The 227,802-nt window shown below is 71.1% G+C and carries 206 protein-coding genes, 3 pseudogenes and 1 riboswitch (1 of these 210 only partly in view); of the genes and pseudogenes, 102 read left to right on the top strand and 107 right to left on the bottom strand.

Features of this window, described 5'->3' with window-relative positions; all coding sequences use genetic code 11:
- Positions 1–147 precede the first annotated feature (147 nt).
- The 9 genes from mug to ACFWM2_RS10940 all read right to left on the bottom strand — a co-directional run bounded on the left by mug (position 148) and on the right by ACFWM2_RS10940 (position 10,243).
- On the bottom strand, positions 148–651 hold the full coding sequence (gene mug, locus ACFWM2_RS10980; RefSeq protein ID WP_383276521.1) for a G/U mismatch-specific DNA glycosylase: 504 nt from the start codon (positions 649–651) through the stop codon (positions 148–150).
- 44 nt (positions 652–695) lie between these two features.
- On the bottom strand, positions 696–2,138 hold the full coding sequence (purB, locus tag ACFWM2_RS10975; protein WP_383276130.1) for an adenylosuccinate lyase: 1,443 nt from the start codon (positions 2,136–2,138) through the stop codon (positions 696–698).
- Between the two features lie 59 nt (positions 2,139–2,197).
- Positions 2,198–2,548 (bottom strand): DUF4326 domain-containing protein, encoded by a 351-nt coding sequence (locus ACFWM2_RS10970; RefSeq protein WP_383276127.1) that lies wholly within the window; start codon positions 2,546–2,548, stop codon positions 2,198–2,200.
- A 153-nt stretch (positions 2,549–2,701) separates the two neighbouring features.
- The gene (locus ACFWM2_RS10965; protein ID WP_383276124.1) at positions 2,702–3,484 is read right to left on the bottom strand and encodes an SGNH/GDSL hydrolase family protein; all 783 of its coding nucleotides are present in this window, start codon (positions 3,482–3,484) and stop codon (positions 2,702–2,704) included.
- Positions 3,485–3,714: 230 nt separating this feature from the next.
- A complete protein-coding gene (locus ACFWM2_RS10960) occupies positions 3,715–4,728 on the bottom strand; it encodes a hemolysin family protein (RefSeq protein WP_383276121.1) in 1,014 nt (337 codons plus the stop codon).
- Positions 4,725–6,059, bottom strand: a complete 1,335-nt coding sequence (locus ACFWM2_RS10955; RefSeq protein WP_383276118.1) for a hemolysin family protein — start codon at positions 6,057–6,059, stop codon at positions 4,725–4,727. Before ACFWM2_RS10955 ends, ACFWM2_RS10960 begins: the two co-directional genes overlap by 4 nt.
- Positions 6,060–6,231: 172 nt before the next feature.
- Entirely contained in the window at positions 6,232–6,657 is a 426-nt protein-coding gene (locus ACFWM2_RS10950; RefSeq protein WP_383276115.1) for a GNAT family N-acetyltransferase, read from the bottom strand.
- A gap of 73 nt (positions 6,658–6,730) precedes the next feature.
- Positions 6,731–9,298, bottom strand: coding sequence for an ABC transporter permease (locus ACFWM2_RS10945; RefSeq protein WP_383276112.1), 2,568 nt, complete (start codon positions 9,296–9,298; stop codon positions 6,731–6,733).
- A 6-nt stretch (positions 9,299–9,304) separates the two neighbouring features.
- Positions 9,305–10,243 carry an ABC transporter ATP-binding protein gene (locus tag ACFWM2_RS10940; protein ID WP_383276109.1) on the bottom strand — a complete coding sequence of 313 codons (939 nt, stop codon included), beginning with the start codon at positions 10,241–10,243 and terminating at the stop codon, positions 9,305–9,307.
- 200 nt (positions 10,244–10,443) lie between these two features.
- Here ACFWM2_RS10940 and ACFWM2_RS10935 point away from each other — a divergent pair, with 200 nt between their 5' ends.
- Complete coding sequence (locus ACFWM2_RS10935) at positions 10,444–10,683, top strand: toxin-antitoxin system HicB family antitoxin (RefSeq protein WP_383276106.1); 240 nt, start codon at positions 10,444–10,446, stop codon at positions 10,681–10,683.
- 4 nt (positions 10,684–10,687) lie between these two features.
- Positions 10,688–11,062 (top strand): fic family toxin-antitoxin system, toxin component, encoded by a 375-nt coding sequence (locus tag ACFWM2_RS10930; RefSeq protein ID WP_383276103.1) that lies wholly within the window; start codon positions 10,688–10,690, stop codon positions 11,060–11,062.
- Here ACFWM2_RS10930 and ACFWM2_RS10925 read toward each other — a convergent pair.
- The 4 genes from ACFWM2_RS10925 to bioB form a co-directional block, all read right to left on the bottom strand.
- On the bottom strand, positions 11,057–11,755 hold the full coding sequence (locus ACFWM2_RS10925) for a class I SAM-dependent methyltransferase (protein WP_383276518.1): 699 nt from the start codon (positions 11,753–11,755) through the stop codon (positions 11,057–11,059). The genes ACFWM2_RS10930 and ACFWM2_RS10925 overlap by 6 nt on opposite strands.
- 246 nt (positions 11,756–12,001) lie before the next feature.
- Entirely contained in the window at positions 12,002–12,739 is a 738-nt protein-coding gene (gene bioD / locus ACFWM2_RS10920; protein WP_383276100.1) for a dethiobiotin synthase, read from the bottom strand.
- 33 nt (positions 12,740–12,772) lie between these two features.
- Entirely contained in the window at positions 12,773–14,053 is a 1,281-nt protein-coding gene (locus ACFWM2_RS10915) for an adenosylmethionine--8-amino-7-oxononanoate transaminase (RefSeq protein WP_383276097.1), read from the bottom strand.
- Entirely contained in the window at positions 14,046–15,260 is a 1,215-nt protein-coding gene (gene bioB, locus ACFWM2_RS10910; protein WP_383276094.1) for a biotin synthase BioB, read from the bottom strand. The genes ACFWM2_RS10915 and bioB overlap by 8 nt, the downstream gene beginning before the upstream one ends.
- Before the next feature lie 159 nt (positions 15,261–15,419).
- Between bioB and ACFWM2_RS10905 the strand changes: the two genes are divergently transcribed.
- Positions 15,420–16,553: an 8-amino-7-oxononanoate synthase gene (locus tag ACFWM2_RS10905; protein ID WP_383276091.1), complete on the top strand. Its 1,134-nt coding sequence runs from the start codon at positions 15,420–15,422 to the stop codon at positions 16,551–16,553.
- Between the two features lie 21 nt (positions 16,554–16,574).
- On the opposite strand, the gene ACFWM2_RS10900 is transcribed toward ACFWM2_RS10905, so the two are convergent.
- Together ACFWM2_RS10900 and ACFWM2_RS10895 are read right to left on the bottom strand one after the other, a co-directional pair.
- Positions 16,575–16,799 carry a DUF397 domain-containing protein gene (locus ACFWM2_RS10900; RefSeq protein WP_383276088.1) on the bottom strand — a complete coding sequence of 75 codons (225 nt, stop codon included), beginning with the start codon at positions 16,797–16,799 and terminating at the stop codon, positions 16,575–16,577.
- 9 nt (positions 16,800–16,808) lie between these two features.
- The gene (locus ACFWM2_RS10895; RefSeq protein WP_383276085.1) at positions 16,809–17,666 is read right to left on the bottom strand and encodes a helix-turn-helix domain-containing protein; all 858 of its coding nucleotides are present in this window, start codon (positions 17,664–17,666) and stop codon (positions 16,809–16,811) included.
- A 253-nt stretch (positions 17,667–17,919) separates the two neighbouring features.
- Between ACFWM2_RS10895 and ACFWM2_RS10890 the strand changes: the two genes are divergently transcribed.
- On the top strand, positions 17,920–18,375 hold the full coding sequence (locus tag ACFWM2_RS10890) for an ATP-binding protein (RefSeq protein ID WP_383276082.1): 456 nt from the start codon (positions 17,920–17,922) through the stop codon (positions 18,373–18,375).
- Between the two features lie 304 nt (positions 18,376–18,679).
- Here ACFWM2_RS10890 and ACFWM2_RS10885 read toward each other — a convergent pair whose 3' ends face one another.
- The 3 genes from ACFWM2_RS10885 to ACFWM2_RS10875 form a co-directional block, all read right to left on the bottom strand.
- Complete coding sequence (locus ACFWM2_RS10885; protein WP_383276079.1) at positions 18,680–19,153, bottom strand: C40 family peptidase; 474 nt, start codon at positions 19,151–19,153, stop codon at positions 18,680–18,682.
- 3 nt (positions 19,154–19,156) lie between these two features.
- Positions 19,157–19,357, bottom strand: a riboswitch (cyclic di-AMP (ydaO/yuaA leader).
- 338 nt (positions 19,358–19,695) lie between these two features.
- Entirely contained in the window at positions 19,696–20,004 is a 309-nt protein-coding gene (locus ACFWM2_RS10880; RefSeq protein ID WP_383276076.1) for a hypothetical protein, read from the bottom strand.
- Between the two features lie 7 nt (positions 20,005–20,011).
- Complete coding sequence (locus ACFWM2_RS10875; RefSeq protein WP_383276074.1) at positions 20,012–20,647, bottom strand: ATP-dependent Clp protease proteolytic subunit; 636 nt, start codon at positions 20,645–20,647, stop codon at positions 20,012–20,014.
- A gap of 206 nt (positions 20,648–20,853) precedes the next feature.
- Here ACFWM2_RS10875 and ACFWM2_RS10870 point away from each other — a divergent pair, with 206 nt between their 5' ends.
- Complete coding sequence (locus ACFWM2_RS10870) at positions 20,854–21,129, top strand: type II toxin-antitoxin system Phd/YefM family antitoxin (RefSeq protein ID WP_383276071.1); 276 nt, start codon at positions 20,854–20,856, stop codon at positions 21,127–21,129.
- Positions 21,130–21,250: 121 nt separating this feature from the next.
- Here the strand turns inward: ACFWM2_RS10870 and ACFWM2_RS10865 are convergent, their stop codons facing one another.
- Entirely contained in the window at positions 21,251–22,078 is an 828-nt protein-coding gene (locus ACFWM2_RS10865) for a helix-turn-helix transcriptional regulator (RefSeq protein ID WP_383276068.1), read from the bottom strand.
- Between the two features lie 312 nt (positions 22,079–22,390).
- Between ACFWM2_RS10865 and ACFWM2_RS10860 the strand changes: the two genes are divergently transcribed.
- The 3 genes from ACFWM2_RS10860 (at position 22,391) to ACFWM2_RS10850 (ending at position 24,766) form a co-directional block, all read left to right on the top strand.
- Positions 22,391–23,839 (top strand): aldehyde dehydrogenase family protein, encoded by a 1,449-nt coding sequence (locus tag ACFWM2_RS10860; RefSeq protein WP_383276065.1) that lies wholly within the window; start codon positions 22,391–22,393, stop codon positions 23,837–23,839.
- A gap of 84 nt (positions 23,840–23,923) precedes the next feature.
- On the top strand, positions 23,924–24,280 hold the full coding sequence (locus ACFWM2_RS10855; protein WP_383276062.1) for a nuclear transport factor 2 family protein: 357 nt from the start codon (positions 23,924–23,926) through the stop codon (positions 24,278–24,280).
- Positions 24,281–24,310: 30 nt separating this feature from the next.
- Entirely contained in the window at positions 24,311–24,766 is a 456-nt protein-coding gene (locus ACFWM2_RS10850) for a nuclear transport factor 2 family protein (protein WP_383276059.1), read from the top strand.
- Positions 24,767–24,809: 43 nt separating this feature from the next.
- Here the strand turns inward: ACFWM2_RS10850 and ACFWM2_RS10845 are convergent, their stop codons facing one another.
- From ACFWM2_RS10845 to ACFWM2_RS10835, 3 genes are read right to left on the bottom strand one after another with little or no spacing between them, the layout of a single operon-like run.
- Complete coding sequence (locus tag ACFWM2_RS10845; RefSeq protein WP_383276056.1) at positions 24,810–25,637, bottom strand: SDR family NAD(P)-dependent oxidoreductase; 828 nt, start codon at positions 25,635–25,637, stop codon at positions 24,810–24,812.
- A gap of 39 nt (positions 25,638–25,676) precedes the next feature.
- Positions 25,677–26,150, bottom strand: coding sequence for a hypothetical protein (locus ACFWM2_RS10840; RefSeq protein WP_383276053.1), 474 nt, complete (start codon positions 26,148–26,150; stop codon positions 25,677–25,679).
- A complete protein-coding gene (locus ACFWM2_RS10835) occupies positions 26,147–27,100 on the bottom strand; it encodes an ABC transporter permease (protein ID WP_383276050.1) in 954 nt (317 codons plus the stop codon). The genes ACFWM2_RS10840 and ACFWM2_RS10835 overlap by 4 nt, the downstream gene beginning before the upstream one ends.
- Positions 27,101–27,284: 184 nt before the next feature.
- Between ACFWM2_RS10835 and ACFWM2_RS10830 the strand changes: the two are divergent.
- From ACFWM2_RS10830 to ACFWM2_RS10795, 8 genes and pseudogenes are all read left to right on the top strand, one after another.
- A pseudogene (locus ACFWM2_RS10830) lies at positions 27,285–27,913 on the top strand (TetR/AcrR family transcriptional regulator).
- Positions 27,914–28,102: 189 nt separating this feature from the next.
- A complete protein-coding gene (locus tag ACFWM2_RS10825; protein WP_383276047.1) occupies positions 28,103–28,405 on the top strand; it encodes an urease subunit gamma in 303 nt (100 codons plus the stop codon).
- 15 nt (positions 28,406–28,420) lie between these two features.
- Positions 28,421–28,732, top strand: a complete 312-nt coding sequence (locus ACFWM2_RS10820; RefSeq protein WP_383276044.1) for an urease subunit beta — start codon at positions 28,421–28,423, stop codon at positions 28,730–28,732.
- Positions 28,725–30,446 (top strand): urease subunit alpha, encoded by a 1,722-nt coding sequence (locus tag ACFWM2_RS10815; RefSeq protein WP_383276041.1) that lies wholly within the window; start codon positions 28,725–28,727, stop codon positions 30,444–30,446. The genes ACFWM2_RS10820 and ACFWM2_RS10815 overlap by 8 nt, the downstream gene beginning before the upstream one ends.
- The gene (locus tag ACFWM2_RS10810; protein WP_383276038.1) at positions 30,446–31,120 is read left to right on the top strand and encodes an urease accessory protein UreF; all 675 of its coding nucleotides are present in this window, start codon (positions 30,446–30,448) and stop codon (positions 31,118–31,120) included. The genes ACFWM2_RS10815 and ACFWM2_RS10810 overlap by 1 nt, the downstream gene beginning before the upstream one ends.
- Before the next feature lie 129 nt (positions 31,121–31,249).
- Positions 31,250–31,927, top strand: a complete 678-nt coding sequence (gene ureG, locus ACFWM2_RS10805; RefSeq protein ID WP_383276035.1) for an urease accessory protein UreG — start codon at positions 31,250–31,252, stop codon at positions 31,925–31,927.
- The gene (locus ACFWM2_RS10800; RefSeq protein WP_383276515.1) at positions 31,924–32,679 is read left to right on the top strand and encodes an urease accessory protein UreD; all 756 of its coding nucleotides are present in this window, start codon (positions 31,924–31,926) and stop codon (positions 32,677–32,679) included. Before ureG ends, ACFWM2_RS10800 begins: the two co-directional genes overlap by 4 nt.
- Before the next feature lie 143 nt (positions 32,680–32,822).
- On the top strand, positions 32,823–34,409 hold the full coding sequence (locus tag ACFWM2_RS10795) for an alpha/beta hydrolase (protein ID WP_383276032.1): 1,587 nt from the start codon (positions 32,823–32,825) through the stop codon (positions 34,407–34,409).
- 54 nt (positions 34,410–34,463) lie between these two features.
- Here the strand turns inward: ACFWM2_RS10795 and ACFWM2_RS10790 are convergent, their stop codons facing one another.
- From ACFWM2_RS10790 to ACFWM2_RS10775, 4 genes are all read right to left on the bottom strand, one after another.
- The gene (locus ACFWM2_RS10790) at positions 34,464–35,189 is read right to left on the bottom strand and encodes a lysophospholipid acyltransferase family protein (RefSeq protein WP_383276029.1); all 726 of its coding nucleotides are present in this window, start codon (positions 35,187–35,189) and stop codon (positions 34,464–34,466) included.
- A 100-nt stretch (positions 35,190–35,289) separates the two neighbouring features.
- Positions 35,290–36,516, bottom strand: coding sequence for an ornithine--oxo-acid transaminase (gene rocD, locus ACFWM2_RS10785; RefSeq protein ID WP_383276026.1), 1,227 nt, complete (start codon positions 36,514–36,516; stop codon positions 35,290–35,292).
- Positions 36,513–37,343 carry a dimethylargininase gene (gene ddaH, locus ACFWM2_RS10780; RefSeq protein ID WP_383276023.1) on the bottom strand — a complete coding sequence of 277 codons (831 nt, stop codon included), beginning with the start codon at positions 37,341–37,343 and terminating at the stop codon, positions 36,513–36,515. Before ddaH ends, rocD begins: the two co-directional genes overlap by 4 nt.
- A 124-nt stretch (positions 37,344–37,467) precedes the next feature.
- Complete coding sequence (locus tag ACFWM2_RS10775) at positions 37,468–37,971, bottom strand: Lrp/AsnC family transcriptional regulator (protein ID WP_383276021.1); 504 nt, start codon at positions 37,969–37,971, stop codon at positions 37,468–37,470.
- Between the two features lie 124 nt (positions 37,972–38,095).
- Between ACFWM2_RS10775 and ACFWM2_RS10770 the strand changes: the two genes are divergently transcribed.
- The 4 genes from ACFWM2_RS10770 (at position 38,096) to ACFWM2_RS10755 (ending at position 42,298) form a co-directional block, all read left to right on the top strand.
- The gene (locus ACFWM2_RS10770; RefSeq protein ID WP_383276512.1) at positions 38,096–38,851 is read left to right on the top strand and encodes a LytR/AlgR family response regulator transcription factor; all 756 of its coding nucleotides are present in this window, start codon (positions 38,096–38,098) and stop codon (positions 38,849–38,851) included.
- A 10-nt stretch (positions 38,852–38,861) separates the two neighbouring features.
- Positions 38,862–39,221 (top strand): hypothetical protein, encoded by a 360-nt coding sequence (locus ACFWM2_RS10765; protein ID WP_383276018.1) that lies wholly within the window; start codon positions 38,862–38,864, stop codon positions 39,219–39,221.
- Between the two features lie 34 nt (positions 39,222–39,255).
- Entirely contained in the window at positions 39,256–41,004 is a 1,749-nt protein-coding gene (locus ACFWM2_RS10760; protein ID WP_383276015.1) for a cation acetate symporter, read from the top strand.
- Positions 41,005–41,092: 88 nt separating this feature from the next.
- Positions 41,093–42,298, top strand: a complete 1,206-nt coding sequence (locus ACFWM2_RS10755) for a histidine kinase (RefSeq protein WP_383276012.1) — start codon at positions 41,093–41,095, stop codon at positions 42,296–42,298.
- A gap of 24 nt (positions 42,299–42,322) precedes the next feature.
- Here ACFWM2_RS10755 and ACFWM2_RS10750 read toward each other — a convergent pair whose 3' ends face one another.
- The 5 genes from ACFWM2_RS10750 to ACFWM2_RS10730 form a co-directional block, all read right to left on the bottom strand.
- A complete protein-coding gene (locus ACFWM2_RS10750; RefSeq protein WP_383276009.1) occupies positions 42,323–42,481 on the bottom strand; it encodes a hypothetical protein in 159 nt (52 codons plus the stop codon).
- Positions 42,482–42,631: 150 nt separating this feature from the next.
- Positions 42,632–43,585: a cytochrome c oxidase assembly protein gene (locus ACFWM2_RS10745; protein WP_383276006.1), complete on the bottom strand. Its 954-nt coding sequence runs from the start codon at positions 43,583–43,585 to the stop codon at positions 42,632–42,634.
- A gap of 181 nt (positions 43,586–43,766) precedes the next feature.
- Entirely contained in the window at positions 43,767–44,792 is a 1,026-nt protein-coding gene (locus tag ACFWM2_RS10740) for a 6-phosphofructokinase (protein WP_383276003.1), read from the bottom strand.
- Between the two features lie 203 nt (positions 44,793–44,995).
- Positions 44,996–45,724 carry a type 1 glutamine amidotransferase gene (locus tag ACFWM2_RS10735; RefSeq protein WP_383276000.1) on the bottom strand — a complete coding sequence of 243 codons (729 nt, stop codon included), beginning with the start codon at positions 45,722–45,724 and terminating at the stop codon, positions 44,996–44,998.
- A 28-nt stretch (positions 45,725–45,752) separates the two neighbouring features.
- On the bottom strand, positions 45,753–46,991 hold the full coding sequence (locus ACFWM2_RS10730) for a MurT ligase domain-containing protein (protein WP_383275997.1): 1,239 nt from the start codon (positions 46,989–46,991) through the stop codon (positions 45,753–45,755).
- A 153-nt stretch (positions 46,992–47,144) separates the two neighbouring features.
- On the opposite strand from ACFWM2_RS10730, the gene def reads away from it, so the two are divergent.
- Entirely contained in the window at positions 47,145–47,684 is a 540-nt protein-coding gene (def, locus tag ACFWM2_RS10725) for a peptide deformylase (protein ID WP_383275994.1), read from the top strand.
- A 56-nt stretch (positions 47,685–47,740) separates the two neighbouring features.
- Here def and ACFWM2_RS10720 read toward each other — a convergent pair whose 3' ends face one another.
- On the bottom strand, positions 47,741–48,385 hold the full coding sequence (locus ACFWM2_RS10720; protein WP_383275991.1) for a TetR family transcriptional regulator: 645 nt from the start codon (positions 48,383–48,385) through the stop codon (positions 47,741–47,743).
- A 169-nt stretch (positions 48,386–48,554) separates the two neighbouring features.
- Here ACFWM2_RS10720 and ACFWM2_RS10715 point away from each other — a divergent pair, with 169 nt between their 5' ends.
- On the top strand, positions 48,555–49,781 hold the full coding sequence (locus ACFWM2_RS10715; protein WP_383275988.1) for an acyl-CoA dehydrogenase family protein: 1,227 nt from the start codon (positions 48,555–48,557) through the stop codon (positions 49,779–49,781).
- Between the two features lie 67 nt (positions 49,782–49,848).
- On the opposite strand, the gene ACFWM2_RS10710 is transcribed toward ACFWM2_RS10715, so the two are convergent.
- The 3 genes from ACFWM2_RS10710 to ACFWM2_RS10700 are packed head-to-tail and all read right to left on the bottom strand — an operon-like array spanning position 49,849 to position 52,662.
- Positions 49,849–50,370, bottom strand: a complete 522-nt coding sequence (locus tag ACFWM2_RS10710) for a cupin domain-containing protein (protein ID WP_383275985.1) — start codon at positions 50,368–50,370, stop codon at positions 49,849–49,851.
- 7 nt (positions 50,371–50,377) lie between these two features.
- Positions 50,378–51,592 (bottom strand): cytochrome P450, encoded by a 1,215-nt coding sequence (locus tag ACFWM2_RS10705; RefSeq protein WP_383276509.1) that lies wholly within the window; start codon positions 51,590–51,592, stop codon positions 50,378–50,380.
- Positions 51,593–51,597: 5 nt separating this feature from the next.
- On the bottom strand, positions 51,598–52,662 hold the full coding sequence (locus ACFWM2_RS10700; RefSeq protein ID WP_383275982.1) for a type III polyketide synthase: 1,065 nt from the start codon (positions 52,660–52,662) through the stop codon (positions 51,598–51,600).
- Between the two features lie 197 nt (positions 52,663–52,859).
- On the opposite strand from ACFWM2_RS10700, the gene ACFWM2_RS10695 reads away from it, so the two are divergent.
- Positions 52,860–53,534, top strand: coding sequence for a transcriptional regulator (locus tag ACFWM2_RS10695; RefSeq protein ID WP_383275979.1), 675 nt, complete (start codon positions 52,860–52,862; stop codon positions 53,532–53,534).
- A 142-nt stretch (positions 53,535–53,676) separates the two neighbouring features.
- Here the strand turns inward: ACFWM2_RS10695 and ACFWM2_RS10690 are convergent, their stop codons facing one another.
- From ACFWM2_RS10690 to ACFWM2_RS10670, 5 genes are all read right to left on the bottom strand, one after another.
- Positions 53,677–53,916, bottom strand: a complete 240-nt coding sequence (locus tag ACFWM2_RS10690) for a DUF6213 family protein (protein ID WP_383275976.1) — start codon at positions 53,914–53,916, stop codon at positions 53,677–53,679.
- Positions 53,917–53,941: 25 nt separating this feature from the next.
- Positions 53,942–55,327 (bottom strand): NADP-dependent succinic semialdehyde dehydrogenase, encoded by a 1,386-nt coding sequence (locus tag ACFWM2_RS10685; protein WP_383275973.1) that lies wholly within the window; start codon positions 55,325–55,327, stop codon positions 53,942–53,944.
- A gap of 182 nt (positions 55,328–55,509) precedes the next feature.
- The gene (locus tag ACFWM2_RS10680) at positions 55,510–55,992 is read right to left on the bottom strand and encodes an NUDIX domain-containing protein (protein WP_383275970.1); all 483 of its coding nucleotides are present in this window, start codon (positions 55,990–55,992) and stop codon (positions 55,510–55,512) included.
- Entirely contained in the window at positions 55,989–57,527 is a 1,539-nt protein-coding gene (locus ACFWM2_RS10675) for an ATP-dependent DNA ligase (protein ID WP_383275967.1), read from the bottom strand. Before ACFWM2_RS10675 ends, ACFWM2_RS10680 begins: the two co-directional genes overlap by 4 nt.
- Positions 57,528–57,556: 29 nt before the next feature.
- Positions 57,557–58,492 carry an NAD(P)/FAD-dependent oxidoreductase gene (locus ACFWM2_RS10670; protein ID WP_383275964.1) on the bottom strand — a complete coding sequence of 312 codons (936 nt, stop codon included), beginning with the start codon at positions 58,490–58,492 and terminating at the stop codon, positions 57,557–57,559.
- 77 nt (positions 58,493–58,569) lie between these two features.
- Here ACFWM2_RS10670 and ACFWM2_RS10665 point away from each other — a divergent pair, with 77 nt between their 5' ends.
- The 6 genes from ACFWM2_RS10665 to ACFWM2_RS10640 all read left to right on the top strand — a co-directional run bounded on the left by ACFWM2_RS10665 (position 58,570) and on the right by ACFWM2_RS10640 (position 64,070).
- The gene (locus ACFWM2_RS10665) at positions 58,570–59,163 is read left to right on the top strand and encodes a helix-turn-helix domain-containing protein (protein WP_383275961.1); all 594 of its coding nucleotides are present in this window, start codon (positions 58,570–58,572) and stop codon (positions 59,161–59,163) included.
- Between the two features lie 201 nt (positions 59,164–59,364).
- Positions 59,365–60,342, top strand: a complete 978-nt coding sequence (locus tag ACFWM2_RS10660; RefSeq protein WP_383275958.1) for an NADPH:quinone oxidoreductase family protein — start codon at positions 59,365–59,367, stop codon at positions 60,340–60,342.
- Positions 60,339–61,523 (top strand): acyl-CoA dehydrogenase family protein, encoded by a 1,185-nt coding sequence (locus tag ACFWM2_RS10655; RefSeq protein WP_383275955.1) that lies wholly within the window; start codon positions 60,339–60,341, stop codon positions 61,521–61,523. The genes ACFWM2_RS10660 and ACFWM2_RS10655 overlap by 4 nt, the downstream gene beginning before the upstream one ends.
- A complete protein-coding gene (locus tag ACFWM2_RS10650) occupies positions 61,520–62,608 on the top strand; it encodes an acyl-CoA dehydrogenase family protein (RefSeq protein ID WP_383275952.1) in 1,089 nt (362 codons plus the stop codon). The genes ACFWM2_RS10655 and ACFWM2_RS10650 overlap by 4 nt, the downstream gene beginning before the upstream one ends.
- Positions 62,609–62,902: 294 nt before the next feature.
- Entirely contained in the window at positions 62,903–63,772 is an 870-nt protein-coding gene (locus tag ACFWM2_RS10645; protein ID WP_383275949.1) for a phosphatidylinositol-specific phospholipase C/glycerophosphodiester phosphodiesterase family protein, read from the top strand.
- A gap of 103 nt (positions 63,773–63,875) precedes the next feature.
- The gene (locus tag ACFWM2_RS10640) at positions 63,876–64,070 is read left to right on the top strand and encodes a hypothetical protein (protein WP_383275946.1); all 195 of its coding nucleotides are present in this window, start codon (positions 63,876–63,878) and stop codon (positions 64,068–64,070) included.
- A 33-nt stretch (positions 64,071–64,103) separates the two neighbouring features.
- On the opposite strand, the gene ACFWM2_RS10635 is transcribed toward ACFWM2_RS10640, so the two are convergent.
- From ACFWM2_RS10635 to ACFWM2_RS10605, 7 genes are all read right to left on the bottom strand, one after another.
- Entirely contained in the window at positions 64,104–65,336 is a 1,233-nt protein-coding gene (locus tag ACFWM2_RS10635; RefSeq protein WP_383275943.1) for a phosphodiester glycosidase family protein, read from the bottom strand.
- Positions 65,337–65,598: 262 nt separating this feature from the next.
- Positions 65,599–65,955, bottom strand: coding sequence for a DUF779 domain-containing protein (locus ACFWM2_RS10630; RefSeq protein ID WP_383275940.1), 357 nt, complete (start codon positions 65,953–65,955; stop codon positions 65,599–65,601).
- 91 nt (positions 65,956–66,046) lie between these two features.
- Positions 66,047–66,961, bottom strand: a complete 915-nt coding sequence (locus ACFWM2_RS10625) for an ROK family protein (RefSeq protein WP_383276506.1) — start codon at positions 66,959–66,961, stop codon at positions 66,047–66,049.
- A 47-nt stretch (positions 66,962–67,008) separates the two neighbouring features.
- The gene (locus ACFWM2_RS10620; protein WP_383275937.1) at positions 67,009–68,964 is read right to left on the bottom strand and encodes a dipeptide ABC transporter ATP-binding protein; all 1,956 of its coding nucleotides are present in this window, start codon (positions 68,962–68,964) and stop codon (positions 67,009–67,011) included.
- The gene (locus ACFWM2_RS10615) at positions 68,961–69,860 is read right to left on the bottom strand and encodes an ABC transporter permease (protein WP_383275934.1); all 900 of its coding nucleotides are present in this window, start codon (positions 69,858–69,860) and stop codon (positions 68,961–68,963) included. The genes ACFWM2_RS10620 and ACFWM2_RS10615 overlap by 4 nt, the downstream gene beginning before the upstream one ends.
- Positions 69,857–70,816: an ABC transporter permease gene (locus ACFWM2_RS10610; RefSeq protein WP_383275931.1), complete on the bottom strand. Its 960-nt coding sequence runs from the start codon at positions 70,814–70,816 to the stop codon at positions 69,857–69,859. Before ACFWM2_RS10610 ends, ACFWM2_RS10615 begins: the two co-directional genes overlap by 4 nt.
- A gap of 5 nt (positions 70,817–70,821) precedes the next feature.
- Positions 70,822–72,645: a peptide ABC transporter substrate-binding protein gene (locus tag ACFWM2_RS10605; protein ID WP_383275928.1), complete on the bottom strand. Its 1,824-nt coding sequence runs from the start codon at positions 72,643–72,645 to the stop codon at positions 70,822–70,824.
- 307 nt (positions 72,646–72,952) lie between these two features.
- Between ACFWM2_RS10605 and ACFWM2_RS10600 the strand changes: the two genes are divergently transcribed.
- From ACFWM2_RS10600 to ACFWM2_RS10490, 23 genes are all read left to right on the top strand, one after another.
- Complete coding sequence (locus tag ACFWM2_RS10600) at positions 72,953–74,188, top strand: ROK family protein (RefSeq protein WP_383275925.1); 1,236 nt, start codon at positions 72,953–72,955, stop codon at positions 74,186–74,188.
- A 23-nt stretch (positions 74,189–74,211) separates the two neighbouring features.
- Positions 74,212–75,735 (top strand): M81 family metallopeptidase, encoded by a 1,524-nt coding sequence (locus tag ACFWM2_RS10595; RefSeq protein WP_383275922.1) that lies wholly within the window; start codon positions 74,212–74,214, stop codon positions 75,733–75,735.
- Positions 75,736–76,558: 823 nt separating this feature from the next.
- Positions 76,559–78,037 (top strand): sugar transferase, encoded by a 1,479-nt coding sequence (locus ACFWM2_RS10590; RefSeq protein ID WP_383275919.1) that lies wholly within the window; start codon positions 76,559–76,561, stop codon positions 78,035–78,037.
- Positions 78,038–78,110: 73 nt separating this feature from the next.
- Entirely contained in the window at positions 78,111–79,427 is a 1,317-nt protein-coding gene (locus ACFWM2_RS10585) for a nucleotide sugar dehydrogenase (protein WP_383275916.1), read from the top strand.
- A complete protein-coding gene (locus tag ACFWM2_RS10580) occupies positions 79,417–80,682 on the top strand; it encodes a glycosyltransferase family 4 protein (RefSeq protein WP_383275913.1) in 1,266 nt (421 codons plus the stop codon). The genes ACFWM2_RS10585 and ACFWM2_RS10580 overlap by 11 nt, the downstream gene beginning before the upstream one ends.
- Positions 80,679–82,046 carry a Wzz/FepE/Etk N-terminal domain-containing protein gene (locus ACFWM2_RS10575; RefSeq protein ID WP_383275910.1) on the top strand — a complete coding sequence of 456 codons (1,368 nt, stop codon included), beginning with the start codon at positions 80,679–80,681 and terminating at the stop codon, positions 82,044–82,046. Before ACFWM2_RS10580 ends, ACFWM2_RS10575 begins: the two co-directional genes overlap by 4 nt.
- Complete coding sequence (locus ACFWM2_RS10570) at positions 82,043–83,563, top strand: Wzz/FepE/Etk N-terminal domain-containing protein (protein ID WP_383275908.1); 1,521 nt, start codon at positions 82,043–82,045, stop codon at positions 83,561–83,563. Before ACFWM2_RS10575 ends, ACFWM2_RS10570 begins: the two co-directional genes overlap by 4 nt.
- A 3-nt stretch (positions 83,564–83,566) precedes the next feature.
- Entirely contained in the window at positions 83,567–85,495 is a 1,929-nt protein-coding gene (gene asnB, locus ACFWM2_RS10565) for an asparagine synthase (glutamine-hydrolyzing) (RefSeq protein ID WP_383275905.1), read from the top strand.
- 25 nt (positions 85,496–85,520) lie between these two features.
- Complete coding sequence (locus ACFWM2_RS10560; protein ID WP_383275902.1) at positions 85,521–87,713, top strand: bi-domain-containing oxidoreductase; 2,193 nt, start codon at positions 85,521–85,523, stop codon at positions 87,711–87,713.
- Complete coding sequence (locus ACFWM2_RS10555) at positions 87,710–89,713, top strand: alginate lyase family protein (protein WP_383275900.1); 2,004 nt, start codon at positions 87,710–87,712, stop codon at positions 89,711–89,713. Before ACFWM2_RS10560 ends, ACFWM2_RS10555 begins: the two co-directional genes overlap by 4 nt.
- Entirely contained in the window at positions 89,704–91,245 is a 1,542-nt protein-coding gene (locus ACFWM2_RS10550; RefSeq protein ID WP_383275898.1) for a right-handed parallel beta-helix repeat-containing protein, read from the top strand. Before ACFWM2_RS10555 ends, ACFWM2_RS10550 begins: the two co-directional genes overlap by 10 nt.
- Before the next feature lies 1 nt (position 91,246).
- Complete coding sequence (locus ACFWM2_RS10545) at positions 91,247–92,551, top strand: O-antigen ligase domain-containing protein (RefSeq protein ID WP_383275897.1); 1,305 nt, start codon at positions 91,247–91,249, stop codon at positions 92,549–92,551.
- Between the two features lie 2 nt (positions 92,552–92,553).
- Positions 92,554–93,795 carry a glycosyltransferase gene (locus ACFWM2_RS10540; RefSeq protein ID WP_383275894.1) on the top strand — a complete coding sequence of 414 codons (1,242 nt, stop codon included), beginning with the start codon at positions 92,554–92,556 and terminating at the stop codon, positions 93,793–93,795.
- Complete coding sequence (locus ACFWM2_RS10535) at positions 93,792–95,027, top strand: class I SAM-dependent methyltransferase (RefSeq protein WP_383275891.1); 1,236 nt, start codon at positions 93,792–93,794, stop codon at positions 95,025–95,027. Before ACFWM2_RS10540 ends, ACFWM2_RS10535 begins: the two co-directional genes overlap by 4 nt.
- Positions 95,024–95,851, top strand: coding sequence for a glucose-1-phosphate cytidylyltransferase (locus ACFWM2_RS10530; protein WP_383275888.1), 828 nt, complete (start codon positions 95,024–95,026; stop codon positions 95,849–95,851). Before ACFWM2_RS10535 ends, ACFWM2_RS10530 begins: the two co-directional genes overlap by 4 nt.
- Positions 95,848–96,495: a PIG-L deacetylase family protein gene (locus ACFWM2_RS10525; RefSeq protein WP_383275885.1), complete on the top strand. Its 648-nt coding sequence runs from the start codon at positions 95,848–95,850 to the stop codon at positions 96,493–96,495. Before ACFWM2_RS10530 ends, ACFWM2_RS10525 begins: the two co-directional genes overlap by 4 nt.
- Before the next feature lie 3 nt (positions 96,496–96,498).
- On the top strand, positions 96,499–97,524 hold the full coding sequence (locus tag ACFWM2_RS10520; protein WP_383275882.1) for an NAD-dependent epimerase/dehydratase family protein: 1,026 nt from the start codon (positions 96,499–96,501) through the stop codon (positions 97,522–97,524).
- Positions 97,521–98,795, top strand: coding sequence for a DUF4910 domain-containing protein (locus tag ACFWM2_RS10515; protein WP_383275879.1), 1,275 nt, complete (start codon positions 97,521–97,523; stop codon positions 98,793–98,795). The genes ACFWM2_RS10520 and ACFWM2_RS10515 overlap by 4 nt, the downstream gene beginning before the upstream one ends.
- On the top strand, positions 98,792–100,099 hold the full coding sequence (locus ACFWM2_RS10510) for a hypothetical protein (RefSeq protein WP_383275877.1): 1,308 nt from the start codon (positions 98,792–98,794) through the stop codon (positions 100,097–100,099). The genes ACFWM2_RS10515 and ACFWM2_RS10510 overlap by 4 nt, the downstream gene beginning before the upstream one ends.
- Positions 100,096–101,043 carry a glycosyltransferase family 2 protein gene (locus tag ACFWM2_RS10505; protein ID WP_383275874.1) on the top strand — a complete coding sequence of 316 codons (948 nt, stop codon included), beginning with the start codon at positions 100,096–100,098 and terminating at the stop codon, positions 101,041–101,043. The genes ACFWM2_RS10510 and ACFWM2_RS10505 overlap by 4 nt, the downstream gene beginning before the upstream one ends.
- On the top strand, positions 101,040–102,278 hold the full coding sequence (locus tag ACFWM2_RS10500) for a polysaccharide pyruvyl transferase family protein (protein WP_383275871.1): 1,239 nt from the start codon (positions 101,040–101,042) through the stop codon (positions 102,276–102,278). Before ACFWM2_RS10505 ends, ACFWM2_RS10500 begins: the two co-directional genes overlap by 4 nt.
- Entirely contained in the window at positions 102,275–102,826 is a 552-nt protein-coding gene (rfbC, locus tag ACFWM2_RS10495; protein WP_383275868.1) for a dTDP-4-dehydrorhamnose 3,5-epimerase, read from the top strand. The genes ACFWM2_RS10500 and rfbC overlap by 4 nt, the downstream gene beginning before the upstream one ends.
- An 8-nt stretch (positions 102,827–102,834) precedes the next feature.
- Positions 102,835–104,178, top strand: coding sequence for a glutamate-1-semialdehyde 2,1-aminomutase (locus tag ACFWM2_RS10490; protein ID WP_383275866.1), 1,344 nt, complete (start codon positions 102,835–102,837; stop codon positions 104,176–104,178).
- A gap of 7 nt (positions 104,179–104,185) precedes the next feature.
- On the opposite strand, the gene ACFWM2_RS10485 is transcribed toward ACFWM2_RS10490, so the two are convergent.
- The 8 genes from ACFWM2_RS10485 to xylB all read right to left on the bottom strand — a co-directional run bounded on the left by ACFWM2_RS10485 (position 104,186) and on the right by xylB (position 114,063).
- Positions 104,186–104,860 (bottom strand): phosphatase PAP2 family protein, encoded by a 675-nt coding sequence (locus ACFWM2_RS10485; RefSeq protein ID WP_383275863.1) that lies wholly within the window; start codon positions 104,858–104,860, stop codon positions 104,186–104,188.
- Between the two features lie 646 nt (positions 104,861–105,506).
- Positions 105,507–107,030: an aldehyde dehydrogenase family protein gene (locus ACFWM2_RS10480; RefSeq protein ID WP_383275860.1), complete on the bottom strand. Its 1,524-nt coding sequence runs from the start codon at positions 107,028–107,030 to the stop codon at positions 105,507–105,509.
- A 56-nt stretch (positions 107,031–107,086) separates the two neighbouring features.
- A complete protein-coding gene (locus ACFWM2_RS10475; protein WP_383275857.1) occupies positions 107,087–108,385 on the bottom strand; it encodes a GAF domain-containing protein in 1,299 nt (432 codons plus the stop codon).
- A gap of 241 nt (positions 108,386–108,626) precedes the next feature.
- The gene (locus ACFWM2_RS10470; protein WP_383275854.1) at positions 108,627–109,226 is read right to left on the bottom strand and encodes an N-acetylmuramoyl-L-alanine amidase; all 600 of its coding nucleotides are present in this window, start codon (positions 109,224–109,226) and stop codon (positions 108,627–108,629) included.
- A 306-nt stretch (positions 109,227–109,532) separates the two neighbouring features.
- Entirely contained in the window at positions 109,533–110,546 is a 1,014-nt protein-coding gene (locus ACFWM2_RS10465; RefSeq protein WP_383275851.1) for an acetamidase/formamidase family protein, read from the bottom strand.
- The gene (locus ACFWM2_RS10460; RefSeq protein WP_383275848.1) at positions 110,543–110,923 is read right to left on the bottom strand and encodes a hypothetical protein; all 381 of its coding nucleotides are present in this window, start codon (positions 110,921–110,923) and stop codon (positions 110,543–110,545) included. The genes ACFWM2_RS10465 and ACFWM2_RS10460 overlap by 4 nt, the downstream gene beginning before the upstream one ends.
- A gap of 425 nt (positions 110,924–111,348) precedes the next feature.
- Positions 111,349–112,557: an ROK family protein gene (locus ACFWM2_RS10455; protein WP_383275845.1), complete on the bottom strand. Its 1,209-nt coding sequence runs from the start codon at positions 112,555–112,557 to the stop codon at positions 111,349–111,351.
- A 45-nt stretch (positions 112,558–112,602) separates the two neighbouring features.
- Positions 112,603–114,063 (bottom strand): xylulokinase, encoded by a 1,461-nt coding sequence (gene xylB / locus ACFWM2_RS10450; protein ID WP_383275842.1) that lies wholly within the window; start codon positions 114,061–114,063, stop codon positions 112,603–112,605.
- 166 nt (positions 114,064–114,229) lie between these two features.
- Here xylB and xylA point away from each other — a divergent pair, with 166 nt between their 5' ends.
- Together xylA and ACFWM2_RS10440 are read left to right on the top strand one after the other, a co-directional pair.
- Positions 114,230–115,396: a xylose isomerase gene (gene xylA, locus ACFWM2_RS10445; RefSeq protein ID WP_383275839.1), complete on the top strand. Its 1,167-nt coding sequence runs from the start codon at positions 114,230–114,232 to the stop codon at positions 115,394–115,396.
- A gap of 610 nt (positions 115,397–116,006) precedes the next feature.
- Positions 116,007–116,630 (top strand): hypothetical protein, encoded by a 624-nt coding sequence (locus ACFWM2_RS10440; protein WP_383275836.1) that lies wholly within the window; start codon positions 116,007–116,009, stop codon positions 116,628–116,630.
- A 58-nt stretch (positions 116,631–116,688) separates the two neighbouring features.
- Here the strand turns inward: ACFWM2_RS10440 and ACFWM2_RS10435 are convergent, their stop codons facing one another.
- The 3 genes from ACFWM2_RS10435 to ACFWM2_RS10425 form a co-directional block, all read right to left on the bottom strand.
- On the bottom strand, positions 116,689–118,032 hold the full coding sequence (locus ACFWM2_RS10435) for an esterase-like activity of phytase family protein (RefSeq protein WP_383275834.1): 1,344 nt from the start codon (positions 118,030–118,032) through the stop codon (positions 116,689–116,691).
- A 357-nt stretch (positions 118,033–118,389) separates the two neighbouring features.
- Entirely contained in the window at positions 118,390–119,646 is a 1,257-nt protein-coding gene (locus tag ACFWM2_RS10430) for an SWF or SNF family helicase (RefSeq protein ID WP_383275831.1), read from the bottom strand.
- Positions 119,643–122,495, bottom strand: coding sequence for a DEAD/DEAH box helicase (locus ACFWM2_RS10425; RefSeq protein ID WP_383275828.1), 2,853 nt, complete (start codon positions 122,493–122,495; stop codon positions 119,643–119,645). Before ACFWM2_RS10425 ends, ACFWM2_RS10430 begins: the two co-directional genes overlap by 4 nt.
- A gap of 246 nt (positions 122,496–122,741) precedes the next feature.
- On the opposite strand from ACFWM2_RS10425, the gene ACFWM2_RS10420 reads away from it, so the two are divergent.
- On the top strand, positions 122,742–123,797 hold the full coding sequence (locus ACFWM2_RS10420) for a fatty acid desaturase family protein (protein ID WP_383275825.1): 1,056 nt from the start codon (positions 122,742–122,744) through the stop codon (positions 123,795–123,797).
- Between the two features lie 131 nt (positions 123,798–123,928).
- Positions 123,929–124,126 (top strand): hypothetical protein, encoded by a 198-nt coding sequence (locus ACFWM2_RS10415; protein ID WP_383275822.1) that lies wholly within the window; start codon positions 123,929–123,931, stop codon positions 124,124–124,126.
- Positions 124,127–124,321: 195 nt separating this feature from the next.
- Here ACFWM2_RS10415 and ACFWM2_RS10410 read toward each other — a convergent pair whose 3' ends face one another.
- The 3 genes from ACFWM2_RS10410 to ACFWM2_RS10400 all read right to left on the bottom strand — a co-directional run bounded on the left by ACFWM2_RS10410 (position 124,322) and on the right by ACFWM2_RS10400 (position 126,376).
- The gene (locus tag ACFWM2_RS10410) at positions 124,322–125,209 is read right to left on the bottom strand and encodes a hypothetical protein (RefSeq protein WP_383275819.1); all 888 of its coding nucleotides are present in this window, start codon (positions 125,207–125,209) and stop codon (positions 124,322–124,324) included.
- A 202-nt stretch (positions 125,210–125,411) separates the two neighbouring features.
- Positions 125,412–125,717, bottom strand: coding sequence for a hypothetical protein (locus tag ACFWM2_RS10405; RefSeq protein ID WP_383275816.1), 306 nt, complete (start codon positions 125,715–125,717; stop codon positions 125,412–125,414).
- A gap of 131 nt (positions 125,718–125,848) precedes the next feature.
- On the bottom strand, positions 125,849–126,376 hold the full coding sequence (locus tag ACFWM2_RS10400) for a PadR family transcriptional regulator (RefSeq protein ID WP_383275813.1): 528 nt from the start codon (positions 126,374–126,376) through the stop codon (positions 125,849–125,851).
- A 108-nt stretch (positions 126,377–126,484) separates the two neighbouring features.
- Here ACFWM2_RS10400 and ACFWM2_RS10395 point away from each other — a divergent pair, with 108 nt between their 5' ends.
- On the top strand, positions 126,485–127,246 hold the full coding sequence (locus tag ACFWM2_RS10395; RefSeq protein ID WP_383275810.1) for an alpha/beta fold hydrolase: 762 nt from the start codon (positions 126,485–126,487) through the stop codon (positions 127,244–127,246).
- Positions 127,247–127,250: 4 nt separating this feature from the next.
- On the opposite strand, the gene ACFWM2_RS10390 is transcribed toward ACFWM2_RS10395, so the two are convergent.
- The gene (locus tag ACFWM2_RS10390) at positions 127,251–127,850 is read right to left on the bottom strand and encodes a class I SAM-dependent methyltransferase (RefSeq protein ID WP_383275807.1); all 600 of its coding nucleotides are present in this window, start codon (positions 127,848–127,850) and stop codon (positions 127,251–127,253) included.
- Between the two features lie 152 nt (positions 127,851–128,002).
- On the opposite strand from ACFWM2_RS10390, the gene ACFWM2_RS10385 reads away from it, so the two are divergent.
- The 5 genes from ACFWM2_RS10385 to ACFWM2_RS10365 all read left to right on the top strand — a co-directional run bounded on the left by ACFWM2_RS10385 (position 128,003) and on the right by ACFWM2_RS10365 (position 133,028).
- On the top strand, positions 128,003–128,776 hold the full coding sequence (locus tag ACFWM2_RS10385; protein WP_383275804.1) for an MHYT domain-containing protein: 774 nt from the start codon (positions 128,003–128,005) through the stop codon (positions 128,774–128,776).
- 62 nt (positions 128,777–128,838) lie between these two features.
- Entirely contained in the window at positions 128,839–131,364 is a 2,526-nt protein-coding gene (locus ACFWM2_RS10380; RefSeq protein WP_383275801.1) for a nitrate- and nitrite sensing domain-containing protein, read from the top strand.
- Positions 131,361–131,798: a roadblock/LC7 domain-containing protein gene (locus ACFWM2_RS10375; protein WP_383275798.1), complete on the top strand. Its 438-nt coding sequence runs from the start codon at positions 131,361–131,363 to the stop codon at positions 131,796–131,798. Before ACFWM2_RS10380 ends, ACFWM2_RS10375 begins: the two co-directional genes overlap by 4 nt.
- Before the next feature lie 19 nt (positions 131,799–131,817).
- Positions 131,818–132,228: a DUF742 domain-containing protein gene (locus ACFWM2_RS10370; protein WP_383275795.1), complete on the top strand. Its 411-nt coding sequence runs from the start codon at positions 131,818–131,820 to the stop codon at positions 132,226–132,228.
- Between the two features lie 194 nt (positions 132,229–132,422).
- Positions 132,423–133,028: an ATP/GTP-binding protein gene (locus tag ACFWM2_RS10365; RefSeq protein ID WP_383275792.1), complete on the top strand. Its 606-nt coding sequence runs from the start codon at positions 132,423–132,425 to the stop codon at positions 133,026–133,028.
- 105 nt (positions 133,029–133,133) lie between these two features.
- Here the strand turns inward: ACFWM2_RS10365 and ACFWM2_RS10360 are convergent, their stop codons facing one another.
- Positions 133,134–133,562, bottom strand: a complete 429-nt coding sequence (locus tag ACFWM2_RS10360) for a PPOX class F420-dependent oxidoreductase (RefSeq protein WP_383275789.1) — start codon at positions 133,560–133,562, stop codon at positions 133,134–133,136.
- Positions 133,563–133,659: 97 nt separating this feature from the next.
- Between ACFWM2_RS10360 and ACFWM2_RS10355 the strand changes: the two genes are divergently transcribed.
- Positions 133,660–134,073, top strand: a complete 414-nt coding sequence (locus tag ACFWM2_RS10355) for a roadblock/LC7 domain-containing protein (RefSeq protein WP_383275786.1) — start codon at positions 133,660–133,662, stop codon at positions 134,071–134,073.
- 122 nt (positions 134,074–134,195) lie between these two features.
- Positions 134,196–135,155 (top strand): DUF6397 family protein, encoded by a 960-nt coding sequence (locus tag ACFWM2_RS10350; RefSeq protein ID WP_383275783.1) that lies wholly within the window; start codon positions 134,196–134,198, stop codon positions 135,153–135,155.
- Between the two features lie 77 nt (positions 135,156–135,232).
- On the opposite strand, the gene ACFWM2_RS10345 is transcribed toward ACFWM2_RS10350, so the two are convergent.
- Together ACFWM2_RS10345 and ACFWM2_RS10340 are read right to left on the bottom strand one after the other, a co-directional pair.
- Positions 135,233–136,105: an acyl-CoA thioesterase gene (locus ACFWM2_RS10345; protein ID WP_383275780.1), complete on the bottom strand. Its 873-nt coding sequence runs from the start codon at positions 136,103–136,105 to the stop codon at positions 135,233–135,235.
- A 19-nt stretch (positions 136,106–136,124) separates the two neighbouring features.
- Positions 136,125–138,638: a DEAD/DEAH box helicase gene (locus ACFWM2_RS10340; protein WP_383275777.1), complete on the bottom strand. Its 2,514-nt coding sequence runs from the start codon at positions 138,636–138,638 to the stop codon at positions 136,125–136,127.
- 145 nt (positions 138,639–138,783) lie between these two features.
- Here ACFWM2_RS10340 and ACFWM2_RS10335 point away from each other — a divergent pair, with 145 nt between their 5' ends.
- Positions 138,784–139,578: a metal-dependent hydrolase gene (locus tag ACFWM2_RS10335; RefSeq protein ID WP_383275774.1), complete on the top strand. Its 795-nt coding sequence runs from the start codon at positions 138,784–138,786 to the stop codon at positions 139,576–139,578.
- On the opposite strand, the gene ACFWM2_RS10330 is transcribed toward ACFWM2_RS10335, so the two are convergent.
- From ACFWM2_RS10330 to ACFWM2_RS10310, 5 genes are all read right to left on the bottom strand, one after another.
- Positions 139,571–139,903: a hypothetical protein gene (locus ACFWM2_RS10330; RefSeq protein WP_383275771.1), complete on the bottom strand. Its 333-nt coding sequence runs from the start codon at positions 139,901–139,903 to the stop codon at positions 139,571–139,573. The genes ACFWM2_RS10335 and ACFWM2_RS10330 overlap by 8 nt on opposite strands.
- Before the next feature lie 16 nt (positions 139,904–139,919).
- On the bottom strand, positions 139,920–140,189 hold the full coding sequence (locus ACFWM2_RS10325; RefSeq protein ID WP_383275768.1) for a type B 50S ribosomal protein L31: 270 nt from the start codon (positions 140,187–140,189) through the stop codon (positions 139,920–139,922).
- Between the two features lie 43 nt (positions 140,190–140,232).
- Positions 140,233–140,703: a DUF5709 domain-containing protein gene (locus ACFWM2_RS10320; protein ID WP_383275765.1), complete on the bottom strand. Its 471-nt coding sequence runs from the start codon at positions 140,701–140,703 to the stop codon at positions 140,233–140,235.
- 429 nt (positions 140,704–141,132) lie between these two features.
- A complete protein-coding gene (locus ACFWM2_RS10315; RefSeq protein WP_383275762.1) occupies positions 141,133–142,914 on the bottom strand; it encodes an ABC transporter ATP-binding protein in 1,782 nt (593 codons plus the stop codon).
- The gene (locus ACFWM2_RS10310; RefSeq protein WP_383275759.1) at positions 142,911–144,776 is read right to left on the bottom strand and encodes an ABC transporter transmembrane domain-containing protein; all 1,866 of its coding nucleotides are present in this window, start codon (positions 144,774–144,776) and stop codon (positions 142,911–142,913) included. The genes ACFWM2_RS10315 and ACFWM2_RS10310 overlap by 4 nt, the downstream gene beginning before the upstream one ends.
- A gap of 284 nt (positions 144,777–145,060) precedes the next feature.
- On the opposite strand from ACFWM2_RS10310, the gene ACFWM2_RS10305 reads away from it, so the two are divergent.
- The 3 genes from ACFWM2_RS10305 to ACFWM2_RS10295 all read left to right on the top strand — a co-directional run bounded on the left by ACFWM2_RS10305 (position 145,061) and on the right by ACFWM2_RS10295 (position 149,165).
- Positions 145,061–145,813: a hypothetical protein gene (locus tag ACFWM2_RS10305; protein ID WP_383275756.1), complete on the top strand. Its 753-nt coding sequence runs from the start codon at positions 145,061–145,063 to the stop codon at positions 145,811–145,813.
- Positions 145,814–145,949: 136 nt separating this feature from the next.
- Complete coding sequence (locus ACFWM2_RS10300) at positions 145,950–147,623, top strand: peptide-N4-asparagine amidase (protein ID WP_383275753.1); 1,674 nt, start codon at positions 145,950–145,952, stop codon at positions 147,621–147,623.
- Positions 147,624–147,767: 144 nt separating this feature from the next.
- The gene (locus ACFWM2_RS10295; RefSeq protein WP_383275750.1) at positions 147,768–149,165 is read left to right on the top strand and encodes a cation:dicarboxylate symporter family transporter; all 1,398 of its coding nucleotides are present in this window, start codon (positions 147,768–147,770) and stop codon (positions 149,163–149,165) included.
- Between the two features lie 22 nt (positions 149,166–149,187).
- Here the strand turns inward: ACFWM2_RS10295 and ACFWM2_RS10290 are convergent, their stop codons facing one another.
- Together ACFWM2_RS10290 and ACFWM2_RS10285 are read right to left on the bottom strand one after the other, a co-directional pair.
- The gene (locus ACFWM2_RS10290) at positions 149,188–152,124 is read right to left on the bottom strand and encodes an FAD-binding and (Fe-S)-binding domain-containing protein (RefSeq protein WP_383275747.1); all 2,937 of its coding nucleotides are present in this window, start codon (positions 152,122–152,124) and stop codon (positions 149,188–149,190) included.
- Between the two features lie 124 nt (positions 152,125–152,248).
- Positions 152,249–152,704: a MarR family winged helix-turn-helix transcriptional regulator gene (locus ACFWM2_RS10285; RefSeq protein ID WP_383275744.1), complete on the bottom strand. Its 456-nt coding sequence runs from the start codon at positions 152,702–152,704 to the stop codon at positions 152,249–152,251.
- A 149-nt stretch (positions 152,705–152,853) separates the two neighbouring features.
- Between ACFWM2_RS10285 and ACFWM2_RS10280 the strand changes: the two genes are divergently transcribed.
- Both ACFWM2_RS10280 and mltG read left to right on the top strand, forming a co-directional pair.
- On the top strand, positions 152,854–154,659 hold the full coding sequence (locus tag ACFWM2_RS10280; protein ID WP_383275741.1) for an ABC transporter ATP-binding protein: 1,806 nt from the start codon (positions 152,854–152,856) through the stop codon (positions 154,657–154,659).
- A 43-nt stretch (positions 154,660–154,702) separates the two neighbouring features.
- Positions 154,703–155,539: an endolytic transglycosylase MltG gene (gene mltG / locus ACFWM2_RS10275; protein ID WP_383275738.1), complete on the top strand. Its 837-nt coding sequence runs from the start codon at positions 154,703–154,705 to the stop codon at positions 155,537–155,539.
- A gap of 81 nt (positions 155,540–155,620) precedes the next feature.
- Here the strand turns inward: mltG and ACFWM2_RS10270 are convergent, their stop codons facing one another.
- From ACFWM2_RS10270 to ACFWM2_RS10245, 6 genes and pseudogenes are all read right to left on the bottom strand, one after another.
- A complete protein-coding gene (locus ACFWM2_RS10270; protein WP_383275735.1) occupies positions 155,621–156,709 on the bottom strand; it encodes an NAD(P)-binding domain-containing protein in 1,089 nt (362 codons plus the stop codon).
- Positions 156,710–156,756: 47 nt separating this feature from the next.
- A complete protein-coding gene (locus ACFWM2_RS10265; RefSeq protein WP_383275733.1) occupies positions 156,757–157,911 on the bottom strand; it encodes an LLM class flavin-dependent oxidoreductase in 1,155 nt (384 codons plus the stop codon).
- Between the two features lie 2 nt (positions 157,912–157,913).
- Complete coding sequence (locus ACFWM2_RS10260) at positions 157,914–158,942, bottom strand: ABC transporter substrate-binding protein (RefSeq protein ID WP_383275730.1); 1,029 nt, start codon at positions 158,940–158,942, stop codon at positions 157,914–157,916.
- Between the two features lie 82 nt (positions 158,943–159,024).
- Entirely contained in the window at positions 159,025–159,786 is a 762-nt protein-coding gene (locus ACFWM2_RS10255) for an ABC transporter ATP-binding protein (protein WP_383275727.1), read from the bottom strand.
- Positions 159,759–160,650, bottom strand: a pseudogene (locus tag ACFWM2_RS10250) (ABC transporter permease). The gene ACFWM2_RS10255 and the pseudogene ACFWM2_RS10250 overlap by 28 nt, the downstream one beginning before the upstream one ends.
- Before the next feature lie 141 nt (positions 160,651–160,791).
- Positions 160,792–160,860: a putative leader peptide gene (locus ACFWM2_RS10245; RefSeq protein WP_351286961.1), complete on the bottom strand. Its 69-nt coding sequence runs from the start codon at positions 160,858–160,860 to the stop codon at positions 160,792–160,794.
- A 137-nt stretch (positions 160,861–160,997) separates the two neighbouring features.
- Between ACFWM2_RS10245 and ACFWM2_RS10240 the strand changes: the two genes are divergently transcribed.
- Positions 160,998–161,420 (top strand): YjbQ family protein, encoded by a 423-nt coding sequence (locus tag ACFWM2_RS10240; protein WP_383275724.1) that lies wholly within the window; start codon positions 160,998–161,000, stop codon positions 161,418–161,420.
- 44 nt (positions 161,421–161,464) lie between these two features.
- On the opposite strand, the gene ACFWM2_RS10235 is transcribed toward ACFWM2_RS10240, so the two are convergent.
- Genes ACFWM2_RS10235 through ACFWM2_RS10210 form a run of 6 tightly spaced genes read right to left on the bottom strand, consistent with a single transcriptional unit; the run spans position 161,465 to position 168,527 of the window.
- Positions 161,465–162,883: a dihydrolipoamide acetyltransferase family protein gene (locus ACFWM2_RS10235; RefSeq protein WP_383275721.1), complete on the bottom strand. Its 1,419-nt coding sequence runs from the start codon at positions 162,881–162,883 to the stop codon at positions 161,465–161,467.
- A 25-nt stretch (positions 162,884–162,908) separates the two neighbouring features.
- Positions 162,909–164,387, bottom strand: a complete 1,479-nt coding sequence (locus tag ACFWM2_RS10230) for an NAD-dependent succinate-semialdehyde dehydrogenase (protein ID WP_383275718.1) — start codon at positions 164,385–164,387, stop codon at positions 162,909–162,911.
- A complete protein-coding gene (locus ACFWM2_RS10225; protein ID WP_383275714.1) occupies positions 164,384–165,361 on the bottom strand; it encodes an alpha-ketoacid dehydrogenase subunit beta in 978 nt (325 codons plus the stop codon). Before ACFWM2_RS10225 ends, ACFWM2_RS10230 begins: the two co-directional genes overlap by 4 nt.
- Positions 165,349–166,326, bottom strand: coding sequence for a thiamine pyrophosphate-dependent dehydrogenase E1 component subunit alpha (locus tag ACFWM2_RS10220; protein ID WP_383275711.1), 978 nt, complete (start codon positions 166,324–166,326; stop codon positions 165,349–165,351). Before ACFWM2_RS10220 ends, ACFWM2_RS10225 begins: the two co-directional genes overlap by 13 nt.
- Positions 166,327–166,338: 12 nt before the next feature.
- A complete protein-coding gene (locus ACFWM2_RS10215) occupies positions 166,339–167,583 on the bottom strand; it encodes a M24 family metallopeptidase (protein ID WP_383275708.1) in 1,245 nt (414 codons plus the stop codon).
- Complete coding sequence (locus ACFWM2_RS10210) at positions 167,580–168,527, bottom strand: NAD(P)-dependent oxidoreductase (RefSeq protein ID WP_383275705.1); 948 nt, start codon at positions 168,525–168,527, stop codon at positions 167,580–167,582. The genes ACFWM2_RS10215 and ACFWM2_RS10210 overlap by 4 nt, the downstream gene beginning before the upstream one ends.
- Positions 168,528–168,758: 231 nt before the next feature.
- On the opposite strand from ACFWM2_RS10210, the gene ACFWM2_RS10205 reads away from it, so the two are divergent.
- Complete coding sequence (locus ACFWM2_RS10205) at positions 168,759–169,814, top strand: LacI family DNA-binding transcriptional regulator (RefSeq protein WP_383275702.1); 1,056 nt, start codon at positions 168,759–168,761, stop codon at positions 169,812–169,814.
- Positions 169,815–169,952: 138 nt separating this feature from the next.
- Here the strand turns inward: ACFWM2_RS10205 and ACFWM2_RS10200 are convergent, their stop codons facing one another.
- The 5 genes from ACFWM2_RS10200 to ACFWM2_RS10180 all read right to left on the bottom strand — a co-directional run bounded on the left by ACFWM2_RS10200 (position 169,953) and on the right by ACFWM2_RS10180 (position 173,812).
- A complete protein-coding gene (locus tag ACFWM2_RS10200; protein WP_383275699.1) occupies positions 169,953–170,951 on the bottom strand; it encodes a LacI family DNA-binding transcriptional regulator in 999 nt (332 codons plus the stop codon).
- Between the two features lie 125 nt (positions 170,952–171,076).
- Complete coding sequence (locus ACFWM2_RS10195; RefSeq protein WP_383275696.1) at positions 171,077–172,204, bottom strand: alkene reductase; 1,128 nt, start codon at positions 172,202–172,204, stop codon at positions 171,077–171,079.
- Position 172,205: 1 nt separating this feature from the next.
- Positions 172,206–172,676 carry an ester cyclase gene (locus tag ACFWM2_RS10190; protein ID WP_383275693.1) on the bottom strand — a complete coding sequence of 157 codons (471 nt, stop codon included), beginning with the start codon at positions 172,674–172,676 and terminating at the stop codon, positions 172,206–172,208.
- A 16-nt stretch (positions 172,677–172,692) separates the two neighbouring features.
- On the bottom strand, positions 172,693–173,481 hold the full coding sequence (locus ACFWM2_RS10185) for a cupin domain-containing protein (protein WP_383275690.1): 789 nt from the start codon (positions 173,479–173,481) through the stop codon (positions 172,693–172,695).
- Between the two features lies 1 nt (position 173,482).
- Positions 173,483–173,812 (bottom strand): antibiotic biosynthesis monooxygenase family protein, encoded by a 330-nt coding sequence (locus ACFWM2_RS10180; protein ID WP_383275687.1) that lies wholly within the window; start codon positions 173,810–173,812, stop codon positions 173,483–173,485.
- 249 nt (positions 173,813–174,061) lie between these two features.
- On the opposite strand from ACFWM2_RS10180, the gene ACFWM2_RS10175 reads away from it, so the two are divergent.
- From ACFWM2_RS10175 to ACFWM2_RS10160, 4 genes are all read left to right on the top strand, one after another.
- Entirely contained in the window at positions 174,062–175,144 is a 1,083-nt protein-coding gene (locus ACFWM2_RS10175; protein ID WP_383275684.1) for an LLM class flavin-dependent oxidoreductase, read from the top strand.
- Positions 175,144–175,674: a DoxX family protein gene (locus ACFWM2_RS10170; RefSeq protein WP_383275681.1), complete on the top strand. Its 531-nt coding sequence runs from the start codon at positions 175,144–175,146 to the stop codon at positions 175,672–175,674. The genes ACFWM2_RS10175 and ACFWM2_RS10170 overlap by 1 nt, the downstream gene beginning before the upstream one ends.
- Before the next feature lie 90 nt (positions 175,675–175,764).
- Positions 175,765–177,156 carry an FAD-binding oxidoreductase gene (locus tag ACFWM2_RS10165; protein ID WP_383275679.1) on the top strand — a complete coding sequence of 464 codons (1,392 nt, stop codon included), beginning with the start codon at positions 175,765–175,767 and terminating at the stop codon, positions 177,154–177,156.
- 63 nt (positions 177,157–177,219) lie between these two features.
- On the top strand, positions 177,220–178,806 hold the full coding sequence (locus tag ACFWM2_RS10160) for an MFS transporter (protein WP_383275676.1): 1,587 nt from the start codon (positions 177,220–177,222) through the stop codon (positions 178,804–178,806).
- 33 nt (positions 178,807–178,839) lie between these two features.
- On the opposite strand, the gene ACFWM2_RS10155 is transcribed toward ACFWM2_RS10160, so the two are convergent.
- Complete coding sequence (locus tag ACFWM2_RS10155) at positions 178,840–179,463, bottom strand: flavodoxin family protein (protein ID WP_383275673.1); 624 nt, start codon at positions 179,461–179,463, stop codon at positions 178,840–178,842.
- A gap of 150 nt (positions 179,464–179,613) precedes the next feature.
- On the opposite strand from ACFWM2_RS10155, the gene ACFWM2_RS10150 reads away from it, so the two are divergent.
- The 10 genes from ACFWM2_RS10150 (at position 179,614) to ACFWM2_RS10105 (ending at position 190,107) form a co-directional block, all read left to right on the top strand.
- Positions 179,614–179,775, top strand: coding sequence for a hydrophobic protein (locus tag ACFWM2_RS10150; RefSeq protein ID WP_383275670.1), 162 nt, complete (start codon positions 179,614–179,616; stop codon positions 179,773–179,775).
- Between the two features lie 352 nt (positions 179,776–180,127).
- A complete protein-coding gene (locus tag ACFWM2_RS10145) occupies positions 180,128–180,496 on the top strand; it encodes a PRC-barrel domain containing protein (protein ID WP_383275667.1) in 369 nt (122 codons plus the stop codon).
- Between the two features lie 750 nt (positions 180,497–181,246).
- Positions 181,247–182,320: a fatty acid desaturase family protein gene (locus ACFWM2_RS10140; RefSeq protein WP_383275664.1), complete on the top strand. Its 1,074-nt coding sequence runs from the start codon at positions 181,247–181,249 to the stop codon at positions 182,318–182,320.
- 250 nt (positions 182,321–182,570) lie between these two features.
- A complete protein-coding gene (locus ACFWM2_RS10135; protein ID WP_383275661.1) occupies positions 182,571–183,641 on the top strand; it encodes a sugar ABC transporter substrate-binding protein in 1,071 nt (356 codons plus the stop codon).
- An 80-nt stretch (positions 183,642–183,721) separates the two neighbouring features.
- Positions 183,722–184,810, top strand: a complete 1,089-nt coding sequence (locus ACFWM2_RS10130) for a mandelate racemase/muconate lactonizing enzyme family protein (RefSeq protein WP_383275658.1) — start codon at positions 183,722–183,724, stop codon at positions 184,808–184,810.
- On the top strand, positions 184,807–185,880 hold the full coding sequence (locus ACFWM2_RS10125) for an ABC transporter permease (protein WP_383275655.1): 1,074 nt from the start codon (positions 184,807–184,809) through the stop codon (positions 185,878–185,880). Before ACFWM2_RS10130 ends, ACFWM2_RS10125 begins: the two co-directional genes overlap by 4 nt.
- Positions 185,877–186,962, top strand: coding sequence for an ABC transporter permease (locus ACFWM2_RS10120; RefSeq protein WP_383275652.1), 1,086 nt, complete (start codon positions 185,877–185,879; stop codon positions 186,960–186,962). Before ACFWM2_RS10125 ends, ACFWM2_RS10120 begins: the two co-directional genes overlap by 4 nt.
- Positions 186,959–188,524 carry a sugar ABC transporter ATP-binding protein gene (locus ACFWM2_RS10115; RefSeq protein WP_383275649.1) on the top strand — a complete coding sequence of 522 codons (1,566 nt, stop codon included), beginning with the start codon at positions 186,959–186,961 and terminating at the stop codon, positions 188,522–188,524. Before ACFWM2_RS10120 ends, ACFWM2_RS10115 begins: the two co-directional genes overlap by 4 nt.
- An 83-nt stretch (positions 188,525–188,607) precedes the next feature.
- Entirely contained in the window at positions 188,608–189,336 is a 729-nt protein-coding gene (locus ACFWM2_RS10110) for a GntR family transcriptional regulator (protein ID WP_383275646.1), read from the top strand.
- 141 nt (positions 189,337–189,477) lie between these two features.
- Positions 189,478–190,107 carry a dihydrofolate reductase family protein gene (locus ACFWM2_RS10105; protein ID WP_383275643.1) on the top strand — a complete coding sequence of 210 codons (630 nt, stop codon included), beginning with the start codon at positions 189,478–189,480 and terminating at the stop codon, positions 190,105–190,107.
- A 147-nt stretch (positions 190,108–190,254) separates the two neighbouring features.
- On the opposite strand, the gene ACFWM2_RS10100 is transcribed toward ACFWM2_RS10105, so the two are convergent.
- The gene (locus tag ACFWM2_RS10100) at positions 190,255–190,833 is read right to left on the bottom strand and encodes a TetR/AcrR family transcriptional regulator (protein WP_383275640.1); all 579 of its coding nucleotides are present in this window, start codon (positions 190,831–190,833) and stop codon (positions 190,255–190,257) included.
- 313 nt (positions 190,834–191,146) lie between these two features.
- Here ACFWM2_RS10100 and ACFWM2_RS10095 point away from each other — a divergent pair, with 313 nt between their 5' ends.
- Genes ACFWM2_RS10095 through ACFWM2_RS10080 form a run of 4 tightly spaced genes read left to right on the top strand, consistent with a single transcriptional unit; the run spans position 191,147 to position 195,993 of the window.
- On the top strand, positions 191,147–191,722 hold the full coding sequence (locus tag ACFWM2_RS10095) for a 2Fe-2S iron-sulfur cluster-binding protein (protein ID WP_383275636.1): 576 nt from the start codon (positions 191,147–191,149) through the stop codon (positions 191,720–191,722).
- Positions 191,719–192,711 carry an FAD binding domain-containing protein gene (locus ACFWM2_RS10090; protein ID WP_383275633.1) on the top strand — a complete coding sequence of 331 codons (993 nt, stop codon included), beginning with the start codon at positions 191,719–191,721 and terminating at the stop codon, positions 192,709–192,711. Before ACFWM2_RS10095 ends, ACFWM2_RS10090 begins: the two co-directional genes overlap by 4 nt.
- Positions 192,708–194,840 carry a xanthine dehydrogenase family protein molybdopterin-binding subunit gene (locus ACFWM2_RS10085; protein ID WP_383275630.1) on the top strand — a complete coding sequence of 711 codons (2,133 nt, stop codon included), beginning with the start codon at positions 192,708–192,710 and terminating at the stop codon, positions 194,838–194,840. The genes ACFWM2_RS10090 and ACFWM2_RS10085 overlap by 4 nt, the downstream gene beginning before the upstream one ends.
- Positions 194,833–195,993 carry an XdhC family protein gene (locus ACFWM2_RS10080; protein WP_383275627.1) on the top strand — a complete coding sequence of 387 codons (1,161 nt, stop codon included), beginning with the start codon at positions 194,833–194,835 and terminating at the stop codon, positions 195,991–195,993. Before ACFWM2_RS10085 ends, ACFWM2_RS10080 begins: the two co-directional genes overlap by 8 nt.
- A gap of 164 nt (positions 195,994–196,157) precedes the next feature.
- Here the strand turns inward: ACFWM2_RS10080 and ACFWM2_RS10075 are convergent, their stop codons facing one another.
- On the bottom strand, positions 196,158–196,553 hold the full coding sequence (locus ACFWM2_RS10075; protein WP_383275621.1) for a DUF5997 family protein: 396 nt from the start codon (positions 196,551–196,553) through the stop codon (positions 196,158–196,160).
- Between the two features lie 58 nt (positions 196,554–196,611).
- Here ACFWM2_RS10075 and ACFWM2_RS10070 point away from each other — a divergent pair, with 58 nt between their 5' ends.
- Entirely contained in the window at positions 196,612–197,379 is a 768-nt protein-coding gene (locus tag ACFWM2_RS10070) for a LysR substrate-binding domain-containing protein (RefSeq protein ID WP_383275618.1), read from the top strand.
- A 32-nt stretch (positions 197,380–197,411) separates the two neighbouring features.
- Here the strand turns inward: ACFWM2_RS10070 and ACFWM2_RS10065 are convergent, their stop codons facing one another.
- Together ACFWM2_RS10065 and ACFWM2_RS10060 are read right to left on the bottom strand one after the other, a co-directional pair.
- Positions 197,412–198,122 (bottom strand): HAD family hydrolase, encoded by a 711-nt coding sequence (locus ACFWM2_RS10065; protein WP_383275615.1) that lies wholly within the window; start codon positions 198,120–198,122, stop codon positions 197,412–197,414.
- Between the two features lie 20 nt (positions 198,123–198,142).
- A complete protein-coding gene (locus tag ACFWM2_RS10060) occupies positions 198,143–198,619 on the bottom strand; it encodes an Lrp/AsnC family transcriptional regulator (RefSeq protein ID WP_383275612.1) in 477 nt (158 codons plus the stop codon).
- Between the two features lie 228 nt (positions 198,620–198,847).
- Between ACFWM2_RS10060 and ACFWM2_RS10055 the strand changes: the two genes are divergently transcribed.
- The 3 genes from ACFWM2_RS10055 (at position 198,848) to ACFWM2_RS10045 (ending at position 202,999) form a co-directional block, all read left to right on the top strand.
- Positions 198,848–200,335, top strand: coding sequence for an FUSC family protein (locus ACFWM2_RS10055; RefSeq protein WP_383275609.1), 1,488 nt, complete (start codon positions 198,848–198,850; stop codon positions 200,333–200,335).
- Positions 200,336–200,743: 408 nt separating this feature from the next.
- Positions 200,744–201,898: a nitric oxide synthase oxygenase gene (locus tag ACFWM2_RS10050; protein WP_383276503.1), complete on the top strand. Its 1,155-nt coding sequence runs from the start codon at positions 200,744–200,746 to the stop codon at positions 201,896–201,898.
- 60 nt (positions 201,899–201,958) lie between these two features.
- The gene (locus ACFWM2_RS10045; RefSeq protein ID WP_383275606.1) at positions 201,959–202,999 is read left to right on the top strand and encodes a lactonase family protein; all 1,041 of its coding nucleotides are present in this window, start codon (positions 201,959–201,961) and stop codon (positions 202,997–202,999) included.
- A 91-nt stretch (positions 203,000–203,090) separates the two neighbouring features.
- Here ACFWM2_RS10045 and ACFWM2_RS10040 read toward each other — a convergent pair whose 3' ends face one another.
- The 3 genes and pseudogenes from ACFWM2_RS10040 to ACFWM2_RS10030 all read right to left on the bottom strand — a co-directional run.
- Entirely contained in the window at positions 203,091–204,014 is a 924-nt protein-coding gene (locus ACFWM2_RS10040) for a sirohydrochlorin chelatase (protein WP_383275603.1), read from the bottom strand.
- Between the two features lie 235 nt (positions 204,015–204,249).
- Positions 204,250–205,236: an N-acetylglucosamine kinase gene (locus ACFWM2_RS10035; RefSeq protein ID WP_383275600.1), complete on the bottom strand. Its 987-nt coding sequence runs from the start codon at positions 205,234–205,236 to the stop codon at positions 204,250–204,252.
- Positions 205,233–205,313 (bottom strand): annotated as a pseudogene (locus tag ACFWM2_RS10030) (uracil-DNA glycosylase); the annotation flags it as partial. The pseudogene ACFWM2_RS10030 and the gene ACFWM2_RS10035, both read right to left, overlap by 4 nt.
- Positions 205,314–205,560: 247 nt before the next feature.
- On the opposite strand from ACFWM2_RS10030, the gene ACFWM2_RS10025 reads away from it, so the two are divergent.
- Positions 205,561–206,238, top strand: coding sequence for a uracil-DNA glycosylase (locus ACFWM2_RS10025; RefSeq protein WP_383275597.1), 678 nt, complete (start codon positions 205,561–205,563; stop codon positions 206,236–206,238).
- A 294-nt stretch (positions 206,239–206,532) separates the two neighbouring features.
- Here the strand turns inward: ACFWM2_RS10025 and ACFWM2_RS10020 are convergent, their stop codons facing one another.
- Both ACFWM2_RS10020 and ACFWM2_RS10015 read right to left on the bottom strand, forming a co-directional pair.
- A complete protein-coding gene (locus ACFWM2_RS10020) occupies positions 206,533–207,444 on the bottom strand; it encodes a universal stress protein (RefSeq protein ID WP_383275594.1) in 912 nt (303 codons plus the stop codon).
- A 165-nt stretch (positions 207,445–207,609) separates the two neighbouring features.
- A complete protein-coding gene (locus tag ACFWM2_RS10015) occupies positions 207,610–208,227 on the bottom strand; it encodes a hypothetical protein (RefSeq protein ID WP_383275591.1) in 618 nt (205 codons plus the stop codon).
- A 420-nt stretch (positions 208,228–208,647) separates the two neighbouring features.
- Here ACFWM2_RS10015 and ACFWM2_RS10010 point away from each other — a divergent pair, with 420 nt between their 5' ends.
- The 4 genes from ACFWM2_RS10010 to pflA all read left to right on the top strand — a co-directional run bounded on the left by ACFWM2_RS10010 (position 208,648) and on the right by pflA (position 213,951).
- Complete coding sequence (locus ACFWM2_RS10010) at positions 208,648–209,505, top strand: slipin family protein (RefSeq protein ID WP_383275588.1); 858 nt, start codon at positions 208,648–208,650, stop codon at positions 209,503–209,505.
- A 381-nt stretch (positions 209,506–209,886) separates the two neighbouring features.
- Positions 209,887–210,810, top strand: coding sequence for a carbamate kinase (locus ACFWM2_RS10005; protein WP_383275585.1), 924 nt, complete (start codon positions 209,887–209,889; stop codon positions 210,808–210,810).
- Positions 210,811–210,958: 148 nt separating this feature from the next.
- Positions 210,959–213,217 (top strand): formate C-acetyltransferase, encoded by a 2,259-nt coding sequence (pflB, locus tag ACFWM2_RS10000; protein WP_383275582.1) that lies wholly within the window; start codon positions 210,959–210,961, stop codon positions 213,215–213,217.
- Complete coding sequence (gene pflA, locus ACFWM2_RS09995; RefSeq protein ID WP_383276500.1) at positions 213,208–213,951, top strand: pyruvate formate-lyase-activating protein; 744 nt, start codon at positions 213,208–213,210, stop codon at positions 213,949–213,951. Before pflB ends, pflA begins: the two co-directional genes overlap by 10 nt.
- Before the next feature lie 285 nt (positions 213,952–214,236).
- On the opposite strand, the gene ppdK is transcribed toward pflA, so the two are convergent.
- Together ppdK and ACFWM2_RS09985 are read right to left on the bottom strand one after the other, a co-directional pair.
- Entirely contained in the window at positions 214,237–216,867 is a 2,631-nt protein-coding gene (gene ppdK, locus ACFWM2_RS09990) for a pyruvate, phosphate dikinase (protein ID WP_383275579.1), read from the bottom strand.
- 22 nt (positions 216,868–216,889) lie between these two features.
- Positions 216,890–217,798 carry a universal stress protein gene (locus tag ACFWM2_RS09985; RefSeq protein ID WP_383275576.1) on the bottom strand — a complete coding sequence of 303 codons (909 nt, stop codon included), beginning with the start codon at positions 217,796–217,798 and terminating at the stop codon, positions 216,890–216,892.
- A gap of 276 nt (positions 217,799–218,074) precedes the next feature.
- Here ACFWM2_RS09985 and ACFWM2_RS09980 point away from each other — a divergent pair, with 276 nt between their 5' ends.
- From ACFWM2_RS09980 to ACFWM2_RS09970, 3 genes are all read left to right on the top strand, one after another.
- The gene (locus ACFWM2_RS09980) at positions 218,075–218,536 is read left to right on the top strand and encodes a cyclic nucleotide-binding domain-containing protein (protein WP_383275573.1); all 462 of its coding nucleotides are present in this window, start codon (positions 218,075–218,077) and stop codon (positions 218,534–218,536) included.
- Between the two features lie 42 nt (positions 218,537–218,578).
- Positions 218,579–218,707 carry a hypothetical protein gene (locus ACFWM2_RS09975; RefSeq protein ID WP_383275570.1) on the top strand — a complete coding sequence of 43 codons (129 nt, stop codon included), beginning with the start codon at positions 218,579–218,581 and terminating at the stop codon, positions 218,705–218,707.
- A 134-nt stretch (positions 218,708–218,841) separates the two neighbouring features.
- Complete coding sequence (locus ACFWM2_RS09970; protein WP_383275567.1) at positions 218,842–219,543, top strand: response regulator; 702 nt, start codon at positions 218,842–218,844, stop codon at positions 219,541–219,543.
- A 160-nt stretch (positions 219,544–219,703) separates the two neighbouring features.
- On the opposite strand, the gene ACFWM2_RS09965 is transcribed toward ACFWM2_RS09970, so the two are convergent.
- The 6 genes from ACFWM2_RS09965 to ACFWM2_RS09940 form a co-directional block, all read right to left on the bottom strand.
- Positions 219,704–221,449 carry a GAF domain-containing protein gene (locus ACFWM2_RS09965; RefSeq protein WP_383275564.1) on the bottom strand — a complete coding sequence of 582 codons (1,746 nt, stop codon included), beginning with the start codon at positions 221,447–221,449 and terminating at the stop codon, positions 219,704–219,706.
- Between the two features lie 221 nt (positions 221,450–221,670).
- Positions 221,671–222,216: a flavodoxin domain-containing protein gene (locus ACFWM2_RS09960; RefSeq protein ID WP_383275561.1), complete on the bottom strand. Its 546-nt coding sequence runs from the start codon at positions 222,214–222,216 to the stop codon at positions 221,671–221,673.
- Entirely contained in the window at positions 222,198–222,929 is a 732-nt protein-coding gene (locus tag ACFWM2_RS09955) for a CBS domain-containing protein (protein ID WP_383275558.1), read from the bottom strand. Before ACFWM2_RS09955 ends, ACFWM2_RS09960 begins: the two co-directional genes overlap by 19 nt.
- A 12-nt stretch (positions 222,930–222,941) precedes the next feature.
- Positions 222,942–225,671, bottom strand: a complete 2,730-nt coding sequence (locus tag ACFWM2_RS09950; RefSeq protein WP_383275555.1) for a GNAT family N-acetyltransferase — start codon at positions 225,669–225,671, stop codon at positions 222,942–222,944.
- Positions 225,672–225,878: 207 nt separating this feature from the next.
- Complete coding sequence (gap, locus tag ACFWM2_RS09945) at positions 225,879–226,892, bottom strand: type I glyceraldehyde-3-phosphate dehydrogenase (RefSeq protein ID WP_383275552.1); 1,014 nt, start codon at positions 226,890–226,892, stop codon at positions 225,879–225,881.
- Between the two features lie 31 nt (positions 226,893–226,923).
- Positions 226,924–227,802: the 3' portion of a phosphoketolase gene (locus ACFWM2_RS09940; RefSeq protein WP_383275549.1), read on the bottom strand. 1,503 nt of this gene lie beyond the right edge of the window; only the last 879 of its 2,382 coding nucleotides appear in the window; its start codon lies off the right edge, out of view; it ends in the stop codon at positions 226,924–226,926.

The following is a 227,802-nucleotide window of genomic DNA, read 5'->3' as shown; positions in this document are numbered from 1 at the left end:
ACGACGGGAGTTCGACGACGGAGACTGACGACAGAGACCAGGGATTGTCCGGCGGACCATGCCGTAGCTCGCGGGGTGCGATGCGCGCCGCTCAGCCCTGTTTCCGGCCACCGTGGGGACGGAACCGCACGATCCGCCGGCCAGGCCCTAGCGGTCGTCCTCGGCGGCCACCCGCAGCCGCGCGAACTCCTCCGCCATCGTCGCTGCCGTCCAATGCGCGTTGAGCCCGCTGGGGTTGGGCAGTACCCACACCCGGCTGTCCCCGATCGACCGTTCCTGCGGGCCGACTTGGGCCTTGCGGTCACCGAAGGCCGCTCGGTAGGCGGTCACGCCCACCACGGCCAGCCGGCGCGGACGCAGCCGCTGCACCTTGGCGGCGAGCAGCTCACCGCCTTGCCGGTACTCCTCCGCGGTCAGCTCGTCGGCCCGCGCGGTCGCCCGTGCCACCACGTTCGTGATGCCGAGCCCGTACGAGAGCAACTCGCCCTGCTCCGAGGGCTTCAGCAGACGTGGCGTGAACCCGGACAGGTGCAGTACGGGCCAGAAGCGATTGCCGGGCCGGGCGAAGTGGTGTCCGGTGGCCGCGGTCATCAGGCCGGGGTTGATACCGCAGAACAGGACGTGGAGGCCGTCCGCGACGACATCCGGCACGAGCCGGTCGCGAGCGGCCTCCAGGTCCGCGGCGGTCAACCGCGTCAGAGGATCGCCCCCGGCGTGTAGGTCGCGGCGACCGGGTGCTGCTTCATGATCTCCTCGATACGGCCGACGACCGTGGCGACCTGGTCGGCGGCGGCGCCCGTGAACGACAGCTTGTCGGCCATCAGCGCGTCGAGCTGCGCACGGTCGAGCGGGATGCGCTCGTCCGCGGCGAGCTTGTCGAGGAGCTCGTTGCGCTCGGCACCCTGCTCGCGCATGGCGAGGGCCGAGGCGACGGCGTTCTCCTTGATCGCCTCGTGCGCGACCTCGCGGCCCACACCGGCCCGCACCGCGCCCATCAGGACCTTCGTGGTCGCGAGGAAGGGCAGGTAGCGGTCCAGCTCGCGCGCGACGACGGCCGGGAAGGCGCCGAACTCGTCCAGGACGGTCAGGAACGTCTCCAGCAGACCGTCGAGCGCGAAGAACGCGTCCGGCAGTGCGACCCGGCGCACCACCGAGCACGACACGTCGCCCTCGTTCCACTGGTCGCCCGCCAGCTCGCCCGTCATCGAGGCATAGCCCCGCAGGATCACCATCAGGCCGTTCACGCGCTCGCAGGAGCGGGTGTTCATCTTGTGCGGCATCGCCGAGGAACCGACCTGCCCCGGCTTGAAGCCCTCCGTCACCAGCTCGTGCCCGGCCATCAGCCGGATCGTCTTGGCCAGCGAGGACGGAGCGGCGGCCAGCTGCACCAGCGCGGTCACGACCTCGTAGTCCAGCGAGCGGGGGTAGACCTGGCCGACGGAGGTGAAGGCCTGTGAGAACCCGAGGTGCTGGGCGATCCGCCGCTCCAGGTCCGCGAGCTTCGCCGTGTCCCCGCCGAGCAGGTCGAGCATGTCCTGCGCCGTACCGACCGGGCCCTTGATGCCGCGCAGCGGGTAGCGGGCGAGCAGCTCCTCGACCCGGCCGTACGCCACGAGCAGTTCGTCGGCGGCGGTCGCGAAGCGCTTGCCGAGCGTGGTGGCCTGCGCGGCGACGTTGTGCGAGCGACCGGCCATGACCAGCTCGCCGTACTCGCCCGCGAGCTTGCCCAGACGGGCGAGCACGGCCACCGTACGGTCGCGCACGAGCTCCAGCGAGAGCCGGATCTGCAGCTGCTCGACGTTTTCCGTGAGGTCCCGGGAGGTCATGCCCTTGTGGACGTGCTCGTGCCCGGCGAGGTCGTTGAACTCCTCGATCCGCGCCTTGACGTCGTGGCGCGTGACCTTCTCGCGCTCCGCGATCGAGGCCAGGTCGACCTGGTCGAGCACCCGCTCGTAGTCGGCGATCGCCGCGTCCGGCACCTCGATCCCGAGGTCCTTCTGGGCCCGCAGCACGGCGAGCCAGAGCTGACGCTCCAGCTTCACCTTCTGCTCGGGAGACCAGAGCATGGCAAGCTCGGTCGAGGCGTAGCGTCCGGCGAGGACGTTCGGGATACGGGGCTTTGCAGGCGCGGCAGTCACGTGTACGGATTCTACTGGCGATTCCTGCAGGCCAGCGCCGCGGGCTCGTTTGTCGGAAGCTACGAGTCCGACGCGGACGCGTCCGCGATCCCGGCCAGGATGTCGGCGTGGCACAGTTCGGGGGCGCACCAGCAGGCCAGCGTCCTGCCGCGCAGGCCGGGCACCTGCGCGAGCAGATCGGGCCGCTGGAGGAGATACGCCCGGTACTTGGCCATCACCTCGGCGCGGGTGCCGTCCCGCTTCCTGGTCGCGGTGTCGTACGCGAAGGGGTTGTACAGCGCGTGCTGCGGGAGGTCCCAGTGGCCCATGGTCCAGCGGCGGCCGACGTACACGAGCTCGGCCGGGGCGTGCTCCAGCCGCGGCCCGAAGTCATGGATACGGCCCTTGAGGTTGATCACTGAGGTACGCACACGGTCTCCCTGCGATGCCGGCGACGAACGACGCACCTGGTCGGCACGCGATGCCGGTGACGGACAAGGCACCCAGTCGGCACGCGAGGCCGGTGACCGACAACGCACCCAGCCGGCACGCGACGCCGGGCACCCCTCGATCCTGCCGCGTTCCTACTCCACCGGCCCGTCGTAGGGCAGCAGGTCCGGCCGCTTGGCCGGGAGACCGTCCCCCGAGGAGCGGCCCGTCAGACGGCGTCCGATCCACGGCAGCAGGTGCTGCCGGGCGAAACGGGCGTCCGCCGTGCGGCGGGCCACCCAGCCGGGCGGAGGCGCGGCCGGCATGGGCGTGTGCCAGTCGGCGTCCTCGGGGTCGTAGCCGAGCGTCTGCCACACCGCCTCCGCGACCCGGCGGTGCCCCTCGGACGACAGATGCAGCCGGTCCACGTCCCAGATGCGGGGGTCGGCGAGCGAAGGCGCCCCGTACAGGTCGACGACGAGCGCGCCGTGCCGGGCCGCGAGGTCGTCGACGCACACGAACAGCTCCTCCATGCGCGGCCGGAACCGTTCGAGCACCGGACCGTTGCGGCCCGGGCTGCGCATGAGCACGAGCTGCTTGCAGGAGGGAGCGAGTCCCTCCACGGCCTCCTCCAGGAGGCCGCGCACCCGGCCCATGTCGCACTTGGGCCGCAGCGTGTCGTTGAGCCCGCCGACCAGCGTGATCACATCGGGCTTCATCGCGGCGGCCAGAGGCACCTGCTCGTCGACGATCTGCTGGATCAGCTTGCCGCGCACGGCCAGATTGGCGTACCGGAAACCGGGCGTCAGGGCGGCCATCCGAGCCGCGAGGAGGTCGGCCCAGCCGCGGTAGGAACCGTCGGGCAGGAGGTCCGACATGCCCTCGGTGAAGGAGTCGCCGACCGCGACAAGACTGGTGTAAGTGGCATTCGTCTGCATGGCGAAAGCGATGGTAACGCGATCCCATACCCGTCGGTCGGTGGGGCCACCCCGCCCGGGGCGGCGCCCTCCGGCATCACGCCGCCCCACCAGACGCTGCACCCGGCGCCGCCCGCCGAACTCCCGGCAGCACGCCGCCCTCAGCGTGAGGCCCCCCCCAGGGCGTCACGCCGCCTCACCCGAGGCGCCCCACGGCATCACGCCGCCTCACCGAAGGCGCCCCCAACGCGTCACACCGGCTGCCCGAACAGCTCCCGCAGTACGTCCTCCATGGTCACCACGCCCGAGAGCCGGCCGTCCTCTCCCAGGACGGCCGCCAGATGCGTACGGCTCCTGCGCATGGCCGTCAGCACGTCGTCCAGCGGGGTGTCCTCCCGGACCCGCGCGATGGACCGCATGTCCTTGACCTGGAACGGCAGGTTGCGCGGCATCGCGTCCAGCGCGTCCTTGACGTGCAGATAGCCGACGATCCGCAGTGCGTCGTCCACCACGGGGAAGCGGGAGAACCCGGACTCGGCGGACAGCTGCTCCAGCTGCTCGGGGGTGACCCCCACGCGCGCGTAGACCACGCGTTCCAGCGGGAGCACGACATCGCGCACCGGTCGGCGGCCGAGCTCCAGGGCGTCGTGGAGCCGTTCCTGGGCGCGGTTGTCGATGAGGCCGGCGTCGCTGGAGTCCTTGACCAGCCGGGCCAGTTCGTCGTCCGAGAACGTCGCCGTGACCTCGCCCTTGGCCTCCACTCTGAGCAGCTTCAGCAGCGCGTTGGCGAAGGCGTTCACCGAGAAGATCACCGGGCGGAGGCCCCGGGCCAGCGCGACCAGGGGCGGGCCCAGCAGCAGCGCCGTGCGCACCGGCTCCGCCAGCGCGACGTTCTTGGGGACCATTTCGCCGAGCAGCATGTGCAGATACGTTGCGGCGGTCAGTGCGATCACGAACGAGACCACGTGGCCCGCGCCCTCGGGCACCCCCACGGCATGGAACACGGGCTCCAGCAGATGCGCGATGGCGGGCTCGGCCACCACACCGAGAACCAGCGTGCACAGGGTGATGCCGAGCTGCGCGGCAGCCAGCAGTGCGGACACGTGCTCCAGGCCCCACAGCACGCTGCGCGCCCGCCGGTCGCCCTCCTCGGCGTACGGCTCGATCTGGCTGCGGCGCACCGAGATCAGGGCGAATTCGCCCCCCACGAAGAAGGCGTTGACCACCAGCGTGGCGAGACCGATCAACAGTTGTACGACGGTCATCGTTCCCCCTCCTTCGCCTGGGCTACGGCGTCGGGCGCGTGCAGCCGCACGCGTGCCGCCCGGCGCCCGGATGCGTCCGTCACGTCGAGCCGCCAGCCGGCCACCTCGACGGTGTCGCCGACCTCCGGAATGCGGCCCAGCTCGTTCGCGATCAGCCCGGCGAGGGTCTCGTAGGGCCCGTCGGGCACCCGCAGGCCGACCCGCGCGAGATGGTCGGTACGGGCCGAACCGTCGGCCGAGTACAGCGTGCGGCCTTCGTCGTCCGTGCCGGCCGGTGCCAGATCGGGGGTCTCGTGCGGGTCGTGCTCGTCCCGCACCTCGCCGACGACCTCCTCGACGATGTCCTCCAGCGTGGCGACTCCTGCGGTGCCGCCGTACTCGTCGATGACCACGGCCATCGTCCGTTTCCCGGCCAGCCGGTCCAGCAGGCGGTCGACGGTCAGCGACTCCGGTACGAAAAGGGGTTCGCGCATGATCTGCGAGACGGCGGTACGGGCCCGGCGCGCGGCGGGCACGGTCAGCACGTCCTTGATGTGCACGACGCCGACGACCGAGTCGAGACCGCCGCGGTAGACCGGGAACCGGGACAGGCCGGTCGCCCGCGTCGCGTTCGCCACGTCCTCGCAGGTCGCCTGGAGGTCGAGCGCGACGACCTGGACGCGCGGTGTCATCACGTTCTCCGCGGTCAGGTCGGCGAGGTTCAGGGTGCGGACGAACAGCTCGGCGGTGTCGGGCTCCAGCGCGCCCTCCTTGGCCGAGTGCCGGGCGAGGGCCACCAGTTCCTTGGGCCCGCGCGCGGAGGCCAGCTCCTCGGCGGGCTCGATGCCGAAGCGCCGCACCAGGCGGTTCGCGGTGTTGTTCAGATGGGTGATGAACGGGCGGAACGCGGCGCTGAACCAGCGCTGCGGATTCGCCACCCGTTTGGCGACGGCGAGCGGTGACGAGATCGCCCAGTTCTTGGGCACCAGCTCTCCGACGACCATCAGGACGAGGGTCGACAGGGCCGTACCGAGCACCAGCGCGACGGACGCCGAGGCGGAGTGCGGCACGCCGATGGACTCCAGCGGGCCGGCGATGAGCTTGGCGATGGACGGCTCGGCGAGCATGCCGACGACCAGGTTGGTCACCGTGATGCCGAGCTGGGCGCCGGACAGCTGGAAGGTCAGATTGCGTACGGCCTTGAGAGCGCCGGCCGCGCCTCGCTCGCCGCGCTCCACGGCGCGCTGCAGCTCACCGCGCTCGATCGTGGTCAGCGAGAACTCCGCCGCGACGAAGGCGCCACAGGCCAGGGAGAGCAGAATCGCCACCCCGAGGAGGAGCACTTCGGTCATCGGGTCACCTCCGTCCCATGATCGGCCAGGGGAGAGGGGACCGCGCGATGTCGGACTCCGGGAGGACGGTGGTGCCGGGTACTGGGAGGCTCGCCCATGGGCGGACGTTCACACCTTTCCATGCGGGGGACGTCTGATCCCTCCATGGTAAAGGATCAGCAAAGTCGCTCGGTCAGGCTGTCAGCGGTTTCACCCACCGACGCCACTGCTCCTCGGCCATGTACCCCGCGGCCCGCCAGGCATGGTGCGCCGTCGCGTTGTGCTCCAGGACCATCGCGTCACCCCGGCGCCCGCCGAGCCGGGTGAACCGCTCCTCGGCGGCGGCCAGCAGCGCCGAGCCGATGCCGAGCCGCCGTCGCTGCGGGTGGACCGCCAGCCGGTACAGATGGCAGCGCCAGCCGTCGAAGCCCGCGATGACCGTGCCGACCAGTTCTCCCTCGTGCTCGGCGAGGATCAGCGCCTCGGGATCGCGGGCCACCAGCCGCGCCACGCCGTCCCGGTCGTCGCTGATGCTCGTCCCCTCGGCAGCCGTCTTCCAGAAGGCCAGGACGGAATCCAGGTCCTCGGGCGTCGCGGCCCGTATCCGTAGATCAGTCATGCCGCGATCCCATCACGGGCGGTCACCGGCGAGACGGGAATTCCACGATCCGGACCGGCGCGCGCGGAGTCGCTCACTCGTGCGCGATGGCCGCCAGGACATTCATGCGCGAGGCGCGCAAGGCGGGCAGCAGCGCCGCGACGATGCCCACGATCGCCGACCCCACCACGACCGCGACGATGGTGGTCCAGGGAATCGCGAGTGCCGTCATGCCCTGCAGGGCGAGCACCTGCTGCACGCACAGACCCCAGATGAGGCCCAGCGCCAGGCCGAGGACCGCGCCGAACACGGCGATCACCACCGACTCCAGCCGGATCATCCGGCGCAGTTGCCGCCGGCCGAGCCCGATCGCGCGCAGCAGCCCGATCTCGCGGGTGCGCTCCACCACCGACAGCGCGAGGGTGTTCACCACGCCGAGTACCGCGATGACGATGGCGAGCCCGAGCAACGCGTAGACGAGGTAGAGCAGTACGGCGATCTGATCGTGGATCAGCTTCTTGTAGTCGGCGAGGTTGCGCACCTGCACCTGCGGATAGGGGTCGAGCGTCTTCTCCAGCCCCGCACGCAACTGGCCGGAGTCGGTGCCCGGCGCCGCGTTCACGTACAGCGCGGAGTCCTGCCCGCCGGGCACGTACTTCTCCATGGTCGGGAAGCCGAAGTACAGCCCGCCCTGCGTCCCGAAGCCGTCGGAGCCCTCCTGGTCGGTGAGCGCGGCGACCTTGAGCTCGGCCGTGCGGCCCGCGGGGAACTCGACGGGGACCGTGCTGCCGATCCGTACGCCGTGGTCCTTGGCGAAGTCCGCGTCCATGGCCATGGCGCCGTCGGCGAGCGCGGCCGCCGTGTCGCCCTGGGTGTAGGTGATGTGGGCGACGTCGTCGAGCCGTGGCTCGTAGCCCGCCGCGGTCGTCTCGACCCGCTTGCCGTCCGGCAGCCGGACCGCGACGGCCGAGAACCGCTGCCGTACGACGAGACCGGTGCCGTCCGTGGCCTTCACCTTCTCCGTGATCTCCTGCGGGAAGGGCATGAAGTTGCTGTTCTGCACCACGTAGTCGGCACCCAGCGTCTTGTCGATCTGCTGGTCGAACGACTTGGACATGGACGCGCTCGCCACCGACATGCCGCCGACCAGCGCCAGGCCGACCATCAGGGCGGCGGCGGTGGCCCCGGTACGGCGGGGGTTGCGCAGCGCGTTGCGCTGGCTCATTCGCCCGACGGAGCCGAAGAGGGCCGGGAAGGCCGCGCCGAGCACCCGGATCACGGGGCGCACCAGCAGCGGGCCGGCGATCACGGTCGCCAGGAGCGTGAGGACGACGCCGAGGCCCAGCAGCGAGGCCGCCGAGGCCGTCTTCGTCGCGGTCGCACACCCGACGAGCGCGGCGGCTCCGGCTACGCCGACGACCGATCCCACGACGGCCCGGGTCTTCAACGGCCGTCCCACACCGGCGATTTCGGCGTCCGCCAGCGCCGCCATCGGCGAGACGGTCGCCGCGCGCCGGGCGGGGAGATACGCCGCGACGAACGTGACGCCCACGCCGACGACGTACGCCGAGACGGGTGTCACCCACCCGATCACCATCTCGGTGGACTTCAGGTTCATGCCGAACAGGCCCATGAGCTCGATCAGCCCGGCCGCGAGTCCGATCCCCGCGGCGAGACCGAGGGTCGAGCCGACCACGCCGAGGAGGACCGCCTCGATGAGCACGGACCGGCGCACCTGGCGACGGTCGGCGCCGAGCGCGCGCAACAGCCCCAGTTCGCGGGTGCGTTGGGCGATGAGCATCGAGAAGGTGTTGACGATCAGGAAGATGCCCACGAGCACCGCGATCCCGGCGAAGCCGAGCATGACGTACTTGATCACGTCGAGGAATCCGCCGAGTTGGTCCGCCGCCGACTCGGCCTGTTCGTCCGCGGTCTTCAAGTCGTATGCGCGCGTGCCGAGTTCGGCGGCGATGCGCTGCTTGAGCTGGGCGTCGCTCACGCCCTGCGCGGCCGTCACGGAGATGCCGGTGGCCAGCCCGGGCTTGCCCAGCAGCTTGGTCTGGGCGGTGGGCGTGTCCAGGAAGACCAGCGCGGCACCCGGGTTGGTGGTGGTGAAGGTGGCGATCCCGACGACCCGCACCTTGAACGACCCGGGCTGCGCGAGCACGGACAGCGTGTCGCCGATCTTCACGTGCTTGTTCTTCGCGGTGTCCGCGTCGAGCAGTGCCTCGCCGCCGCCCTCGGGCGCGTGCCCGGAGGTGAGCTTCACCGGGCTGCGGTCGGTCACGTACCAGTCGGTGGCGATCGTGGGGGCGCCCGTGGTCGGCCCCACGGACTCGTTCCTGCGGTCGACGACCGTGATGTTCTCGACGGACACGTCGCCGTGCGTGCTTGCCACGCCGTCGATCCTCGCCACCCGGTCGGCGAGCGAGGCGGGCACGGTCTGCGTCTCCCCGGACGGAATCTGGGAGTTGAGATCGTTCCGGGGCGCCACGGTCACATCGGCCGACGTCGAGGCGAAGAGCCGGTCGAACGTACGGGTCACCGTGTCCGAGAAGATCAGGCTGCCCGCGACGAACGCCACGGACAGGACGACGGCCAGCGCCGAGAGCAGCAGCCGTCCCTTGTGCGCGAGAAAGCTCCGCAGTGTCGCCTTGAGCACGCCGCCTCAGTCCTTGTCGAGGGTGTCGGGGGTTACGTCGTCGGACCCGCCGCCGGGAGGTTCGTCACCGGCGCCGGGCGGTGCCTCGCCGGAGCGGCCGCTCGCCTTCGTGTCGCCGGTGTCGCCCCGCGCTGCCGCGGCCCCGGAGCCGCCCTCCCCGTCGAAGGTCGCCCGGACCGAGTCGAAACGCTTCAGGCGCTCCAGGACCGCCTCCGCCGTCGGCCGCGCCATCTCGTCCACGATCCGTCCGTCCCCGAGGAACAGCACCAGGTCGGAGTGGGCGGCGGCACCCGGATCGTGGGTGACCATGACGACCGTCTGGCCGAGGTGGTCGACGGCCTCGCGCAGAAAGCCGAGGACTTCGAGCCCGGCGCGGGAGTCGAGGTTGCCGGTCGGCTCGTCCGCGAAAATCAGCTCGGGCCGGGAGGCGAGCGCCCGGGCGCAGGCGACCCGCTGCTGCTGCCCGCCGGACAGCTCCGCCGGCCGGTGCTTCAGCCGGTCGCGCAGGCCCAGTGTGTCGATGACCTGGTCCAGCCACTTCTGATCGGGCTTCTGCCCGGCGATGTCCATGGGCAGCGTGATGTTCTCGACCGCGTTCAACGTCGGGATCAGGTTGAAGGACTGGAACATGAAGCCGATCCGGTCCCGCCGCAGCCGGGTCAGATCGCGGTCCTTCAGTCCGGTGATCTCGGTGTCCCCGAGCCACACCTGTCCGGCCGACACGTTGTCGAGCCCCGCCAGACAGTGCATGAGCGTGGACTTCCCCGAGCCCGAGGGGCCCATGACGGCGGTGAACCGGCCGCGCGCGATGTCCACGTCGACCGAGTCGAGCGCGAGCACGGCCGTCTCGCCGGAGCCGTACGCCTTGGTCAGTCCGCGTGCCCGGGCCGCGACCCCGTCGGCGTCCGCCAGGCCGACGGGATGCTCCGCAGCAGATGTGGACAAGGCCGCCTCCTTGGTCGTGGACGTCCGGATCGCTCCGGCCGAGGTTAGTGTGACCGGGGGCACACCCGGTATCCCCCCTAGGTCCCAGGCCCTCTCCGCCCCAGGTCCTGCTCCCAACACTCATGTAAGGGGCACTCTCCACCCGAGGGACGAGTCGGTGCCCCTTGCCATAGCTAGCACTCCGGCGCTAGCTTCGTGGTATGGCCAAAACCCAGCTGAACGTGCGGGTGGACGAGGGCACCGCCCGCGCCGCCCGCGAACGTGCCCTGGAGCGTGGCATGAGCGTGAACCGCTACATCGAAGAGCTGGTCCGGCAGGACACCGGGGAAGCGGGCCACACCTTCGTGGAGGCCGCCGCCGACTTCATGAAGCAGTACGAGACCGTCTTCGCCGAGGAGTTCGGCTCGGACCGCGAGGGCAAGCGCGAAGGTCGTCGTTGATCCGTTGAGTGACTTCAGAATCGACCTCGCCTGGCTGCTCATGATCGCCGAACAGAAGACACCCGGAGATCCCCAGGTCACGGACTGGGGAGCCCTCGTCGCCGCCGTCAGCCGGCACGAGGCGGAGATCTTCGACATCCCCGTCTACGACAGTCCGCACGCGCGCGCCGCCGCACTGCTCCAACTCCTGCTGCACGTCCCGGCGTTGGAGCGCTCCAACGCGCTGTTCGCCTCCGCCGTCGCGTACGCCTATCTCATCGCCAGCGGCGTCAAGGTCGTCACCTCGGCCGAGCAGGTGCGCGACCTCGCGCGTCTGGTGAAGAGCGGCGAGGCCACGGTCCACGACATCGCGCGCGAACTGCGCCGGTGGGGCCTATGAGGGCTCCGGGCCCTTGAGCCCGGGGCGCCAGGCGCTGCCCAGCACGCAGTAGGACGTGGGCAGCCGCGGCCCCGTCTCGGGCATCAGCAGCCGCCGGTACGGGCCCAGTTCGAACCCGGCGTCGCGCAGCGCGGCGACCGGGTCCCGGGAGAGATGGCAGCCGCCGTTGAGCGGCGGCCAGAGCGTACGGTCCAGCGCCCGCTGGGTGAAGGCCATCGCGCGCCCGCCCCCGCTGCCGTGCTCGAAGAACCGCACGGTCCCGCCGGGACGCAGCACGCGTCGCAGCTCGGCGAGCGCACGCGGCACATCTCGCACACTGCACAGGACCAGGGAGAGCACGGCGGCGTCGAAGGCCTCGCTCTTGACGGGCAGCGCCTCCGCCGCGCCCGGCACCACGTCGACGGGCACGTCCGAACGCACGGCGGCCTCCACCGCCAACTGCCGCAGCAGCCGTTCCGGTTCGATCGCCACGACCTCGGAGACGGCGCTCGGATAGTGCGCGAAGTTCAGGCCGTTGCCCGCGCCGATCTCGATGACCCGCCCGGACAGACCGCTGAGCAGCCGGTCACGTACCGGTCCCATGCCCATCCGCGTCTCCGCGGTCACACTGAGCCGGGCGTAGTAGCGGGCGAACAGCGGATGGTGCACGGCGTCCCGCGGCACCTTGGCCGAGTTCCCGGACCGTAGCGGCATGACGGGCCTCTCGTGGAGGACGGGCATTACCGCGATTGTCCCCCGTGCGCGGCCTGCGCACCCCTGCTGAGCGGTGCGGAAGGTGCCGGGCCGGAACCCGGAGCGCTGCGTTCGCACGCCTGTTCGTGGAGCCGCGGCCGGTGAGCACGCCGGTGTGCGTGGTGCCTCACGTGCGTCCTCACCGCCGGCGCGGGCCCGCTCGCGCGTCGAGCGATTGCGCGGCGACCCCTTCTCAGCTCCCCATGCTCAGCTCTCGGCCCTCACCGGCACGCCAGGGGGAGCCTCCCGAGCCGTGAACGCCTCGGCGTCCCACGTCCCGCCCAGCCGGGGCGCCAGCCAACTCGGCGCCCGTACCGCGAAGTCGGCGAGGGCCGGGGCACCCTGCGGCACCGCGCCGAGCAGCGGTGCGCCGGCCACCGCGGGAAGATCCGCGAGGTTGCAACGTGAGGCGAGATCGGGGCAGTCGGGCCAGCTTCCGATGACCACCCCCCTGAAGTCGAGCCCGCGGCGCCGGAGTTCGATGGCGGTGAGTTCCGTCGTGTTCAGGGTGCCCAGGCCCGCCGACGCCACGACCAGGACCGGTGCGTCGAGGTGCTGGGCCACGTCCGCCAGCGTGCCGCCCGCATCGTCGAAACGTACGAGCAGTCCGCCCGCGCCCTCGACCAGGACCAGGTCGTGCTCGGTGGCCAGCTTGGCCGCCGCGTCCGCCACCTCCTGCGGCCGCACGGGCGCCAGGCCGGCCCGCAGGGCAGCGGTCGCGGGCGCCAGCGGCTCGGGAAACCGGGCGAGTTCGAGGGTGGTCACCGGGCCCGCGAGCCGGGCCACCTCATCGGCGTCACCACGCTCGTCCGGCCGTACACCCGTCTGGGCGGGCTTGAGCACGGCCACCGAGCGCCCGGCCGCGAGGGCCGTCGCGGCGACGGCGGCGGTCGTGACCGTCTTGCCGACCTCCGTGCCCGTCCCCGTGATCACCAGTACCGGCATGTCACCTCTCCCGTGGTCGTCCGAACCGGCATGTCACCCTTCCTCCGCCGCCGCGCACACCGCGCGTCCGATCCGGGCCAGATCCGCGTCGCCGGTGACGTACGGCGGCATCGTGTAGACGAGGTCGCGGAACGGGCGCAGCCACACGCCCTCACGCACCGCCGCCGCGGTGGCCGCCTCCATGTTGACCTCGTGGTCGAGCTGGACGACGCCGATCGCGCCGAGCACGCGGACCTCCTGGACCCCCGCAAGCCGGGAAGCCGGGGCCAGGCCCTCCCGCAGGCCCGCCTCGATGCGCTTGACCTCGGTCGCCCAGTCCTGGCCGAGCAGCAGGTCGATCGAGGCGAGGGCCACGGCCGCCGCCAGCGGATTGCCCATGAAGGTGGGCCCGTGGGCCAGCACCGGGACCTCGCCGCGCGAGATGCCATCGGCGACTCGTGAAGTGCACAGGGTCGCCGCCAGCGTCATATAGCCGCCGGTCAGCGCCTTGCCCACGCACATCACGTCCGGCGTGACGCCCGCGTGCTCCGCCGCGAACAGCGCGCCCGTACGCCCGAATCCGCTCGCGATCTCGTCGAAGACGAGCAGCACGTCGTGCGCGTCGCACGCCTCGCGCAGCACGCGCAGATACGCGGGGGAGTGGAACCGCATCCCGCCCGCCCCCTGCACCACGGGCTCCACGATCACCGCGGCCAGCTCGTCGGCGTGCCGCTCGATCAGCTCGCGCAGCTCGTCCGCGTACGACTCCTCGTACTCGGCCGGCGGCGGTCCCGCGAACACCTGGCGCTGGAGCACGCCCTGCCACAGCCCGTGCATCCCGCCCTCGGGGTCGCACACCGACATCGGCTGCCAGGTGTCCCCGTGGTAGCCGCCGCGCCAGGTCAGCAGCCGCTGCTTGCCCGGACGGCCGAGTGAACGCCAGTGCTGGAGACACATCTTGACGGCGACCTCGACCGACACCGACCCGGAGTCGGCGAGGAAGACATGCTCCAGGCCCTCGGGCGAGATGTCGACAAGGCGCTTCGCCAGCCGTACGGCGGGTTCGTGGGTGAGCCCGCCGAACATCACATGGCTCATGCGCTCCAGCTGGGAGTGCACCGCGTCGTTCAGGACCGGGTGGTTGTAGCCGTGGATCGCCGACCACCACGAGGACATGCCGTCGATCAACTCGCCCGAGCCGTCGGCCATCCGCAGCCGAACTCCGCTCGCCGACTCCACGACGAGCGGCTCCTGCCGGCCCGGCATCGGACCGTACGGATGCCACACATGGCGTCGGTCGAGGTCGAGCAGCTCGCGCACGGACAGGTCAGGCATTGGGCGCGAGTTCCGTTCCGGCGCCGCGACGGCGTACGGCGACCAGATCCGTACGCGCCTCGTTCACCTGCGGCGCGGCGGCGGACCCGCAGACCCCACCGCCCTCGTGGGAGCAGCCCGCCCCCTCGTGCGATCCGCACCCGGCGTCTTCGCCGGACCCGCATCCCGCGCTCGCGTGCGAGCCGCAGCCGGCGCCCGCCGGCACCCGGTGCTCCGGAAGCGTCACCTCGCCCGCGCCCTCCACCTCGAACCCGGCGTCCGCGATCATGTCCAGGTCCGTCTTGCCGGCCTGGCCCTCACTCGTGAGGTAGTCGCCGAGGAAGATCGAGTTGGCCAGGTGCAGCGCCAGCGGCTGCATGCTGCGCAGATGGACCTCGCGGCCGCCGGCGATGCGGACCTCGACGTCCGGGCAGACGAACCGGACCATCGCCAGGATCCGCAGACACCGCTGAGGCGTCAGGTTCCACTCCTTGGCGAGCGGCGTGCCCTCGAAGGGGATCAGGAAGTTCACCGGGACCGAGTCGGGGTCGAGCGCGCGGAGCGCGTGGACGACGTCCACCAGGTCCTCGTCGCTCTCGCCCATGCCCGCGATCAGACCGGAGCAGGCGGACAGGCCGGCCGCGTGCGCCTTCTGGACCGTGTCCACCCGGTCGGCGTACGTGTGCGTGGTCGTGATGTCCCCGTACGTCCCCTCGGACGTGTTCAGGTTGTGGTTGTACGCGTCCGCGCCCGCGTCGCGCAGCCGCTCGGCCTGGCCGTCGGAGAGCAGGCCGAGGCAGGCGCACACCTCGACGGCCTCGTTCTGGTCCTTGATCGCCTTGATGGTGTCCGAGACCCGGTCGACGTCACGGTCCGTCGGACCGCGCCCGCTCGCTACGAGACAGACCCGCTTGGCGCCCCCGGCCAGCCCCGCCGCCGCGGCCTGCGAGGCCTCGTCGGGCTTGAGCCAGGTGTACTTCAGGATCTCGGCCTTCGACCCCAGCCGCTGCGAACAGTACGAGCAGTCCTCGGGGCACAGGCCCGACTTGAGGTTGACCAGATAGTTGAGTTTCACCCGCCGGCCGAACCAGTGCCGGCGTACCTTGCCGGCCGCCGCCACCACATCGAGCAGGTCGTCGTCGGAGGTGGCCAGCACGGCCAGCGCTTCGTCCCGGCTCGGCAGTTCGCGCCGCAGCCCCTTGTCCACCAGCGTGTTCAGCAGGTCCATGAGGCACGATCCTGGCCTATGCGGCGGCTCCGGGCCAAGGAGAGATTGCACAACAGAGACGGTTCGAGGTGTGGGTATTGCCACATCCTGGGTGCCCGGCCGGACGGCTAGGGTCTGTGCACTGCCTACAAAACGACACCAGGGCCCGGAGGCGCCAGCATGGCCGGATCGCCGTTCTCGTGGATCGACGAGCAGGCGCACCAGCGGCGCCGGGCCGGCCTGGTCCGCACGCTGCGCCCGCGCCCCGCCGACTCCCCGCTGCTGGATCTCGCGAGCAACGACTACCTCGGTCTCACCCGGCACCCGGAGATCACCGGGGCGGCCGCGGAGGCCGCGCACCGCTGGGGAGGCGGCGCCACCGGCTCGCGGCTCGTCACCGGCACCACGGAACTGCACGGCGAACTCGAACGCGAGCTCGCCGACTTCTGCGGCTTCGAGTCCGCGCTGGTCTTCTCCTCCGGATACGCCGCCAACCTCGCCGCGGTCACCGCGCTCGCGCCGCACGGCTCCCTGGTCGTCTCCGACGCGGGCAACCACGCGTCGCTGATCGACGGGTGCCGGCTGGCCCGTGGGACGACGCAGGTCGTGGCGCACGCCGATCCGGACGCCGTCCGCAAGGCGCTGGGCACCCACGAGGGACCCGCGATCGCCGTGTCCGACACGGTCTTCTCGGTGGACGGGGACGCGGCGCCACTGGCCGGACTCGCCGCGGCCTGCCGTGAGTACGGCGCTGGACTCGTCGTCGACGACGCGCACGGGCTCGGGGTGCTCGGCGACGGCGGACGGGGTGCCGCGCAGGCGGCGGGTCTCGCGGGCGCCCCCGACACCGTCGTGACGGTCACGCTCTCCAAGTCGCTCGGCAGCCAGGGCGGCGCGGTTCTCGGCCCCGCACCGGTCATCGACCACCTGGTCAACGCGGCCCGGACGTTCATCTTCGACACCGGTCTCGCCCCCGCCGCGGCGGGGGCGGCCCTCGCGGCGCTGCGCCTGCTGCGCCGCGAGCCGGAGCGCGCGTCACGGGCCCGGGAAGTGGCGACGGCCCTGCACACCCGCCTGACGGCCGAGGGCCTGGAGGCGGTACGACCGGACGCCGCTGTCGTCTCCGTGCGGGCGCCGTCCCCCGAGCGGGCCGTCCGGTGGGCGGCCGACTGCCGTACGGCGGGACTCGCCGTCGGCTGCTTCCGGCCGCCCTCCGTGCCCGACGGTATCTCCCGGCTGCGGCTGACCGCCCGCGCGGATCTCACCGACGGGCAGATCGACCACGCCGTACGCGTGATCAGCCGTACGAGGTGAACGGTTCGAAGGGCTCGGGGGTCAGCTCAGAGCGGCGATGAAACCCTCCCAGGCGGCGGGGCCGAAGAGCAGGGCGGGTCCTGTCTTGTTCTTCGAGTCGCGGACGGCGACCAGTCCGGCCCCTGGGCCCGGTCCTGGTCGCGCGGTCTCGACACAGTTGTTCATTCCGGTGCTGCGGCTGCTGCGCAGCCAGTGCACGCCGTGCAGAGAAGTACTGGAAGCTACGTACCGAGGCATTGCGGACATGGTGCCTCCTTACGCGCCGTCACGTATCGCGGCGATGTAGTCCAACGAGTCCTTGGGCGAAAGGGCGTGGAACTGAAGGGCGTTGAAGGCCTCGCTGTAGGCCTGGAGGTCTTCTTTCCGTTCGAGGTAGAGGCTACTCGTCATGTGGTCAAGAACAACAACGTCCAGATCAGTTGTGTTCGGAAATGAGAAGATAACGAAAGGCCCGCTGATGCCGATATGCGCGCCGGCGGCGAACGGCAGCACCTGAAGTCGCACGTGAGGAAGGTGTGCCGCCGCCAGCAGACGCGCCAGCTGCCGTTCCATCACCTCGCGCCCGCCGACCGTCCGGCGCAGCACCGCCTCGTCCAGTACGGCGGTCAGTTCCAGCGGCGGATTCGAACGCAGCACGTCCTGCCGGGCCAGCCGTACTTCGACCAGCGCGTCCAACTTGCGCTCCTCCAGGCCGTCGACGGCGGCCCGGGTCACCGCACGGGCGTACTCACGCGTCTGCAACAGACCCGGCACTACTGAGGTCTCCAGCGTGCGCATTCCGCTGGCCTGGGACTCCAGACTGATGAAGTCGCGGTACGTGGGCGGCAGTACACCGCGGTAGGCGTGCCACCAGTGATGGCGGCCGTTTCCCTCGGAGCCGGCCAACCCGACCAGTAACTCGCGCAGTTCGGGGTCCGCCACCCGGTACGCGTCGAGCAGCAGGCAGACGTCGGCCGGCTTCACTCCGCTGATGCCGGTCTCGATACGGCTCACCTTGGACTGGTGCCAGCCGACCAGGCGGGCCGCCTCACCACTGGTGAGGCCCGCCGCGGCGCGCAGACCGCGCAGCTCGGCGCCGAGCTTGCGGCGCCGCACCGCTGGACCGTGTTGCATGGCCGTCTCCTTCCGCCCGGCACGCGGCCGTCACGGCGACGGTAGAGGATGAGCAGGGAGCCCGCCCAAATACGGTCGGTCGTCGGAGAGTTCACCGCTTCGAGCGACAGATATATGCATATCTCCGTGGATCGCCACCCGTGACGCCCCTAGTGATGGCAATCTGGCGCGAAGCACCAAGTCCGGGACCGTACTCGAACCATCCGCTCCGTGTTGTCGGACTCCGGTCCCGTGGGAAAGGGACGACGTCGCCATGGCAGATCACCAGGAAGCATCCGTCACTCTGCCGAGCGATCCCGCCTCGGTCTCCGCGGCCCGAAAATACGTCGCCACCGTGCTGGCCGAGTGGGGCCTGCCGGGCGACACGGAAATCGCCGACACCGTGCGCCTGATCGTGTCCGAACTCGCCACCAACGCCGTCCAGCACACGCTCGGGCAGTCGCCCACCTTCACGGTGGACCTCTGTCTCGACCGTGACGAGCACCTGCGCATCGGGGTCACCGACAGCCATCCGCGCTTCCCGAAACGTTTGCCCGCGGCCGTTCAGCAGGACAACGGGCGGGGCCTGGTCATCATCCGCTGGCTGACCGCCGAGTGCGGAGGCAAGCTGACCGTCCGGCCCACCCGTGAGGGCGGCAAGACGGTCGCGATCCAACTGCCGTGGTCGCTCCCCGCGGAGCCGGTGACGGCGGGCCAGCAGGAGCCTTGACACCGCGGCCGACCGACGAGGGCCCGAGTGCGGGTACGTCCCCTACGGGTGTGCTGCGGCGGCTCGGGACCGGAAGCACGGGAAGGGCCGGACGCCAGGACCGGCCGGACCGCAACGGCGCTTCCGTACGCCCGTATGGGTGACGCGACGTCTCTCGCGTGACCGGTGAGGTCGCGGGCGGCGGGCGCAGGGGCTCGTTCCTCGCCCTGCGGGCGCTGGGTGCCCCTGGGGGAGGGCCTGGTCGCCGTGAGGCGGCGTCAGCCCTCCGGGGGCGACGGCACGGGCCGCCACCCCCGGACGCGGATCAGCCGACCCGGCCGTACCAGACGCTCTTCGTCCAGATCTTCTGGAGCTTCACGACCTCTCCGGTCTTCGGGGAGTGCCAGATCCGTCCCTTCCCGGCGTAGATGCCGACGTGGTACACGTTCCGGCCCGAGTGGAAGAACACGAGGTCTCCGGCCTTGCGGTGCGAGGCCGAGACATGGTGAGTCTTGTTGTACTGCGCCGCGGCCGTACGAGGCAGCTTCTTGCCCGCCTTCTTGTACGAGTAGAGCGTGAGCCCGGAGCAGTCGAAGCGACGCGGTCCCGTGGCTCCGTACTTGTACGGGGAGCCCTTCTTGGATGCCGCGATCTGAAGTGCCTTCGTCGCAGGTGTGGCCGCTGCGGCGTCGGATGCGACGCCCGGAACCACGAGGCTGCCGCCCACGGCGGCGATGGTGAGAGCCGAGGCCGTACCGGCCCTGGTCCACAGCGACGGGACACGATTGAGCGCAGTCATGCGCAACCCTTCGTCAGCCGCCTGTGAAGGATGACCTGTCGGATTCGGGCTGGCGAAGTTGCCCGGCCGCTGCTGCGGCTTCACCCCAAGGGCTGCTCGGAACGACTGTTCCGGCGACCCGTCGTGCTTGGGTCCTCCACTCCTGCCGATCCACTCCTGTCGACCGGTCATCCGCGCGGCGGCAGGACTCGGCGTCCGCCCGGATCGCCCCGCCGCTTTGGCGGGGGCTTGTCGTCGGAAGGGATCTTCACCCATGGATGTCTGAAAAACCGAACGGAACCGGGGATTTGTGGGGTTACTCACCACTCACCCGTTCGGGTGGACACCCCCCATTTCGAACGGGGGTTGGGGGTGCCGACCATGCCCGCACCTGCGGCGGAATGCCTCATTCCGCCCGAGCTATACGCGCGTTGCGCAAGTCGTGGGGGCCCTTGAAGGGGGGCGTGTCTACGCCATTGGGGGGTACACCGTTTGGTGCGTTTGTGTCCTGGTCCGGACACCTCGCCGGGCGCTCGTGCGCGGCCGGCGAGGGTGTGGGCGCGTCAGATCTCCGCGTCGGGCGGCACGGTGACGCGAGCGGCCCGGCGTTCGCCGTCCAGAACTCGCAGGGCGCGCGCCAGGGTCGGCGCGTGCACCTCGCTCTCGCCGCGCTGGTGCATCAGGGTGAGCGCGTCGCGGAGTGCCGTCGCCTTGCTCACCAGCGCCTGGGCGGCCCGCAGTCCGCGGTAGGTGTCCCCGGGGCGGGCGGGGTTGATCCGGCCGAGCAGGTCGACCACGTCGAGGTAACGGTCGATCAACTCGGCCTCGGCGCGCGTCAGTGCGGGCAGCGGGGGCAATTCGGGTGGGAGCATCGGCAGTTCACCTCTCGCCGGGCGCGGTGCGCGAGTCCTTGCGGCTCGCGATGATGCGGTCCACCAGTCCGTACGCCACCGCCGCCGGCGCGTCCAGAATCCTGTCCCGCTCGATGTCCGCGGCGACCCGCTCGGGACTCTGCCCCGTGTGCCGCGCGAGCATCTCCTCCAGCATTGTGCGGCTGCGGACCAACTCCTCGGCCTGGATGGCCAGATCGCTCGCCTGACCCTGGATCGGTTCGTGGATCGAGGGCTGGTGGAGGAGGACGCGCGCACCCGGCAGTACGGAGCGTTTGCCCGGCGTGCCCCCGGCCAGCACCACGGCCGCGGCCGACGCGGCCTGGCCCAGACAGACCGTCTCCACGTCGCAGGTGACGAACTGCATCGTGTCGTAGATCGCCGTCATCGCACTCAGCGAGCCGCCTGGGGAGTTGATGTACAGCGAGATGTCCCGGTCCGGGGCCAGATATTCGAGGTGCATGAACTGGGCCGTCACGTCGTTCGCCGACGTGTCGTCGATCGGTGTCCCGAGGAACACGATCCGCTCGTCGAGAAGCTTCGAGTACGGATCCAGCGCCCGGTGTCCCGCCGCGGTGCGTTCGGTGAACTCGGGCAGGACATAGCGGGCGGACGGGCTGTCCATGGCGCACGCCTCCTTGATCGACTGGTCGACATCTGTAAAAAATGTACAGGACGTACGTTAGCCGTCGGAGGGTACTCGCTGACAGCGAAATCCCCGCCGAGCGAGGGCTCGACGGGGACTTCGGTGTCAGCGACCGTTTTCGGTGCGGGCAGAGGTGATCGTCCGCTCCCGAGGCGGTGTCAGGGGCCCGGTTTAAGCTGGAGGGCATGGCCTACGAGATTCCGGTGACGCAAGCAAGGGCTGAGCTCGCCGATCTGATCAACCGCGTGGTGTACGGCGGTGAGCGCGTCGTCGTGACGCGGCACGGGAAGCCCTTGGTCGCCCTCGTCTCCGCCGCCGACCTGGAGCGGCTCGAAGCGCTCGGGGACCCGGCCGAGGACCAGGTGGTCAGCGCCGTCTCCAGCGTCCGCGAGGTCGCCTCCGCCGCCCCGCGCGAGCGGCACCGTTTCGGCATCGCCGCCGAACACCGGCCGAAGGGCTAGGAGTTGTCGTCGAATGTCACGGCCGCATCAGCAGCGACGAAAGTGACGCGCCGGCAGGCCCGGGAGACGTGCACAACACTCCGGCAACCGGGGCGCCACAGCTACTGATGAGGACTACTGATCACGGACCTCGGTCGGCCGCATGGAGGGACCCCAGGAGTGCGAGGGAGTCCGCGTCGGTGCTGCCTGCCTCTGCGGTGCCGACCAGGAGGTACTGGCCGGAGGCGGCCTGTACGTCGAACGCCTGGTAGGTGAGGGTGATCCGGCCCACGTCCGGGTGGTTGAAGACCTTGGTCCTGCGGCCCAGGCCGCTCACGCCGTGGTCCTGCCACAGGGCGGCGAACTCCGGGCTGTCGGCCAGGAGTTCCCCGACCAGCGCGGCGATCTCGGGATCGCGACGTTCATGTCCGGCGGCCAGGCGCAGTGCTTCGACGGAGTCGCGCGCGACGGTCTGCCAGTCGGCGAACAGTTCGCGGGCCGCCGGGTCGTGGAAGAGTGAACGGACCATGCGGCGCGAGTCGGCCAGCGGCGAGAGCAGGGCGTCGGCCAGCGCGTTGGAGGCGAGGATCTCCAACCGGCGGTTGATGACGTAGGCCACGGCTGTGGGGAAGGCCTCCATGAGCTGGAGCAGGGCGGGGTGCACCGAGTCGTGCGGCGCCGCGGGCGCCGACTTCGGCAGCAGGCCGGCCAGCCGGTACGCATGCCAGCGGGCATCGGTCCCCAGCCGCAGGGCGTTCGCGATGGCGTCGATGACCTGCCCGGAGGGATTGGTCTCCCGGCCCTGTTCGAGACGCGCGTAGTAGTCGGCGCTCAGTCCGGCCAGGACCGCGACCTCCTCGCGCCGCAGGCCCGCGACACGGCGCGTGCCGGACGTGGTCATGCCCACGTCCTGGGGACTCACCCGAGCACGACGTGCGCGGAGGAACTCGCCCAGCTCCTGGTCGCTCATCCTCGCATCGTACGCCGCGTCCCGGCCCGCCCAAGGGTCTGCGCGAGAGGCGGGGAACGCCGTGCTCAAGGCCGGTAGGGCTCCCCGACCGACGCGGCTCGCTGCGGAGGGATTCGAGCAGTCGTTCCAGGGTGTGGCACTCCTAGGCAGACCCGGCCTTCCTGGTCGGCGGCAGGAAACCGATAGTCGGTGGTGTGCCAGCCCCGCGACCGCGGGACGGAACGGCGACACCACACCAGGGCCGACCGGATCGGCCGGTCCGACGCCGGACGGGTCCGCTGTCCGCATCGATTCCCACGCCAGGAGATTTCCATGACTACCGGCTTCACCATGACGATCGCGGGCAGGGCGATGGCGGGAGCGACCGAGTACGACGTGCTCGACCCGGCCGACGAGACAGTCGCGGGACGGGCGCCCGTCTGCTCGCCCGAACAGCTCGACCAGGCCGTGGCCGCAGCCCGGGCCGCTCTCCCCGGCTGGTCGGCGACTGCGTTCGAGGAGCGCCGCAAGCTCGTCCTGGCGGTCGCCGACGCCGTCGAGGCACAGCTCGAACCGCTCAAGCGGCTCCTCACCCGCGAGCAGGGCAAGAGCCTGGACGACGCCGCCGGCGAGATCCTCGGGTTCGGGTACTGGCTGCGGGGAACGGCTTCGCTGTCGCTGCCGGAGACGGTCAACGAGGACAGCGCGGAACGGCTCTCCGTCACCCGACATGTCCCGCTGGGCGTCGTGGGGACGATCGTGCCGTGGAACTACCCGCTGGGGAACGCCGGGTTCAAGATCGCCCCGGCCCTGCTCGCGGGCAACACCGTGGTGTGGAAGCCGTCCCCGTTCACCCCGCTGACCACGCTGAAGGTCGGCGAAATCCTGCGCGACGTGCTCCCGCCCGGCGTGCTGAACGTCGTGTCGGGCGACGCCGAACTCGGGCCGCGGATGACCGAACACCCCGGCATCCGCATGATCAGCTACACCGGCTCCACCCGGACCGGCCGCCAGGTCATGGCCGGCGCGGCGCCCACCCTGACCCGGGTCACCCTGGAACTGGGCGGCAACGACCCCGCCATCGTCCTCCCGGACATCGACGTCCCGGCCGTCGCCGAGAAGCTGTTCTGGGGGGCCTTCGCCAACAGCGGCCAGGTCTGCCTGGCGATCAAACGCCTCTACATCCACCGAGACGTCTACGAGCCGCTGAAGCAGGCCCTGGCCGCCTACGCCGGCACTGTGCGGATGGGCCCCGGTACCGAGGCGGGCGTGCGCCTCGGCCCGGTCCAGAACCGCCCGCAGTACGACCGGATCCTCGGCCTCCTGGACGACTCCCGGGCGCACGGCCACAGCTTCGCCGTCGGTGGCGCGCAGCAGAGCCAGAGCCAGGACAGGCCCGGCTATTTCGTGCCGCTGACGCTCGTGGACAACCCCCCGGAGGAGTCGCGCATCGTCCAGGAGGAGCAGTTCGGCCCGATTCTGCCGCTCCTCCGGTTCGACGACGTCGAGGACGCCGTCACCCGGGCCAACGCGGGCGAGTACGGACTCGGCGCGTCCGTCTGGTCGGCCGACCCCCAAGCGGCCCTGGCCGTCGGCCGACGCCTGGAGGCGGGCACGGTGTGGATCAACGAGGTCCAGCACCTCACCCCGTATGTCACCTTCGCGGGCCACAAACAGTCCGGCCTCGGCTCCGAGAGCGGACCCGAGGGCCTGGTCGAGTTCACCGCGCCCCGGACCATCACGGTCCGCCGCAACGGAACGGCTTCGACGGCTGCGTCCTGAACTCCGGTCACGGACCCGTGACCGCGACCGACGACATCGAACGACATCGAACGACATCGAACGACATCGAAGAGGGAGCCGATCGTGCCCACGAAGGAGCAAGTGGAGGAATGGGTGGCCGGCTACGTGCGCGCCTGGCGCAGCAACGGGCCGGAAGACATCGCGTCCCTCTTCGCCGCCGATGCCGAATACCACGAGTGGCCGTACGAGACGCACTGGATCGGCCGCGAGGACATCGTGAAGGGCTGGCGGAGCCGGGAGGCCTGGCAGCAGGGCGGCTGGGACTTCGACTGGACCCTCTTCATGATCAACGGAGACACGGCCGCCATCGGCGGTACGGGCGTCTACAAGGAGCTCGGCGCCTTCACCAACCTCTGGACCGTGACCTTCGACGAGCACGCCAAGTGCACCGTGTTCCGCATGTGGAACAACCAGGTCTGAGTCCGGGACCAGAACCACCGAGGAGAGACAATGGTCGACTACGCAGAATTCAAGGCCCTGGCCCCCTTCATCAAGCTCGTCGAGGACTCACTCGCAGGGCTGGCCGACGGAGACCGCTACTTCGACCTGTTCGCGGACGACGTCGTCATGGAGTTCGTCTACGCACCCCCGGGCACACCGCCCGAACTCCGGGGACGTCAGGCGATCATCGATTCGTTCCGCGGCTACGGGCGCATCATCACCCTCGACCGCATGAGCGACGCCAAGGTCTACGCGACGGCCACACCCGGCGTGGTGATCCTGGAGTACGCGAGCCACGGCACCGGGGTCACCACAGGCAGGCCCTACCACCAGCACTACGTCTCGATCGTGACGATCCGCGACCGTCGGATCGTCCACTGGCGGGACTACTCGAACCCGCTGGTCGTCATCGACACGATCGGCGACGGACAGGCGATGGCGAAGGCCATGTTCTCCGGGACCTGACAGTTCCCGGAAGCCCGCCGAAGGGCCCCGGCGCTCGCTCGGCTCACTCCGGCGGTTCGTAGCGGCCGTCGACGGCCGTCCACCCGCCGTCGACGGTCAGCATGCTCCCGGTCACGTAACTCGCCGCGTCCGAGGCCAGGAACACCACCGCACCCGCCATCTCCTCGGGCTGCGCCCAGCGGCCCAGCGCGGTCTTCGCGGTGTAGGCGTTGTACCGCACGGGATCGGACTGCGCCCAGGTCGTCATCGGGGACTCGACGACCCCGGGGGCCAGCGCGTTCACCCGCACACCGAGCGGACCCAACTCCGCGGCCGCCGTACGGAGCAGGGCCACGAGGCCGGCCTTCGTCGCGGAGTAGATCCCCTGCGCGGGCTCGACGGTCACGGCGCGGATCGAGGACACGCCGATGATCGAGCCCCGCCCACGTTCCGCCATGGGCCTTCCGAAGGCACGCAGGAGGTCGAACGGCGCCCGCAGGTTGAGTTCGACGATCCCGTCGAACTCGGCATCGGAGTAGTCGACCAGCCGCCTGCGGATGTTCGTCGCCGGGGTGAAGACCAGCACGTCGACCTCACCGAGTGCGGCGGGCGCCGCTCGCACGGCGTCGCGGTCGAGGAGATCCAGCAAGTAGGGCTCGGCGCCGATCTCGGTGGCGGTGGTGGTGGCCGCTGCGAGGTCGAGGTCGGCGCAGACCACGGCGGCGCCATGTGCGGCAAGGGCCCGCGCGCTTGCCGCACCGATGCCGCTGCCCGCGCCGATCACCACCGCCCGCCTGCCGTCGAGACGGAAGAGACGTGCGGGCCCGTCCGACGACTCGGCGTATCCCCGCACGTCGTGCGCGGGGGGCCGGTCCGTGTGCTCCGTAGTCATCGCTTCCTCCCTCGGGGGTGCCGGGCACTGTCGACTCGATCATGCGCAGGCGTGGAGGGCCGAGGAAGGCCGTGTCTTCCTCGGTGCGCCGCACCTGGGAACAGATGTCCGGAAACAGGTCGGGGAGGGGCCAGTCGCGGCAGCCGACCTGCGCCTCGGAGCCCGGGCCCTGGGGTGCACGGATGCCGGCTGGGGGAGGGTGAACAGGCCAGTTCCGGCTTCGGGTTCGGGTTCGGTGAGGATGTCGCGGTCGACCAGACGTTTCAGCTGGGCGCGGATGCTCTCGGTGTGCCGCGGCTCGGTGCCGACGCCGAGCATCTCGCAGACCTCCTTCGCGCGGGGCCCGTGCCCGGCCTGCTCGAGGGCGGCGAGGACCTCGCGGTAGCCGGGCGGCAACGGCTCGGGCGGCTCGATGCCGTCCTCCGCGGGCAGTTCCGGCATCGTCTCGCGGGTGATGTCCAGGCGTTCCAGCGTGCGTTCGGCGGCGGCGAGCCCCGCTCTGTACGTGGTCACCCCGCGAGCGCGGGCTCCCGTTCGGCCGCCGGCTCGGTGGCTGGGCGCTCGCGCTTGAGAATGCTGCTCAGCACGACCGCTCCCAGCCCGAGCGCGGCCCACCAGGTCAGGGTCAGCGCGGGGCCGGTCGCCGCGGCCCCGTCGAAGAACGACACCGAGCGCAGCAGCGAGGCCCCCGCGCCCGGCGGCAGCCACTGACCGATCGCCCCGGCCGGCTCGGGCAGCATCTGGGGAGCCGAAGTGGCTCCGGAGAACGGGTTGCCGAGGAGGATCACCAGGAGCGCGCCGATGCCGATGCCGATGCCGGCCCGTCCGAGGAGCGCCGAGAGTCCGGTGACGGCGGCGCTCACCGCCAGCGCCGACAGGCCGAGCACCCCGGCCTCGGCCCACCACCCGCCGGACAGCACGCCCAGCCAGCTGTCCAGGATCGCGGCGGCCACCAGCCCGACCAGGGCGGCGGCCGCGAGCAGCGTGACAGCCGCTCGCCCACCGTGCAGGCCGAGCAGCGTCACCACGACCCCGGCCGCCATGCCGGCCAGCGCCATCGGCAGCACGCCGGCGCCGAGCGCGGCCCCGCGCGGGTCGGTCGCGGGGGTGGGCACGACATCGACGGTCGTCAACTCGGTGCCCTTCGGCGCCTGTTCGGCCATCGCCTGCTGGAGGAGTTGAGCGACGAGCGGGCTCGCGGCGGACGCGGTGAGCAACTCGGGTCCCCGGGCCGTGACCACCACCGCGCCGTATACGGTCCGGTCCTCGACGGCGTCCCGGGCCGCGGACTCGTCGGCGTACCGGTGGATCTCGAAGGCGCCCTCGCGCGCCGCCAGTTGCCGCTCCACCTGGGCGGTCGCGGTGGCGGGCCCGGCCACACCGAGCGGCAGATCGTGCGGCGCGAGTCGGGCGGACGGCCAGGCGAAGGCCCAGAGCGCCAGGGCCACCAGAACCGGGACCATCGATCACCGCGACCATACGGTGGCCGTCCGGCGGCGGTGGCGGAGGTGGCGGACATGGCTTTCCTCGTTTCGCTGGGCGCGGACAAGCGGTGATCCTGAGAGAAGGATCGTTCGTTTTACGGTTCCGCACTGCCCTGCGGCCGAGATGCCTGTCAAGAAGGAATGTTCGTTTTATCGTGCGGACGTGGCTCGCGTATCCCAGGAACACCTCGACGCCCGCCGCCGTCAGATCCTCGACGCGCCGCGCTCTGCTTCGCCCGCAACGGCTTCCATGCCACGTCGATGCAGGACGTACTGAAGGAGGTCGACCTCTCCGCGGGGGCCGTCTACCGCTACTTCAGCGGCAAGGAGGAGCTGATCGGGGCCATCGTCACCGAAGTGCTGGACGAGATCCGCACCATCTTCGAGGCGGCCGCCGAGCGGCACCCGCCTCCGCTGCCGGACGTCCTCGTGGGGCACGTCCTGTACGAGGTCCTGGACATGAAGCCCGGACTGATGGACGAGGGGGAGTCCGCCCTCCCGCGGCTGATCGTCCAGGTGTGGACCGAGACGTTGCGCAACGCCGAGCTGTCGAGGGTCATCAATGAGGGGTACGACAAGGTCCGCGCGGCCTGGGTGAAGGTCGTCGAGGGGTACCAGGCCGCGGGGATGATGCGTGACGACGTCTCGCCGGAGAGTGTCGCCCGGACCATGATCGCCGTGGCGCAGGGGTTCGCCGCGCAGATGGCACTGTTCGGCTTCGTACCGCTGTCGGTCCTGCAGGACGGGCTGCGGGGTCTGATGAGTATGGGAGAGCCCAGCTCGCGGTCATAAGTGGATCAAGGGCTGGTTAACGTAGTTGAAACTCCGTCCAACTAGCCTGCCGATCCACGCCACCAGGGGTTTTTGTATCCGGATTGCGCATGATCGGGCAATCTGTCTGTGTGTTACACCTATCCCGTCGCGGTGGCTGCGGCAACCGGACCCCGCACGGTCCGGAGCGAGACTGTGAGGTGGGACGCCGTGCAACTGACCCCGCACGAGCAAGAGAGGCTGCTGATCCATGTGGCCGCCGACGTGGCCGAGAAGCGACGGGCCCGCGGGCTCAAACTGAACCACCCCGAGACCGTCGCCCTGATCACGTCGCACATCCTCGAAGGCGCGCGCGACGGCCGTACCGTCGCCGAACTCATGTCCTCCGGACGCAAACTGCTCAACCGGGACGACGTCATGGCGGGGATCCCCGAGATGATCCACGACGTCCAGGTCGAGGCCACCTTCCCGGACGGCACCAAGCTCGTCACCGTCCACGACCCGATCGTCTGACGGGGAGGGAGCGCCGTGATTCCCGGAGAGATCCTGTTCGCCGACGGACCCGTCGCCTTCAACGAAGGCCGCGAGGTCACCCGGCTCACCGTCCTCAACGCCGCCGACCGGCCCGTCCAGGTCGGCTCCCACTACCACTTCGCCGAGGCCAATCCGGGTCTGGAGTTCGACCGCCCGGCCGCGCGCGGCCTGCGGCTCAACGTCTCCGCCGGCACCGCCGTGCGCTTCGAGCCCGGGATCCCCGTCGACGTCGAACTCGTCCCCCTCGCCGGCGCCCGTGTGGTGCCCGGCCTCCGCGGCGAGGTCGGAGGTGCCCTCGATGCCTGAGATCTCGCGAGCCGCGTACGCCGATCTGTTCGGCCCCACCACCGGCGACCGCATCCGGCTCGCCGACACCGACCTGCTGATCGAGATCGAGGAGGACCGCGCCGGCGGTCCCGGACTCGCCGGCGACGAGGCGGTGTTCGGCGGGGGCAAGGTCATCCGCGAATCCATGGGCCAGTCGCGCGCTACGCGCGCAGACGGCACCCCCGACACGGTCATCACGGGTGTGGTGGTCATCGACCACTGGGGCATCGTCAAGGCCGACGTCGGCATCCGCGACGGCCGGATCACCGCGCTGGGCAAGGCGGGCAACCCGGACACCATGGACGGTGTGCACCCGGACCTCGTCATCGGCCCGGAGACGGAGATCATCGCGGGCAACGGGCGGATCCTGACGGCGGGCGCCATCGACGCGCACGTCCACTTCATCTGTCCGCAGATCGCCGACGAGGCGCTGGCCTCCGGGATCACGACGCTCGTCGGCGGCGGCACCGGCCCCGCCGAGGGATCCAAGGCGACCACGGTCACGCCCGGTCCCTGGCACCTCGCCCGGATGATGGAGGCGATGGAGCAGTACCCGCTCAACTTCGGTCTGCTCGGCAAGGGCAACACCGTCTCCCAGGAGGCGATGCTCTCGCAGATCCGCGGGGGAGCGCTCGGCCTGAAGATCCACGAGGACTGGGGCTCGACGCCGGCCGCGATCGACGCCGCGCTGACGGTCGCCGACCGGACCGGCACGCAGATCGCGATCCACACGGACACGCTCAACGAAGCCGGGTTCGTCGGTGACACGCTCGCCGCGATCGCGGGCCGCACCATCCACGCGTACCACACCGAGGGTGCGGGCGGCGGGCACGCGCCCGACATCATGACCGTGGTCTCCGAGCCGCACGTGCTGCCCAGCTCGACCAACCCGACCCGGCCCTACACCGTCAACACCGCCGAGGAACACCTCGACATGCTGATGGTCTGCCACCACCTCAACGCGTCCGTCCCGGAGGACCTGGCCTTCGCGGAGTCGCGGATCCGGCCCTCCACCATCGGGGCCGAGGACATCCTGCACGACCTCGGTGCCATCTCGATCATCTCGTCGGACTCCCAGGCGATGGGCCGGGTCGGCGAGGTCATCATGCGCACCTGGCAGACGGCGCACGTGATGAAGCGGCGCCGCGGCGCGCTGCCGGGTGACGGCAGCGCCGACAACCACCGCGTACGTCGCTATGTCGCCAAGTACACGATCAACCCGGCGCTCGCGCAGGGACTGGCCCGTGAGATCGGCTCCGTGGAGCCCGGCAAGCTCGCCGACCTGGTGCTCTGGGAGCCCGCCTTCTTCGGCGTCAAGCCGCATCTCGTCATCAAGGGCGGGCAGATCGCGTACGCGCAGATGGGCGACGCCAACGCCTCGATCCCGACCCCGCAGCCGATCCTGCCCCGGCCCATGTTCGGGGCGATCGGACGGGCACCGGCCGCCAACTCGTTCAACTTCGTGGCGCCGCTGGCCATCGAGGACGGGCTGCCGGAGCGGCTGGGGCTCGGGAAGCGGTTCGTCGCCATCGAGTCCACCCGGGCGGTGACCAAGGCCGACATGCGGGAGAACGACGCACGGCCGCAGGTGCGGATCGACCCCGACAGCTTCGCCGTGCACATCGACGGGGAGCTGGTGGAGGCCGCGCCCGCCGCCGAACTGCCCATGGCCCAGCGTTACTTCCTCTTCTGATGTCGCGCGCAGCACTGCTCGTCCTCGCTGACGGCCGCTTTCCCGCCGGGGGGCACGCCCACTCCGGCGGCGCCGAGGCCGCCGTCAAGGCCGGCCGGATCACCGGGGCGCCGAGTCTGGCGGACTTCTGCCGGGGGCGGTTGCACACGGCCGGCCTGGTGTCGGCCGCGCTGGCCGCGGCCGCCGCGCTCGGGGTCGATCCGCTGGAGCTGGACACGGCCGCGGACGCCCGAACGCCGTCGCCCGCGTTGCGGGGTGCCGCGCGGCGGCTCGGGCGGCAGCTGATGCGGGCCGCCCGGGCGACCTGGCCCTCGGCCGAACTGGACGCGCTGGCACGGGAGTTCCCCAAGGGCGCTCATCAGCCCGTCGTCCTCGGGCTGGCTGCCCGGGCTGCCGGGCTGGGGCCGGACGACGCCGCGTACTGCTCCCTGTACGAGGGTGTCAGCGGGCCCGCGACCGCGACGGTGCGGCTGCTGAGCCTTGACCCGTTCGACGCGACCGCGGTCCTTGCCCGGCTCGCGCCGGAGCTGGATCTGGTGGCCGGGCAGGCGGTCGACGCGGCCCGCCGTGTTCCTGCCGAAGGGGTGGGTGCGCTGCCTGCCGCGTCGGCTCCGTTGCTGGAGATCAGTGCGGAGGTGCATGCGGGGTGGCCAGTGCGGCTGTTCGCGTCGTAGGCGTTTCTCGCCCCCTCCGCCCCTACCCGTCCCGTCTCCGGGGGCTCTGCCCCCAGACTCCCCGGTACCGCGCTGACGCGCTCGTCCTCGAACGCCGGACGGGCTGAAAGATCCTCTGGAGCTGTAGCCATGCATCTTGACCACCATCACGACGGACCCTCCGCCGTCAGTGCCGACGCTCACCGTCCCGATGGCACGCGCCGGGCGCTGCGGATCGGGCTCGGTGGGCCCGTGGGCTCGGGGAAGACGGCCACCGTCGCCGCGCTCTGTCGGACGCTGCGCGACGACCTGTCCCTCGCCGTCGTCACCAACGACATCTATACGCGCGAGGACGCCGAGTTCCTGCTGCGGGAGGCCGTGCTGCCGCCCGAGCGGATCACCGCCGTCGAGACGGGGGCCTGTCCGCACACGGCCATCCGCGACGACATCTCCGCGAACCTCGAAGCGGTCGAGGACCTGGAGGACGAGGTCGGCCCGCTGGACCTGATCCTCGTCGAGTCCGGGGGCGACAACCTCACCGCGACCTTCTCCAAGGGGCTGGTCGACGCGCAGGTCTTCGTGATCGATGTCGCGGGCGGTGACGACATCCCGCGCAAGGGCGGCCCCGGTGTGACGACGGCCGACCTGCTCGTCGTCAACAAGACCGACCTCGCGCCGTACGTCGGATCCGATCTGGGGCGGATGGCCGCCGACGCCAAGGCGCAGCGGGCCGAACTGCCGGTCGTCTTCCAGTCGCTGCGGACCGAGCCGGGGGTCACGCCCGTCGCCGACTGGGTGCGGGAGCGGCTCGCCGCGTGGACGGCATGACGGCCGGAGTACGGGCCACCGCACGGATCGTTGCGCAGGACGACGGCAGAGGCGGCACGTCGCTGCCGGTGCTGGAGGGGGAGGGGCCGCTCGCGCCGCGCCGTACGCGCGCCCATGGCGCCGAGGCCCGGGTCGTGCTGGTCGGTGCCATGAGCGGCCCGCTCGGCGGTGACCACCTCACGGTCGAGGCGCGGGCGGGTGAACGGGCGCTGCTCCACGTCGGATCGGCCGCCGCCACGATCGCCCTGCCGGGTCAGGCCAAGGGCGAGGCGCGCTACGACGTCCGGCTCACCGTCGCCGCGGGCGGGGAACTGCGCTGGCTGCCCGAACAGCTGATTTCCGCCAACGGGAGCGAGTTGTCCGTTTCCTCCTGCATCGAGCTCGCGGCCGGCGCCCGGCTCGTCTTCCGGGAGGAGCAGGTGCTCGGACGGGCCGGCGAGGAGCCGGGCCGGCTCACCAGCCGTCTCACGGTACGTCTCGACGGCCGGCCGCTGCTCGACCAGGAGCTGTCCTGCGGGCCCGGCGCACCCGGCGGCTGGGACGGCCCGGCCGTGCTGGCGGGACATCGGGCCCTCGGTCAACTGGTCGTCGTACGGCCGGAGTTCGAGCACGAACCGGTGACGCCCCGGCTGCTGGGGGAGTACGCGGCGCTGACACCGCTCGCCGGTCCCGGTGTTCTGGTGACCGCCCTCGCACCCGACGGACTGCGGTTGCGGCGGACCCTGGACGAGGCGCTGCACGCACTCGGCTGACCTGCTCTCCGCTGAACGGGGCCCCGCGCACCGGTTATCGGATCGGTAAAGAAGCCAGGTCGCATCTGTTGCCAGGGACCTCACAGCCGAAAGGATCCCCGTACCAATCGCAACGATGTACGGGGAGGTCCCACTTGAGTGGTATGCGACCGAATAGGCGGGTGACAGCGTTCGGCTCGGCCGGCGCGCTGGTCACGGCGACCCTGATAGCCGGCGCCGTCGCGGCGCCGTCGGCCACGGCCGACTCGCGGCACGGCCAGGACCGGGAAGCGCGGGGTGCCGCCGTCGCTGCGGCCAAGGCCGCAAAGGCCGGGATCGACTGGCAGGACTGCCCGGCGGACTGGGGCTTCGCGAAGCCGATCCAGTGCGGCTGGGTCAGCGTGCCCCTCGACTACGCCCACCCGAACGGCAAGCAGATCAAGCTCGCCGTCGACCGCATCGCGAACACCGGCACCAAGGAGGAGCGCCAGGGCGCCCTCGTCTACAACCCGGGCGGCCCCGGCGCCTCGGGCATGCGCTTCCCGACCCGGGTCACCAACAAGAACCCGGTCTGGGCGAACACGGCCAAGGGGTACGACTTCGTGGGCTTCGACCCGCGCGGTGTCGGCCACTCGGCGCCCATCTCCTGCATCGACCCGCAGGAGTTCGTGAAGGCACCCAAGGCCGACCCCGTCCCGGACTCCGAGGCGGACAAGCGCGCCCAGCGCAAGCTCGCCGCCGAGTACGCGGACGGCTGTGCCGAGCGCAGCGGTGCCATGCTGCCGCAGATGACCACGCCGAACACCGCGCGCGACCTGGACGTCATCCGGGCCGCTCTCGGCGAGAAGAAGCTCAACTTCCTCGGCGTCTCGTACGGCACGTACCTCGGCGCCGTCTACGGCACGCTCTTCCCGGGCCACGTCCGTCGCATGGTCGTCGACAGCGTCGTCGACCCGTCGCGGGAGAACATCTGGTACGAGGCCAACCTCAACCAGGACATCGCCTTCGAGGGCCGCTGGAAGGACTGGCAGGACTGGGTCGCCAAGAACGACGCGACCTTCCACCTCGGCAACACCCGCGCCAAGGTGCAGGACCAGTGGCTGAAGCTGCGTGCCACCGCGAAGAAGAGCCCGCTCGGTGGCGTCGTCGGCCCGGCCGAACTGATCGCCTTCTTCCAGAGCGCCCCGTACTACGACTCCTCGTGGGTGCCGGTCGCGACGGTGTTCAGCAAGTACGTCGCCGGTGACACCCAGGCGCTCGTCGACGCCGCCTCGCCCGACCTGTCGGACACCGCGGGCAACATCTCCTCGGAGAACGGCAACGCCGTCTACACGGCCGTCGAGTGCGCCGACGCCAAGTGGCCCACCAGCTGGAAGAAGTGGGACCGGGACAACACGCGGCTGAACAAGGACTACCCGTTCATGACGTGGGCCAACGCGTGGATGAACCTGCCCTGCGCCACCTGGCCGGCCAAGCAGCAGACGCCGGTGGACGTCAAGACCGGCAAGGGTCTGCCCGCCGTCCTGATCGTCCAGTCGCAGCGTGACGCCGCCACTCCGTACGAAGGCGCCGTCGAGCTGCACAAGCGGTTCAAGGGCTCTCGCCTGATCACCGAGAAGGACGCCGGTTCGCACGGTGTGACCGGCCTGGTCAACCCGTGCATCAACGACCGGGTGGACACGTACCTGCTCACCGGCAAGACGGATGCCGCCGACGTGACCTGCGCACCGCACGCCACGCCGAAGCCGTAGTCCGGGCTCGTACACGGTGAGGGGGGCGGCCGGAACTCCGGTCGCCCCCTTCGGTCAACTCAGCGGCATCCGGGGGAACTTGCGCGCCCGCTCCGCCTTCTCGGCGGCTTCCTCGGCCTTGGCGACGGCCGCGTAACGGTCGACGTACTCCTGCTCGGAGAGGGTCAGGATGGCGTACATGATCTCGTCGGTGATGGCGCGCAGGATGGCCTTCTCGTTCTCCATCCCGTCGTAGCGGGAGAAGTCGAGGGGTTCGCCGAAGCGGATCACCACGGGGTGGACCTTGGGGATCTTCTGGCCCGGCGGCTGGGCCTCGAACGTACCGATCATCGCGCAGGGGATCACCGGCACCTGGGCCTTGAGGGCCATCACCGCGACGCCGACCTTGCCCTTGTACAGGCGCCCGTCGTGCGAGCGGGTGCCCTCCGGGTAGATGCCGAGCAGCTCGTCCTTGCGCAGCACGCCGAGTCCCTCGCGGATGGCCGCCTGGCCGGCCTCCTTGCCCGAGCGGTCCACCGGGATCTGTCCGGCGCTGCGGAAGAACGCGGCGGTCAGCCGGCCCTTGATCCCGGGACCCGTGAAGTACTCGGCCTTCGCGAGGAAGGTGATGCGCCGTTTGAGGATCGCGGGCATCAGGAAGTGGTCCGCGAACGACAGGTGATTTCCGGCGACGATGGCCGCGCCCGACGCGGGTACGTGCTCCAGGCCCTCGATCCGAGGCCGGAACACCAGCCTCAACAGTGGACCCAGAAGCACATACTTGAGCACGTAATAAAACACTCCGACGCTCCTTCAATCCCCGGGGGAGCGATCAGTGTAGGCGCGGCTCTCGCCAGGCGTAACCATCCGGGTGTCACGCTCTGTCGTCACATGGCCGGTATCAGACCTCTTGTGTCAGCACCTTCTCCAGCGACCCGAGAGCCGACCGGAGTTCCTCGCCGGTGATGGTCAGCGGAGGCGCGAGCCGGATGGTGGACCCGTGCGTGTCCTTGACCAGAACCCCCTCCCGCATGAGGCGTTCGCTGATCTCGCGGCCCGTACCGATGGCGGGGTCGATGTCCACGCCCGCCCACAGCCCGCGCGAACGGAAGCCGAGGACGCCCCGGCCCACGAGCGCCTGCAGGCCGCCCCTGAGGACCACGCCCAGCTCGGCGGCCCTGCGCTGGAATTCACCCGTCTCCAGCAGTTCCACCACCGCCGAGCCCACCGCGGCCGACAGCGGGTTGCCGCCGAACGTCGACCCGTGCTCGCCCGGCCGCAGCACCCCGAGCACGTCGCGGCGGGCGACCACGGCGGAGACCGGCACGATGCCGCCGCCGAGCGCCTTGCCGAGCAGCACCATGTCCGGGACGACGCCCTCGTGGTCGACGGCCAGCGTGCTGCCCGTCCGCCCGAGTCCCGACTGGATCTCGTCCGCGACGAACAGACACCCGGCGCGCCGGGTCAGCTCGCGTACGCCGGCCAGATAGCCGTCGTCCGGGATCACGACGCCCGCCTCGCCCTGGATGGGCTCGATGAGCACGGCCGCCGTCGTCTCGTCGACGGCCGCTTCGAGGGCGGCGAGGTCGTTGTACGGGACCACGCGGAAGCCCGGCGTGAAGGGGCCGAAGCCGGCGCGGGCGCTCTCGTCCGTGGAGAAGCTGACGATGGTGGTCGTCCGGCCGTGGAAGTTGTCGGCGGCCACCACGATCGTCGCCCGGTCGGCCGGGACGCCCTTCACCTCGTACGCCCACTTGCGGGCCACCTTGATGGCGCTCTCCACCGCTTCGGCGCCGGTGTTCATCGGCAGCACCATGTCCTGGCCCGTCAACGCGGCCAGCGACTCCGCGAACCGGGCGAGCTGGTCGTTGTGGAACGCGCGCGAGGTGAGGGTCAGCCGGTCGAGCTGGCGGTGCGCGGCCTCGACCAGGGCCGGGTGGCGGTGGCCGAAGTTGAGGGCCGAGTACCCGGCCAGCATGTCGAGGTAGCGGCGCCCTTCGACGTCCTCGACCCAGGTGCCCTCGGCGCGGGCCACGACCACGGGCAGCGGGTGGTAGTTGTGCGCCAGGACGGGAGCTTCGGCGCGGATGACGTCGTCGGAGGTACGCGTACGGGCGGGAGCGGTCATGAGCGGATCTCCTGAGTGCAGCACTTGATGCCGCCGCCGGCCTTGTGGAACTCCGACAGGTCGACGGGGACGGGAACGTAGCCGTGGCGCACGAGCCGGCCGGCGAGGGCCTCGGCCCGCGGTGAGATGAACACGTGATGGCCGTCGGAGACGGAGTTGAGGCCGAACGCCATCGCGTCCTCGTGGGTGGCGATCACCGCGTCCGGGAAGAGCCGGTCCAGCGCCTCGCGGCTGCCGGGCGAGAACGCCTCCGGGTAGTACGCGATGTTGGCCTCGTGGCCGCCGCTGCCGTCGTCGAGCACGAACAGCGCGGTGTCCAGGTGGTAGAAGCGCGGATCCACCAGCTGGAGGCTGATCACCGGGACGCCGAAGAACTCCTGCACCTCGCGATGGGCCTCGCGGGTGGTGCGGAAGCCGGTGCCGGCCAGCACGTACCGGCCCACCGGGACCAGGTCGCCCTCGCCCTCGCACACCGACTCGGGGCGGTGGACGTCGAATCCGGCCGCCTTGAACCACGTCTCGTACGCGGTGGACTCGGGGCGGCGCTGCGGGGCGTGGAAGAGCGAGCCGAAGACCCGGCCCGCGAGGACGAGCGCGGAGTTGGCGGCGAAGACCATGTCCGGTAGGTCGGTGACCGGCTCGACGGAGTCGACGCTGTGGCCGTGGGCGCGATAGGCGCTGATCAGCGCCTGCCACTGGCCGTGGGCGAGATCGACGTCCACCTGCGCGTCGGGATGCATCCAGGGATTGATCGCGTACTGCACGGCGAAGTGTCTGGGTTCGCAGACAAGAAAGCGCCGGGGGCGCGGCACACGGCTGTCGGGCACAGAGTGGCTCCTCCGCTTCCTGCGGTGTCGGGTGGGGTGTGCCTCCAAGGTAAGAAAAGGGGGAGACGTCCGACAAGCGACGAGAGCTGCGCGTGTGCGCAGGATTACTGCGTGATCGGAGAGGTCAACGCATGATTCCTGCGTCACCCGGGGCGGCGTGCGTCGCCCCCGCCTCCGGAGCCTCCGGCAGCAGATGGGACAGCACCATGTAGCTGACCGTCTTCCGGATGAACGGCTCGGTGCGGATCCGCTCCAGCACCTCCTCGAAGTGCTCCACATCGGTCGCCCGCACGTGCAGCAGCGCGTCCGCGCCACCGGTCACGGTCATCGCCGCCGTGATCTCCGGGTGGTTGCGGACCACCTCCGCGAGCCGCCGGGGCGGCGCGGCGCCCTCGCAGTACACCTCCACGTACGCCTCCGTACGCCAGCCGAGCGCCGTCGGCTTCACCGTGGCCGTGAAGCCCGTGATGACGCCGGTCTCGCGCAGCCGGTCGACCCGGCGTTTGACGGCCGTGGCCGACAGGCCGATCGTGGCGCCGATCTCCGCGAAACTGGTCCTGGCGTTCGCCATCAGCTCCGTGATGATCTTGCGGTCGAGGTCGTCGAACACGGCGGGCTTGCTGTTCATGGCGGCACTGTATCCAGCGAGCCGCCCCGGTCCGGCCCCGCGACGGCGTCCCCGGCCCGTGCCGCGGCGCCGTCCACGCCCCGCGCATGTCCAGACGTAGGAAATGCTCTTACACTCCACCTTCATGCTGCGCGCGCTCGCCGTCGACGACGAACAACCCTCCCTCGAGGAGCTCCTCTATCTGCTGAACGCCGATCCACGGGTCAGCAGTGCCGAGGGCGCGAGCGGTGCGACCGAGGCGCTGCGCCGGATCAACCGGGCGCTGGAATCGGGCCCCGGCGGCCCCGAGGCGATCGACGTCGTCTTCCTCGACATCCAGATGCCCGGGCTCGACGGCCTCGACATGGCCCGGCTGCTCACCGGGTTCGCGAAGCCGCCGCTCGTCGTGTTCGTCACCGCGCACGAGGGTTTCGCCGTCCAGGCCTTCGACCTCAAGGCCGTCGACTACGTACTGAAACCGGTACGCAGGGAGCGCCTCGCCGAGGCCGTGCGCCGGGCCGCCCAGCTCATGGACACCGCCCCGCTGATACCGGTGCACGAGCCCGACCCGGACCACATCTCCGTCGAACTCGGCGGCGTCACCCGCTTCGTGGCCGTCGAGGAGATCACCCACGTCGAGGCCCACGGCGACTACGCGCGCCTGCACACCGCCCAGGGCAACCATCTCGTCCGCATCCCGCTGTCCACCCTGGAGGACCGCTGGCGCTCCCGCGGTTTCGTGCGCATCCACCGGCGCCATCTCGTCGCGCTGCGCCACATCGACGAACTCCGGCTGGACGCGGGCACGGTGAGCGTCCTGATCGACTCCGTCGAACTCCAGGTCAGCCGTCGGCACACCCGCGAACTGCGTGATCTGCTGCTGCGCCGGACCACGAGCTGAGGAGGGCCGCGTGCCGCAGGATCCGACCGAACGCCGGGTGGTCGTCACCGGGGTGCCCCGGCGCACCCGCAGGACGTCCGGCTACTACCGCCCCAGGACCGAGATCGACGAACAGACCACCCTGGGCCACACCTACGTCCGCTCGCTGATGCACAGCCAGCTGCGGGCCGGCCTCACGGTGTTCGCCGTGCTGGTGCTGCTCGTCGGCCCGCTGCCCCTCGTCTTCGCCGCGATGCCCGACGGCGCGAGCCTGGAGTGGGCCGTCCTGGGCTTCTGTCTCTACCCGCCGCTGGTGCTGCTGGCCGCCTGGTACGTGCGCCGCGCGGAACGCAACGAGAAGGACTTCGTGCGGCTGGTGGAGGACCGGTGAGACACCTCGTGGGTGCCGGGGCGGGAGCCGCCCGGTGAACCAGACGTACGCCGTTCCCGCGGTCGCCCTGGTCGTCGTGGCGACCGTCCTGGTCGGCGCGTTCGGCCTGCGCATATCCCGGACCACCTCCGACTTCTACGTGGCCTCGCGCACGGTGGGCCCACGCCTCAACGCGGCCGCCATCAGCGGCGAGTACCTGTCCGCGGCCTCCTTCCTCGGCATCGCGGGCCTCGTCCTGGTCCAGGGCCCCGACATGCTCTGGTACCCCGTCGGCTACACCGCGGGCTACCTCGTGCTGCTCCTGTTCGTGGCCGCCCCGCTGCGCCGCTCCGGGGCCTATACGCTGCCCGACTTCGCGGAGGCCCGGCTGGCCTCGCAGGCGGTACGACGCCTGGCCGGCGCCTTCGTCGTGGGTGTCGGCTGGCTCTATCTGCTGCCGCAACTGCAAGGCGCGGGGCTGACCCTGGCCGTGCTGACCGACGCGCCCGACTGGTTCGGCGGGGTGCTCGTCGCGATCGTGGTGGTCGCCACGGTCGCCGCGGGGGGCATGCGCAGCATCACCTTCGTCCAGGCCTTCCAGTACTGGCTGAAGCTCACCGCCCTGCTGGTCCCCGCGCTGTTCCTGTTCCTGGCCTGGCAGGGCGACGGAGCGCCGCGCCACGCCTTCGACGAACCGGCCACCTTCCGCGAGCAGCGGGTCGTGCGCGTCGACGACACCCTCGACCTGAAACTCGCCGGCCCGCTGGGCGTCACGGCGACGGGCACGGTCGACGGCCGGCGCTACACGCAGGAGCACGTACGGCTCCCGGCCGGCGTCCACCACATCGGGCGCGGCACCCGGCTGACCTTCGCCGCGGGCGACCCGGTCCCGGTGGCCGACCGCCGCAGCACCGGCGGGATGTCGACCTCCCTGGCCGAGGGCCGCGAGGAGCGCCCGCTCTACGCCACCTACGGGCTGATCCTCGCCACCTTCCTCGGCACGATGGGCCTCCCGCACGTCGTCGTCCGCTTCTACACCAGCCCGCACGGGGTCGCCGCCCGCCGCACCACCGTCGCGGTACTCGGTCTGATCGGCGCCTTCTACCTCCTGCCGCCGGTGTACGGGGCACTGGGCCGGCTGTACGCCCCCGAGCTCACCCTCAGCGGGGACGCGGACGCGGCCGTACTGCTGCTGCCGGACCGGATGATCGGCGGGCTCGGGGCGGATCTGCTCGGCGCGCTGGTGGCGGGCGGGGCGTTCGCCGCGTTCCTGTCCACGGCGTCCGGGCTGACCATGGCGGTGGCCGGGGTGCTCACGCAGGACGTGCTGCCCTCGCGCGGGGTACGGCACTTCCGACTGGGCACCGCGCTCGCGATGGCCGTGCCGCTGGCCGCCAGCATGCTGGTGGGCGGACTGCCCGTCGCCGACGCCGTGGGACTCGCCTTCGCCGTGTCCGCGTCCTCGTTCTGCCCGCTGCTGGTCCTCGGGATCTGGTGGCGTCGGCTGACCCCGCCCGGAGCCGCGGCCGGGATGCTGGTCGGCGGCGGCGCGGCCTTCGTCGCGGTCGCCGCGACGATGGCCGGATACCCCGGCACCGGTACCGGCACCCTGCACGCGCTGCTCGCCTGGCCGGCCCTGTGGTCCGTGCCGCTCGGCTTCCTCACCATGACGCTGGTGTCCCTGGCCACCCCGGGCCGGGTGCCGCCGGGGACGGCGGCGATCCTGGCACGGTTCCATCTGCCGGAAGAACTGTCCGAGGGGCAGCGGCGCGCGGCCGTGCACCCGAAGGAGGTCGAGGCATGACGGGCGTTCCGTGGCGAGGGGCTGCCGTGGGCGGACGGCGGGCGACGGCCGGACCCGGCCCACGGCAGGCACCGGGAGAGGCGAGGGCATGAGCGGATTCCTCGCCGGACTGTGCGTCGCCGTACTGCCGTTGCTGGCCGCCGGCTTCTGGCTCGGCCGGCGCACCGCGCGGCCCGAGACCCTCGGCGGCCTCGGCACCCCCGTCGAACACGCCACCTTCGAGACCCTGCACACCGCCTCGCTCGCGGCACCTCCGCTGCGCGCGGGACTCACCGGGGAGACGGCGCGGAAGTCGGCGCGTCGGCTGCGCACCCTGCTCGGCACGGACGCGCTCTGCCTCACCGACCAGGAGACGGTGCTCGCCTGGGACGGAGTGGGGGAGCACCATCGCGCCGAGATCATGGGGCGGCTCGCCGGGCCGCTGGAGACCGGCCGTGGCGAGGCCTTCCGGCTGACGTGCGACACACCGGACTGCGCACTGCGGTGGGCCGTCGTCGCCCCGCTCACGGTCGACGACCGGGTGCACGGAGCGCTCGTTGCCTGCGCGCCCCGCGAGTCCGCCGTCCTCGTGCGGGCTGCCGGCGAGGTCGCCCGCTGGGTCTCGGTCCAGCTGGAACTCGCCGACCTCGACCAGTCCCGTACCCGCCTGATCGAGGCGGAGATCAAGGCCCTGCGCGCCCAGATATCCCCGCACTTCATCTTCAACTCGCTGGCCGTCATCGCCTCGTTCGTGCGCACCGACCCGGAGCGGGCCCGCGAACTGCTCCTGGAATTCGCCGACTTCACCCGCTACTCGTTCCGCCGGCACGGCGACTTCACCACCCTCGCCGACGAACTGCACGCCATCGACCACTACTTGGCGCTGGTACGGGCCCGGTTCGGCGACCGGCTCTCGGTCACCCTGCAGATCGCCCCCGAAGTCCTGCCCGTCGCGCTGCCCTTCCTCTGTCTCCAGCCGCTGGTGGAGAACGCCGTGAAGCACGGTCTGGAGGGCAGGACCGACAAGAGTCACATCAGCATCACCGCGCAGGACGCCGGGGCCGAGGCGCTGGTCGTCATCGAGGACGACGGCGCCGGAATGGACCCCGGCCTGCTGCGCCGCATCCTGTCCGGGGAGGTCAGCCCGTCGGGCGGGATCGGGCTCTCGAACGTCGACGAACGGCTGCGCCAGGTGTACGGGGACGACCACGGCCTCGTCATCGAGACCGCGGTGGGGGCGGGCATGAAGATCACGGCCCGGCTGCCGAAGTACCAGCCGGGGGTGCACTCGGCGGGACGGCTCCCCCGGGAGTGACCCCGGGGCAGCCGGTTTTCGCTGTCAGGTGCTGCGGGTAGCCACCATTCCCAGAGTGATCAGACCAAGCACGACCCAGCCGAACCACAGCCAGCCATTGCTTCCGAGCGCCACCGTGTAGGCCGTCACCACGACGAGCCCACCTACGGTGAGCACCCCCATGGTCTTCGTAGAACCGGGCATCGCAACACCCTCCTCATGGTCCGTCTCTCTCCATGGTGCCCCGGTTCTGCTTCCGAGCGGTGCACACGGCGAAATGAGTACCGGAGTTCCCTGGTCCGCGGCGCGTCCACGATCCCGCTCAGCAGCGGGTTTCAGCGGCCTGTGAACGGCTCAGCGGCCGCGTGCGTCGAGGGCGGCCAGATAGGCGTTGTACGCCGCGAGCTCCTTGTCGCCGTCGCGGTCCGCGGCCCGGTCGGTGCGGCGGGCCTGCCGCTGCTCGGAGCCGTACCACTGGAAGAGCAGGGCGAGGAGCACCAGCACGGAGGGGATCTCGCTGAAGGCCCAGGCGATGCCGCCCGCGGCGTTCTGGTCGGCGAGCGCGTCGATGCCGAGCGAGGCGGGCGGGTTCTTGTACGTCTGCACCATCGGCTCCGACGCCATCATCAGCGCGATCCCGAAGAAGGCGTGGAAGGGCATGCCGGCGAACAGCTCCAGCATCCGCAGCAGATAGCCGGGCCGGTGCGGGCCCGGGTCCACGCCCATGATCGGCCAGAAGAAGACCAGGCCGACGGCGAGGAAGTGGCACATCATCGCGGCGTGCCCGGTCCTGGAGCCCATCAGGAAGTCGAAGATCGGCGAGAAGTACAGCGCGTACAGGCTGGCGATGAACAGCGGGATGGTGAACGCGGGGTGCGTGACGATCCGCATGAACCGGCTGTGCAGGAACATCAGCAGCAGCTCACGCGGCCCCTTCCGCCCCCGGGTGCGGGCCACCGGCAGCGCACGCAGCGCCAGCGTGATCGGCGCCCCCAGCAGGATCAGGATCGGCGACAGCATGCTGATCACCATGTGCTGCACCATGTGCACGCTGAACATGACCATGCCGTAGTCGTTCAGCCTGGTGCACATGACCAGCATCACGGTCAGGACGCCGATCACGAAGGAGACGGCCCGGCCGGCCGACCACTTGTCACCGCGCCGTGCCAGCCGCACCACACCCCAGCCGTACAGACCGAGTCCGACCAGGCAGGCGACGAGGAAGAACGGGTCCGGAGACCACTCGAGCCCTCGTCCCAGCGTGAACGGCGGCAGATCCATGGTCATGCCGTGCCCGCTGTGATCCATCCGCCGGCTCCTGATTCGTACGGGTTGTGCGCTGTCTGTCCGCACCAGAGTAGAACCGCCCCCGGTCACTGTTTCGACCGGGGGCGGTACAACGCGCCCGGTGAGGGGCGCGGGGCGGGTGACAGGTGCGGCTACGCCGCGTGGGCGCGACTCACCACGACGAACCGGCGGTCGTGCACCCTCAGAGCACGCACTCGGCTTCGGCGTACCGCTCGTCCGGAACGGTCTTCAGGGTCTCCACGGCCTGGGCCAGCGGCACCATCACGATGTCGGTCCCCTGGAGCGCGGTCATATGGCCGAACTCCCCGCGGTGCACCGCCTCCACGGCGTGCCATCCGAAGCGTGTGGCGAGCACGCGGTCGTACGCGGTCGGGGTGCCGCCACGCTGGACGTGCCCGAGGATCACCGGCCGCGCCTCCTTGCCGAGCCGCTCCTCCAGTTCGAGCGAGAGCTGCCGGGCGATTCCCGCGAACCGCTCGTGCCCGTAGACGTCCTTGCCGCCCTCGTCGAACGCCATCGAGCCCTCGCGGGGCTTCGCGCCCTCCGCGGCGACCACGATCGCGAACCGCTTGCCGGCGGCGAAGCGTTCGCCGACCTTCGCGGCCAACTCCTCGATGTCGAAGGGGCGTTCCGGTACGACGATGGCGTGGGCGCCGGCCGCCATTCCGGAGTGCAGGGCGATCCAGCCGGTGTGGCGGCCCATGACCTCCACGATCAGCACGCGCTGGTGGGACTCCGCGGTCGTCTTCAGCCGGTCCAGGGCCTCGGTCGCGACGCCGACGGCCGTGTCGAAGCCGAAGGTCACGTCCGTGACGGCGATGTCGTTGTCGATGGTCTTGGGCACACCGACGATGGGCAGACCGTTGTCCGACAGGAGGCGGGCCGCCTTGAGCGTGCCCTCGCCGCCGATCGGGATGATCGCGTCGAGGCCGAGCTCCGCGAGATGGCCCCGGGCGCGCTCGACGCCGTCACGCAGATGCGCCGGCTGGACCCGGGAGGAGCCGAGCACCGTGCCGCCGCGCGCCAGGATGCCGCTCACCGCGTCGAGGTCGAGCTTGACGTAGTCGCACTCCAGCAGGCCCTTCCAGCCGTCGCGGAAGCCGATGACCTCGTCGCCGTGGTCCACGACGGCGCGATGCACGACGGACCGGATGACGGCGTTCAGACCGGGGCAGTCGCCGCCGGACGTGAGGACACCAATGCGCATAGCCCGAAATACCTTCTCAACATGGGCCGGGGACCGGACCACGTTGTCCGGCGAGGATCCCCGCCACCCTACCGGCGGAGGGGGGCGGGGCCGCACGGGGCGTCCGCCTGCTGGACGCCCCCGCACACGTGAGCGGAAGCACGGTCAGACGGGCCCCGTACCCGGTGGCCCGGGGGCAGCGGCCGAAGCGCTTCCCGACCAGGTCAGGCGGGCTGCTGCGCCGCCGCGATGCGCTCGGAGCGCAGCGCCTCGTACCAGCGGTCGTCGATCGGCGGCAGCGCGTTCACGTCCAGGGCGAGCTTCAGCAGCAGGTCCGCGATCTGCGGATTGCGGGCCAGGACGGGACCGTGCATGTACGTGCCGAAGACGGTGTCGTTGTACGCGCCCTCCGTGCCGTCGCCCGTGCCGTTGCCCTTGCCCAGCCGCACGTTGGCGAACGGTCGGGCGGTCGGGCCGAGGTGGGTGATGCCCTGGTGGTTCTCGAAACCGGTCAGCGGGGGCAGGCCCAGGCGCGCGTCGATGTCGCCGAGCACGTCGCCGACGCACCGCTCGCCCTCGCCGCGCGTGGAGATCACGTCGAGCAGGCCGAGGCCCGGCTCGCGCTGACCGAGGTCGTTGATGAACTCGTGGCCGAGGATCTGGTAGCCGGCGCAGACCGAGAAGACGATCGCGCCGTTGCCGACCGCCCGGTGCAGTCCGCCGTCGCGGCGCAGCCGCTCGGCCGCGAGCCGCTGCGGCCGGTCCTCGCCGCCGCCGATCAGATAGATGTCGCCGGAGGTGGGGATGGGCTGGTCGCTGCGCACGTCGAGCCGGGCGACGTCGAGGCCGCGCTGGCGGGCCCGGCGCTCCACGACGAGGGCGTTGCCCTGGTCGCCGTAGGTGCTCAGCAGGTCCGGGTAGATCCACACCAGACGCAGGCTGTTGTCACTCATCGATGATCGTCCTCTGAGTCCTTGGTGGTCAGTTGCCGACACGGCGGCGCAGGTCCTGGAACGCGGTGTAGTTGGCGATGACCTCGATCCGTCCCGGCGGTGCCTGCTGGACGGCCTGGTCGAGGTTGTCGCAGACCTGGAAGGACTGGTTCGCGACCTCCAGGCGCACGGCGAGGTCCAGCTTGCGGTCGCCGACGACGAAGATCGGGTGGCCGGTCAGCCGCGTGTAGTCGACGTCCCAGAGCCAGGAGGTGTCGGTGCCGTCGGCACCGCGCGCGTTCACGGAGAGGATCACCGGCGTCGGCGGCGGGTCGATCAGCGAGAACGTCTCCAGCCAGCCGGCCGGGTTCTTGGCGAGCAGCAGCCGCAGGTCGCGCTGCAGGAACTGCACCACGTCATAGCGGCCGGCGACCGCCTGCACCTGGTACATGCGTTCCAGGGCGACCTGCGGCGGCACGCCGAAGACGGCGGCGACGGCGGCCGAGGAGGCTGCGTTCGCCTTGTTGGCGCGGCCGGGCAGCTGGAGGTGGATCGGCCAGCTGGATCCGTGCGGGTCGAGGACGTAGTCGCCGGACAGCGCCCAGCTGGGCGTCGGCCGGCGGAAGCCGCACTCGCCGCAGAACCAGTCGTCGCCGGGGCGCTGCATCACACCGCCGCAGGACGGGCAGGACCAGGCGTCGTCCTTCCACATCTGGCCGGCGGCCACCCACACCACGTTCGGTGAGGAGGACGCGGCCCACACGACCAGCGGGTCGTCGGCGTTGGCGATCACGACGGCCTTGGATCCGGCCAGCCCCTCGCGCCAGTGCTCGGCGAGCATGCGGGTCTCGGCCGCGCGGTCGAGCTGGTCGCGGGAGAGGTTGAGGAGCGCGATGCACTTGGGGTCGGTGTCGCGCGCGACACCGGCCAGGTACTTCTCGTCGACCTCGATGACCGCGAACTTGGCGTCCGAGCCGCCGGCCAGGGCCGAGGTGATGCCCGCGGGCATGTTGGCGCCCAGCGCGTTCGAGACCACCACGCCCGCGGCGCGCAGCGCCTCCGCGATGAGTCGTGTGGTCGTGGTCTTGCCGTTGGTGGCCGACACCAGGATCACGTCCAGGTGTGTGGCGAGCCGGGCCAGCAGATCGGGGTCGAGCCTGAGTGCCACCCGGCCGCCGATCACCGATCCGCTGCCGCGTCCGGCGGCACGCGAGACGGCGGCTGCCGCCTTGCCCGCCGTCACGGCCAGCTTGGCCCGCGGCGTCAGCGGGTCCGAGTTGCCTGACATCGTTCTCGATCCTCCTTGCGTACGCGCCGCGCCTCTGCCCCCGGCACCGTGTGGGCCTCAGCCTATCGAGATCCACTCACGTGCCCGAATCGCGGCACCACCACGGTGCCCGCGCGACGTTCGCGCGCTCATGAGGACCGTACCCTTGCCGCCATGCGACAAGGCTCCATCCCGGGCACCCGGGGACGCGTCCGGCCCATCAGCCTGCTCGGCGACCCCGTACTGCACGCGCCGTGCACGGAGGTCACCGACTTCGGTCCCCAACTGGCCCGTCTCGTCGAGGACATGTTCGCGACGATGTACGCCGCCCAGGGCGTCGGCTTCGCCGCGAACCAGATCGGGGAACCGCTGAGGGTCTTCGTCTACGACTGCCCGGACGACGAGGACGTTCGCCATCGGGGACATGTGGTGAACCCACGGCTCGTGGAAGCGGACGGTGTGGTGCTGCGCGGCCCGGAGGGCTGTCTGTCGCTGCCGGGTCTGGAGGCGGGCACCGAGCGGTACGACCACGCGGTCGTCGAGGGCTTCACGGTGACCGACGAGCCGGTCACCGTGCACGGCACGGGCTGGTTCGCCCGGTGCCTGCAACACGAATGCGACCACCTCGAGGGCGGGTTGTACGTGGACCGGCTGAGCGGCCGGCGCCACCGCCGGGTCATGCGGCAGGCGGCGCGGGCGCCTTGGGGCCGCTGAGCCCCGGATCCCGTACGCCCGCCCGGTCGTGTCCCGGTGGTGCGCCCGCACCGGAGTCAGAAGCCCGGGCCGCCCACCTTGTCGCCGGCCGCGGCCAGCCGCCCCCACAGCAGGTCCGCGAGGCTGCGCACCAACTCGGCGCGTGAGCACGGGCGTTCGCCCAGCCACCAGTCGCCGGCCGCGTGCATCATGCCGACGATGCCGTGCCCCCACACCCGTGCGAGCTGCTGGCTGCCCGGGCCGAGGTCGACGCGTTCCTCGATGACCTCGGCGAGCTCCTCGCCCATGCGCCGCAGCAGGGGAGCGGAGTGCTTGCCGACGTCGAATCCGTGGTCGCCCGACGAGGCGCCCTCCGCCGGATGCATCAGGAACCGGTACACCTGCGGGCGGGCCTCGATGGCCGCCAGATAGGTGTCGAGGGTGGCCTCGACGCGCTCACGTCGTTCGGCGGGCGCGTCCAGGGCCGCCCGCAGCGAAGCGAGGAGCGCATCGGTGTGCCGGGTGGCGAGCGCGGCGTAGAGTCCGCCCTTGTCGCCGAAGTGGCGGTAGAGGATCGGTTTGGTGATGCCGGCCTCCGCGGCGATGGCGTTCATCGACGCGCCTGGTCCGTCGCGGAGCACCACCCGGTCGGCGGCCTCCAGCAGCTCGCGCCGGCGGCGGTCGGCGGACCTCTGCTGGTCGGTCCGCTGTGTGGTCTCCATGTGTTCTCCCCACCCGTGCTGAATCGGTGACGCCTGCGCAAACTAACACTCACCGGCACCCTGGTATCGAACGGGCTGCCGAGCGGGGCCCGGGAGTTGACTTTTCCTACCCGCCGGTAACACACTCCTGTTACCGCAAGTAACACGCGAATGCAGCGCTGGAGGGGTCATGGCCGAGTTCACCATGGAACTCAACGACGAACAGAAGGAGGTCCGGGACTGGCTCCACGGTTTCGCCGCCGATGTGATCCGCCCCGCGGCCTCCGAATGGGACGAGCGTGAAGAGACGCCGTGGCCGGTCATCCAGGAGGCCGCCAAGGTCGGCATCTACTCCCTGGACTTCTACGCCCAGCAGTACTTCGACCCCACCGGCCTCGGCATCCCGATGGCCATGGAGGAGCTGTTCTGGGGCGACGCGGGCATCGCCCTGTCGATCGTCGGCACCGGCCTCGCCGCGGTGGGCGTCCTCGCCAACGGCACCGAGGAGCAGATCGGCACCTGGATCCCCCAGATGTACGGCGATGCCAACGACGTCAAGGTCGCCGCCTTCTGCTCCTCCGAGCCCGACGCCGGCTCCGACGTCGCCTCCATGCGCACCCGTGCCGTCTACGACGAGGCCAAGGACGAGTGGGTCCTCAACGGCACCAAGACCTGGGCGACCAACGGCGGCATCGCCAACGTCCACGTCGTCGTCGCGGTCGTCGACTCCGGACTGGGCTCCAAGGGCCACGCCTCGTTCATCGTGCCGCCGAACACGCCGGGCCTGTCCCAGGGCCAGAAGTTCAAGAAGCACGGCATCCGCGCCTCGCACACCGCCGAGGTCGTCCTGGAGAACGTGCGGATCCCCGGCTCCTGCCTCCTCGGCGGCAAGGAGAAGCTCGACGAGCGTCTCGCCCGGGCCCGCGAGCGCGCCAAGGCGGGCGGCGAGCGGGTGAAGAACGCGGCGATGGCCACCTTCGAGGCGTCCCGCCCGGCCGTCGGCGCCATGGCGGTCGGCACCGCCCGGGCCGCGTACGAGGTGGCCCTCGACTACGCGAAGACCCGCGAGCAGTTCGGCCGGCCGATCATCGACAACCAGGGCGTGGCCTTCCAGCTCGCCGACATGCGCACGTCGATCGACGCGGCGCGGCTGCTGGTGTGGCGCGCCTCCTGGATGGCGATCAACGGCAGGCCGTTCACCGCGGCCGAGGGCTCCATGTCGAAGCTGTTCGCCAGCGAGACGGCGAAGAAGGTCACCGCGCAGGCGATCCAGATCCTCGGCGGCAACGGTTACACCCGGGAGTACCCGGTGGAGCGGATGCACCGGGATGCGGCCATTTACACGATCTTCGAGGGGACGAGCGAGGTGCAGCGGCTGGTGATCGCGCGGACGCTGTCCGGGATGCCCATCCGCTAGAGGCGGGCTGCGAACCGGCTGTGGCTGGTCGCGCAGTTCTCCCGCACTCCTCGGAGAGGCGCTCCGGCTAGCGGTGTTTCAAGGGTGTGAGCTGCTCGATGTCGTAGCGCGCGCGCAGCGCCTCGATCGCCGCGTGGTCGGGCGGGCCGCCGTTGCCGAGGATCTCCAGCAGTTCCTCGAAGTAGCGCTCGTGGTCGGGCGGCGGTGACGCCTGGAAGAACATCTTCGCGGGCGTCTCGGTGGGGTTCGAGAAGGCGTGCGGGCACCCCGGGGGCACCACGATGACCGTGCCCGGGGTGGCCCGTACGACCTGGCTGCCCGAGGGCGACCGCCACTTCTGCCAGTGGTCCGGGGTCCGCACGCGCGGCTCGAAGGCGAGCACGTCCAACTCGCCCTCGAGCACGTAGAACAGCTCCTCGCTGCGGGTGTGCACATGCGCGCCCACGTCGAAGCCCGGCGGCACCACCACCTCGAAGGTGGACGCCATCCGCGAGTGCGTGCCGGTCACCTTGAAGGTCACGTGCTGGGCGGGCGTCTGCACGACCCGGCCGTGACCCGGCGGCACCAGCAGGCCTTCGGACGCGGTCATCGGCCGTTCACCACGTCACGGGCAGGGCCTCGGGGCCGCGGATCAGCGCGCCCTTCCTGAACGGCACCCGGTCCGGCGGCACCGCGAGCTTCAGCGCTGGCACCCGCTCCAGCAGGGCGTCGACCATCAGCTCCGACTCCAGCCGGGCCAGCATCCCGCCGACGCAGTAGTGCGGTCCGAACCCGAAGGACACGTGCGGGTTCGGGCTGCGGGAGAAGTCGATCCGCTCCGGGTCGGGGAAGACGGAGGGGTCGCGGTTGGCGGCCAGATACGACACGTACACCGCGTCGCCCTGCCGGATCCGTACGCCGCTGACGTCCACGTCCTCCATCGCGATCCGCGACAGGCCCACGGCGCTGCGGTGCGGGATGTAGCGCAGCAGTTCGTCGATGGCCTGCGGGCGGATCGCCGGGTCGGCGCGGAGCTGTTCCCACAGGGCGGGGCGGGTCAGCAGGATGAAGAACATCTGCCCGCTGTTGTTGGTGACCGCCTCGCCGCCGATCTGGATGAGCACGGCGAGACCCACGGCCTCGTCCATGGTCAGCTCGGCCCGGCCCACCGCGGCGCCGAGCAGCGAGGTGACGTCCTCGCCGTCGCTGCCCTTCCGGTCGCCGATGAGCTGCGTGAAGTAGGCGCTCATCTCGTTCTTGGCCCGCTCGCTGACGTCGGCTCCGTGCGAGGAGGACAGGATCAGCTGGGTCCAGGTGTGCATGCTCTGCCGGTCGGCGGCCGGGACGCCCATCAGCTCGCAGATGACGGCGATGGGGAAGGGGCTCAGGATCGCCTCGGTGAGATCCGCCGGGGGCCCGTCCTGGAGCAGCTCGTCGACCAGCTCGTCGAGCATGCGGCGGGCGCTGTCGCGCAGCCGCTCCACACCGCGCGCGGTGAAGGCGGCGGCCACGGAGCGACGCAGCCTGGTGTGATCGGGCGGGTCGGCGAAGCCGACCGCGCCCGCCGCCGGGATGAAGTGCGGGGCGAGCCGGGTGACCTGCCGCCCCATGACCGCCTCACGGCTGAAGCGGGCGTCGTTGGTCACCATGCGCACGTCGTCGTAGCGCGTGACCAGCCAGGCCCAGCCCTCGCCGTTGGGCAGCTGGATCCGGGTGACCGGGCCCTCGCGCATCAGCTCGGTGAGGACCGGGTCGAAGTCCACCCCGGTCAGGTCGAGGGCGGGCCAGTGCCGGACGGGGGGCAGCGGCTGAGTGATCGTCTTCTCGGTCATTCCGGTCACGTCGTCTCGTTGGTCGAGTTGGTCCAGCTGCCCAGCGCCATCTCCGCGGTGATACCGGGGCCGAAGCCCGCCAGCAGTCCGCGCGCGGCGTGCTCGGCGCCGCCCTCGTCGAAGAGCCGGCGCAGCGCGTCCAGGACGACGGCGCTGGCGATGTTTCCGTACTCGGTGAGGGTGGCCCGGCTGAACCGGAAGGCGTCCGGCGGGACTTCGAGGAACTTGCTGAGGTCGTCGAGGATCCTGGGTCCGCCCGCGTGGATGATGTAGAAGTCCAGGTTGGAGGCGTCCCAGCCGTGCTGACGCGCGAGGTCGTGCAGGGCGGGAGCGAGCGGCTCCATGGTGCCGGGCACCCGCTTGTCCAGCAGGAAGTGGAAACCGGTGGCCCGGACGTCGTACATGATCCATTCCTCGGTCTTGGGGATCAGGTACGAGCCGTTGCGTTCCAGCTGGATGCCGGTGCCGCCCCGGCCGCGGACCACCGCGGCCGCTATGCCGTCGCCGAACAGGCCGTTGCACAGCAGGGAGCCGACGCCGAGGTCGGTGGGCTGGTAGCACAGCGAGCAGAACTCGCAGGCCACGATGAGCGCGTTGGCCTCGGGGTAGGCCGTGCAGAAGTCGTGCGCCCGGTTGATCGCGGCCCCTCCGGCGGCACAGCCCAGCTGGGCTATGGGTATCTGCCGGGTGTCGCTGCTGAAGTCCATCGAGTTGATCAGCCAGGCCGTGAGCGACGGCATCATGAAGCCGGTGCACGAGACGTAGATGATCACGTCGATGTCGGTGGTGAGCAGCTCGGCGTCGTCCAGCGCCCGCTGTACGACGGCGGGGACACGGGCCTTCGCCTCGCTCGCGTAGACCTTGTTCCGGTCTTCGAAGCCGGGGTGTTTGAGCGTCTCTTCGATCGGCTGGACGATGTGCCGGGTGCGGACCCCGGTGTTCTCGATCAGCCGGAGTGCCAGCGGCAGTTGGGGGTGGCCCGCATGACGGGAGGCCGCCAGTTCGAGCGTCTCCTCCATCGTGATCACGTGCTCTGGGACGGACACCGAGGGTCTGCACAAAGTCGCCATGAGGAAGCGCCTACTTTCGCCTTCCGGGGAACTCTGTGTCCCCCGGCGGAAGGGTGGTTCACCACGGAGGGGTGGTTCTCCCACGATCACCCGGCAGCGCGGGGATATCGCGCCGGACTACTCCAGACCGGCGAATTTCGCGGACGTGGCAATCTGGTCGAAGGGACCTCGAAAGAGCCGATCCGAAGGAGTCAGCGATGGCGCGCACGGCCGGAGAACTGCTGGACAGCACCACCGGGAAGCTCGCCCCGGACCCTCATGCCAACCGGCTCGTCCCGCTGATCGCCCGGGGCGCCGCCCAGCGGTCCACGCTCGCCGCGCTCGCTCTGGAACAGCGCCATGTGATCGCCGCGGACCGCCGGGCGTTCGGCCATCTGGCCGTACGGTCGGCGGCCGCCCCGCACAGCGCCGCCTTCTTCGAAATGCTCGCCGAGGGTGAGGCCTTGGCCCAGGATCGACTCGGGGCGTATGCCGCCGCGTGCGGGGCGGACGAGGTGCGGGCCGCCGGATACGAGCCGCTCGGCGACTGCCAGACGTACCCCGCGTACGTGGCGTGGCTGGCCCTCAACGGCGCGCCGGCCGACGTGGTGCTCGCGCTGAGCGCCAACTTCGCGGCGTGGGGCGGCTATTGCGCGACGATCGCCGGGGCGCTGCGCGGCCACTACGGCTTCGACGACGAGGCCTGCGGATTCTTCGACTTCTTCGCCGAGCCCGCGCCCGAGCTGGCACAGCGGGCCCTGGCCGCCGTCGAGGAGGGCCTGGAGGCCGGGCGGGTCGACGAGGACGAGGTTCATCGGTACGGCCGGCTGCTGCAGGGCTACGAGGCCAGGTTCTGGCACGCGCTGTGGGAGCTCGACCAGCGGCAGGGCTGACGCGGAGCCGGGCGCCGGCCGCGTGCCGAGGGGCCGGCCCGTGTCATGAGGGGTCGGCCCGCGTGCCGGGGGCCGGCCCGTGGCACGAGCGACAGCGGCGGATGGCCGGCCCCGCGCAATCCCGGAGCCGGCCGACCCGCCGTCAGTCGACGGTCGTCCCGCTGCTGTGGGCGATGCAGGCCACGTCGATACGGTCGGCGAGCTTGGCGAGTTCGATCGTGAGCGTCGCCACCGTGTCCTCGTCGAGCCCGTCCTGACCGGCCTCCACCAGATGCAGCCAGCGGCCGCCCACCGTGCGCAGCAGTTTGCTGACGTCGGCGGCCGACACCTGCAACGTGCCGCGGTCGTCGACGATCAGAGGGAGGGTCACTTCGCGGTTCACAGGGGGGATCGTAGCCGTCGGACGCTCACGCTCCGTGCCACACCGTGGTGATGTTGCAGAACTCGCGGATTCCGTGCCCCGACAGTTCACGCCCGTACCCGGACCGCTTGATCCCGCCGAACGGGAAGGCTGGGTGGGAGGCCGTCATCCCATTGAAGTACACGCCGCCCGCCTCCAGATCCCGGACGAACCGGTCCACCTCGGTCTCGTCCCGCGTCCAGACGTTCGAACTCAGACCGAAGGGCGTGTCGTTGGCGAGGGCGACGGCTTCGTCCAGGTCGGCGGCGCGGTAGAGGGTCGCGACGGGACCGAAGGTCTCCTCCAGGTGGATGCGCATCTCGGGGGTGATGTCGGTGAGGACGGTCGGGGCGTAGAACCAGCCGGCCCCGTCGGGGCGCTCGGCGCCGCAGAGGACCGTGGCGCCGTTCTCGACCGCGTCGTCGACGAGTTCCTCCAGGTCACTGCGGCCCTGTTCGCTGGAGAGCGGCCCGACCTCGGTCTCCTCGTCCAGCGGGTCGCCCACCTTCAGGGCCTTCATCCCGGCCGCGAAGCGCTCGGCGAAGGCGTCGAACACGTCGGTGTGCACGATGAACCGCTTGGCGGCGATGCACGACTGGCCGTTGTTCTGCACCCGGGCCGTCACCGCGGTCTTCGCGGCGCGGTCGATGTCGGCGGACGGCATGACCACGTACGGGTCGCTGCCGCCCAGCTCCAGGACCGTCTTCTTGATCTCGTCCCCGGCGACGGCGGCGACCGCGCGGCCGGCCGGCTCACTCCCGGTGAGCGTGGCCGCCTTGACCCGTGGGTCGCGCAGGATGTCCTCGACCGCGCCCGAGCCGACCAGCAGCGTCTGGAAGCACCCGTCGGGGAAGCCCGCCCGGCGGAACAGCTCCTCCAGGTAGAGGGCGGTCTGCGGGACGTTCGAGGCGTGCTTGAGCAGGCCCACGTTGCCCGCCATGAGCGCGGGCGCGGCGAACCGGATCACCTGCCAGAGCGGGAAGTTCCACGGCATGACGGCCAGCACCGGACCGAGCGGGCGGTAGCGCACGATCACCCGGGAGGCGCCGGAGTCCCGGGCGTAGGACTCGCCGGGCTCCTCGTCGGCGAGCAGCTCCTCGGCGTGGTCGGCGTACCAGCGCATCGCCTTGGCGCACTTCGCGGCCTCGGCACGGGCCTGCTTGACCGGCTTGCCCATCTCGGTGGTCATCACCTGGGCGATGTCCGTCTGGTCCTCGTCGAGCAGGTCGGCGGCCCGGTGCAGCAGCCGGGCGCGCTCCGCGAAGGCGGTGGTGCGATAGGTGCGGAACGCGGATTCGGCGGTGGCGAGCCTGCGTTCGATCTCCTCGGCGCCCAGGGCGTCGTACGTCTTGAGTGTCTCGCCGTTCGCCGGGTTCACCGTCGCGATGGGCATGGCCGACCTCCTGAAAGCGGGCTGTCTTTCGACCCTCCCGCGCGGCGCGGTACGGCGCAACGCGGAGGGCCCTTTCAGCGAGCCGGTGCCGGGTCCGGACGACGTCGGCTCCCTCGGGGGCCGCCGTGACCGTCCGGGCACCGGCTCTCTCCGAGCCGCCGCCACGGTTCGGACGACGGCTCTCACTCCGAGTGCTCCACGAGGCGGTCGAGAAACGCCGCCTGCGCCGGCACGATCACGGCGCGCGCCCGGTCCAGGTCCAGCCACTCCACCCGGTCGAGCTCCGGGAACTCCTGGAACCGCCCCGACCTGGGCGGCCACTCCATCGTGAAGGTGCCCGGGACCATCCTCGCCGGATCGAGGTCGGCCTCGATCGCCCAGGCCGTGACGATCTTGCCGTTGGTCTGCCGGACCTCGCCGAGCGGGACGGCCTCGCCCTCGGGCGGCGCCAGGCCCAGCTCCTCCTGGAACTCGCGACGCGCGGCGTCCCAGGCCGCCTCGTCGGGTTCGTACTCGCCCTTCGGCACGCTCCACGCCCCCGCGTCCCGCCGCGCGAAGAACGGGCCGCCCATGTGACCGAGCAGCACCTGGAGGGGGCCGGGGACCCCGTCGCCGCCGTCGGTGCGCCGGAACAGCAGGAGTCCCGCGCTGCGCTTAGCGCTCACGGCCGCACCTCCGGGTGCGCGGCCAGCAGCGTCCCGACCGTGTCGGCCTCGGCCGGCGTCTTGTCCTCGCGGTAGCGCACCACGCGGGCGAAACGCAGCGTCACGCCGGCCGGATAGCGGGTGGACCTCTGCAGACCGTCGTAGGCGATCTCGACGACGAGTTCGGGCCGTACGGTGACCACGTGGCCGTTGTCCTCGACGGCCAGCTCCTGCAGCCGCTCCGTCTGCCAGGTCAGCACGGCGTCCGTCATTCCCTTGAACGTCTTGCCCAGCATCGTGAACGACCCGTCCTCGTTCCGCGCCCCCAGATGCAGGTTGGACAGCTTGCCGGTGCGCCGGCCGTGGCCCCACTCCGCGGCCAGCACCACGAGGTCGAGCGTGTGCACGGGTTTGACCTTGAGCCAGGAGGCGCCGCGCCGGCCCGCGCTGTAGGGGGCGTCCAGGCCCTTGACCACGACGCCCTCGTGACCGCGGGCCAGCGTGTCCGCGAGGAACGTCTCGGCCGCCGGGGCGTCGTCCGGACCCGACACGAGGGTGCGCCGCACCCGCATCGGCTCCGGCACCAGCCGGGCCAGCTCCGCGTGCCGCTCGGTGAACGGCAGATCCAGCAGGTCCTGCCCGTCGACGGACAGCGCGTCGAAGAAGACGGGGGAGACCGGCACCGCGGCGGCGGCCGTGGCCACGTCCACCCGCGACCCCACGCGTCCGGCGATCTCCTGGAAGGACCGCGGTCGGCCGTCCTCGCCGAGCGCGATGACCTCGCCGTCCAGGATGAACCGCTCGCCCTTCAACTCCAGTGCCGCAGTGGTCAGTTCGGGCAGCCGGTCGGTGATGTCGTCGAGGGTACGGGTGTAGATCCGCACGGTGTCGCCGTCGCGGTGCACCTGGACGCGGATGCCGTCGAGCTTCTCCTCGACGGCACACGCGCCCAGCTTGCCGACGGCTTCGGTCACGGAACCGGCCGTGTGGGCCAGCATGGGCAGCACCGGGCGGCCGACGGTGAGCCGGAACGCGTCCAGCGCCGCCGGACCCTCCGCGAGCAGCGCCTGCGCCACGGTCTGCAGCGACCCGGCGAGCATCACCGCCCGCCGTACGTCCGCGGAGGGCGCCCCGGTCGCCTGCGCCAGGCCCTCGACGGCGACCGCATCCAGCGCGCCCTGCCGTACCTCACCGGTCAGCAGGCCGAACAGGAACCGCTGTTCCTCGGCGGTGCAGGCCGCCATCAGCTCGCCCATCAGCTGCTTGCGCCGGCCCTGCGAGCCGGTGCCGGTGACCGTGCCGACCTCGGTGAGGCGGGCGTCGACCTCCCGCACGGTGAGTGAGGGTTCCGGCGCGGGCGGGACCGGTTGGCTGAGCAGCTTCCAGCCGATGCCGAGCCGCCCCTGGGGCAGACGGCCGGCGAGGTACGGGATGACGATCGGCACGTCGTCCGCGTCGGCGTCCCGGAACAGCTCGGCGAGCAGAGCGATCTTCCGGGACCGCGCCGAGGTGGCGGCGACCTCCTGGGACACGTGGGCGAGCCGGCTCAGCAGCATGCAGCCATGGTGCAACGGAGCCGGCCGCTCTACACCCGCACGGCCGCGTCGAGGTCCGCGAGGAGCAGTTCGCCGTTGAGCGTGGCGGCGGCCCGGTAGCCACCGCCGGCTGCGTTCACGACCTGCTCGGCGAAGCCGACCGCATTGCCCGCGGCCCAGACGCCGGGCACGGTCGTCAGGCCCGTCCGGTCGACCACGGGATAGGTGCCGAACGGTGTCTCGCTCAGCTCGGCCCCCAGCCGCTCGAAGAGACCGGTGCGCGGGACGGCGCGGGGCGCGACGAACAGCACCGAGCGGTCGTGGGTGGAGCCGTCCGCCAGCCGTACCCCGGTGAGCCGGTCGTCGGCGACCACGAGCCCCGCGACCTCGCCGGGGACGACGCGCACACCGGCCGCCGCCAGCCTGCGCAGCTCCTCGTCCGGGATCTCCTCCTCGGCGACGGAGTGCAGGAAGAACGTGACGTCCTTGGACCACTGGGTGACGATGAGCGCCTGGTGGACGCTGAGCACACTCGTCGCCAGCACCCCGAAGGCCTCGTCGCGCACCTCCCAGCCGTGGCAGTACGGGCAGTGCAGGACATCCCGCCCGAAGCGCTCGGCGACCCCCGGCACCGAGGGCAGCTCGTCCGCGAGACCGGTGGCGATGACCAGCCGGCGGGCGTGCACGGTGCGCCCGCCGGCGAGCGTCACGTCGAACTCCCCCTGCTCGTCCCGCGTCACGTCCACCGCACGGTCCCGGACCAGCTCGACCCCGTACCGCTCGATCTCCCGCCGCCCCTCGGCGAGGAACTCGGCGGGCCGCATGCCGTCCCGGGTCAGATAGCCCTGCAGGTGCCCGGCGGGCGCGTTGCGCGGCTCGCCCGCGTCGACGACGAGCGTGTGGCGTCGCGCCCGTCCGAGGACCAGTGCCGCCGACAGTCCGGCCGCGCCGCCGCCGACGACCACTGCTTCGTACCTCTCGGTCATGGTGACCACCTCCACGGACACCGTCGCGCGAAGACTGCCGGATTGACAAATGCCTTTGCCGAATCTGCAATAGGGGGATGACTGAGGAAGCGCAGACGGACGAGGTGCTCGCGGAGGTAGGTCCGCGGCTGCGGCGGATCCGCAAGGAGCGGGGGGCGACGCTCGCCGGCCTCTCCGAGGTGACCGGCATCTCCGTCAGCACGCTGTCGCGTCTGGAGTCCGGGCTGCGCAAGCCCAGCCTGGAGCTGCTGCTGCCGATCGCCCGGGCCCACCAGGTGCCGCTGGACGAGCTGGTCGGCGCTCCGCCGGTCGGCGACCCGCGCGTCCGGTCCAAGCCGATCGTGCGGGACGGCCGTACGCACTGGCCGCTCACCCGGCAGCCCGGCGGCCTGCAGGCCTACAAGGTGCTCGAACCGGTGCGGAAGCGGGAGCCCGAGCCGCGGACCCACGAGGGGTACGAGTGGCTGTACGTGCTCTCCGGGCGGCTGCGGCTGGTGCTCGGGGAGCACGACGTGGTGCTCGGTCCGGGAGAGGCCGCGGAATTCGACACCCGGGTGCCGCACTGGTTCGGGGCGACGGACGAGGGGCCGGCGGAGTTCCTGAGCCTGTTCGGACCGCAGGGGGAGCGGATGCACGTAAGGGCGCGCCCCTCGCGGTCCACCGGCGCATGACGGGGCGGACTGTTCCCTCTCGGCAAGCGACCGCTTAGTATGCAAAGAGCCCGGTCAGACGAAACGTGAGCTGAAGGGGCACGCCGGTGTCGAGAGACCGAGCGCGGAGGCCCGAAGGGTTGAGCACGGTCGGTCTCTCGACACCGGCTGAGGCGCCCCTGAGGTGCGAACACATCAGACACAGTCCCGTGGAGGCCCCGCATGCAGGCATGGCAAGTGCACCAGAACGGCGAGCCCGGCGAGGTGATGCGGCTCGCGGAGGTGGAGCGCCCGGAGCCCGCCGAGGGGCAGGTCCTGCTCAAGGTGCGCGCGGCGAACATCAACTTCCCGGACGCGCTGATGTGCCGCGGTCATTACCAGGTCAGGCCGCCGCTGCCGTTCACGCCCGGCGTGGAGATCTGCGGCGAGACCGAGGACGGGCGGCGCGTGCTCGCCAACCCGGCACTGCCGTACGGCGGTTTCGCCGAGTACGCCGTCGCGGACGCCGCCGCCCTGCTGTCCGCGCCCGACGCCCTGGACGACGCCGAGGCGGCCGCTCTGCACATCGGTTACCAGACAGGCTGGTTCGGCCTGCACCGCAGGGCCCGCCTGGAGGCCGGCGAGACGCTGCTCGTGCACGCCGCCGCGGGCGGGGTCGGCAGCGCGGCCGTACAGCTCGGCAAGGCCGCCGGCGCCACGGTCATCGGTGTCGTCGGCGGGGCCGACAAGGCCGCGGTGGCCCGCGAACTCGGCTGCGACGTCGTCGTGGACCGCCGTTCCGAGAACGTCATCGGCGCCGTCAAGGAGGCCACCGGCGGCCGGGGTGCGGACGTGATCTACGACCCGGTCGGCGGCGAGGCGTACACGCAGTCCACCAAGGTCGTCGCCTTCGAGGGCCGGATCGTCGTCGTGGGCTTCGCGAGCGGGTCCATCCCCAGCCCCGCGCTGAACCACGCCCTCGTGAAGAACTACGCGATCCTCGGCCTGCACTGGGGCCTGTACAACACCAAGAACCCGAAGCTGGTCCAGCACTGCCACGAGCAGCTCACCGAGCTGGCCGCACGGGGCGCGATCAAGCCGCTGGTCAGCGAGCGGGTCCCGCTGAGCGGCGCCGCGGCGGCCGTACAGCGCGTCGCGGACGGTGTCACCACCGGCCGCGTCGCCGTCGTCCCCGGACTCACCGAAGGAGGAGCGGCATGACGGACGTCGCCGAACTGCGCACCCGCACGCAGGAGTTGCTCGCCGCGCACCCCCCGGCCACGACCGACCGGACGGACTTCCTCAGGGCCCGCTTCGACGCCGGGCTCGCCTGGGTGCACTACCCCGAGGGGCTCGGCGGGCTCGGCGCGCCGCGAACCCTCCAGGCCGTCGTGGACGCCGAGTTGGAGGCCGCGGGAGCGCCCGACAACGACCCGCGCCGGATCGGCATCGGTCTCGGCATGGCCGCGCCGACGATCCTCGGCTTCGGCACGGAGGAGCAGAAGCGGCGCTTCCTGCGGCCGCTGTGGGTCGGCGAGGAGGTCTGGTGCCAGCTCTTCAGCGAGCCGGGCGCCGGGTCCGACCTCGCCGCGCTCGGCACCCGAGCCGTCCGGGACGACGCGGGTGACTGGGTGGTCAACGGGCAGAAGGTGTGGACGTCCAGCGCCCATGTCGCCCGCTGGGCCATCCTCATCGCACGCACCGACCCGGACCAGCCCAAGCACCGCGGGATCACGTACTTCGTCTGCGACATGACCGACCCCGGCATCGAGGTGCGGCCGCTACGCCAGGTCACCGGCGAGGCCGAGTTCAACGAGGTCTTCCTCACCGACGTACGCATCCCGGACGCGCACCGCCTCGGCGAGATCGGGGACGGCTGGCGGGTCGCCCAGACGACGCTGATGAACGAGCGCGTGTCCATCGGCGGCATGCGCATCCCCCGCGAGGGCGGCATGATCGGCCCGGTCTCCAGGACCTGGCGCGAGCGTCCCGACCTGCGCACCCACGACCTTCACCAGCGTCTGCTGAAGCTGTGGGTCGAGGCGGAGGTGGCCAGGCTCACCGGCGAGCGGCTGCGCCAGCAGCTCGTCGCGGGCCAGCCCGGCCCGGAGGGCTCCGGCATGAAGCTCGCGTTCGCCCGCCTCAACCAGGAGATCAGCGGCCTGGAGGTCGAACTCCTCGGCGAGGAAGGCCTGTTGTACGACGACTGGACGCTGCGCCGGCCGGAGCACGTCGACTTCACCGGCCGTGACGCCGGCTACCGCTACCTGCGCTCCAAGGGCAACAGCATCGAGGGCGGGACCAGCGAGGTCCTGCTGAACATCGTCGCCGAACGCGTGCTGGGACTGCCCTCAGAGCCGCGCACCGACAAGGACGTCGCCTGGAAGGACCTGGCCCGATGACCGACCTGCTGTACTCGGAGGACGAAGAGGCGCTGCGCTCCGCCGTCCGCGACCTCCTCGCCGACCACTGCGACGCGGCAGGCGTCATCGCCCGCACCGAGACGGACGCCCCGCACGACCGAGCCCTCTGGAAGTTGCTCGCCGACGGCATGGGCCTCGCCGGCCTGCTCGTCCCGGAGGCGCTGGGCGGCCAGGCCGCGACCCACCGTGAAGTCGCGGTGGTACTGGAGGAGTTGGGCCGCTCGGTCGCGCCCGTGCCTTATCTGACCAGTGCCGTCGTCGCCACCGAGGCGCTGCTGGCCTGCGAGGGCGACGAGGCCGCCGAGCTGCTGATCGCGCTGGCGTCCGGCCGGACGATCGCGGTGCTCGCCGTCGCCCTGTCCGTCGCGCCCGGCGGCGCCTTTCCGGGCGTGCGGCACGAAGACGGCACCCTGTACGGGAAGTTGACCGGAGTCGCCGACGCGGTGGCCGCCGACGTGCTGCTGGTCCCGGCGGAGGACGGCGGTCTGTACGCCGTGGACGCGGACGCCGCCACCGTGACGCCGCAGGTCTCCCTCGACCTCACCCGGCCGGTCGCCACGGTCGCCTTCGACGGCTCCCGAGCCCGTCGGCTGACCCCCGACGCGGCCACGGCCGTGCGGCGTGCCCTGCGTGCGGGTGCCGGGCTGCTCGCCTCCGAGCAACTCGGCGTCGCCGAATGGTGCCTGACGGAGACGGTGCGCCATCTCAAGGAGCGCAAGCAGTTCAACCGGCCCGTCGGCGGGTTCCAGGCGCTCAAGCACCGCCTCGCACAGCTGTGGCTTGAGGCCGTCCATCTGCGGGCCGCGGCCCGCAACGCCGCGGACGCGCTCGCGACCGGCAGCGAGGACACCGCCGTCGCGATCGCCGTCGCGCAGGCGTACGCGGCTCCGGTCGCCGTCCACGCGGCCGAGGAGGCCCTGCAACTGCACGGCGGCATCGGCATGACCTGGGAGCACCCGGTCCACCTGTATCTCAAGCGCGCGAAGGCGGACTCGATCGCCTACGGCACCGCCGGGCGACACCGGGAGGAGCTGGCCGAACTGGTCGACCTGCGGGCGCCCTGACGCCCCTGCTCCCGCCCCGCTGAAGGCCCGTCCCCGACCGGGGGCGGGCCTTTTGGCGTGCCCGGTCCGCCTCCGCCCCTCCCGTGGACACCGCGAGCGGAGGCGGGCGAGCCGAGACCGCACCGGCGCCGCGAGCCGCGCCCGACGAGGTGAACGCATGGCGGCAGTCCGGCCAACTCGCCGCACGACACTGCTCCTTGGGGCCCCGGGGACCGCATACTCTCCCCGTCCCGATTTCGCTCGACCGGGCGGTGCACCCATCCGTCCCGAACGGCACTTCCAGGGAGGCAGAGCATGGCCCTTACCACCCGCCGCAGAGCCCTCACCACCCTCGGCGCCGCCCTCGCGGGCTCCGTCGCGCTCCCCACCGCGTACGCGCGCGCCGGCGAGCAGCGGAAACACGGCCCGCGCCCGCTGTGGCGCGCCCACGCGCACAACGACTACGACCACCCCCGACCTCTTCTCGACGCCCTCGACCACCGCTTCGGCAGCGTCGAGGCCGACATCTACCTCGTGGGCGACCAGCTCCTCGTCGCCCACGACCCGGTCGACCTGGACCCGACCCGCACCCTCGAATCCCTCTATCTCGCCCCGCTGGCCGCCCGTGTGAAGGCCAACCACGGCTCGGTGTACCGGGGTTACCGCACCCCCCTGCAACTGCTCATCGACATCAAGACCGAGGGCGCGTCGACGTACCTCGAACTCGACCGGCAGCTGCGCCGTTACCGCCAGCTGTTCACCACCTACGTGCACGGCCATGTGGACCCTGGACCCGTCACCGCGGTGATCTCAGGAGACCGCGCAGCCCGGGCGCCCATGGAGGCGCAGCGCGTACGGCGCGCGTTCTACGACGGGCGTCTCACCGACCTCGGCAGCGCCGCCCCCGCCTCGTTCGTACCGCTGATCAGCGACAACTGGACGCTCAACTTCACCTGGCTGGGCGTCGGTCCGTTCCCGGCCGCGGAGCGGGAGAAGCTGCGCGGCATCGTCGCGGCGGCCCACAAGCGGCGGCAGAAGATCAGGTTCTGGGCCACGCCCGACCTGGCGGGCCCGGCCCGCGACGCCCTCTGGAGCGAACTCCTCGCCGCCGACGTCGACTACCTCAACACCGACGACCTCGCCGGCCTCGAAGCGTTCCTGGACGCTCACCGGTGGGCGGCCTAGACACCACACGTTCGGAGGACACGTCAGCCGCCCGGACGGACCCTCCGCTACGCGACACTTGCGGCCGAAAGCCGCGGTGTCGACGTGGCGGAGGAGGTTGACGATGGCCATTTCCATCTCAGTGGTGGTGCTGCTCCTGATCCTGGCGGTGGTCTTCCTGCGCAACGGCGCACTGAAGTTCTCGCACGCCCTGGTCTGCATGCTGCTCGGCTTCTATCTCGCGAGCACGAGCATGGCGCCCACCATCAACGACGGGCTCACGGCGACGGCGGACATCGTGAGCAGCCTGAACCCCTGACACCGGGCAGCCCGCCGTGCGCCGCGGGTGGGTTCACGAGCGTACGAACACGCCGATGCCGTTGGGGACCGGGCGCTCGGCGCCCCCGCTGGGGTGATTGCGGACGCTGACGGCGCCCGCGCCGGGCTCCCGGGCGACCAGCGTGGTGGACCCGCCGCCGTCCAGACTGAAGGCGTCCTCGGAGCCCAACCCCCGCATGGTGGAGGCCACTTCGGCGATGGTCAGCCCGCTGCGGTACGCGGGCGCGCCGTCGAGCGCGAGCAGGAGCAGACGGCGACCGTGGTCCGCGATGCCCACCGCGGTCCGTACGGCCGAAGTGGCGTTGTCGAGGCCCGGCAGCGGCTGACCGCCGGTCAGGACCGGGTAGCCGCCGAGGGCGAAGCGGTACGGGACCCGGGAGGCGGCCGCCACCAGGCGGTGCCGCACGGCGACCCGGTCGCCGGCCGACAGTTTCCGCAGCTGCTGGGCGCCCGCCTCACGGCCGACCAGGACGGTGGTCCCCGCCGCGATGGGACCCGCACCGGGGCTGTCGGCGGAGGCCACGACCCGTCCGTCCTCGACCGTCACCTCATGGGTGTCCGTGCTGCAGGGCGCGGCCCGGTCCGCGTCCGTGCCGCAGGTGGCCCGCACCCGGGAGACGCTGCCCCAGTCCGAGGTGAACGCGCCGATCGTACCCTCGGGGAGCGCGTACTGATTGAGCCCGCCGAGGGGCAGACGCCCCTCCTTCGTGCGCAGCGAGCCGTCGAGCGCGAGGCTGTCGAGCCGCGCTCTGCCGTCGACGCCCACGCCCAGCACGTCCTCGGTGGTCGTACCGGGCGGCAGGGCGGGACCGAAGCGCTGGCCGTCCGGCACCGCGGCCTTGAGGATGTGCCCGTTCGCGATCGCGGGGCCGACGGTCGCGCCCGTCGCCTCGACCCCGGGGTGCTGGGTCTCCGTGATGTTGAAGAAGTCGCCGTTGACGCCGGCGACGGCCCCCCGCGTGTCGGCGAGCTGCGAGACGGGCGCCCGGGACGCCACCGTGCCCGGGTGGAGCAGATCGACCCGTACCCGCGGATCGCGCAGGTCGATGCTCACCACATGGGCGTGCGTCACGCCCTTGGCCGCCGGGACGTCGAGCTCCTGGTACGTGACGCCCGGCGCGATCTCGGTGCCGCTCTGCGCGCCGCTGGCCGGTGCCGCCCCCACCAGGGCCGCACCGGCCAGCGCGCTCCATGCCGCGAGAACCGTCAGTACCGTTCTTCTGAACCGCGCGGTGCGTGGCGTCACAGTCCCCCCTGATGTCTCGTCAACTGTCCCAGGACTCAAGGGGAGTCCACCAGACGGCGTTGACCAGGGCGGTGCCTAGGACCTGTCCGGTCGATCATGGCGGAGACGCGGGGTGTGGCACGCACATCTGCGGCGTTGTCGTTGGTCAGCGACGCTCCGCGTCGACTCCCTCCTCCGCCTTGCAGCTGCACGCACCACACCCCGCTCACCGGCACTGCCAAGGCACCGCAGCTTCCCTCCACCATGATCGACCGGACAGGTCCTAGACGCCGACGACTCGGGAACGGATCAGAAAACGCACTCCTTCGGGTGCCTCCAGCGAGAAGCCGCTGCCCCGGCCCGGTACGACATCGACGATCAGCCGGGTGTGGCTCCACACCTCGTACTGGCTCTTCGACATCCAGAACGTCACCTTCTCGTCGACGCCCTCGACCTCCAGTTCGGCGAGCAGCACATCGGAGCCGCCGGTACGGAACTCGCCCTCCGGGTAGCACATGGGCGCGCTGCCGTCGCAGCAGCCGCCGGACTGGTGGAACATCAGCGGGCCGTGGAGCGCCCGCAGCCGTCGCAGCAGCTCGGCGGCGGCGGGGGTCAGTTCGACGCGCGGGTTCGTGTCCACTGCGGTGGCTCCCGTCCTGAGAGTGTCGGGACGCAGTCAACCCGCCGGCACGTTGCATCGAGGTTGCACGGCGGGAGCCGTGCGGCCCGCGCTACCCCGGTACCGCAGTACCGAGTTCGGTCCGTACGCGGGACGCGGCGCCGACCGCGACGGCGGCGCTGCCGAGCCCGGCCCGGACGACCCGGATCGGCCGTCCGCTGACGGGCGGTTCGGCGGTGAGCGCGGCCAGGACCGGTGGTTCGAGGAGCTCCCAGGCCTCGCTGACACCTCCGCCGATCACGAAGGTCGTGATGTCCGTCAGACCTGCCGTGATCAGGATCGCGCGGGCGACCCCCGACCCCGCGGCCAGGTACACCGCGACCGCGTCCGGGTCGCCCAGCGCCGCCGCTTCGGCGACGGCTCGGGCGGAGAGCCGCCGTCCGGTCCGTTCGCCGTACCGTGCCGCGACGGCTCGGCCGGAAGCCAGCGTCTCCAGATGGCCGCGGCCACCGCAGGTGCAGGGCAGGTCTCCGAACCCCGGGATGTGCCCGATCTCGCCGGCCGCTCCGTGCGGTCCGTCGAACAGCGCGCCGTCGAGCCACAGGGCGCCGCCGACGCCGGTGCCCAGCGTCATCCCGAGGACGTGCGGCTCGCCCGCGACGGCACCCGTCGTCGCCTCGCCCCGCAGGAACGCGTTGACGTCGTTGTCCAGGAAGGCCGGCACGCCGAGGGCGTCCTCGACCGCCGCCGTCACCGCGAAGCCGGCCCAGGAGCGGAAGGAGTCGCTGGCCACGAGGATCCGCCCGGCGCGGGAGTCGACGACGCCCGCCGCACCGATCCCGACCCCGAGCAGGACGGCGGGACCGCGGTCCAGGAGGCGAGTCAGTGCGTCCAGTGCCGCGCGGACCATCGCCCGGCCGCCCTGCGCTGCCGGGGTCGGCACCTCGATGCTGTCGACCACGGTCAAGTCGGGTGCGCACAGCACTACTTGGGTCGTGGTGCCGCCGATGTCGACGCCGGCGTACACCTCCGGAGCCGGGGGTGAGGCCGGGCCCGGGCTCCCGTTCCGCGCGCTCAAGCCGGCGCCTCCGTTGCGCCGGCGGCGAGCGCGGCCCGGCGTTCCGTGCGCCGCCGGCGCTGCAGGACGGGGTCCGGCACGGGCACGGCGGCGATGAGCCGCCGCGTGTAGTCCGTCTCCGGGCGCAGAAGCGTGGTCGCGGTACTGCCCTCCTCCTCGATACGGCCGTCGCGCATCACGACGACGTGCTGGGCGAACTGCTGCACGACCGCGAGGTCGTGGGACACGAACAGACAGGCGAAGCCGAGCTCGTCCTGCAGCTCGGCGATCACTTCCAGGACCGTCTGCTGCACGCTGACGTCGAGCGCGCTCGTCGGCTCGTCGGCGACCAGCAGCCGCGGCTCCAGGACCAGCGCCCGCGCGAGACTGACGCGCTGTCGCTGGCCGCCGGAGAGTTCACGCGGCCCGCGGCTCGCCAAGTCCCTCGGCAGCCGGACGAGTTCGAGCACGTCCGCCACGCGGGCCCGGCGCGTTGCCGACGTCATGCCCCCGCGGTGCACCCGCAACGGCTCGGCGACGCACTCCGCCACACTCATCCGCGCGTCGAGCGAGGCCACCGGGTCCTGCAGGATCACGCCCACGCCGGCCAGCAGGGCGCGACGCCGTCTGCCACGGGCCTTGCCGAGGTCCGAGCCGAAGAGCGACACCGTCCCCGAGGACGGCCGGAGCAGGCCGAGCGCGGTCCGGGCCGCGGTCGACTTGCCGGAGCCGGACTCGCCGACCATGCCGACGGTTTCGCCGGGGTGGACGGTGAGCGAGACCTCGTGGAGGGCCCGCACGGCTCGGGGGCCGCGGCCGAACTGCACGGAGATGTCCCGGAGTTGGACCACGGGCTCACTCGCCGGCCGCGACGCGGCGTGCTCTGGAGCGGGCCGCGCGACCGGCTGCTCCGACGGGATCCGCCCGTCCTTGCCGCCGCCGGACGTCACCGCCGCCGGGACGTGGTCCACTTGCGAGGCGCGGCGCCCCGCGTCGAGTCGGGCCACGGCTTCCTGGGGCTGGGGCTTTGGTCGCGGGTCGGCCACGACATCGGCTCCCTGCGGCTCACCGCCGGCCCTGTCGGCGGCCTCCCGTGGCCCTCGGGCGGCCCCCTCCGGGGCTCCCCGCGCCGGCCGGCGGACCTTGTCCCCTGCCGCCCGCGGCAGTTCGGCCGCCCCGTCCACGATCAGCCGCGGCACGGCGGCCAGCAGGCGCTTGGTGTAGTCGTGGGTCGGCCGTAGCAGGACCTCCTCCACGGGACCCGTTTCGACCACCTCACCCCGCAGCATGACGGCCACCCGGTCGGCGAAGTCCGCCACCACGCCCATGTTGTGCGTGACGAGGAGGACGCCGGTGCCGGAGTCCGCGGCGAGCGCGCGCAGCAGATCGAGGATCTCGGCCTGGACGGTGACATCCAGGGCCGTGGTCGGTTCGTCCGCGATGAGCAGGCTCGGTGCGTTCGCGATGGCCATGGCGATGACCACGCGCTGCCGCTGCCCGCCGGACAGCTGGAAGGGGAAGGCGGACGCCCGCTTCTCGGGGTCGGGGATGCCGACCCGCCGCAGCAACGCCACCGCCCGGCGGGCGGCGTCCTTGGCGGAGACGTCCCGGTGATTGCGTACGACTTCCGCTATCTGTGCCCCGATCCGGGTGAGCGGATCGAGCGCGGTCGCCGGTTCCTGGAACACCATCGACGCCGTACGGCCCCGGAGGCCGGCGAGCTGGGCCTCGGTGGCGCCGACGATGTCCGTACCGCCGATCGAGGCGCGTCCGGTGGAGCGGGCGTTCCCCGGCAGCAGCCCCATCGCCGCCAGCGCGACCGTCGACTTGCCGGAGCCGGACTCGCCGACCAGCGCGAGCGTTTCACCGGGCTCGACGCACAGGGACACACCGCGCACCGCGGGCACGTCGCCCGACTCCGTCGTGAACGTGACGCCCAGGTTCTCGATCTCCAGCAGGCCGCCGCTGTTCATCCGCGTCCCTTCACGTCGAAGGCGTCGCGCAGTCCGTCGCCGATCGCGTTGAACGCGCACACGACGAGGATGATCGCGAGGCCGGGAGGCACGATCAGCCACCAGCGCCCGGAGTACGCGGCGGTGAGCCCGGCCGACAGCATGCCGCCCCAGTCGGTCGACGGCGGCTGGACGCCCAGGCCGAGATACGACACGTAGGCGACGAGCAGGATCGCGTCGGCGATCTGGAAGGTCGCGGCGACCACGATCGTCGAGACCGAGTTGGGCAGGATGTGCCGTGCGATGGCCCGTCCGTGCGTACCGCCGATGGCGCGCAGCGTCAGCACGTAGTCGCGGTTCTTCAGCGTGAGCGTCTCCGCCCGGATGAGCCGGGACGGCACGAGCCATGACACCAGACCCAGGATGACGACGAGTCCGAGGGCGTCCGGGGTCGTGATGGCGGACACGACGAGGAGGATGAAGAGCGCGGGGATCGCGATGCCCGCGTCGACGACCCGCATCATGGCCGCGTCGATCCAGCCGCCCGCGTAGCCGGCGACCGCGCCCCACAGCGTGCCGATGACGGTCGCGAGGAGGCCGGCCGCGAGGCCCACGAGGAGCGACACCCTGCCGCCGTACATCAGCCGCCCGAGTTCGTCGTGTCCGACCGCGTCGGTGCCCAGGAGATGCGCGCCGCGCGGCGCGAGGTTCACCTGCGACAGCGTCGTGTGGGTCTGGTCGGTCGAGTACAACAGCGGGCCCACGAAGCAGAAGAGCAGGAAGAGGACGACCACGGCGAGGCCGGCGACGGCGAGCCTGTTGCGGGCGAACCGGCGCAGGGACAGGCGGTATCCCGTGACCGCCTCGGTGAGTGGTCGTATGCCGGGTGCCCGGCCCGGCTGCAGTACGGCGCTCATGCACGGCCTGCCTTCACTCGGGGGTCGATGAGCCGCTGGACGACGTCGGCCAGCAGTGTGCCGACGACGGTCGCGACGGAGATGACGAGCACGCACCCGAGCAGCACCGGATAGTCGGAGGACTGCGCGGCACTCCAGAACAGCAGGCCCATTCCCGGGTAGTTGAAGAGCTGCTCGACCACCAGCGCGCCGCCGAAGAGCACGGGCACGTAGTAGCCGAGCATCGCGACGACCGGCGTGAGGGAGTTGCGAAACACATGCCGGCGCAGAATCGCACCCTGCCGTGAGCCGCCGGCCCGCGCGGTCCGGACGTAGTCCTCGGAGAGGTTCTCCAGCGTCGCGGCCCGCATGTAGCGGCTGAACACGGCGATCATCGACGCGGCTCCCGCGACGACCGGCAGCACCAGTGCGTCCGGCTGCGTGAGCACCTGCCCCAGCGTCTCGCCCTGAGGCGCCTGCGACGGGAACCAGGGCAGCAGCTGCGTGAACACCAGCACCAGCACCAGCCCGAGGAAGTACACCGGTGTCGAGTACGCCACGAAGCTCAGCGTCGTGATGACGTAGTCGACGGGCTTGTTGCGCCGGACCGCCTGCCACATGCCGAGCGGAATCGCCAGCGCGAGCCCGACCAGCGCGGACAGCACGGTGAGGACGAGGGTCTTCGGCAGCCGCTGCTCGATGAGCCGGGAGACCGTCTCGTTGAGCGTGTACGACGTGCCCAGGTCACCGTGGAGCAGCGTGCGCAAGTAGTAGACGTACTGGACGGGAAGCGAACGGTCCAGGCCCTGCTCGTGGTTGAACTGGGCGATCTGCTGTGCGGTCGCCTGCGGGCCGAGGGTCCCGCGCGCGGGGCCTCCGGGCAGCGCGTGCAGGAGGCAGAAGACCACGACCGTCACGATGAGGATGACGACGACGGCCTGGAGGACCCGCCGGATCAGATAGAGGAACGTATCCATGCGGCTCAGTCGGTCCACTTCCACTGCGCCGGGTGGAAGTTGGCCAGCGAATCCTGCGAGAAGCCGCCGAGACCGTTCTTCATCACCGAGATCTGGTAGTCGGGCTCCGGCAGCCAGATGACGGGCAGGTCCTTCGCCAGCGCCGCGCTGTAGTCCCGCACGGCCTGCGACGACTTCGACGTCGTGGACGCGGTGATCAGCCGGTCGACGTCCGGGTTGGAGTAGTTGCCGAAGTTCGAACCGCCCTTGGTCTGGAAGAGCGAGTCGCCGGTCGGGAAGGCACCGAAGTACCAGCTGCCGGCCGTGCCGAAGAACGAGAGCTGCCACTTGCAGATCGACTGGCTCGCGGTGCACTGAGGCGTCTGGGACAGCACCGAGTTGACGGGCGCGGTCCTGATCGAGAACGTGATGCCGGTCTTCTCCAGCGAGGACTGGATCGCGCTCATCATGTTGTCGGTCACGGTCGAACCGGACTGCGACAGGACCTGCATCCGGAACTTGGTGCCCTTCGCGACCCCTTCACCGCACTGCGAGGAGCCACTGCCCGCGTCGGTGCAGACCATGACTCCGCCCTGTTCCTTCCAGCCGTGGTCGGTCAACAGCGCCTTGGCCGCGGAGGTGGAGAACGGGTACGGGTTCTTCTTCTGGGCGGGAGAGACGAAGTCGGACGACTGCGCCTGCGGGACCGGGCCGTAGCCGGGCACTGCGGTGCCGTTGAAGATGACCTTCGCCAGGCTGCTCTGGTCGATCGACCGCTGCACCGCCTCGCGGGCGTAGAGCTGCTTGAACACCGCCCCCATGGCCGGGTTGTTGAAGTTGTACGGCATGTACGTGATCGCCCAGCCGCTCCACGGCTTCACGGTGTATCCCTGCGCGGTGAACCGGTCCTTCTGGTCCAGGTCGGTCGCCTCGATGTAGCCGTAGTCGACGCTCCCGGAACGCAGTGCGTTCTTCTCGGCGTCCGCCGTCGTGAACGGGAGGAGGTTCACGGTTGCGATGTTCGCCTTCTCCTCGCCGTCGTACTTCTTGTTGGCGGCGAGCACGACGCGTCCGGACGTCGAGAACGACTTGACCGAGTAGGGGCCGCTGATGGTCTTCCACAGCGGGTCCTTCGCGTACCCGGAGATGTTCTTCGCGGCGGAGTTGAGGTACGTCCACACCTGCTTCGCGCCCGCGGTGGTCCGGTCGGCGTCCGACACGGCGGCCGACGCGCCGGTCTTGTCCCAGGCGTGCTGCGGCAGCGGATGGATCTCGTTCAATTCGTTGGCGAGCATCCACTGCGGGTTGTAGGCCTTGTCGAACGTGATGGTGAAGTGGCGTTCGTCGACCGTCTTGAACGAGGTCCAGTTGTCCGGGGCCTTACCGGGGTTGTAGCCGGCCCACTGGTCCTTGTTCGCCTTGATCAGGTTGAACCAGAACTCGACATCGCGCGCGGTGATGGGCTTTCCGTCGCTCCAACTGCGGTCGCCCAGGGTGATCTTGACGCTCTTGCCATCGGCGGCGAAGTCGGCAGCGGTGGCTATGGACGCCTGCTTGTTCCAGGCGATCTTGCCGGTCGAACCGTCGTACGCGACGAGCCGCTCCCACAGGCTGTCGGCAATGGAGATGTTGTTGGTGTTGAGGTGCGCCGCGGTACCGATCGGCAGGATCCAGTTCGGGGTGAAGTTCGCGGGCAGCGCGTAGTCGATGGAGTCGCGTGAGCCGGACGACGTGTCGCTCGTCCCGGAGCAGCCCGCGAGCAGCAGCGCGCTCGCCGAGGCAGCGGAACCGGCGACGAGCGCCAGACGGCGCGGACGGCGGCGGTCCGCCGTGCGAGCAGGGGAGGACATGGTTCTCCTCAGGTCGGGAGTCGGGGGTTGAGGAATCGGAACGAGGGACGGGCGTCGAAGCATCGGCGCGTGGCGGAGTCAGTCAACGGCCCGACTGTTCGAAGAAACAGACGGCTCCTTGTAAAAAGTCTGTTACTGCCGTTCTGCAAAAAGTGGAGTCGGGTCTGCTGGATGCCCGCGCTATGGCCTTTCGCGGGTATTTATCCGCACCGTGCATCACGGATTGCGCGCGGTGCCACGGCTACCCGGGGCCGGTTTATGGACGTACGCTCAACGCCTCGACCCCACAGCGGAAGTTACTTCGTCCATGGCTGAAAAAAGTGTGCCGCACCGGCGAGGTGCTACGGGCGTCTCCTCCCTGGCCGAGCGCGTCCTCGAACTCCTCGCCTCCGGGCAGGCGACCACGCGCACCGAACTCGCCGCCCTGCTCGGTGCCGCACCGTCGACGATCTCGCTGACGGTGAGTCAACTCATGGCTCATGGACTGGTCGCGGAGCAGGGCACGCGCTCCTCCACCGGCGGGCGGCCGCGCAAGGTCCTCCGCCTGGGCGGCAGTGACGGGTTCGCCGTCGCGGCCGAAGTCGGCGGCCGGCACGCGCATGTCGGGGTCGTACTGCCGGGCGGCGGGCTCACCGACGTGTCGACCGTGCCGTTCGCGACGGCGGACGGACCCGAGGCCGCCCTGCCCGGGCTCGCCCGGACCCTGGAAGCGCTCGCCGAGCGGCACGGCCGGGAACAGCTCCGGGGCGTCGGCCTCTGTCTCCCGGGGCCGGTGGACGTCGAGTCGGGCCTGGTGACGCTCCCGGCACGGATGCCCGGCTGGAACCGCTTCCCGGTCAGGACCTGGCTGGAGGAACGGTTCGGTGTCCCCGCCGCGATCGAGAACGACGCCAACTGCATGGCAGTCGGCGAACACAGCGTCCAGCCCGCCGAACGGCGCCAGTCGATCATGGTGAAGACGGGCTCCGGCATCGGCGCCGGCGTCATCGCCGACGGAAGGCTGTACCGGGGCGGGACCGGGGCCGCCGGCGAGATCACCCACGTACGGGTCGAAGCGGGCGACACCCCGTGCTCCTGCGGCAACACCGGCTGTCTGGAGACCGTCGCCTCGGGCGCCGCGCTGGTACGGATCCTGCGCGAGCGGGGCGTGGACGTCGCGTCGGTCGAGGACGTCGTACGCCTCGCCTCCGACGCGGACCCGGAGGCCACCCGGGCCGTCCGCCAGGCCGGCCGCTACCTGGGCATGGTGCTGGCCGCGAACGTCAACTTCTTCAACCCCGACGCCGTGTACCTCGGGGGCATGCTCTCCACGCTCGAACCCTTCGTCGCCGCCGTGCGCAGCCAGCTGTACGAGGGCTGCCATCCGCTGGTGACCAGGCACCTGGTGATCGAGCGGGCCAGCCTGGGCGCGGACGCGGGGCTCGTCGGCGCGGGCCAGTTCGCGCTCCAACGGGCGCTGGCCCGCGCCCTCCAGTCCATCACCGGGACCGACGCCGCCCGGCACCCCGTACCGCACCAGAGCGTCGTGCGCACCGACGTCTGACCCCGACCACCGCGCGAGGAGCCATGTCAGCACCCCGAACAGCCGTCGCCCGCCCTGTCATTGCCGTCGCCGGCCTCGGCATCGAGTCTTCGACGTTCTCCCCGGCGAGGACCGAGGCCCCCGCCTTCCATCCGACGCGTGGCGCGGACGTCCTGACGCGCTACCCGTTCCTCGCGCCGGGAACACCGCTGCGTGGCGCCGCCGACTGGCGCGGTGCCCTGGTCGGCAAGGCCCTGCCCGGCGGTACGGTGACCGCCGCCGCGTTCGCCGCACTCTCGGACGAGCTCATCGACCGACTCGACGCGATACCGCACCTCGACGGCCTCTGGTACGACATCCACGGCGCCATGACGGTGGAGGGCATCGACGACGCCGAGGCCCTCCTGCTGGCCCGCATCCGCGAGACCGTCGGCCCGGACGTGATCGTCTCCACCTCGATGGACCTGCACGGCAACGTCTCACGCGAACTCGCGCACCTCAGCGACCTGATCACCTGCTACCGCATGGCCCCGCACGAGGACGCCCTGGATACGAAGGAGCGCGCCGCCCGCAACCTCGCGGACCTCCTCACCACCGGTGCTGCCCGCCCCTTCAAGGCCTGGGTCCCGGTGCCCGTGCTGCTCGCCGGCGAGCAGACCTCGACCCGGATCGAACCCGGGAAGAGCGTCTACGCGGCGGTGGAGGAGGTGGCGGCGGCGGACGGTGTCATCGACGCCGCGATCTGGGTCGGCTACGCCTGGGCGGACGAACCGCGCAACCGCGCCGCGGTCGTCGTCACCGGACCGTCCGAGACGGCCGTCGCCGCGGGAGCCGAACGCCTGGCGCGCGGCTTCTGGGAGGCACGCCGCGCGTTCGAGTTCGTCGCGCCGACCGGTTCGCTGGACGACTGCCTGGACGAGGCACTGGGCTCGGCCGCCCGGCCCTACTTCATCAGCGACACGGGCGACAACCCGACGGCGGGCGGCGCGGGCGACGTCACCTGGAGCCTCGAACGGGTCCTCGCCCGCCCGGAGTTCCGGGATCCGTCCGGCCCGACGGTCATCTACGCCTCCGTGCCCGGGCCGGCGGCGGTCGAGGCCGCGGAGAAGGCGGGCATCGGCGCGACCGTGACGGTCACGGCCGGTGCGGAGGTCGACGACCGGCACGCCGGGCCGCTCACCATGACGGGTGTCGTCCACGCCGTCCGGCACGGCGACCGCGACGCCGAGACCGAGGTCGTGCTGCGCGTCGGCAGCGTGTACGTGATCCTCACCCGGCTCCGCAAGCCCTACCACCACGAACACGACTTCACCGACCTGGCGCTCGACCCGCGCGGGGCCTGCCTCGTCATCGTCAAGATCGGCTACCTCGAACCGGAACTGTTCGACATGTCCGTCGGCTGGAAGATGGCCCTCACGCCCGGCGGCGTCGACCAGAACCTCGTACGCCTCGGCCACCGCCGTATTCGCCGCCCGATGTTCCCCTTCGACCCGGAGATGGCCGAACCGGATCTGGGGGCGCGGATCATCGCGCCCTCGGACGAGCCGCTCCGCGGGGCCGACGAGTAGGGCGGCCACGGCGAGGGCACGCATCCCGTTCTGGTTGGCTTCCGGAGTCGCCCTCGCCAGTGCGTGAGCCGAACCCTGCGGAGCATCCGGGTCCTCTTCCGCTGCTACGCCGGTTCCTGGCCGGAGCGCGAAAGTGTGCCAACAGCCTGATCAAGGCTGCCGGTTGCGGTTCCGCTGCACGAATGCCCCGCCTGCAGAGGTGAGTTCGGATGGCCCGCGAGGAGTGTGCCTTGTCGACCACACCCGTATCCGCTGTCCCGTGATCACGAAAGGATCCGCTGGACAGGCCCTGAGCGCGGCCGGCCGACAGTGCGAGGACGCCCAGGGGCTGCCGGTGCGGGCAGCCCGGAGAACTCCCGTCATCACAGGTCAGGCGCGTCTTCGTCATCAGGGCACCCGCAGACGTTTACCGGTCCGTGGATCCAGCTTCAAATCTTGAGCACAAATTACACACATCCCTCTCTTCAGACGGGCCCTGATGGTCTAGATTGACCGTGCTTCACATGCGGGGATACGAGCCGACAAATGATGATCTATAGGTCCATTGTTACGGACAGCCAGCAGCTGCGCCGTCGAGCCGGATGCGGGAGTGATCAATTCTTGGAGCCCGCGAGGGGGGCTTTGGGTGCGGGGAGCACCTGAGGTTTCGACGGGTTCCCGCGCACCTCGAGAATCTGGCAGGACTTGCGAGTCTGCTGCCGTCAGGGTGGGTTTTTGAAGTAGCGCTGAAATAGCCGGGATGTCATGCGCGGGGGGCGGGGGCCCCTAGGGGGATAAACAGTGTTGGGCGACCACGTCGAAATACTGGGGACCGGGGGGTTCTGTGCAACAGGGGGGATTAGTCGGCCCATTTCCATCGGCGCGCAGGCGTCTGACGGACGGGGTAATCAGTCGGCCGGCGAACGACTGGGAGCAGCGGTACCGCCGTACCGTGATCACCAGCGATACCGTGGCCACCGCCTTGGTGGTGGCAGGGATCGGCAACTTCTTCGGGGCCCGGGACGCGGCCAACTGGCACGAGAAGTGGGGAATTCTCGCCTTCGGCACCGAGCTGCTCGTGCTGGGAGCGCTTGCGGTGAGCCGGTCGTGGGCTCCGGCCGTGCTCGGCCAGGGTGCCGAGGAATTCCGCCGGCTCGGACGTGCGCTGTTCACGGCGACCGTCGTACTGGCACTCGGCGGGATCGCCCTCACCTCGCGCAACATCAAGCTCTGGATCTTCGTCGCGGTCCCCGCGATCGCTCTCGTCACCATGATCGCGCGGTATCTCCTCCGCCTCTCGCTGCACAGACAGCGGAAGGAAGGGCGATGTCTGAGACCGGTGCTCGCTGCCGGCAGCCCGGCCACCGTGCGCGACCTGATCACCCGAACCCGCAAGCTCCCGCACCTCGGCTGGCGGGTGGAGGCGGTGTGCACGCCGGACGGTCTCGGACTCGATGGTGACCAACTGGACGGAGTGCCGGTCGTCGGCCGACTGACGGACGTCGCCGGCCACGTCCACTGCGACGGCTACCGTGTCGTCGCGGTCACACCGGACCCGCACTGGTCACCGGATCGGCTGCAGCGGCTGGCCTGGAACCTCGAAGGCAGCGATGCCGAGATGGTCGTGGCCCCCGTACTGATGGAGGTGGCCGGCCCGCGGCTGCACGTCGACGCGGTGCTCGGGATCCCGCTGCTGCGAGTCAGCATGCCGACCTTCACCGGGGGACGCCGTGCGGTCAAAGGGGTAGTCGACCGGATGGGCGCAGCGGTCCTGCTGATGCTGTTCGCGCCGCTGATGGTGTTCGTCGGGCTGCTTGTGCTGGTGGACAGCCCTGGTGGGGCGTTCTACCACCAGCGCAGGGTCGGCAAGGACGGCCGCGAGTTCACCATTCTCAAGTTCCGCACCATGGTCGCCGGTGCTGACGGGGCACGTGCCGCCCTGGCCGACCGCAACGAGGGCGCAGGCCTGCTGTTCAAGCTCCGCCGGGATCCGCGGGTGACCCGGGTGGGAGCGGTACTGCGCCGGTACTCGATCGACGAGCTCCCGCAGCTTGTCAACGTGCTCACCGGATCGATGTCGCTCGTCGGTCCGCGGCCGCCGCTACCGAAGGAGTCCGCTGAGTACGGCCCTGACATCCGGCGGCGGCTGCTGGTCAAGCCCGGGCTCACCGGGCTGTGGCAGATCAGCGGACGCAGCGACCTGTCGTGGGAGGAGGCGGTCCGGCTGGACCTGCGGTACGTGGAGGACTGGTCGCTCGCCCTGGACACAGTGATCTTGTGGAAGACGCTGCGTGCGGTGGTCTACGGGCAGGGGGCCTACTGATGCGCGGGGATCGTCGTCCGGCCGGCACGCGGACCGCAGGCCGGAAGGGCCTGCCCAGGGGGAGGAACGCGTCATGAGGGTCAGCGTTTTCGGGCTCGGCTATGTGGGCTGTGTGTCGGCCGCGTGCTTGGCCAGCATGGGGCACGAGGTCATCGGGGTGGACGTGAACCAGGTGAAGGTCGACCTGGTCAACGACGGCAGGGCCCCGGTGGTCGAGGAGCGGATCGGCGAGCTCATCGCCGAGGTCGTGCGGACCGGAGCGTTACGCGCCACCGGGGACGTGCGTGAGGCGGTCATGGGCAGTGAGGTGTCGCTGATCTGCGTGGGTACACCGTCGGAGCCCAACGGCAGCCTGTGCACCACGTACTTGGAGCGGGTCACCGAGCAGATCGGCGCCGTGCTGGCCGAGCGGGGTGGGCGGCACACCGTCGTGTTCCGCAGCACCATGCTCCCGGGCACCTGCCTGAACCTGTTGGTACCCATCCTGGAGAAGTACGTCGGCGGCACGGCCGGGGTGGACATCGGGGTCGCGGTCAACCCGGAGTTCCTGCGCGAGGGCACGAGCGTGCAGGACTTCTTCGATCCGCCCAAGACCGTCATCGGCGAGCTCGACCCGGCAAGCGGGAACGCGGTGACGGCGCTGTACGAGGGCTTGCCCGGCGAGGTGTTCCGGGTGCCGGTCCCGACGGCCGAGGCGATCAAGTATGCGGACAACGCCTTCCACGGCCTCAAGATCGGCTTCGCGAACGAGCTGGGAGCGGTGTGCCAGGCGCTCGGGGTGGACTCGCACCAGGTGATGGATGTGTTCCTGGCCGACCGCAAGCTCAACATCAGCCCCGCCTACCTGCGGCCCGGCTTCGCCTTCGGTGGCTCCTGCCTGCCCAAGGACCTGCGCAGCCTGGTCCACGCGGCGCAGCGTGCCGACGTCTCGGTGCCCATCCTCGCCCACGTGCTGCCCTCCAACTCCGACCATCTGCAGCGCGCGGTGGAGCTGGTCGAGCGCACCGGCAAGCGCCGGGTGGGCCTGTTCGGGTTGTCCTTCAAACCCGGCACCGACGACCTCCGCGAGAGCCCGCTCGTAGAGCTGGCGGAGAGGCTCTTCGGCAAGGGGTACGACCTCAAGATCTACGACGCCAACGTGAGCCTTTCCCGGCTGATCGGCGCGAACCGCGAGTACATCGAGACCCGGCTGCCGCACCTCGCGCAGCTGCTCGCGGATTCAGTCGAGGAGGTGCTCGAGCATGCCGAGCTGTGCCTGGTCGGGACCAGAGATCCGGCCGTGCTGTCGGCGCTGCCCCATGGCGACGGCCCGATGATCGTCGACCTCATCCACCTTCCCGACGCCGAGACGCGCCGGACCGAACGGGGGTACATGGGCCTTGCCTGGTAACGCAATCAGCGACGACGGGTCGAACCGACGCGCGCTGATCCTGGTGGAGAACCTGTCGGTGCCGTTCGACCGACGGGTGTGGCAGGAGTGCACGACGCTGCGCGACGCAGGCTGGACGGTGCACGTCATCTGTCCCCGGGGAGAGAAGCGGGACACGGAATCGGAGGCGGAGATCGACGGGGTGCGGATCCACCGCTACCCGTTGCGCGCGGCCACCGGAGGACCGGCCGGCTACCTGCGGGAGTACGGATCGGCGTTGTGGCACACGGCCCGGCTGGCCCGCAAGGTCGGCCCGGTCGACGTGGTCCACGCCTGCAACCCGCCAGACCTGCTGTTCCTGCCGGCCCTTTGGCTGAAGCGGCGCGGGGCGCGGTTCGTCTTCGACCAGCACGACCTGGTACCCGAGCTGTACCTCTCCAGGTTCGACCGCGGCGAGGACCTGCTCTACCGGGCCGTGTGCGCGCTGGAACGCCTGACCTACCGGGCCGCGGACGTCGTGCTCGTCACGAACGAGAGCTACCGGGACGTCGCGATGCGCCGTGGCGGCCGACGGCCGGCGGACGTTTTCGTGGTGCGCAGCGCGCCCCAGGTCGACCGGTTCCAACCGGTGCCACCCGAGCCGGAGTTGAAGCGCGGCAAGCCTCATCTGCTGTGCTACCTCGGCGTCATGGGCCCGCAGGACGGCGTCGACTACGCCTTGCGGGCCCTCGCGAAGCTGCGCGACGAGTTCGGGCGGACCGACTGGCATGCGGTGTTCGTCGGCGCCGGCGACGCCTTCGACGCGATGGTGGAGCTGTCCCGGAGGCTCGGTCTCTCCGAGCAGGTGCAGTTCACCGGGCGCATTCCGGACGCCGACCTGGTGCGCTATCTGTCCACCGCGGACGTGTGCCTTTCCCCCGACCCGCGCAATCCGCTCAACGACGTGTCGACCATGAACAAAGTCCTGGAGTACATGGCGATGGGCCGACCGATCGTCTCGTTCGAACTGCAGGAGGCGCGCGTCTCCGCCGGCGACGCCGCCGTCTACGCGCCCGCCAACGACGAGGCCGAATTCGCCAAGCTCATCGCGCTGCTCCTTGACGATCCGGAGAAGCGGGCTGGGATGGGCAGGATCGGCCAGGAACGGATCAGCGGGCAGCTTTCCTGGCGGAACTCGCAAGCGTCGCTGCTCGCCGCCTACGCCGCTGCGTGCCGTGACCACACTCCGGTGTCGGCGAGCGGTCCGGTCCGCACAGGGAAGAGGCAGCGCCCTTGAGCGATGACACGATCCGCCTGGTCACGATCGGACGGATACTCCGTCGACGGTGGCGGCTTCTCGCCGTCCTCGCCGTGGTGGGCGCGCTCGTGGGCTATGGCGCATCGGTGGTGTTTCCGCCGCGGTACACGACCTCGGCATCGGTACTGCTGGCGGGGCAGTGGGACGAGCGCGAGTTGCTGACCCAGGTGGACATCGCGACCAGTTCGACGGTGGTCGACCACGCGGCCGCCAAGCTCGGCTGGACGGGCGTCAGCGGCACCGAGCTGCGGGATCGAGTGACCGCCAAGGCCGCCGACGGGAACATCATCAAGATCTCGGGCACGGCCGACACCCCGGAGCGCGCGCAGCAGCTCTCCGACCAGGTGGCCAAGGAATTCGTCAGTTTCGCCGCGCGGATCGCAGGCGGCAGCACCGACTCCGAAGCGGCTACGGGGCCCGAGGCTCTGCGGCAGCAGGTGCGGGAGACCAACCGCCGCATCACCGATCTGGCGAAGGCGGCCGATCCGGGGCAGACCGTGGAGAGCGTGCAGGCCCGCACCGCGCTCGAAGAGCTGCGGACCTCGCTGGAGGAAGCCATGACGAAGCTGGACCAGGCCGACCCGGCGACCACCAAGACCGGCATGGTCGTCATGGGTCCTGCGGCCCGGCCGACCGGCGAGGCGGCGCCGACGAGGACGCAGCTCATCGTCGCCGGGGCGCTGCTGTTCTTCCTGCTCGCGGTCATCGGTCATCTCGTCGTCGCACGCGTGAACCGCCGGCTGCGCACCGAACCGGAGATCGTTGCGGCGCTGGGCTCGGCGCTGCTGGGTACCGTCGAGGTGCCTGATGAACGGGGCGCGCACCGGCCAGAAGGCGGGGGCCCACGAGCCTGGAGCCGCCGGCTCCTTGGCGTCGACACCCGGTGGGACATACCGAGCCCGCAGAGGACCGGCGACGAGGCCGGTCGGCGGATCCGCTACCGGCGGGTGTGCGCTCGCCTCCGTGACCAGCTTTCGGCCCCCCGGCGGCTGCTGGTTGTCGTACCGGACGGCGATGAGATCGCCCGCCGGGCCGCCGGGCAGCTCGTGGCCGAGGCCAAGAGCGATCCGCTGCTGCGGGTGGTGGAGGTTTCGGTGGACCGGCCGATAGTGCCGGACCGCGACACCGAGTCCGGCGCTCTGGTCCTCCTCAGCGCGGGCAGCTGGACCGCAGAGGAGCTCGCCGGTATCGCCGAGGCGTGTGCGGACGGCAGGCATGAGGTGGTCGGCGTCGTTGTCGCCGGTACGGTCCGGGCCGGTCCGACGCGGTCTGCCGGCCATTCTTCGGATGAACCCACTCCCGCCCTCGCGGTTCGCGGCCACGCGACGGGAGGTTCGGTGTGACGACGAGTGCGACTTCGGAGTCGTCTGCAGCCACTCCGCTGTTTGACCTGCAGGCACTGGTGGTGGCGGTGCGCAGGCGCCGCCGCCTCTGGTGCGCCATGGCGCTGATGGGACTGTTGGCCGGTGCGGTGGTGGCGGTCCTGCTGCCGCCGCCGCCGAGCGCGGTGACCAAGGTTCTGGTCGCGCACGCGGAGGACCAGCCGAACGACACCGGAACGCTGATCCGCACCGACGTCCAGCTGCTGGGGACCACGCGGATCGCAGAGCTGGCCCTACGGTCCCTCAAGTCCCCGGAAAAACCGGAAGACTTCCTCCAGGACTACCGGGGCACCGGCCTGACCAACAACCTGCTGCAGATCGATGTGACGGGTGACAGCGAGGCGGATGCGGTGGCACGGGCCAAGGCGCTGGCCGATGCGTTCGTCGCGGACCACGTGAGACGAATGCAGGAAGCTGCGAAGGCCGAGGCCAAGGCTCTGAGCGACCAGCGTGACCGCATGATGGACGAACTCGCCCAGGTCAACAAGGAGATCGGGGGCAGATCGCCGGAGAGCGACCCGACGGCGTCGGCGAGCGTCGAGTCGCTCTTCGCCCGCCGGGCGGAGCTCAACTCGCGGATCGCCGATTTCGACCAGCGCGCCGAGGAGGCGCGCACCGGCACGCCCAAGGTCATTGCCGGTACGCAGATCGTGGACGCCCCGCGCGCGGTGCAGCACTCCCTGCCCAGGGCCGCTGTCACCGACTCCGCGATCGGGCTCGTCCTCGGGCTCGTCCTCGGACTCGCGGTGGCCGCGGTCGGCACGGTGGTGGCCGACCGCCCCGTGCTTCGCCGGGATGTCGCGGCGAACCTGGGCGCCTCGGTCATCGCGGAGCTGCCCCGCCGGTCGGGCAGGCGGTGGCAGCGCCGACGGACCCGGGCGGCACACGAACGGCTCACCGCGACCCTGGCCCGCACCGTGCGAGGCTCCGCGGAACCCGTGTCGCTGCTGGAACTCGGCGCTGCGCGCAGCGCGAGCGTGATCACCCTGGACCTCGCCAGAGCGTTGGCGGCGGACGGGCCGGTGGTCGTCATCGACGGGTTGCCCGGCCTGCAGCTCGCAGGCCGCAGCCCGAAGCCAGGAGATCCCACCGTGGTCAGCGGCGAGCGTGCCGCGGCCCTGTCGCATCAGGAGCGCCGACTCGGCGTCGGCTCGGTGGCGCCCGGCACGGCGTGGACCGACCTCCAGTACCTCGGCACCGAGACCGTGCTTGTCGTGCGTGCCGGGCACGGCAGTGCCGCATGGCTGCACACCGTGGCGCGGCAGCTCGCGGACCAGTGCATTCCGGTGATCGGTGTGGTGCTGATCGACCCCGATCCGCGTGACCGGACCGACGGCACGCTGTGGGACGGGCTGCACACCGCGCTGCGCGGCCGGAACGAGATGGCGGCCCGGCGGAACGGGACGGGTCAACAGCGAACGGAGCGGCTGCCGGTGTGGGCCGCACGGGGCCCGGACAACGACCAGGAAGCGCGGTAGGACATGTGTGGCATCGCAGGCACTTACCGATGGCCGGACGGGAAGGTCGTGACCGACCGGCTCACCGATACCCTCGCCCACCGCGGTCCGGACGGGGCGGGCCGGTACGGCCACCCAGTCGGTGACGGCGAAGTGCACCTCGGGCACCGCCGGCTGGCCATCATCGACCTGTCCGAGACCGGCGCCCAGCCGATGGTCTCGGGCGGCCTCGCCCTTACCTACAACGGCGAGCTGTACAACGCACCCGAGCTGCGTGCCGAACTGGCAGCCGCCGGGGTGCGCTTCCGCGGTACCTCCGACACCGAGGTGCTGCTCGAGGCGTGGCGGCGCTGGGGCACCGACTGCCTGCCCCGGCTGCGCGGCATGTTCGCGTTCGGGATCTTCGACGAGCGAACCGGTGAACTGGTGCTCGCCCGCGACCAGCTCGGCATCAAGCCGCTGTTCCTGCTCCGGCGTGGTGCGGGCCTGGTGTTCGCCTCCGAGCTCAAGGCGCTCGCCGCCGCGACCGGCGAAACGCTGCAGGTGGACCATGCGGCGCTGGTGGCCTCGCTGCTGTACTACTGGGTGCCGGACTCACGGTGCGCGTTCCGCGAAGCGGAGAAGCTGCCGCCGGGGAGCTGGCTCCGGTGCCGGCCCGACGGCCGGGTGGAGCGCGGCCGGTACTGGAACCTGAAGGACGTCGCCGCCGAGGGCCAGGAGCGTGCCCGCAGCGGCGAGCAGCCGGACCTGGCCGCCATCGTCGAGGAGTCGACCCGGCGCCACCTGCTCTCCGACGTACCCGTGGCGACCTTCCTCTCCGGCGGTCTCGACTCCAGCTACCTGACCGCGCTGGCGGCCCGCGACCGACCCGGGATCTCCGCTTACACGATCGGGTTCCGCGCCGAGGACGCCAAGTTCGAGGCGATGCCGGACGATCTGCGCTACGCCCGGCAAGTGGCCGAGCGGTTCGGCATCGACCTGCATGAGATCGAGATCGCCCCGAACGTGCTCGACCTGCTGCCGCAGATGACGTACCACCTGGACGAGCCGATCGGTGACCCCGCTGCGATCAACACGTTCCTGATCTGCTCGGCCGCCCGGGAGGCCGGGGTCAAGGTGATGCTCTCGGGGATGGGCGCCGATGAGCTGTTCGCCGGTTACCGCAAGCACCTGGCCAACTTGCTTGCGCTGCGCTACCAGCGCATCCCGCGGCCCCTGCGGCGCGGGGTGTCCAGGGCCGTCGACCGGCTGCCGGTCGCCACGGCCCGCCGCGGGTACCGGTCGGTGCGCTTCGCGAAGCGGTTTCTCTCCTTCGCCGACCTGCCGGAGGAGACCGCGTTCCGGCGCAGCTACACCATGTACGACCAGGACGAGCTGCTCGCCCTGGTCGATCCGGACCTGGCCGGGACGGTCGAGGACGTGCTGACCGAGCATGCGGACATATACCAGGACAACGACCTCGACGACTTCGTCAACCGCATGTGCCTGGGCGACGCCCGGATGTTCCTGCCGGGCCTGAACCTCGCCTACACGGACCGGTCGAGCATGGCCGCCTCGACCGAGGTGCGGGTGCCGTACGTGGACGTCGAGGTGGTCAAGGCGGCGTTCGCCGTGCCCGGCGACCGCAAGATCGTCGGACGACAGGGCAAGGCCGTCCTCAAGGAGGCGGCCGCCTCGATCCTGCCCCGGGAGATTGTGTACCGGCCGAAGGGCCTGTTCAGCGCCCCGCTGCGCGCCTGGATGAGCCGGGATCTGGCACCCCTGGTGCGCGAGGTGGTCAACGACGGTGTGCTCGTCAACTCCGGGCTCCTGCGCCGCGACGCGCTGGCGCGCATGGTCGCCGAGGACGCCGCCGGGCAGCGGGACTTCTCCAAGCATCTGTGGCATGTGCTGACGCTCGAGTACTGGTATCGCGACGCGACCTCTGGCTCCGGCCAGAGCCAAGCGGCTTGACGGCGTATAGACAAGAGGAGCTCGGGTGAAACAGGTTGTTCAGAACTACAAGAGTGGCGAGCTGGCGGTGCTCGACGTGCCGGTGCCGGGATGCAAGCCGGGCGGTGTGCTGGTCCGCACCGCCTACTCGCTGATATCCACCGGGACCGAGCTCATGAAGGTGTCCGAGGCCGGGATGTCGATGCTGGGCAAGGCCCGCTCCCGGCCGGACCAGGTGGCCAAGGTCATGCAGAGCGTGGCCACCAACGGGGTGCCCGCCACGTACCGCAAGGTGATGGGCAAGCTGGACTCCTATACGCCGCTGGGCTACTCGCTGTGCGGGGTGGTCGAGCAGGTCGGCACCGGGATCGACGATGTGAAGGTCGGCGACCTCGTGTCCTGCGCCGGCAATGAGCACGCGTTGCACGCCGAGCTGAACTGGGTGCCGAAGAACCTCTACGCCCGGGTGCCGGACGGACTCGCGCCGCGGCACGCGGCCTTCGGCACCGTCGGGTCGATCGCGCTGCAGGGCGTCCGCCGCGGCGAGTCGCAGCTCGGGGACGTGGCGCTTGTCATCGGCCTGGGGCTGATCGGGCAGCTGGTGGTGCAGCTCCTCACCGCCTCGGGGGTCCGCGTCGTCGGGGTCGACCCCGATCCGGTGCGCTGCGAACTCGCCGAGCGCCTGGGCGCCGCGGCCTGCGGCGATCCCGCGTCCGCGGCCGTGGAGGCCGCCGTCGCCGAACTCACCGACGGTCACGGCGTGGACCAGGTGTACCTGGCCGCCGGCGGCGGCAGCAACCAGCCCGTCGAGCTGGCCGCCCGGCTCTGCCGGGACCGCGGCCGGGTCGTCGACATCGGCAAGTGCCGCCTGGACCTGCCGTGGAACGCGTACTACGAGAAGGAGCTCGACGTCCGGTTCTCGCGCAGTTACGGCCCCGGGCGCTACGACCCGGAGTACGAGCTCGAGGGGCGGGACTACCCGATCGGCTACGTGCGCTGGACCGAGCGCCGCAACCTGGCGTGCTTCCTCGATCTCCTCGCCCGCGGCCGCGTCGACGTGGAGCCCCTGGTCTCCCACGTCGCCGACTTCGACGACGCCGTCGAGACGTATCAGCGCCTGAAGGACGGCGAGTTGAAGGCCGTGGCCGTGCTGTTCCGGTACCCCGAGCAGAAAGAGGAAGCGGGGGAGGCGGAGGCCCCGGCGGTGACCGTGCCCGCGGTGAACAGGCGCAGCGGCGGAGCGTCCACCCCGGCCCGGTCTGCCAAGGCACCGGTGCGCCTTGCGTTCGTCGGCGCGGGAAACTACGCGACGTCGATGCTGCTGCCGCACCTGGCGCAGCGCGACGGCGTCACGTTGTCGACAGTCGTCACCACGACGGCGCTGTCCGCGGCCAACGCGAAACGGAAGTTCGGCTTCGCCGAGGCGACCACCGATCTCGACGCCGTGCTCGGCGACAAGTCCATCGACGCGGTGTTCGTCGTCACCCGGCACAGCTCGCACGCCGAACTGACCCGGAAGGCCCTGCTGGCCGGCAAGACGGTGTTCGTGGAGAAGCCCCTGGCCCTCACCGAGGACGAACTGGCCGGCGTGCTCGCGGCGGTGGAGGAGTCCGGCAACGACCGGCTGCAGGTGGGCTTCAACCGCCGGTTCGCGCCGCTGCTGCAGGAGGCCAGGAAGCGGTTCGGCGCCCGGACCGGTCCGGCGAGTCTGCGCTACCTGGTCAACGCGGGCCGGCTGCAGCACGGCAGCTGGTACCTCCATCAGGGCACCGAGGGCTCGCGGTTCGCCGGCGAGGGTGGACACTTCATCGACACGGTGAGCTGGCTGCTCGAGTCCGACCCCGTCTCGGTGTACGCGGTCGCCACGTCCGGCAACGAGGACCTGCAGGTCGTGCTGCGCTACCCGGACGGGTCCACCGCCACCATCAGCTATGTCACCACCGGCGCGGCCGGCTTCCCCAAGGAGACGCTGGACCTCGTCGCGGACGGCAAGGTGCTGAAACTCGACGACTTCGTCCGCGCCTCGGTGTACGACCGTAAGCGATGGACCAGTTCGCGGCTGCCCAAGGCCCGGGACAAGGGCCAGTCCGCCGAGTTGGCCGCGTTCATCAAGGCCGTGCGGACCGGCGGCCCGATGCCGGTGCCGTTGGAGTCGCTGGTCGCCACGACTTCGGCCACTCTCGCCGTGCAGGCCGGCCTGGCCGGCGGCGCGCCGATGACGTTGGCGAGGGCGCGATGACTGTGAGCTCGGGGAGTCCGGCCTGGTACCTGCGCCGGCTGTCCCGGATGGGACCGAGGGAGGTCGGCGGCCGGGCGGCCGACGCGGTGCGCAGGCGCCGGTGGCGGTCGGCGCGGCCGGACTGTCCGAGCGTGACCGGCGCCCGGTTTACTGCGGTACTGCCCGCCGGGACGATCGCCGCAATTCCTCCGGATGCCGCGAAACGTCTCATCGCCGAGGCGGACCGGCTGATGTGCGGGCACGCCGAGTACTTCGGGGTGGTCCGCGACGACCTGACCGACCCGGACTGGTGGTGCGACCCGAAGACCGGGCGCCGGGCTCCGTGGGGTTACGCCTTTGACGTCCCGTACCGGAACGAGGACGCGGTGGGGGACATCAAGCAGATATGGGAGCTGTCCCGGCATCAGTACCTCACCGTGCTCGCCGCCGCCTATGCGATCACCGGGGACGAGCGGTACGCCGAGCGGGTGGCCCAGCACCTGCGGTCCTGGTGGACGGCCAACCCACCGCTGCGCGGTGTGCATTGGATCAGCGGCATCGAGCTGGGCATCCGGCTGCTGTCCTGGGTGTGGATCCGCCGGCTGCTCGACGGCTGGCCGGGCGCGGCCGGGCTGTTCGAGGGCAACCCGGTGGCACTGAACCAGATTTGGCACCACCAGCGCTGGCTCGCCGCATTCCCCAGCCGGGGGTCCTCGGCCAACAACCACGTCATCGCCGAGGCCGCCGGGCAGTTCGCCGGGGCCTGCGCGTTTGGGTGGTTTCCCACCTCGGCACGTTGGAGAGCCGACGCGCTGCGGTCGCTGGAGCGACACCTGCGGGGCAACACCTTCGACTCCGGGCTCAACCGCGAGCTGGCCACCGAGTATCACGGACTGGTGCTGGAGCTCGGCCTGGCCGCGGTGGCCGAGGCCGATGCTGCCGCCGTGCCGGTCCCCGCGTCGATCCGACAGGTACTGCTGCGGATGACCGACGCACTCGCGGCCATCGTGGACAACCGGCTACGGCCGCCGCGTCAGGGGGACGCGGACGACGGGCGCGGTCTGGTCGTGGACGGCGCGGGCACCGACCGCTGGGCCTCGCTCCTTGCCACCGGGGGCGCCGTGTTCGGTCGGCTCGCCTGGTGGCCGGCGGTGGCCGGCACCGATGTGCGCACCCCGCTGCTGGCCGCGCTCATCCGGCCGTACGCGATGAATGGGACCGCACCGGCCGTGACCCGACCGGCAAGCCGACCGGCTCACTTCGCCGACGCGGGAATGACCATCCTGCGCGGTCCGGAGGAGATCTGGTGCCGCTGCGACGGTGGTCCGCACGGCTTCCTGTCCATCGCCGCGCACGCCCACGCCGACGCGCTGTCCGTGGAGGTCCGGCATGACGGGGTCGACGTGCTCGCCGACCCGGGGACGTTCTGCTACCACGGGCAACCCGGGTGGCGGCAGTACTTCCGCTCCACCCTCGGCCACAACACCCTGCAGCTGGACGGCAGCGACCAGTCCGTCTCCGGCGGCCCGTTCCTGTGGACCCGGCACGCCCGCAGTCGCGTCCTGGCCGCGGACACCTCCGACACCTCCGACGGGGGGATGGCCCGCTGGTGTGCTGAGCACGACGGCTACCAGCGCTCCGTGCACCGCCGCCGGGTGGAGCTGACGGCCGCGAGCCAGGAGCTGAGGGTGGTCGACGAGGTCCGCGACCAACACGGCCCGCGCCGGGCCGTGCGGCTGGCGTTCCACCTCGGCCCGGCGATCGCCGCGGACCTGGCGGACCACCGGGTCGTGCTCACCTGGATCCGGGACGGCGAGGAGCGATCCGCGGTGCTCGACCTGCCCGGGCAGCTGTCTTGGCGGGCGCATCGCGGTGAGACCGCCCCGCCGCTGGGCTGGTACTCCGCCGGCTTCGGGCGCAAGGAACCCACCATCACGCTGGTCGGCACCGGTTTCACCGGCGGCGTGGACGGGTTCACCACCGTGCTCAGGTTCCGCGGCCGGGGGGGCGCGTGGGGATGAAGAGGCGGCGCTGGGCGTTTGCGGCGGCACCACTGGCGCTGGCCCTGCTGGCAACCACCGGCTGTGAGAGCACGTCGGGAGCCAAGGCGGAGTCGAAGGCCGCGCCATCCGCGTCCGCGACGTCCGCAGCCCGATCCGTGGCCCGGGTGTGCGCCAACCCCGCGGCCGGGCCGGCTAAGGCACCGGCGGGCTCGGTGACGGTCGACCCAGAGGTGGTCGGCGACCTGGCAGCGAAGACCAAGAGCAACCCTCCGAACACCACGTTCTGGCTTCGACCGGGCAAGCACAGGCTCGATCCGGACCGCTACGCCCAGGTCATCCCCAAGAAGGGGGACCGCTACCTCGGTGCGCCGGGCGCCGTGCTCGACGGGCGGAAGAAGAACCAGTACGCGTTCGGCGGCAGCGCCCGCAACGTCACCATCCGCTACCTGACCGTGCAACGTTTCGTGGCGCCGCCCGACGAGGGTGTGGTCAACCATGACTCGGCCGACGGGTGGGTGATCGAACACGCGACGATCCAGCACAACGACGGTGCCGGGCTGATGGCCGGTGCCCGCCAGAAGGTCCGCGCCAGCTGCCTGCGTGAAAACGGTCAGTACGGCATGAACGCGTACAAGGCCAACGGCCGTATCAGCGGACTGGTGGTCGAAGGCAACGAGATCGTGGGCAACAACACCGGCGACTGGGAGCGGCGGCGGGAGGGCTGCGGCTGCACCGGAGGCATCAAGTTCTGGGCTGTCAACGGCGCCGACGTGCGCGGCAATTGGGTGCACGACAACCGCGGAACAGGGTTGTGGGCGGACACCAACAACAACGACTTCCGCATCGAGAACAACGTGCTCCAGGACAACGACGGTGCCGCGCTGATCTACGAGACCAGCTACAACGCGGTCATCCGGAACAACATGATCCGGCGGAACAACTGGGTCGAGGGTCGCAGGGAAGCCGACCGCGGCGACACCTTCCCGTTCGCGACCGTCTACCTGTCCGAGTCCGGCGGCGAACCACGGATCAAAGCCCGCACCGACAAGATCGAGATCTACCGGAACGTGCTGGAGAACAACTGGTCCGGGATCACCCTGTGGGAGAACGCCGACCGGTTCTGCAACAGCCCGGCCAACACCTCGTCCGGAGACTGCACCTTGCTGGTGCGGGACGCCGACCGCTGCGCGGAGCCGGCGATCGCCAAGCCACCGCTCTTCGCCGACTGCCGGTGGAAGACACAGCGGGTGGACATTCACGACAACCGCTTCGTGCTGGACAAGTCCGTCGTCAAGTGCACGGCGAAGTGCGACCGCATGGCGGTCCTTGCCAACTACGGCACCTATCCGGACTGGTCGCCGTACCAGGGCGAGCGGGTGGCCGAGGCGGTCACCACCAAGCAGCACAACCGCTGGCACGACAACGTCTATCTCGGACCATGGAAGTTCGTCGCACACGACCCGAGCCGGGTGCTCGACCTGGGGCAGTGGCAGGGCACGCCGTACCAGCAGGACGCGGGCAGCACCTTCCGCCCACAGGCCGGTGGTTGAGATGGGCGGAGACCTACGGCGCGGTGGGCCGCCGGGCGGACCGTACACGGCGGGCACGCGGCTCGGCGCCGAACCGCGCCCTGCCGGCACACCGAAGATCGTCGGATTCGTCTGGGGGCTGCTGGTCCTCAACACGCTCGGCTCCGCCGGCGCGAAGACCATAATCCCGCTGCCCCGCTCCCTCATCCAGATGGTCACCATGGGCGCGCTGGTCGCCGCGTTCGCGCTGGCGCTCGCAGTCAATCTCCGGCTGCACATCCGAGCCAGTGCGTACTTGTTCCTGCTCACCCTGCTACTGGTGATGAGCGTGATCTCCAGCGCGAACCTGGAATCCGGGTTCGGCGCGCTGTTCCGCTGCGCCCGGCTGGCGCTCTTCGTCGGCACGCTGTGGCTGCTCAGCCGCTGGTGGGACGGCGGCCTGACGTTCGTCCGGCACCACATCCGGATGTACTTCGTAGTGCTCGGGTCGGTGGCAGTCGGTCTGGTCGTCTCACCGGGCGCGGCCCTGCCGGATCTCTACGGCGGACGCCTTGTGGGCGCGTTGTGGCCGCTCACCCCGCCGCAGATCGGGCAGTACGCAGCGGTGATCATCGGGCTCACCGTGCTGCTCGTTCTGGGCCGCAGGACCGACAGGACGAGCGCCGCGGTGGTCATCGTGCCGTCTTTCGCGCTGCTCGCGCTGACCCATACCCGGACAGCCACGCTCGGCCTGTTCATCGGATTGGCGTTGGCGATCGGCTCGTTGATCCTGACCAGCGCCGCAGCCCGCCGGTTCTTCACCTGGGCGGTGCTGTGCGCCGTGGTGGCCGCGGTGGGGTTCGCCTCCGCACTCCAGGCGTGGTTCCTGCGCGGACAGAGCAAGGAGAACTTCTCCAACCTCACCGGTCGGGCCAAGGTCTGGGACGCCCTGCTGGCTGCGCCCCGGTCGACCTCGGAGAAGTTGTTCGGCGTGGGCCTGGGCGACAAGTCGTTCGGCGGTCTGCCGATCGACAACAGCTGGCTGGCCGTCTACAACGAGCAGGGTCTGGTCGGCATCAGCCTTGTCGGGGCGATCATCATCGTGCTGGGCGGCGTCGCGTTGCTGCGGCCACCGTCGTTGCAGAGGGCCTGCGCGATCTTTCTGATCAGCTACTGCGCGATCGCGTCGTACACCGAGGCCGGTCTTGGCGACGCCTCGCCCTACCTGCTGCATCTGGCCCTCGCCGCCTCGCTGTTGGCGGCACCTGCCGCGACCGCTCCGCTCGCGACGCCCGAAGTCCCTCGACGGCACATCCCGCGCTGGGCCCGGAGATCGGAGGTGACCTGAGCATGCACGTCCTCGTGGTGCACAACCGCTACGCCTCGGCGCAGCCGAGCGGTGAGAACAAGGTGGTCGACCAGGAGGTGGAGCTGCTGCGCGCGGCCGGCCACCGGGTCGAGGTGTTCGAGCGGCGCAGCGACGACATCGCTGCCCGTTCCCTGCTTGCCAAGGTGGCGGTGCCACTCCTTGTGCCGTGGAACCCGGCGGTCCGCGCGGAACTGGCTGCTCGGCTGCGCACCGAGCGGCCGGACGTGGTGCACGTCCACAACGTCTTCCCGCTGCTGTCGCCCGCGGTGCTGGCCGCCTGTGCCGACGCCGGCGTGCCCGCCGTCGCCACGCTGCACAACTACACCCAGGTCTGCCCACCCGGCACGTTGCAGCGGGACGGCCGACCGTGCACCGAGTGCGTCGGCTCTGCGCCGCTGCCCGCCGTCCGACACGGCTGTTACCGGAATTCCCGCCTGGCGACGGTGCCGCTCGCGGTCAGCCTGGCGGTCAACCGGCGGCGGTGGTGGTCCGGCGTGGAGCGGTTCTTCTGCATCTCCGCGGCGCAGCGCGACGTCCTGGTGCGGTCCGGCATGCCCGCCGAGCGGCTGGCGGTGAAGCACAACTTCGTGCCCGACCCGGGCACTCGGCGAGCGGGTGACGGCGAGCATGTGCTCTATCTCGGCCGGCTCGCGGAGGCCAAGGGCGTGAGGCTGCTCATGACCGCGTGGGACGAGATCGAAGCGAGCGGCGGTGTGGGCGTACCGCTCGTGATCGCCGGTGCGGGGCCGCTGGAGCGAGAGGTGACCGCCTGGGCCGCGGACCGGGACGACGTGCGCTACGTCGGCCTGTACGACTCGGAGCAGTGCCGACAGGTCATCGCGCGGTCGGTCGCCGTGGTGGCTCCCTCGACGTGGCTGGAGGCGTTCGGCCTGGTGGTCGTGGAGGCGATGGCGGCCGGGGTCCCGGCCGTCGCCGCAGACCACGGCGCCTTCGTCGAACTCGTCGAGGACAGCGTGACCGGGCTGCTGCACCGGCCGGGTGAGCCTGCCTCGCTCGCGTCCTGCATACGCCGGATCGCGGGCGATCCGGTCCGCAACCGGGAGATGGGCCAAGCGGCCCGGCGCCGTTACGAGCAGGGTTTCAGCCCGGCCGTCGGCCTGGAGCGCCTGGTGGAGGAGTACCGCACCGCGATCGCGGGTCGGTCAGCAGTGGCTCGCGGCGGGGACACACGCGCGAGCAGGGGGGATGGGGACAGTAGATGACACGATGCCGACTCTGCGGCTCGGAAGCGATGGCGAGCGTCGTCGATCTTGGGGCGACGCCACCATGTGAGAGCTTTCTCGCCGCGGACCAACTGGACAAGCCGGAACCGGCGTACCCGCTGCACCTGCGGGTGTGCTCCGACTGCTGGCTCGCGCAGATCCCGCCGCTGATCACGCCGGAGGAGACGTTCAAGGAGTACGCGTACTTCTCCTCGTACTCGACCTCCTGGGTGGAGCACGCGCGCACCTTTGTCGCCGACGCCGTAGAGCGCCTCGCTCTCGGCCCGGACGCCTTCGTGGTCGAGGTCGCGAGCAACGACGGGTATCTGCTGCGGCACATGGTGGACCGCGCGATCCGCTGCCTCGGCATCGAGCCGTCGGTGAACGTCGGCGCCGCGGCGCGCGAGGCGGGTGTGCCCACGCTCACGGAGTTCCTGGACCCCGCCACCGCGGACGCCGTCCGCGCCGAGCACGGCCCGGCGGACCTGGTCGTGGCCAACAACGTGTACGCGCACATCCCCGACGTCGTCGGGTTCACCCAGGGGTTGCGTGCCCTGGTCGCCGACGACGGCTGGGTCTCCATAGAGGTGCAGCACCTGCTGACCCTGATCGAGGAGAACCAGTACGACACGATCTACCACGAGCACTTCCAGTACTACACGGTCGCGTCCGCGATCCGGGCCCTTGCGAGCGGCGGACTCGCGCTCGTGGACGTCGAGCTGCTGCCCACGCACGGCGGCTCCATCCGGCTGTGGGCCCGGCCGGCCGAAGTGGCAGGCGAGCCGACCCGGCGGGTGGCCGACGTGCTGGACCGGGAGAAGGCCGCCGGGCTGCAGGAGCTGTCCGGGTACGCCGAGTTCTCCGCCCGGGTGGCCAAGGTGCGCCGGGACCTCCTGCGGTTCCTCATCGAGGCGGCCGAGCGCGGGGAGACGGTCGTCGGCTACGGCGCCCCGGGCAAGGGCAACACCCTGCTCAACCACTGCGGCATCCGGCCCGACCTGCTCCCGTACACGGTCGACCGCAACCCCTACAAGCACGGCAGGTTCACCCCGGGCACCCGCATCCCGATCCTGCCGCCCGAGCGGATCAGCACCGACAGGCCGGACTACGTGCTCGTTCTCCCATGGAACCTGCGGGCCGAGCTGGTCGAGCAGTTGTCCTTCGTGCACGCCTGGGGCGGCCGGCTGGTCTTTCCCATACCGGAACTGAGCATTGTCGAGGTCAAGCCATGAAGGTCGTTCTGTTCTGCGGCGGTTATGGGCTGCGTATGCGCAGCGGAGCCTCCGACGACATGCCCAAGCCGATGGCGATGGTCGGCCCGCGGCCGCTGATCTGGCACGTCATGCGCTACTACGCGTACTACGGGCACACGGAGTTCATCCTGTGTCTCGGGTACGGGGCTCACCACATCAAGAACTTCTTCCTCAACTACGAGGAGACGACGTCCAACGACTTCGTGCTGCGGGGCGGGCAGACCGAGCTGCTGTCCACCGACATCGCCTCCTGGACGATCACGTTCGCGCAGACCGGCATCGAGTCACCGATCGGGGAGCGGCTGAGCCGGGTGCGGCACCACCTGGACGGTGACGAGATGTTCCTCGCCAACTACGCCGACGTGCTCACCGATGCCCCGCTGCCGGAGATGATCGACCGGTTCGCCCGGCGTGACGCCGGTGCGTCGATGCTCGTGGTGCCGCCGCAGTCCTCGTTCCACTGCGTGGAGTTGGGCGAGGACGGCCTGGTGGGGGGCATCACCGCGGTCAGCGAACTGCCGCTGTGGGAGAACGGCGGCTACTTCGTACTCCGCCAGGAGGTCTTCGACCACATTCCGGAGAACGGAGACCTGGTCGCCGACGGATGCGCCCAACTGGCCAAGCGCGGCCGGCTGGTGGCGCACCAGCACCGCGGCTTCTGGAAGCCGACCGACACCGTGAAGGAGCGGGCCGCGCTCGACGACGCCTACGCCCGGGGCGACCGCCCGTGGGCCGTGTGGGAACGGGACGGCGCGGGGGCGAGGGCGACCGGCAGCAGGGACGACGCCGGAGCGAGCGCGTGATCCGGCTCGGGTCCAGGCGTCTGGACCGGATCGTCGCGGTAGGCGCGCACTGCGACGACATCGCCATCGGCGCCGGCGGCACGCTGCTGACGATGTGCCTCGCGCGGCCGGGCATCCGTATCGACACGCTGGTGCTCTCCGGCGGTGGCAGTGAGCGGGAGGAGGAGGAGCAGGCCGCGCTCGCCGCCTTCTGCCCGGGTGCCGAACTGCGGCTGACCGTGCTCAAGCTGCCGGACGGCCGGCTGCCCGCGCACTGGGAGGAGGCCAAAGCCGCGGTCGAGGAGCTGCGCGTGCAGACCGAGCCGGATCTGGTCCTTGCACCGCGTACGGATGACGCGCACCAGGATCACCGCGGTCTGGCGAAGCTGCTGACCACCGCGTTCCGCGACCACCTCGTGCTCGGCTACGAGATCGTCAAGTGGGACGGCGATCTCGGCCGCCCGGCGGCGTACCAGCCGCTGTCGCCGGAGATCGCCGAACAGAAGGTGCGGCTACTGCAGGAGCACTACCCCTCGCAGCGGCACCGGCCCTGGTACGACCGGGAAGCCTTCCTCGGGCTCGCCCGGATCCGCGGCATCGAATGCCACGCGCGCTACGCCGAGGCGTTCGCCGTCACCAAACTCACTCTCGACCTGGGGGAATGAACCTTGCGCGTACTGCTGACCGGACACCAGGGATATCTGGGCACCGTGATGGCCCCGGTCCTCGCGGCCGCCGGGCACGAGGTCGTCGGCCTTGACGCCGGCCTGTTCGCCGACTGCGTGCTGGGCGAGCCGCCCGCGGACCCGCCGGGGTATCGGGTGGACCTGCGTGACGTCACGGCCGAACACGTGGCCGGGGCGGACGCCGTGATCCACTTGGCCGCGCTGTCCAACGACCCGCTGGGATCGCTGGCGCCGGAGCTCACCTACGACATCAACCACCACGCGTCCGTGCGGCTGGCCCGGCTGGCCCGCGAGGCCGGAGTGCGGCGCTTCCTCTACGCGTCGACCTGCTCGGTCTACGGCGCAGCCGGCGGCGACGGCCTGGTGACCGAGGACGCCCCGCTGCGCCCGGTGACGCCGTACGCGGAGTCCAAGGTGCGGGTGGAGGACGACCTGCACGCGCTGTCCGACGGCGACTTCAGCCCGGTGTTCATGCGCAACGCCACCGCCTTCGGCTTCTCACCCCGGCTGCGTGCCGACATCGTGCTGAACAACCTGGTGGGTCACGCGCTCCTGTCCGGCGAGGTGCTTGTGCTGTCCGACGGCACCCCCTGGCGCCCGCTGGTGCACGCCGCCGACATCGCACGCGCCTTCGCGGCCGCGCTGACCGTGCCGCGCGAAGCGGTGCACGACCGGGCGTTCAACATCGGCAGCGAGATCAACAACGTCACGGTCGCCGAGATCGCCGAGCAGGTCGCCGAGGCGGTGTCCGGCGCGAAGGTCGTGATCACCGGGGAGAACGGTGCCGATCCCCGCTCGTACCGGGTGGACTTCGCCCGGTTCCGCGCCGCCATTCCCGGCTTCGACTGCGAGTGGACGGTGAAGCAGGGCGCGCTCGAACTCGCCGACGCCTACCGGAAGTTCGGGCTGACCCGGGAGGACTTCGAGCGACGCTTCACCCGGCTTGCCGTGCTGCGCGCGGCGTCCGACGCCGGTGCCGTCGACGACACCCTGCGGTGGCGCCGATGACCGAGGCCGGTGAACAGATGCACGCGCTGGTGGAGCGGCTGTACCCGCTGTGCCGGAGCATCACCGGCGACGGTGTGCGCGCCACCCTGGAGATCGTCGGTGAGTACGTTCCGCTGCAGGTGCACGAAGTGGCGACCGGGACGCACGTGCTCGACTGGACGGTGCCGCAGGAGTGGAACATCCGGGACGCGTACATCGCCGACACCGCCGGCAACCGGGTCGTCGACTTCGCCGCGTCCAGCCTGCACGTGCTCGGCTACAGCGTGCCGGTGTCGGCGACCATGCCGCTGGCCGAGCTGCGCGCACACCTGCACACCCTGCCGGACCACCCGGCCTGGGTGCCGTACCGCACCAGCTACTACACGCCGGAATGGGGGTTCTGCCTGGCCCAGGAGACGTTGGACGCGATGCCGGACGGCGAGTACGAGGTGCGCATCGACTCCACACTCGCAGATGGCCATCTGACCTACGCCGAGCACGTGGTACCCGGGCAGGTCCCCGACGAGGTGATCGTCTCCTGCCACGTCTGCCACCCGTCGCTGGCCAACGACAACCTGGCCGGCATCGCGGTGGCGACGTTCCTGGCCCGGGCGCTCGCGGAGACAACCCCGTACTACACCTACCGGTTCATCTTCGCGCCCGGCACCATCGGGGCGATCACCTGGCTGGCCCGCAACGCGGAGCGGATCGAGCGGGTCAAGCACGGCCTCGTGCTGGCCTGCGCAGGCGACCGGGGCCAACTGACGTACAAGCAGAGCAGGCGCGGCGACGCGGAGATCGACCGAGTGATGCGGCACGTGCTGGCCGCCTCCGAACGCCCGCACCACGTAGCCGAGTTCACTCCCTACGGCTACGACGAGCGGCAGTTCTGCTCGCCCGGGTTCGACCTCGGCGTGGGCTCGCTCGCCCGGACCCCGTACGCCGGCTACCCGGAGTACCACACCTCGGCGGACAACCTGGACTTCGTCTCCCCGGAGGCGATGGCGGACACGCTCGCCGTCTGCCGCGAGGCGTCCGCCGTCCTTGACCGGAACCGGCGGTACCTCAACCTCAGTCCCTACGGCGAACCACAGCTGGGCCGACGCGGGTTGTACGACGCGCTCGGCGGGCGCAGCGACACCAAGCAGGCCCAGATGGCCATGCTCTGGGTGCTCAACCTCTCCGACGGCGAGCACAGTCTGCTGGATGTCGCCGAGCGGTCCGGGCTGCCGTTCAGCGCCGTCGCCGCCGCGGCCGACGCCCTGCTCGGCGCCGGGCTGATCAAGGCATGACGCCGATGACCACCGAGGGGGAGAACCCGCGGACCACGGCGCCACCGGCCGGATCCGCCAAGCGGGCCCTCGCCGGCCGGCTGTCCTGGGGACTGGCCGACCAGGCGGCCTCCAGCATGAGCAACTTCGTGGTGGGCATCTACGTGGCCCGCTCGCTGGGGGTGACCGCGTTCGGCGTGTTCAGCCTCGCCTGGGTGACGTACGGCGTGGTGCTCAACGTCTCCCGCGGGCTGGCCACCGATCCGCTCGTGGTGCGCTTCAGCGGCGTGTCGGAAGCGTCCTGGCGCGGGGCGGTGGGCCGGTCGACGGGTACCGCACTCGGCGTAGGTGCAGCCATCGGCGCGGCGTGTCTGGTGGTCGGGCTTGGTCTCGGCGGCCGCGTGGGACCCGCGTTCGCCTGCCTCGCCGTCATGCTGCCTGGGCTGCTGCTGCAGGACGCCTGGCGGTTCTCGTTCTTCGCCGCCGGCACCGGGCGGAAGGCGTTCATCAACGACGTCGTGTGGGGCGTCGCGCTCGTCCCGGCCATGGTCGTGGCGGCGCGCGTGGGCACCGTGGCCGCTTTCGTGCTCGCCTGGGGCGCGTCCGCCACGGTGGCGGCGGGGTACGGCTGCCTCCAGTCCGGCATCCGGCCCCGGATGACCGGCGCGCGCGGGTGGCTTCGCGAGCAGCGCGATCTCGGCTCCCGGTACCTGGTCGAGAACGTCAGCCTCAGCGGCGCGAGCCAGCTGCGGGCGTACGGGCTCGGCGCGATCGTAGGGGTCGGTGCGGTGGGTGCGGTGCGGGGCGCCGAACTCCTGCTCGGCCCGTTCCTCGCGGTGCTGATGGGTCTTTCGCTGGTCACCGTTCCGGAGGCGGCACGGGTGCTGCGGCAGGCCCCGCACCGCCTCGGCTCGTTCTGTCTCCTCCTCGGCGGCGGGCAGGCCGCAGCCGCGCTGTGCTGGGGCGGGGCGCTGCTGCTGATGCCGGACCGGCTCGGCGAGTTCGTGCTCGGCGACGTCTGGCACTCCGCCGCGCAGCTCATCGTGCCGGTCACCCTCGCCGTCGCGGGCGCCGGTCTCGGCACCGGCGCGGCAGCCGGGCTGCGTGCGCTCGGCGCGGCCCGACGCAGCCTGCGCATCCAGCTGTTCGCCTCCGCCGGTTACGTCAGCGGCGGACTCGGCGGGGCAGCCGTGGCCGGCACGGTCGGCTCGGCCTGGGGCGTCGCCGCCGCGACCGTCAGCAGCTCGGCCGTGTGGTGGCAGCAACTGCGGTCCGCCCTGCGCGAGCGCCACCACCACCCCACCCCCGAAGTGAGGACCTCATGACCGCCCAACCCAGGCTGAGCATCGGCCTGCCCGTCCACAACGGCGAGGAGTACCTGGCCGAGTCGCTCGACGCCCTGCTCGGCCAGACCTACGAGGACTTCGAGCTGATCATCTCCGACAACGCCTCGACCGACGGGACCCAGGACATCTGCCGCAAGTACGCTGCGCAGGACGCGCGCATCCGGTACCTCCGGCTGACCCGGAACGTCGGCGCCACACCGAACCACAACCGGGTGTTCGCCGAGTGCCGCAGCGAGCTGTTCAAGTGGGCCTCGCACGACGACCTCTACGCCCGCGATCTGCTGCGGCGCTGCGTCCAGGCGCTGGACGAGCGGCCGGATGTGATCCTCGCGCACGCCGACCAGGCGGTCATCGACGGCGACGGCCAGGTGAAGGTCCCGTACGAGTACACGCTCGCCACCGACTCACCGCACCCGCCGGAGCGCTTCCGCAGCATGCTGTTCGAGCCCGGTGGTGACGACTTCTACGGGGTGATCCGGGCCGACGCGCTGCGCCGGGTGAAGCCGATGGACAGCTACCACCACGCGGACCGCACGTTCGTCGCCGAGATCGCCCTGCACGGGCCCTTCCACCAGGTGCCGGAGCTGCTGTACTTCCGCCGCGACCACCCCAACCGCGCCGAGCGGGCGAACCCTTCCAAGCGCGCCCGGTGCGTCAACCTGGATCCGCGTCGGGCGGGCCCGCTGCACCCGACGCCCCGGCTGCTCGCCGAGTACGTCTGGGGCTTCGCCTCGGCGGTCCGGCGGGCGCCGTTGTCCCCGGCCGACCGGCGCGCGTGCTATCGCCACCTGGCCGCGTGGATGACCAGCCGGGTCCGGCCGGGCGCCGGCGAGCGGGTCGAGGACCGCGCCCCGGTCGACCCGGCCCTGCTCACCGTCTCCGTCGACGCCCTCGTCGCCGGCCGTGAGGGGAGGCAGGTATGACGTCCGCGAACGAAACTCCGGTACGCGTCGGGGTGTTCGGCCTGCTCGGCTCCGGCAACCTGGGCAACGACGGGTCGCTCCAGGCCGTGCTCGGGTACCTCCGTGCCGAGCACCCGGAGGCGACCGTGGACGCGCTGTGCGGCGGACCCGAGGTCGTCGCGGCCCGGTACGGGATCCCGGCGGCTCGGCTGCACTGGTACCGCGGTGAGTACCGGACCGCGTCGCGGGTGGGCGCGATCGGGGCGAAGGGTCTGGGCAAACTCGTCGACGTCTTCCGCACCGCCGCCTGGGTGCGCCGGCACGATGTGGTGATCGTGCCGGGCATGGGCGTCCTGGAGGCCACGCTGCCGCTGCGGCCGTGGGGCTTCCCGTACTCGCTGTTCCTGCTCTGCGTGAGCGGCCGGCTGCTGCGCACCCGGGTCGCGCTGGTCAGCGTCGGCGCCGCCGAGATCGGGAACCGGCCGACCCGGGCCCTGGTGCGCTGGTCAGCGCGGCTGGCCGCGTACCGGTCGTACCGGGACGCCCAGTCCCGCGACGCGATGCGGGCGATGGGCGTGGACACCGGGCGCGACGAGGTCTACCCGGACCTCGCGTTCGCCCTGCCGACCCCGCAGGTGAGCGCGGACTCGGGCTCGCCGGGCCCGGTCTGTGTCGGTGTCATGGACTTCCACGGCGGCAACGACGACCGCGCCCGGGCCGACGAGATTTACCGGCGTTACCTCGGTGGGACGATCCGGTTCGTCCGCGCGCTGGTCGACGAGGGCAGGCCGGTCCGACTGCTCACCGGCGACGCGTGCGACGCGTCGGTGGTCGCCGCGATCCTCGAAGCGGTGGACTCGCCGCTGGTCACCGCTGCCGAGCCGTCCTCACTGGCCGACCTGATGAAGGAGATGGCGGCTGCCGACACCGTGGTCGCAATCCGCTACCACAACCTGATCTGCGCGTTGAAGACTGGCACGCCGGTGCTCGCCCTCAGCTATGCGGCGAAGAGCGACGCGCTCATGGCGCAGATGGGGCTCGGCGCGTACTGTCACCCGGCGCGTGAGGTCGACGCCGACCGGCTGCTCGAGCAGTTCCGGGCGCTGGAGAAGCGATCGGCCGAGCTGCGGCAGACGCTCAGCGATCGGAACCAGGCCGTCGCCCGGCAACTCGAGCGCCAGTTCACCGACTTGACCGCGGCCCTGTTCCCGGCGTCCGACCACACCCACGCCCACGCTCGGCAGGAGGCCCCATGAAAGCGACCGAGGTCCCGGAGATCGCCGGCGCGTACCTGTTCGAGCCGACGCCGTACGCCGACGAGCGCGGCTTCTTCTGCCGCACCTTCGACTCCGACCTGGTCCGCTCGGTGGGCCTCGACCCGGACGCCTTCGTCCAGGACAGCGTGTCCCGCTCGGTTCGGGGCGTGCTGCGTGGCCTGCACCTGCGCTCCGGCTCGGGCGAGGCCAAGCTGGTGCGGTGCTCGTACGGGAGGATCTTCGACGTCGTCGTGGACCTGCGGGAGGACTCGCCGACGTACCGCAACCGGGCCTTCTTCGAGCTGTCCGACGAGACACAGGTGACCCTGTACATCCCGGCGGGGTGCGCACACGGCTTCCAGGCGCTGACCGTCACCGCCGACACCTCGTACCGGATCGACCGCCCGCACGATCCGGCCGAGGACGTGACGATCGCCTTCGACGATCCGGAGCTCGCCATTCCGTGGCCGCTGCCGGCCGCGTCGATGTCCCAGCGGGACCGAGAGGCGCCGAGCCTCGCCGAGGTCCTGAAGCACAGAGAGAAGTGAGGGCCGGCGTGGACACCGAACACACCGAAGAGACCGAGGAGTTCCTCCTGCCCCGGTCGCGGATGGCGAACGAGCGGCTGCACGCCATGATCCCCGGCGGCGCGCACACCTACGCCAAGGGCGACGACCAGTACCCGGAGAACCTGGCTCCGGTCATCAGCCACGGCCGCGGTGCCCATGTGTGGGACATCGACGGCAACCGCTACATCGAGTACGGCTCCGGCCTGCGATCGGTCAGCCTGGGCCACACCCACCCACGCGTGATCGAGGCGGTGCGACGGGAACTCGACCGCGGCAGCAACTTCGTCCGGCCGTCCATCGTGGAGGTCGAGGCCGCAGAATGTTTTCTGGCCACGGTGCCGACTGCGGAGATGGTGAAGTTCGCGAAGAACGGCTCCGACGCCACCACCGCCGCGGTGCGCCTCGCCCGAGCCGCCACCGGGCGCCCGCGGGTGGCCATCTGCGCCGACCATCCGTTCTTCTCCGTCGACGACTGGTTCATCGGCACCACGCCGATGTCCGCCGGTGTTCCGGCGGCGATCAACGAGCTGACCGTGGCGTTCCCTTACGGGGACCTGGCCGCCACGGAGGAGCTGCTCACCCGGTACCAGGACGAGGTCGCCTGCCTGATCCTCGAACCCGCCACCCACACCGATCCGCCGCCCGGGTACCTCGCCGGCCTCCGCGAGCTGGCCGACCGGCACGGCTGCGTACTGATCTTCGATGAGATGATCACCGGCTTCCGCTGGTCCGAGGCGGGCGCTCAGGGTCTGTACGGCGTCGTGCCCGACCTCTCCACGTTCGGCAAGGCGCTGGGCAACGGGTTCGCCGTCTCCGCACTGGCCGGGCGCCGCGATCTGATGGAGCTGGGCGGGCTGCGTCACTCCCGTGACCGGGTGTTCCTGCTGTCCACCACGCACGGGGCGGAAACGCACTCCCTGGCAGCCGCGATGGCCGTGCAAAGCACCTACGTCGAGGAGGGCATCACCGCGCGGCTGCACGCCCTCGGCGAGAGGTTGGCCGCCGGTGTCCGCGACGCCGCGTCCGGGATGGGCGTCGGCGACCACATCGTCGTCCGGGGGCGGCCCAGCAACCTCGTCTTCGCCACCCTCGACGAGAACGGGCAGCCGTCGCAGCAGTACCGCACCCTGTTTCTGCGCCGGCTCCTCGCGGGCGGAGTGCTGGCCCCGTCCTTCGTGGTGAGCAGCGCGCTTGACGACGCCGACATCGACCGCACCGTCGATGTAGTGGCCCAGGCATGTGCGGTGTACCGGAAGGTGCTGGAGGCCGCCGACCCCACCCCATGGCTGGTCGGGCGACCGGTGAAGCCCGTCTTCCGCAGCTTGGCGTGACGTGACGTCAGCGGCGCTCCCGCCGACGGACGTCGGCCATCCGGTCGGCGATCCGGTCGACCAGCCACGCGGTCGCCGGAATCACCGCCAGCGCGGTGCACCAGCCGCCGAGGACGTCGGTCGGGTAGTGCGCGCCCAGGGCGACCTGCGCCCATCCCATCGTGGCGCCGGCAACCAGTGCCGCGGCGAGCACGAGCAACGTGCCGGCCACCCTGCCGAGGCCGAGCCGACCGGTCGCGATCAGGGCCGCCATGAGGGCGAGTGCGGTGACGAAGGCGGTGTGCCCGCTCGGGTAGGAGAGGTTGCCGTCGCCGTGGATGGTGCGTCCCGCCAGGTGCTTGAGCAGTGTCGCCGTCCCCACGGCCAGGGCGGCGCCTGCAATGACGAACACCGCTGCGCGAGGACGCCGAAGCAGCAGGCAGCATGCCGTGGCGGCCACCATCAGCAGCGCGGCTCCGGCGGGCTCTCCCAGGAAGTCCGTGGCCAGAGCGAAGCGTCGCCACGGCGGCCGCACGCTGTCCGCCGTCGGCTGGATGATCCACCTGTCCACCCTGCCGGGCTCGCTGTGGCCGGCGTACAGGACCCCGAGCACGACGACCACCAGCGTGGCGAGCGCCGCGATCAGCCCGAGCCACGCGCGCAGCGACGGGGGCAGCACCGCGGGCGCCGACCGGCCGGTCACGCGCCCGCTGCGTCCGGTCGACCTGCGGCAGTGACCTTCTCGACCATCGTGCGCAGCGTTGGGCGTTGCGGGACTACGTCGCCGCCCTGCCGACTCCGCGGGACCGCGACAAGACGCCGACCGCGTTGGCGCAGCCGGTCGCGGAACTCGACCGCGCCGAAATTCCCCACGTGGCGGCGGTCGAGCCCCGCAAGAACTGCCCGCTGCCGCCCGCCGACATGGCCGGGATCGTCAGCGCGTACAGGCTGTGTGGCTGGACCGAGCAGGACCACGAACCCGTCAGGCACGATCTGGGCCGGGCCGACTTCTGGGTCCGCTCCTGCCAGGCGATCCAACGCGAGCCCCCCGTCGTGTCCGACCCGCCATCGCCCTGGCCAACGGCATCGGGGTCAGCATCTACTTGTCAGCCTAACCAACAATCCGGTCACGGAAAAACGCCGTCGAACAGTCACACAGTGCCAGAACAACTCCGCAAGGAAATAGCGGAGTTGAAGCGGGTCAACAAAGTTCTTGAAAGCGGCTTCGGTGTTTCCTGCCCACGAGATCGACCGCCCCCGGACGAGCCGAGCGGGCAGTCCCCACAAATGGATCAAGGAAGGGGGGCGCCTGCCCGGCAAAATGCCCGGGCAGGCGCCTTTTCCAGTCCTTAGAAGAAGCCGAGCTTCTGTGCCGAGTACGACACGAGAAGGTTCTTCGTCTGCTGGTAGTGCTCCAGCATCATCTTGTGGTTCTCGCGGCCGATGCCGGACTGCTTGTAGCCGCCGAAGGCCGCGTGCGCCGGGTACGCGTGATAGCAGTTCGTCCAGACCCGGCCGGCCTGGATCGAACGGCCCGCGCGATAGGCGGTGTTGATGTCCCGCGTCCACACACCGGCGCCGAGGCCGTACAGCGTGTCGTTGGCGGTCCTGATGGCGTCGTCGAAGTCGTCGAAGGACGCGACCGAGACGACCGGCCCGAAGATCTCCTCCTGGAAGATCCGCATGCGGTTGTCGCCCTCGAAGATCGTCGGCTGGACGTAGTAGCCGCCCTTCAACTCGCCGTCGTACTCGATGCGTTCACCGCCGGTGAGAACCTTGGCGCCTTCCTGCCGGCCGATGTCCAGATACGAAAGGATCTTCTCCAGCTGGTCGTTGGAGGCCTGGGCGCCGATCATCGTGTCGGTGTCGAGCGGGTGGCCCGGCCTGATGAGCTCCGTGCGGGCGACCGCCGCCTCCAGGAACTCCCGGTAGTGGCCGCGCTGGATCAGCGCCCGCGACGGACAGGTGCACACCTCGCCCTGGTTGAGCGCGAACATCGTGAAGCCTTCGAGGGCCTTGTCGCGGAAGTCGTCGTCCTTGTCCCACACGTCGTCGAAGAAGATGTTCGGCGACTTGCCGCCCAGTTCCAGCGTGACCGGCTTGATGTTCTCCGAGGCGTACTGCATGATCAGCCGCCCCGTCGTGGTCTCGCCCGTGAACGCCACCTTCGCCACCCGCGGACTCGACGCGAGCGGCTTGCCCGCCTCCACGCCGAAGCCGTTGACGATGTTCACCACTCCCGGCGGCAGCAGATCCGCGATCAGGCTCATCCAGTAGTGGATGGACGCCGGGGTCTGCTCGGCCGGCTTGATGACCACCGCGTTGCCCGCCGCGAGAGCCGGCGCCAGCTTCCATACCGCCATCAGGATCGGGAAGTTCCACGGAATGATCTGGGCCACGACGCCCAGCGGCTCGTGGAAGTGGTACGCGACCGTGTCGTCGTCGACCTCTCCGAGCGAGCCCTCCTGGGCGCGGATCGCTCCGCCGAAGTACCGGAAGTGATCGATGGCCAGCGGGATGTCGGCGGCCAGCGTCTCGCGCACCGGCTTGCCGTTCTCCCAGCTCTCGGCGACCGCCAGCTTCTCCAGGTTCGCCTCCATCCGGTCGGCGATCTTGAGCAGGATCCCGGAGCGCTCGGTCACGGAGGTGCGTCCCCAGGCGGGAGCGGCCGCGTGGGCCGCGTCCAGCGCGCGCTCCACGTCCTCCGCGGTGCCCCGGGCCACCTCCGTGAACGGCTGTCCGTCCACGGGGCTCGGGTTCTCGAAGTACTGCCCGCGCGCCGGCGGCACGTACTCGCCGCCGATGAAGTGGTCGTAACGCGCCTGGTAGGAGACGATCGCACCATCGGTGCCGGGCGCCGTGTAACGGGTCATGCTGGTCTGCCTCCCGGAGAAGCGCTGCCCGCCGTTGGGCAGCTCTCGCCGCGAGGCTAGGAGCGGAGACGTTGCAACCACGTTGCGGACATCAACCTCGCGTCCGGCATGCCCAGTTCGGCCTCCAGACCGGCCAGACGCGCCCGCACGGCGGGCGTCGGCCGCACCGCCGCGAGCGCCCGCCACACATCGAGGTCGTCCTCGCCCCACGGCGCGTGCGCCCAGTCGGCCAGCAGGTCGGGGTCGCGGCCGGCGATCAGCGCCGACCGCAGCCCGTCGGCGAGCCGGCGGCGCAGCCGCACCACGGCCGGCGCCTGCGAACCGGGCAGCAGCGGCCCCTCGTACGCCGCCGCCGCGGCCGTGACCGCGCCGGTGCCGAGCCGCCGCTCGACCACGGCGACGTCGGACTCCACCGGTACCGCCAGCCGGTACGGCCGGGAGTCCAGCAGGCCCGGCCCGAGTAGCCTGCGCAACCGGGCCAGCTCGGCGCGGAGTGTCACCGGTGTCACCGACTCGTCCTCGTACAGCGCGCACGAGAGCTCGTCGCCGGTCAGCCCTTCCGGATGCCGGGACAGCAGCACCAGGATCTCGCTGTGCCGACGACTGAGCCTGATCTTCCGGCCGCCCGGCAGGAGCAACTGTGCCTCGTCCCTTCCCAACGCCGTCAGTTCGATCGTGCCGACCGTGGCTTCCAGGGGTGTGAGCAGCGCCAACTGGGACTCGGCCGCGCGCGCCACCGCCTGGACGAAAGCGAGACTGTGCGGATGCGCGAGGCCGTCCCCGCCGGTGATGTCCACGGCGCCGACCACCCGTCCGGTCCGCGGATCGTGCACCGGCGCCGCCGCGCACGTCCAGGGCTGCACCCGGCGGATGAAGTGCTCGGCCGCGAACACCTGCACGGGCCGGTCGACGGCGACGGCCGTGCCCGGCGCGTTCGTCCCGACGGCGGTCTCCGCCCAGCGCGCGCCGGGCACGAAGTTCATCCGCCCCGCCTCCCGCCGCGTCGACGGATGCCCCTCCACCCACAGCAGCCTGCCCTGCGCGTCGCACACCGCGAGCAGATGCTCGCCGTCCGCCGCGAACGTGCCCATCAGCTCGCGGAACAACGGCATCACGCGCGCCAGCGGATGCTCCGCCCGGTACGCGCCGAGGTCCCCGTCGGTGAGCTCCACGCTCGCGGTGCCGTCCGGGCCCACCCCGGCCCGCGCCGAACGCCGCCACGAGTCGGCCACCACCGAACGCACCGGCCGCGGCACCGTCCCCGCCTCCGTGAACGTCTCGTGGGCGCGGCGCAGTGCCCGCCCCCGCTCGACGGGGTCGGCACCCGGTTCCAGGGCCACCCATGGATCGGTCAACTCGGCCTCCCGGCAAGGCGATGCGGCTGAGGACATCGTCACTCCCGGTGCCGGTCCGGACAAGCTTCGTGACCGGTCTCCTCCCGACTGAGCCTTACCGGAGGGCCTTTGTTGCACAGCCGTCGTGCACAGCGTTGGTGGCAGCCATGGTGCACAGCCTTGGTGGGCAGCCATGGTGCACAGCCTTGGTGGGCAGCCTTTTGTCGGGTATCGCTTGGCGGAGGGGCCGGCGAGGTGGCCGTCAGGCGAAGTTGACGAGCCTTATATAGCGTGTCCAGTCCCAGTTGGGGCCGGGATCGGTGTGGTCGGTACCCGGCACCTGGTAGTGCCCGAGGATGTGCGCACGGTCCTTCGGGATGGCGTACTTCGTGCAGACGGCGGCGGTCAGTTTCGCCGACTGTTCGTACAGGGCGTTGGTGAAGTACGCGGGCTGGTCGACCCATCCCTCGTGCTCGATGCCGATGCTGCGCGTGTTGTAGTCCCAGTTGCCCGCGTGCCAGGCGATGTCGTGCTCACGGACGCACTGCGCGACATGCCCGTCGGCCGACCGGACGACATAGTGGGCGGACACCTTCTTCTGCGGGTTCTGGAAGATGGACAGCGTGTCCGGATAGGTCTCCTGCGTGACGTGGATGATCACGTAGTTGAAGGGATAGCTCGTGGGACGGTTGGACGCCGTGTAGTTGGAGGTGCTGGCAGGCACCCACTCGGCCCCCGGATAGTCGACGGCCTGCACCTGGGCGCCTGCCCGGGTGGCCGGGACTAACGCGGAGGGCAGAGCTGCGAGGGCCGCGCCCTTCAGCAGCCTCCGCCGGCTGGGGAACGGTCTGGACTGGTCCATGGAATTCTGCCTCTCGGTGGGGGATGGCGGCGCCGGCCCTTCGGTCTGCGGCGAGGTGGACGCAAATCCGACGGCAAGGCCTGGTGGGGCGGCGGGACGGTTGGGGCGGTGGGGAGGTCGGACGGCGGGACGGGGGCGCGTGGAGTGGCGGGGAGGTCGGACGGTGGAGCGGTGGAGTGGCGAGAGGTCGGACGGTAGAGCGGCGGGGCGCTGGTCGGTGGAGCGGTGGGACGGTGGCGGGATCGGTGGTGGGGGAGTAGGCGGCTCGGTGCCGCTCGATGGGAGTGTGAGGACACACCGCCCAGCTCAACGCCGGAATGCCGCCGCGGTTTCGCGCAGCCGCACGTGCAGCCCCCGGTGCGTCTCGCGGCGCGGCAGCCATTCCTTGCGCAGCTTGGCGACGCAGGTGTAGTTGGTGTCGCAGACGTTGGCCAGCGGCGACTCGACCGCCTGGGTTGCGAACTGATAGGCATCCAGCTCGCTGAAGCCGTAGTCGCGCACCAGCCACTGCACCAGGTCGAGCTGGGATATCCGGAACGCGTCCTCCAGGGGGCGAGCCGAACCCGTCGAGATGATGTGCGTGTCGGACTCGATACGCGGCCACGGGGTGGCGACCCCCTTGAGCAGCTCGACGATCACCACGGTGTTCATCGCGCACTCCACGGCGACCCCGCAGGTCTCGCCCTCGCCCTGACGGGCATGCCCGTCACCCAGGCTCAACAGCGCACCTTCGACGTTCACACCGAGGAAGCAGGTGACGCCTGCCCGCATCTCCGGGGTGTCCATGTTGCCGCCGTGCGCGTCGGGCACCAGTGCGGAGCGCACCTCCAGGTTGGCGGGAGCCACGCCGACCGTGCCGTGCATGGGGTCCATGGGGAGCTCGATCTCGATGTCACTGTCACGCGCACTGAACAGGGCGGTGCGCCGCGTCCGGTCGAGCTGCCAGATCCAGACGGTCTCCGGCAGCGGCGGCTGCAGGGTGGGCGTGGTGTGCGTGGACGTGAGCGCGCCGAACAGGGGGACCGTCGTCGACGCCGCCCAGTCCCGGGCCGGCTCGATCGAAACGAAGTGCACGGCGACCGTGTCGCCGGGCTCCGCGCCCTCCACGTGGAAGGGGCCCGTCTGCGGATTCAGGAACGGAAACTCGCACACCTCGGAGACCAGGTCCTTCTCGGACCTCACGCGTCCCGCGAAACAGTCCTCCGTGTACAGGTCGAGGACGGTGCCGGGGGCGATGCGGGCCACGGGCGGCGCGCCGCCGAACGTCCACGCGTACTCTCCCGGTTCCGGGCGCACCGTCAGGATCCGAGGGTCGCTCATGACTGCGCAGCTCCGATCTGTGTGATCTGTGTGATCTGTTCGATCTGTCCGGTCCGAAAGACGCTGGGGGAGTCGGGCGAGCGGGACTCGTCGCGGCGGCCGAGGGCTGTGTCGACTCTTCGCTCCGGATACCGCCGCGTCAGGATGATCAGGCCTGCTGCTCCGCCCATCATCCGTATACCGGCCAGTGGACCCGCGTAAGACACGGTTGCCGTCGGCTCGTACTCGAGGTCGAGGTCGAGGTCGAAGACAGGCAGCGCCGCGCTCCGTGCTCCGGCGGACGTGGTCAGCAGCGCGGACACCGAAGCGACCGCGACCAGCAGTGTGCACACGACCTGCAGTACGACCGCGACCAGCATTGCGACCAAGATTGGCATTGCGAACACCATGAATCCCCCGATTCACCCGGACTCACAGCCGTCGGTCGGACAGCTGTGTCTCGCGTGAATTACGGTACGGCGCCTGCCGGTTGGGCAGGAAGAGCGCGGCGTGCAGCGGTGGACAACTACGAGTCTGTGGACAACTCGCTCACCCGGAAGGGGGAACGGGGAGGCGCTGAGCCGCGCAGGGGCTGCCACGAGGGATGCGCTTGGCGTGGGCTGCGGCGGCCGTTGCGCTACGGCTGGGTGACTCGGCCGTTGCGCTAGGCCTGGGCTGACTCGGCCGTTGCGCTTCGCGTGGGCCGCCAAGGCCGTTGCGTTACGTGCGAGGCCCTCGGCCGTCGAGGGTCCGCGCACTCTCCCGCGGGCGCTGCCGCACTCGTTGGCCAGCGGGGCCGCGCCGCCCGCCCCGCCCCTCCGCGCTACGCGCGGGCCGCCACAGCCGCCGGATCGTCCAGCACCGCCCGCACCACCGAATGCGCGGCACCGAGCAACGGACCCTCGGGACCCAGCCGGGAGACGGTGACGGCGCAGGCGGGGCCCGTCGTGCGCTGCGCCAACTCGCGTTCCAGCGAAGGCAGTAGCCACGGCGCGAGGCCGGCCAGCGCGCCGCCGAGCACGACGGTTTCCGGGTCCAGCAGGTTGACTGCCCCGGTCAGAGCGATACCGAGTGCCGTTCCGGCTCCCCGCAGGGCCCGGCGTACCTCTTCGTCGCCGTCGGCGGCTCGCCCCGCCAGCACTCCGACCCGGTCCCCGCCCGGCTCAAGTCCCGCTTCCCGCAGGACGGCTTCCTCGCCCGCGTACTGCTCCAGACAGCCCCGCCCGCCGCACACGCACTCCGGACCGTCCGGTCGTACCGGCACATGCCCCAGCTCGCCCGCGAAGCCGCGCGTTCCCCGCAGCAGTCGTCCGTCCACGACCACCGCCGCGCCGATGCCGATCTCGGCGGACACATGCAGAAAGTCCCGCGGGGTCCCGTCGCCGAGCCAGAGTTCCGCCAGACCGCCGAAGTTGGCTTCGTTGTCCACGGTCAGCGGCAGGTCGCCGGGCAGCAGGGGACCGAGGTCCGTGTCGTGCCAGTCGAGGTTGGGGGCGCGGACCACGGTCCGGCCGTCGCGGGCGACCAGTCCGGGCACGGCGACCGCCAGGCCCGCCGGCCACAGGCCTTCCTGTTCCGCTTCGGCGACGACTCGCCGTACCAGCGCGGTCAGTTCCTCGATCACCGGCTCGGGCTGCCGGCCGCGGTTCGCGCCGTGCCGTACGGCACGCGCGCGCACCTGACCCCGCAGGTCGACGGCGCAGACCGCGAGATGGTCGACACCGACCTCGGCTCCGATCCCGGCGGGACCACGACCGCTCACGGCCAGGGCCGAACCGGGGCGCCCCACCCGGCCGGGGCGCTCCGGGCCCAGCTCCTCCAGGAGTCCGGACCGGATCAGCTCGTCCACCAAGGTCGACACGGCGGCGCGGGTCAGCCCGATACGTGAGGCCACCGCGGCGCGGGAGAGCGGTCCATCGGCGTTCACGGTGTGCATGACGCGAGCGAGATTGCGGCGGCGCATGCCCTGCTGGGTGTCGGGCAGCCGCCGGCCACGGTCGGCCGGATGGGCTTCGTGCAGCGGTGCGGTCATGCCTCCGTCAGTCCTCGTCCGGCCGGTCCCCGCGGGCTGCCCCGGTCAGGCCGACCCTTGTCCGTGCTTGTCCGGCGCCCGCTCCAGCAGCGGGGCCGCGTCGGAGAGTACCCCGGCGATCCTGGCCAGCGCCGCCTCGTCCCGCTCCACGGCTTCCAGGACGGGGCCACGGGCCGTGTCCCAGCGGCGCGCCACTGCGGCCGGGTCCTCTCCCGTCAGCAGCCCGGCGGCCTGCGCCGCGGCTCCGAGCGCGACCAGTTCCCTCGCCTCGGGCACCTGAACGGGGCGCCCCGACAGCCGTCGTACCGTCTGCTGCCAGGCCGTCCCGCGCGCGCCTCCGCCGATGAGCAGCAGGGGCGCGGACCGGTCGGCGTCCGCGTCGAGCACCAGGTCCAGCGCGCCCAGCAGCGAGTGGACCGCGCCGTCGTAGGCGGCCTGGAGCACCTGGCCGCCCGTCGTGTCGTGCCGGAGTCCGTGCAGCAGACCCGAGGCGTGCGGCAGGTCGGGAGTGCGCTCGCCGTCCAGATACGGCAGCAGCGTCACGTCCGTTCCGGGCTCGACGGCCTCGCGGTCCAGGCCCAGGAGGGCGGCCACGCGGTCGACGGCGAGCGTGCAGTTGAGGGTGCACGCCAGCGGAAGCCAGTCGCCCCGCGCGTCGGCGAAGCCCGCCACGGTGCCGGTCGGGTCGGTGGGCCGCCGCGTCGACACCGCGTACACCGTGCCGGAGGTGCCGAGGCTCAGCACGGCGGTGCCGGGGCGGAGCCCGAGCCCCAGAGCGGCGGCCGCGTTGTCACCGGTGCCGGCGGCGACCAGCGTGCCCTTGGAGAAGGGCAGTTCGCCGCGCTCGCGCACGGTTCCGGCCACCTCACCGGGCCCGACCACGCGGGGGAGCAGAGCCGGGTCGAGGCCGATGTGGGAGAGGACCTCCTCGTCGTACGAGCCGGTCGCGGACGCCCACCAGCCCGTTCCGGAGACATCGCCGCGGTCCGTGGTGCCCTGGCCCGTGAGGCGCTCGGTGAGGTAGTCGTGCGGCAGACGTACGGCCGCGGTCGCGCGGACCGCAGCCGGCTCGTGCTCGGCCAGCCACGCCCACTTCGTGGCCGTGAAGGAGGCGCCCGGCACACTGCCGGTGCGCTCGGCCCAGGCCTTCGGGCCACCCAGTTCCTCGACCAGGCGGCGGGCCTGCGGCGCCGAGCGCACGTCGTTCCACAGGAGGGCCGGTCGCACGGGATCACCCTGGGCGTCCAGCGTGACCAGGCCGTGCTGCTGGCCGCCGATCGACACCGCCGCGGCCTCGTGCGCGGCGTCACCGCACTGGTCCAGTGCCTGCCGGAGCGCGTCCCACCACTGACGCGGATCGCTCTCGCGGCCCGCTCCGGAGGTGACGGTGTGCGGGGCCTGCCCGCTCGCGACCACCTGTCCGGACGATGCGTCGACGACCAGGACCTTGGTGGACTGGGTGGACGTGTCCACGCCGACGACGAGCGGACCCTCGGCTGCTGACATCGGGTACTCCCTCTTTCCGCGACTCCGCGGGGTTGCGGCCTGGTGATGGGGTCCCCGGACCGGCCACAGTCCGGGTTTCGCACTTCGTCTCTTCCCAGAGTTGTCTTCGCATACTAGTTTGTTAACGGCCATGACGAAATAGTCGGAGCGAACGAGGAGCCGCGGTATGAACTACCAGCCCACCCCCGAGGACAGGTTCACCTTCGGCTTGTGGACCGTCGGCTGGCAGGGAAGGGACCCGTTCGGCGATGCCACCCGCCGAGCCCTCGACCCGGTCGAGTCCGTCCAGCGCCTGGCGGAGCTCGGCGCCTACGGAGTGACGTTCCACGACGACGACCTGATCCCGTTCGGGTCCTCGGAGTCCGAGCGCGAGTCGCACATCAAGCGCTTCCGCCAGGCCCTCGACGCGGCCGGCCTGACCGTGCCGATGGCCACCACCAACCTGTTCACGCACCCCGTATTCAAGGACGGCGCGTTCACGGCCAACGACAGGGACGTACGCCGCTACGCGCTGCGCAAGACGATCCGCAACGTCGATCTCGCGGTCGAGCTGGGCGCGCGGACGTACGTCGCCTGGGGTGGTCGCGAGGGTGCCGAGTCCGGCGCCGCCAAGGACGTCCGGGTCGCACTCGACCGCATGAAGGAGGCCTTCGACCTCCTGGGCGAGTACGTGACCTCCCAGGGCTACGACCTGCGCTTCGCGATCGAGCCCAAGCCGAACGAGCCGCGCGGAGACATCCTGCTGCCCACGGTCGGTCACGCCCTTGCCTTCATCGAGCGGCTCGAGCGCCCGGAGCTGTACGGCGTCAACCCCGAGGTGGGGCACGAGCAGATGGCCGGGTTGAACTTCTCGCACGGCATCGCTCAGGCCCTGTGGGCGGGCAAGCTCTTCCACATCGACCTCAACGGCCAAACCGGTATCAAGTACGACCAGGACCTGCGCTTCGGAGCGGGCGACCTGCGGGCCGCCTTCTGGCTGGTGGATCTCCTGGAGACCGCCGGGTACGAGGGGCCGAGGCACTTCGACTTCAAGCCGCCGCGGACCGAGGACCTCGATGGCGTGTGGGCGTCCGCTGCGGGCTGCATGCGCAACTACCTGATCCTTCGTGAGCGCGCCGCGGCGTTCCGCGCCGACCCGGAAGTCCAGGAAGCGCTGCGCGCCTCGCGGCTGGACGAGCTGGCGCAGCCCACCGCGGCGGACGGGCTGACCGGCCTGCTCGCCGACCGGGCCTCCTTCGAGGACTTCGACGTGGAGGCGGTGGCCGCGCGCGGGATGGCCTTCGAACGACTGGACCAACTGGCGATGGACCATCTGCTGAACGCTCGGGGCTGATCAGGCTGATCAGCCCTGATCGGGGCCGATCGGGGCTGATCGGGTCTACGAGGTACGGGTGCGGGTGCCGCCGATGCGGGGGCGGGCGCTGGAGTCGTAAATGGGGTGCCCGGGCGGGTGGCAGAGGCAACCCGGTCGGTGCCTCCCGCGTCGGTCGGCGGGTCCCGGCCGCCGACCGGTCTCCGTGCGGCATGGCCCGGAATCATGCCATCCACGGCATGAGTCCGTATCAACTTCCGCGCGAGGCTCGCGTGATGACCGGTTCGAGGCGACTCTTGGCGGTATGGCCATGCCACCCTTTCCGCCCCAGCCGCCGGGAGATACGCCGCACCCGGACCACAGCGGATTCGGCCCGCCCGCCGGGGGCTACGGGCCGCCTCCTGGAGGCTATGGGCCGCCGCCCGGGGATTCCGGGCGGGCTCCCGGAGACGATTACGCCTCCGGGGGTTACGGGCGGGCCTCCGGGGGCGACTACGTCCCCGGGGGATACGGTGCGCCACCGGGCGGCGGCAACTGGTCGTCCGGACAGGGCGGCGGCGAAGGGTGGCCGCCGCTGCCGCCCGACGGCCCGCCCGGGGGGCGCGGTCCAAGGCGGAACACGCTGTTCCTGGTGATCGCCGCGGTCGTGGCCCTGGGCGTCGTGGTCGCCGTACTCCTGGTGACCAGCGGAGGGGGCGACTCGACGGACAGGAAGTCGCCGACGGAGACCAGTCGGAACACCGGCCGTTCTCCCACCCCGTCCCTGAGCATCCCGTCCGAACTGCCCACTGAGCTGCCCTCGAACCTCCCTTCGGAGCTGCCCAGCGGTTTCCCGAGCGACTTCCCCAGCGACCTTCCCAGCAGCGTTCCGAGCGACCTCGCAACACTCTTCGCGAACCCCGCGGGCGACGAACTGCCCTACTACACGCTGAAGTCGGGAGACTGCTTCGACACCACCGACAGCCGGCCCGGTCAGGCGGCGACGCGCGCGTGCCGTTCGCCGCACGATGCCGAGGTCGTGAAGGTCGCCGAACTCGACGGCACCTACAAGACCGACGCCGCTTTGCGGAAGGCGGCGTCGGCCCTGTGCGAGAAGCCCCTGGCGCGCAAGGCGGCCGACCAGCCGACCGGCGCAGTGCGGGGGAACCTGGTGCAGTACCCGGACCCGTCGGCGTACAGGATCGGCATCGACACCGTCGTCTGCAGCCTGGCCGCGGACCTCGGCAGCCGCCAACTGACACGGCCGTTGACCTGAACCGCACGCGCGCGTGCCGCATGCCACGGCTCCCCGCACAACGCGCGGCGCCCGGACGTCAGATCCCGTCGGGCAGCCGGACGTACGTCATCGTCGTCTCGATACCGCTGTCCACGAGACGGCCCTGTGCGTCGAACGCGCCCGAGCCGTCCGTCATGCCGAAGTCGTTGTCGTTGATCAGGGCGAGCGTGTCGCGGTCCACGCGTGCGACGCCCTCGATCTTGCCGGGCACTCCCGCCACGGTGCCGAGGTCGACGATCAGGCGCTTGCGCAGGACGGGGACCCCGGACGCCGACGGGTCGTCGAGCTGCTCCAGGGACGGGGAGGTCGTCTCGTCGTCCCAAGCCCCCGACAGGATGTCCGCGCCCCGAGTGAGCTTCACCAGCTGAAGTCGCGCCGCCTTGTCGGTGCGTTCCTCGACGAGCAGTTGGTCCCGTCCCACCGCGACCACGGAGGAGATCTTCAGCTCGGACGGGTCGTCCTCGGTCGGGTCGACCACGTTCACCGGGTCGAAGCGGTACGCGTACTCGGCGGTGACGGCCTGCCTCTTGGGTGAGAAGCGCAGCAGACGCGTCGTACGCGAGGCGTCACCCGCGTCGCCGTCCGGCAGCGACAGCGGGCTCTGCAACGCCATCACGAGGTCGCCGCCGGGGAGTTGGGCGAGTCCTTCGAAGCCCCTGTTGGTCTTCCGGTGCAGCAGGACGGCCGGCAGGGCCTCGACCACCGGATAGTCCGCGCCCGTCAGGTGCAGCCCCTTGGGTACGTAGCGGGTGAGCACCTTTCCGCGAGCCGAGACATGGATCAGTGAGGGCCCGTACTCGTCGACGAGCCAGAAACTGCCGTCAGCGGCCCGCACGATGCCCTCGGTGTCCACACCGTTCGGGTTGTACGAGAGCGGCGTCTGTGCGTCGTAGGAGTACGGCGCCTCGTCGCGTCCCGCCTGGTTGGGCAGCCCGGTGACGGGCTTCCCCGAGGAAGTGGTGACCGGAATGGCGTCGAGCACCCGCACGGTGTCGCCGGACACGCGGACCTTCACGATCGCCGGGTCGAAGCCGGGCACGGGGAAGGTGCGACGCTTCTTGCCGTCGACCTTGATCTGGCCGTTCGGCCCCCGGTCGGTCACGGTCCAGAACTCGCCCGTGCGGCCGGCCGGAAAGATGTCGCTGCCGATGCCCCCGAGGTCCACGCCCCGGTCGTCGCCCACCGTGCCCGGCAGCAGCGTGTTGCTGAACGTGCCCAAGGGGATGTCGCCGAGCGTCGCAGTGCTCGTCACCCGCGGGCTGGAGGCGGCATCGTGTGCGCCCGCCGTGCCGGTGACCCCCAGGGCGGCCAGGACGGCCAGTGGCACTCCCGCGGCGACGGAACGGTGGACGCGGCGCCGGCCGACGGCGAGCGGGAACATCGGGCCTCCTGGGGCACGGATTCGGTGACAGTGGCCAGATTCCGCCGCTGTCCCCAACGGTGTGCGTCCCCCGGATGAACGGAGAGACACGAGTGATCGACCTGACGGATGCGGGGGCGAAAGCACGCAGGTGAGCACGGCGTTGCCGGGACGTGTGGGTGAGGTACCCACTGGCCTGCGGCCACAACCGGGCGCCCTGCTCGACGAACAGGGCGCCCCCGGGCCGGCCGCCAGCTCTCGGAAATCAGCCTGCAGAGCGCTTCGACCGGACAGGGCCGCCGCGGGCCTCCAGGACCACGCCGGGACGCTTAGGACCGCCCCGGGACGATCAGGGCCACCCCGGGGCCGAAGGGTGTGTCACTCGCCCGCGAGAACCGGAGCCAGCGCAGTGGCCGGATCCGCGGACGCGGTGCCCGCGGGCAGCCACCGCCCGCCCTCCTCGCGATACGGCCACCACCGGCCGTCCCGTCCCAGGCGCAGCTGCGTGTGGGTGCCGACGACCGTCCACCGGTTGCCGCAGAGGTGCAGTCGCGGCCGCTCGTCCTCGTCCCAGGCGGACTCCAGGGCGGCACGCGCGCGTGCGAGTGATTCCGCCTCCACGGTCCACTCGTCCTCCAGGACGGACAGCGCGGCCACGCCCCCGTTCCGCCAGGCCAGGACCGCGAGCGCCAGTGCCTCGCGGTCTCGCCCCGAACCATCGGCGAGCCGGTGGGCGATCGCCTGTTCCGGGTCGCCGGCCGCCAGCCGCACGGCGTCCTGCGCGAGCGTCAACTCCGCAGCAGGGGCGTGCTGTTCGTGCCCGGGCCCGAGCGCCTGCGCGAGCAGCCGCAGGGCGTCGGCGGCGGTCTGCCCGGCCAGGAACTCCAGCGCGCCGGGCTCCACGCCGGGCGCGGGCGCCGCCTCCGTCTCCAGGGCCGGTGGCGAACCGGGCCGCTCGGGCAGCCCGGGAAGGGCGGGCAGCTGCGGCAGGATGTCCCCGGCCGCGTACGCCTCGGCGGCGTCCACGCCCTGCTCGGAATCCTCCTGGGAGGACTCCGTGGGTGCAGGGGCGCTGCGCGTCTGGAGGGCGTCCAGCACGGCGTGTGCGCCGCGTCCCCGCATCAACAGCAGCACGAACGGATCCTCGTCGACCAGCCGTGCCATCTGGTAGCAGAGGGCGGCGGTGTGTCCGCAGTGGTCCCATGTGCCGCAGTCGCACTCCGGCTCCAGATCACCGAGACCCGGCAGGAGGTCGACGCCGGAGGCCGCGGCGTCCTCCACCAGGTGCGGGGACATCTCACGGTCGAGCAACGCCGCGATGTGCCCCGCGCGTTCGACGGCCATGTCCAGGAAGCGGTCCCACTGCTCGTCGGACAACTCCTGCAACAGGACATCGGCGCGATGCAGGGTGCCGTCGCGGTCCTGGACGACGGCGGTGATGCGGCCCGGTCGCACCGACACGGCTCCGACGGCTCCCGCTCGCGCGAGTCTGCGGCCCGCCTTCACCTGCTGCGAGTCGAGTGCCGCGTCCTCCAAGGCCTTCAACCAGGCCTGTCCCCACCATGTCCGGGCGAAGCCCTGCCCCTGTGCCGGCGGCAGCGCCTCGAACGTACGCTCGTCGCTCTGATCCCTCATCGTGCGCCCCCTCGCAGCTCCACCAGATCGGCCAGTTCGCCATCGGTCAGTTCCGTGAGCGCCGACTCGCCGGAACCGAGCACCGCGTCGGCCACCTTGCGCTTGCGGACCAGCATCTCGGCGATGCGGTCCTCGATGGTGCCCTCGGTGATCAACCGGTGCACCTGCACGGGCCGGGTCTGGCCGATGCGGTACGCGCGGTCGGTGGCCTGCGCCTCGACGGCCGGGTTCCACCAGCGGTCGTAGTGCACGACATGCTCGGCCCGTGTCAGGTTCAGGCCCGTGCCCGCGGCCTTCAACGACAGGAGGAAGACCGGCATTTCGCCGTCCTGGAAGCGCTGCACCATCGCCTCGCGCTCACCGACCGGCGTACCGCCGTGCAGGAACTGCGACGACACACCGCGCGCCGTGAGGTGTCGCTCGATGAGTCGCGCCATCTGCACGTACTGCGTGAAGACCAGAACGCTCGCCCCCTCGGAGAGGATGGTGTCCAGCAGTTCATCCAGCAGTTCGAGTTTTCCCGACCGCCCCTCGATCTGCGGCAGGTCCTCCTTGAGGAACTGCGCCGGGTGGTTGCAGATCTGCTTCAGCCCGGTCAGGAGCTTCATGATCAGGCCGCGGCGGACCATGCTGTCGGCGCCGGAGATCTCCGCCAGCGTCTCCCGCACCACTGCTTCGTAGAGGCCCGTCTGTTCCTTGGTGAGCGACACGGCCCGGTCGGTCTCGGTCTTGGGCGGCAGTTCCGGCGCGATGCCCGGGTCCGACTTGCGGCGCCGCAGCAGGAACGGCCGTACGAGCCGGGCCAGTCGCTCCGCCGCCGCGGGGTCCTGGCCGCCCTCCACGGGCTGCGCGTACCGCGTGCGAAAGGTGCCCAGCCTGCCGAGCAGCCCCGGAGTCGTCCAGTCCAGGATCGCCCACAGCTCCGAGAGATTGTTCTCCACCGGGGTCCCGGTGAGCGCCACGCGTGCGCGTGCGCCGATGGTGCGCAACGCGCGTGCCGTCGCCGCGTAGGGGTTCTTCACGTGCTGCGCCTCGTCGGCGACCACCATGCCCCACGGAACCTCGGCCAGCCGGGCCGCGTCGAGCCGCATCGTGCCGTACGTGGTGAGGACGAACTCCCCGTCGGCCAGGGCGTCGACGCTCCGCCGGGAGCCGTGAAAACGGCGCACGGGGACGCCGGGCGCGAACCGCTCGATCTCACGCTGCCAGTTGCCCATCAGGGAGGTCGGACAGACGACGAGCGTGGGGCCCGCCGCCGACTCGTCGGTCTGCCGGTGCAGATGGAGGGCGATCAGTGTGATGGTCTTGCCCAGGCCCATGTCGTCGGCCAGGCAGCCTCCCAGGCCCAGCGAGGTCATCCGGGCCAGCCAGTTGAGGCCCCGCAGCTGGTAGTCGCGCAACGTGGCGGCGAGTGCGGCGGGCTGCCCGACCGGCTCCTGGCCCTCAGGGTCCGCCAGCCGCTCCCGCAGGGCCGCCAGCCACCCCGTGGGCCGTACGTCGACACTGTGGCCGTCGACCTCCGCGGAGCCCGTCAGGGCGGCGCTCAGCGCGTCGACGGGTGTGATCTTGCGGTCCTGCTGGGCCCGCGCTCGGCGGACCTCCTGCGGGTCGACCAGAACCCACTGGTCACGCAGCCGCACCATGGGCCGGTTCGCCTCGGCCAGCCGGTCCAGCTCCTGCCGGGTCAGCTGCTGATCGCCCAGCGCGAACCGCCAGTCGAAGGTGAGCAGCGCATCGGCAGACAGGAACGACGGAGTGTCGGACGCGCCCCGGCGTGGGTCCTGCTCGTTGTCGGGCGGCCCGACGACAGCGTGGGCGGTCAGCTCGCGCACCAGCTCCCGGGGCCAGTGCACGTCGACTCCGGCGCCCGCGAGCATCCGGGCGCCTTCACCGAGGAGTTCGGTGACCTCGTCGTCGGCGAGCTCCACGGAGTCCGGTACGGCAGCCGAGAGCAGCGGGGTCAGCGGGGCCCAGGCACGGGCCGCGCGGCGCAGCGCGAGGAGGGTGTCCATCCGCGCGCGCGTGCCGAACGCCTCGTCCCCGGCCCACACCACGGAGGCGTCCGCGACAAGCGCCGGATCGTTCAGGCTGTGCACCTGGAGCACGGCGCGGAAGGGCAGTGGCGTCTCCTCGGACGCGGCCGACGCGAGCCCCGGCACCTCGATGCGCAGGGAGATCCGTACCCCGGCATCGTGGCCGGCGGCCACATCCGCGGCCCAGGCGCGCTGCTCCGGCACGTGCTGCGGCTCGGGGGCCGCGTAGGCGGGGCCGCCGGCCGCCAGTCCCGCGGCGGGGGAGCGCGGCAGCGCGTCGGCGACCGCGTCGAGAAAGGCGCGCAGCAGCCGCTCCGGGGCCGGCAGGCGCAGCGGCTCGGTCTCGTCCAACGGCACCGCGTGCGCGTCCGGGGGCATCGCGGCGGCCAGCTCGCGGACACGCTGCAGGTCCTCCGCACGCAGCGGGCCAGCACGCCAGGCGTCGTGGTCGTCCGCCGACAGTCCGGGCAGCAGCAGCCCCCGCGCGGCGAACTGGAGGGCGAGGACGGCGGCCGACCCCCAGAACTCGGTCGATCTGTGTGCCTGCGCGGCGGCACGCGCACGCGTGAGGACCGGCAAGGCAGCACGCACGGGCAGCAGGACGGTGGGCATGGTGACCAGCTCGACGCCCTCGTCGGAGGGCTGGACGACTCTCAGATCCTCGGCGGACCCGGACGCCACGGAGGGGGGCGCTCCGCCGTCCGGGCGCCAGAAAGCGACGTACCCGGTACGGGCAGGATCGGCGGGCACGAACACGGCGCAGCAACGAGCCAGTTCGGAGATCTCGGCGGGGGTTGCCGCGGGAATCCTCTGCACAGGGATAGCGCATTCCTCAAGTTTGACTACTAGTGCCGGGCCGCCGAGGGTACAGCACGCTCAGGCACTCGATGGCGTGCCGAAGCGGTGACCTGGGTCATCTCGTGACGGGGGGTGTAGGAAACCCCCTGCGAGGTCCGGTGCTGGCCCCCGCCCGCACACGGGTGGTGGCGCCATGGTCCCAGAGGGGCCCTGATCCGTACGTTTCATGAGGTCAGGCCGTCCCTGAGAGACCGGAGACCCGCCATGCCCCAGATCGCCGCAGCCCTGGAGAAGCACCCTCCGGGGGCGACAGCCGGGCAGCCTGCCGGAAGTGACTTCGCGCCCCTCCTGCGCACCGTTCGTAGTCAGGACCTGCTGGAGCGGCGATTCGGCTGGTACGCCCTCGGCGTGACCGTGAACGCCTTGGCGCTGGGAGGCGTCGTCACGGGTGTCGTCCTCATCGGCAACTCCTGGTGGACCTTGCTCCTTGCCCCCGTGCTCGCCGTGCTGTCGGCCCGCACGGCCTTCATAGGCCACGACGCCGGCCACTCCCAGATCAGTGGCAGCAGGGCCGTCAGCCGGCTGATCGGCCTGGTCCACGGCAATCTGCTCCTCGGCATGAGCTACGCCTGGTGGAACGACAAACACTCCAGGCATCACGCGAACCCGAACCACATCGACAAGGATCCGGACGTCGTCGCCGACGTCCTGGTGTTCACCGCCGCGCAGGCGGGGAAGCGGTCCGGTTTCCGGCGCCGGCTCACCCGCAATCAGGCATGGCTCTTCTTCCCACTGACCCTTCTCGAAGGCGTCGCCCTGAAGGTCCACGGTTTCCAGGACCTTCGCCGGCAGCCTCCACGAGAGCGCGCGGTGGAGGCTCTGTTGCTGGTCACCCATGTCGTCGCCTACGCCGCCCTGCTGCTCACCACCATGTCCCTCGGCAAGGCCCTCGCCTTCGCCGCCCTCCATCAGGCGCTGTTCGGCCTCCACCTCGGGCTCGCCTTCGCGCCCAACCACAAGGGCATGGAAATGCCCGACCCGGATGGCGAACGCTGGGGTCATCTGCGCCGCCAGGTCCTCACCTCGCGCACCATCCGCGGCAGCGTGCTGACCGACTGGTTCCTCGGCGGCCTCAACTACCAGATCGAGCATCATCTGTTCCCGAGCATGCCCCGTCCCCATCTGCGACTCGCCCAGCCTCTGGTGCGCGCACACTGCAGGGAGTTGGGTATCCCATACGCGGAGACCGGGCTCATCGACTCCTATCGGCAGGCCCTGGGCCACCTCCACGAGGTCGGGAGACCGCTGAGGGGCGAATAGGCGGGACGGCGCTCAGGGTGGAGTCAGGGTCGCGTCTCAGGGAGGTATCAGGGTCGCGCCCTGGAACCGCGCGAGGCGCCCAGCCGTTTTGAGGACAGAGAGCGGCAGCAGCCGCGAAGGAGGCAACACCCATGTCGAAGAGAGCGAAGATCGTTGCAGGTGGTGCGGCGATCGGGATCGTCCTGCTGATCCTGTTGCCCGCGGTGGGAGTGCCCTGGTGGATCGCCTTCCTGATCGTGCTGGGCGTCCCGACCGCGGCGTATCTGACGCTGGACCGCTCACAGCGGCGCAGGCTGCGCCGCGTCACCCGCAGGGAGCTCGGCCGCTGAGCGCCGGTGACTCGACGTGGTCCTCTCCAGAGCGCAGGAGTTGACGACCCTGCCGCTCGCGGCCTGCTGACGGCATGGCCCGCGGGCGGTCGTACACCTTGCTCGACCCAGGCGGTCAGCGCACGGAACGCGGAGCGGTAGCTTCGAGGCGCGCCTACAGCCACTCCGCAGGAGCATCCCGAGCTGCCGCGGAGCTCAGACCGGACGTACCGCCATCTTGTCCAGGGCCTCCAGGAGCCCCGGCAGTTCGGCGCCGCGGCCGACCGGGAGGACTTCCCCGGGCTCCTCGTCGAGCAGCACGAACGCGATGTCGTCCGTCCGGGCCACCATGGACCAGCCGGGACCGTCGGCACGCAGCGTCCGGGCGTCGCCCGGAGCGAAGGACGACCGGACCCGGCCGAGGGGCGGTGGAGTCTCCACGTAGGAGCGCGCTTCGGAGAGGACTCGACGGATGCCGCTGCGGGACTGGGTGTCTCCGCCGTCTCCGCCGTTCGCGGGGTCCGCGCCGCCCTCCCCGTCGTCCTGGGCCTCCGGCTTCGGCGCGTCCTCGGCCGGTTGGTCGCTTTCGGGGCTGATGAAGTGGTCTTCGGGGATCTGTTCGCGCCAGGTCGCCCACTGGAGGGCGATCTCGTCCGCCCCCAGGCGCCGTTGGGCCGGGCCCCAGGTGCTGGTGTCCGGTGGGGAAAGCGGCGGCCGCTCCGCGATCTCGGGCGCGGGATCGTGCGGCGCGGGCACGCCGGGAGCCGCAACGGCCAGTGCCAGGGGCCAGCCGGGCAACGCGGCGACGACCGTGCGCTCGCCGGGCGACAAGTCGTACTCGATGCCGCAGTCCCACGACGCGATGGCCACCGCGACCAGCGAGACGTCGTCGACGACGACCGTCCACCGTGCGCCGTCGCTGTCCTGGCCGAGCACGAGGCCGTAGCCGTCGGCCAGCGGAGGGAGGTCGAGCGCCGCGCAGGCCTCCGGATAGTCGTCGCCCAGGACGCTGGGGAACTGTGCCGGCGTCAGCAGCACCGCTGTGAGCACGTAGAGCGCGTCATCGTCCTCGGCGGCGACGGCGTCCTCGCCCGTCCCGGCCATGCCAGCCTCCCCTTTGGTTCATCCGTCGGCGCACCTTAATGCGACAGCAAGGCGCTTGTCACGAGGGTGAAGCACGGGCGGAGCTGCAGTTATCCGGCTGGACAGGGGCGAATCGACCGCGCGGCTCCCCGGCACCCCCGAGAGGCTCCCGGGCCTCCGCATCCGGCCGTCCGGTGCCGGGTGTCCTGCGCACGCCCCCGAATCAGGCGGCCGGCAGTCCGAGGAGCTCCCGTGCCACGGTCTGGGGCGACTCGTCACGTTCCCGGGCAAGGGCTATGACCGCGCGACATGCCAGCTCACTCACCCCGAACGACAGGGCTTCCGGCGAGACCCAGTCCGAGGCCTCGTCGATCTGCTCCTGGTCGTCCTCGGCGCACGCCGACACATACGCGGCTGCCGCCTCGAACAGGTTGGGTGCGCGCTTTGCCGGCCGCCGTTCCTCGGGCGGCTGCTCCGTGTTCCGCTCGGCCGGTCGACGACCGAAGAACCTGTGGAGTCTGCCGAACATGCCGAACATCGAACCACCCTCCCCCTGTGTGCGATCACCGTCGCTCATCGTCCAGCTGCTGCTACTCAACGTAGAGTTGGAGGCCCGCCGGCAGAAGGGGGCAGGAGACGCCGCGGTGTCTGCACGGCACATCAGCCGCCGTCGAGTGAGTCGATCGTCGCGCGAAGCCAGGCCAGTTCGGCCCGGCTCGTGGCCCGCGCGATGGTGAGCATGCCGCGCCGGAAGGGGTCGTCCAGCTCCTCGGCGCGCAGCGGCCGGTCACCGTCGTAGAAGAAGCTCGCGGGCTCCTCCAGGAAGGCGAGCCTGCGGCGGAGCACGGTGGCCTGGGCTCCGGCGTCGTCCAGATGCCTGAGAAAGGCGAGCACCGAGAACCAGCGGTTCTCGTCCGTGATGTCGCGCAGCAACGGTTCGGCGAGTCGCTGCCGCAGTTCACCCCGGCCCTCTTCGGTGAGCGTCAGGACATGGCGAGGGGCGGCGACGGATCCGGGTTGAGTCGCTCGCGCCAGCAGGCCCGCTTTTTCCAGCCGCTTGATCGCGGGATACAGCGTGCTCTCGGCGACGGGCCGGACGTGCCCCGTCAGCGCCGTGATGCGCTTGCGCAGCTCATAGCCGTGCAGCGGGGCGTCATACAGGAAACCGAGGATCGCGAGCTCCAGCATGCCTGCATTCTGCCCCACCTCGGCTGTACATCGCTTCTTCGATACATCGGAGACGATGTATTGTTCCGGAGAGTGCGAGAGTGCGGATCGGGAGCAAAGGGGAGTGGGATGAAGCAGGCAAGGTTCGACGGCGGAGGAAGCAGCATCCGCTGGACGGAGACGGCGGGCGCCGAACACGCGCGGGTGTTCGTGCACGGCCTGGGCGCCACGTCGACCGTGTACCACGCGCACATCGCGGCGCGGCCCGAACTGGCGGGCCGTCGCACGCTGTTCGTGGACCTGCCGGGCCATGGCATCAGCGACCGGCCCGCGGACTTCGGCTACACCTTGGAGGACCACGCCGACGCGCTGGCCGCCGCGCTGGACAAGGCCGCGGTCAGCGGGGCCGAACTGGTCGCCCACAGCATGGGAGGCGCCGTCGCCATCGTGCTTGCCCACCGTCGGCCCGACCTCGTCTCACGCCTGGTGCTCACGGAGGCGAACCTCGACCCCCACCCACCGCTCACGGCGGGCAGCAGCAACATCGCGTCGTACGACGAGGACGAGTACGTCGAACACGGCGGCCACGCGCGCGTGCTCGAAAAGGTGGGCCCCATCTGGGCGTCGACCATGCGGCTCGCCGACGCGCGTGCTCTGCACCGGACGGCGAAGGGGCTCGTGCGGGGCACGAGCCCCACCATGCGTCACCTGCTCGAAGGGCTGACAGGCGTGGACCGTGTCTTCCTCCAGGGTGCGCTGAGCGGTGAACTCGCGGGCAGAGAGGGCCTGGAGGCTGCAGGTGTACGCGTGGTGACCGTGCCCCGAGCGGGCCACTGCGTGATGTTCGACAACCCGGACGCGTTCGTGGCGCTGATCGCCGGGCAGGCCTGAGCGCTCAGGTCGGACGTACGGCGAGTGCCAGGAACCGGGCGTCCTCGTCGACGTACGACGTCATGCGCCAGCCGGAACCGGTCAGCAGGGCACGGAGGTTGCCCTCCGCGCGCAGATCGTCCGGTGTGATCTGCCGGCCCTGGCGCGCCGCGAGCGCCGCACGTCCGATGGGGTGGAAGAGCGCCAGTACCCCACCGGGCCGCACCACTCTCGCCAACTCCCGCAGGTTCTCGGCGGGGTTGGGGAGGTGCGCGATGAGGCCCGCTCCGAACACGGCGTCGAGCGACTCGCCGCGCAACGGCAGCCGGGCCGCGTCGGCCAGCAGCAGCTGAGCTGCGCGGTCCCGTCCGGCCCGTACGGCGGCTGCCAGCATGGCGGGGGTCAGATCGGCTCCGATGACGACTCCGGCCGCCCCCACGGCCGCACGCAGCGGCGGCAGGGCTCGTCCGGTGCCGCAGCCGGCGTCGAGCACCCGGTCGCCCTCGCGCAGCCCGAGTTCGGCGACCGCGGCCGCGTAGGCGGGCCCGTCGTCGGGAAACCGTGCGTCCCAGTCCGTGGCTCGGGCGGTGAAGAATTCCTGGACATGTGTGTGGTCGTCGCTCATGTTCCGCATGATCCCTCACCGACACGAAGGACGACTCGGTGCACATGTTCGAGCGTGACGCGATCGTTCAGGTACCTCTCTCCGTCATATTCCAACAGCTTTCGAAATGCGCTCCCTTTCCGCGCCCCCACCGGGACTAGCGTCCCTGAGCCATGGGACACCTGGACCACGCCGCCTTCGGCTGGCTGACCCCCGCGCTGTCATATGTGATGGCCTGCATAGGCGCCGCCCTCGGGCTGCGCTGCACCGTCCGCGCCCTGGGCGCCACGGGCCGGTCACGCCGGAACTGGCTCCTCACCGCGGCCTCCGCGATCGGCACGGGCATCTGGACGATGCACTTCGTGGCGATGCTCGGCTTCAGAGTCAGCGGCACGGAGATCCGCTACAACGTGCCGCTGACCATCCTCAGTCTCCTCGTCGCGATGGTCGTCGTCGGCGCGGGCGTGTTCGCCGTCGGGTACGGCCGTGAGCGGGGCCGTGCGCTCTTTCTCGGGGGACTCACCACCGGTGTCGGCGTGGCGAGCATGCACTACCTGGGCATGGCGGCACTGCGGCTGCACGGCACTGTGCACTACGACCCGATGCTCGTCGGACTCTCCGTGGTGATCGCCGTGGTCGCCGCGACCGCGGCTCTGTGGGCGGCGCTCAACATCAAGTCACCGGTCGCGGTCGCGGTGGCCTCCCTGGTCATGGGCGGGGCGGTGAGCAGCATGCACTACACGGGAATGATCGCGGTGAGTGTGAAGGTCACCCCGTCCGGCGCGTTCCTGCCCGGGGCCTCGGTGATGCAGTTCATCTTCCCCCTCGCCGTCGGCCTCGGGTCCTATCTCTTCCTGACATCGGCGTTCGTCGCGCTGTCGCCGACGGCCGGTGAGCGCGAGGCCTCCGCGTCGGCCCAGCGGCCCGTCGAGAGCGTTGCCCCCTAGGGGCGGTCCGGAGCCACCACGGTACGGACCGGCGCACCCCGAACCATCCGAGCGAGGAGGCCATGCGTACACCCCGTAGGACCCCCAGGACCGGCGCCGCGACGGCGCCCCAGCCGTCCGCACGCGGTCGCCGCGCACACGCCGGCCCGCCGGCCGACGAGCGCTCCGACACCGACGACGTCATCGGCCTGACGCCGCCCGCGCCGCCCACGCGCGCGGGAGGGTGGAGCGTACGGCCCCGCACCGTACGGGCGAAGATCGTGTGCCTGTTGATGGTGCCCGTCATGTCCCTGCTCGCGCTGTGGGCGTACGCCACCGTGAGCACGGCCCAGGACGTCGCGCGCCTACGGCAGTTGCAGAGCGTGGACTCGACGGTCCGCGCCCCGGTCGACGCCGCCGTCGCCGCGCTCCAGGCCGAGCGCGCGGCCGCCGTCCGGTACGCGACCGATCCGGCCGCCGAGCAGCGGAGCCACCTCAAGGAGCTGGGCGGGCGCACCGACCGAGCCGTGGCGAAGCTGCGCCTTGGGGACCACAACACCGTCGCGGACGGCGCCGATCTGCCTGCGGGGGTGGCGGGACGGCTGGACGACTTCGTCACCGGTGCCGAGGGCCTGGCGCCGCTGCGGAGCGCGTTGCTCGACCGCCGGACCGGATGGGACGAAACGTACGGCCAGTACACGAAGACCATCGCGACGGCCTTCGGTGTGGGCGGTGCGCTGACCGGCATCCAGGACGCCGACCTGGGGTCCGACGCGCGCGTGCTGCTCGAGTTCTCCCGAGCCGGGGAAGCGCTGGCCCAGGAGGACGCGGTGCTGTCCAGCGCGCGGCTGGCGGGCGGCCTCGACGGTGAACGGCTACGGCTGTTCACCGGCGCCGTCGACACCCGCCGCACCCTGACGGACTCCGCCGTCGCGGACCTCCGCGGATCCGAACGCACGGCATGGAGCGACCTCGCCGACGGGAGCGCGTACGCCTACGTGCGCGCCGCGGAGGACAAGGTGCTCGTCTCCCGGGCCGGCAGCAAGGCGGTCGACGCCGCCCCGGAGGCGACGTGGAAAACGGCACACGCGCGTGTGCAGGACGGCATGCGGACGATCGGGGCGGACGCGGCCCGCGGGGTCGCCGACCGTGCCGACCCGTTCACCCGGGGCCTGCTCACACCGGCCGGCGCCGCGGTGCTGCTCGGCCTCGCCGCTGTGGCCGCCTCGCTCGTGATCTCCGTACGCATCGGCCGCGGTCTCGTCATCGAGCTCGTGAGTCTGCGCAACGGCGCTCTGGAGATCGCCCGCCGCAAACTCCCGTACGCCATGCGCAGGCTGCGTGCGGGCGAGGAGATCGACATCCGCGCGGAGGCCCCGCCCGGGCCGCCCGCCGAGGACGAGACCGGGCAGGTCGCCGAAGCCCTGGGGACCGTGCACCGCGCTGCCCTGCGCGCCGCGGTCGAACGCGCGGAACTCGCCAGCGGGATCTCCGGAGTCTTCGTCAATCTCGCCCGGCGCAGCCAGATCCTCGTCCACCGCCAACTGAGCCTTCTCGACAGCATGGAGCGCAGGTCGGACGACCCCAATGAGCTGAGCGACCTCTTCCGGCTGGACCACCTCACCACGCGAATGCGGCGCCACGCGGAGAGCCTGATCATCCTCTCCGGAGCCGCACCGGGGCGTGCCTGGCGTATGCCTGTCTCACTGACGAACGTGGTTCGCGCCGCCGTGTCGGAAGTCGAGGACTACGCGCGCGTGGAGGTACGCCAGCTCCCCGAGACGTCCGTCGTGGGCACCGCGGTCGCCGACCTCACGCACCTCCTTGCCGAGATCGTCGAGAACGCGGCCCAGTTCTCACCGCCCCACACGCGCGTGCGGGTCACCGGCGAACCGGTAGGCAACGGCTATGCGGTGGAGGTCGAGGACCGCGGGCTCGGCATGGGCAAGGAGACCCTCGCCGAGGCCAACCGCCGCATCGAGCAGTCGGAAGCGCTCGACCTCTTCGACAGCGACCGTCTCGGGCTCTTCGTGGTCAGCAGACTCGCCGCACGGCACGGCGTCAAGGTGCACCTGCGCACCTCGCCGTACGGCGGGACGACCGCGGTCGTCCTGCTGCCCACCTCCCTGTTGCAGAGCGGCGCGGCGGAACGTTCACCCCGGATCGCCGAGCGCGAACGGGACACCGAGCGTGCCTACGCGCGCGTGTCGGCCGCGGCCGTACAGGACTCCGTCCATGCGCCGAGCGAGCGACCCGCTCTGGTGCCGCCCGTACAGGCGGCGGCGGAAGGCTCGGGCGATCGTTTACGCGAAAGCCCGGTCCCAGGTGTCACCACCTTGCGACTGCACCGGCCTCCGGACGACTCCGAGGTGTCCGACGACCTCCCGCGGCGTGTACGGCAGGCGAGTCTGGCTCCGCAGCTGCGCGAGGTGCGGCCTGAGGAAGCGCCGGGAGGCCGAGGCGACGACGAACGCGATCCCGAACAGGTACGGGACCGGATGGCCGCCTACCGCGAGGGCTGGGCACGCGGTGGCGGCAGGTCGCCCGGCCTCGCCGACACCCCCGATCCCGTAGCGGGCAGCGACAGCAGCGAAGGAGATCCCGCATGATCCAGGACCCGAGTATGAGAGCCGCCCAGCAGTCCGGGGAGCTCGACTGGCTGCTGGACGACCTGGTGTTGCGCGTCAGCGAGGTGCGGCACGCGGTGGTGCTGTCGAACGACGGACTCGCGGTCGGTTCGTCCACCGACCTCAGGCGCGAGGACGCGGAACACCTCGCCGCCGTCGCCTCGGGCTTCCACAGCCTGGCCAAGGGCGCGGGCCGTCACTTCGGCGCCGGAGGCGTCCGTCAGACCATGGTCGAGATGGACGACGGCTTCCTGTTCGTGGCGGCTGCCGGCGACGGTTCCTGTCTCGCCCTCCTCACCGCCGTCACGGCCGACATCGGCCTGGTGGCATACGAGATGGCGCGGCTCGTCAAGCGCGTCGGCGAGCATCTCTACACGCCTCCGCGCGTCGCTGCGCGACCGCCGGCCGGCGGATGACCGAGGGCGGTCTGCGCAGATGACCGAGGACACGAAAGGCGCCCCGCAGGAGGGCAGCCAGTGGTACGATAGCGAGGCCGGACCCCTTGTCCGCCCCTACGCGGTGACGGGTGGCCGTACCCAATCAGGCCCCACCGGAGTGCGCTTCGACCTGATCGCACTGGTCACACTCGACGCGGGCGCGCCCGGCGCCGACGACGACACCGGGCTCGGCCCGGAACACCGTGCCCTGATCGAGCACTGCCGTCTCGAAACGCAGTCGGTCGCCGAACTGGCCGCGGGGGCCGACCTTCCGGTGGGCGTCGTCAGGGTGCTTCTGGGTGACCTGCTGGAGCTCGGCTGCGTCACCGTCAGCCGCCCCGTTCCGCCCGCACAACTGCCCGACGAACGCATTCTGCGCGAGGTCATCGCGGGACTGAGGGCGCTGTAGACCGTGAATCGAAACCGCCCCCGGCCTGCCCTGTGCAGAGTTGGGCAGCCATCGGGCAGCAAACAGCCCCGAGTCGGTCAGATCGGTGTAATAGCGGTCCAACCTCTCCAAGGGGGCCCGCAGTTGTCATGATGCTGACGCCGCACACATGTACTGACGTCGACTGTTGCCGGCACTCCTGAGAGAAGTGATCGATGGTCTCCGAGCACTCCGATGCAACCGGTGGCGAGTCGGCCGCCCTGGCGTTGAAGATTCTGGTCGCCGGCGGATTCGGCGTGGGCAAGACCACGCTGGTGGGCGCGGTCAGCGAGATCAAGCCGCTGCGTACCGAGGAACTGCTGAGCGAGATGGGCGAGTCGGTGGACGACACCGATGGCGTGGACCAGAAGGTCACGACGACCGTCGCCATGGACTTCGGCCGCATCACCATCAGGTCCGGCCTTTCGCTCTACCTCTTCGGGACGCCGGGGCAGGACCGGTTCTGGTTCCTCTGGGACGAGCTGTCCCAGGGCGCCCTCGGTGCCGTCGTCCTCGCGGACACCCGGCGACTGGAGGACTGCTTCCCCGCAGTGGACTACTTCGAGCACCGGCACATCCCGTTCGTGGTGGCCGTCAACTGCTTCCCGAGCGCCCGCAATTACGGCGCCCAGGACGTGTCACGTGCCCTCGATCTCGACCGGGGCACCCCCGTGGTGCTCTGTGACGCCCGTGACCGCGACTCCGGGAAGGAGGTGCTGATCCGGCTCGTCGAGTACGCCGGGCGGATGCACACTGCCCGGATGCTCGACTCCGTGGGCTGAGGGTGGACCGGGGGTGTCTGAGCAGGGGCCCGGCGTCTACGGCGACGGGCCCCCGCGCGGGCGGCAGTCACCTTGGAGCGCTCGGGCCCGGCATCGCCGATCGCCTCACTCGGCCACTCCTGAGTGCGCAAGAACCTTCTCGATCCTTACCCGGACGAGCAGTTCGCCGGGAACCCCGTTGCGCCGTCCGAACTCCTCCGCGCGCTCCTCGCCCATGTAGCGCGCACCGATCCGCGCGGCCCAGTGCCGGAGTTCGTCGGGCTCTTCCGAGAGCTGGGCCCGGCCTTGCAGCACGACGAAGTCGAAGGGCGGACGGTCGTCGTCCACGCACAACGCGACCCGGCCGTCCCGGGCCAGATTCCGTCCTTTGACGGTTTCCTTCCCGGTGTTGAACACCACGTCGTCACCGTCCAGCAGAAACCAGATCGGGGCCACGTGCGGAGCTCCGTCCGCTCGAACGGTCGACAGTTTCCCGGTGCGGGTCCCGTGCGAGACGAACGCCCGCCATTCCTCGTCGGTCATCTTCTGTGCCATGCCTCCCATCCTGCTTGCCCGGACGGCGGCGGTGGGGAAGGCTGGCTGGTCGAATCCTCCCGCCAGGAGGAACGACGAGACGGGGAGCGAACGAACCATGGCTCAGAACACGGGACTCGGCTGGCTGCTGGACGACTTGACCGAGCGCGTCGAACACGTCCGGCACGCACTGGTGCTGTCGACCGACGGTCTGGTGACGGCCGCGAGCACCGGGCTGCGGCGTGAGGATTCCGAACACCTCGCGGCCGTCGCGTCCGGTCTGCACAGCCTGGCCAAGGGGTCGGGGCACCATTTCGGTGCGGGTCAGGTGCGCCAGACGATGATCGAGTTCGACGACGCCGTTCTCTTCGTCACCGCGGCCGGCGCCGGCAGTTGTCTGTGCGTACTGAGCGCGGCCGAGGCCGACATCGGCCAGGTCGCCTACGAGATGACTCTGCTCGTGAACCGGGTCGGCGAGCACCTCCGGGTGGACGCGCGTCAGCCGGAGCACACCCCTTCCATAGATCTCTGACCTGCGAATACGTCATCTCGATCGGAGTTGTCCACAGGGTTCCCGCGTGATCCGGCAAACCGGCTACGGTTTTTCTCGAAGCGAGCGCATGCCGGCGCGAGCACTGCACGGGGGAGAACCACATGTCCGGAACCACCACCATCACGCAGTCCACCAGGCCCACCACCGTTCCGACCAGCGGTGGCGAGCGGCCCCCGTCATGGGCGCAGAGCCGCGCCGCACGGGAACTGGGCCTCAAGCGAGGCGAGTTCGAGCTCGCCGTACACCTCGGGTGCATCCGCACCGTCCCCGACGACAAGGGAGGGGGAGTACGCCGAGTCGCCCGGGCGGAGATCGACCGGGTGCGCTCCGAAGACGGATCGGCGGAAGCTCTCCGGGAGCGCGTCAAGGCGGTGGGTACCACGGAGGGCGCGGCCCTCATGGGAGTGACGACCGCCAGGTTCACCCGCCTCGCCCGCCTCGGCCTGGTGGTCCCGGTGAAGTTCTACCTCAACCGCTATCGAGCCGTCGTCTGGCTCTATCTCGCCGAAGAACTACGGCAGTTCGCCGCCGCGGAGAAGAACGCCGCGATGCTCAGCGGCCGCACCCCCGAAGTACTGCGCGACCAACTGAGCGCGGGGCTGGACCTGCGCCCCCGCAACTGGCGGGGACGGCACATGGGTTTCCTGCTCCGGCAGAACGAGGACCCGTGGGCGCAGGCCGCGATCGTGGCGTCACTGCTCGACCCGCTGGACAGGGCAGAGCTGGTCCCGGATCCGTACGAGCGCGCCTATCTGAACCGGCTCAGGCCTGATCCGACGGCCCGCACCGCCCCCGAGTCACCCGCCTCCGACGTCGCCGCGAGGATCATGACAGCGCAGGATCCCGACGAAATCAGCTGGCTCAAGGCCGATTTGACGCAGGCGCTCGCCACGGCCCGGCAGCTCCGCCCCGCTCCTCGGCCCACCCCGCGCCCCGTTCCGAACACCTCACCGCGGCTTGGCTTTCTTCCTGAGGAGGCCGGCCCCGAGGGTTCACCCCTGAACGATGAACCGCAGCGGTCGCGCGGCCTGTTCGGGTGGCTGCGCCGCAGAAACGCCTGACGGCGCGCGGCGAGCCTTCGGCGCCGAGTGACGGCCGAGCCCCTGCCCGACGTCAGATGCCGAACCCTGAGGCAGGGTCACGAGCCGAGCTTGCGGAACAGGCCTTCCTGAACCACAGAGACGAGCAGGCGCCCCTCCTGGTCGTAGATGCGCCCGCGCGCCAGGCCGCGCCCGCCCGTCGCGATCGGGGACTCCTGGTCGTACAGGAACCACTCGTCCGCCCGGAAGGGCCGGTGGAACCACATGGCGTGGTCCAGGGAGGCCATGTCGAAACCGCGCGGCCCCCACAGAGGTTCCACGGGGATGCGCACGGCGTCCAGAAGGGTCATGTCGCTCGCATACGTCAGCGCGCAGGTGTGCACGAGCGGATCGTCCCCCAGCGGCCCGACCGCACGCATCCACACGGCGCTGCGCGGTTCGGCGTTCTCGATCTCCTCGGGAGTCCAGCGCAGCGGATCCACATACCGGATGTCGAACGGCTGGCGCCGGGCCATGCGTTCCAGAGCCTCCGGCAGCGTGCCCAGGTGCTCCTTGATCTCCTGGGTCACCGTCGGCAGCGACTCGGGGTCCGGGACCTCGCGGGCCGGCGGCAGCTGGTGCTCGAAGCTCCCTTCCTCAGGCTTGTGAAAGGAGGCGGTCAGATTGAAGATCGTGCGGCCCTGCTGCACGGCGGTGACCCGACGCGTGGTGAACGACCGCCCGTCGCGAACCCGCTCGACCTGGTACACGATCGGCACACCCGGGCGGCCCGGACGCAGGAAGTACGCGTGCAGCGAGTGCACGGGCCGGTCGCCCTCGGTGGTGCGACCGGCGGCGACCAGCGCCTGTCCCGCCACCTGGCCACCGAACACGCGCTGCAGGGATTCCTGCGGGCTGCGGCCACGGAAGATGTTGACCTCGATCTGCTCCAGGTCGAGCAGATCGACGAGTTTCTCGGCTGGGTTCGTCATGGTGCGGTGTCTCCTGTGCTCACAGCTGACCGACGTCGGTGACCCGGACGATGGCACGGCCCTCCGCGTCGGAGGCCGAGAGGTCGACCTCCGCGCTGATGCCCCAGTCATGATCACCGTTCGGGTCGGCGAAGGTCTGGCGGACGCGCCACAGGGCGTTCTGGGGCTCCTCCGTGATCAGCAGCAGCTTGGGCCCGCGGGCGTCGGGACCGGTGCCGAGGTCCTCGTACTCGTCCCAGTACTTGTCCATGGCCTCGCCCCAGGCGTCGGCGTCCCAGCCGGACTCGGCGTCCAGCTCGCCCAGTTCGTTGATGTGGTCGAGGGCGGCGAGCTCGACCCGGCGGAACATGGCGTTGCGGACGAGAACCCGGAAGGCGCGGTTGTTCGCGGTGACCGGCTTGACCTGGTCGGCCTTCTCCTGGGCCTCCTCGGCCGTCATCACCTCCGGGTTGGCGAGCTGCTCCCACTCGTCGAGGAGGCTGGAGTCGACCTGACGCACCATCTCGCCGAGCCAGGCGATCAGGTCCTCGAGGTCTTCGGACTTGAGGTCGTCGGGGACGGTGTGGTCGAGGGCCTTGTAGGCGCTGGCGAGGTAGCGCAGCACGATGCCCTCGGTGCGGGCCAGCTCGTAGTTGGAGACGAACTCGGTGAAGGTCAGCGCCCGTTCGTACATGTCACGGATGACGGACTTCGGCGACAGCGGATGGTCGCCCACCCAGGGATGACTCTTGCGGTAGACGTCGTACGCGTGGAAGAGAAGCTCCTCCAGCGGCTTGGGGTAGGACACGTCCTGGAGCCGCTCCATCCGCTCCTCGTACTCGATGCCGTCCGCCTTCATCGCGGCCACGGCCTCTCCACGCGCCTTGTTCTGCTGCGCGGCAAGGATCTGCCGGGGGTCGTCGAGCGTGGACTCGACGACGGACACCATGTCGAGCGCGTACGACGGGGACTCGGGGTCCAACAGCTCGAACGCGGCCAGCGCGAAGGTCGACAGCGGCTGGTTGAGCGCGAAGTCCTGCTGCAGATCGACGGTGAGGCGCACGATGCGGCCGTCGGCGTCCGGCTTGTCGAGCTTCTCGACGATGCCGCCGTCGAGGAGCGAGCGGTAGATCGCGATCGCCCGCCGGATGTGCCGCAGCTGCTGCTTGCGGGGCTCGTGGTTGTCCTCCAGCAGGTGCCGCATCGCCTCGAAGGCATTGCCGGGCCGGGCGATCACCGAGAGCAGCATCGTGTGCGTCACGCGGAAGCGGGAGGTGAGCGGCTCCGGCTCGGAGGTGATGAGCTTCTCGAAGGTGCTGTCCGTCCAGCCGACGAATCCCTCCGGCGCCTTCTTGCGCACCACCTTGCGGCGCTTCTTCGGATCGTCGCCGGCCTTCGCGAGCGCCTTCTCGTTCTCGATGATGTGCTCGGGCGCCTGCGCGACCACGAACCCCGCCGTGTCGAAGCCGGCCCGGCCGGCTCGTCCCGCGATCTGGTGGAACTCCCGGGCGCGCAGAGTCCGTACCCGGGTGCCGTCGTACTTGGCCAGAGCGGTGAACAGCACAGTGCGGATGGGGACGTTGACGCCGACGCCGAGCGTGTCCGTGCCGCAGATGACCTTCAGCAGGCCGGCCTGGGCCAGCTTCTCCACGAGACGGCGGTACTTGGGCAGCATGCCGGCGTGGTGCACACCGATGCCGTGTCGCACGTAACGGGAGAGATTCTGGCCGAACTTGGTGGTGAAGCGGAAGTTGCCGATCAGCGCGGCGATCTGGTCCTTCTCCTCGCGCGTGCACATGTTGATGCTCATCAGAGCCTGCGCCCGCTCGACGGCCTGCGCCTGGGTGAAGTGGACGATGTAGACGGGGGCCTGCTTCGTGGCGAGCAGCTCCGTGAGCGTCTCCGTCAGCGGAGTCAGCACGTATTCGTAGGAGAGCGGCACGGGCCGGGTCGCCGAGCGGACCACGGCGGTGGGGCGGCCGGTGCGCCGGGTGAGGTCCTTCTCGAACATCGCGACGTCACCGAGCGTCGCCGACATCAGAATGAACTGGGCCTGCGGCAGCTCAAGGATCGGGATCTGCCAGGCCCAGCCGCGGTCGCCCTCCGCGTAGAAGTGGAACTCGTCCATCACGACCTGGCCGACGTCGGCGTTCTTGCCGTCGCGCAGCGCGATGGACGCCAGCACCTCCGCGGTGCAGCAGATGACCGGGGCGTCGGCGTTCACGGACGCGTCGCCGGTCAGCATGCCGACGTTCTCGGTGCCGAACATCTTGCAGAGCTCGAAGAACTTCTCCGAGACCAGGGCCTTGATCGGCGCCGTGTAGAAGGTGACCTCGTCCCGGGCGAGCGCCGCGAAGTGCGCGCCCGCGGCGATCATGCTCTTGCCGGACCCGGTGGGCGTCGAAACGATCACATTCGCACCCGAAACCACCTCGATCAGCGCCTCCTCCTGGTGGGGATAGAGCGTGAGGCCGCGTTCCCCGGCCCACGACTCGAAGGCTTCGTAGAGGGCGTCCGGGTCGGCGGTCTGCGGCAGCTGATCGATAAGGGTCACGTCTCCATCTTGCCTGTCATCGGACGTGATCAGGGAATCGGATGCCCGTACGAAGATCGCGAACGTTACGCTGTGGCGCCGACGGAGCGTCAGTGCATGTGGGCAACTGGGCAGCGGCACAAGAGGAATGGGGCGGGGTACGGCCATGATGGGACCAGCACACTCACTGTCGGGGGCCGCGGCCTGGCTCGGAGTCGGAGCGGCGGCGGCAGCGGCCGGACACGCCATGCCGTGGCCGGTCCTGCTGGTCGGTGGGCTGATCTGCGCGGGAGCCGCGCTCGCCCCGGATCTGGATCACAAGGCGGCGACCATCTCGCGGGCCTTCGGACCACTCTCCCGGTGGCTGTGCGAGATCGTCGACAAGCTCTCGTACGCCGTCTACAAGTCGACTCGGAAGCAGGGCGACCCGCGCCGGTCCGGTGGTCACCGCACGCTGACGCACACCTGGCTCTGGGCAGTGGTGATCGGCGCGGGCACCTCGGTCGCCGCGATCACCGGAGGGCGCTGGACGGTCCTGGCCATCCTCTTCGTCCACATGGTGCTCGCCATCGAGGGGCTGCTGTGGCGGGCGGCCCGCGGTTCCAGCAGCGACATTCTGGTCTGGCTGCTGGCCGCGACCAGTGCCTGGATCCTCGCGGGGGTGCTGGACAAGCCGGGCAACGGCTCGGACTGGCTGTTCACCGCGCCCGGCCAGGAGTACCTGTGGCTGGGTCTGCCGATCGTCCTGGGGGCGCTGGTGCACGACATCGGGGACGCCCTGACCGTGTCCGGCTGCCCGATCCTTTGGCCCATCCCGTTGGGCCGCAGGCGCTGGTACCCGATCGGGCCGCCGAAGGTGATGCGGTTCCGGGCCGGCAGTTGGGTGGAGCTGAAGGTTCTGATGCCGGTGTTCATGCTGCTTGGCGGAGTGGGCTGCGCGGCCGCGCTGAACTTCATCTGACCGATGCCGGGCGGACCGGTGGGCCGCATCCCGGGCGGGCGGGTCGACCCACTCGCCCGCGACCGCTCGGGACACTGATCACCGCGGTCAGGTCGGTCACAGCGGAGAAGTCGGTCACGCCGGTCACGCCGGCCAGGACCGTCACGCCGGTCACGCCGGCCAGGACCGTCACGCCGGTCACGCCGGCCAGGACCGTCACGCCGGTCACGGCGGCCAGGACCGTCACGCCGGTCACGCCGGCCAGGACCGTCACGCCGGTCACGCCGGCCGGGACGGTCGCGCCGGCCGGGACGGTCGCGCTGCTCAGGAGGCCCGCGTCCGTCACGAGGGCCACACCGGCGTCAGCCGGCGTCACCCGTACCGGAGCCCGCGCCCCCGTACCGCCGCTCGAACGCCGCGACGCGGCCCTCCGTGTCCACGGTCCGTGCCTTGCCGGTGTAGAAGGGGTGGCTCTCCGAGGAGATCTCCACGTCCACGACCGGGTACGTCTCCCCGTCGTCCCATTCGATGGTCTGGTCGCTGGCCGCGGTGGACCGGGTGAGGAAGGCGTAGCCGGCGGCGCGGTCGCGGAAGACGACCTCGTGGTAATCGGGGTGCTTGTCCTGCTGCATGGCTGCTCCTTGCCTGAGGTGGGTGGTGCGGGGGAGGGGGGTCTCAGCCGGACACGGTGTCCTCGTCGACGATGTGCATGGCGGCCTCTTCGGCCGAGGCGGCGGCGCCGTCGATGCCCACGTCGGTGGCGATCAGACCGCTCTCCTCGTCTTCGTGCGCGCCCTCGTCGGGTGCGACGAGACGGCCGGAGCGGGTGGCGCCGACCTCGTCGTCGAGCGGTTCGCCGTCGGTGCCCTCACAGTCTCCGATGCCGTCTCCGTCGGGGGCCGCGAGGTCCGGCAGCTCTTCCGCGAGGCGCTGGTCGAGGGTCTCGCCGCGCTGTCCCTCCGCCGCGGTCACTCCGGTGTGCTCCACCGCCCACGGTCGCTCGGGCGGTGACCAGCCCCGGTCCAGAGGATCGTCGACGCCGTCGGCGTCCAGGGTGTCCTCGGCGTCGAGCAGCCCCGCGTCGTCCTGAACCTCGGAGCCGTCGGGCTGATAGACGTCGTCTCCCCATCCGTCGGCGCTGCTCACGGGTACCTCCAGGTGGTGGGGGTGGATCCGGTGCCGTCGCGTCCCACGGCGGCTGCGGAGAGCGCGTGGCACAGACCGCGTGGCACAGACCGCGCCCCTCGCGAACCGGGTGGTTCAGGAGCGCTCCCCGAGCCGGTGCAGGCTTCCAGCCTTCCACCCCCGTTCGGCACCGCGCAACGGCACCGGCACCGGCACGTGGCCACGGCACGTGCTCGGGGAGGCCACCCACCCCGCACTGGCACTGCAGCCCGCACCGACTCCAGCAGGCTCCGGCACTGGCGCCGGCTCCAGCACGGCTCCGACATCGGTCACCGGCCTCCGACACCGGTCACAGACGCCAGCACCGGCCCGGTCACCGGCACCGGCCCCGGTCACCGGCACCGGCCCAGGTCACCGGCTCCGGTCACAGACACCGGCCCCCGTCCATGCTCACCCGTGCCAGGACCGCCACAGTGCCGCGTACGCGCCGTCGGCGGCGACCAACTGGTCGTGGCTGCCGAGTTCGCTGATGCGGCCGTTCTCCACGACGGCGATGATGTCGGCGTCGTGGGCGGTGTGCAGCCGGTGGGCGATGGCGACGACGGTGCGACCGTCGAGGACGCGGGCCAGGGAGCGTTCCAGGTGCCGGGCCGCACGCGGGTCGAGGAGCGAGGTCGCCTCGTCCAGGACCAGAGTGTGCGGGTCCGCGAGCACCAGGCGGCCCAGCGCGATCTGCTGGGCCTGGGCGGGGGTGAGCGCGAGGCCTCCCGAGCCGACCTCCGTGTCCAGACCGTCGTCCAGGGCCCGTGCCCATCCGTCCGCGTCCACCGCGCCCAGGGCGGCCCACAGCTCGGCGTCGGCGGCACCGGTCCGGGCGAGCAGGAGGTTGTCGCGCAGGGAGCCCACGAAGACGTGGTGCTCCTGGTTGACCAGGGCCACGTGGGAGCGGACCTGCTCGGCGGGCATCCGGGACAGTTCCGCGCCGCCCAGGGTGATCCGGCCGCTGCGGGGTGCGTAGATCCCGGCGAGGAGCCGGCCCAGCGTGGACTTGCCCGCGCCGGACGGACCGACCAGGGCCAGACGGGTGCCGGGCGCGACTTCGAGGGACACCTTGCGCAGGACGTCGACGCCGGCCCGGTATCCGAAGTGGACCTGGTCGGCGTGGACGTCGCGTCCGTCGGGGGTCACCGCGGGATCGCCCTCGTCCGGCTCGATGTCCCGGACACCGACGAGGCGGGCCAGCGACACCTGGGCCACCTGGAGCTCGTCGTACCAGCGCAGGATCAGGCCCACCGGGTCGACGAGCATCTGTGCGATGAGGGCGCCGGTCGTCAGCTGGCCGACGCCGATCCAGCCCTGGAGGACGAAGACCCCGCCGATCATCAGGACCGAGCAGAGGACGGTGACATGCGTGAGGTTGATGACCGGGAAGAGCACGGAGCGCAGCCAGAGCGTGTAGCGCTCCCAGGCGGTCCATTCCTTGACGCGGCGGTCCGAGAGGTCGATACGGCGCTCACCGAGACGTTGGGCCTCGATGGTGCGTCCGGCGTCCACGGTCTCCGCGAGGACGGCGGCGACCGCGGCGTAACCGGCGGCTTCCGAGCGGTAGGCCGAGGGCGCCCGTTTGAAGTACCAGCGGCAACCGACCACCAGAAGCGGAACGGCGAGCAGGACGGCGGGGGCGAGCGGTGGCGCGGTCACGGCGAGACCGCCGATCAGCAGGGCCGCCCACACGACGCCGATCGCCAGTTGCGGCACGGCCTCGCGCATCGCGTTGGCGAGCCGGTCGATGTCCGTGGTGATGCGGGAGAGCAGGTCGCCCGTCCCGGCCCGCTCCAGGACGCCGGGTGGCAGCCCCACGGACCGTACGAGGAAGTCCTCGCGCAGGTCGGCGAGCATTCGCTCGCCGAGCATGGCGCCCCGCAGCCGTACCTGGTGCACGAACACCGACTGCACGACGAGGGCGGCGACGAACAGGGCGACGGTGCGCTCCAGGTGGAGTTCGCGCGCGCCGTCCGAGACCCGCTCGACGACCGAGCCCAGCAGATAGGGCCCGGCCATCGAGGCCACGACGGCGACCGTGTTGACGGTGACGAGCAGCAGGAAGGCCCGGCGGTGCCGTTGGAACAGTTCGGTCACGTAGGCGCGGACGGTCGCGGGGGCGCCGACGGGCAGGGTGTTCGCCGTTGTCGGGGCCGCCGGGTCGTACGCCGGTGGCGCCAGGCCGATCATGCGGTCTCCTCGATTCCTTCGAGTTCTTCGAGTTCTTCCAGTGCGTCGATCTCGCGTTCTTCGAGTGCGCCGACTCCGTGCGGGGAGTCGATCTCACGCGGCTTCGCGGTCCCGGCGGCGGTCTCGTCGTCGGTCTCGCGGGTGACGACGGCGCGGTACCGCGGCTCGCTGTGCACCAGCTCGCGGTGCACGCCGACTGCCGCGACCTCGCCCTCGTCCACGAGGACGACCCGGTCCGCCTGGTCCAGGAGGAGCGGCGAGGAGGTGAAGACGACCGTCGTACGGCCTGTCCGCAGGGAGCGGACACCGTCGGCGACCCGGGCCTCGGTGTGCGAGTCGACGGCGGAGGTCGGTTCGTCCAGGACGAGCACCTCGGGGTCGGTTTTGAGGGACCGGGCCAGTGCCAGTCGCTGGCGCTGGCCGCCCGAGAGGGAGCGCCCGCGCTCGGTGATCCGCGCGTCCATGGGGTCCTCGGCGTCCAGCGACCCCTGGGCGAGGGCGTCCAGGACGTCGCCGCACTGTGCGGCGGCGAGCGCCTCGGCGGCGCCCACCTCGCCCGACGAGGGCACGTCGAGCAGCTCGCGCAGCGAACCGGACAACAGCACCGGGTCCTTGTCCTGGACGAGGACGGCCGTGCGGGCGGAGCCGAGCGGCAGCTCGTCCAGTGGGATCCCGCCGAGCAGGACCGAGGCGGAGGCCTCCTCGGCCGTCGCGTGGCCGCCGAGCCGTTCGGCCAGGACACCGGCCGCGTCCGGATCGCCGCACACCACCGCGGTCAGGAGGCCGAGGGGCGCGAGGAGTCCGGTCGCCGGGTCGTACAGATCGCCGGTCGGTACGACGGCGTCCCGCGACCCGGCGGTGTCGGTGATCCGCTCCAGGGCGAGCACGCGGGCGGCCCGCTTGGCGGAGGGGCGGGAGAAGGAGTACGCCATGGCGATCTCCTCGAAGTGCCGGAGCGGATAGGCGAGCAGCATGACCGCGCTGTACACCGTCACCAGTTCGCCGACCGTGATCCGGCCGTCGCGGGCCAGGTGCACCCCGTGCCAGATGACCGCGACCATGAGCAGACCCGGCAGCAGGGTCTGGATCGCGGAGATCAATGCCCACATGCGGGCGCTGCGCACCGCGGCCCGGCGGACCTCCTGGGAGGCGCGGCGGTAGCGGTCGAGGAAGAGCTCCTCGCCGCCGATGCCGCGCAGCACACGCAGACCGGCGACCGTGTCCGAGGCCAGCTCGGTGGCGCGTCCCGCCTTCTCGCGCTGGAGGTCGGCGCGGCGGGTGGCCCGCGGCAGCAACGGGAGCACGGCCAGCGCCAGGACCGGCACACCCACGGCGACGACGATCCCCAGAGCCGGCTGGTAGACGACCAGTCCGATACAGACCAGCACGACGGTGAGCGCGGCCGCGGCGAACCGCGACAGGGCTTCCACGAACCAGCCGATCTTCTCGACGTCGCCCGTGGAGACGGCGACCACCTCGCCGGCCGCGACACGCCGTGTCAGTGCGGAGCCCAGCTGCGCCGTCCTGCGGGCCAGCAACTGCTGGACGCGCGCGGCCGCGACGATCCAGTTGGTGACCGCCGTGCGGTGCAGCATCATGTCGCCGACCGCGATGCCCGTGCCGCACAGCACCATCAGCCCACCGGCCTGGGCGAGCCGGGTCCCGGAGTGGTCGACGACGGCCTGTACGGCCAGGCCGACGCAGAAGGGCAGCCCGGAGACCGCGACGAAGTGCAGCAGGCCCCAGGCGAGCGCCTTGAGCTGCCCGCCGAGTTGATTCCGGCCGAGCCACCACAGGAATCGGGGACCCGAGCGCGCGTCCGGTACGCCCGGGTCGGGGAACGGAAGGTCTTGAATCTGCATGACTTCCCAGGGGCTCGTGTCAGAGGTGAGGGCCGCGAGGCCGACGGCAGCCGACCGGAGAGCCGGGCGCCCGGCCGCGAGCGGACGGTGCGCGCCGACCACGAGGCCGACGAGGGACCGGCCGCGAACGCCGGCAACAAACCGTGAAAGGTTCGCCTCGGAGCGTGGTCGGAAGCAAACGAATTTTCGCCGCAGGGCGGAGAATCGGCCCGGACCGCCCGTATATGGCCGGGAAGCCGGGGGCCGGGCGTAATCGTCCGGAACGTGGTGCGACGATGGACCGTATGCAAACAGGCGGTGCGAGCGGTTCGATGCGCGCGGGGGTCGCTGTGGCGGCCTGCGGCGTCCTTCTGATGTCCCTGGCGGCCTGCGGAGGCGCCGACGGAGGCAGCGCGTCGAAGGGGGATGGCGGGTCCGGCGGAAAGGCCGCCCACGCCAAGGCGCCGACCGTCGACCTGAAGCGCATCCCGGACGTCGGAAATCGGCTGCGGCAGCAGATTCCGGCCAACTCCCGCCAGGTCGTGGCGGTCTACGGGGAGGGCAAGGACTCCGCCGACTCCAGGATCGTCCTCTACACGAAGAACGGCTCCACCTGGGACCAGACCCGCAGCTGGGAAGGGCACAACGGCAAGAAGGGCTGGACCACCGACCATCAGGAGGGCGACAAGCGCAGCCCGGTCGGCGTGTTCACGCTCAGCGACGCGGGCGGGGTGCTCGGCGATCCCGGTGCCGAACTCCCGTACACCGAGTCCGCGTCCTTCCAGGCCCCGCACTACTGGGCCAAGTCGCACTGGCACGACTTCGACTACGTCATCGCCATCGACTACAACCGGATGAAGGGCACCTCGCCGAACGACCCGACCCGGCCCGAGGGCCAGTCCAAAGGCGGCAGCATCTGGCTGCACATGGACCACGGCAGCGGCACGTCGGCCTGTGTGAGCCTGTCCAAGTCCGGCATGCAGTACCTGCTGCGCACGCTCGACCCGGATCAGCACCCTGTGGTGGTCATGGGGGACGAGGCGGACCTCAAGGCGTAGTCGGCGCGACCGACGGGGGAGCACCGCACCGGGGCTCCCCGCGTACGCGCGACGTCGAGACCCGGAAGGCGCGGGCGGCGTCCGACTGCCGAGAACTCATTGCGGACGGGGCCGACTCCCCCGTAGAACACCGCACATGAGAAGACCGGTCATCATGTCCATGCTCACCGGAGTGATCCTCGCGGCGAGCACCCTCCTCGGGGCAGGCCCGGCCCCCGCGGCCGCGCTGCCCGGAACCGGTTCGTCCGCCGGAGCCATGAGCGTCGAGCCGCCCGCCGAGTTCGGCACCGACTGGCACGACCCGCTGACCGCGGCGCCGCCCCTCGCGAAGCCCGCCACCAAGTCCTGCCAAGTCACGGTCGCCGAGACGCAGTTCCGCGACTACACGCCGTACAAGGGCACCTTCGCGCCGCCGAGCGGCTGCGGGGACAACTGGACCAAGGTGGTCCTGCGGCTCGACGGCAAGGTGAAGGGGCGGCAGTACGACCGGCTCGGCTATCTGCACATCGGCGGAGTCGAAGTCCTCCGCACGTCGACCCCGGAGCCCTCGCCCGACGGCATCGCATGGTCCGTCGAGAAGGACGTGACCCGCTACAGCGACACGTTCCGGCAGAGCCGCGACGTCGAGATGCTCATCGGCAACACGGTGGACGAGACCTACACCGGAGTCATCGACGTGAAGGTCGTCCTGACCTTCTACGCGGCGAAAAAGCCTGCTCCGCCCACGAAGTCGGGCACGCCGGGCCGGTCCACCGCGGCCCCCGATCGCGTCCTCACCCTCCAGGACGGCACGCTCACCGCGCCCCGCAACAGTGAGCGGATCGTCGCCGAGGTGTACGCCACCGGCTCGGGCGGCGGCTGCGAGGAGTTCTGGTATCTGACGGTGCCGGACGCCGCGCCGTACTCGTGCAAGGCGGCGAACGGCCCCTACCGCGAGGTGCAGGTCAAGGTCGACGGTCAACTGGCCGGAATCGCCGCGCCGTTCCCGACGGTGTGGACCGGCGGCTGGTCCAACCCCTTCCTCTGGTACGTGATCCCGGGCCCGCGCGCCTTCGACGTCAGGCCCATCGAGTACGACCTGACCCCCTTCGCCGGACTCCTCAACGACGGTCGCCCGCACCAGGTCGACGTCTCCGTCGTTGGCGTGCCCGAGGGGCAGAGCGGCTGGAGCACACCGGTCAACGTCCTGGTCTGGCAGGACGCGGGGCGGGCGCACGTGACCGGCGCGGTCACCCGTATCAAGGCGGGCGACCCGGCCAACTCGTCGACGTACACGCCCGGTTCGCCGGAGTACCGCCTGGACACCGAGGGCGGCCATCGGCTCACCGTCGCCGGATACCTCGACACCTCGCACGGCCGCGTCACGACCACCGTCAGCCGCGACCTGGCCAACACCTCCGTGCACCGCTGGACCGAAGGCGAGAACACCGACGGTCTTGAGGCCGGTTGGACCGACGACGAGACGGTCACCGTCGACGGGCGCGGACCGGCCGTGACGACCCGCACCCATCGCACGTACACGATGGACGGCACGACCACCCTCGGGGCCGACGACCGGCTGCGAACCGTCCTGACCATCGGCGACCGGGCGTCGGTGGACGCGTCGCGCGGCGGCCGGCGTACCTCCTGGTCCCGGTTGGACGACACCTACACGGGCGACGCGACGTATACGGCGAACGTGCCGCGCGATCAGCGCCACGCGGTGGGCACGACGAAGGAGCGCTACCGGCTGTACGGCTCGGCCGGTTGCTACGACCGGGGGCTGGTCACCGTGCAGGGCGTGCTCACCGAGGACCGGAGCCGCTGCTGATCCGAGAGGTGTGTGACGTGTCACCCTCGTCATGATTAACCGGGGCGTGACACGGAGGTCTCCGGCACGATCAACGACTTCCCGATAGTGATCGACGCGGAAGCGCTTTTCCGCATATCAGAAGTCCCGTCGGAGGAGTCCCCCGTGCCGCCGTCTGTACCGTCCCCGCGACGCGTCGCACGCATACTGCGTACCTCACTCTTCGCGCAGGTCGCCTGCGCTCTCGTGCTCGGAATCGTCGTCGGACGGCTGTGGCCCGACGCGGCCACGGCCGTCCAGCCGCTCGGCGACGGTTTCGTGCGTCTCATCAAGGCGGTGATCTCACCGCTGGTGTTCTGCGTGGTCGTCGTCGGCATCGCCAAGGCCGGCGATCTGAAGGCCTTCGGCCGGATCGGGCTCAAGGCCCTCGTCTGGTTCGAGGCCGCGACCACCGTGGCCCTGCTCATCGGTCTGGTCGCGGCCAACGTGGTCGCCCCCGGCTCGGGGATGCACGTCGACCCGTCGAAGCTCGACGCTTCGGCGGTCGACGGCAAGACCGGCGGCGGCTCACTGCCCTCGACCAGCGAGTTCATCCTGGACGCCCTGCCGCAGAGCGCGGTCGGCGCCTTCGCCGAGAACTCGCTGCTCCAAGTCCTCGTCCTCGCCTGTCTGGTGGGCGCGGCGCTGCTGCACCTCGGGCACACCAAGGTGCCTGCGGTACTGCCCGCCGTCCAGCAGGTCCAGGACGTCGTCTTCGCGATCGTCGGCTTCATCATGCGGCTGGCGCCGCTCGCCGTGTTCGGTGCGATGGTCCACCTGGTCGGGGAGTACGGCCTGGGCGTGGTCAAGACGTACGGCAAGCTGATCGTGCTGTGCTACGCGGTCGCGCTGCTGTTCCTCGTGCTGCTCGGCGTCGCCCTCAAGGCGGTCACCGGGCTCAGCCTCTGGAAGTTCGTCCGGTACACCCGCGAGGAGTTGCTGCTCGCGCTCGGCACCGCCTCCAGCGAGACCGTCATGCCCCGCATGATGCAGAAGCTGCGCCAGGCGGGCTGCCGCGACGACGCGGTCGGGCTGGTGCTGCCCACCGGATACTCCTTCAACCTCGACGGCGCGTCGATCTATCTCTCGATCGGCACGCTCTTCATCGCCCAGGCGGTGGGTGTCGACCTCGGCCCGGGACAGCAGATCACCGTGGTGCTGGTCCTCATGCTGACCAGCAAGGGCATGGCAGGCGTACCGGGTTCGGCCTTCCTGGCCCTGTCCGCGACCGCCACCTCCCTCGGGGTCATTCCCGCCGGCGCGGTCGCCCTGCTGCTCGGCGTCGACCGCATCATGGACTCGATGCGCGTCACCACCAACCTGCTCGGCAACTGTGTCGCCGTCTTCGCGGTGTCCCGCTGGGAGGGCGCCCTGGACACCGAGCGGGCGAAGAAGGTGCTGGACGGCGAGATCGCGTTCGTACCGGAGGCCGACGAGAAACCGGCGAGGGCCGTCGTGCCGGCGCAGCAGCCTTCCGACGTCTCCGCTCAGCCGGTCAAGGAGCCTGTGCCCGAGGGCGGTTGACCCCGGGAGGGGCCCCAGCGGATCAGGCAGATCCGGCGGTCCCGGGACGGGTCGCGCGCTCCAGCTCCAGCAGTACGGAGTAGTAGCCGCGGCCCGTCGCGTGGTCCATTCCCACCTCGCACATACGGTTCGCCGAGAGGTGCGCGTCGAACGGGCGCGCGTGCACGAAGGAGGCCTCCTTGCGGGTCGCCGCCTCCGTGAGCTCCGGGTGCAGCGTGCCGCGGTCCCCGGCGAAGGCGCAGCAGCCGGCGTCGTCCGGGACGACCACGTCGTCCGCGCAGGCCTCGGCGACCACGCGCAGGTGTGCCTCGTCGCCCAAGTGGCGCATGGAGCAGGTGGGATGGAGCACCGCGGAGCCCACCGTGCGATGGACGGTGAGGTGGGGGAGGAGCTCCTCGGCCGCCCACACCAGGGAGTCGACGACCGTCAGCTTCGCGTGCAACTCACGGTTCTCAGCGGTCAGATACGGCACGACCTCCCGCGCGATCCCCAGGGTGCAGGACGAGGCGTCCACGACGAGCGGCAGCTCTCCGCCGGCCGTCCAGCCCCAGGCGGCCGCCACGATCCGGTTGGCCATGAGGGCGTTGCCGGTCTCGTACCCCTTGGAGTGCCAGATGGTCGCGCAGCACGTGCCCCGGACATCGTCCGGAATCCAAACCGGCTTCCCCGCGCGCGTGGAGACGTCGACAACGGCCCGGGGGAGGGACACGTCTCCCGGGCTCGCGAAGATGCGGTTGACGCACGCCGGGTAGTAGACGGCCGCCGCTCCCACGCGCGTGGTGCGCGGCAGGGCGCGCGGGGCCGCCCTGGGGATGCCCGTCAGCCACTCGGGCGCCAGATCGGGGCGGACCACCGTACGGGCCGCGCGCGTCACGGTGGTCACCAGCCGGCGCCGGGCCCGGGCGGCGACGGCCACGGCGAGCCGGGCCGAGGCCTCGGCCGCCCGGAAGTGCCGCGCGGTCAGTGCCGCGGCCCTCTCCTCGCGCGGCGAGTGCCGCGCATGCCGGAAGTTCTTCATCAGCGCGCCTGTGTCGATGCCGACCGGGCAGGCCAGCTTGCACGTCGAGTCGCCCGCGCAGGTGTCGACCGCGTCGTATCCGTACGCCTCCAGGAGGCCGTTCTCGACCGGGGACCCGTCGGGCTGGCGGGTCATCTCGCGGCGCAGCACGATCCGTTGGCGGGGTGTGGTCGTCAGGTCCTGACTGGGGCAGGTGGGTTCGCAGAAGCCGCACTCGATGCAGGGGTCGGCGATCGGCTCGATCCGGGGAATCGTCTTGAGGCCGCGCAGATGGGCCCTGGGGTCACGGTCGAGCACGATGCGCGGAGCGAGCACGCCGTCGGGATCGATCAGCTGCTTGGTGCGCCACATCAACTCCGTTGCCGTGGGCCCCCATTCGAGCTCCAGGAACGGCGCGATGTTGCGCCCGGTCGCGTGCTCGGCCTTGAGCGAGCCGTCGAAGCGCTCGACGGTGAGCCGGCAGAAGTCGTCCATGAAGGCCGCGTACCGCTCCACGTCCGCCGGTTCGGCCGCGTCGAAGGCGAGCAGGAAGTGCAGGTTTCCGTGCGCCGCGTGGCCCGCCACCGCCGCGTCGAAGCCGTGCCGGGTCTGCAGGTCGAGCAGCGCTGCACAGGCCTCGGCGAGCCGCGCGGGAGGCACTGCGAAGTCCTCGGTGATCAGTGTCGTCCCGGACGGACGCGCCCCGCCGACCGCCGTCACGAACGCCTTGCGTGCCGTCCAGTAAGTCCCGATGGTCCGTGGGTCGCGGGTGAAGCCGTTGGTCACCGAGGCGACCGGTGCGACGAGTTCGAGACCCTCCAGGACACGGCGGGCCGCCTCCTCGTACGCCCGCTGTCCGGACTCGTCCGGGGCGCGGAACTCCACGAGCAGAGCCGTGGTCGACCTGGGCAGCCCGGCCCAGTCCGCCGGGACACCCGCCACGCTCACCGAGGCGCGCAGCGTGTTGCCGTCCATCAGCTCCACGGCGATCGCGCCCGCCTCGTTGAAGAGCGGCACCGCGGCGGCCGCGGCGGGCAGGGAGGGGAAGAACAGCAGCGCGGTGGACACCCGCCGGTCCAGGGGCAGCGTGTCGAAAACGACCTCGGAGATGAAGCCGAAGGTGCCTTGGGAGCCGACCATCAGGCCGCGCAGGATCTCCACGGGTGTCGAGCCGTCCAGGAAGGCGTCCAGGCGGTAGCCGTTCGTGTTCTTGATCGTGTACTTGGCGCGGATCCTGGCGACCAGCGCCGGGTCCGCCTCGATCTCCGCCTTGAGATCCATCAGCCCGGCGCACAGGGCCGGTTCGGCATGGGCGAGCTGCTCGGCGGCGGCCGCTTCGGCCGTGTCCACCACCGTGCCGGTCGGCAGCACGAAAGTGAGGGAGGCGAGAGTGCGGTACGAGTTGCGGGTGGTGCCCGCCGTCATGCCCGACGCGTTGTTGGCGACGACTCCACCGACCGTGCAGGCGACCGCGCTCGCCGGATCCGGGCCGAGGACGCGGCCGTGGCGGGCCAGCGCGGCGTTGGCCCGCGCGACCGTCGTACCCGGGCCGATACGCGCCCGCGCGCCGCCGTCCAGCACCTCGATCCCGGACCAGTGACGGCGTACGTCGACGAGGATGTCCTCGCCCTGTGCCTGGCCGTTGAGCGAGGTCCCGGCCGCGCGGAAGACCACCTCGCGGCCCTTTCCGTGGGCGTACGAGAGGATCGCCGACACGTCGTCGATGTCCTCGGGGACCACGACGACCTGCGGGACGAAGCGGTAGGGGCTGGCGTCGGAGGCGTAACGGACGAGGTCGGAGATCTTGGTGAGCACCTTGTCCGGGCCGAGCAGCGCGATCAGTTCGTCGCGCAGCGGCGCGGGCGTGCCCTGGGCGCGGTCCTCGGGCACCCGGTCGGGTGCGGGCTCCGCACGCCGCGCGGCGGGCCGCAGGGCGTCGGGCTCCGGCTGCAGCAGGGGCATCGCGCACTCCTCGCCTGTCGTGAGCGGCCGCGTCGGCACGGCACGGTCACCTGGTCGCCGTCACGGCCACCTTGCCGTCAGGGGTACCCCCACCACCACCGGTACGACCCACCCCGACGGTTGATCAGCAGCCGAGCTCTCGCTCCGGCGCGCCGTCGATCAGGGTGTTCAGCAGCCCGCCCAGCACCTCGCGCTGGTCGTCCGCCAGGGGAGCGAGGATCTCCTCCGCCGCGGAGCGGCGTGCCCCGCGCAGCTCGCGCAGTGCCTTGCGCCCCTCGTCCGTGACCTCGATCCGGATCACCCGGCGGTTGGTGGGATCGGGTGCCCGGCGGACCTTGCCGCTCGCCTCCAGCCCGTCGACCAGCGTCGTCACGGCTCGCGGCACCACTTCGAGGCGCTCGGCGAGATCGGCCATGCGGGGCGGTGAGCTGTAGTGCGCCAGGGTGCGCAACAGCCGGGACTGGGCGGGAGTGATGCCCAGCTCACGCTGCTCCAGATGGCGCTTCTGGATGCGGTGCACACGACGGGTGAGCCGCAGCAACTGCTCGGCGAGCAGCCCGTCGGCATCGGGGGTGGTCATACCGGGAACAATATCAGGACCTCGTTCATTGTGAGTATAGGTAACAATGAGCTAAGCTCCGGAAGGCGTCGGCTCCCGGCCGCCGCCACCGCGAGGCCGGCCCTGGCCGCCTTGTCACGTCCCAGTCGTCTCACCTCCCGTAGGAGCCCATGCGTCCCGATCGACCCACCTGGACCCCCTCGCCAGCCGATGCCGATGCCGAACAGCCGCGGCAGGTCCGCCGCATCCTGAAGCTCTTCCGGCCCTACCGCGGCCGGCTCGCGGTCGTCGGCCTGCTGGTCGGCGCCGCGTCCCTCGTCTCCGTCGCCACGCCCTTCCTGCTGAAGGAGATCCTGGACGTCGCGATCCCGCAGGGCCGCACCGGCCTGCTGAGCCTGCTCGCGCTCGGCATGATCCTCAGCGCGGTCGTCACCAGCGTCTTCGGCGTGCTGCAGACCCTGATCTCGACGACCGTCGGTCAGCGCGTCATGCACGACCTGCGCACCGCCGTGTACGGCCGGCTGCAGCGCATGTCCCTCGCCTTCTTCACCCGGACCCGCACCGGCGAGGTCCAGTCCCGCATCGCCAACGACATCGGCGGCATGCAGGCGACGGTGACCTCCACCGCCACCTCGCTGGTCTCGAACCTCACGAGCGTCGTCGCCACCATCGTCGCGATGGTCGCCCTCGACTGGCGCCTCACCGCCGTCTCACTGCTCCTGCTGCCGGTCTTCGTCTGGATCAGCCGCCGGGTCGGCCGCGAGCGCAAGAAGATCGCGACGCAGCGCCAGAAGCAGATGGCCGTCATGGCCGCCACCGTCACCGAGTCGCTCTCCGTCAGCGGCATCCTGCTGGGCCGCACCATGGGCCGCGCCGACTCGCTCACCAAGTCCTTCGCGGACGAGTCCGAAGGCCTGGTCGACCTCGAGGTCAGGTCGAACATGGTGGGGCGCTGGCGCATGGCCGTCATCACCATCGTCATGGCCGCCATGCCCGCCGTCATCTACTGGACCGCGGGCATCGCCTTCCAGCTCGGCGGCCCGACGGTTTCCATCGGCACGCTGGTCGCCTTCGTCTCGCTCCAGCAGGGCCTGTTCCGGCCGACGGTCAGCCTGCTGTCCACCGGCGTCCAGATCCAGACCTCGCTCGCCCTCTTCCAGCGCATCTTCGAGTACCTCGACCTGCCCATCGACATCACCGAGCCGGCGAGCCCGGTCCATCTGGAGCAGGTCAAGGGCGAGATCCGCTTCGAGGACGTCGAGTTCCGCTACGACGACAAGGGTGGCCCGATCCTCGACGGCATCGACATCACCGTCCCCGCGGGCGGCAGCCTCGCCGTCGTCGGCCCGACCGGCTCGGGCAAGTCCACGCTCAGCTATCTGGTGCCCCGGCTGTACGACGTCACGGGCGGGCGCGTCACGCTCGACGGGGTCGACGTGCGCGACCTGGACTTCGACACGCTGGCACGCGCGGTGGGCGTCGTCTCCCAGGAGACGTACCTCTTCCACGCCTCCGTCGCCGAGAACCTGCGGTTCGCCAAGCCGGACGCCACCGACGAGGAGCTGCACGCGGCGGCCCGCACGGCCCAGATCCACGACCACATCGCCTCGCTGCCCGACGGGTACGACACCGTCGTGGGCGAGCGCGGGCACCGGTTCTCCGGCGGCGAGAAGCAGCGCCTGGCCATCGCCCGCACCATCCTGCGCGACCCGCCCGTGCTCATCCTCGACGAGGCGACCAGCGCTCTGGACACCCGTACGGAACGCGCCGTCCAGGAAGCCATCGACGCGCTCTCGGCCAACCGGACCACGCTCACCATCGCCCACCGGCTGTCCACCATTCGGGGGGCCGACCAGATCGTGGTCCTGGACTCCGGCAGCGCGGCCGAGCGGGGTACGCACGAGGAGCTGCTGGAGCGCGACGGCCGTTACGCCGCCCTCGTGCGCCGAGACGCCCAACTGGAGCCGACAAGATGAAGATATGTCGGCTTTGTAGGCATTAGCGGGTTACCGTGCCCGCATGCAGATGAACACTCCGCCACGGAGCACGATTCGACTGACGCGCCGGGGCCGGGCCGCCCTCATCGCGACCGGAGCCGTCGTCGCCGCCACCGCCGTGGCGGTGCCGCTGCTGATCATGGACGACGGGGACGAGCGCCCGAAGTCCTTGGTGATCCCCGAGGGCTGGCGTGCGGGCCAGGTCTACGAAGCGGTGGACAAGGCCCTGCGCGTGCCCGCGGGCACCACCAAGAAGTCCCTGGGCAAGGCCAATCTCAAGCTCCCCGGGGACGCGGAGGGCAACCCGGAGGGCTACCTCTTCCCCGCCACGTATCCGCTGGACGCCAAGGCGACCCCGGAGTCGCTGCTGTCGTTCATGGTCACCACCGCGAACAAGAAGTTCAACGGAGGCCAGGTCACCGCCGGGGCGCAGCGCAACGCGATGAACGTCTACCAGGCGGTCACGATCGCGAGCATCATCCAGGCGGAGGCGGCCACCAAGGCGGACATGGGGAAAGTGGCCCGGGTCGTCTTCAACCGGCTGGAACGCGGTATGCCGCTGCAGATGGACTCCACCATCAACTACGCGCTGAACCGCAGCACGCTGGACACCAGCGCGAAGGACACCAGGCTCGACAACCCCTACAACTCCTACCAGCGCATGGGGCTGCCGCCCACGCCGATCGCCAATCCCGGTGAAGAGGCGATGCGCGCGGCGATCAACCCGACCCCGGGCGACTGGCTGTACTTCGTCACGGTCAAGCCTGGCGACACCCGCTTCACGGCCAGTTACGAGGAGCATCAGAAGAACGTCGCCGAGTTCAACCGGAACCGTAAGAGCGCGTCACCGTCACACTGAGCCGGGCCTTCCGGCCACGGGGGCCGGCGCGCCGTACGCCCCACGGGCATAGGCGCGCCCCGGCCCACCCGCCAAGGGACGTCACGCGGCGACCGGTGCCCCCGCCAGCAGCCGCCTGATGTCCCGCACGGCCGCGCGCCCGGCACGGTTGGCGCCGATGGTGCTGGCCGAAGGCCCGTAGCCGACCAGATGGATCCGGTGGTCGGCGACGGAGCGGGTCCCCTCGACGCGGATGCCGCCGCCCGGCTCGCGCAGCCGCAGCGGCGCCAGATGGTCGATCGCCGCCCGGAACCCGGTCGCCCACAGGATGACGTCGGCGTCCACGTGGCGTCCGCCGTCCCAGGCGACACCGTCCGGAGTGATCCGGTCGAACATCGGCAGCCGGTCCAGCACGCCGTCCTCCCGCGCCTGCCGGATCGCGTCGTTGAGCGGCAGCCCGGTCACCGAGACGACGCTCTGCGGCGGCAGGCCCCGGCGTACCCGATCCTCCACGAGTGCCACGGCGGCCCGTCCGAACTCCTCGTCGAAGGGGCCCTCCCGGAACACGGGCGGCCTACGCGTCACCCAAGTGGTCGCGGCCGCGTAGGGCGCGATCTCCATCAGGTGCTGGGTGCCCGAGGCGCCACCGCCCACGACGACGACCCGCGAGCCGGTGAACTCCTCGGGCCCGGGGTACTGCGCCGTGTGCAGCTGCCGTCCCCGGAACGTCTCCTGGCCCGGATAGCGCGGCCAGAACGGCCGGTCCCAGGTGCCCGTCGCGTTGATCAGCGTCCGCGTCGACCACGTGCCCTCGGAAGTCTCGACGAGCAGCCGGCCGCCCTCGCCCTCGCGGACCGCGCGCACCTCCACCGGCCGCCGTACCCGCAGCTCGAAGGTGCGCTCGTACGCGGTGAAGTACTCCCCGACGACCTCGGCGGACGGCCGCGCGGGGTCGGCGTCCGTCAGCTCCATGCCCGGCAGGGAGTGCATCCCGTGCACCTTGCCGTACGTCAGGGACGGCCAGCGGAACTGCCACGCACCGCCCGGACGCGGCGCATGATCCAGCACCACGAAGTCCCGCTCCGGCTCGAAACCGCTGCGGCGCAGGTGAAAGGCGCTGGACAGGCCGGCCTGCCCAGCGCCTATGACGACGACATCGACTGCGCGCGTCCCTGCCCCGGTGGTGTTCACGCCTCTGCCAACCGGACCGGGGTCCGGAATCTTCCCGGAGCGGCTCCTCAGCGACCGCTCGCGACGAGCAGCGGCGCTCCGCCGCCCACCGGGGCGCCGGGCAGCAGCCCGCGGGCCGCCAGGTCCGGGATGACACCCTCCCCGAACCAGTACGCCTCCTCCAGGTGCGGATAGCCGGAGAGCACGAAGTGCTCGATGCCCAGCGCGTGGTACTCCTCGATCCGGTCGGCGACCTCGGCGTGACTGCCCACCAGGGCGGTGCCGGCGCCGCCCCGCACGAGCCCCACGCCCGCCCACAGGTTCGGGGAGATCTCCAGCTCGTCGCGGGAACCGCCGTGCAGCGCCAGCATGCGCTGCTGGCCCACCGACTCGCTGCGCCCGAGCGCGGCCTGGGCGGCCGCGATCGTGTCCGCGTCCAGGTCGCCGAGCAGCCGGTCCGCCGTCGACCAGGCCTCGGCCGACGAGTCCCGGGAGATGGTGTGCAGCCGGATCCCGAACCGGACCGTGCGTCCCTCGCGCTCGGCCAGCGAGCGGATCCAGTCGATCTTCTCCTTGACCTGGGTAGGAGGCTCGCCCCAGGTCAGATACACATCGGCGTGCCGCGCGGCCACAGGGCCCGCGGCCGCCGACGAGCCGCCGAAGAAGATCTCCGGCAGCGGGTCCGGCGGCAGCGCGGTCAACCCGCCCTCGACCTGGTAGTGGGCCCCGTCGAAGTCGTAGGGCTGCCCGCTCCACGCCCCGCGCACGATGGAGAGGAATTCGTCCGTACGGCTGTAGCGCCGGTCGTGGTCGAGGTGGTCGCCGAAGCGGCGCTGTTCGGTGGAGTCGCCGCCGGTGACGACGTTCAGGAGCAGCCGCCCCCGGGTGATCCGCTGGTACGTGGCCGCCATCTGGGCGGCGAGCGTCGGTGAGATGACCCCCGGCCGGAACGCCACCAGGAACTTCAGCCGCTCGGTGTGCTGGGCGAGTGCCACCGTCGTCAGCCAGGCGTCCTCGCACCAGGTACCGGTCGGGGTGAGCACCGCCTCGAAGCCCAACTGCTCGGCGGCTTTGGCGATCTGGGCCAGGTACTCGATGTCGGGCGGCCGTATCCCGCTGACCGGGCGCTTGGCGCCGGCCGTGTTGGGGGCGTAGGCGTGCCGGTCCACTAGGGTGCGACCGTCGCCGCCGGTCGGCAGGAACCAGTGCAGATGGACCGTCATGGTCAGGACTCCTTGTAGACGCGGGGCGCGGTGGTGGACGCCGGCAGGTCACCGTTGAAGCGGCTGTCCACGAAGCCGGCGAAGTCGACCTTGCGCGGGATCAGCTTCAGGCCCGTGAAGGTGTCCGCGATCTGCTGCTCGGAGGCGATCAGCGGCTTGTCGACGGCCACCGGGACGCGGGAGGCGTTGGTGCGCTTCACCGAGGCCAACGCCACGTCGTACGGCAGTCCGGTGTCCTTCGCCCACACCTTCGCCCAGGCGTCCGGATGGTCGTAGACCCAGTCCTGGGCGCGCCGCAGCCGCTCCAGGTAGTCCTTGATGGCCGCGGTCTTCTTCTTGTCCTTCAGGGCGTCGGGCGCCGCCACCTGGAAGCTGAGTCCGTTGACCGCGCCGTCGCCGTCCGCCAGGATCCGGCCCTGTTTGGCCTCCAGGATCTGCGAGGTGTACGGGTCCCAGACCGCCCACGCGTCCACCTTGCCGCCGGTGAACGCGGCCAGTGCGTCGGCCGGCTGCAGGTACTTCACCTTGACGTCGCTCAGCTTCAGTCCGGCCTCCTTGAGCGAGGCGATGAGCTGGTAGTGCGCGGACGAGCCCTGTGCGACGGCGATCGACTTGCCCTTGAGCTCCTCGGGCTTCTTCAGCGACGAGTTCTTGGGCACGAGGATGGCCTCGCCCTTGGAGGTGCCGTGCCAGGCGGCCACCACGCTGATCTTCGAGTTCGCGCCGGCCGCGAAGACGGGCGGGGTGTTGCCGACGCCGCCGATGTCCACGGCCTTGGCGTTGACGGCCTCGAGCAGCGGTGGGCCGGAGGTGAACGTGGACCACTTGATCTTGTAGTCGAGGTCCTTGAGTTCCCCGGCGGCCCTCAGCACCGCCTCTGAACCGCCCTTCTGGTCCCCGACGTTGAGCGTGAGGGAACCCTTGCCGTCGGTCCCGCCACCCGTCGAGGTGTCGGCCGCCGAGTTCCCGCCGCAGGCGGCGAGCAGCAGGGCAAGCGGGAGCAGTGCGGCGGGGGCGAGACGTCGGCGCATGGTGAGTCCGTTCGGTTGGTTCAACTGAGGGTGAGTGCAACTCGCGTGCACAGAGGGCGAGTTGTGGTGTGCTGTGGTGGGGTCAGGCGGCTTCGGCGGCCGTGTCCACGCCCAGCCGCTCCAGCAGTCCGGCGCGCAGCTCGGCGAACCGCGGGTCGGTGATGTCGCGCGGCCGGTCCAGATCGATCCGTGTCTCGTACGCGATGACGCCGTCGTCCATCACCAGGACACGGTCGGCGAGCAGTACCGCCTCCTCGACGTCGTGCGTGACCAGCAGTACGGCGCAGCCGCGGCGCTGCCACAACTGGCCCACGAGCCGCTGGGCCTTGATGCGGGTGAGGGCGTCGAGCGCGCCGAACGGCTCGTCGAGCAGCAGCAGATCGGGCTCGCGGACCAACGCGCGGGCCAGCGAGGCGCGTTGGGCCTCGCCACCGGAGAGCGTCTTGGGCCAGGCGTCCGAGCGGTGGGTGAGACCGACCTCGGTCAGCGCCTGTTCGGCGACGGCGCGCCGCGGCTTGCCGGGCAGACCGAGCAGCACGTTGCGCCACACCTTCTTCCACGGCATCAATCGCGGCGACTGGAATGCGACGGCCTTGCGACGGGGCACGAGGACGGTGCCCGCGATGTCCCGGTCGAGCCCGGCCAGGATGCGCAGCAGGGTGGACTTGCCGCAGCCGCTGCGGCCGAGCAGGGCCACGAACTCGCCCGGTGCCACGTCCAGTTGGAGGTTGTCGATGACGGCACGGCCGTCGAAGGAGCGGGTCAGACCCGTCACGCGCACCGCCGAAGCGGGTGCCTGCGCGGCCTTCTCGGTACTCACCGGCCGGTGAACGTCGGTCGCCATTGCAGCAGCAGCCTTTCGAGGGAGCGGACGATGAAGTCGGCGAGCAGGCCGAGGAAGGCGTAGACGATCAGGCAGACCACGATCACGTCGGTCCGCAGGAAGTCGCGCGCCTGGACCATCAGGAAGCCGATGCCGGCGTCCGCGTTGATCTGCTCCGCGAAGACGAGCGCCAGCCAGGCGATGCCCAGTGAGTAGCGCAGCCCTGTCATGGCGCCGGGCAGCGCACCCGGCAGGACGACATGGCGCACCAGGCCCCAGCGGGAGAGGCCGAGGGACTCTCCGGCCTCGATCAGCTGGGAGTCGACGCCGCGGATACCGGCGTACACATTGAGGTAGAGCGGGAAGGACACACCCAGCGTGATGATCGCGATCTTGGGTGCCTCGCCGATGCCGAACCAGATGATGAACAGCGGGATCAGGCCGACGAACGGCACGGTCCGCAGCATCTGGACACTGGCGTCGACAAGGTCCTCGCCGACCCGGAACAGCCCGGAGACCAGGGCGAGTCCGGTGCCCCATGACCGTGCCGAACAGCAGGCCGACCGCCACGCGCTGGAGCGAGACGCCCATCGCGTGAGGCAGTGACCCGTCGCTGATGAGATCGCTGCCGACCCGCGCGATGGTGCCGGGCGAGGCGAGGACGTCGGAGGTCAACACGCCCGTACTGCTGAGGAGTTGCCACAGGGCGAGCAGCAGGAGCGGGCCGGAGGTGCGGCGCAGCCAGCGGGGCACGCGGGTGCGCCGGGTGGAGGTGGGGACGATGGGTTCGAGCGACAGTGGCGCCTGTTCGGTCGCGGCGCCATTCTTGGATATATCCGAAATATCGGAGTCGGACGAGCCCGGCGGGGCATGGCTGATGCTCATGAGTGCTCCACGAGGAAGGAGAGCGACCGGAGAGAAGTACGCCTCGGCGCCGCCGCGTCAGGAGATCAGCCGGTGATCAGCGTGAGTCCGGACGTGCGGGCAGGGCAGCGCGCAGGCGCGGGGAAGAGCGGAAGAAGGGCGTCAGCAGCCGCGGCGACACGCGGCGGAGGCCACCCGCAGCAGGTCGATGTGACCGCGCGTGGTGAGCATGGCTGAACGCAACATGCGGCCGAAAGTAGCCAGATGGCCCGCGTACGGTCAATGGCGTCTCGCGGAGTGGACCTCTCGTATCAGCCGTCGGGCGGCCGGTCAGGTGTGGAACCGGGCGTATGGGTGAGGATTGGGGCATGTCCGATGCCTTCACCACCCGCGTCCTGAACGTCGTCTCCGGCTCGACGGAGACCGTCGTCGATCTCACTCGCGACTGCGAGGCCTTCCTCAGGGAGGTGACCGGCGGCCGCGACGGGCTCCTCAACGTTTTCATCCCGCACGCGACCGCCGGCGTCGCGATCATCGAGACCGGCGCCGGCAGCGACGACGACCTCCTCGCCGCTCTGCACACCCTGCTCCCCGCCGACGACCGCTGGCAGCACCGCCACGGCAGCCCCGGCCACGGGCGGGACCACGTCCTGCCGGCCATCGTCCCGCCCCACGCCACCCTGCCGGTCGTCGGCGGACGGCTGGAGCTGGGGACCTGGCAGTCGGTGTGCCTCGTCGACACCAACAAGGACAATCCCGACCGGCAGGTCAGGCTGAGTTTCCTCGGCTGACCGCGGTGGGCCGGCCCCGGGGCAGTCGCCCGGCGCCGGCCCCGTCAGAGTTCGGTCGTCCAGTCCCGGGTCTCGATGCTCTCCTTGAGGTGCGCGAGGAACCGGCCGGCGTAACCCCCGTCCACGGCCCGGTGGTCGAAGGTCAGGGCGAGATTGCCGACCGGGTGCACGACCACGGCGTAGGACCCGTCCGAGGCGGGGATGGCCACCGGTCGGGGCCGTACGGCGTCGGTGGCCAGGATCGCGACCTGCGGCTGGTTGATGATCGGCGCCGTGAGGAGCGTGCCGTAGGGGCCCGGATTGCTGATCGTGAAGGTGCCTCCCGCGAAGTCGTCCGGACCCAGGCGGTGCGCCCGGGCGCGGCCGGCGAGTCCCGAGATCTCCCGGGCGACAGCTCCCAGCCGCTTGTCCCGGGCGTCCCTGACGACGGGGACGAGCAGTCCTTCGGCGTCCAGGTCGACCGCGATGCCGAGGCCGATACGGCGGTGCACCAACAGGGCGTTGTCGCCCACACTGGCGTTGAGGTGGGGGTACGCGACCAGCCCGTCCACCACCGCCCTGGCGACGAAAGGCAGATAGGTCAGCCCGAAGCCTTCCGTCTGCCGCCACGACGCCGCGGCCGCCCGGCGCGCCCGGTCCACGGCGTGGAAGTCGACCTCGATGGCCATCAAGGTGTGCGGCGACGTCGCCTTGGAACGCACCATGTGCTCGGCCGTACGGCGGCGGATCGTGCTGAAGGGAACGGTCAGGGTCTCGCTCCGCGGCGGCCCGGCGGTCTCCGCGGGGGCAGGGCTCCGGGGCCGGGGTGCGGCGGAAGCGGCAGCCGCGGCGGGTGGCGGGGCTGGGGTGGCGGGTGGCGGGGCTGGGGTGGCGGTGGTGGCAGCCACCGCGGGCGGCCGGGCTGGGGCGGCGGCCGCCGCCGCGAGGACATCGGTGCGCGTGATCCGGCCGTGCGGGCCCGTCCCGGACACCTGCTCGGCCGACAGCTCGTGCTCGGCGAGCAGGCGGCGGACCAGCGGGGTCAGCGTGCCGTGCCGGGGTGCGTCGCGGGGTGCGGCGACCGACCCGCCGCCAGGTCCGGCAGCCGCCTTCCCGGAGCCGTTCGTGGCGATCGCGGACACCTTCCCGGAGCTGCTCGTGCTGCTCACGGCCACGTCACCGGAGCCGTCCGCGGTGATCACGGACGCCCCACCGGAGCCGTCCGAGCTGCTCACGGACACCTCGCCGGAGCCGTCCGCGGTGATCACGGCCAGCCGTGCCCCCACGGGCACGGTCTCCTGCTCCTCGACGAGGATTTCGCCGAGCGTTCCCGTGACGAGGGCCGGGATCTCGGTGTCCACCTTGTCGGTCGACACCTCGAAGAGCGGTTCCCCCTCGGTCACGTGGTCGCCGGTCCCGCGCAGCCAGCGGGTCACGGTCGCCTCGGCCACCGTCTCGCCGAGCTGGGGCATGGTCACATCCATCGCGGTGTGCTCCTTCCGGCCGCGGTCACCACGACAGGGCGACGTACTTGGACTCGGTGAACTCGAGCAGTCCCTCGTGACCGCCTTCGCGGCCGACACCGCTCTGCTTCGTCCCGCCGAACGGAGCGGCCGGATCGGACACCACCCCGCGGTTCAACCCGACCATGCCGCAGTCCAGTTGCTCGGCCACCCGCAGACCGCGCGCCAGATCCGCGGTGCACACGTACGACACCAGGCCGTACTCGGTGGCATTGGCCAGGCGGACCGCCTCGTCCTCGGTGGTGAAGCTGACGACGGGGGCGACAGGACCGAAGATCTCCTCGTGCAGCACCGGGGCGTCCGGAGGCACGTCGGCCAGCACGGTCGGCGGATAGTAGTAGCCGGGCCGGTCGGGCGGCTCACCGCCCGTCACGAGCGACGCACCGGCGCGTACGGTGTCCGCGACCAGCTGGGCGACCTTGTCACGACTCTGCGCGTTGACGAGCGGACCGAGCTGAACGCCCGCTTCCAGACCGGGTCCGACGGTGAGGGCCTCCATGGCGGCCGCCAGCCGGCGTGTGAACTCGGCGGCCACCGGCGCCTGGACGTAGAAGCGGTTGGCGGCCGTGCAGGCCTCGCCGCCGTTGCGCATCTTGGCGATCATCGCCTCGGCCACGGCCCGGTCCAGGTCGGCATCGGCGAAGACCAGGAACGGAGCGTTTCCGCCCAGCTCCATCGAGCAGTTGACCACCGATCCGGACGCGGCGGCCAGCAACGTGCGGCCGACCTCCGTGGAGCCGGTGAAGGACAGCTTGCGTACGCGCGGATCGTCCAGCATGGCCGAGACGACGGCCCCGGAACGCCGGGAGGGCAGCACGTTCACCACGCCGTCCGGCAGCCCGGCCTCCTCGAAGAGACCGGCGATCGCCAGGGCCGTCAGCGGTGTGTCGCTCGCGGGCTTGAGCACCACGGTGCAGCCGGCCGCGAGCGCCGGGCCGATCTTCCGGGTGGCCATGGCGGCGGGGAAGTTCCACGGCGTGACCAGTACGGACACGCCGACCGGCTGGCGCAGCACCAGGATCTTGTTGCTGCCGGCCGGCGCGGTCTGCACGCTGCCGCTCCCCCGTACGGCCTCCTCGGCGTACCAGCGGAAGAACTCGGCGGCGTACGCCACCTCGGCGCGGGCGTCGGTCAGTGTCTTGCCGTTCTCCAGCACGATCAGCTCGGCGAGCTCCTCCGCCCGTGCCGTCATCAACTGGAAGACATGGCTGAGGAGTTCGGATCGCGCACGAGGTGCGGTGGCCGACCAGGCGGGAAGCGCGGCCGCCGCCGCGTCGACGGCGAGGAGCGCGTCCTCGGGAGTCGCGTCGGCGGTGTCGGCAATCTTTACGCCGGTCGCGGGGTCGACGACCTCGATGCGGGAGCCGTCGCTCGACGGCCGCCACCGGCCCCCGATGAACAGGTCGGTGGGCACGGTCTCGGTCTTCAACCGCGTGGGGCTCTGCGTCAGTTGGGGTGAGGTCACTGGTTCATCGCCTTCTGGACGGTCTCGGTGATGCGGTCGACCGAGGGGATCGCCAGGTCCTCCAGCGCATCGGCGGCGGGCAGGGGGATGTGCGGGGTCGTGATGCGCAGGGGAGGCGCGTCCAGGTCGAAGAAGTGCTCCTCGGCCACGATGGACACCAGCTCGGCCCCCCAGCCGCACAGCCTGGGGTTCTCCTCGACGGTGAACAGCCGCCCGGTGGCCGAGATCTCGCGCAGGATCGTCCGGGTGTCGAGCGGCACCAGGGAGCGGACGTCGACGACCGTGCAGTCGATACCGGCGTCCGCGAGCCGCTCGGCCGCCTCCAGACTGCGCGGCACCATCGTGCCGAGCGCGACCAGGGTGGCGTCCCCGCCCTGCCGCAGCACCTTGGCGGTGCCCAGCGAGTCGACGATCTCCCCGTCCGGCACCTCGCCGCGCACCGGGTAGAGCGCCTTCTGCTCCAGGAAGATGACCGGGTCGGGGTCGCGCACCGCGGCGGCCAGCAGACCGACGACGTCCACGGCGCTGGACGGCACCACGACCTTCAGTCCCGGCACGGCCATGGCCCAGTTCTCGACGGTCTGCGAGTGCTGCGCGCCGAACCGCAGGCCGCCGCCGTTCCCGGCGCGGATCACCAGCGGGAAGGAGACCTGACCGTTGGTCATGTACCGGCTCTTGGCTATCTCGTTGACGACCATGTCCCAGCAGACCGCGAAGAAGTCGCTGAACATGATCTCGGCGATCGGTCGCAGACCGGTCATCGCGGCGCCCATGGCCGCGCCGAGGATGGCCTGTTCACTGATCGGGGTGTCCCGCACGCGCACCGGCCCGAACTCATCGAGGAGTCCGACCGTGCTCTTGAAGACGCCACCGGCCTCGGCCACGTCCTCACCCAGGAACAGGACGTTACGGTCCCGCCGCATCTCCTGTGCGATGCCCCGCGCCACGGCCTCGCGATAGGTCAGTTGCGCCACGACGATCCTCCGTCCGCCCACACGTCCTTGAACAGCAGCTCCGGGCCGGGCACTTCGCCGGCCTTCGCCTCCTCCGCGGCCTTGTCGACCGCCGCCTGCGCCTCCGCCTCGATCGCGTCCAGCACGGCACTGTCGGTGCCGGCGGAGATCAGCCGCTCCCGGTACATCGGCACCGGGTCCCGGGCCAGCCAGGCCTCGACCTCCTCCTGCGGGCGGTACTTCGCCGGATCCGCCCGGGAGTGGCCGCCGTGCCGGTACGTGAGCGCCTCGATCAGCGTCGGTCCGCCGCCGCTCCGCGCCTTCTCCAGCGCCGCCACGGCCGCCTCGTGCACGACGTCGGCGTCGTTGCCGTCCACCACGACGGGTTCCAGACCGTAGGCACTGGCGCGGTCGGCGGCCGGCCGCGCGACCGCGGTGATCCGGCTGGTCAGGGTGTACTCCATGTACAGGTTGTTCTCGCAGACGAACACCACCGGCAGCTGCCAGATCACCGCGAAGTTGAGCGCCTCGTGGAACGCCCCGATGTTGGTCGTGCCGTCGCCGAAGAACACCACGGCGACCTGCCCGGTCTCCCGGTACTGCGCGCTCCAGGCGGCCCCGCAGGCGATCGGCAGATGGGCGCCGATGATCGCGTACGAGCCCATCACCCCGTGCTCGACGCTGGTGAGATGCATCGAGCCGCCCTTGCCGGCCATCAGTCCGTTGCTGCGGCCTAGCAGTTCGGCGAGGACCGGGCCCATGGGGACCCCGCGGGCCAGCGTGTGGGCATGGCCCCGGTAGGTGGCGAAGGTGTAGTCGTCCGCGCGCATCGCGACGCCGAACGCCGCCGCGATGGCCTCCTGGCCGAGGGAGAGATGGCTGGTCCCCTTGACCAGACTCTGCAGGAACAGGTCGTAGGCGCGTTGCTCGAAGTACCGCAGCTCGACCTGCATCCGGTACAGGGCGAGGCCGGTGGTCGCTTCCATTGCTTCTCCTCCTCAGTACGGGTTCGCGACGAAGAGCTCCTGCGCCGGGAACCGCGTGAGCACCTGGGGTCCGTCGGCGGTGACCACGACCTCTTCCTCGATGCGTGCGGCGGAGAAGCCGTCCGAGGCCGGGCAGTACGTCTCCAGCGCGAAGACCATGCCTTCCTGGATCTCGACGGGGTTCTCCAGGCTGTTGAGCCGGCTGATGATCGGCCGCTCGTGCAGACCGAGACCCAGGCCGTGCCCGAACTGCAGCCCGAAAGCGGCCATTTCACTGGCGAAGCCGAACTCCGTCGCGGCCGGCCACACCCGTGCCACCTGGTCCGTGCCGACCCCCGGTTTGACCACGGCGATCGCCGCGTCCATCCACTCCCGCGCCTGTGTGTAGGCATCGCGCTGGGAGGACGTCGAGCTGCCGACGCCGAAGGTGCGGTAATAGCACGTCCGATAGCCGTTGTACGACTGGATGATGTCGAAGAAGGCCTGGTCCCCGGGGCGGATGATGCGGTCCGAGAAGTTGTGCGGATGTGGGTTGCAGCGCTCGCCCGACACCGCGTTGATGGCCTCGACCTGGTCCGAACCCATCTCGTACAGCCGCTTGTTGGCGAGAGCGACGATCTCGTTCTCCCGGACGCCGGGCTTGAGGGCCTCGGCGATGTCCTGGTAGACGCCGTCGACCATGGCGGCGGCCATCGACAGGAGAGCGATCTCGTCCTGCGACTTGATCTGGCGGGCGTCGAGCATCAACTGCTGCGCGTCCACGACCTTGAGGCCCTGGCGCTGCATCTCGAAGAGGAACGGCGGCTCGACGATGTCCACGCCGACCGGCAGCCCGGCGACGCCCGCGTCCTCCAGCATGCCCTTGATCTCGGTGACCGCCGAGCGCATCAGACCGGCCTCGGGGGCGATGGCCCCGCGCAGCCCGAGCATGCCGGCCCGCGAGTTCTCGGGGCGCAGCCAGGGCGCGTACAGCTGGTGGTGGCGGGCCGCGGAACCGAAGTCCCACAGGACGGGTTCGCCGCCGTCGCGGGTCAGCAGGGCGTAGCGGCTCATCTTGTCGCCGAGCGCCCCGCCGATCCAAGTCTGCGTCGTATAGCGGATGTTGTAGAAGTCGAAGAGCAGGAAGGCTCCGCACTCGCTGGAGTCCAGTGCCGCGCGGGCACGGCGCAACCGGTCGGCGCGCAGCCGGTCGTAGTCCACGCGCTGTTCGTAGTCGACCGCGCTGTGGCCGTACGCCGGTATCGGGCGGGTACTCACGACGTGACCGTCAGGCCGTCGTCCACGTCCTCGTGCTCGGGTTCGAGGACCATTCCGGACCGCCTGGCCTGCTCCAGGATGAGGGTGGCGAAGTCCTCGTCGGTGTGGCCCGCGCCGATCGCCCCTGCCACGAGCTGCGCGGTGGCCGAGGCCAGCGGCATCGGCACTTCGAGGGCGCGGGCCTCGGCCAGGCCCAGATCGAAGTCCTTGCGCAGCAGGGGCATGGTGAACGTCGGCTTGAAGTCCAGATTGACCAGCGCGGGGGACTTGTACCGGGTGAAGACCGAGCCCATGACCGAGTCATTGAGGAAGGCCAGGAACGCGGCCCGGCTGACGCCGCCCTTCTCCGCGAGCAGCGTGATCTCGGCGAGGGACTGGGTGACGACGCCGAGGAAGACGTTGTGCGCGATCTTGACCAGCCGGGCCACCTCGTCGTCCCCGACATAGGTCACCCCGCGGCCCAGGACGTTGAGCAGCGGCTCCACCTCGTCGAAGACGTCGCGCGGTCCCGAAGCGGCGATGGTCAGCCGGCCGGCCGCGATCACCTTCGGGTTACCGCTGACCGGGGCGGCCAGCAGGGCCGTGCCGCGCTTGGCGGCCTCGGCACGCACCTGGGCGGAGACCTGGGCGGAGACGGTGGAACTGTCCACCAGCACGCCGGGCGCCACGTCCGGGTCGGTCAGCACACCGCCGGCTCCGGTGGTGACGGACTCGAGATCCGCCGACGCCGACACCATCACGAACACCACATCGCGGTCCGCCAGATCCTGCGGCCGGTCGACGACCGTCGCCCCGCGCTCGGCCAGCGGCTCGGCCTTGGCACGGGTGCGGTTCTGCACGGCGACGTCATAGCCCGCGTCCAGGAGACGCGCGGCCAGCTGGAAGCCCATCCGACCGGTGCCGATCCAGCCGATGCGGGGCGGGTCCTTGGCGACGTACGTCATCTCTCGTTCCTTACTTCCGGAGGCAGACGGCTCGGTGGGGAAGGCATGCATGCATTCGATTGCCTGTGCGGCTTCCCCGTGTGTGCGCCGGGCCGAGATCCTTGTTGTGCAATCGATTGCCACAATGCTCACTCCGTACGGGCGGTGATGTCAAGGGCTGTCCTGGAAGGGCGGGGAAGGCGTCACGGCGATCGATTGCGGTCGGGCGCCCAGGATCCCTACACTTCCCGCGTGACCAAGCGCCCGACCATGTCCGATGTGGCCCACCTTGCTGGTGTGCACATGGCAACCGCATCCCGTGCCCTGAACCCCGCCACCAGTGGCCGGGTCAATGCGGCGACGGCCCAGCGGGTCAGGGCGGCGGCGGAGCAGCTGGGGTTCACCCCCAACAGCGCCGCCCGGAGTCTGCGGACCAACCGCTCGTTCACGGTCGGCGTCCTGCTGCCCGACCTCACCAACCCGCTGTTCCCGCCGATGGTGCGCGGGATAGAGGAGGCCCTGACCCGCCGGGGCTACACCGCGCTGCTGGCCAACACCGACAACGACCGGGCCAAGGAGCGCACCCAGTTCGAGGCGCTGCGCGGACGGCAGGTCGACGGCTTCATCGTCGCCACCGCGCAGCGTGAACATCCGCTCCTGGAGGAGGCCCACCGGGCGCGGGTGCCGATCGTGCTGCTCAGCCGCAGCACGGACCGGACGATGTTCCCGCTGGTCGCCGGGGACGACGCCGCCGGTGTGACGCTCGCGGTCGAGCACCTGCTGGCCCAGGGCCACCGCGACCTGGCACATCTGGCGGGACCGCAGCGGCTGTCCACGGGGGAGATCCGCGCTCGCGCTTTCCGCCACGCCACCGAGGCCGCGGGAGTCGCTCCCGCGCAGGCACCGGTCGTCGTGAGCGAGTCCTACACGGTGCCGGCGGGCGAGTGGGCGGCCCGCGAGCTCCTCGACCAGTACCCCGGCACCACGGCGATCGTCGCCGGCAACGATCTGATCGCGCTCGGTGCGCTGCACGTCCTGCGCGAGCGGGGGCTTCGCTGCCCGCAGGACGTCTCGCTCGTCGGATTCAACGACATGCTGTTCGCCGACGAGTTCCAGCCGCCGCTGACCACCGTGCACGTACCGCATTCGGAGCTGGGCGCGGAGGCCGCCCGGCTGCTGCTCGAACAGCTGGACCGGCCCAGCGGCTCCGCGGACCCGGCGCCGGTGGCCAAGACGGTCCTGCTGCCGGTGGAACTGGTGGTACGGGAGTCGACCGCGGCGCCGGTCAGCGGAGCCCCGCGCGGCTAGTGGTGGTCAGGGAGCCGACTGCAGTGCCGATCAGCGGAGCCGAGCGCGGCTGGTGGTGGTACGGGACGTCGACGGCGGCGTCGGTCAGCGGGTCCGCGTGCGGCTGGTGGTCGTACGGGACGTCGGCCGCAGCGTCGGTCAGTGGGTCCGCGCGCGGCTGGTGGTGGCGCGGGCCGAGAGGGTGACCTCCAGGCTGACCGGGGCCGGCTCCCCTTCCGTCTCGCTGTTCCGGGCGAGGAGCAACTGGTCGACGGCCATACTGCCCAGCCTGCTCAGGGGCACGGCGAGGGTGGTGACGGCCGGGGTGGTGTAGCTGGCCAGCTGGGTTCCGCCCCAGCCCACGACACTCACCTGTTCCGGAACCTGGACGCCGAACTCGAGCAGCCGGGCGGTCAGGCCCAGCGCCATCACGTCGTTGAAGCAGACGACGGCCGACGGCAGCGGCGCGCGCACCAGTTGCTCGGCCGCCAGGGTGCCGGACTCGAACGTCGGACGGTGCGGGGCGGTGACCTCGATCTGGAAGCCCGTCTCCTCGCCCGCTGTGATCAGCGCGTGCTGCCGGTCCTTCGCCGCCCATGAGTTCGTCGGCCCCGCGAGGTAGAGAGCGCCGGTGTGGCCGAGGTTGCTCAGGTACTGGGTGAGCAGCCGCATTCCCTGCAGGGCATCGACGAGGACGCACGGATAGCCCTCGACGCGTCGGTTCACGAAGACGGTGGGGCGCAGGCCGCCGGCCGACCCGATCTGCTCGTCCCGCAGGAGCGAAGAGAAGAGGAGCAGCCCGTCCACGTCCTTGGACAGGGCGTGGATCAGCTTCTCCTCGTCGTCCGCGTCGTCGTCGCTGTCGCCCAGCAGAGCCGCCAGATTGTGCCGTCTCGCCTGGTGCTGGGCGGCCTTGACCATCTCGGGGAAGAGCGGGTTCGCGAGGTTGGGGACGACGAGGCCGATGTTCCCGGTCCTGCCGGTGGTCAGCGCCGTGGCCGCCTTGCTGGGGGCGTAGCGCAACTGCTCGGCCGCGGCGTACACCTTCAGCCGGGTCTCCTCGCGGAAGAGCTCGGGGGAGGTGAAGACCCTGGAGACGGTGGAGACGGACACTCCGGCAACCCGCGCCACATCCCGAATGGTGGACCGGTCAGCCATTGTCTCCCACACCTCTGACGTGCGATTGCGGTGGACGAATTCTATGTGTTCCCTCTGCGGACCCCGAGACCCCGGACCCCGAGACCCCTGAGCCCCCGAGCCCCCGGGCACCGGGGCCCGGGATCCTAGGCCGTCGGGCGGCCCCGGCCGGCCCCTTCCGATGCGGTGAGCACCGGCTGGGAGCCGGCGTCCAGGAACGGATAGTCGGTGTACCCGCGGTCGTCACCGCCGTAGTACGTCGACGGATCGGCGGTGTTGAACGGTCCGCCCTCGACGAGCCGGCGCGGCAGGTCCGGGTTGGCCAGGAACAGCGCGCCGAAGGACAGCATGTCCGCGGTGCCGTCCTCGACGAGTTCCAGCTCCCCGGGCCCCGTCGTCCGGGGTGCGGTGAACGGGTTGAGCACGAACACCCCGGACCACAGCCGGCGCAACTCCCTGGTGAGTTCGCGGTCGGGCCCCTCCGCGAGGGCGAGATAGGCGAGCCCGAATCCGTCGAGGGCGGTGATCAGGGGGCTGTACGTGCCGGAGCAGTCGTCCTCCACCATGTCGTTGTACGGGTTGCCGGGGGAGAGCTGGACCCCCACCCGGTCGGCCCCGATCGCGCCGGCCACGGCCTTGGTCACCTCGATCGCGAAGCGGATGCGGTTCGCGGCGGGGCCGCCCCAGTCGTCGGTGCGGCTGTTCGCGTGGGGGGAGAGGAATTGGTGGATCAGGAAGCCGTTGGCGCCGTGCAGTTCGACGCCGTCGAACCCGGCCGCCATGGCGTTGCGGGCCGCGGCGGCGAAGTCCCCGATCGTCGCCGTGATCTCCTCCTCGCCGAGTTCGCGGGGCTGCACGCAGGGCTTGGGGCCCTGGGGCGTGAACACCTGCGCGTTCGCGGCGATCGCCGACGGGGCGACGGGTGACAGACCGTCCGGCAGCAGGCTCGGATGGCCGATCCGGCCGGCGTGCATCAGTTGCGCGAAGACGGTGCCGCCGGCCGCGTGCACCGCTTCGGTGACGGGACGCCAGGCGCGTACCTGCTCGGGGGAGTAGAGGCCGGGCGTCGCGGGATAGCCGCGGGCAACCGGAGACGGCTGGATCCCCTCGGAGACGATCAGACCCGCCGAGGCGCGCTGTCGGTAGTACTCGGCGGTCGACGGACCCGGGCAGGCCGCGGGCCCGTAGGCCCGGCTGCGGCTCATCGGGGCCATCATGATGCGGTTGGGCAGGCGGCGGCCGCCGAGGTCGATGGGGTCGAAGGCGGTGGGCATCTCAGTGCTCCTTCTCGGTGGTGCCGGTCTGCGGCCAGATCCCCAACTGGCGGACGAGCGCGAGTTCGTCGACGAAGAACCACGCCTCGGCGATCAGACCGTCACGGATCCGCCACTGGCCGACTTCGAGGACCTCGACCTTGCGGCCGGTCGGCGGGATTCCGTAGAGGGGTCCGCTGTGCGTGCCCCGGATGAGCCAGGTCGCCCAGACCCGGTCGCCGTGGGCGATGATGTCGAGGATCTCGTCCTCGCGGTCGGGGATCGAGTCCGCGGTGTAGTTCGGCCCGTCGCCGGTCTTGATGTCGGCCAGGTTGGCCATGCCCATGCGCGCCGGCCGGAATCCCTCGACGGTGTGGGCGGCGCGGTCCCGGAAGGGCAACGCCCGGAACCTGAGCACCAGTTGGATGTTGGAGCGTTCCTGCTGCGTGAGGGTGGGGTCGCGCAGTGCGTTCTCGAGGATGGGGAGTGCCACGGAGGTTCCTCTCGTCTCAGGTGCCGAGCTCCAGGACGAGTGTGCGGCCCCCGTCGGTGAGGGCCACCGCACGCGCGTCCGGTGTGGGGGTGAGGGCCAGGTATTCGCCTTCGCCGACGGTGGGCCCGGCCTCGGGCAGGTCGAAGCGGTAGCGCCCGGCGAGTACGTAGACCGCGGTCGCGGACGGCCCGGGTGTCCAGGTCGCGCCGGCGCTGTCACCGTCACGCAGCAGGATCCGCAGACTCGTCCTGGTGGCGGTGGAATCCGCCAGGGTCAGGGGCGCGCCCGGGGGGCCGGAACCGGCTCGGGTCCCGGCTCGTACGAGTGCGGCGGGTCCCGGGCCCGTCGACCCCAACAAGCGGGTACGGGCCTGGGAGTTGACGTGCTCCCAGAGGGGGCCCGGTTCCCCCGGGGTGCCGAAGATCTCTGGCATCCGCCGGAAGACCTCCTCGAAGCCCGCCGGCGCGAACAGGACCAGCGCACGCGCCGGGCCTTCGGTCACCTCGAACCGATGGGGCGCGCCGCGCGGCACCAGCAGGAACCCGCCCGCGCAGAGTTCGTGGGTGTCGCCGCTCACGGTGAGCCGGTAGCGGCCGTCCAGGACGTAGAAGCACTCCACGGTCTCGTCATGGGCGTGACAGCCGACCATGGCGCCCTTCGGGCTCTCCGCCTCCGTCAGGCTGAAGGCGCCGCCGGTCCCGGAGCCGTCGGTGAGGATCCGGAACGCGTGCCCCGGCACGGTGACGGGGTCGATGTCCCGGGCGGCGATCACACGGCCCGAGGCCTCGGGAGGGCCGAAGGTCATGTCAGAGAACGGAGGGGGCGGAGGAGGCCGCGTGGGTCTCCTTCTCGACGGTGTACAGGGCGGGCAGTGCGGGGAACTCCAGCCACTGCCGCTGCGACTGCATCCGGCGGAACTGCTCGTCGTGGGCCGCGTCGAACTGCTCGGCCGAATCCCAGCCCGCCACATTCACATACCGCAGGCGGGTCGTCGAGTCCAGGGAGCGGTGCAGCTTGCGCCACCGGAACCCGGGTTTCTCGCACATGTAGTCGTCGATCTCGGCCCACAGGGCGAGGAACGTGTCCTCCCGCCCCACCGGGACCTCGAAACAGTTGATGAAGACGATGTCCGCCATCGCATGGCTCCTCGGGCTCGCGCCGTCGTGTGTCGCCGGACGCTTTTCTCACAGCTATTCAACCGGTTGCACGATGATGGCGAAGCGTCCGTTCCGCTGTCAACAGCTCGACGGGATTCGGCGGCCGGCAAGGGAAGTTGAGGTTATATGCACGTCCGCACAGGGTCTTGCGCCAAGCATTGACCCTCCATGGGGCGCGTGGTACCACTCTCTGCAACCGCTTTAAAAGCTGCAGAAGGAGTCCCTGCCATGCGGTTCTCGATCTATCTGAACCCGCAGACCCGTGGAGCGGAGGAGGACGTACCGATCATCCGTACGACGATCGACCAGGCGGTCCGCGCCACCCGGGCCGGCGTCCAGGGCATCGCGCTCACCGAACACCACTTCTCGGGCTACAACACCTACGGGAACAACTTCATGCTGGCGTCCCACCTGAGTTCCCAGGTGCCCGACGACACGATGTTCCTGCTGGCCGTCGCCGTCCCGACGCTGCACAACCCGATGCGTCTGGCCCAGAGCTGCAACCTGCTCGACATCATCACCCGCGGCAACCTCATCGTCGGCTTCGCGGCCGGCGGGTCCCCCGTCGAGTACGCCGGCCTGGGCCGCGACCCCTCGGTACGGCACGAGCAGATGATGCACAACCTGGAGGTCATGGAGCGCGCGCTGGACAAGAAGCCCGACGACCCGCCGTACGAGTGGTCGACCGCCTTCGAGCAGGGTTCGCTGCGCACCCGGATCATGCCGGCCGCGTACCACGCGTCCCGCCCGAAGTTCGCGCGGGCGACCCAGAACGACGAGGGCGTCGTATGGACCGGCCGCAAGGGCTGGTACCTGTTCACCGCCCGCGAGACCGCGGACGTCATCGGTCCCCGGTTCAAGCTGTACGCCGAAGCGCTCGCCGAGGCGGGGCACGACCAGGCCTGCATCGAGGAGCGCCTGGACTGGAGCCTCGTGCAGAAGCAGGTGATCGTCCGCGAGACGGACGAGGAGGCCGTCGCGTTCGCGCGGGCCCGTATGGAGGAGATGGGCGCTCACCAGAAGAAGAACTTCACCATGACCGGGGACATCAAGGACAGCGCCCATCTGAAGAGCGTCGTCGGGGTGTCCCCGCAGAACCCGGACGAGTTCCTCCAGCGCGCGATGATCGTCGGCAGTCCCGCGACGGTGGCCGAGCAGATCAACGCCTTCGCCGAGGCCGAGGTCCGGCACATGTCGCTGCTGTTCAACTTCGGCTTCATGACGGCCGAGGAGTCCGGCCGCTCGCTCGACCTCTTCCTGGACGAGGTGCTGCCGCGGTTCGGCACGGCACCGGCCCCGTCGGACAACTGATGGGCACCGCCGCCTCGTCCGGCCTGCTCGTCCTGCGCCTCGCCATCCTCGTGATCATGGGCTTCCACGGCACACAGAAGCTCTTCGGCTGGTGGGACGGGGGAGGGCTCGACCGCGCCGAGAAGTTCTTCGCCGCCCAGGGGTTCCGGCCACCGCGGCTGATGGCCCTCGTCGCCGGCGCCACCGAGACCTGCGGCGCCGTCCTGCTGGGGACGGGTGCGCTGAGCGTCCTGGGCACGGCCATGCTCACCGGAGTCCTCACCAACGTCACGGCGATCCATCTGCGCAACGGACTGGACGGCAAGAAGCACGGCTTCGAATTCGAGCTGATGATCCTCGCCGGCGTCGTCGCGACCGGCCTCTGCGGCCCCGGTGAGTGGAGCGTCGACCACTGGCTCGGCGTACCCAGTGGCGCCCCCTGGGGGCCGGTCGCCGTGGCCGCGGGAGTGCTGTCAGGACTGGTCGTGGTCACCACCCGCAAGCGCGTGGACCGCGAGGCGCTTCAGAACGTACCGGCGCGCGGCCGCTGACGCGCCTCGACAGGCCTGACCGGGAGCCCTGCGCTCGAGCAACGCCGAGAGCCCCACGGGGAGTCACAGGAACAGGAGCGTACGCACCGTATGGAAACATCTCAGCGCGTCGGCAGGATCCTCGCCTCGTTGGACGGCGAGTTCGCGGGATCGGTCGTGCTGCCCGCGGACCCGGACTATGAGCGGGCACGCCGTATCTGGAACGCCACCGTCGACAAGCGCCCCGCCCTGATCGCCTACTGTGCGTCGACCGCCGACGTGGCCGCGGTCGTCCGCGCGGCCCGGGCGGAAGGGCTGCCCCTCTCCGTACGTGGCGGCGGGCATCAGGTCGCCGGTCTGTCCGTCTGCGACGAGGGAGTCGTCGTCGACCTGTCACGGATGCGGTCGGTCGTGGTCGACGCCGATGGGACGAGCCTGCGCGCGGGCGGCGGATGCCTGCTGGGCGACGTGGACAAGAAGGCCGCCACGATCGGCCGGGTGGTGCCCGCGGGAGTGGTCTCGCACACCGGTCTCGGCGGCCTCGCCCTCGGCGGCGGGTTCGGCTGGACTTTCCGCAACTACGGACTGACCTGCGACAACATCATCGGCGCGGAGGTGGTCACCGCCGACGGCACGGTCGTCCACGCGGGCGAGGAGGCGGACGCGGACCTGCTGTGGGCGCTGCGCGGCGGGGGCGGGAACTTCGGGGTCGTCACCGAGTTCACGCTGGCCACCCACCCCCTCACCGACGTACTCCTGGGGCAGGCCGTCCATCGGCTCGACGACCTGCCCCGGGCGCTGGCGCACTACGTCTCCGTCATGGAGGCGGCGCCGGACGAACTGACCGCCATCTGCATCATCTGCGCGGCCCCGCCCCTGCCCGGCGTGCCGCAGGAGATCGTCGGCCGGCCGATCGTCATGGTCAACGCGGTGTGGTCGGGCGACCTGGACACCGGGCACGAGCCGATGGGTCTGCTCGTCAACGCGGGGGCACCCGTGGTCAGTTCCGTGGAGCGGATGCCGTACGTGGCCGTGCAGTCCATGCAGGACGACCTGCATCCGCACGGGCGCCGCAACTACAACAAGTCCCGCTACCTCGGCCGCGTCGACGAGACCGCGGTCAAGGCCCTGCTGGAGGCCGGCCGTCGGCTGCCCGGACAGCACTCGCAGATCGAGGTGCTCCGGCTCGGCGGAGCGGCGAGCAGGGTGCCCGCGGACGCCACCGCCTTCGCCCACCGCGACGCCGCCTACATCCTCAACGTCGTCGCGGCCTGGACCGTGCCGGCCTTCACCGGCGCCCACATCGACTGGGCCCGCGAGACCTACGCGGCGATGGACTGCGTCGGCTCCGACGCCGGATACATCAACTTCATCGACACCGAGCCGGACCGCGTCCGCAGCGTCTACCCGCCCCGCACCTACGCCCGGTTGCGGCACATCAAGCGCCGGCTGGACCCCGACGGAGTCTTCCGCGGCAACGTCCCCATCGAGCCGGCCCCCTGACGGCTTCCTGCGCCGACCGCAGGAACAGCAACCTCAGCCCTCCCAACAACCCTTGGATGCGGCATGACCGACACCACGAGCCCACCCGTAGCCGGGAGAAACCTGCCCCTTGCCACGCTGATCGCCGGCTGCCTCGCCGTCTGCCTCGCGCAGACCGGCCTCGCGATCCCCGCCACCCTCAACGGTCTCTTCCAGACCGACCTGCACACCACCGGTTCGCAGCTGACCTGGATATCCGACGCGACCCTGCTCCCCGTCGCGGTGCTCGAGCTCACCTTCGGCGTCTTCGGTGACCTGTTCGGACGCAAGCGCCTGTTGATCGGGGGCGCGTTGCTGATGGCGGTCGGTGAGGCCGCCTCGGCCACCGCGGGCAACGTCCACTTCCTGTGGGCGGGCCAGGCACTCGCCGGAGTCGGAGCCGCCGCGATCTTCCCCAGCTCCCTCGCGATGATCGCCGTCGGCACCCGCACCAACAGCCGGCGCGCCACCGCGATCGCCGCCTGGTCGGCCAGCCTGGCGGGCGGTGGGTTCGTGGCACCGCTGCTCGGCGGCATCACCGCCAACTACGGCTCGTGGCGCTGGGCCCTCGTCATCGTCGCCCTGATCGGCGTGGTCAGCGCGGCGGTGAGCATCCTCGCGCACGACTCGAGCGCACCCAAGGGCCGTTCGCTCGACCTGAAGGGGCAGCTCACCATCGCGATCGGCCTCTTCGCCCTGCTGTACGCGGTGATCCAGGGGCCGTCCGACGGCTGGGACTCCGGCGCCGTCGTCACGGGGTTCGTCGTCGCGGCCGTCTTCCTCGCGCTGTTCATCGTGGCCGAACTGCGCTCCCGTGCCCCGCTGTTGCAGCTGGACCTGTTCAAGAACCGCGTCTTCGCGCTCTCCTCGGTGGTCGCCGTGGTCGGCATGTTCAGCTTCATCGGGACCTGTTACGCGCTCAGCATGCGGCTCGGCCCCATCCAGCATCAGAGTCCGCTGCGTATGTCGGTGGCCTTCCTGCTCACCAACGGGCCGACGATGGCGCTGGCGCCCATCACGGCCGCCCTGCTCGCCCGGGTCGCCGCACGCTGGCTGCTGAGCATCGGCTTCCTGCTGATAGCCGCCGGCGATCTGCTCCTCGCCCGGCTGCCGATCACGGATACGGCGCTGCCTTCGCTGATCGTGCCGCTGGTCCTGGTCGGCATGGGCTTCACCCTGGCCGTCTCGTCGATCACCGCGACCGCGGTGAACACCGTGCCCGTGCGCTTCGCCGGCATGGCCAGCGCGACCACCAGCCAACTGCGTGACCTCGGATTCACCCTGGGGCCCGCCATCATCGGCGCGGTCGCCCTCAGCCGGGCCGCGAGCGGCTTCAGCCACTCCCTGGCCACCTCGCAACTGCCGGAGGGGATCAAGGCCGCGGCCGGGCAGGTCGCGGCGACGGGCGGACCACTCGCCGTCAACTCGGTGCCGCCCCAGTCGCCACCCGGGGCCGCGGGACCGCTCGCCCTGCACGCACTCGGCCACGGCTACTCGATCGGCTTCGTGGTGTGCGCCGGTGCCGCGCTGCTGTCCTGTCTGCTCGCGGGGCTGGTGCTGCGCGGCGGCCGCCCCGGAGTGAACCTCACCGAACCCGACCTCGACACCCGGCCCGAACCGGCGGCCGCCTGAGCCGAGCCGCGCCGATCCGGTCGCGCGCCGGGGTCAGCCGGCCGGATACGGGGCCGACTTCAACCGGCGCGCGAGATGGGCGGAGTTGGCCGCCAGGGTGGCCGTCGTGCCCGCGGTGGTGTCCGGGGTCTTGTCGAGGTCCTGGAAGTCGGTGCCCTGCATGGCCTCACCGACCCAGTACGTGACGGCGTTGGGCGGGAGGGAGAAGCCGACGTCGTTGAGCCCCTGGAACAGGTCGGCGCTCACCTTGTGGGCGCCGTCCTCGTTCCCCACGACGCAGACCGCCGCGACCTTTCCGTACGTGAGCATCCGGCCCTCTTCGTCGGTCTCGGAGATCTCGGCGTTGAGGCGCTCCATGACCCGCTGGGCGACGCTGGACGGGTGGCCCAGCCAGATCGGGGTGGACAGAATCAGGATGTCGGCCCCCATGATCGTGTCCCGGATCTCCGGCCAGGCGTCGCCGTCGCCCATGTCGGTCTTCACGCCGGGGCGTACGTCGTGGTCGGCGATCCGGATCACCTTGCCGGTGACGCCGTGCTCGCCGAGCGCCGCCATGGTCTGCTCGGCCAGCAGCTGAGAACTGGAGGAGGCGGGCGAGGGCGACAGGGTGCACACGAGCGCGACGGCGCGCAGCGGGGTCTTGTCTGTGGTGTTCATGCACCAGGGGTACCCCTGTGCCCGGTTTGAATCCGATTTCAGCCGACCGCGGGAGCGACCCTGGTTCCCTGTTCGTAAGCCGGCCGATTGTAAATTCGCACGTGTGGCCAGTGAATGCCGGGGCACACGGTGGATCGGAGGTTGATAATCATGGTTCCCCTGCTTCTCGTTCTTCTGCTGGCACTGCTTCTCTTCGGCGCGGGTTTCGCGGTGAAAATCCTGTGGTGGATCGCGATCATCGTTCTGGTCGTGTGGCTGATCGGCTTCGTCGCCCGTCCGAAGGGAGGCAGCGGCCGCTGGTATCGCTGGTAGCCGCCTGTCCAAGGCGCAGTTCAAGCAGTGTGTGACGGTGGCCCGCCATCCCCTCGGGGTGGCGGGCCACCGTTGTGCCGACCGGGACCCGAGGGGTTCCAGGTGTCGGGTTGAGCCGGATATCGGGGGTAGTCGGAAGGGTGCCGGGGTGGTCTCCGTGACGCAGCAAGGGAACTGGTTGCCTCCACAGATCGGCGGCCATCCCGGTTTCCGCGGAACGGGGGAATGGAACGCCGGATGCGGGGCAATCGGAAGTGCGGCGGGAAACAGAAACCGCCGCGCACGAAGTACGGAAAAAGAGGATCAGCGGGAATGCCTGCTGTTCTCTGTTTACCGGAGGAGTTGGTTTCGCGTGACTGAGCATGTGTGGAGTTACAAGTCGACCGCCGGTCGTCTGACGGGTACCGACCTGACGGGTTACAAGGTCGAGGCCACGGACGGCAGCATCGGCAAGGTCGACAAGCACTCCGACGAGGTCGGTGACGCCTACCTGGTGGTGGACACCGGTGTGTGGATCTTCGGCAAGGAGGTCCTGCTCCCGGCGAGCACGGTCGTCAGCATCGACCCGGACGAGAAGAAGATCTTCGTCGACCGCACCAAGGGTCAGATCAAGGACGCCCCCGAGTTCGACCGGGACAAGCACCTCGGTGACTCGGGCTACCACGACGAGCTCGGCACCTACTACGGAACCGGTGCCCCTTTCGGCGGCCCGTCCGTCTGATCCCACCGCTCTGAGCATCGTGGGCCCAGGGCTCCGAGAGGAGTCCCGGGGCCGCCACCTGCCTTGCCCCCGGGTGGCGGTCGCCGTACGCCCGCCCAGGATCCCGCCGGTCGCAGGCCCCGCTCGCGGTCCCGCTCCACTCGCCGGCCCCGTCGCAGGTACGCCCGCTCGACAGTTGTAGCGCGCAGCCGCATCGAACTCGCACAGGCCCGGTCGACAGGTGCAGGGCGTACGCTGAGGCCATGCGCCCCCAGACCCCGGCGTTGTGAGCACAGCAGTGAGGCAGGCGCATCACATCGCCTGCGGGACGGCAGCCCGGGACGACGAGGGTGGCCACCGTCCAGTTCCGCCCGGTGACAGGCCCGCATTTCGGCGTGTGGTCTCCCCTTGATCCCGGGCGTTTCGCTGCGCTGTCGGGCCGCTCCTCGAGTGAGGCGCCATGGACATCTCCTGCAGACCGTTCCCCGGTCCTGACGCTCAGGAGGAGCTCACCGTCGGCCGCTTCCTCATCGACGGCAGCCCCGCCGCGCCTCCCGTACGGAGGTTGGTTTCCGGCAGCCAGGCCGTGGCTCACGTCCTGACGCCGGTTCCCGCGCCACCCGACGGCCGCTGAGGCGACGACCGGCGCGGTGCAGCGCCGCCCGCCCGCACCGCCTCCGGCGGACACCCAACCATGACATCCAGGCCGGTTCCTGACCCAGGCACCGGCGACGCCCCCGCTCCACCCCGCACAGACGAGGACTGACATTCATGCTGGACCAGAAACAGACAGACATCCCGGGCGGGGGGCCGGGCGCCGGCGTCCAGGCATCGCTTCCGCACCAGTCCGGGGGCAGTGACTTCGCGCGGCTGTCCAAACTGATCAAGGAGTCCGGCCTGATGGGCCGCAGGCCCTTCTACTACGCGGTGCGGATGTCACTCATCCTCGTCCTGTACGTCGGCGGCTGGGGAGCGTTCCTGCTGGTGGGCGACAGCTGGTGGACCCTGGCCCTGGCCGCCTTCCTGGCGGTGGTGTTCGGGCAGGTGGCACTCGTCGCCCACGACGTGGGTCACCGGCAGGTGTTCCGCCGCAGCCGAGCCAGCGCCGTGGTCGGCCGGATCGCCGGGAACCTGGGCATCGGCATGGGGTACGGATGGTGGCAGGACAAGCACTCACGCCATCACGCCAATCCCAACCACGAGGACCTCGACCCCGATGTCGTCCCCGACATCTTCGTCTGGTCCCAGGCCCAGGCCCGCACGGCCACCGGCCCGGCCCGGGTGATCGGCAGGCTCCAGGCCTTCCTGTTCTTCCCGATGCTGACCCTGGAGGGCTTCAACCTCCACGTCGCCGGGGTGCGCGCACTGGCCGACCGCTCCCTCAAGCAGCGCCGCACGGAGGGTGCCCTGCTGTTCGGGCACTTCGCGCTCTATCTGGCGGCCCTGTTCACCGTCCTGCCGCCCGGCAAGGCGGTGCTCTTCCTCGTCGTGCACCAGTGCCTGTTCGGGGTGTACCTGGGTTCGATCTTCGCGCCCAACCACAAGGGCATGCCCACCTTCACCGGCACCGACCGGCCCGACTTCCTGCGGCGACAGGTCCTCACCTCGCGCAACGTCCGCGGCGGGCGGCTCGTCGACACCGTGCTGGGCGGGCTGAACTACCAGATCGAGCACCACCTGTTCCCGAGCATGCCCTCGCCGAACCTCCGCCGTGCCCAGCTCATCGTGCACCGCTACTGCGAGGACCTCGGGGTGCTCTACCTCCAGACCGGGCTGGTCGACTCCTACCGGCAGGCCCTCACCAGCCTCCACCGGGCCGGTGCGCCCCTGCGGCAGGCAGGTTGACCGCGGCGGGATTTCCTATGGGATTCCAAGGGCTTCCGATCCGGAAGTGAGTTCCCGACGCATACCCCGGGATGGTCGTCCCGGGAACAAAAAAGCACATGACGTGGCATAACGGGATCCCTATACCCCTCCAACCCCCAGTTCTGTCAGATGTCTTGACGTAGGACGGCGCCTGGCGCAGCATCTCCCCGCAAATATCCTATTGAATTCAGGGGGAGTTGTGGCGCCGTACGTCCGGATCAGGCCCCTCTTGGCCAGTGCTCTCGCCGTGGTGGTGCTCACCGGTGGCCTGACCGCATGCACCTTGAAGAACTCCGGGGAGCCGGCCGGCGGGAACGCGGCTCCCGGGCAGGGCACGGGGAACGGGACGGCCGAGCTCGCCGACGGTTCCGGCGTCAAGGCCGCGCTCGTCCCGGGCGGCGCCCATCCGTACTTCCAGCCGTGGAAAGCGGCGGGGTCGAAGGCGAAGAGCGCATACGGCCTCGGGGGCGAGACCTTCGACGAGACCGCCGAATGGGATCAGCAGAAGCAGAACAACCTGCTGTCCACCCTCGCGGCGCGCGGCTACAACGCCTTCGGCGTCTTCGGTGTCTCGCCGACCGACATCAACAGCACCTTCTCCGACCTCAAGTCGCAGGGATTCGCGGTGGCCTCCCTGGGCTCGTGCCCGGCCGGCAAGGTGAACAAGGCCGACTTCTGTCTGTCCACGAACGTCGAACTCGCGGCCTACCGCGCCACCCGCGCCGCCATCGACGCCATGGGCGGCAAGGGCACCCTGGTCCACCTGACCGGCAACAACGTGGACGCCAACACCCAGCTGCGGATCAGGGGCGTGGCCAAGGCGGTGAAGGAGACCAAGGGCAGGGTGAAGCTCCTGCAGACGGTCACCGACATCGACAAGGACCTGCAGACCGCGCAGAAGGCGGTGTCCGACCTGCTGGCCGCCAAGGGCAAGGAGATCCAGGGCATCGTGACGACGGCCTACAACCCCGCGGTCGCCGCCGCCGACGGGGTCAAGCGTTCCGGATCGTCCGCGAAGGTCGTGGCCATCGACGACGACGCCAAGATCATCAGCTCGATCCGCAACGGCTCCGTCAGCGCCACCGTCGTGCAGAACCCGACCGGCCAGGCGGACGTGGGTACGTGGGCGCTCGCCCTGCTGCAGACCAAGCAGTGCGTGATGCGCAGCCCGGGAGCGGTCGTCGACTCCGGATCCTTCGTGGTCACCAAGGCGAATGTCGCCGACTACGACAAGGAGAGGCAGCGCAAGACCGCCGACCTCAAGACGCAGTTCGCCGACAAGCTCCTCAACTGCGGCTGACCCGGCCCTCACCACCGGCGCGCTGCCGGCCTGCCACGCCCTTGACCAGGGCCCATGACCACGGAGAAGCGGACACCGTCATGACCATCATCACGACCGCCACGGCCAGGCTGGCCGATATCGCGGTGGAGCAGAACCGCACCGACGCGGTTCAGTCATTCATCAAGCAGGAGACGATATTCGTCGACCTCGCCACCGACGACGGCCTGGTCGGCACGGGGTACAGCTACACGATCGGCACCGGCGGCTCCTCCGTACTGGCGCTCCTGCGCGACCATCTGCTTCCCGCCCTGACCGGGCAGGACGCCCGGAACGTCGAGGCCCTGTGGCAACGGCTGTTCGCGCTGACGCGGGCCACCGCCGTCGGAGCCGTCACCTCGCTCGCCCTCGCCGCCGTAGACACCGCCCTGTGGGACCTGAGGTGCAAGCGCGCGGACGAGCCGCTGTGGCGGCTGGCGGGCGGCCATCGCCAGGAGATACCGCTGTACGACACCGAAGGCGGCTGGCTGCATCTGAGCATCGACGACCTGGTGAAGTCTGCCCTCGCGGCCCGCGACTCCGGGTGGGCGGGCGTCAAGATCAAGGTGGGCAAGCCGCACCCGGCCGAGGACGTGGAACGGCTGCGCGCGGTGCGCGAGGCGGTCGGGCCCACGCTGCACATCATGACGGACGCCAACCAGTCCCAGACGCTGTCCTCGGCGGTGCGACTGGCCGCGGCGCTCGAACCCCATGGGCCGTTCTGGTTCGAGGAACCGATGCCGGCGGACGACGTGAGCGGCCACGCACGGCTGGCCCGCGCGACCAACGTACCGATCGCCGTGGGGGAGACCCTCTATTCGCTGGGACAGTTCCGCCAGTATCTGGAGGCCGGGGCCGCCTCCGTGGTGCAGGTCGACGCGGCCCGCGTCGGCGGCATCACGCCCTGGCTGAAGGTCGCCCACCTGGCGGAGGCGTACAACGTCATGGTCTGCCCGCACTTCCTGATGGAACTGCACGTCAGCCTGGCGGCCGCGGTACCCAACGGCAGCTATGTCGAGCACATCCCGCAGCTGAGGGCCGTCACCCGCACCGAACTGACGGTGCGCGACGGACACGCCGTGGCTCCGGACGAGCCGGGCATCGGCATCGACTGGGACCACGACGCGATCGACGACCGGAGGGTGGCGTGACCACGACCTCACCGCCCCCGGCGGAGACCGAGCAGCCACCGGCGCCAGAGCGCCGTGCTCCGCGCCGGCGTCTTCTGGCCCCGCAGCAACTGGGCCTGTTCGCCCTCGTCGTCGCGCTCGTCATCGTCTTCGGCCTGCTGCGCCCGGCCTTCTTCGACGCGCGACTCGTCCTCTTCCCGCTGCTGCGTGACATCTCGACGCTGACCGTGGTGGCGCTGGCCCAGATGGTCGTCCTGTCCGTCGGGCACATGAACCTGGCCGTGGGACGCATGGCCTCGTTCGGTGCGCTGTTCGCCGGATTCGGCTACGACCGGTTCGGACTCCCGCTGGCCGTGGGCCTGTTGGTCTGTCTGCTGGCGGGTGCGCTGATCGGCGCGCTGACCGGCTGGATCATCGCCCGTACGCAGGTGAGTTCCTTCGTCGTCACCCTCGCCATGGACTTCGCACTCATCGGGCTCGTCTCGCTGCTGTACTCCTCGCTCACGGAGAACGCGGCCTTCACCCGTACGCCGGGCGGGGTGGCGGAGTTGCGCCAGTACTCGCTCGCGGACATCTGCGTCGGCCCCGTCTGCGGCTCACCGGCGATCCCGCAACTGGCCCAGTTCACGGTCCTGGCCCTGCTGGGGCTCGGCTTCCTCTACCGCTACACCCGTCTCGGCAGGGAACTCCTGCTGACGGGCGCCAATCCGGCCGCCGCGGAGCTGTCGGGCATCCCCACCGCACGCCGGGTCATCACGGCGCACCTGCTGTCGGGGCTGCTGGCCGCGCTCGCCGGTTTCATGGCCGCCGTCAGCACGGGCACGTTCCGCGCCTCCATCGGCGACGACTTCATGCTCCCGTCGTTCCTCGGAGCCGTCCTCGGCGGCACCCTGCTCACCGGTGGCGTCGTCTCGGTCATCGGCGCCCTGCTGGGCACCTCGCTGGTCGGTGTCATCCGCAAGGGCCTCGATCTGCTCGGGGTGGGCCTGGAGAGCCTCAACATCTACCTCGGCTGCGTCCTGCTGCTGGCCCTGTCCGCCGACCGGGTGCGCCACATCGTCAGCTACCGGAAGGTGGTGCGCTCGACATGACGACCCCCACAACTCACCGTTCCTGGGCGGCCGATGCCGTCCCCGCGTTGCGCCGCTTCTCCCGCTCCACCTCCGTCACCCTGCTCGGCGTCGTCGTGGTCGGGTACATCGGTCTGGGGGTGGCGTCCGGCGGTTCGTTCTTCGAGGGCAACTCCGTCCGGACGTTCCTGCAGTACCTGGCGACCCCGATCCTCATCGGACTGGCCCAGATGGTCGCCCTGTGCGTCGGACAGCTCAACCTCGCGGTCGGCGCGCTCGGCGGCTTCACCGCCTGCGCCATGGGCGTTCTGATGGCCGACGCCGGCCTGCCGGCGGGCCCGGCGGTGGCGATCGGAGTACTGGCCGCCACGGCGATCGGCGCGCTCACCGGTCTGTTCATTGTGGTCACCCGCATCAACGGCTTCATCGTCACGCTCGGCACCATGACGATCCTGCTGGGGGCGCAGTACCGGCTGGCCGGGACGCGCACCGTCGACGGCTACTCCGCCACCCTGCGCGACCTGGGGACGGCCGCTCCCCTCGACGTCCCGCTCGTCTTCGTCACGGCGCTGGCCGTGGCCGCCCTCCTCGCCCTGTTCATGCACCGGGGCCTCGCCGGACGGCGGCTCCTCGCGGCGGGTGGCAACCCGCCGGCCGCGCGGCTGTCGGGCATTTCCACCGACCGCCAGATCGTCCTCGCGCACACCCTGTCCGGCCTTCTCATCGGGGTGGCCGCGCTGATCGCCACCGCCTCACTGCCCGGGGTCAACCGCAGTGTCGGCGGCGACTGGCTGCTGCCCAGCTTCGCGGCCCCCATCATCGGCGGAGTGGCCCTGACGGGAGGGTCGGTGGCGGTCCTCGGGACCGTACTGGCCGCGTTCGTCATGCGGCTCATCGACAGCGCGCGCGCCGAGTTCTCGCTCGACCCGAGCTGGGTCAACTTCCTCATCGGTGTCGTCGTACTCGCCACGGTGGTCGGTGGCCGCCTCCACCAGACCCACCTCGGCACCGCGAGCCGCGCCGGCGACCGGAAACCGCCCACGCCGCCCGGACAACGGGCGGCCCCCGCCAACACCCTCCCGAGCACAGGGGGAGCCCAGTGAACGACGTACTGCTCGAGTGCGAGGACATCGTCAAGGTCTTTCCCGGCGTTCGCGCCCTGGACCGGGTGGCGCTGCGGCTGACGGCGGGGAGCGTGCACGCACTGCTCGGTGAGAACGGTGCCGGCAAGTCGACGCTGATCAAGGTCCTCACCGGCGTCCACGCCCCGGACGGAGGCCGGCTGCTGCTCGGTGGCAGCGAGGCGCACCTGCGGAACCCGCTGGACGCGACGCGGGCCGGCATCGGGGTGGTGCACCAGGAGCGCAATCTGATTCCCGCGTTCTCCGTGGCGGAGAACATCACGCTCCAGAAGCCGCCGTCACGCCGTGGCCTCATCGATCGCGCAGCCATGACCGGCCCGGTGGAGCGCTGCCTCCGGGACGTCGGGCTCGACCTGAACCCGCACGCCCCGGTCAGTGAACTCTCGGTCGCCCAGCAGCAGTTGGTCGAGATCGCCAAGGCCCTGCACACCGACAGCGGGGTCCTCCTGCTCGACGAGCCGACCGCGTCCCTCTCCCCGCAGGAGGCCGAACGTCTCTTCGACGTGATCCGGCGGCTGACGGACCGGGGCACCTGCGTCGTCTTCGTCAGCCACAAGCTGGAGGAGGTCTTCGCGGTCTGCGACACCGTCACCGTGCTGCGCGACGGTCACTCCGTGCTGGAGTCGGCCCCGCTGGCCGAGCACACGCACGACGAGATCGTGAGCCTGATGGTGGGCCGCAGCCATGCGGCGACCGCGCTCTCCCCGCGGACGGTGGACGCGTCCGCCGAGCCCGCGCTCTCCCTCACCGGCGTGGCCACCTCGGCCGGTCACCGCGACATCGCCCTCGACGTGCGACCCGGAGAAATCGTCGGGCTGTACGGCCTCGTCGGCGCTGGGCGCAGCGAACTGGTCAAGGCCGTCCTCGGCCTCGGTCCCGACCGCGTCACGGCCGGCGAGGTCCGCGTGCACGGCGAGACCGTGCGGATCTCCTCACCACGGCAGGCACTGCACGAGTACGGCGTCGGCTATCTCACCGAGAACCGCAAGGAGGAAGGCGTCTTCCTCGAGCAGCCGATCCTGCGGAACATCACCGTCACGGTGTGGAAGAGACTGGCGCGGGCCCTCGGGTACGTCTCCGACCAGCAGGAGAGAGACGTCGCCGACGATCTCGTGGCACGGCTCGGGATCCGTATCGCCTCCCTGGAACAGAACGCCGGTGACCTCTCCGGCGGAAATCAGCAGAAGGTGAGCCTCGCCAAGTGGCTGGCGGCGGAGACCCGGCTGCTCGTCGTCGACGAACCGACCGTCGGAGTGGACGTCCGCACCAAGCACGCCTTCCACGAACTGATCTGGGAGCTCGCCCGCGGCGGTCTGCCGATCCTGCTGATCAGCAGTGACCTCGGCGAGATGGTGACGCTGGCCGACCGCATCGTCGTCATGGCGGACCACCGGATCCGTGGCGAGGTCGGCAACGAGCACGACTACGAGCGGATGAGCGGCCAGGTCATCCGCCTCATCCACGCGGCAGCGGACGTACCGCGGCCCTCGGACGACAACTCCCAGGTGGGGGCGGGCACATGAAGCCATGAGCCGCAGCGGGAAGAGCGCGGGAAACCTATACGATTCGTGGAGCCGATCGTCCGGATGGCTCAAGGGGAGGCAGCATGCTGTCGGAGAAGCCTCACGACGGAGTGCCGGACGCGGCCCCCGAAGACATCCCGCCGCCCCGTGTCCTCCCGCAGCGCCAAGTGCTGGCCGACAGCGTGTACGAGGCCATCAAGGCGATGGTGATGGACCACCAGATCAAGCCCGGGGCCCGGGTGGGCATCGAGGCCCTCGCGCGTGTCCTCGAGGTGTCACCGACGCCGGTGCGCGAGGCGCTCGCCCGGCTGGAGGCGGACGGGCTGGTCACCAAGCGGTCCCTCGCCGGTTATCGCGCCACCGATCTCCTCACGGTCGAGGGCATCGAGGAGCTCTTCGAGATGCGGCTGCTGCTCGAACCGCACGCCGCGGCGCTGGCGGCCGAGCGGGCCACCGAGGCCCAACTGGACCGGATGGAAGAGCTCATGGAGGAGATGAGGGGCGAGCCGGAAGAGGGCGAGAGCTACGCGGTGTACGGCCGGTTCGCCGCCCTCGACCAGCAGTTCCACGACGCGCTGGCCACGGCGTCGGGGCGCGGCCTGCTCGCGGACGCCGTCGAGCGTCTGCACGCCCACCTCCACATCTTCCGCTTCAGCGCCATCGCCGGCGCGGGCCCGGCGACGGTGGCGGAGCACGAGCGCATCCTGCGTGCCCTCCTGCGGCGCAACTCCGACCGGGCCGCACAGGCCATGCGGGACCATCTGAGCAGCAGCCTCGAACGCCAGCTCAGCTGCTTCCGAGAGGGTGGCTGACCGGGCTCGAAAAGCCTCGCCGCGGCCGTCGGCGGACACTGGACCGAGAGATTCCCAGAATTTCTCGGGAGGGCTGTCGATCCTGCCGCTCCCCGCTCGACGCAGGGGTGAGAGCGGGAACAACGAGCCGAGGAGCACCCCATGCCCAAGCTGCGCGCACACAACCTGACCGTCTCCCTCGACGGCTTCGCCGCCGGCACCGACCAGCGCCTGGACGCACCCTTCGGCGACGGGATAGACGGCCTGCACGCCTGGATGTTCGCCGCGATGCGGGACCATGCCGACGGCAGGACGGGGATCGACGTCGACCGGGTCGAACGCAGTGAGGAGAACATCGGCGCCACGATCATGGGCCGGCACATGTTCGGACCCCAGCGCGGGCCCTGGCAGGACGAGTCCTGGACGGGCTGGTGGGGCGCCAATCCGCCCTACCACCACGACGTGTTCGTCCACACGCACCACCTGCGGCCGTCACTGACGATGGAGGGCGGCACCACCTTCCACTTCACCGACGAACCCGTCGAGAGGGTTCTGGAGCGGGCTTTCGAGGCGGCCGGCGGCCGGGACGTGCGCATCGGCGGGGGACCGGCCACCGTGCAGCAGTATCTGCGCGCCGGCCTGGTCGACGAACTGCACCTGGCCGTCGTACCGCTGCTCGTCGGGCGGGGCGAGCGCCTGCTCGACAACCTGGCCGACGGTGTCCAGGGCTACCAGGTCGCCGAGCTGGTCAGCTCACCGGCTGCCACGCACGCGGTCCTGACGCGCCGCTGACCTGTCGCGGGAGCGCCGGACCCGGGCTCGGAAGCCGGTCCCCGGCATCCGGATCCGCGAGGGAGCCGGACCCCGGGCCGCGAAGGCCGGGCACCGGGGCCGAGGAGCCGGACCCGGGCTGCCGCCCGCGCAACGCGCCCCGGCCGGTCACCGCCCCGGCGCTCCCGCGCGCAGCCCGTCCATCACGAGGTCCAGGAGCCGGGCGACACGCGGCTGCCAGTCGCTGTGCGGGTCGATCTGCCAGAGCCCGGCGATGGCGAGCACGAAGTCGTCCGGGGTCAGACCCGGGCGGATCGTGCCCGCGTCCTCGTTCGCCTGCAGCAGGAGCGTGATCGCCGACGTCACCGGGCCGTGCCCCAGCTTGCTCAGACTGCCGCGCGCGCTGGTGGCGTGCCGCATCGCGTCGGCCAGGCCTGCCTTGGCCATGGCGTACTGGGCGAGCCGGTCCATCCACTCCCGAAGAGCCCGGTCCGGCGCGCGGCATGCGAGCAACTGGGTCGCGGTGTCGGCGACCTGCTGCACCTCGTACCGGTAGACCTCCATGACGAGCGCCTCGCGGCTCGGGAAGTTGCGGTAGAAGGTGCCCTGGCCGACGCCCGCCTTCTTGGCGATCGCACTCAGCGGGGTGTCCGACGCACGCGTCAACTCCGCCAGCGCCACTTCGAGGATGCGCTCGCGATTCCGTTGCGCGTCCGAGCGCAGGGGTGCGTCCTTCTTCGGGTGCACTCCTCCTCCTTCCGGAATCACGCGGAGCCCGCTCTTGCTAACCGGACAACTGTCCGTTAGGTTTCCGGAGTACCGGACAGTTGTCCGCTTGGCTTCACCATACGGCAGATCCGGCCAGTATGGCCGGTCACGGGGGCCCTGGGTGCCGTTCGCCGCGGCTCGCGGGGGCCCCGGCATCGATCGCCGCCTGCGGCTTCACACGCCGCCGACCCCGTGGGCCCGGCTCCCCACGCACAGCGCCACCCCCTCGCTCCCGGCCCGCCCGCGGGAGCGTCTCGTTGACGCGCCTCAGATACGCGAAAGAAGGCTGATCATGGCCCCATCGACGTCCAGCGCCATCACCCTGAACATCAACGGCGAGAAACACACGCTGCCCGTCGACCACCGCACCACCCTGCTCGACGCACTGCGCGAACACCTCGATCTGACCGGCACCAAGAAGGGCTGCGACCAGGGCCAGTGCGGCGCCTGCACGGTGCTGCTCGACGGACGCCGGGCCGTCTCCTGTCTGCAGCTCGCGGTGGCCGCCGAGGGCCGGGCGATCACCACCATCGAAGGCGTGGCGGACGGGGAGCGACTGCACCCGGTGCAGCAGGCCTTCCTCGACCTCGACGGCTACCAGTGCGGGTACTGCACCCCGGGTCAGATCTGTTCGGCCCTCGCGGTGATCGAGGAGCACGCGGCGGGCTGGCCGAGTGCCGTCACCGCCGACGTGCGTCCGGAAGCGGGACCGCCACCGCTCACCCCCGAAGAGATCCGGGAGCGGATGAGCGGCAATCTGTGCCGCTGCGGCGCCTACGTGTCGATCGTTCAGGCCGTGGCGCAGGCCGCGCAGGCCGGATCCGACACCTCCGAGGCGCGAACCGCCGGGACGGAGGCGGCGGCATGAGGGAATTCGGCTACGAGCGTGTCTTCGATGTCTCCGGGGCGGTCGCCCTGCTCGGCGCCGACCCCGAGGCGCGCTTCCTGGGCGGTGGCACCAACCTCGTCGACCTGATGAAGACCGGTGTGGAGCGGCCCGCCCGGCTCATCGACGTACGCGAACTCCCCCTCGACCGGATCGAGTCGACGCGGGACGGCGGTCTGCACATCGGCGCGACCGTCACCAACAGCGACCTCGCCGCTCATCCCGAAGTGCGGCGCCGCTACCCGGCGTTGGCCCAGGCCGTGCTGGCCGGCGCCTCGGGGCAGCTGCGCAACATGGCCACGGTCGGCGGGAACCTGCTCCAGCGCACCCGCTGCGGCTACTTCACCGACCTCACCAAACCGTGCAACAAGCGGGCTCCCGGCAGCGGTTGCCCCGCCATCGAGGGTGAGCACCACAACCACGCGATCCTCGGCGCCTCCGGACACTGCGTGGCCACCCACCCCTCGGACATGGCGGTGGCCCTCGCCGCCTTCGATGCCGTCATCGGGTACGAAACCGCCGACGGGCCGGGGGAGTTGCCGCTCACGGAGTTCTACCGCCCCGTGGGTGACACACCCCATCTGGAGACCGCACTGCCGGCCGGCGCGCTGATCACCGGCGTCACGCTGCCGCCCGCGCCGGTGGCCGCCCTCTCGCGCTACCGCAAGGTGCGGGAACGCGCCTCCTACGCGTTCGCGATCGGCTCGATCGCCGCCGCCCTGGACGTCCAGGACGGCGTCGTACGCGAAGTGCGCCTCGCCTTCGGGGCGGTCGCGTCCCGGCCGTGGCGTGCCCGGCAGGCCGAGCGTCTGCTCACCGGGGGCCCGGCGAGCGCCGAGGCGTTCGCCGCCGCCGCGGACGCCGAGCTGGCGGCCGCCGAGGTACTGCCCCACAACGGCTACAAGGTGCCGCTGACACGCAACCTCGTCGTGGCCGTGCTGACCGAACTCACCGAGGAGGCCGCCCGATGACCACCACGACCGGAACCACGGCGGTGACCGCTGCGGTCGGCACCGCGCACACCCGCCTGGAGGGCCGGGACAAGGTCACCGGAGCGGCCCGCTACGCGGGAGAGATCCCCTTCGCCGAACTCGCCCACGGCTGGCTGGTGTTGTCCTCCGTGGCCCGCGGACGCGTCCGCTCGGTCGAGTCCGCTCCCGTCCTCGCGATGCCGGGCGTCCTCGCCGTCCTGCACCACGGCAACGCCCCCCGCCTCGAAACGGCGTACACGAGCCTGTTCGGCGTACCCGACCCGGTCCTCCAGCTCTTCCAGCACGACCGTGTCCCGTACGTCGGCTGGCCGGTGGCGCTGGTGGTCGCCGAGACCTCCGAGCAGGCGAGGGAGGCCGCCGAGGCGCTTGTCGTCGAGTACGACGAGGAGACGCACGACGTCGCCTTCTTCGCCGGGCACTCCGGCAGCTACACGCCGGAGGGTTCCGAGACGGAGAAGGGGGACGTGGAGGCCGAACTGGCCGCGTCCGCCGTGGTCGTGGACGCGGAGTACACCACACCGGAAGAACACCACAGCCCGCTGGAGCCGCACGCCGCGATGGCGCGCTGGGACAACGGCCGACTCGAAGTCGTCGACTCCAACCAGGGCAGCAGGTTCGTCGCCGACGAACTGGCCAAGCTGTTCTCACTCGACGCCGATTCGGTGCGGGTGCGCTCCGAACACGTGGGCGGCGGCTTCGGATCCAAGGCGACCCGCCCGCACGCGGTACTCGCCGCGATGGCGACGACCGTCCTCCACCGCCCCGTCCGAGTCGTGCTGACCCGCCGTCAGATGTTCTCACTCGTCGGCTACCGGAGCCCCACGGCCCAGCGGGTCAGGCTCGGCGCCGACGCCGACGGGCGGCTGCGCGCCGTCGATCACCAGTCGGACTCCCTCACCTCGACCGTGCACGAATTCGTCGAGCGGAGCGCCGACTTCGAGCACGCGATGTACGACGCCACGGCGCATCACACCGTCAACCGTGTCGTACGGCTCGATGTGCCGACGCCGAGCTGGATGCGCGCTCCGGGCGAGGCACCGGGATCATTCGCGCTGGAGTCCGCGCTCGACGAACTCGCCGCGAAGTGCGGAATCGACCCGATCGCGCTGCGGGTCCGCAACGAACCGGATGCCGGTCCCGTCTCGGGGCTGCCGTTCAGCAGCCGCCGTCTTCTCGACTGCTTCCACGAGGGCTCGCGCAGGTTCGGCTGGGCGGACCGCGACCCGCGTCCCGGCCTCCGCCGCGAAGGCCGCTGGCTGCTCGGGACCGGTACGGCCGCGGCCGCCTTCCCGACCCTGTCCGCGCCGTCCACGGCGGCCGTGACGGCCGAGGCGGACGGCACCTTCACCGTGCGGATCACCGCGGCGGACATCGGGACCGGGGCACGGACCGCGCTGACCCTGATCGCCGCGGACGCGCTGGAGGTCGAGCCGAAGCGCATCCGGATGCGGATCGCGGACAGCGACTTCGGGCAGGCGATGATCGCCGGCGGTTCGATGGGCACCCGCTCCTGGGCCTGGGCGATCAGCGCCGCGGCGATCGAGCTGCGGGCACAACTGCCCCTCGGCGGCAGCATTCCGGCGGAAGGGATCACCGCCCGGTCGGACACCTCCGCGGCCGTCGGCGCGCTGTCGCAGAAGGAACGCCACGCCTTCGGGGCGCAGTTCGCCGAGGTCGCCGTCGACGACACCACCGGCGAGATACGCGTACGGCGGATGCTCGGCATCTTCGCCGCCGGCCGGATCATCAACCCGCTGACCGCGCGCGGCCAGTTCATCGGCGGAATGGTGTGGGGGCTCTCGATGGCGCTGCACGAGGAGGCGACCAGGGACCAGGCCTCGGGCGGCCATGTCGGTGCCGACCTGGCGGGCTATCACTTCGCCGCGCACGCCGACGTACCGCCCATCGAGGCGGACTGGGTCGACGACCCGGACCCGGACGACCCCGTCGGGATCAAGGGCATCGGCGAGATCGGTGTGGTGGGAGCGGCGGCCGCCATCGCCAACGCGGTCTGGCACGCGACCGGCGTACGCCACCGCGACCTGCCGATCCGGCCCGACCGCGTCCTGCTGGCGCAGGCAGCGGCGGGAAGGGACGGGGATGCTTGACATCGCCGACGAGCTGAACCGGTGGGCCGAGGAGGGCCGGGACTTCGCCGTCGCGACGGTCGTGGCCGTCGGCGGCAGCGCGCCGCGCGGCCCCGGCGCCGCCCTCGCCGTCGACAGCCGGGGCACGGTCGTCGGGTCCGTCTCCGGGGGTTGCGTGGAAGGCGCGGTGTACGACCTGTGCGTCCAGGCCCTCGAGGACGGCGCTGCGGTGCTCGAACGGTTCGGCTACAGCGACGAGGACGCCTTCGCCGTGGGACTGACCTGCGGCGGAGTCATCGACGTCCTGGTCACCCCCGTCAGGACGGACGCACCGGACAGGGCGCGGTGCGCGGCGGCCCTGTCGGCCGCCTCGCGCGGGGAGGCCACCGCCGTGGCCCGGGTGGCCCGGGGCCCGGCCGAGATGCTCGGCAGGCTCCTGCTCGTCCACGCCGACGGATCGCACGAAGGGGGCTTCGACGGGGTTTTGGAGCTGGACCGGACCGTCGTGGCCGAGGCACGGGCCATGCTGGCCGTGGGACGCACCGGCACGGTCGAGCTCTCGGAGAGCGGCGCGCACTGCCCGGGCGGGCTGACGCTGCTGGTCGAGTCGAGCGTGCCGCCGCCCCGCATGATCGTCTTCGGGGCGGTCGACTTCGCCACCGCGCTCGTACGCGTGGGCAAGTTCCTCGGATACCGGGTGACGGTGTGCGACGCCCGACCGGTCTTCGCCACGCGTGCCCGCTTCCCCGAGGCGGACGAGATCGTGGTCGACTGGCCGCACCGCTCTCTCCGGCACACCGAGACCGACGAGCGCACGGTCCTGTGCGTGCTCACCCACGACGCCAAGTTCGACGTACCACTGCTGGAGACGGCTCTGCGGCTTCCGGTGGCGTTCGTCGGGGCCATGGGCTCCCGCCGTACGCACGAGGACCGCGACCGCAGGCTGCGCGACGTCGGCCTCACCGAGCGCGAACTGGCCCGGCTGCGCTCACCGATCGGCCTCGACCTGGGCGCTCGTACGCCCGAGGAGACCGCGCTGTCCATCGCCGCGGAGATCGTGGCGGCCCGGCAGGGCGGGACGGGCGCGCCGCTGACAGGCACGCGAACGCCCATTCACCGTGACGCGGAGAACCGGGCGGCGGCGCGTGCCCACGGGAGACACGAGGCGGCCTGAACCGGCCGACCGGCTGGACTGGGCGACAGGGAGGCTGACCCGCTGGTCTGGGCAGCGGGAAAGCCGACCCCGTTGGACTGGGCCACGGGAAGGCCGACCCCGTTGGGCTGGGCAGCAGGAAGACCGACCCGCTGGACTCGGCGACGGGAAGGAGGTCAGGAGCGTCAGTCGTCGGACCGGCTGTCGCGCTCCGCCTGCTTCTCCTTGATGCGGACCGATTCCTTGCGGACCTCGGCCTGGGTGGCACGCTCCCGCTGCAGCCACTCGGGGCTCTCCGCCTTCAGCGCCTCGATCTGCTCGGTGGTGAGGGCTTCGGTGACTCCGCCGCGGGCGAGCCCGGCGATGGAGACGCCCAGCTTGGCCGCGATCACCGGGCGGGGGTGCGGGCCGCTGCGGCGCAGCTCCACCAGCCACTCGGGCGGATCGGTCTGCAGCGCGCTGAGCTCGGTGCGGGAGACGACACCCTCCTGGAACTCGGCGGGCGTGGCCTGGAGGTACACACCCAGCTTCTTCGCCGCGGTCGCGGGCTTCATCGTCTGGGTGGTCTGGTGCGACGTCATGGTGTCCAGGGTATCGACCATGTGAGCTACCGCTGACCACGCCCGGTAGCCTGGCCAGGTGACAGGCTCGGAAGCATCCCCCTCGTTCCGGCTCGCGTATGTCCCGGGAGTGACGCCCACCAAATGGGTGCGGATCTGGAACGAGCGCCTGCCCGACGTTCCGCTGACCCTCGTCGCGGTGTCGCCCGCCGAGTCCGGCGAGGTGCTGCGGGGCGGTGCCGCGGACGCCGGTTTCGTCCGGTTGCCGGTCGACGGCACGGACCTCAGCGCGATCCCCCTCTACACCGAGGCGACGGTGGTCGTGGTCCCGAAGGACCATGTCGTGGCGGCGGTCGACGAGGTGTCCGCCGAGGACCTCGCCGACGACATCGTGTTCCACCCCCTCGACGACGTCCTCGAATGGGAGAGCCTGCCGGGGAGGCCCGCGATCGAGCGCCCGGCGACGACGGAGGACGCGGTCGAACTGGTCGCGGCAGGCGTGGGGCTCCTCGTCGTCCCGCAGTCGCTCGCCCGCCTGCACCACCGCAAGGACCTGACCTACCGCCCGGTCTCGGACGCCCCCGAGTCCCGCGTCGCCCTGGCGTGGCCCGAGGAGAAGACCACCGACCTGGTGGAGGACTTCATCGGCATCGTGCGCGGGCGGACCGTCAACAGCACACGCGGGCGCGCCGCGGCCCCGGCCCCGACGCAGCAGCCGAAACGCAAGCAGCCCCCCAAAGGCGACGCACGGCGCAAGCCCGCGCCGGGCAAGGGCACGGGCAACCGGAGCGGCTCCAAAGGCGCCCCCAAGGGCGGCAAGCGCGGCAAACCCGGCCGCCGCGCGTAGCGCCGGTACGCATGCGACCGTCGAGCCAGGCCCTAGGTGTCCGCGGACGGCGACGACGGCGTCGACCGCACCAGCCAGTCGTACGCGCCACGTGCCGTGAACTCGGTCTGGCCGCCGCGCAGCAGCAGCCCGGCCGTCGCGAACGCCGGGTCGTCCGCCTGGGCGGCCACGTACGGGATCGCGATGCAGCGCATCCCGGCCGCGTGCGCGGCGGCGGCGCCCGGAGCGGCGTCCTCCAGGACCACGCAGTCCGCAGGTGACGCTCCCAGCCGGCGCGCGGCCTCCAGGAAGACATCGGGGGCGGGCTTGCCGTGGGCGACCTCGTCGGCGGAGACGGTGGTGGTGAGCCACTCGGCCAGCCCCGTGCCGGCCAGGATCGCCTCGATCGCCTCCGGTGAGGAACCGGAGGCGACGGCCAGCGGTATCCCCTCGCCGGCGAGCAGCTCCACGAACTTCCGCATCTCCGGGTAGACCCGCGTGGCGGCCCGGGCCAGCGCCAGATAGCGGCTGTTGGTGTCCGCGAGCAACGCGTCGAGCGGAGCGTCGAGACCGTACCGCTCCTTCCAGAGCGCGAGCGTCTCCAGGGTGCTGATGCCCACGTACCGCTCGTGGTCCGCCCAGGTGAAGTCCGTGACGCCGTGCTCGGCGAGTGTCCGTCGTCCTGCCTCGAAGTAGTTCGGCTCGCTGTCCACGAGCGTGCCGTCGAGATCGAAGATGACCGCCGTGCCGCCGAGAGTGCTCATGGCTTCCAGGATGCCAACGATCAGTTCTTCCCGGCGCGGCCCATCGACTCCACGAGGGGCAGCAGCCGATGCGGGACGCGCTCGCGCAGGACCACTTCGGTGCGGGTACGGACCACGCCCGGCAGGCTGATCAGGGACTGGATGACGTCCTCCAGGTGGGCGTTGTCACGTGCCACGACGCGGGTCAGCAGATCGCCGCCGCCCGTGATCGAGAACGCCTCAACGATCTCCGGCACGGCCGCCAGCGCGTCCCCCACGTCGACGAGATTGCCCTGGGTCACCTCGATGTGCACGAACGCGAGGACGGGATGGCCGAGCGCGGCGGGCGACAGCGAAGGGGCGGTGCCGGTGATGACCCCTTCGCGCTCCAGCCGGTCCAGGCGGGCCTGGAGCGTGCCGCGGGCGACGCCCAGCAGGCGCGCGTACTCCCGCATGCTGGTCCGGGGCTGCTCCAGGAGCAGCCGGAGGATACGGGTGTCGAGCTCGTCCACGGCCATGGTCCGTTGGCCTTCCTGCTGTCACGGGTGATCATCGACGACTGTACCAATGGTCCAGTGGATGGTGGCCGAGTTGAGCCACTGCCCTCCTGATGCTTATCTTGTCTGTATTGATGGCGTCGCGCAGCGCAGGACGGCAATGAAGCCGGATCCGTGCCCGCGGCGCCATTCCCATGTCCTGACGATGCGTTCACAAGAAACGGGGGCGGGCTGCCGACGGTGAAGAAGATGTTCACGGCTCCGGATCCCGGACTGGTCCGGCTGCGGGTCTCGCTGCGTGCGGTGGTCGGCATCGGCCTCGCGGTGGCCGCGTCGGAACTGGCCGGACTGTCGCTGCCCGCCTCGATCACGGGCGGTCTCGCGGCGCTCCTCGCGCTGTTCACGGTGGGTGATCCGACCGTACGCGGCCAGGCGGTCACCACCGCCCTGCTGCCCGTCGTCGGCTTCCCCGTCCTGGCGCTCGCGACGGCGCTGCACGGGGTCCCGGCCCTGCGCGACGCGACGTGGCTCGCGGTGATCTTCTGCGGCGTGTACGCCCGCCGCTGGGGGCCGCGCGGCCATGCGCTCGGGATCTTCGCGTTCATGATGTTCTTCACCACGCAGTTCCTGCACGCCGTGCCAGGTCAACTGGCGCGGCTGTACGCGGCCGTGGGGCTGGCCCTGGCCGCCTGCTCGGTGGTGCGGTTCGGCGTGTGGTGCATCGAGCGGCGCACCCCGCTGCCCGCGGCGCCCGCTCCGCTGGACGGGCGCGGTCTCGACCGGCCCGCCACCCGCCAGGCCTTCCAGGCGACCGCCGCCTGCGCGTTCGCCGTCGCCGCGGGCCCGGTCCTCTCCCACGACCGCTGGTACTGGGCCGTGGGCACCGCCTGGTGGATCTTCGTGAACACCGCTTCGCGCGGCGAGACGCTGGTACGCGGCTTCCGGCGCGTCGTCGGAACGGTCGCCGGCATCGTGGCCGGCCTGCTGGTCGCCGTCCCCCTGCACGGCGCCCCGGTGCCCACCGCCGCACTGGTCGGGGTCTGCGTCTTCGGCATCTTCTACACGGCGGCGCCCTCGTACAGCTGGATGATGTTCTTCGTCACCGTCATGGCAGGGCTGCTGTACGGGCTCCTCGGCGTGCTGCATCCCGGGCTGCTCGCCCTGCGGTTCGCGGAGACCGGCGTCGGCGCGCTCGGCGCGGCCCTCGCCGTCGCCCTGATCCTGCCGGTCACCACGCACGCGGTGACCGACCGCTGGGTGGAACGGGCCCTCCACGCGGTCCACGGCTGCACCGCGGCTGCGGCACGACGACTTGCGGGCGACGACGGAGCCGACCCCGCGCCGCGCGTGGCGGAGCTCGAAGCGCTGCTCGGCCGGGTACGCATGGCCCTCGCGCCCCTGGTCCACCCGCTCAACCCGCTCCGGGCCCGCAAGGCCCGGGCCCGTCGGATCCTCGCGCTGCTCGACGACTGCGCCCGGGAGGCGCGGGGGCTCGCGGCCCTCGCCGCCGATCCCGACGCCTCGCACGACGCACGCCTCACCGCCGCGTGCAGGCGCGTCGAGACGGCCGTGGAAACGCTCGTCGGGGCCGTGCCGGAACCGGCCATGGCGGCCCATGCGGCCGTGCCCGGCCACCACCCGGGCGCCGAACAGGCACTCGCCCATCTGCACGGCCTGGAGCGCGCGCTCGGAGCCCTCGCCGCGCCGCTGCGGGGCTCCCGGCTCGTCGGGGCCTGACGGACAGCCGGCCGGGCACAAGACACATGCACGGGCCATCTGGAGGGTGGATCAGCGGCCAGGAGGGGTAACCCCGCGGCTATCAACGCACGCACCCCGTGGACCGTGCGGGAGCGGCCCGCGGGCGAGCCGTTTTGGGGGTGCGCCATGCGGAACTTCCCACGCGGACGCCGAGAGTCCGCGGCATATGGCGGGAGCGCGGAGTTCCCGCCGTCGCGGGGCGACGGACCGGGCGGCTGGCTGGACCGCGTTCCGGCCGACGCCGCCGGCCCGGAACCGCCGTACGACCGGACCGGCGTCGTCTCGTGCCTGGAATCGTGGGCCGCGGACCGCGCCGGCGCGGGCCGGGTCACCGGCCTTCAGGGCCGGCTCCTCATCGGCGGCCCGCAGGGGACCGAGGCGCGGACCGTGCAATCGGCGCCCCGCGTCGACCCGTTGCCGCCGGCATCCCGCGAACTCCTCCGTGAGGCAGTCGAGTTCCTCACCCTGCGCCACGCGGAGGAACGGCTCGGCGACCCGGCCCGCCGAATCGCCGCCGTACGCGCGGAGATCGCGGAGACCGGGACCTACCGGCACACCACGGCGGAGCTCGTCCACGGCGCCCGGGTCGCCTGGCGGAACGCCAACCGGTGCATCGGACGGCTCTACTGGCGCTCGCTGACCGTGCGGGACCGCAGGGACGTGCGGGACCCGCAGGACGTCGCCGACGCGTCGGCCGACCATCTGCGGGAGGCGACGCGAGGCGGCCGGATCCGGGCGCTGATCACGGTCTTCGCGCCCGACGCACCGGGCCGCCCCGGCCCGCGGATCTGGAACGAACAGCTCCTCCGGTACGCCGGCTACGACCGTCCCGGCGGCAGGGTGACCGGCGATCCGCGCAACGCCGGCCTCACCGCGCTCGCCCGTCGCCTCGGCTGGCCCGGTGGCCCCGGAACGCCCTTCGACGTCCTGCCGTTGCTGATCCAGGCGGCCGGTGACCGGCCCCGCTGGTTCGCGCTGCCGCCGGACGCGGTGCTGGAGGTCGAGCTGGCGCACCCCGAGTACACCTGGTGGCGGGCGCTCGGACTGCGCTGGCACGCGGTGCCCGCGCTGTCCAACATGTGCCTGGAGATCGGCGGCATCTGCTACCCCGCCGCCCCCTTCAACGGCTGGTACATGGGCACCGAGATCGGCGCCCGCAATCTCGCCGACGCCGACCGCTACGACCTCCTGCCGCTCGTCGCGGACCACTTGGGCCTCGACACCCGCACCGACCGCTCGCTGTGGAAGGACCGCGCGCTCGTCGAACTCAACCGCTCCGTCCTGTACTCGTTCGACCGCGCCGGCGTCACGGTCACCGACCACCACACCGAGTCGCAGCGGTTCCTCACCCACCTCGGCCGCGAGGAGCGCAAGGGCCGCAAGGTCGGCGCCGAGTGGTCCTGGATCGTGCCGCCGATCTCCGCCAGTGCGACACCGGTGTTCCACCGCACCTACGAGGAGGTCGAACGGCACCCGGCGTACGTTCACCACCCGGAGGCCCGCGCCCGTGCGGCGGGCCACCCGGGAGACACCTTGGTCTAGACCGCTGATCTCCGACTGCTACCGTCGCCCCGAGCAGCGCAGAACCGAGAGGGGACGGCAGTGACGGACGGCGGCAGGCGGCAACCACGGGCGTTCATAGGCTCGTTCACGGCGGCGGGCGGCCTCGGTGTCCTCACCGCGGCCGTCGACGAGGACAGCGGCGCGCTCACGGTCCTGAGCGCCTCGGACGGTGTCCCCGACCCGTCGTACCTCGCGCTGTCCTCGGACGGTGACACGCTCTACGCCGTCAGGGAGACGGCCGAGGGCGCGGTGGCCGCGTACCGCGTGACCGGCGCCAAGCCGGAGCTCGCCGGGCCGCCCGTACCGGTCGGCGGCAGCGGGCCCACGCACCTGAGCCTGTTCGACGGACACGTCCTGACCGCCAACTACGGTTCGGGCAGCGTGACCGCGGTGCCCCTCCGCGGCGACGGAAGCCTCGCGGCCGCCCCGTCCGACGTGTTCACGCACACGGGGTCCGGCCCGCACTCACCGCGCCAGCAGAGCCCGCACGCCCACCAGGTGCAGCCCGACCCGAGCGGCCGGTGGGCGGTCAGCGTGGACCTCGGCACGGATTCGGTGCGGGTGTGCACGCTGAACGGCGGGGCGTTCGCGCTGCACCGCGAGATCGCGCTGCGGCCCGGCTCCGGACCCCGCCACCTCGCCTTCCACCCGCGCGGCGAGCACGCGTACGTGCTGAACGAGCTCGCGCCGACCGTCACCGTCTGCCGCTGGGACGCCGCGGACGGGGCGCTGCGGCCCTTCGGTGAGACTCCGGTGCTGCCGGGCTCACCGGACGGCGACGCCTTCCCGTCGGGCATCGTCGTCTCGCCCGACGGCCGCTTCGTCTGGACGGCCGTCCGGGGCCAGGACGTCCTCTCGGTGCTGGCCCTAGACGGGGAGGAGCTGCGGCTGGTCGCGACGGTGCCGTGCGGCGGCGTCTGGCCGCGCGCCATCGCCCTGCATCCCTCCGGACGTCATCTGTACGCCGCCAACGAACGCTCCGGGGACGTGACCTGGTTCGCGGTCGACCCGGCCACCGGCATGCTGCGCAAGGGCGGCTCGCTGGACGTGCCGGCGGCGTCCTGCGTGATCTTCGGCTGACCCGCGGCCCGGGGTGGCGCCTCGGGCTCCCCCGGCATGACGAAGGGCCCGTTCTTGAACGGAACGGGCCCTTTCGGCGTTACTGGTGCGGCTAGCGGACCGGAGCGCCCTGCGGCTGCTGCGGGGCGATGCCCAGCGCCGTCGTGTACTTGGCCAGCGCGAGCTTGCCGATCGCCGGGTACGGGCCGAGCGCCTCGGCGGCGGAGCAGCCCGCTTCCTTGGTGGCCGCGTCGAGCAGCCCCGGGTCGAGCTCCGGACCGATCAGATACGGCGCGAGGGCCAGCTGCTGGGAGCCTGATCCGCGCAGCTGCTCCGCGGTGGCCGCGATCGCGCCCTCCTCGTCGAGCGCCGCCGCCATCACCGGCACGGCGAGCCGCGCGGCGAGCAGCATGCCGGTGATCCCGGCCGCCTGTACGGCCTCCTCGCCGCCCACGGAGGCGAGGATGATGCCGTCCGCGGCGGTGGCCACGGTGAACAGCCGGGCGCGGTCGGCACGCGCCAGGCCGGCCTCGGAGAGGCGCACGTGCAGCGCCTCGGCGAGCAGCGGGTGCGGGCCGAGCACATCGGTCAGATCGGCCGCGATGCGGCTGTCCATGACCGCCTGGCGGATCCGGCGCAGCAGCGCGTTGTCCGGGCTGGCGAGCAGCGGCACCACGACGGCGACAGGGCCGTCGGGCTCGGTCACGTCCGCACCGGCGGCGCGGGCCTGCTCGAAGCGGGCGACACGCTCCTCGGCGGCGCGGGACAGCACGGACTGCAGGGTCGGGAACTCGGCGTCGTCCCCGTCGAGGTACCCGATGCGGGCGTCGAGGCCGGGGAGCTCGGAGCGGGCGATGCTCACGACCTCCTCGGCGAGGCTGCGCGTGGCGGCACTGGGCGTGCCCGGCAGCGCGAGGACGAGCGCGGGCGCGCCCTCGGGAGCCGCCAGCGGCTCGGGACGGCGGTGCCGCCCGGGCTGGCGAGGTCGCGGCATTCGTACAGGCAGGCCGGACGCGGGCCCAGTGGGGGAGCTCATGGCGTCGCATGTTACTGGCTTCCTGGGCTCCCCTGTTCGGGGAGGGTGCAGGTGAGCGGTATCCGTCCGCTTTTGTCTGATGAGTTACGTACAGAACGGAAATGATCGCTACGGGATGACTCGACATCCCCGGGGCAAGTGTCGACTCCCGTGGCGGACCGGGGAACTCGCATACCCGGCAGGTGCGTATCAATCTGCCTTTTCGGGCCCTATTTCGGGCGTGGTGAACTTTCGATCACTCGGTCACCACGAAGAGCAGCCGCTCGTCACGGGGGAGCGTGAGTTCGTCGTTCGCCAGGTCGCCGGCGATGAGCAGGGCGCCGTGCAACGGGTCTCCCGCGGCCGGTACCTGCCGGGCGTGCGGCAGTTGCTCCGCCAGCTCCTCGCGCAGCGGTACGAGCAGCGGGTCGCCCATCTTGAACAAGCCGCCGGTGAGCGCTACTTGGGCGCCTTCGCCGGTCGGGCAGACCGCGGCGGCCGACTCGGCCATGTGACGCGCGGCCGCCCGCAGGACGTCCGCCGCCACCGGGTCGCCGCCGGCGCAGGCCGCGACCTCGGGGGCGAAGGAGGCCAGCACCGCGGGCCGGTCCGCGCGTGCGTACAACTTGCCGGGCATGCCCGGGACGGGCCCGAACATCCGCTCGGCGCGCACCAGCAGCGCCTGTGAACCGCCCCGTCGCCCGTCGAAGGCCCTGATCGCCGCCTCCAGTCCGGCGCGCCCGATCCAGGCACCGCCGCCGCAGTCGCCGAGCAGATGTCCCCAGCCGTCGGCCCGGCGCCAGCTCGTCAGGTCCGTGCCGATCGCGATCAGACCCGTGCCCGCGGCGATCACCGCGCCCGGCCGCCGGCCCAGCGCGCCCGTGTACGCGGTGACCGCGTCGGCGGCCAGCACCAGCCGCCGTACGCCCAGTTCACGCTCCAGGGCCGACGGCAGTTCGGCGCGCAGCTCGTCGCCCAGGGTGGCGAGGCCGGCGGCTCCGATGGCGATGGCCGCCAGCCGTTCGATCCCGGCCTCGCTCATCAACTTTCGTGCCATCGGCAGCAGTTGTTCGAGCAGGTGCTCGGCGTCGATGCCGCGCGGGCCCGTGCGCACCGGCTCCTCGGACGCCACCGGCCCGGAGCGGTCCGCGCCGGTGCCGTCGGCGAGGCCGAGCAGGACGCGCAACCCTGAGCCCCCCGAGTCCACGGCGAGGACAGCGGACGCGGGGCCGGGGCGCGTCATGGGAGTCGCCAGTCCACCGGCTGTGCTCCCTGCCTGGTCAGCAGATCATTGGCGCGGCTGAAGGGCCGTGAGAAGGACAGGCCCACCGCAGGTGCGGGAGTTCCGGGATCTGGGTATCGGCGACGAGAGGCCGGCACGGCGTGATGACTATGGCGGAGTGGCTTGATCACTGGATGCACCAGGCTCCTCCTCCTTCCCGATGACCGACTGCGCGATCTGCTGGACCCGCTCAATGACCTCGATGAGGAGGAAGAGTAGCGTCCGTGAGCGGGGGCTTCTGTGTTTTGTGCGGGACCCCGGCGTGTGCCAGTAGGGTGACGCGCTGTGGCACCACGACCCTTGCATGAACTTGTAGAAGCGGGCTGGGCGAAGGCTCTGGAACCTGCGGCCGAACGTATCGCCGCCATGGGGGACTTCCTCCGGGCCGAGATAGCGGCCGGCCGGACCTACCTTCCGGCTGGGGCGAATGTCCTGCGGGCCTTCCAGCAGCCTTTCGACGACGTCCGCGTCCTGATCGTCGGTCAGGATCCCTACCCCACGCCGGGGATGGCGATCGGGCTGAGTTTCGCGGTGGCGCCGGAGGTGCGTTCGTTGCCGGGCAGTCTGGAGAACATTTTCCGGGAGCTGCATACGGACTTGGGGCTGCCCAGGCCGTCGAACGGGGATCTGACGCCGTGGACGGAGCAGGGTGTGCTGTTGCTCAACAGGGCGTTGACGACGGCTCCTCGTAAGCCTGGGGCGCACCGGGACAAGGGGTGGGAGGAGGTCACCGAGCAGGCCATCCGGGCGCTGGCCGCGCGCGGCAAACCGCTGGTGTCGATTCTGTGGGGCAGGGATGCCCGCAACGCCCGGCCGCTGCTGGGGGATCTTCCTGCGATCGAGTCCGCGCATCCGTCGCCGATGTCGGCGGACCGTGGCTTCTTCGGCTCCCGGCCGTTCAGCCGGGCCAACGACCTGCTGGTCGGGCAGGGTGCGCAGCCGGTGGAGTGGCGCCTGCCGTAGCGCCGGCCTCTGCTGCGTCCGAGCCTCCTTGGCCGAGTACCAGCAGCAGCAAGCACCGCCTGACCTGCGGCAACGGTTGGCAGAGCCGGGATTGAACCCAAGTTGGCCCGCCCCTGGTCCGGATCTTGTTCTTCGGTGCCGGCGACGGTCCGCGCGGCACTGACGCGGTCCGCTCCGCGCCGTGGGCGGGCGGCGATCGCGAACTGTGGGTGCGCATCGCCCCGGAGCGGGTCAGCGGACGCCGGTTCGGCGTCCGCTGACCCGCTCCGGGGTCCTGCTCCCGTGCTGACTGGGTCAGTCGTGCGGGACGACCGCGACCGGCGCCGCGGCGTGGTGCATCACCGCGTGGGCGACCGGACCGAGGTGCGTACCGATCGCCGAACTGCGGTTGCGGCGGCCGATGACCAGCAGGCCGGCGCCGGAAGCGGCGTCCACCAGGTGGCGGGCGGCCCCGCCGGTCACGGACTTCTCCGTCACCTCGACTTCGGGGAACTTCTCCCGCCACGGTCGCAGCGCGTCGGTCAGCCCGATTGCCTCCTGCGCGGCCAGTTCGCCGCCCAGGCCCGGAGTGACGGCGCCGGAGGTGTAGCCGAAGCCGGTGTCCATGCCGTAGTAGGCCGGCGGGGACCAGCCGTGAACGACACGCAGCGCCGACGCGCGACGGGCGGCGGCGTCGAAGGCGAACTCGATCACCGCGTCGGCGGGCCGCCGCAGGCCCAGGCCGAGCACGACCTCGCCGAACGGGGGCTCCGCAGGGCGAGGTTCGGAGGCGTCCGGCTCCTCGACCCGTACCAGGACCACCGGGTTTGTGGCGCGGGCCACGACCGAGAGCGCCACCGAGCCGACCAGGAAACCGCCGATCCCGCTCAGTCCCCGTGATCCGATGACCAGCAGTTCTGCGTCGGCGGCGGCCGCCAGCAGCACCGGGACCGGCTGCCCGTCGACCTGGTCGGCGCTGACCCGCAGGTCGGGATAGCGGCGACGCAGATCCTCCTCGGCCTCGCGCGGCACGCGCTCCGCCCAGTGGCGCTGCAGGGCCGGACCGACCGACGGCGCGTAGGCGCTGGGGTAGTTGTACGACTGCAGTTCCCATGCGTGTACCAGGCGGCAGGGCAGATCGCGGAGCAGGGACTCACGGGCCGCCCAGTCCGCCGCGGCCAGGCTTTCGCACGAGCCGTCCAGGCCTGCGGTGATGATGCGGGACATGCTGCCAACTTCCTTGTGGAGTAGGTGTGTTGACGTCGCAACGCGGCCGGCGGGGAAGGAGACCGAGCTGTCCGGCCCGGCCTGCTGCACCCGCGCGGTGCCGCTGCTCACCCTCAGAGGTGGGTCCGGGGGGCCGGATTACGGTCCCCGGTGTACGGGCCGGGGTCAGCGGAGCCAGGCGTGGTCGCGGACCACGGGGAGGCCGGCCCAGGTCCTGCCGAGTCCCCAGGTGACGCCGGCGCCCGCGACCGCTAGGGCGATCAGGACGACGGCGTACAGGACGTGGTAGTCGATGAGGGGGTTGGAGGACATGCTCGGCGAGCCGTCGGCCAGGTGCTTGGCGGTCGGCCATTCGGCGATCCACATGAACGCCATCAGGGCGGTGCCCGCGACCGCGGCGAGCCGCAGTGCGACGCCGCTGACCAGGGCGATGCCGACGCCGAGCAGGCCGAGCATGAACAGCCAGTTCGCCCAACCCGCTCCGGCCCAGGAGTGGAAGGTGGATTGCATGGGGCCGGCGGCGACGCCGCTGAGGAAGCCCTTGGTGGGTGAGCCGCCGTCGGTCCAGCCCTTGCCGGCTGCGGTGGCGTAGCCGAGGCCGAAGGTCTTGTCGAGGAAGGCCCACAGGAAGACGAACCCGGTCATGATGCGCAGCCCCGCGAAGACCCGGGCGAGGGTCGCCGTGGCCGTCGTGGTCTCGCCGGACCTCTGGGTCGTCCTGGCCCGGAGCCGCGACGTGAGGTGGAATCCCGTGTGCCGGGCGGGAGTTGCGTGTACTGCCATGATGTTCATCCCTGTCTGGGGGCTGGTAGGCGTAGCGCGATATCGGTCCGCGTGCCGTCGTCGTCCTGCGCTCAATGTCCTGCCCGGACCAGTCGGACCACAGGGGCCCACAGGTACCGACACAGGGGCCGAACGTCCCTGTTCCGAAGAGGATCGGACGGGCCCCTCCGTCTTCCACCGCCGGCTGCCTGTTCCGGACGGACTCACCGCCTGGGGCGGCAGCTGGGGGCCGTTCGGCCCCTGCCGGGGGCGGGGGCACCGGGCGATGCTGGATCAACGGCAGGGCGGCTCGTCGCGTCGAGGTCACACCAGGCCACACCGACAGCCCTGCGGACGGACCCGGGCCAATCCCCTGCTCCGCCGACGTACTCCGGGACCTCGCGTGGGAACGACGCGGTCCCCATTCAGAGGAGCGGCACCATGGAAGCTCTGATCTTCCTTCTGGTCATCGTGATCTTTCTGGCCCTGGTGGCACTTGCCATGGCCGTCAAGGTCGTCAAGCAGTACGAGCAGGGAGTGCTGTTCAGGTTCGGCCGACTCGTCGGATCACGGGAACCGGGGCTGCGGGTCATCGTCCCCGTCGTGGATGTCCTGCACCGGGTGTCGCTGCGGATCGTGACGATGCCGATCCAGTCCCAGGGCATCATCACCAGGGACAACGTGAGCGTCGACGTGTCGGCCGTCGCCTACTTCCGGGTCGTGGACGCGGTGAAATCGGTCATCGCGATCGAGAACGTCCACACGGCGATCGACCAGATCGCGCAGACCACCCTGCGCAAGGTCGTCGGCCAGCACACCCTCGACGAGACACTCTCGGAAACCGACCGCATCAACCTCGACATCCGCGAGATCCTCGACGTCACGACCGCCGAATGGGGTGTGGAGGTCACCCTGGTGGAGCTCAAGGACATCCAGCTCCCCGACAGCATGAAGCGGGCGATGGCCCGCCAGGCCGAGGCCGAGCGCGAGAAGCGCGCCAAAATCATCAACGCCGAGGGCGAGTCACTGGCCGCCGCGGCACTCGGCGACGCCTCGGACATCATGATGGACCACCCGCTCGCACTCCAACTCCGCAACCTCCAGAGCCTGGTGGAGATCGGCGTGGACAAGAACACCACCGTCGTCTTCCCCGCCCCCCTCATGAGCACCATTGGCGAACTCGGCTCCTTCCTCGCCCGCGAGACAGCCGCAGCCGCGACGACGACCGCGCTGCCGTCCGCCGACGACACCGGGACCGACCCCGCTCCGGTACTGAACGGGGCAGTCAAGACCGTCTGATCAACCGTGTCGCCGTGGCGGTGACCTGTCAGGCCCTGTCCTGGCCGGTCACCGCCATGGCAACGCGGCGCCGTGTCGGCCGCCTCCGGGCGGAGGCACAATGCCCAACTCTCAGGCTGACGAGCCCCGCGCCTCCCGGGCGGACCCCGTCCGCCCGCAGAGAGCCGATCGGCCCCATCCGGGGACCTACGGCCCCTGCAGCGCGTCCGCTTCGGCCACGACGCTGGAGGCGGACCGTCCGACGCATCCGCACCGACCTCGGGAACCTCGACGTACTGCGCGGCCCGCCTGCCCGGACTCCGCCGTCGGGACCTCGTCGAGCACACCCGCCTCGACTCCGGCGAACCCGGCACGCTCGTCGCCACTCTGGAGGACTGACCCATGCGTATCGTCGTCGCCCTCGGAGGCAACGCCCTGCTGCACCGTGGCGAACGCCCCGACGCGGCCGTCCAGCAGGCGAACATCGACCGGGTGACCACCGCGCTCGCGGCCCTCGCCCACGAGCACGAGATCGTCATCACGCACGGCAACGGGCCGCAGATCGGCCTGCTCGCCGTCGAGAGCGCGGCCGATCCCGCACTGAGCGCCCCCTATCCGCTGGACATGCTCGGCGCCCAGACCCAGGGCCTGATCGGTTCCCTGCTGGCGCGCACCCTGCACAACGCCCTGCCCGGGCGCAGGATCGCCGCGCTGGTCACCCACACCCTGGTACGGGCCGACGACCCCGCATTCGACCGGCCCACCAAGTTCGTCGGCCCGGTGTATCCGGGCGGGTCGGCGGTGTCTCTCGCCCGGGAACAGGGCTGGCACATCGCGGCGGACGGCACGGGCCTGCGGCGCGTCGTCGCCTCCCCGGCGCCTCAGCGGATCCTGGAGGCCGAGACCGTCCACGAACTGCTGAACAGCGGCACGCTCGTCATCTGCGGGGGCGGGGGAGGAGTCCCCGTCACCGCCGACCCCGTCACCGGCGCGGTGACCGGCGTGCAAGCCGTCGTCGACAAGGACCTCACCGCGGCGCTGCTCGCCGAGGACCTGAAGGCCGACTTCCTGCTCATCCTCACGGACGTTCCCTGCGTCTATGCCGGTTACGGCACCCCTGACCAGCGGCCCGTTCTCCACGCCACCCCTGCCGAGCTGCGCCGGGGCGGCTACCCCGACGGTTCGATGGGGCCCAAGGCCGAGGCCGCCGCCCGGTTCGTCGAGCGGACCGGCGGGCCGGCCGCCATCGGCGCCCTGGACGCGGCGTACGAAATCTTCCACGGCGGGTCGGGCACGCTCGTCCGGCCGGATCCGTCCGTCGGATGACAGGCCGTGGCGGGAGGACGGGCCGAACGGCACCCACAAGGGGACGGACGGCGGGGTCCTGTGCACTGTCCGGCCCTCCCCACGGGGCGCCGCGCGTCACGAGGATCGAAGCGGAGACATTCCAGCGCGAAGCAAGGGAGAACCGGCGATGACAGTGACAGTGACGGCCGGAACGTCGGCGCCCGAGGCAGGGCGCGGCTTCGCCGGGACACGGTGGCGCGACCGTATCGACGTACGCGACTTCATTCAGGCCAACTACACGCCGTACGAGGGCGATTCGGCCTTCCTGGCAGGCCCGACGGACCGCACCCGAGCCGTGTGGGAGAAGGTCAGCGCCCTGTTCCCGGAGGAGCGGCGCAAGGGCATCCTCGACGTCGACACCACAACCCCCTCGACGATCACCTCGCACGCACCCGGATACATCGACCGCGAGCGGGAGTTGATCGTCGGCCTGCAGACCGACGCCCCGCTGAAGCGCGCGATCATGCCGAACGGCGGCCTGCGGATGGTCGAGAACAGCCTGAAGGCCTACGGGTACGAGCCCGACCCCTTCGTCTCCCGCGTCTTCGGGACCTATCGCAAGACCCACAACGACGGCGTCTTCGACGCGTACACCCCCGAGATGCGGGCCGCCCGCAAGGCCGGGATCATCACCGGGCTGCCCGACGCGTACGGCCGCGGCCGGATCATCGGCGACTACCGGCGCGTCGCGCTGTACGGCACCGCCTTCCTCGCGCACGCCAAACGGGCCGAGCGCGCTCTGCTCGACGCCGGTCCTTCGACGGCGGACACCATCCGGGACCGTGAGGAACTCGCCGAGCAGACGCGGGCGTTGGGCGAGCTGACGCGGATGGCGGCCACGTACGGCTGTGACGTCTCCCGGCCCGCGACCACCGCCCGCGAGGCCGTGCAGTGGCTCTACCTCGGCTACCTGGCCGCGGTGAAGGAGCAGAACGGCGCCGCGATGTCGCTGGGCCGCACGTCCACCTTCCTGGACGTCTACCTCCAACGAGACCTGGATGACGGGGTCCTCGACGAGACTCGTGCCCAGGAGCTGATCGACGACTTCGTGATCAAGCTGCGGATCGTACGGTTCCTGCGGACCCCCGAGTACGACGCGCTGTTCTCCGGCGACCCGACCTGGGTGACGGAGTCCATCGGCGGCATCGGCTCCGACGGCCGACCGCTGGTCACCCGCACCTCCTTCCGCTTCCTTCAGACCCTCTACAACCTCGGCCCCGCGCCCGAACCCAACCTGACCGTGCTGTGGTCGCCCCGACTGCCCTCAGGCTTCAAGGAGTTCTGCGCCCAGGTGTCCATCGACACCAGCGCCGTGCAGTACGAGTCCGACGAGCTGATGCGTCCGTGGACCGGGGACGACACCGCGATCGCGTGCTGCGTCTCGGCGATGGCGGTCGGGAAGCAGATGCAGTTCTTCGGGGCCCGGGTCAATCTCGCCAAGGCGCTGCTGTACGCGATCAACGGCGGCCGGGACGAGATGAGCGGCGAGCAGATCGCGCCCGGGACGCCCGCGCTGACCGGCGAGTACCTGGAGTACGGCGAGCTGTCGGCGGCGTACGACCGGATGCTGGACTGGCTGGCGGGCACGTATGTCAACACGCTCAACGTCATCCACTTCATGCACGACAAGTACGCCTACGAGCGCGTCGAGATGGCGCTGCACGACCATCCCGTGCACCGCTTCATGGCCTGCGGCATCGCGGGTCTTTCGGTCGCCGCCGACAGCCTGTCCGCGGTCAGGTACGCGCGGGTGAAGGTGATCCGGGACGACACCGGGCTGGCCGTGGACTTCGAGATCGAGGGCGACTGGCCGGCGTACGGCAACAACGACGACAGTGTCGACGCCATCGCGGTCGGCCTGGTCGAGTCCTTCATGGCCAAGGTGCGCGAGCACCCCGCCCACCGGGACGCCGAGCACACCCAGTCGGTGCTGACGATCACCTCCAACGTCGTCTACGGCAAGCACACCGGCAACACCCCCGACGGCCGCCGCGCCGGACAGCCCTTCGCGCCCGGCGCCAACCCCATGAACGGCCGCGACCGGCACGGAGTGGCCGCCTCCGCACTCTCGGTCGCCAAACTCCCCTACGAGCAGGCACGCGACGGCATCTCGCTGACGACGACCGTCACGCCCGAGGGCCTGGGCCACCACCCGGCCGAGCGCGCGGGCAACCTGGTCGGCATCCTCGACGCCTACACGGCCTCCGGCGGCTTCCACATGAACGTCAACGTGCTGGACCGGGCCATGCTTCAGGATGCGATGGAACACCCGGAGAAATACCCGGAGTTGACCATCCGGGTCTCCGGATACGCCGTCAACTTCGTCCGGCTGACCCGCGAGCAGCAGCTCGACGTGATCAGCCGTACCTTCCACGGATCGCTGTGAAGACCACGCCGGCGGGCCGGATCCACTCCTGGGACCTGTCCACCGGTGTGGACGGTCCCGGGACCCGGTTCGTCCTCTTCGTCAGCGGCTGCTCGCTGCGCTGTCTGTACTGCGCCAACCCCGACACCTGGCACATGCGGGACGGACGGGAGGCCTTGGTCGACGAGGTGCTGGCGGAGATCGAGAAGTACCGGGACTTCATCACCACGGCCGGCGGCGGGGTGACCATCACCGGCGGTGAGCCGCTGCTCCAGCCCGCGTTCACCGCCGCGATCCTGCGCCGCTGCAAGGAGGCGGGACTGCACACCGCAGTCGACACCTCCGGCGTCCTCGGCGCCCGCGCCACCGACGAACTGCTCGCCGACACCGACCTGGTGCTGCTGGACATCAAGTCCTTCGAGATCCGTACGTACCGGAAGCTGACCGGCGGAGAGCTCGCGCCCACTCTCAACTTCGCCACGCGTCTGGACCGTCTGGGCATCCCCGTGTGGATCCGCTACGTCCTGGTGCCAGGCTGGACCGATGACCAGCGGGCCGTCGCAGGGCTCGCCCGCTTCGTCGCCGGCCTCGGCAATGTCGGCCGGGTGGACGTTCTGCCGTTCCACAAGCTGGGTGCCTCGAAGTACGAAGCCCTCGGGATCCCCTTCCCGCTGCGTGACAACCCGGCTCCCGAGCCGGCGCTGACCGACCGGGTGCGAGAGCAGGTCAGGGAGCAGGGGCTCACGGCCTACTGAAGCCGGGGCCACTGGCGACCGGCGGCATGGAGAGTGGTCGCGCCGGGCCCGCCGGAGCGGTACGAGGCGCTTGCAGTTCTGCTCCACCGACCGCCCTCGGGCGGTCGGTGGTTTTCGCGGAATCGCGTCTACACGGCCCCGGTGGGGACGACCACGACCGGGCAGTGGGAGTGGTCCAGCAAGGCGTGGGTGACTCTGCTCAGTTGCCGGCCGAGCCGGTGGGGTCCGCGGCACGCACCCGCGAGACGGCGGAAGCCAGGATCGGACCGGCCGCGTGCCGCGTGCCTACGTGGCGGCCGACGTGCCGTCGGCCCGGTTCGCGAGGGCGGCTCGGCCCGCTTCGAGGCGGGCGGCCGGCACGCGGAACGGCGAGCAGGAGACGTAGTCGAGGCCGGTGTCGTGGAAGAAGTGGATGGAGTCGGGGTCGCCGCCGTGTTCTCCGCAGACGCCGATCCTCAGGCCGGGCTTCGTGGCGCGGCCCTCCTCGACGGCGATGCGGACCAGGCGGCCGACGCCCTCGCGGTCGAGGGTCTCGAAGGGGGAGGCGGCGAAGATGCCCTGGGCCAGGTAGGCGGGGAAGAAGGACGCTTCGGCGTCGTCGCGGGACAGGCCCCAGGCGGTCTGGGTCAGGTCGTTGGTGCCGAAGGAGAAGAAGTCGGCTGCTTCGGCGATACGGCCGGCGGTCAGCGCGGCACGGGGAAGTTCGATCATCGTGCCGATGGGGCAGTTGACCGTGAGCCCGGAGGCGTCCGACACCTCGGCCAGCACGCGTTCCGTCGTCTCCCGCACGATCCGCAGTTCCTCGACCGTGCCGACCAGCGGAACCATGATCTCGGCCTGTGGGTCTCCGCCGGCCCTCCGCCGTTCCACGACGGCCTCGGCGATCGCCCGTACCTGCATCTCGACCAGACCCGGGACGACGAGTCCCAGGCGCACACCCCGCAGTCCCAGCATGGGGTTGCTCTCGTGCATCCGCTCGACGGCGGTCAGCAGGAGTCGGTCGTGGGCGGTCGGGTGGGTGGCGACGCGCACGGCGAGTTCGGTGCGGTCGGGCAGGAACTCGTTCAGTGGTGGGTCGATGAGGCGGATCGTCACCGGTAGCCCGTCCATGGCGGCCAGGATTCCGGTGAAGTCGGCCCGTTGGAGTGGCAGGAGGGCGTCCAGTGCGGCGCGCCGACCGGTCTCGTCCTCGGCCAGGATCATTGCCTCGATGAGGCCCCGCCGTTCACCGAGGAACATGTGCTCGGTGCGGCACAGGCCGATGCCCTCGGCTCCGTAGCGGCGGGCGCGGGCCGCGTCCTCGGGGGTGTCGGCGTTGGCATGGACTCCCAACCGCTTTACGGAGTCGGCGTGTTGAAGGGTACGGGCCACCGCGTCGGTCAGTACGCCGTCCCGCTCCCCGGTGTCCAGGAAGCGGCCGACCGGCGAGTCGGCCAGCGGCAGCGCGCCGAGGTGGACGCTGCCCGCGGTGCCGTCCACGGAGATCACCGTGCCTTCGGCGAGTACGGTCCGGTCGGGTGCGGTGAGTGTCCGTGCCCCGACGTCCACCGTCAGTTCCTCGGCCCCGCACACACAGACCTTGCCCATGCCGCGCGCCACGACGGCCGCGTGACTGGTCTTGCCGCCGCGGCTGGTCAGCACGGCCTCGGCGGCGACCATCCCGGGCAGATCGTCGGGAGTGGTCTCACGGCGTACGAGGATCACCTTGTCCCCCGTCGCGGCACGGCGTACGGCCTCCGCCGAGTCGAAGACGATCGCGCCGACGGCCGCGCCCGGAGAGGCGGGAACGCCGTGCGCCAGCGGCTTCGTGTCCGCGTGTGCTTCGAAACGGGGGAACATCAGCCGGGCGAGCTGCGCCCCGCCGACGCGGGTCAGCGCCTCGTCCTCGTCGATCACCTTTTCGTCGACGAGCGCCTCGGCGATGCGGAACGCGGCCTCGGCGGTGCGCTTGCCGACCCGGGTCTGGAGCATCCAGAGCGTGCCGCGCTCGACGGTGAACTCGATGTCGCACAGGTCGCGGTACTGGTGCTCAAGGGTTCCCATGTGATCGACGAGCTGCCGGTACGAGCTCGGGTCGAGGCGTTCCAGTTCGGCGAGCGGTACGGCGTTGCGGATGCCGGCGACGACGTCCTCGCCCTGGGCGTTGGGCAGGTAGTCGCCGTAGACACCGCGGGCGCCGGTCGCCGGGTCGCGGGTGAAGGCGACGCCGGTGCCGGAGTCCTGGCCGAGGTTGCCGAAGACCATGGCCTGGATGTTGACGGCGGTGCCCAGATCGTCGGGGATGTTCTCGCGCCGCCGGTAGAGGCGGGCACGCTCGCTGTTCCAGGAGCGGAAGACCGCCCGGATCGCGCGGTACAGCTGCTCGGCCGGGTCCTGCGGGAACTCCTCACCGGTCGCGTCCCGGATCACCGTCTTGAAGTCCTCGATGAGCTGGGCGGGGTCGTCGGTGGATCCGTGCCGGTCGAACAGTTCCGGAGCGATGCCGAGGACGGTACGGCCGTACATCTGGAGGAGCCGGCGGTAGGAGTCCCACGCGGAGCGCTCCCGGCCGGTGGCCTTGGCCAGAGCGAGGACGGACTCGTCGCCGAGGCCGATGTCGAGGATCGTCTCCATCATCCCGGGCATCGAGAACTTGCTGCCCGAGCGCACGGACAGCAGCAGCGGGTTGTCCCGCCCGCCCAGCTCGCGGCCGATCCGGTGTTCCAACCCGGCCAGGGCATCGTCGACCTGGGCGCCCAGCTCCTCGGGTTCCGTGCCGGTGGCCAGGTACTCCCGGCAGGCGCGGGTGGTGACGGTGAAGCCGGGGGGCACGGGCAGGCCCAGGCGGGTCATCTCCGCGAGGTTCGCCCCCTTGCCGCCGAGCACGTCCGCCATGTCACGGCCGCCCTCGGCGAATGCGTACACGTACCTGGTCATCTTTCTCACCCTCCGGGCTTGTTCAGGCGTGCGGTACGACGGCGACGGGGCAGGGCGCGTGATGCAGCGCCGCGTGTGCGACGGGGCCGATGTGGGTGCCGAGACGGGTTTCGCGCATCCGGCGTCCCACCACGACGAGGGCCGCGCCGGCCGAGGCGCTGATCAGCTCGTCGGCCGCACGTCCTTCAATGACGCTCTCGACGACGGCGACCTCGGGGAACTTCTCGCACCAGGGGCGCAGCGCGGCGGTCACCGCGTGCTGGTGCTCGGCGAGCAGCTCCGGGCCCCTCACCGGGACGAGCGTGTCCATCGCCTCGAAGTCCGGTGGACGGCTGAAGGTGTGGATCACATGCAGTGCGGAGCCCCGGCGCCCGGCGGCGTCGAAGGCGAACTCGATCAGTTCGTCGCAGGGCCGGCCGGTGTCGAGACCGAGTTCGACATCGCGGTACGGGACCCCGGGTATCTCGTCCGGGGAAATGCCGTCCGGTGCCGAGAAGTGCTCATCGGCGGCGCTCCCGCCCACCCTCACCAATGCCACGGGGCGGGGCGCCCTGGCGGCGACTCGCTGTGACACCGACCCCATCAGGAACCCCGCGACGCCGCCGAATCCACGGGAACCGAGGACCAGTAGTTCGGACTCCTCGGCCGCCCTGAGAAGGACAGCGACCGGGGAGTCCGCCACCGCCTGGCCGGTGACCTGCAGACCTGGGTGCGCGGCGCGCATGCTGTCCGCCACCCGTTCCGGCAGGTCCTCGGCCCAGGCCCGTTGGGACATGTCCGCGGGCACGGACGGAGCCGGACGCGGATGCCACTCCCAGGCATGCACCAGACGCAGCGCGGCGCCCCGGCGTGCAGCTTCCCGGGCCGCCCAGTGCGCGGCGGCCAGGCTTTCGGGAGAACCGTCGATCCCCGCGGTGACGTGTCGAAGCATGATCCGTACCTCCAGTGTTGCTGCCCGTGGGTTCCTCTTCCTCCTTCGAGCCTGGTACTGGGGCGAGCACTGGCGCAGAGGCCGGGCAGGCCCTTGCGATGGGCCTTTCGGCCCTGATGCAGTTCCGCCCGGTGTGCGCCACCAAGGACGGCCCTACCGATCGCCTTGGCCGACGCCGTGCGGCCCGGCCCGGGGGCCGGGTGGCCCATGGCGGAGGAGGGGGGACAGGGAGAGATTTGGAGTAGGCAAGGTCGCGCTCCAGGAAGAGGCAGGACCATGAACGCATCCCCTACGTCCACCATGTTGCGGGCGTTGCCCGTCGAGCCCCGTGAACAGCTGATGTGCCTCGCCCGCGAGGTGTCGTTCCCGCAGGGCACCCGCCTCTTCAAGGAGGGCGGACGCGCCGACCGGTTCTGGATCATCCGCACCGGCACGATCGCCCTCGACATGCACGTGCCCGGTCGCCAAGCGGCCGTCATCGAGACACTCGGGCACAACGAACTCGTCGGCTGGTCCTGGCTGTTCGGACCGCACACCTGGTGTCTGGGCGCCGAGACGCAGAGTCCGGTGCGTGCCTACGAGTTCGACGCCGAGGCGGTACGGGCCATGTGGCGGGCCGACCCCGCGCTGGGAATGGCCCTGACCCAGTGGGTGGGAGACGTCGTCGCCCGCCGGCTGCGGTCGGCGAGGACCCGCTTGCTGGACGTGTACGCGCCCTACGGCAGCAGCGCCTACTGACCCGACCACGATGGAATGGTCGGAACCGACCAAGGAGTCACCGTGCACGGCACCCCGCACATCGTGAGCACATCTTTGGTGCCCGTGGCCGCCCGCCTGGTGCGGGCAGTCGAGGGCGTGGTGGACGTGAAGTGCGAGCTCACGGGGCCGGTGCGCCGCCCGGAGCAGTGACCGGCGGCCGAACCGAGGACCGCCGTCGGGTTGGACCGGTCGGCCCTAGTGCATCCGGAGCGGAAGGGTGAGGATTGTTGTCACAGTCGGCATGTGGTCCGTACTCCGTAGTCCATCAGTGAGCGAGGGTCGTCATGGCCGAGGCGCGTACCTTCACGGCACAGAGCCCGATCCGGGTCTTCCTGCTGGATGACCACGAGGTCGTACGACGCGGTCTCACCGACCTGCTGGACTCCGAGCCGGACATCTCGGTGGTCGGCGACGCGAACAGCGCCGAGCACGCGCTGGTGCGCGGGCCGGCACTGCGTCCGGACGTGGCCGTCCTCGACGTACGCCTGCCGGACGGTGACGGGATCAGTGTCTGCCGCGAGCTGCGCAGCCGGATGCCGGAGCTGGCCTGTCTGATGCTGACGTCGTTCGACGACGAGGAGGCACTGCTCGACGCGATCATGGCCGGGGCGGCGGGCTATGTGCTCAAGCAGATCAAGGGGTCCGATCTCGTCTCGGCGGTCCGCACCGTCGCCTCCGGCCAGTCGATGCTGGACCCCACGACGACCGCCCGCCTGATGCGCTCCCTGCGCGCGGACCTCGACGAGGGACCGGCGCTCGCACCCGAGCTCGCCGGCCTGTCACCCCGCGAGCGGGACATCCTCGCGCTCATCGGGGACGGGCTCACCAACCGCGAGATCGGCAAGAAGCTCTACCTGTCCGAGAAGACGGTGAAGAACCACATCTCCCGGCTGCTGGCGAAGCTCGGCGTCCAGCGCCGCGTCCAGGCGGCGGTCATGGCCAGCCATCTCGAAAGGACCGGCCCCACCGACCACCCGACGCGCTGAGTCCGCCCCACCTCCACCGGCCGTCCGACGCGCTGAGTCCGCCCCACCTGCACCGACCACCCGACGCGCTGAGTCCGCCCCACCTGCACCGGCCGTCCGACGCGCTGAGTCCGCCCCGTCTCGTCGTCCGGGCCTGCCGCGGGACGGCCTCCTTCTGCGGTCAGCGTCCGTCCGCGGCACCGTCCGCAGTCACGGGAACCCGCCACACCAGCCGCGTGCCGCCGCCCTCCGGCCGCTCGCCGAGCGTCAGCGTTCCGCCGAGGGTGACGGCACGCTCCTCGATGTTCTTCAGCCCGCTGCGCCCGACGTCACCCGGCACCCCGCAGCCGTCGTCCGTCACCGTGAGCGTCAACTCGCCCTTGGTGCACTGAAGCCGGACGTCCACCGCCTGTGCTCCGGAGTGCCGGGCCGCGTTGCTGAGCGCCTCGCCGAGCACCGCGACCGCATGGTCGGCGATGTCGCCGGGAACATCGGTCTCGACGAGCCCCTCGATGCGCAGCGCGGGCGGGAATCCGAGTGACGTGGCCGAGGCCCTCACCGCCTCGGCAACCCGCCCGCGCAGGCCGTCGCTCTCCCGCCCGCCCCCGCCGTGGGTGCGCAGTCCGAAGATCGTGGACCGAATGATCTTGATGGTGTCGTCGAGGTCGTCGACGGTCCGTGTCAGCCGCTCCATGCCCTCGGGGTGCTCCATGAATCGCTGGCTGCTCTGCAGGGTCATGCCGGCCGCGAACAGCCGCTGGATGGCGAGGTCATGCAGGTCGCGGGCGATGCGGTCCCGGTCCTGGAGGAGGGTGATCTGTTCCACGTCCCGCCGCCGCTCGGCCAACTCCAGCGCCAGCGCCGCCTGGTCGGCGAACCCGAGCAGCGGCCCGGTGTCCACGTCGCCGAACGGCGTACCGCCCGGCACGCGCCCCAGCAGCAGCACGCCCCGCGGTTTCCCGCCGGCGCTCAGCGGCACCGCGACCACGGGTCCGAGCCCGGCCCACTGGGCTTCGCCTTCACCCGTGCGGGCGTCGTGCTCGATGTCGGCGCTGACCACCGGCTCCATCGCGCCGAGTGCGGCTGCGACGAAACCGTCCCGCGCGGACAACACCAGACCGCTGCGTTCCTCTCTGCCCAGGCCGACGGCCAGGGCCGGCCGCAGTGTCTCCTCGCCCGGTACGCGCTCCGCGATCAGTCCCATGTCGGCGGAGACGATCTTCCGGGCCTCGTCGACGATCAGTTCCATCACGTCCGGGCTCGGCGCACCGGTCAGGAGCATGCTGGTGACCTTGCCGCTGGCCCGCTGCCAGCGCTCGCGCAGCGTGGTCTCCTCGTACAGGCGCGCGTTCTCGATGGCCACTCCGGCGGCCACTGCCAGGGTCAGCAGGACGGACTTGTCCTCCGCGTCGAACTCCCTGGCGCTGCGCTTCTCGGTGAGGTAGAGGTTCCCGAACACCTCCTCGCGCACCCGGATCGGTACGCCGAGGAAGGAGTGCATCGGCGGGTGGTGCGCCGGGAAGCCGTACGACGCCGGGTGCTCCGACAGCTCCGGCAGCCGCAGGGGCACCGGGTGCCGGATCAGCTCGCCCAGGAGCCCGTGCCCGCTGGGCAGCGCACCGATCTCCGACCGCCCCTCTTCGTCGATGCCGACGGTCAGGAACTCGGACAGCTTCTGGTCGGCGCCGATCACGCCCAGCGCTCCGTACTCGGCGTCCACCAGCACCACCGCGGCCTCGACGATGCTGCGCAGCACCTGCGGCAGGTCGAGTTCCCGTCCGACCGAGAGGACGGCCTCCAGCAGGCTGTGCAGGCGGTCCCGGGTGCCGCGTACGGCGTCGATGCGCACCTGCAGCTCGCTCATCAGTTCATCGAGCCGCAGCTTGGGCACATGCTCCTCGGAACCGTCGCGTGCATCCCCGCTCATGGCTTCCTCCGACCGGTACAGCAGACAAGGCGGGCTCGAACCAGTTCCCCTGCCTTCACCGTACTGTCCGGAGGGCCTCGAAAGCGCTGTCGGACGGGCCGAAGTCAGGTCGGCATCTCGTTGGCAAGGCCCGTGTTGAACGGCCTCGGGGAGGTGCGGGTGTGTTCCCAAGGACGTGCCCCTCGAGCCGGCGTACGGGGACGGGAGGAGGCCCGCATGGTTCAGCTCCTTTGCGGCTCGGCCGCGAACTCAGTGCCGATCCGCGTGGCCCATGTCTTGATCTGCTCGAAGTCGCGGAAGTCTCCGCCCTTGCCGGAGGAGACGATCTTCCGGGCGATGAATCCTGTCGCTCCCTCTTCGAGGCACCCCCCGAAGGTGACGTGTTCCTTGGCGTCGAGCCGGAGCATGGCCCGCTGCACACCGGGCACGGGCGGGATGTCCCGTTCCGACGCCGTGGCGTCGAGCGGGCCGCTGCTGAAGAACCACAGCGGGCGCCCGGCCAGCGCGCGGCCGTGACGGCGGACGAAGCGGCGGGCGTCCTTGTGCCAGCGCCCCGCGTACAGCCCGCCACCCACCACCACGGCGTCGTACGACTCCACGTTCGTCACGGACCGGGCAGGAACCGCCTCGGCCGACACTCCCTCCTTGCGCAGGACTTCGGCGATGGTCTCGGCGATCCGCGCGGTCGAACCGTTCGTCGTTCCGTAGGCAACCAGCACTTTGCTCAGCGTGACGGCGCACCTTCCTCTCAGGTCTTTCGCAGCCATTCCCCGGTCACACCCTGCACAGCCGGCTCGTCCGGCCTCAGGTGCGCGTCGTCCAGCCGGTACGTGAGCTTGTCGACCACCGCGACGACACCGTCGATGCGGTTGGTCATGGCGAGGGCGATCCCCGCCTCGCTCCTGCGCTCCACATGGCCCGTGAGCGTCACGACTCCTGCGTCCACACCGACCTCGACGCTCGACGGCGCCAGCCACAGCGAGCGGACCAGCACCTCGTCGATCACCATGCGGCGGATCTTGGCGTCGGGCTGCAGGAAGACCTGGATCAGGTCGCGGCGGGTGACGATGCCGACGACCCGGTCCTCCTCGTCCACCACCGGCAGTCGCTCCACACGGTGCTGTGCCATGGTCCGGGCGGCCTCGGCGATGGTGTTGCCGGCGTACACCGTGACCGGCGGCACGGACATCAGCTGTCCGGCGGTACGGGCATGCGCCTTCGCGGCCTGCCTGCGAGCGCCGCGGTTCAGCCCGGCGAGCCGGAAGCGGCGCTTGTGCCTGCCCGGGTCGGGTGTCTCCGCCTGCCGGACCATGAGGTCGGTCTCGGAGATCACCCCGATGACCCTCTCGTCCTCGTCGACCACCGGCAGTCCGCTGATGCGGTGCTCGGCGAGGAGCCCTGCCACCTCCTTGAACGGGGTGCCGTCCAGCACCCGAACGACCTCCGTCGCCATCACGGATCCGACCTTGTCGTGCTTCATGTCTGTTCCTCCTCAGCGCAGTCGGCGCAGATAGGGGTCCTGGGCCCTGCGCGGCAGCAGGCGGACTCGCGCGTCGAGCACGGTGACCGCGTCAGGCGTCGCGAGGACGGGGTTGAAGTCGGCCTCGGCGAGTTGCGGCAGATCGCTCGACATGCGGGACAGCCGCAGCAGCAGCTGTTCGAGGCTCTGGAGGTCGACCGGTCCGCTGCCGTGCGCGCCGAACAGGAGCGGTGCGCAGCGCGGGACGGTGATCAGGTCGTGCACGTCGAGGTCGGTCAGCGGGGCGAGGCGGGCGATGCGGGTCCCCCCGGTCGAGCGAAGTCGTGACTGGGGGAGGTCGGCCAGGGCCTCGGTCGCGGTGCCGCCGAGTCCGAAGAGCACGAGCGGGCCGAAGACCTCGTCCTGCACGACGCCCGCGAACAGTTCGGTGCCGCGCGCGGCCAGCGGCTGGACGACCACCCCGGTCATCAGGCCGGCGAACCGGTTCTCGAAGTCCCTGAAGGAGGCGCGCACTTGGGCGTCACCATCGAGATCGAGGTGCACGGCGTGCTGTTCGCTCTTGTGGAGCCGGCCGGGCCAGTGGGCCTTCATGACCACCCGGCCGTCGGGGCCGCGCAGCCGTTCGGCCGCGATGACGGCGTCGTCCTCCGTCTCCGCCCAGGACCAGGGGAGCTGGGGAATGCCGTAGCAGGCGAGGAGTTCGGCGCAGGTGCGCGGGTCGAGCCAGCCGCCGTCCGGGTGGGCGGCGAGATAGGTTTCGGCGACCGTGCGGGCCCGGGCCGTGTCGACCTCCGCGAGCTCCGGGACGGTGCCCGCGGGTCGGCTCAGCCAGGCCGCACGGCGGGACGCGTGCGCCAACGCCTGTGCTGCCGCGCCCGGTTCGGCGTACGACGGGATGGTGCCGCCGTCCTTCGTCGGCAGCAGTCTGACCGGCAGGTCCTGCTCCAGGCGTACGACGGCAACTGGATGGGCGCGGCGTGCGGGGCCGCTGGTGAGGGCTCGCACGAGATCGTCGCCGGTCGCGGCCGCGACGGCCGTGGGGACGAGGGCCAGCAGGACGGCGTCGATACCCGGGTGCCGCATGATCCGGTCCACGCAGTCGCCGAGCTCCTCCTCACTGACGGCCGCGGTGACGTCGAGGGGGTTGCCCACGGTCGCACCATCGGGCAGTACGGCATGCAGGCTCTCGATCACCGAGGGTGTGAGCGGCGGAAGCGACAACCCCGCTTCCGCGCAGGCGTCCGCGGCCAGGACACCCACGCCGCCCGCATTGGTGACGACGGCCACGCGGGTCCCGGTCGGTAGCGGCTGGGAGTGCAACAGGGCGGCGGTTTCCAGGAGTTCGCCCACCGAGCGGGTGGCGGTGATGCCGGCCTGGGTGAACAGCGCCTGCCGGGTCATGGTCGGGGTCGCGGCCGCCGCGGTGTGCGAGGCGGCGGCGCGGCGGCCGGCGTCGGTGCGGCCGGCGTCGACCGTGAGCACCGGCATACGGCGGGTCACGCGCCGGGCGGTACGGGAGAACGCCCGCGGGTTGCCGAAGGACTCCAGGTGCAGCAGGGCGAGTTCGGTGCGGTTGTCGCTCTCCCACCACTGGAGCATGTCGTTGCCGCTGACGTCGTACTTGTCGCCGAGCGAGGCGAAGGACGAGACACCGATGCCGAGCCGGGACAGCCCGTCGAGCAGGGCGATGCCGACGCCGCCGGACTGCACGGCGACGCCCGCCGTCCCGGGGCGCGGATGGTCCGCTGCGAAGGTGGCGTCGAGGGAGAGTGCCGGGTCGGTGTTGGTGATGCCGAGGCAGTTGGGTCCGACGAGCCGCATGCCGTACGTGCGGCACGTGGCCATGAGGGCTTCCGCCTGCCGGCTGTCGAGGCCGGCCGAGACGACGAGCAGTGCCCGTACGCCGGTCTTGCCGCACTCCTCCGCGGCATCGGGGAGGGCCCCCGCGGGCAGCGCGAGGACCGCGAGATCCGGGACCTTGGGCAGCGCACTGACCGAGGGGTAGGACGGCACGCCGAGGATCGAGGTGGCCCGGGGGTTCACCGCGAAGAGCCGCCGGGTGAAGCCGCCCGCGTGCAGATGGTGCAGGAGAGCCCGCCCCACCGATCCGGGCCTGCGCCCGGCACCCACCACGGCGATCGCGTTCGGCCGCAGCAGCGGTTCCAGACTGGCCACGTCGGCGGCCCCGCCGCGGGCCTCGACGGCGGAGAGATAGGCGTCGTCCTCGGCCAGTTCGATGGCGCAGCGCACCTCCGGACCCTCGAAACGGCGTGTGGTGCGCAGGCCCAGGTCGGCGAAGAGCTGAAGCACTTCGTGGTTCTCGGAGAGCGCGTCCGCCGTGAACGTGGTGATGCCGTCCGCACGGGCGGCGGAGACCAGGTGCTCGACGAGGAGCGTGCCGACGCCGTGGTGGTGCAGCGTGTCGTTCACGGCGATGGATATCTCGGCCGAGGCGGCGTCGTCGCCGACCTCGTACTCGGCCAGGCCGATCACCTGGTCCTTCGACTCGGCCATCAGCGCCCGGTATCCGGGGTGCGGCGGAGCGGAGGCCCGGTCGGCGGCCATCGCTGCGGAACGCCGGCTCGCCGCGAAGAACCGCAGCCGCAGATTCTCCGCGGACATCTCGTCGTAGAGCCCCTGCAGTTGCTCGTGATCGGCTTGCTGCACAGGACGTATGCACACGGTGGTGCCGTCCGAGAGCAGGGCATGGACCGTGGGTCGGCTGTGCGTGTCATCCGTCATCGTGGGTCTCCTTCAAAGCCTTTTGACCCTTCGAGCATCCAGCGGACGGGGCGGTGATCCCATGGGCTGTCCGGGGGTGCGTCGGGGGCCGGTCGGCCCTAAAAGCCTGGTCCCGCACGCGCAACGGGCCCAGGCCGGCACTCGGCGGACATCGCGGGTGCGGACATGGGCCCGGGCGGGGTGACGGCGGCCTACGGGTCGGCTTCCTCAGCCGTCGGCCACCAGTGCCGTGAGGTCGAGGAGGCGGTTGGTGTAGCCCCACTCGTTGTCGTACCAGCCGAAGACCTTGACCAGATTGCCGTGCGCCTGCGTCAGCGCCGGGTCGAAGACGCAGGACGCGGGGTCGCCGATGACGTCGCGGGAGACGATGGGCGCCGTCGACACGCGGAGGATGCCCATCAACGGGCCCTCCGCGGCCTCGGCGAAGGCCGTATTGACTTCCTCCACCGTCGCCTCGCGCCGCAGCACCACCGCGAGGTCCGTGAGCGAACCGTCCTCGACGGGCACGCGGACCGCGATGCCGTCCAGGGCACCCGCCAGTTCCGGCAGCACCAGGCCGACGGCGCGGGCGGCGCCCGTGCTGGTCGGGATGATGCTCAGCGCCGCGGAGCGGGCCCTGCGCAGGTCCTTGTGCGGGCCGTCCAGCAGGGACTGGTCGTTGGTGTAGCCGTGGATGGTGGTCATCATGCCCCGGTCGATGCCGAAGGTCTCGTGGAGCACCTTGACCATCGGGGCCACGCAGTTGGTGGTGCAGGAGGCCGCGGACACGATCCGGTCGCTCTGCCGGTCGTACGTGTTGTCGTTGACGCCCATCACGATGGTGGCGTCCGCGTTCTTGCCGGGCGCCGAGAGCAGCACCGTGTGGGCGCCGCCCTTCAGGTGCAGGGCCGCGGAGTCGCGGTCACGGAAGTGCCCCGTGGACTCGATGACGATGTCGGCGCCGTGGTCGGCCCACTGGAGGGCCGCCGGGTCGCGTTCGGCGGTGACGGCGATGCGATGGCCGTCGATGGTGATCGAACTGTCGTCGTGGCTCACCTCGCGTCCGATGCGGCCGAACGTCGAGTCGTACTCCAGCAGATGGGCCAGGGTGGCGGGCGGCGCGATGTCGTTGACGGCGACCACCTCGACGTACTGGGTGCCCGCTGCGGCGCGGTCCAGTGCCGCGCGCAGGTAGGTGCGGCCTATGCGGCCGAAGCCGTTGATGCCGACGCGTACGGTCATGGCGATGAACTCCTTTGCGGTGGAAGGGATGTCAGGCGGACCAGGTCCAGTCCTCGACCTCCGGCAGGTCGGTGCCGTGCTCGCGGATCCAGGCGTGGTGGCGGGTGCGGGCGTCGGCCATCTGCTGGCGTACGGCCGCCGCGCGCACCGCCAGGCCGGGGACCCGGTCGATGACGTCCATGACGAGGCGGTAGCGGTCCATGTCGTTGCGGACGACCATGTCGAACGGCGTGGTCGTGGTGCCCATCTCCTTGTAGCCGCGGACGTGCAGGTTGGCGTGGCCGGTGCGGCGGTAGGCGAGGCGGTGGATCAGCCACGGATAGCCGTGGTACGCGAAGATCACCGGCTTGTCGGTGGTGAACAGCCCGTCGTACTCGAAGTCGCCCATCCCGTGCGGGTGTTCCTCGCGCGGCAGCAGCCGGGCCATGTCGACGACGTTGACGACCCGGACGGCGAGTTCCGGCAGATGGCGCCGCAGCAGATCGGACGCGGCCATGATCTCCAGCGTCGGTACGTCTCCCGCGCAGGCCAGCACCACGTCGGGCTCGCCGCCGTTCTCGCTGCCCGCCCAGTCCCAGATCCCGGCGCCGCGCGCGCAGTGGGCGCGGGCCTCGTCCATGGACAGCCAGTCGAAACAGGGCTGCTTCCCGGCGACGATCACGTTGACGTAGTCGCGGCTGCGCAGGACGTGATCCGCAACGGACAGCAGGGTGTTGGCGTCCGGCGGCAGATAGACCCGTACGACCTCGGGACTCTTGTTGAGGACGTGGTCGACGAACCCGGGGTCCTGGTGCGAGAAGCCGTTGTGGTCCTGGCGCCAGACATGCGACGTCAGAAGGTAGTTGAGGGAGGCGATCGGGGCCCGCCACGGCAACCCCCGCGATGTCTTGAGCCACTTGATGTGCTGATT

This window comes from Streptomyces sp. NPDC058371 (assembly GCF_042723265.1).
Classification (GTDB): domain Bacteria; phylum Actinomycetota; class Actinomycetes; order Streptomycetales; family Streptomycetaceae; genus Streptomyces.
This window is presented reverse-complemented; position numbering and strand designations above follow the sequence as displayed.

Coding starts and splice junctions, on each gene's coding strand:
- ACFWM2_RS10965 (WP_383276124.1), bottom strand. CDS start 3,484: ATGCAGACGAATGCCACTTACACCAGTCTTGTCGCGGTCGGCGACTCC.
- ACFWM2_RS10960 (WP_383276121.1), bottom strand. CDS start 4,728: ATGACCGTCGTACAACTGTTGATCGGTCTCGCCACGCTGGTGGTCAAC.
- ACFWM2_RS10955 (WP_383276118.1), bottom strand. CDS start 6,059: ATGACCGAAGTGCTCCTCCTCGGGGTGGCGATTCTGCTCTCCCTGGCC.
- ACFWM2_RS10950 (WP_383276115.1), bottom strand. CDS start 6,657: ATGACTGATCTACGGATACGGGCCGCGACGCCCGAGGACCTGGATTCC.
- ACFWM2_RS10935 (WP_383276106.1), top strand. CDS start 10,444: ATGGCCAAAACCCAGCTGAACGTGCGGGTGGACGAGGGCACCGCCCGC.
- ACFWM2_RS10925 (WP_383276518.1), bottom strand. CDS start 11,755: ATGCCGCTACGGTCCGGGAACTCGGCCAAGGTGCCGCGGGACGCCGTG.
- bioD (WP_383276100.1), bottom strand. CDS start 12,739: ATGCCGGTACTGGTGATCACGGGGACGGGCACGGAGGTCGGCAAGACG.
- ACFWM2_RS10915 (WP_383276097.1), bottom strand. CDS start 14,053: ATGCCTGACCTGTCCGTGCGCGAGCTGCTCGACCTCGACCGACGCCAT.
- bioB (WP_383276094.1), bottom strand. CDS start 15,260: ATGGACCTGCTGAACACGCTGGTGGACAAGGGGCTGCGGCGCGAACTG.
- ACFWM2_RS10905 (WP_383276091.1), top strand. CDS start 15,420: ATGGCCGGATCGCCGTTCTCGTGGATCGACGAGCAGGCGCACCAGCGG.
- ACFWM2_RS10900 (WP_383276088.1), bottom strand. CDS start 16,799: ATGTCCGCAATGCCTCGGTACGTAGCTTCCAGTACTTCTCTGCACGGC.
- ACFWM2_RS10895 (WP_383276085.1), bottom strand. CDS start 17,666: ATGCAACACGGTCCAGCGGTGCGGCGCCGCAAGCTCGGCGCCGAGCTG.
- ACFWM2_RS10890 (WP_383276082.1), top strand. CDS start 17,920: ATGGCAGATCACCAGGAAGCATCCGTCACTCTGCCGAGCGATCCCGCC.
- ACFWM2_RS10885 (WP_383276079.1), bottom strand. CDS start 19,153: ATGACTGCGCTCAATCGTGTCCCGTCGCTGTGGACCAGGGCCGGTACG.
- ACFWM2_RS10880 (WP_383276076.1), bottom strand. CDS start 20,004: ATGCTCCCACCCGAATTGCCCCCGCTGCCCGCACTGACGCGCGCCGAG.
- ACFWM2_RS10875 (WP_383276074.1), bottom strand. CDS start 20,647: ATGGACAGCCCGTCCGCCCGCTATGTCCTGCCCGAGTTCACCGAACGC.
- ACFWM2_RS10870 (WP_383276071.1), top strand. CDS start 20,854: ATGGCCTACGAGATTCCGGTGACGCAAGCAAGGGCTGAGCTCGCCGAT.
- ACFWM2_RS10865 (WP_383276068.1), bottom strand. CDS start 22,078: ATGAGCGACCAGGAGCTGGGCGAGTTCCTCCGCGCACGTCGTGCTCGG.
- ACFWM2_RS10860 (WP_383276065.1), top strand. CDS start 22,391: ATGACTACCGGCTTCACCATGACGATCGCGGGCAGGGCGATGGCGGGA.
- ACFWM2_RS10850 (WP_383276059.1), top strand. CDS start 24,311: ATGGTCGACTACGCAGAATTCAAGGCCCTGGCCCCCTTCATCAAGCTC.
- ACFWM2_RS10845 (WP_383276056.1), bottom strand. CDS start 25,637: ATGACTACGGAGCACACGGACCGGCCCCCCGCGCACGACGTGCGGGGA.
- ACFWM2_RS10835 (WP_383276050.1), bottom strand. CDS start 27,100: ATGGTCCCGGTTCTGGTGGCCCTGGCGCTCTGGGCCTTCGCCTGGCCG.
- ACFWM2_RS10815 (WP_383276041.1), top strand. CDS start 28,725: ATGCCTGAGATCTCGCGAGCCGCGTACGCCGATCTGTTCGGCCCCACC.
- ACFWM2_RS10810 (WP_383276038.1), top strand. CDS start 30,446: ATGTCGCGCGCAGCACTGCTCGTCCTCGCTGACGGCCGCTTTCCCGCC.
- ureG (WP_383276035.1), top strand. CDS start 31,250: ATGCATCTTGACCACCATCACGACGGACCCTCCGCCGTCAGTGCCGAC.
- ACFWM2_RS10800 (WP_383276515.1), top strand. CDS start 31,924: ATGACGGCCGGAGTACGGGCCACCGCACGGATCGTTGCGCAGGACGAC.
- ACFWM2_RS10795 (WP_383276032.1), top strand. CDS start 32,823: ATGCGACCGAATAGGCGGGTGACAGCGTTCGGCTCGGCCGGCGCGCTG.
- rocD (WP_383276026.1), bottom strand. CDS start 36,516: ATGACCGCTCCCGCCCGTACGCGTACCTCCGACGACGTCATCCGCGCC.
- ACFWM2_RS10775 (WP_383276021.1), bottom strand. CDS start 37,971: ATGAACAGCAAGCCCGCCGTGTTCGACGACCTCGACCGCAAGATCATC.
- ACFWM2_RS10770 (WP_383276512.1), top strand. CDS start 38,096: ATGCTGCGCGCGCTCGCCGTCGACGACGAACAACCCTCCCTCGAGGAG.
- ACFWM2_RS10755 (WP_383276012.1), top strand. CDS start 41,093: ATGAGCGGATTCCTCGCCGGACTGTGCGTCGCCGTACTGCCGTTGCTG.
- ACFWM2_RS10750 (WP_383276009.1), bottom strand. CDS start 42,481: ATGCCCGGTTCTACGAAGACCATGGGGGTGCTCACCGTAGGTGGGCTC.
- ACFWM2_RS10745 (WP_383276006.1), bottom strand. CDS start 43,585: ATGGATCACAGCGGGCACGGCATGACCATGGATCTGCCGCCGTTCACG.
- ACFWM2_RS10740 (WP_383276003.1), bottom strand. CDS start 44,792: ATGCGCATTGGTGTCCTCACGTCCGGCGGCGACTGCCCCGGTCTGAAC.
- ACFWM2_RS10735 (WP_383276000.1), bottom strand. CDS start 45,724: ATGAGTGACAACAGCCTGCGTCTGGTGTGGATCTACCCGGACCTGCTG.
- ACFWM2_RS10730 (WP_383275997.1), bottom strand. CDS start 46,991: ATGTCAGGCAACTCGGACCCGCTGACGCCGCGGGCCAAGCTGGCCGTG.
- def (WP_383275994.1), top strand. CDS start 47,145: ATGCGACAAGGCTCCATCCCGGGCACCCGGGGACGCGTCCGGCCCATC.
- ACFWM2_RS10720 (WP_383275991.1), bottom strand. CDS start 48,385: ATGGAGACCACACAGCGGACCGACCAGCAGAGGTCCGCCGACCGCCGC.
- ACFWM2_RS10715 (WP_383275988.1), top strand. CDS start 48,555: ATGGCCGAGTTCACCATGGAACTCAACGACGAACAGAAGGAGGTCCGG.
- ACFWM2_RS10710 (WP_383275985.1), bottom strand. CDS start 50,370: ATGACCGCGTCCGAAGGCCTGCTGGTGCCGCCGGGTCACGGCCGGGTC.
- ACFWM2_RS10705 (WP_383276509.1), bottom strand. CDS start 51,592: ATGACCGAGAAGACGATCACTCAGCCGCTGCCCCCCGTCCGGCACTGG.
- ACFWM2_RS10700 (WP_383275982.1), bottom strand. CDS start 52,662: ATGGCGACTTTGTGCAGACCCTCGGTGTCCGTCCCAGAGCACGTGATC.
- ACFWM2_RS10695 (WP_383275979.1), top strand. CDS start 52,860: ATGGCGCGCACGGCCGGAGAACTGCTGGACAGCACCACCGGGAAGCTC.
- ACFWM2_RS10685 (WP_383275973.1), bottom strand. CDS start 55,327: ATGCCCATCGCGACGGTGAACCCGGCGAACGGCGAGACACTCAAGACG.
- ACFWM2_RS10675 (WP_383275967.1), bottom strand. CDS start 57,527: ATGCTGCTGAGCCGGCTCGCCCACGTGTCCCAGGAGGTCGCCGCCACC.
- ACFWM2_RS10670 (WP_383275964.1), bottom strand. CDS start 58,492: ATGACCGAGAGGTACGAAGCAGTGGTCGTCGGCGGCGGCGCGGCCGGA.
- ACFWM2_RS10665 (WP_383275961.1), top strand. CDS start 58,570: ATGACTGAGGAAGCGCAGACGGACGAGGTGCTCGCGGAGGTAGGTCCG.
- ACFWM2_RS10660 (WP_383275958.1), top strand. CDS start 59,365: ATGCAGGCATGGCAAGTGCACCAGAACGGCGAGCCCGGCGAGGTGATG.
- ACFWM2_RS10655 (WP_383275955.1), top strand. CDS start 60,339: ATGACGGACGTCGCCGAACTGCGCACCCGCACGCAGGAGTTGCTCGCC.
- ACFWM2_RS10650 (WP_383275952.1), top strand. CDS start 61,520: ATGACCGACCTGCTGTACTCGGAGGACGAAGAGGCGCTGCGCTCCGCC.
- ACFWM2_RS10645 (WP_383275949.1), top strand. CDS start 62,903: ATGGCCCTTACCACCCGCCGCAGAGCCCTCACCACCCTCGGCGCCGCC.
- ACFWM2_RS10640 (WP_383275946.1), top strand. CDS start 63,876: ATGGCCATTTCCATCTCAGTGGTGGTGCTGCTCCTGATCCTGGCGGTG.
- ACFWM2_RS10620 (WP_383275937.1), bottom strand. CDS start 68,964: ATGAACAGCGGCGGCCTGCTGGAGATCGAGAACCTGGGCGTCACGTTC.
- ACFWM2_RS10615 (WP_383275934.1), bottom strand. CDS start 69,860: ATGAGCGCCGTACTGCAGCCGGGCCGGGCACCCGGCATACGACCACTC.
- ACFWM2_RS10610 (WP_383275931.1), bottom strand. CDS start 70,816: ATGGATACGTTCCTCTATCTGATCCGGCGGGTCCTCCAGGCCGTCGTC.
- ACFWM2_RS10605 (WP_383275928.1), bottom strand. CDS start 72,645: ATGTCCTCCCCTGCTCGCACGGCGGACCGCCGCCGTCCGCGCCGTCTG.
- ACFWM2_RS10600 (WP_383275925.1), top strand. CDS start 72,953: ATGGCTGAAAAAAGTGTGCCGCACCGGCGAGGTGCTACGGGCGTCTCC.
- ACFWM2_RS10595 (WP_383275922.1), top strand. CDS start 74,212: ATGTCAGCACCCCGAACAGCCGTCGCCCGCCCTGTCATTGCCGTCGCC.
- ACFWM2_RS10585 (WP_383275916.1), top strand. CDS start 78,111: ATGAGGGTCAGCGTTTTCGGGCTCGGCTATGTGGGCTGTGTGTCGGCC.
- asnB (WP_383275905.1), top strand. CDS start 83,567: ATGTGTGGCATCGCAGGCACTTACCGATGGCCGGACGGGAAGGTCGTG.
- ACFWM2_RS10555 (WP_383275900.1), top strand. CDS start 87,710: ATGACTGTGAGCTCGGGGAGTCCGGCCTGGTACCTGCGCCGGCTGTCC.
- ACFWM2_RS10545 (WP_383275897.1), top strand. CDS start 91,247: ATGGGCGGAGACCTACGGCGCGGTGGGCCGCCGGGCGGACCGTACACG.
- ACFWM2_RS10540 (WP_383275894.1), top strand. CDS start 92,554: ATGCACGTCCTCGTGGTGCACAACCGCTACGCCTCGGCGCAGCCGAGC.
- ACFWM2_RS10535 (WP_383275891.1), top strand. CDS start 93,792: ATGACACGATGCCGACTCTGCGGCTCGGAAGCGATGGCGAGCGTCGTC.
- ACFWM2_RS10530 (WP_383275888.1), top strand. CDS start 95,024: ATGAAGGTCGTTCTGTTCTGCGGCGGTTATGGGCTGCGTATGCGCAGC.
- ACFWM2_RS10515 (WP_383275879.1), top strand. CDS start 97,521: ATGACCGAGGCCGGTGAACAGATGCACGCGCTGGTGGAGCGGCTGTAC.
- ACFWM2_RS10510 (WP_383275877.1), top strand. CDS start 98,792: ATGACGCCGATGACCACCGAGGGGGAGAACCCGCGGACCACGGCGCCA.
- ACFWM2_RS10505 (WP_383275874.1), top strand. CDS start 100,096: ATGACCGCCCAACCCAGGCTGAGCATCGGCCTGCCCGTCCACAACGGC.
- ACFWM2_RS10500 (WP_383275871.1), top strand. CDS start 101,040: ATGACGTCCGCGAACGAAACTCCGGTACGCGTCGGGGTGTTCGGCCTG.
- rfbC (WP_383275868.1), top strand. CDS start 102,275: ATGAAAGCGACCGAGGTCCCGGAGATCGCCGGCGCGTACCTGTTCGAG.
- ACFWM2_RS10480 (WP_383275860.1), bottom strand. CDS start 107,030: ATGACCCGTTACACGGCGCCCGGCACCGATGGTGCGATCGTCTCCTAC.
- ACFWM2_RS10470 (WP_383275854.1), bottom strand. CDS start 109,226: ATGGACCAGTCCAGACCGTTCCCCAGCCGGCGGAGGCTGCTGAAGGGC.
- ACFWM2_RS10465 (WP_383275851.1), bottom strand. CDS start 110,546: ATGAGCGACCCTCGGATCCTGACGGTGCGCCCGGAACCGGGAGAGTAC.
- ACFWM2_RS10460 (WP_383275848.1), bottom strand. CDS start 110,923: ATGCCAATCTTGGTCGCAATGCTGGTCGCGGTCGTACTGCAGGTCGTG.
- ACFWM2_RS10455 (WP_383275845.1), bottom strand. CDS start 112,557: ATGACCGCACCGCTGCACGAAGCCCATCCGGCCGACCGTGGCCGGCGG.
- xylB (WP_383275842.1), bottom strand. CDS start 114,063: ATGTCAGCAGCCGAGGGTCCGCTCGTCGTCGGCGTGGACACGTCCACC.
- xylA (WP_383275839.1), top strand. CDS start 114,230: ATGAACTACCAGCCCACCCCCGAGGACAGGTTCACCTTCGGCTTGTGG.
- ACFWM2_RS10435 (WP_383275834.1), bottom strand. CDS start 118,032: ATGTTCCCGCTCGCCGTCGGCCGGCGCCGCGTCCACCGTTCCGTCGCC.
- ACFWM2_RS10430 (WP_383275831.1), bottom strand. CDS start 119,646: ATGAGGGATCAGAGCGACGAGCGTACGTTCGAGGCGCTGCCGCCGGCA.
- ACFWM2_RS10420 (WP_383275825.1), top strand. CDS start 122,742: ATGCCCCAGATCGCCGCAGCCCTGGAGAAGCACCCTCCGGGGGCGACA.
- ACFWM2_RS10415 (WP_383275822.1), top strand. CDS start 123,929: ATGTCGAAGAGAGCGAAGATCGTTGCAGGTGGTGCGGCGATCGGGATC.
- ACFWM2_RS10410 (WP_383275819.1), bottom strand. CDS start 125,209: ATGGCCGGGACGGGCGAGGACGCCGTCGCCGCCGAGGACGATGACGCG.
- ACFWM2_RS10405 (WP_383275816.1), bottom strand. CDS start 125,717: ATGTTCGGCAGACTCCACAGGTTCTTCGGTCGTCGACCGGCCGAGCGG.
- ACFWM2_RS10400 (WP_383275813.1), bottom strand. CDS start 126,376: ATGCTGGAGCTCGCGATCCTCGGTTTCCTGTATGACGCCCCGCTGCAC.
- ACFWM2_RS10395 (WP_383275810.1), top strand. CDS start 126,485: ATGAAGCAGGCAAGGTTCGACGGCGGAGGAAGCAGCATCCGCTGGACG.
- ACFWM2_RS10390 (WP_383275807.1), bottom strand. CDS start 127,850: ATGAGCGACGACCACACACATGTCCAGGAATTCTTCACCGCCCGAGCC.
- ACFWM2_RS10385 (WP_383275804.1), top strand. CDS start 128,003: ATGGGACACCTGGACCACGCCGCCTTCGGCTGGCTGACCCCCGCGCTG.
- ACFWM2_RS10380 (WP_383275801.1), top strand. CDS start 128,839: ATGCGTACACCCCGTAGGACCCCCAGGACCGGCGCCGCGACGGCGCCC.
- ACFWM2_RS10375 (WP_383275798.1), top strand. CDS start 131,361: ATGATCCAGGACCCGAGTATGAGAGCCGCCCAGCAGTCCGGGGAGCTC.
- ACFWM2_RS10370 (WP_383275795.1), top strand. CDS start 131,818: ATGACCGAGGACACGAAAGGCGCCCCGCAGGAGGGCAGCCAGTGGTAC.
- ACFWM2_RS10365 (WP_383275792.1), top strand. CDS start 132,423: ATGGTCTCCGAGCACTCCGATGCAACCGGTGGCGAGTCGGCCGCCCTG.
- ACFWM2_RS10360 (WP_383275789.1), bottom strand. CDS start 133,562: ATGGCACAGAAGATGACCGACGAGGAATGGCGGGCGTTCGTCTCGCAC.
- ACFWM2_RS10355 (WP_383275786.1), top strand. CDS start 133,660: ATGGCTCAGAACACGGGACTCGGCTGGCTGCTGGACGACTTGACCGAG.
- ACFWM2_RS10350 (WP_383275783.1), top strand. CDS start 134,196: ATGTCCGGAACCACCACCATCACGCAGTCCACCAGGCCCACCACCGTT.
- ACFWM2_RS10345 (WP_383275780.1), bottom strand. CDS start 136,105: ATGACGAACCCAGCCGAGAAACTCGTCGATCTGCTCGACCTGGAGCAG.
- ACFWM2_RS10335 (WP_383275774.1), top strand. CDS start 138,784: ATGATGGGACCAGCACACTCACTGTCGGGGGCCGCGGCCTGGCTCGGA.
- ACFWM2_RS10325 (WP_383275768.1), bottom strand. CDS start 140,189: ATGCAGCAGGACAAGCACCCCGATTACCACGAGGTCGTCTTCCGCGAC.
- ACFWM2_RS10315 (WP_383275762.1), bottom strand. CDS start 142,914: ATGATCGGCCTGGCGCCACCGGCGTACGACCCGGCGGCCCCGACAACG.
- ACFWM2_RS10310 (WP_383275759.1), bottom strand. CDS start 144,776: ATGCAGATTCAAGACCTTCCGTTCCCCGACCCGGGCGTACCGGACGCG.
- ACFWM2_RS10305 (WP_383275756.1), top strand. CDS start 145,061: ATGCAAACAGGCGGTGCGAGCGGTTCGATGCGCGCGGGGGTCGCTGTG.
- ACFWM2_RS10300 (WP_383275753.1), top strand. CDS start 145,950: ATGAGAAGACCGGTCATCATGTCCATGCTCACCGGAGTGATCCTCGCG.
- ACFWM2_RS10290 (WP_383275747.1), bottom strand. CDS start 152,124: ATGCCCCTGCTGCAGCCGGAGCCCGACGCCCTGCGGCCCGCCGCGCGG.
- ACFWM2_RS10285 (WP_383275744.1), bottom strand. CDS start 152,704: ATGACCACCCCCGATGCCGACGGGCTGCTCGCCGAGCAGTTGCTGCGG.
- ACFWM2_RS10280 (WP_383275741.1), top strand. CDS start 152,854: ATGCGTCCCGATCGACCCACCTGGACCCCCTCGCCAGCCGATGCCGAT.
- mltG (WP_383275738.1), top strand. CDS start 154,703: ATGCAGATGAACACTCCGCCACGGAGCACGATTCGACTGACGCGCCGG.
- ACFWM2_RS10265 (WP_383275733.1), bottom strand. CDS start 157,911: ATGACGGTCCATCTGCACTGGTTCCTGCCGACCGGCGGCGACGGTCGC.
- ACFWM2_RS10260 (WP_383275730.1), bottom strand. CDS start 158,942: ATGCGCCGACGTCTCGCCCCCGCCGCACTGCTCCCGCTTGCCCTGCTG.
- ACFWM2_RS10255 (WP_383275727.1), bottom strand. CDS start 159,786: ATGGCGACCGACGTTCACCGGCCGGTGAGTACCGAGAAGGCCGCGCAG.
- ACFWM2_RS10240 (WP_383275724.1), top strand. CDS start 160,998: ATGTCCGATGCCTTCACCACCCGCGTCCTGAACGTCGTCTCCGGCTCG.
- ACFWM2_RS10235 (WP_383275721.1), bottom strand. CDS start 162,883: ATGGATGTGACCATGCCCCAGCTCGGCGAGACGGTGGCCGAGGCGACC.
- ACFWM2_RS10220 (WP_383275711.1), bottom strand. CDS start 166,326: ATGGAAGCGACCACCGGCCTCGCCCTGTACCGGATGCAGGTCGAGCTG.
- ACFWM2_RS10210 (WP_383275705.1), bottom strand. CDS start 168,527: ATGACGTACGTCGCCAAGGACCCGCCCCGCATCGGCTGGATCGGCACC.
- ACFWM2_RS10200 (WP_383275699.1), bottom strand. CDS start 170,951: ATGGCTGACCGGTCCACCATTCGGGATGTGGCGCGGGTTGCCGGAGTG.
- ACFWM2_RS10195 (WP_383275696.1), bottom strand. CDS start 172,204: ATGCCCACCGCCTTCGACCCCATCGACCTCGGCGGCCGCCGCCTGCCC.
- ACFWM2_RS10185 (WP_383275690.1), bottom strand. CDS start 173,481: ATGACCTTCGGCCCTCCCGAGGCCTCGGGCCGTGTGATCGCCGCCCGG.
- ACFWM2_RS10180 (WP_383275687.1), bottom strand. CDS start 173,812: ATGGCGGACATCGTCTTCATCAACTGTTTCGAGGTCCCGGTGGGGCGG.
- ACFWM2_RS10175 (WP_383275684.1), top strand. CDS start 174,062: ATGCGGTTCTCGATCTATCTGAACCCGCAGACCCGTGGAGCGGAGGAG.
- ACFWM2_RS10170 (WP_383275681.1), top strand. CDS start 175,144: ATGGGCACCGCCGCCTCGTCCGGCCTGCTCGTCCTGCGCCTCGCCATC.
- ACFWM2_RS10165 (WP_383275679.1), top strand. CDS start 175,765: ATGGAAACATCTCAGCGCGTCGGCAGGATCCTCGCCTCGTTGGACGGC.
- ACFWM2_RS10160 (WP_383275676.1), top strand. CDS start 177,220: ATGACCGACACCACGAGCCCACCCGTAGCCGGGAGAAACCTGCCCCTT.
- ACFWM2_RS10155 (WP_383275673.1), bottom strand. CDS start 179,463: ATGAACACCACAGACAAGACCCCGCTGCGCGCCGTCGCGCTCGTGTGC.
- ACFWM2_RS10150 (WP_383275670.1), top strand. CDS start 179,614: ATGGTTCCCCTGCTTCTCGTTCTTCTGCTGGCACTGCTTCTCTTCGGC.
- ACFWM2_RS10140 (WP_383275664.1), top strand. CDS start 181,247: ATGCTGGACCAGAAACAGACAGACATCCCGGGCGGGGGGCCGGGCGCC.
- ACFWM2_RS10130 (WP_383275658.1), top strand. CDS start 183,722: ATGACCATCATCACGACCGCCACGGCCAGGCTGGCCGATATCGCGGTG.
- ACFWM2_RS10120 (WP_383275652.1), top strand. CDS start 185,877: ATGACGACCCCCACAACTCACCGTTCCTGGGCGGCCGATGCCGTCCCC.
- ACFWM2_RS10110 (WP_383275646.1), top strand. CDS start 188,608: ATGCTGTCGGAGAAGCCTCACGACGGAGTGCCGGACGCGGCCCCCGAA.
- ACFWM2_RS10105 (WP_383275643.1), top strand. CDS start 189,478: ATGCCCAAGCTGCGCGCACACAACCTGACCGTCTCCCTCGACGGCTTC.
- ACFWM2_RS10095 (WP_383275636.1), top strand. CDS start 191,147: ATGGCCCCATCGACGTCCAGCGCCATCACCCTGAACATCAACGGCGAG.
- ACFWM2_RS10090 (WP_383275633.1), top strand. CDS start 191,719: ATGAGGGAATTCGGCTACGAGCGTGTCTTCGATGTCTCCGGGGCGGTC.
- ACFWM2_RS10085 (WP_383275630.1), top strand. CDS start 192,708: ATGACCACCACGACCGGAACCACGGCGGTGACCGCTGCGGTCGGCACC.
- ACFWM2_RS10080 (WP_383275627.1), top strand. CDS start 194,833: ATGCTTGACATCGCCGACGAGCTGAACCGGTGGGCCGAGGAGGGCCGG.
- ACFWM2_RS10075 (WP_383275621.1), bottom strand. CDS start 196,553: ATGACGTCGCACCAGACCACCCAGACGATGAAGCCCGCGACCGCGGCG.
- ACFWM2_RS10065 (WP_383275615.1), bottom strand. CDS start 198,122: ATGAGCACTCTCGGCGGCACGGCGGTCATCTTCGATCTCGACGGCACG.
- ACFWM2_RS10060 (WP_383275612.1), bottom strand. CDS start 198,619: ATGGCCGTGGACGAGCTCGACACCCGTATCCTCCGGCTGCTCCTGGAG.
- ACFWM2_RS10055 (WP_383275609.1), top strand. CDS start 198,848: ATGTTCACGGCTCCGGATCCCGGACTGGTCCGGCTGCGGGTCTCGCTG.
- ACFWM2_RS10040 (WP_383275603.1), bottom strand. CDS start 204,014: ATGAGCTCCCCCACTGGGCCCGCGTCCGGCCTGCCTGTACGAATGCCG.
- ACFWM2_RS10035 (WP_383275600.1), bottom strand. CDS start 205,236: ATGACGCGCCCCGGCCCCGCGTCCGCTGTCCTCGCCGTGGACTCGGGG.
- ACFWM2_RS10020 (WP_383275594.1), bottom strand. CDS start 207,444: ATGTCCCGCATCATCACCGCAGGCCTGGACGGCTCGTGCGAAAGCCTG.
- ACFWM2_RS10015 (WP_383275591.1), bottom strand. CDS start 208,227: ATGGCAGTACACGCAACTCCCGCCCGGCACACGGGATTCCACCTCACG.
- ACFWM2_RS10010 (WP_383275588.1), top strand. CDS start 208,648: ATGGAAGCTCTGATCTTCCTTCTGGTCATCGTGATCTTTCTGGCCCTG.
- ACFWM2_RS10005 (WP_383275585.1), top strand. CDS start 209,887: ATGCGTATCGTCGTCGCCCTCGGAGGCAACGCCCTGCTGCACCGTGGC.
- pflB (WP_383275582.1), top strand. CDS start 210,959: ATGACAGTGACAGTGACGGCCGGAACGTCGGCGCCCGAGGCAGGGCGC.
- ppdK (WP_383275579.1), bottom strand. CDS start 216,867: ATGACCAGGTACGTGTACGCATTCGCCGAGGGCGGCCGTGACATGGCG.
- ACFWM2_RS09985 (WP_383275576.1), bottom strand. CDS start 217,798: ATGCTTCGACACGTCACCGCGGGGATCGACGGTTCTCCCGAAAGCCTG.
- ACFWM2_RS09980 (WP_383275573.1), top strand. CDS start 218,075: ATGAACGCATCCCCTACGTCCACCATGTTGCGGGCGTTGCCCGTCGAG.
- ACFWM2_RS09970 (WP_383275567.1), top strand. CDS start 218,842: ATGGCCGAGGCGCGTACCTTCACGGCACAGAGCCCGATCCGGGTCTTC.
- ACFWM2_RS09965 (WP_383275564.1), bottom strand. CDS start 221,449: ATGAGCGGGGATGCACGCGACGGTTCCGAGGAGCATGTGCCCAAGCTG.
- ACFWM2_RS09960 (WP_383275561.1), bottom strand. CDS start 222,216: ATGGCTGCGAAAGACCTGAGAGGAAGGTGCGCCGTCACGCTGAGCAAA.
- ACFWM2_RS09955 (WP_383275558.1), bottom strand. CDS start 222,929: ATGAAGCACGACAAGGTCGGATCCGTGATGGCGACGGAGGTCGTTCGG.
- ACFWM2_RS09950 (WP_383275555.1), bottom strand. CDS start 225,671: ATGACGGATGACACGCACAGCCGACCCACGGTCCATGCCCTGCTCTCG.
- gap (WP_383275552.1), bottom strand. CDS start 226,892: ATGACCGTACGCGTCGGCATCAACGGCTTCGGCCGCATAGGCCGCACC.